The sequence below is a fragment of the Clostridium sp. TJA020 genome (assembly GCF_058310295.1).
This window is the reverse complement of sequence record NZ_JBZEFC010000003.1, coordinates 1-230,686: the sequence shown is the minus strand read 5'-3', so window position 1 is coordinate 230,686 and position 230,686 is coordinate 1. Positions and strand designations below refer to the sequence as shown.

The following is a 230,686-nucleotide window of genomic DNA, read 5'->3' as shown; positions in this document are numbered from 1 at the left end:
GGCGATGAGATCTATCAAAAAGTTCAATAGAATGTCAGAATCAGAGGTTATCACACTTTCAAAAATTTGTGATGATATGGTTCACTTAATTCCTGAAAATGGGTTGAAAGAAATTATCTTAAAAAAAGATAGACTGCTTGATATTGCTAGTAAATCAGGAGAATATGCAGTTGCCCTATATAAGAGGTTGACAACAGAACTTGGGTTTATACATGATGAAGTAAAAGATTTAATCTATTCGATACCAACTTCTTCAATTGCTTATGAATTTACAAGAAGATTCTATGAAATCTTAGGTCTTAATGTGGATAATATAGCAACTAAGTTTAACGCATATGATTTGATAGAAGTGAAAGATGATAGAGATGAAGTTGATTATAGTAAGTTAAATAGATTGTTGAAACAAGACAAAGTATTTAGTGAAATCACATTACAAGAAGATATAAAGGATGGTGATTTAAAGGTGAAATTTGGAGCAATTATAGGCAATCCTCCATATCAAGTAAGTGATGGAGGCGCTCAGGCTAGTGCTAGACCGATATATCAGCATTTTGTGTTATTGGGCAAGAAAATGGAAAGTGACTATTCGTGTTATATTACACCTACTCGTTGGTTTGCTGGTGGAAAAGGATTAAACGAGTTTAGAGATATTATGCTAAATGATAAAACGATACGAGAAATCCATGATTTTCTAACACCTGAAGAAGTATTTCCTAATACAAATAATAGGGGTGGTGTTTGTTATTTCATAAATGAAACTGAAAAAACAAGTCAAGAAGTGAGAGTTATTACTCATCAAAATAATTTAGTAATATCAGACAAGTCAAGAAAATTACTGATGGATGGGGTGGACATTTTTATTAGAGATTCAATTGCTATCGAAATAATTGACAAAATATTTTCTTCTAAATTTGATGATAATATTTCTAATATTGTTTCGTCAAGAAAACCATTTGGAATTGAATCAAATATAATTAAAACGGATAAATTTCATAAGAGTAGTGATAATTTGGAGCATCCAGTGATTTGCATAGGGAAGAATAAAACTCATGGTTTTATTGAAAGAGAAGAAGTTAAAACGCATAAAGAATGGATTGGAAATTGGAAAGTGTATGTTCCTAGAGCAAACAATATTGGAACTGAATTGAATGATGACAATCTAAATTCATTTGTTGGTAAACCAAATACAATTTGTACAGAATCATATATTGCAATTGGAGCAGATAAAAACATAACTGAAATTGAGGCTGAGAATTTAGCTAAATATATGACTACAAGATTTGCTAGGTTTCTACATAGACAAGCAAAAGCAAGTCAAGATGCTTCAAGTAAAACATATAGATTTATACCAATGCAAAGTTTTACAGATAACTCAGATATAGACTGGAATAAATCCAGAGATGAAGTAGATGAACAGTTATTTAGTAAATATGGGTTAACAGAAGAAGAAAAAGAACATATAAAAAGTTCAATAAAGGCAATGTAGATACTTTAACTAGTGTATTGTTATATAGAAATATATGGGTAGTAAGTTGTTTAGATATTATAAAAGAACAGGTTTAATGTTTACAATGAAAGTTTGTTCTTTAATTTTTTAAAACTCTAAAAATAATTAAATATAATTTAGTTCTTTTTTAAGCATATAATTAGTTTAACTACTAATTATATGCTTTTTTATATATTTTACGGAATCATAAGCAGCAAATTCGTGGTAATAGTAGAAAGGGATTAGAAATAAAGAGAGAATAGGTTGTTAAACAAAACTAATGAATTATTAATTATAGAAGGTAATTTATGTAGTTGTAAAAGTAGATATATTTTCTATATGAATAATCTAAAAATCATGAATTCTATACTCTTTCTAGTTTATTAAATTTTAATAAAAATGATATTTAATAAATAGCTCTATATAGATCTTTGAAAATTGAATAAAACAATTATATACATTTAATATATAATGAGCCGACAGACTAATTCGCCAAGAACTTTTATCAAAGAAGTGAGCGATTAAAATTAGTGATCTGTAAGTCATTTTGGCAAAGTGACTGCCATGATTTATATATTAGTATAATGATACTCCCGTTTAAAACAGCGGTATACCCATAAGAATGGGATAAGGTGAAATTCCTGTGGAGCTTGCCAGGGCCATATAATTGTTTAAATAAATATAGAATATTTAATTAAGGGTGTGTAAAATGAAAAATAAATTAATTAGATATACTATGCAATTAGCTATGTTAAAACAACTTCTTGAAAAAGAACTTATTTCTATTGATGAGTACAATATAGTAAAAAATAAATTAATGAAAGATTATAATATTATTTCTGATATAACAACTTGAATTGTATATTACTTTGAAGTATCATATATACAACAAAGGGAATACAAAATGGGAGGTTATATAATGTATGAAAGAAGTAGAAATAATAAAGAAGAATGATCATTTAGAAAATAGAAGAAGAGGGAAGCATATTGATCGAAAAAGGGTAGCAGCATATTGCCGTGTTAGCACAGATAGTGAAGATCAACTCAATAGTTATAAATCTCAGGTATCGTATTATACAGATTTAATAAATAATAATATAGACTGGTATATGGTTGATATATATTCAGATGAAGCAATTACAGGAACACAGGTAAATAAAAGAGAAAATTTCCAACGTATGATAAATGATTGTATGAATAATGAAATCGATATGATAATTACTAAGTCAATTTCTCGTTTTGCTCGAAATACATTAGACACATTAAAATATGTTCGTATGTTAAAAGAAAAGAATATAGCTGTATATTTTGAAGATGAAAAAATAAATACCTTAACAATGGATGGAGAATTACTTTTAGTTGTTCTAAGTTCTGTTGCACAACAAGAAGTAGAAAATATATCAGCTAATGTAAAAAAAGGTTTAAAGATGAAAATGAGAAGGGGAGAATTAGTAGGATTTCAAGGGTGCTTGGGATATGATTACCATAAAGAAGATAAAACATTAACTATAAATGAAAAAGAAGCAGAGATTGTTAAATACATATTCAATAGATATATTGAAGGGGCAGGAGGATCAATTATTGGGCAAGAATTGGAGAACTTAGGTTATAAAACTAAGTATGGTAGTACAACTTGGAGTAATTCTGCAGTTTTAGGAATAATAAAAAATGAAAAGTATATTGGAGATGTATTATTGGGAAAAACGTTTACTGTGGATCCTATATCTAAAAGGCGATTAGATAATTTAGGTGAAGAAGAAAAGTATTATATAAAAAATAATCATGAGCCTATAATTAGTAGAGACATTTTTTATAAAGCACATGAGATATTAAATAGAAGAAGTAAAAACAGGGGAAAGTATGAGGAGGGGATTATAAAGAGAGAGAAATATAGTCGTAAATATGCATTTAGTTGTATGATGGAATGTGGATTTTGTGGAGGAACCTTAACAAGACGAAATTGGCATAGTGGTTCTGAATATTCTAAAGTAATTTGGCAATGTGGAGTTGCAACTAAAAAGGGGAAAAAATATTGTTCGGAAAGTAAGGGGATTCCAGAGATTGTAATAGAAAATGCTTTTGTTGAAAGCTATCGCTTATTATGCTATGAGAAGGAATCAGTATTAGATGAACTATTAAACAGAATTAATGATACTGTAGGAGTTAGTGAAGTTAATAATAAAATTAGAAAAATAGAAAAAGAATTGTCAGCAATAGAGAAAAAAGTAAATAAGTTAGTTGATATGAGATTAGATGATATTATAGAGAAAGAAACCTATGAGATAAAATACAAAGAACTAATGGATAATCAAGAAACACTTTTGAATGATAGAAATAAGTTAAATATAGTAGCTAAGAATGAAAAGAGCATGAAACAACGTCTTAAAGAGTTTAAAAAAAATTTAGAAGAAAATGAAGTTTTAGATAGATTTGATAGAACTGTATTTGAAAGTATTGTTGAAAAAGTAATTATAGGAGAAAAGAGTACAGATGAAGAGAATGATCCAACAAAAATTACCTTTATATATAAAACTGGATTTAAAAATACTTTAAGTAGTGATAAATTTAAAATACCAAGAAAAAATGCTAGAGGCAGACATAAAAGAAAAGAATTGTGTTTACATAGTAATAGTGAGGTTGAAAATTTATGTTCATATAGTAGCTCCAACACATGGTGAGACTGTTGTTAAGTTAATTAAGAAGTAATAAATAAAGTTCTTGAAAATTCCTAGTTTATAGAATTTTCAAGGGCTTTTTTATTTTATTATTAAGTATAAATAATTAGAGTTAAAAAATATTTTATTTAACTTAAAATATAAAAAATAAATATAAAAATATATTTAATTTAAAAATTAATAAACTTCTGATAACATATAATTATGTTATAAAGGGGGAGGAAAGTTTAATATTGGGAATACAAAATATAAAATCATTAAGGTGGCTTGCATTAGGTATAATCATAGTAAATATAGTAGCAGATTTACTATATGTTCTTGAGCAAAAAGGATACTATATTTCTTATTTACAAGAAATAAATATAGAAATAGTAACAAGAATGACTGGATTTATTTTAATAGCTTTATTTATATCAGTGGCCTTCAATAAAACTCCTGAATTATCAGAAGAAGATAAATTTAGGATAAAAACAAAGTTAACTCCATTAATATTTTTAAATATAGTTTTTATAGTTTATATTTTAATTACAGTAATTATATTTAAGGACATGCTTTTAATAACATCTTCATTAATTATGGAAGTGGCTTATATATGCTTAATAATTTATACAAAGAGAATATACGCAACAATATTTACAGACCATAGACTTAAATGGAAAATGGCTATGGCCGGGGCTGACGAAGATACTTTATATAGTAATATACTTTGGAGATATAAAATTTGGTTTAATCCAAAAGAGGATATTCCACAAAATCGAAGAACTTTTAAAGAATATTCAATAATTTATACATTAGTATCTATATTGTTTGCATATGAGTTTGCTGATTCTATATTTGTTTTAATTTTTGCTTTAATAATATTTAAAAATATTTCTTCATTATTAGAATATTTTTTGGGGTTTTATACATCTTTAACTGGAGTGTGTACAGGTATAGAAAATTTTACAGAAAAGAGTGGAAGACATTATTATAGAATTTATGCAACTGACTTTAAGAATAAAAGAGAAATAGTATTTGAGATGTACGATACTCCTTATTTCAGTAAAAATAGTAATATTAAAGTTGTACATGGTGTATTTTCTAAGTGTGTAATAATGGTAAATAATATGCAAGTAAATTATAGATAGTATTTATTAAAAAGAGGACTTTTCAAAGGTGATAAAGTCCTTTTTTATTAGTTATAAATTTTTTTAATATATTTTAGTTCCTTTGATATTTAAATTTTTAGTACATTAGAATTTATTAATTTTAAAATATTACTTAAGACTTCTGTATTCTTATCTATTTTATTATTATATTTTTTTATAAAAACAATAAAACAAAATAAATAACAGAAAAATAAATGTAAATAAATTGAAAAAATGTAAAAATAGTTATAAAATATAATTGTAAAATATTAAAAAAGAAAATAAAAGATTTAAATATATTTGGGAGGCGAGTATGGGGGAAGAAATTTATGAGATAAAGAAAAGTTCAAGAATTACTAGGCTTGTAGATAATTTATTTAAAAAGATGCCTGAAATAGAATCAGATAGGGCTAGGTTATTAACAGAATCGTATAAAATGACAGAAGGAGAACCTATTATAGTAAGGAGGTCTAAGGCATTTTCTCACATATTAAAAAATATTCCTATAATTATTAGGAATGATGAATTAATAGTTGGAAGTGCAACAATAGCTCCAAGAAGTTGTCAGGTATTTCCAGAGTTTTCTTATGAGTGGCTTGAAAAAGAATTTGATACAGTTCAATTTAGAAGTGCAGATCCTTTTTATATATCAGAAGAAAATAAAGCTATATTAAGGGATGTATACAAGTATTGGAAGGGAAAAACAACAAGTGAATTAGCAACTTCTTATATGGCAGAGGAAACAATTAATGCTATAAATCACAATATATTTACTCCAGGAAATTATTATTATAATGGTGTTGGACATGTTACTGTAAAATATGAAAAAGTTTTAGAAATAGGATATGAAGGAATTATAAGAGAAGTAGAAGAAGAACTAGAAAATTGCAATGTAGCAGATATGGATTATGCTAAAAAGAGTAATTTTTTAAGGGCAGTTATTGAATCTTTAAAAGCTGTAATAGAATATGCAAATCGTTATGCAAATATGGCACGTTATATGGCAAAAAACTGTAATGATGCTGTTAGAAGAGAAGAACTTTTAAATATTGCATCAAATTGTGAGAGAGTTCCAGCAAAGGGAGCAACAAGTTTTTATGAAGCTTGCCAATCTTTTTGGTTTGTACAAATGTTACTGCAAGTAGAATCAAGTGGACATTCTATATCACCAGGAAGATTTGATCAGTATATGTATCCGTATTATAAGGCAGATATTGAATCAGGAAAAATTACTAAGGAATTTGCTCAAGAATTAATGGATTGTATATGGGTTAAATTAAATGATTTAAATAAAGTAAGAGATGAGGCATCAGCAGAAGGTTTTGCAGGATATGGATTATTTCAAAATTTAATAGCTGGTGGACAAGATGCAAATGGTTTAGATGTAACAAATGAATTATCTTATATGTGTATTGAGGCATCAATGCATGTAATGTTACCTCAACCATCTTTATCAATTAGAGTTTGGAATGGAACTCCACATCAGTTTTTAATTAAAGCAGCTAAGTTAACACGTACAGGTATAGGGCTTCCAGCTTATTATAATGATGAAGTTATTATTCCATCATTACTTAATAGGGGGCTTACATTAGAAGATGCTAGAGATTACAACATAATAGGATGTGTTGAACCACAAAAATCAGGTAAAACAGATGGATGGCACGATGCAGCATTTTTCAATATGTGTAAGCCATTAGAATTAGTTTTTAGTAATGGATATTTTGATGGTGAGTTAGTTGGTATTGAAACAGGCGATATTAATGATATGAAAACTTTTGAGGATTTTTATGATGCTTATAAAAAACAAATGAAATATTGTATTGAATTATTAGTTAATGCAGATAATTCAATAGATGTAGCTCATATGGAAAGATGTCCTCTTCCTTATTTATCTAGTATGGTTGATGATTGTATAAAAAGAGGAAAATCAGTTCAAGAGGGTGGAGCTGTATATAACTTTACAGGACCACAAGGTTTTGGAGTTGCAAATATGGCTGATTCATTGTATGCAATTAAGAAATTAGTTTTTGATGAAAAGAAAGTAACTTTAAAAGAATATAAAGAAGCTCTTATAAATAATTATGGACAAGGATTATCAAAGGAAAGTATTGAAACTATAACAAAAAAAGTTATAGAAAAATTAGCAAGTGAAAATAAAGAAATAAATATAGAAACAATCAAAGAAATAACAAAATCAATTTCTAAAGTTCAAAATAAAAATTATGAAAAATTACTCAATTTAATTAATGATGTACCTAAGTTTGGAAATGATATTAAGGAAGTTGATGCCTTTGCTAGAGATGTAGCTTACGTATATACTAAGCCATTACAAGAATATAAAAATCCTAGAGGTGGTAAATATCAAGCAGGACTTTATCCTGTATCTGCAAATGTTCCACTAGGAGCACAAACAGGGGCAACACCAGATGGAAGATTAGCTTATACTCCAGTAGCTGATGGAGTTTCACCGTCAGCAGGAAAAGATGTTTTAGGACCAACAGCAGCGGCAAATTCAGTAGCTAGATTAGATCATGGAATTGCATCAAATGGAACATTATTTAATCAAAAATTTCACCCATCAGTTTTAGCGGGAAGAACTGGAATTGAAGCTTTTATTAATTTTATTAGAGGATACTTTGATCAAAAAGGTAGTCATATACAATTTAATGTAGTTAGCAGAGAAACATTACTAGAAGCTCAAAAATATCCTGAAAAATATAAAAGTTTAGTTGTTCGTGTTGCTGGATATAGTGCTCTTTTTACATCTTTATCTAAGTCATTACAAGATGATATTATTAATCGTACAGAACAAAATGGATTTTAGTATATGGAATGCTTTAATATGAATTATTTAGATGTTAAGGGAAGAATATTTGATATACAAAAATTTTCAATGCATGATGGTCCAGGAATTAGAACAATAGTATTTTTAAAAGGATGTATATTTAGGTGTCAGTGGTGTTGCAATCCAGAATCACAAAATTTTGAAGTAGAAAAGATGATTGTAAATGGTAAAGTTAAAACTATTGGACAAGATGTAACTGTAAGAGAAGTTTTAGAAAAAATAGAACAAGATAGACCATATTATAAGCGTTCTGGTGGAGGTGTAACTTTATCAGGAGGAGAATGTATGTGTCAAAGATTATTTTCAAAAGCATTGCTTCATAGTTGCAAGGAAATTGGAATATCAACAGCTATAGAAACAACAGCAGGTGTTGATAAAGCGATTGTTAAAGATATTGTTGAAGAAGTAGACACTGTTTTAATGGATATAAAGCATATTAATGGAGAAAAACATAAGAAGTTTACAGGGCGAGATAATAAAATTATTTTAGAAAATGCAAATATAATTGCAAAGTCTCATTCTAATTTAATTATAAGAGTCCCAGTAATTCCAACCTTTAATCATACAAAAGAAGAAATAAGAGAAATAGCAAAGTTTGCAAAGCAGTTAAATGGAGTAAGAAAACTTCATCTTTTGCCTTATCATCGTATGGGACAAGATAAATATACTGGACTTAATCGTAAATATATTATGGAAGATATTGATATTTTAAGTAATGAGTATATGAATATGCTGTTAGAAGTTGTACTAGAAGAAGGACTTGAAGGACAAATTGGAGGATAATAATTAAAACGCTTAGAGTATTCACTCTAAGCGTTTTAATTATTTAATCTATAGGAACGTTTATTATAACAATTTTCGAAATAAATAATCAGTTAAATTAAATTATAATATAAAATTATAGAAATAAATATATAATATAGAAAAAATATCCTTAATAATATAAAATAATATTAATATAGTAGTTTTATTTTACAAAGGAGAGATTATATATGAAAGTTATTGCAATTGTAAAAAAATTAGAAAATAGCAGTGAAAGTTCAGAGATTTTTAATTTAATTCCTGAATATGAGGTTCAAGAAAATGGAAGTATAAAAAAGATAAAAGAAGAAGATAAACAAAGCTTATTCCCTAATAACGGACAAGTTCTTTATATTGCTAATTATGGTAATGATAATAAAAAAAATTATGGTATATGGCAACATATTCCTAAAATATTAAATAGATATAACGGGAGAATGGTAAAAGTTGATGTAGATATGAATTCAATAATTCCATCATATGATGAAGATACCTCAGGATCATGTAAATTTGGACTTGCTAAATATAATCCAGTTAAAGATTTAAATCAAGATGATATTATCGAAATTTTTGAGGATAAGTCTATAAATAGTATAGAGGAACTAATAGAATCAAATGAAAGATATATAAAATTAGAAAATTTGCCATTGAATAAAAGAATTATGTTAATTATAGGAGATTATGTATATGGTCCATTTGAATATTCAGTTGTAGGAAATGTTGATGATAATGAAATTATAGCTAAACAAAGGATTAATATAACATCTTGTTCTAATGTTTTACCTAAAAATAGTATAAAAAAATATAAACTTAAAAATTTATATAATATAATAAAAGATGTTAATATATTTTATAAAAAAAGAAACTTTATTTATAGTAAAAAAGATTTAGATCTTATAGAAGAAGATGAAATTATAGATTTTATAGATAATGATACATTAGTAAATTTATTTAAAAAGATTGTTAAAAATAGAGATGAATATAAAATAACGAATGATAAAATAAAAATAATAAAAAAATGTATACCTAACTGTGAAAATATTGATTTTAAAGATAGTAAATTAAAAAGGTTAAGTAAAATTTCAGATAAATTAGTTGAAGATATAGAATTTCAGTCAATTATAAGAGCTGAATTTACTCAAAGTAAAGAATGGAAAAATTATATTGAAAATTATATAGAAAGAAATAATAATATAATTGAAGATATAGCTAAGAAAAACACAAAATATATTGAATTTGAAAGTAAATATCTTGAAGAATTAGATGATTTGGATAATGAAATAAATAAGAAAAATATAGAATTACAAAATTTAAATATGAAAAAAGATGAAATAGCTAAAAAGGAAATTGGATCTTATAAAAAACAAATAGATGAAATAAAAGGTACTTATAATAAAAAAAAGATTGAATTAGATAAAATATTTGAGTCTATACAATATTTGAAAGATGAATTAGAAACTTATGAAAATTTAAAAAAAGTTAAAGAAGAGGTTGCTTATTATGACAGAAGAAAAGATGAATTAAAAAATGATATAAATAAGGTTAAAGATGAATTGATAAAGGTTCAAAATGAAACTGATTTTGCATTAGCTCATTATATTAAAGATAAAAAAATAAAAGAAACTTTTGATAACGTTTTCTACAAAAAGGTAAGTTTAGATGATAATAAAAATTATGTTATACCTAAAATTAAAAGAATTAAGGACGCAAAGGATATAAAAAATATTTTTAAAGAAAAATTAGAAAAGGCAGGTAGAGAATTTAGTGAAGAAGATATAATAAATTTACTAATAAGTATTTCTCAAAATTTTATTACTGTTTTCGCAGGAGAACCAGGAGTTGGTAAAACTTCAATATGTAAAATAATTTCAAAATGTTTTGGTGCATATCCAGATAGATTTGCAAATATTTCAGTTGAAAGAGGATGGACATCTCCAAAAGATTTAATTGGATATTATAATCCAATTACTCAAGAGATAGAAAAGACGAATTATGATATGTACAAATTTTTAAATACTGTAAATAATGAAAAAAATTTAAATATAAATAATTTATATATAGTATTATTAGATGAAGCTAATATGAGTCCTATTGAGCATTATTGGTCAAATTTTATGCAGTTGACTGATGATTATAGAAGAGCTGCTATAGAATTAGGTGGAGAAAATAAGTATTTACTTACTGAAGGAGTTAGATTTTTAGCTACAATAAATTATGATCATACAACAGAAACATTATCAGATCGTTTTTTAGATAGAGCATGGGTAATTCTTATGGACACAAATGACAGTATAGATGATATAGATAATAATATCAATGATCATGTAAGTGAAGAGGATTTAGAGACATTAAATGAACTTATATCATATGAAGATATAAAAAAGTTTTTTGGAACTCCAACAGAAGAATTAAGAGAACATTTACAAAATGAACTTATTGTTGTATTAAGAATACTTAGAGAAAATAAAATATATGTAAGTCAAAGAAGTAAAAAAGCTATAATAAATTATTGTTCAGTAGCTCAAAAATATATGGATGTTGATAATGGATCATATTTACCTTTAGATTATGCGATATCTCAAAAAATACTACCTATGTTAAGAGGTCATGGTGAAGAATATTGTAATATGTTAAAATCACTTAAAGAAAATTTTGAAAGTGCTGGATTGAATAGATGTATGGCAATTATTGAAAAAATGTTAATAATAGGAGAGGATGAATATGAGTATTATCAATTCTTTGCCAGATAGTATATTTTTAGATATAGAGTTTAATGGATTAATTTCTCAAATAGTTTTAAAGAAAAATAATAAATTAATTTTTAATAAAGATAATTTATTGGAAAATATAACTTTTTATGAAGATAAATTTTATAAATGTACTTTAAGAAATATTCCGGAAAATTGTGAAAGTGTGTTTTTAATAATAGGTGATAATCAGGAAAAATTAAGTTATTACGGTGAGTCTACAATAAAAGTCGAATATTCAAATCTATTTAAGTGTTTATATGGTTGGAGCAATATAACTGTATTAATTCAGAGGCAAGGAGATAGTATATATTATAGTAGTGATTTTTTTTGCGTTGCTACTAATAAAATATCTGAAACTTTTATTAAAATTATGATAGATAATATTGTAAGTTTTGATAGCGAATTAATAGTAGACATATTTTCAAATAATATATCTGTTGAATCGATTAAAAATAAAAAAATTAATATTGAATTAATATTACAATTGTGTGAGAAAACGATAAATTTTTTTGGAAATAGATATAAAAACTTCAAACAAAATTGTAAAAGTAAAATAATTAGAGAAGATACTATAGCTAATATAAGACATGCCAAAAATATAAGCAATAGGAGTTTTAGATGGATATATGAGAATCCTAAATATTTAGATATTACTAATTATGATTCTAATATAAAGTATAGGAATATTAATTATAAAGTAACAAGTATATTAGCAGAAAAAAATACTATATCATATGATTGTTATGAAAATCAAGTTATTCTTTCATTTATTGAAATATTAAGAAAAAAAATATTACAAATCTATCAAGTTATAGATGAATTTGATGATTATAAGAGGTTAAAAAATAATTTTGAGATAGAAAAGGGATATATAAATGTTGATAAAGTATTAGAAAAATATATTAATGAAAAAAATGCACAAATAAAAGAAAGGGTAAATTCTATTAAAAAAAAGTTAGATAAAATTTATAATAGATATTGTAAATTATTTAATATTAAATTAAATAATTTAATAGTGAAGCCGAAATTTACAGATACTTTTAGACAAATTGCACACTATAGAGAAAGTTTTTCATTGATAAATGAGTTTTTAGAGTTTAGTGAATTCGATATTAAATCATATCAATATTTAATGTCTATAGCAACACTAGATAGAATGTTTGAATGTTATTGTTTGATTAATATAATAAAAATATATATGGAATTCGGGTATGAAATTAGCAAAAAGGATAGTGGAATAATAAATAAAAATAGTGAAAGAACATTTACTTTAAAGAAGAATAATATAGAAATTTATATTTTATATCAGAGTAAAATAACTTATAATTATTGTAATAATATTATTACATTAAATAGAAGAAGTAGAGGGTATTATATTCCTGATTTTATTATAAAATATATTAATATATCTAATGGTAAATATATATACTCAATTTACGATTCTAAATTTTCAACATTAGAAAATGTTCAAAGATATTATTTAAAGGAAATGTGCTATAAATATTTTATTGATTTATTTGATAATAATAAAATTAGTATTCCAATATTTAATTTGGGGCTGTTTTCATTAGAAGGAAATAAGAAGGATATATGGAGTATTGATGAAAAGAATAACAATGTATTACCAAAAGTTAATATTATAAAAATGTTACCTAGTAATCATGATAAAACAGTAAAGAATTATTTTGAATATATAAACAATATATCATATAATATTATAGAATGAAATTAATATTTAATTCAATTTAAAAAGTTAAGTGAAGTAATTTACTTAACTTTTTTATTTATAAAAATATAAAAGACATATAGGATTAAGAGGTATTTATATTTTATTATAAAATTAATTTCTAGCTTTTTGATATATAATTAATAATAAGTAAGGTGAAAGAAGAATTTTTGCATTGGAGATGTTATTTATGTCTATAGAAAAAAATAATGAGATAAACTATGTAGATTTATTTAATGAATATTATGAAGATAAAAGATATATTGTTTCTGATATAATTTTTAAAGAAAGTATTAGTAAATATATTTTTATTTTAGAATCTCCTCATAATGATGAAGTAAAGAATAGATATCCTGTTGCAGGAAAAAGTGGTATTGATATGGGAAAGTTTATGGGGATTTCTATTAATGAAAGCTTTGGAAGGTATGTTAAATTTAATCTTAATAAGGATATTTCAATTATAAATATATCAAAAGTGCCACTTCAAGAAATAAATATTTTGGATAATAAATATAAGTCATTATTAAATGGAGTATGTAAGCTTATAAGAAGTGGTTATAAAACTTTATCAAAGCATAGAGATAATGAAGCTAATCTTATAGAAGAAAAGCTTTTGAAAGATTTTAAAGTTAGATTTAATAATATAAATTCAGATAATAGAACTAAAATAATAGTTTGTGGAAAGTTTGCAGAAAGTTATTTTAATAAAATAAAGGAAGAATTAATTTTAGACGGAAGAGAGATTTTATATGTACCTCATCCTTCAAGACATCAATGGGATAATCCTAAAGGAGATTTACTTAAGTTAAGAAATATTTTTAGTAATAGTAACTTAAAAATATGAAATTATACATTAAATAATGTATAATATTTTAGATAAATAGGACGGAAGGAGTTACATATGAAAAAAATAGAAGTAGTAGCAGCTGTGATAAAAAAGGAAGATAAAATATTCATAACACGTAGGGGATATGGAGAATTTATAGACATGTGGGAATTTCCAGGTGGTAAAATAGAAAGTGGAGAAACAAGAGAAGAGGCATTAAAGCGTGAAATACAAGAAGAATTAGAGCTTGATATAAATATAAAAGATTTCTTATCTACAATAGAATATGATTATCCAAATTTTCATTTAACAATGCATTGTTTTATATGTGAAATAATAGGTGGAGAACTTGCATTAAATGCTCATAATGATGCAAAATGGATTTCTTTTAATGAATTAGAGAATCAAAAGTGGATTCCAGCAGATATTTTAGTTGTTAATGATTTGAAAAAGTTATAATAAAAAAGCTAATTACTACTTTTAATATAGTAATTAGCTTTTTTTTATGATGTTAAATAATCATAAATATCATCTCTTACTGGAGTGGTAAGATTATAATTAATTTCAACTGCTGTTTTGGTTGTATTATTCATTTTAAATTCTAATGGTTCTCCAAAAGTTTTTATATAGCCAAGAAAGTAAAATTCTTTTGATATTTTATCATCTTTATTTTTTCTAACAAATAAGCTAATAGAAACACCAAGTAATTCGGAATTATAAGCAGTTACTATATCATCAGATTTTTTTGTTCTTCCTGATTTTGATATAGCGATTAGTTGTGATGGTGATATAAATCTATCTTCGTAATTAATTGTATCCGAAATATCAATAGGTTTATTGTAGTTTATAAATACAGGATAGGTTTTTGTGATTTTATCAAATTTATATCCTCCTATATTAAGTGCAACTTCGCTTTTTTCCCATTCAAGTAACCTACAAACATCTTCGTAAGTATATTTTTGATATAATTGTAAATTTGTATCCATATACCTATTGCTATATAACTTATTATATCTATTCATACCAAAATAGACTAATTCTTGAACAATAAACTTAAAATTATTATTTTTAAGGCATGTTTTAAATTTATCTGATAATCTGTAATCAGAATTTGATTTTTCTAAAAAAATACAATCTTTATAAGTGTTTTTACTAGAGCCAGTTAAAAATTTATTAGTAAGTATATTTACAATATTAGTTTCAGTTGTCGTTTTAAAATTTATATTATAATCTTTTTTTAGTTCAATCTTTAATCTACTAATTAAATTAGTTTCATTAATATTTTGTAGAGCAATTTTAATAAGTAAAAGTTCATGAATTCTCTTTCCAGAAGCTAATTTTTTTGAAATGAATTCAATGAATAATTCTTCTGTTTTGTTTAGTTTGATTTCATATGATTTTTCGTACTTATTTAAAAATTTATAATAAGAACCTAAATTTTTATTATCAAATATTCTTAATGGGTCAATAGAATTATACTTATCAAAATCAATTAAGCTTGGAATTTTACCAAGCATCATTTTTAATGATTTATAATTTTCTTTAATAAGCTTTATATCATTAAAATTAGCATTATCAATAGATTCAAATATTCTTTTTTTAGAAATAGTATCAAAATTTATAGTAGAACAGCCAGGAATTATTCTATTACCCTCTGTTACATATTTTCTAATATTATCTTTGTTAAAAGAGTTATCACCAGATAAGGCAATTGGAATTAAAAAATTATTATTATAGTTACCTATGAAGTCTAATATAACTACATATTCTTTTGAATTATCTTTTCTAAGACCTCTACCTAGTTGTTGAACAAAAATTATTGAAGATTTAGTTGGTCTTAGCATAATAACTTGGTTAATAGAAGGTATATCAACGCCTTCATTGAATATATCGACTGTAAAAATATAATCTAATGAGTTTTCTTTTGAATCTTTTTCTAAAAGGTTTATTGCATTTTCCCTTTCTTTTTGACTATTATCAGATGTTAAAGCTAATGTATTAAATCCACGTTCATTAAACATATTAGAAAGCTCATGTGCTTCATTTTTATTGCTACAAAAGATTAATCCTTTAACTCTATCACCTGAATATCCATAGAAGTTGATTTTATCAATTATATGATTAACTCTTTCTTTAGATGTTAATAAATTAAAATCAGAGTTTTCATTAAGTTCAACGCCATTTACAGAAATATCTGATATTCCAAAGTAATGAAATGGACAAAGCAAATCTTCTTCTAAAGCTTGTTTAAGGCGTATTTCATAGGCAATGTTATAATCAAATATTTTAAAAATATCAAAGTCATCATTTCTTTCAGGAGTAGCAGTCATACCAAGTAGAAATTTTGGTTTAAAGTAATTTATAAACTTTTGATAACTAATAGCACCTGCTCGATGAACTTCATCAATTATAATATAGTCAAATTCGTTTTGTTTAAATTTTTCTAAAATATAATCTTTAGAAAGGGTTTGAACAGTAGAAAAAATTATTTCTTTATTAAAATCTTTGGTATTTCCTGATAGTATTCCCATAGTTTTTGTATCACCAAATACATTTTTAAAACTATTCAAAGCTTGACTTGCAAGTTGTTCTCTGTGAACCACAAATAAAGCTTTCTTAGCATTATAATTTCTAAGTTCAAAAGCTGAAAGATAAGTTTTACCAGTACCAGTTGATGAAATTAAAAGAGCTTTATTTGCACCGTTTTCTCTAAGTTTATTTAAGTTTTGTATAGCAGATACTTGCATTTTGTTTGGTTTAAGCTTGTACTGTTTAAGTGTTGGAATTTTAGTTTTTTTAGTAAATTCTTTTTGTTTTTTATAAATATCTTCATAAGTTTCTATCCAATCTAAATCTAAAGGGGATGCTTCATTCCAAAGGGTATTAAATTCATTAATAACACTTAATGTTAAAGCTCCATTTTCAAGAGAGGATATTTTCAAATTCCATTCTTTATTTTTAGTAAGTGCTGTTTGAGTTAGATTTGAACTTCCTATAATTATTTTATAGTGATCATTATGTTTAAACATATAGCCTTTTGTATGAAAATTTTCTTTTGTGTATAATTTAACTTCTAAATTAGAAAATTCTAATAGTTTTCTTAATGCTTTAGGTTCACTAAAATTTAAGTAATCAGTAGTTAAAATTTTACCTTTAACACCTTTTTCACATAATAGTTTTAAAGTTTCTAAAAGTGGAGTTATACCACTACTTGTAATAAAAGCAACAGATATGAAAAATTCGGTGCATTTATTAAGTTCAGATATTATTTCATTTAAAACTTTACTTCCTTTTGAATAATCATTCACTATTAATTTTGGAACTAAAGCTAAATTTGAATTTGTATGATGATTTATTAATGCTGTATTTGTAGCACTTATAAGTTCATTTTTTATTGAGGAATTATCATTATTATCTATAGCAATTGTCTTAAAGGTAAGACTGTTTAAATTATTATCTACAAAAGTTTTTGTACTCATATTTACCTCTCATTTAATAAAATATATTTGCATTTATATTATAGCATTATTAATGAAAGTATTAGATATTAAGTAATAATATGGATGTTTATTATTTCAAAGATATAAATAAAAGAAAAAGTTATAATTTAAAACTTAGAATAAAGTTAAACGTTTTCTAATATTAATAAGTAAGGATAATATTAATTTATAAAGGAGTTTTCATTTTGAACATTAAGAAGGAAAATATGTATCAATTAGAGGGAAGAGTACCATTATTTGATGCTATTCCACTTGGTATGCAACATGTTCTTGCAATGTATGCAGGTAACTTAGCACCTCTCTTAGTTGTTTCAGGTGCTCTTAATATGGATGTAGGAACTAAGGTAACGTTACTACAAAATGCAATGTTTGTTGCAGGTCTTATAACATTAATTCAACTTTATCCAGTTTGGAAGATAGGTTCTGGATTACCAGTTGTAATGGGAACAAGTTCAGGTTTTATACCAGTTAGCTTAGGGGTTGGAAGTCAATTTGGTTACGGAGCAATTATGGGTGCATCCTTAATTGGTGCTATAATGGAATTTTTACTAGGATTTATAATTAAACCTTTAAGAAAAATATTACCTCATGCAGTTACTGGTACTGTTGTATTAATTCTTGGTATTTCATTAATTAATGTAGGAATACAATTTGTTGGTGGAGGAGTTGGAACTCAAGGAGATCCAAGTTTTGGTTCTATTAGAAATATATCAATAGCCCTTACTGTATTTTTAGTAATAATTATATTGAAACAATTCTCAAAAGGATTTTTAAGTATTTCAGCAATATTAATTGGTATTGCTGTAGGTTATATTATAACTATTTGTTTAGGTATGGTAGATTTTACTCCAGTTAAAGAAGCAGCATGGTTTGCTATACCAAAGCCTATTTTTATGATTGAAGGATTAGAATATAGTTTTCATATTGAAGCTATTATTCCATTTATATTAGTATATTTAGCTACTACTGTTGAGACTATTGGAGATAATACAGGAATTGCAATTGGTGGTCTTGGAAGAGATATTACAGATAAAGAGCTTCAAGGTGCTGTTCATGCTGATGGTTTTGGTAGTGCATTTGCAACTCTTTTTGGTGTAATGCCTAATACATCTTTTAGCCAAAATGTTGGTTTAATTGCAATAACAAAAATAGTTAATAGATTTGTTCTAATGACTGGTGCAGTATTTTTAATTTTATGTGCATTTGTGCCAAAGCTTGGTGCAATAGTTGCATCTATACCAAATTGTGTTTTAGGTGGCGCAGTAATATTAATGTTTGCAATGATTAGTATTAGTGGACTTAATCTTTTAATGGAAGATGGAAAGATTTCAGAAAGAACAGGATTAATCGTTGCTGCATCTTGTGCTGTTGGACTTGGTCTTAGTGGATGTCCAGAAGTTATGCAACATCTACCACAATGGTTTCAAAATATGTTCAGTCAAGCTATAGTAGGTGGATTTGTAACTGCAACTATACTTAATTTAATATTACCTAAGGAACTAAATAATAAAGTATTAAATGAAGGTAAAAAGAGGTAAATTATAATTAAACTAATTAGAGTTATAAGGTTATTTAAAAATTAATTTAATAAGTTTACATTAAATAAAAGTATTTTAAAGATGAAGCATAAAAGTTATTATTAAGATAAAAAACACCTATAAGAATTATAAATCTTATTAGGTGTTTTTATTTTGAGTAGTTATATTTAATAAGTTAAAAATTTATTTTATAAATTACTATTATGATGTACTGGTGTTTGTGAAGTTGTTGCTTTTAATAAATCACCATTTAATTTTCTAACTTGTTTCAATGAATAATTAGAAATATCTTTACAGTGTTCAGTCATATAGTTTTCAGCCTTTTTGTGACTTCTCTTATAAAGTTTAAGAGCTTCTTTGTCACTAGCTTTTAAAGAATTATTTAATTTATCTTGAATAGCATCTAATTGAGGTTTAGTATATTTCTTCATATAATCATTATAGTAAGGTGTAGTTAAAGCACCAGTTGTTCTATAAGTCCAGTAAGCTGAATTTGTATCAGGTGTGTCTGTTCCTTCTCTGTATTGTTTTGGTGTTTGATTTATTCCTGAATAGAAAGGTACAAATACACTTGTTTCAGGTACTCCAAGAGATATCCAATGTATACATCCTATATCACTTGGAAGATTTGGTCTACATTGTAATATATGAGATTCCATTGTAAAAGCAACGTTTATAGGTCTGTATTTTCCTTTGTAATCTCCATAAGGGTCATATGGAGTTCCGTTAAAGTGAGATTTTAAAACTGTACTAACATCAGATACAGATATTTTTTTATCTGGTTTCAAAAACATTTTAAAATTTTTACTTGTTATATTTTGTTTTAAAGAAGGTGTTAAAATTCTTTGTCCATCCCACATTCTTGGATTATTATATTTAGCGTCTTCTTCACTTTCTGTTCCAAAAGCTTTTTTGAAACTAAAATATTTATCTTTTTTTGGATTATATAAGTTTTTTTCTTTAGCAAACTTAACTAAATCTTTTGAACCCATATAATTTTTAGTATCTTTTAAATCAATTTTATCAATACATAATTTGTTTGGAATTACTGCATATTTTGAATCAGGTACTCTAGTTGCAACCCAATGATGTCCAGAACCTATTTCCATGTACCAAACTTCATTTTTATCAGAAAAAATTACTCCATTAACTTCAGCAGAGCCTTTCTTTTCAACTATTTTTCCAAGTCTTTCAACTCCATCTCTTGCATTTTTTATGTATGGTAAAACAACAGTAACCATTGAATCTTCACCGATTCCGTTTTTTACTAATGGATCAGCTTTAAGTGCTTTATCATTTGCAGTTGCACTTTCTGTTGCACTCATTGCAACTCCATGTTCATTAATTCCTGCTTCTTCAAATTCCCCATCTTTTTTTGTCCATTCAGGAGTAGCAGTATATTTATAGCTTGTTTTTGGAAGCTTATATGTAAATCCATTTCCTTTTGATTTATAAGTTTCTACTTTATGTGTAGTTTTTTTGGGATGTACAACAAACCTTTTAGTCCAAGCTGTTTTAGCATCTTCATTACGTGCTATAATTGTTGAACCATCAGTAGTAGCAGATTTACCAACGACTACTGTAGTACAAGCAAAAGCATTGGTAACAATAGCTAAGTATGCCGCTAAAGTAAAGCAAGAATACTTAATTAACTTTCTTAATGACATAAAATCACTCCTTATCTTTTGTATACGTTTTCCTTTTAAATTTTAGAAGGTTAGATTTAAAAATTCAATTAAATATAGATGCTTTTTACAAAGTTAACGTAAAGATAATATTATTAATAAATTTAATAATTAATATAAAAAAATATAATAATTATTTTTATTATGAATTATTAAATATTAAATGAGAAATACTAAATTAAATAATAATTACCAAAAATAATTAAATTCAGAGGAGATTAAATATTATGAATAGTAATTTAAAAAGTGAATTTAAGTCTTATTTAACTAATGAAATGGAAGTTTAAATATGGGAATAAAAAATAGTGTTTTATTTCAGAAAAGGGAATTAAGACAGTTTTGTATTTTAAGATTTATTTTTGGTATTAGTTATAGCTCCATGATTCCAATTATACCTTTGTATTTTGATTCAATAGGAGTTAGCACAGTAGTTATAGGAATATTTATGTCACTTTACGGAGTTAGTAAAGCATTAGCTCAAATTCCTTTTGGATTAGTATCAGATGTAATAGGAGATAAATTGCTTTTAATGATAGCTTTAGGATTAATGACTTTTGTTCCATTTGCTTATACTATAGCACCTAATAATTTCATAGCTTGTTTTACTTATGTTATTCAAGGAGGAATTTTAGGTATGGCAGCACCTGCTACATTTTCAGTATTATCAAGGTCTTTAGATGAAAAGAGAAGGGGAGAGTGTACAGGATTTGCATCTTCAGTTTTTACTCTTGGAGGAGGTATTGGAGCTGCAATTGCTGGATTTATAATTGCAAAGTTTAATAATTATAATTTAGTATTTTATATTTCTTCAATAGGGATTTTATTAACTTTAATATTTACTATATTTAAAATAAAAAAATCAGAAAGTGCTAAAGAGAAAAAAGATAAATCATTAAAGTTTTTAAATAGAATAAAAACAATAGTAAAAGATATAAAAGAACATAAATTAGGATGTAAAATCTTACTTTTAGGGGTTATAGCTTTTTTAGGTGATTTTATATATGGGTGTGTAGTATCAATATTTCCTTTCTATGGTCAAGATGTACTTGGAGCATCTTTGGGATATACATCTATGATTATATCAATATATTTATTTATATTTGGTTTTGGAGCTCCAATAGGTGGTTATACAAGTGATAAAATAGGTAATAAAAGACAATTATTTATTTCTTTTATAGTTATGAATTTATCACTTCTAGGCCTATCAATATTTAGAAATATACCTATGTTTACAGTGATTATAATAATATATTTTTTAGGTGCTACTTTTTTAAATGCATCTCTTCAAAGTTTGCTTTCAGAATTTGGAGAAAATGAAAATATAAAAGGAATAGTTTTTGGATTTGTTGGAGCATCTGAAGCTACTGGATATGCAGTAAGCCCTATTGTATCAGCGTTTATATATAACTTTAATAAAAATTTTTTATTTATTGGAGTTTTAATTGTCTCAGTATTAGTGTCTATAATTTATTTATTATTATGTAAAAAAGCTTGTATAACAAATAATAATTGCAATAAAAATAAATAATATTTCAATAAAAATTTAATTATATTAATTAAAATTACGAACAATAAAAAACTTGAAAAATATAAAATTCGTGTTATAATACGTATGTAAAATAAAAAATCTCGTATATAATCGGTAATATGGTCCGAAAGTTTCTACCTGCTAACCGTAAAACAGCAGACTACGAGGGCTCCTTATAGTATATACACGATAAAAATAAAATGTATACACCAAAAAAGCAGCACCTCATGGACGGATGAGGTGCTGTTTTTTTGATTATTAGATAAACTTCTAGAGAATTGAGGGGGAAAACAGAATGAAAAAAGGAAGTATTTATGAATTAGAAGGAAGGGTACATTTAAAGGAAGCAGTTCCTCTTGGTATTCAACATGTTCTTGCAATGTTTTTAGGAAATGTTTCACCACTTATTATTATTTGTGGGTTATTAAATATTGATATAGGGACTAAATCTATATTAATACAAAATGCAATGTTTATATCAGGTATTGCAACATTAATTCAATTATATCCAAAATTTAGAGTGGGAAGTGGACTTCCAATAGTTATGGGTACAAGCTCTGGATTTATAGGAACAGAAAAGGTTATTGGGTTAACATATGGATATGATGCAATTATGGGAGCATCATTAATTGGAGCAATTTTAGAAATTATATTAGGATTTTTTATAAAACCTCTTAAAAAGTTGTTTCCTCCAATAGTAACAAGCCTTGTTATTATTTCTATAGGTCTTTCATTACTTCCAGTTGGAATTAAATATTTTGGTGGAGGTTCGGGTTCTGATGAATTTGGTTCACCAAAAAATTTAATTGTTGCAACTGTAGTTGTATTAGTAATTATTGCATTAAAACAATGTAAAAAAGGTTTCTTAAATGTTTCATCTATATTAATTGGGATTGTAGTTGGTTATATTTTGTCTATATTTTTAGGAATGGTAGATTTTACTGCTATTAAAGAAGCAGCTTGGATTAGTATGCCAAAGCCTTTTGTAACAGGATTTCAATTTAAGATAGATGCAATTATTTCAATGAGTATTATGTATGTAGCAACAGCAGTTGAAACTATTGGAAATATTTCAGCAATAACTGTTGGTGGGTTAAATAGAGATCCAAAAGATAATGAGTTATCAGGAGGAGTTATTGCAGATGGGGTAGCAAGTGGTATAGCATCAATGTTTGGTGTTCTTCCAAATACAGCTTTTGGACAAAATGCAGGGCTTGTTGCAGTAACTAAAGTAGTAAATAAATTTGTAATTATGACAGGTGCAGTATTTTTAATATTATCAGGATTTATTCCAAAGCTTAGTGCTTTATTTTCTGTTATGCCTCAATCAGTTTTAGGTGGAGCAGCTGTTATTATGTTTTCAATGATTTTAATTAGTGGAATTCAATCATTAATGAGAGAAGGCTTAGATGAAAGAAATAGTTTAATTGCGGCCTTAGCACTTGGGATTGGTGTTGGAATTGGATATGTTCCAGAAGTTTTATCAAAACTTCCAGAATGGGTAACACAAGTTTTTGCTCATAATAGTATAGTTATGGTTTTTGTTATAGCAACAGTTGTAAATTTAATTTTGCCAAAGAAAAAAAGTGAAGATGAAGTTATAAAAGAAAAAGATTTACAAATTAATAGTGTAAGTTAAAATTATTTGCTTATTTTTTTATAAATATTTACTTAAATATAGATTTTAGATTGTTTTGAGACATTATTAATTAAATTTAATATATTAAGAGTTTTATTGATTTTTTGCGGAGGGAATTTGTTTATGTTTACTATTAAAAATTATGTAGTAGCACAAAGTTTAGAAGAAGCTTATGAGTTAAATCAAAAAAAGAATAATGTTGTTTTAGGCGGAACAGCCTGGCTTAAAATGGGAGAACGTAATATACAAACAGCTATAGATTTATCAAAACTTGGACTTAATAAAATTGAAGAAACTGAAGATGCTTTTAATATAGGGTGTATGTGTACTTTAAGAGATTTAGAAGTGAATGCTTCATTAAATTCATATTTTGATGGAGTTATAGCAAAAAGCTTAATGAATATAGTTGGCGTTCAGTTTCGTAATGTAGCAACTATTGGTGGAAGTATATATTCAAGGTTTGGGTTTTCAGATATACTTACATCTCTTTTAGCTTTAGATACATATGTTGAGTTATTTAAAGGAGGAATTATACCTTTAAGTGTGTATAAGGACATGCCTTATGATAATGATATATTAGTGAGAATTATAATAAAAAAAGATAATAGAAAGGTTTCATATTTAACACAAAGATTAAGTGCAACAGATATTCCAATACTTACTTGCTGTGCATCAAGGTTTAATGGTAAGTGGCAAATTGTATTAGGTGCAACACCTAAGAGAGCAGATTTTATTAAAAATAGTGATGAAATTTTAAGTGAAATACCAACTAAAGAAGAAATAAAATTATTACTTGATAGAAATTCTAAAGAAATGAAATTTGAAAGCAATATGAGAGGTAGTAAAGAGTATAGAGCAATATTAGCAAGTGTTCTTGTAGAGAGAGGAATATGTGAAATTACTGGAGGTAACTATGAAGATTAAAATGTGGATTAACAATAAGATTTTTGAAGATGACATATTAGAAGATACTTTATTAATTGATTTTATAAGAAGTAAGGGATTTTTTAGTGTAAAGAGAGGATGCGAAACTTCAAATTGCGGATTATGTACTGTACATTTAGAAGGAAAGCCAATATTATCATGTTCAACTCTTGCCGTTAGAGCAAATGGACTTCATGTTACAACTATTGAAGGTTTAAAAGAAGAAGCAGAAGAATTTGGTGCCTTTATGGCAGATGAAGGAGCAGAGCAATGTGGATTTTGTAGTCCGGGATTTGTTATGAATGTAATAGCTATGAAAAGAGAACTTAATAATCCAACTGAAGATGAAATAAAAAATTATCTTTCTGGAAACCTTTGTCGTTGTACTGGATATATGGGACAACTTAGAGCTGTTAAAAAATATTTAAATTCATTAAAGGAGGACTAATAAATGAAGTATGTAAATAAAGGAATAAGAAAAAAAGATGCTATGGCATTATTAACTGGTAAACCAGTATATACTGAAGATTTACTTCCAGCTAATGCACTTGTTGTAAAACTTCTTAGAAGTCCTCATCCTCATGCTTTAATTGAAGATATTAATACAGATATAGCAAGCAAGATTCCAGGTATTGAATGTATTTTAACTTATAAAGATGTTCCAAATTCAAGATTTACAATGGCTGGACAATCTTATCCTGAACCAAGTCCATACGATAGGCTAATTTTGGATAAGAGACTTAGATGTTGTGGAGACCCCGTTGCTATTGTTGCTGGAACTAATGAAAAGTCTGTTGATAAAGCTATAAAACTTATTAAAGTTAAGTATGAAGTTTTAGATGCAATATTAGATTTTAGAGAAGCTAAAGACAATAATATTTTAGTTCATCCAGAAGAAAATTTTAAAACATTATGTGATGTTGGAGCTGATAATAAAAGAAATATCTGCTCAACAGGTGGATTTGAACATGGTAATGTAGAAGAAGAATTTAGTAAATGTAGCCATATAATAGAACAAACTTATCACACTAAAGCAAATAATCAAGCTATGATGGAGACATTTAGAACATTTACAGAACTTGATACTTACGGAAGACTAAATATAACAAGTTCAACTCAAGTACCTTTTCATGTAAGACGTATATTGGCAAATGCATTAAATATTCCAAAATCAAAAATAAGAGTTGTTAAACCAAGAATAGGTGGAGGTTTTGGAGCAAAGCAAAGTGTTGTTTCAGAAGTTTTCCCTGCAATAGTTACATTAAAGACTGGAAAACCAGCAAAAATGATATTTACAAGAGAAGAAAGTATGACTAATGGAAGTCCAAGACATGAGATGGAAATAAAGGTTCGTTTAGGTGCTGACCACAATGGAATAATTAAAGCAATTGATATATATACATTATCAAATGCTGGAGCTTATGGGGAGCATGGCCCTACAACTGTTGGACTATCAGCCCATAAGTCAATGCCACTTTATAGCACTCCAAATGCATACAAATTTAATTATGATGTAGTTTATTCAAATACAATGGGAGCAGGTGCTTATAGAGGATATGGAGCAACTCAAGGTATTTTTGCATTAGAATCTGCAATAAATGAACTTGCAGCTAAGTTAAATATTGATCCTATTAAGTTAAGGCAAATGAATATGGTTAAAGAAGGAGATATTATGCCAGCTTATTATGGAGAAAAGGCAAATAGTTGTACTTTGGATAAATGCTTACAAAGAGCTAAAGAGATGATTGATTGGGATAATAAATACCCATGTAGAGATGTTGGAAATGGAAAAGTAAGATCTGTTGGAGTAGCAATGGCTATGCAGGGTTCTGGAATATCATTAATTGATACTGCTTCAGTTGAAATTAAATTAAATGATGATGGATTTTATACTTTAATGATTGGGGCATCTGATATGGGAACTGGATGTGATACAATATTATCTCAAATGGCAGCAGAGTGTTTAGATTGTAACATTGATAATATTGTAGTTCATGGTGTTGATACTGATCAATCTCCTTATGACACAGGTTCTTATGCATCAAGTACAACTTATCTTACAGGAATGGCTGTTGTTAAAACTTGTGAAAGTTTAAAGAAAAATATGCTTTTAGAAGCTTCAAAATTATTAAATTGTAATGTTGAAAATCTTGAGTTTGATGGAGAAAGAATTTTTTCATTAATAGATGAAAAAGAAATATTACTTAAAGATTTAGCAAATAGAAGTTTAGTTGGTGGAAGTAAAGCAATAAGTGCAAGTGAATCACATTATTCAGAAGTTTCTCCTCCACCTTTTATGGTTGGAATTGTGGAAACAGAAGTGGATAAGTTAACAGGAAATGTGGATATAATTGATTATGTTGCAGTAGTTGACTGTGGAACTATAATAAATCCAAATCTTGCAAGAGTTCAAACAGAAGGTGGAATAGTTCAAGGGATAGGAATGGCTTTATATGAAGATATAAAATACAATAAAAAAGGTCAAATGATGAATAATTCATTTATGCAATATAAAATTCCAAGTAGATTAGATGTAGGAAATATAAGAGTTGAATTTGAAAGCAGTTTTGAGGAAAGTGGGCCTTTTGGAGCAAAATCAATTGGAGAAATTGTTATAAACACACCATCACCTGCAATAGCTCATGCTGTTTATAATGCAACTAAAGTAAATGTAAGAACACTTCCTATAACAGCAGAGAAAATAGTTATGGGGATGATGAAAAATAAATTATAAAAATTTTTTAATATCTTTATACAAAATAAAATTATAAAAAGAATTAATTAAAATATTAAGATTAGAAAAAATAATAGAAATATTAGGTATAAAAGAGAAAATGAAATAAATTCAAACTATTGATAAAATAAGTTTTCGTGTTATAATACTACGTATATAATAAAAAACGGACTCGTATATAATCGGTAATATGGACCGGAAGTTTCTACCTACTAGCCGTAAACTAGTGGACTACGAGGAGTTGTACAAGGTATGATATTGTATCTAAGGACAGCACCTCAGCTTTTGAGAGGTGCTGTTTTTTTATAAGTATAACTTCTATTATAGTCAATAAAATTAAAGTACACTTTTTTTATTTGAGTTCAATTTAGTTTTCTATATAAATATACGTAATATTACAAATGACAATAAATAACATTATAAACAATAAGGAGATGAAGGAATGAAAAAAGAGAGTACAAATGCTACTGAAGTTAACTTAATTTATGGTGTTGATGATAACTTAGGATTATTTAAAAAAATATTATTTGGATTTCAACATATATTTGCAGCATTTGGTGGAATAATAGTAGTTCCACTTGTAATATCAACAGCACTTGGCTTTGATACAAAAACAACTACTGCATTAATTAGTGCATCAATATTAGCATCAGGTCTAGCAACAATAATACAGGCTAGAGGAATAGGTAAAGTTGGTTCTAGAGTGGCATGTATTATGGGAACAGATTTTACTTTCGTATCACCAGCAATTTCAGTAGGCTCAGTACTTGGACTTCCAGGAATAATAGGAGCAACAATTTTAGGATCTTTATTTGAAATTATATTAAGTTTTTTTATAAAGCCTTTGATGAAGTTTTTCCCACCTCTTGTTACAGGTACAGTTGTAACATTAATTGGATTAACACTTCTTCCAGTTTCAATAGATTGGGCAGCAGGTGGTGTAGGTGCATCAGATTATGGTAGTTTAAAAAATGTTTTAATAGCAATGTTTGTTTTAGTAATTACACTTATATTAAATAATTACGGAAAAGGAATAATTAGTAGTGCATCTATATTAATTGGTATAGTAATTGGATATATTGTTTGTATTCCAATGGGATTAGTTGATTTTACAGCAATAAAAGAAGCAAGATTTTTTTCATTCCCAAGAATATTAGAGTTTGGAGTTACATTTGACATAAAGTCAGTAATAGCATTTATTCCAGCTTATTTTGTAGCAACAATCGGAACAGTTGGTTGTATAAAAGCAATAGAAGAAACTTCTAACATATCTGGAGATGATAAAAGAGTTGCAGGTGGAGTATTAGCAGATGGTGTAGGTAGTGCACTTGGTGGATTTTTAGGCTCATGTCCTAATACATCATTTACACAAAATATAGGAATTATATCATTAACTAAAGTTGCTAGCCGTCATGTTGCTGTTATGGCAGGTATATTATTAGTTATATTAGGATTTTTACCAAAGATTTCTGCAATAATTACTGCAATACCAAGTCCGGTTTTAGGTGGAGTTGGAATTATGATGTTTGGAACAGTTGCGGCAGCTGGAATTAGAACATTAAGTAATGTTAAACTTACAGAACGTAATTTACTTATAATTGCAATATCAATGGGATTAGGTCTTGGAGTTACTTTTAGACCAGAGGTTATAAGTCAGTTACCAGAATCATTAAAAATGATATTTTCATCAGGAATTTCTACGGGAACAATAGTTGCACTAATACTTAATATAGTATTAAAAGATAAAAGCAAAAATAAAGAAGTTATAGATTAGAAGAAAATTTAGAAAAATATTAATGAACATAAAAGATGATTAATTTATAGATAGGGGAGATAAGTATAATGGAAATTTTAAAAGAACGTATATTAAAAGATGGAAGAGCATTAAGCGATACTGTATTAAAGGTTGATTCATTTTTAAATCATGGAGTAGACCCAAAGCTAATGTATCAAGTAGGAACATATTTTAAGGAATATTTTAAAAATCACGGAATAACTAAAATATTTACAATAGAAAGTTCAGGAATAGCACCAACAGTAATGACTGCAATGCAAATGGATTTACCAATGGTTACATTAAAAAAACAAACTTCAAAAATTTTAAATGGTGAAGTATATCAAACAACAGTACATTCTTTCACAAAAGGATCAGACTATGAGTTAACATTATCTAAAAAGTACATAAATGAAAATGATAAAATATTAATAATAGATGATTTCTTAGCAAATGGTGAAGCAGCTCTTGGAGCTATAAGATTAGTTGAGGAAGCTGGAGCTAAAGTAGCTGGAATAGGAATAGTAATAGAAAAATCATTCCAACCAGGAAGAAAAATGTTAGATGAAAAGGGATATGATGTATATTCATTAGCTCGTATCTCAAAACTTGGAGAAAACTTAATTGAATTCAAAGAAGATTAATATCATTAATTTAAAAGTTTTATAAAATAATAAATTTATAATTATTAAAAAGATAACTAAAAATTTTTAGTTATCTTTTTGTTTTAATTTATATTTTTTCATTATAAATTTATGACTAAGTTTTTATGCTTAGTCTTTTTTTATTTTTATAAAACTGCATATATACATATTAGAGATATTTTTATTGAGAGGGGTAAGTATGATGAGAAAATTTATTATGGGATATTCACAAGAAAAATTACTTAATAAAAATCTTGATATAAAAGATATTATGATAATAGATTTCATAGTTAATTTTATTAAAAGTGGAAAATTAGTATATAGAAATATAGATGGAAAAGACTATTTTTGGATAAAGACAAAACTTATAATAGAGTGCTTACCTATACTTAATATATCAAGTAAGGAAATGATTAGAGCAAGGCTTAAAAAGTTAATAAAGCTTAATATTTTAGAATGTAAGCTTGTAAAAGAAGAAGGAAACTATACTTTTTATACTATTGGAGAAGGGTATTATGATTTAAAAAGATTAGATAATATTTCTGAAGAAAATAATGGAGTATGTAAAGAGAAAGTTATCGAAGATAATTTAGATAAAAGTAATATCGAATTAACTTTAGAAGCTGATAAAGATTATGACGAAGAAGATGAAGAAAGAGGTTATGAAAAAGATAGTAAAAAAGAGTATGAAGAAAATTATAAAGAAAATATAGATGAAATTAATAAATGTTATATAAGGAAAAAGAAAATAAACATAGATGTTAATAATAAAAAATTAGATTTTAATAAAAGGGAGTTTTTTTGCCTTAAAGAAACTGACTATAACATTAATAGGGTATATAAATTTAAAACGTCTGATGTCGTCTTAAAAGTAGAAACAAAAAATAAACAGTTTAATAATAATAAAGAAAAATATAATAAAAAAATATATACAAAAAAGTTTTGGATATATAAATACTTTTTAAACGGTTATTAGCTATAGATAATTTCTATAAAAATAAAATTATAAAATTTATTCAAAAATAACTGTATAAAAATTAATAAAATAAGGTATAATATGAATAATAATGCAAAAAATTTATATAATATATATATAAAGATAAATAATTATATTATACGGAGGGAATTTTATGAAATTAAGTTCAGGGGATTTAGTAAGATACAATTCAATATATGGTATGGAGAATAATAAATGCAGTATATGTAATAGAGATACTTATTACATGGATTATTGGTGTAATAATCATAATTTCTATTCACCAGAATGTGAAGATAAGTATTATAATTGGTTAAATAGAAAGTCTAATAACATACAAAGATAAAACCAAAACCTCCTTTTATTAATTTAGGCATGTTAAGTTATAAATTTATATTTATGTTAACAAATATGTAAAATTATTGAAAGGTATAAAATATAAGATTATTATAAAATAAAGAGATTATTATAAACTTATTTGAATATTATAAAATTTCAAAATAAGGTTGTTAATTATTTATGTAAATTTATACAAAAGATTATTTGAAAATAAAAGGGGGCTTATACTATGGATATTATTCTATATTTTTTACCTGCTGTAGCGGTTATAGGGGGAATAATGTTATTAGTTGGATTTAAGAGCAAATTTAATAAGTTAACATTAGTTCAAAAGTTAGGAATTATTTTAGTTGAAATAGGCGTTATTACTCCAGCTGTAATTGATTTTGCAACAGGATTTATGCAAGGAGTTATTAAATGTGCAGAATCTTTCTAGTAATTTTACAAACTATTTTTATCAAATTAGTCGGAATTAATTATTGACATGCTAAAAAAAATAATATATCATAAAATCAATTAAAAACGGAATTTAAATGCGTTGAAGATGGAAAGTAGATAATATAAGTTACTACAGAGAATGGTTAGTTTGCTGAGATAACCTGTAAGGAGTATTATTGAAGTGCCCCTCGGAGCTTAAAGGTCGAATTATTTAGTAGATTTTTATGGGAACTCCCATTATAGAGTTAGAGTATATTAGTACTTGAAATTGAGATGGATATTTTATTATCTAATCAGAGTGGAACCGCGGAATTTAACCTTCTGCCTCTGTAATTTTACAGAGGTGGAAGGTTTTTTATTAATTAAATATAAATGCATGTACTTTCCGATTTTAATTATAAATAAATTTGTTGGCCAGCAAATAGAAAACTAAATTTAAAGGAGAAGAAATATATGATTAATTTTAATTTAATTTTATCAATAATATTATCAATATTATCAATTTATATTATTTACATAGTTAGAAAAAAGACAAATAAGTTTTCATTTGCAACATTAACAGCACTTACTTTAGGATTAGTACTTGGAGTTATATTTAAAGAGAATATTTTATTTTTAGATGTAGTTGGAAAAGGTTATATGTCATTAATTAAAATGATAGTTGTACCATTAGTTATGGTTTCTTTAATAACAAGTATAGTAAGACTAAAAAATTTAGATACATTAAAGTCAATTGGAGTTAAAACATTTATTATATTGCTTGGAACAACAGGTATAGCTGCATTTATAGGAATTATAATAGCTAATTTATTTCATGTTGGAGAAGGATTGAAATTTGTTGGAAGTACTGATTTTACAAGTCGAGAAATACCTGGATTTTCAAAGGTTATATTAGATATGCTTCCATCAAATCCTATAGCTGCAATAGTTGATAATAAAATAATACCAGTTGTAATATTTTCACTATTTATTGCAGTAGCACTAGTTATAGAAGATAATTTAAATCCAGAAAAAACAAAACCATTTAAAGATTTTATTTTATCTTTTTATGATATAGTTCTTAGAATTACTAAAATGGTTTTAAGTTTAATACCTTATGGAGTATTTGCACTAATTGCAGTAGCTGGTGCAAAAAATGGAATAGATACTATTAAATCATTAATAGGAGTTATATTGGCTGTTTATATATCAGCATTAATTCAAATGGGTGTGGTTCATACAGGATTAGTTGCATTTATAGCAAAGAAAAATCCGTTTAAATTTTTAAAAGGAATCTTCCCAGCACAAGTTGTAGCTTTTACAAGTCAAAGTAGTTATGGAACATTACCTGTTACAATTAAATCTTTAGTTGGAAATTTAGGAGTTAAAGAAGAAATTGCAAGTTTTGTAGCTCCACTTGGTTCTACAATAGGAATGAATGGATGTGGAGGACTTTATCCAGCAATAGTTGCAGTTTTTGTAGCTAATGTTTTTAATATAGAGCTTACTCCTTATTCATATGCTTTAATAATTATTACAACAATAGTATCTTCAATAGGGATTGCTGGAGTACCAGGTGCTGCAACTATGTCAACAACTGTTGTACTTGCAACCTTAGGTCTTCCAATTGAAGGAATGGCAATGGTTATTGCAGTAGACTCTGTAATTGATATGATAAGAACTACAACAAATGTAACTGGTTCAGCAGTTGCGGCAGTTGTAGTTAATGAGACAGAAAAAAGGAAAAATAAAAATATAGCAAATATAGAAGTAGTGAAAGAAATATAAAGAAATTATACGAGCTTTTTTATTTTAAAAAGCTCGTATTTTTATATTTTTACTATAATAAATTTTTAGTAATTAATAAAGTTGTGTAAATAAAATGTCAATTCTTAATAATGTGCAAATATTTACATAAGGTAATAGTTTTTTTGCTTTAAAGAATTATAATGAAGTAAAGAATACAAAAGGTTTTAAAGGGAAAATATATTTTGAAAGGTAAGGGATGTTATATGAAAAATTTAAGAAAAGGAAATTATAAAAATTTAAGTTTACTTAAAAATAAAAAGCTTAATAAAAAGGAGATAGATAAGAGTACTTTAATTAAAATTGGTGCTATAGCTGGTGCTGCAACAGTAGCTGCCATAGGAGCTAAAAAACTTAAAAAAAAATCAAAGGTAAAAGAAGAATATAAAGTAACATATGTAAATTATGAAGATAGAAAGGTTTATTTTGTAGGTGGAGGTATTGCTTCACTTGCAGGTGCAGCTTATCTTATAAGAGATTGTAATTTCAATGGTGAAAACATTCATATTTTTGAAGGAATGAATATTTTAGGTGGAAGTAATGATGGAATAGGAACTCCAGAGGGTGGATTTGTATGTCGTGGAGGTAGAATGTTAAATGAGGAAACTTATGAAAATCTATGGGAACTATTCTCTAGTATACCTTCATTATATATGCCTGGTATGAGTGTAACCGAAGAAATATTAAATTTTGATCATTTACATCCAACTCATGCTCAAGCTCGTTTAGTAGATAAAGATGGTGTTATTTTAGATGTTAAGAGTATGGGATTTACAAATGCTGAACGTATGGCACTTGGAAAACTTATGATGATTGATGAAAAGAAATTAGATGACCTTACTATCGAAGATTGGTTTAAGTATATGCCACATTTCTTTGAAACAAATTTCTGGCATATGTGGCAAACAACATTTGCATTCCAAAAGTGGTCTAGTCTTTTTGAATTTAAACGTTACATGGGACGTATGATTTTAGAATTTTCACGTATTGAAACACTAGAAGGGGTTACACGTACTCCTTATAATCAATATGATTCACTTATCCGTCCGTTAGAAGCTTATTTAGATAAATATGGAGTTAACTTCCATACAGATACTGTCGTTACTGATATAGATTTTAAGGATGGAGAAGGTATAACAGTAAGTAAGATACATGTAAATGAAGATGGAACTGAAAAAGAAATTGAACTAAGTGATAATGATGTTTGTATTATGATAAATGGATGTATGACAGATTGCGCAACTTTAGGTGATTTAAATACAGCTCCAGAATTTAATTCAGCAAATCCAATATCAGGAGACCTTTGGAGAAAAATAGCAGTTAAAAAAGAAGGGCTTGGAAATCCAGAACCATTCTTTGGACATCCAGAACAAACTAATTGGGAAAGTTTCACAGTTACATGTAAAGGAAATAAAATGCTTAAACTAATAGAAGAATTTTCAGGGAATATTCCAGGAAGTGGTGCTTTAATGACATTTAAGGATTCAAGTTGGCTTATGAGTATAGTTGTTGCAGCACAACCACACTTTGTAAATCAACCAATTGATGAGACAATATTCTGGGGATATGGATTGCATACAGATAGAGTTGGAGATTATGTAAAGAAACCAATGCGTGACTGTACAGGTAAAGAATTATTAACAGAACTTATTTATCAATTACACATGGAAGAACATTTAGATGAAATAATGGACAGCGTAGTCAATGTAATACCATGTATGATGCCATATGTTGATTCACAATTCCAACCACGTAAAATGAGTGATAGACCACAAGTTGTACCTGAAGGATCAACTAATTTTGCTATGATTAGTCAATTTGTTGAAATACCAGAAGATATGGTATTTACAGATGAGTATTCAATACGTGCAGCAAGAATTGCTATATACAAATTATTTAATGTAAAAGATAAAAAGGTATGTCCAGTAACTGAATATAAGAAAAATCCTAAAGTGTTAAAGATGGCATTAAAAACTGCTTATAGAAAATAAATTAAAAAATAATTTGAAAATATACTAAAAATATATATAATATATAGAGCTAAGTAATACTAAATATAGTGCTGTATTATTTAGCTCATTTTAATTATGCAAAAATTTTATTAAATTTATTTTATGAATACAAAAATGGTGTATAATATGGAAGAAATAATAAAAAATATGATAAGGAGGTAATAAATTTAATATGAAAGTGTTTTATAGAGTAATAGCGACTATTGGTTATGGATTGTTGGCAGGTATTGGAATAAATTCATTCTTAACTCCTGCTAAAGTATATTCTGCTGGAGTTACTGGATTATCACAGTTATTATCAGCAACTGGAACTGATTTTTTAGGAATTAATATAAAGATTTCAACTTGGGTATTATTAATTAATTTGCCACTTATATTTTTATCATGGAAAAAGCTTGGAAAAAAGTTCACTTTTTATAGCCTTTTAGCAGTACTTTCATCATCATTCTTTATTAGAATAATACCATCTTATAAGATTACAGATAACATACTTTTGGCATCAATTTTTGGGGGAATACTTACTGGAGCAGGAGTTGGATTTTGTTTTAGATTAGGTTTTTCAACTGGAGGAACAGATATTATAATACTTGTAATTCAAAAAATGACAGGTAAATCTGTTGGACAGCTTGGATTTATATTAAATGGAATTATATTATTTATGGCGGGAATAATGTATGGTTGGGAAATGGCATTATATAGTTTAATTTCAATATATGCTACTACAAAAGTTCTTGATTTATTCTACATTCAGCAATATAAATTAACCGTTAATATATTTACAAAGAAGGAAAAAGAAGTTGTACAAGGATTACTTGAAAACAACTTGCGTGGAGTTACTGTAAATGCTAATTTGCGTGGTGGATATACTAACGAAGAATTAAGTTCAATAGTTACAGTTATATCAAAACAAGAACTATTTTTTATAAAAAAAGTAATTTTAGATATAGACCCAGATGCATTTGTTAATGTTCAACCAACAATTGAGGTTATGGGTAAATTTATAGATAAATCTTTGATATAGTAATTTCTAATTAAAAATAAATCCCTAAAAGTTTTACTTTTAGGGATTTATTTTATATTGTTGCTACTTTAGCATTTACTCCATCAAGATTATTTAATTTATCTTTTAATTCATTAATTTCGTCTTGATTTTCATTAAGTAAGTCTAAAATTATAAGACCAGATTGAGAGCATGAGTTTGTGCTAGCTTCATGAAGACCAAGTCTTGTTTTAATTATACATCCATGTTTAGTTAAAAGCTCTTGAACTTTTGGTGCAATTTCATTTCTTGGTGAAATTTTAATTAACATAATTGAAAACATACGCTACCTCCTAATATGTATTTAATATTAATCTTATCTTTAATATCTTTCTATAGTATTAACAAAAATCCTTTATTTAATTATGTAAATAATAATAAAACAATCAATTAGATAAGCAATATAATATACAAATTGTAACATAAAGGTTAAATGTTTAAAAATATTTTAAAATTATTAGTAAAATTAGGTATAATAGTAATATAATTTAATTATATTAAATTTTATAGTTAAAAAATAAAACCAAAGGTAATAGAGTACTTATGAAGAGAAGAGAAAAGAAGATTATTTTATTAATAATTTTTTCTGTAATAATAGGAACATTAATTATATCGGTTACATTAATTTATAAAAACAAAGAAAATAAGCCTTATATAGAAATTAAAAATAAAACATTAATTGAAATTAGAAAGTATATTGAAGATAGAGATTACAATAAGGCTGAAGGGAAAATTAATAGCCTGTTAAATAATAAAATTATGCAGGAATTATTATGTGGAAATGAAAAATTTATATTATATAATTATCTAGGTATTATAAATTTACAACAAGGAAAATTTTTAAATGCTATAGTTAATTATGAAAAATCAAATAAATATGCTGATAAAAGTAATAAATTAAAATCACTTATAAATATAGCAATATCTTATAGAAATATTGGTGAATATGTAAAAAGTTCAGAGATGTTACTTAAGATTTCTAAGGAAAAAATATATGATAGGCAGGAAAGTGCTTATATTAAAGCCTATTCATTACTTAATTTAGCAGAAATACATTTAAGGGTTGGAAACTTTAGGGAGTTTAAAAATGTTCTAGACAATTCATATCAATATATTAATTATATATCTCCTGAATATAAAGATGATATATTAATTATTTATTATACATATGTAACTTTAGACAATATAAATAATGGGAAGTTAGATGAAGCAGAAAAATGTTTATCTAAAATTAAAGAGTTGCAAAAAAGAAATAAAAGAATAGATTTTACTGAATTAGATGTATTAAGGCTTAGAGCTATTGCAAATTTTTACTTAAAAAAGGGTGAAGATAAAAAATCAGAAGAGTATTTTAAAAAGTTAGAAATAGAGGCACATAAAGAAGGGGAAACATACTTAGAACTAGAAGCTTTAGGTAAAAGAATAGATATTTCAAAGAAAATAAATAAACAACAGTATATTAGACTTTTAAAAAAATATTATGATAGAGAAGAAGAAATAGAGCAGCTTGATAATTCTCAATGTAAATATCATTTAAATAATAAATTTATTGAAGAAATTAATAATTCGATGAATAAGGAACTTTGGAAGTCTATATTAATACTTACTGTTTTATTTTGTATATTAGTATTTTTATTAGTTAAAAAGGTAAGTAAATCTGAAAAGGAATCTATGAAAGATCCATTATGTGATATTTATAATAGAAGATTTTTAAATAATTATATGGAGAAAATAAATAAAAAGGACATTCCAATATCTATACTTATGATAGATGTTGATTATTTCAAACTTTATAATGATAATTATGGTCATCAAAAGGGGGATTTGGTTTTAAAAACAGTAGCAAATGTTTTAAAAAGAAGTTGTAGAAAAGGTGATGTAGTTGCTAGATATGGTGGAGAAGAATTTTGCATTGTATTGAAGAAAACATCAAAAGAAGAAGCAATAGATATAGCAAGAAAAATAAAATATAACATTAATAAAGAAAATATTTCTCATAATTTTTCAAATGTTGAAAAATTCGTAACTTTAAGTATTGGAATTGCAAATATATATTCTTTAGATCACTTAGGAAGTTCGATAAAATTAGCAGATAAAGCTTTATACGGAATTAAGAATTCTGGACGTAATGGATATATTCATATAGAAGATATGATAAAAGAGGGGTTAGTTGATTAAAACTTAACCATAAATAATGGTTAAGTTTTAATTTTAAGGAGCCTCTTTATATTTATAATTAAATTTCCAGCTTATATTATCCAAATTTGTATTTTTCAAATTAAAAGATTTATTGTTAAATGTAAATTGAACTCTTTTAGCATGGAATGGATAGAAAAATTTAGGTATATCTATTTTATCTAGTATAATTCTTGCAAATGGTGTTCCTTTTGAATCGGTTAACTCTAATTCAAAATCTTTTATTTCTGTTAAAGTTAAATTAGTTCCGTTGTAAATATAACCATCTAGAACTAAAGTATCAGATACTTTATATAGATTATTTACTATTAAATTTACGTTGTTTGCTTGAACAGAAAAATCACTTGTGCTGAAAAGTTTATCTTGAGGTTTAGATTTAGGTTGTGATGCATTAGCTTTAATTGGTATTAAAATCATCGTAAAAATTATAAAAAATCCAAAGATTTTATTGAATTTTGATTTCATTAGTATTCCTCCTTAATTAGATATATATAGTATATAAATCAAGTTTTTCTATCTTTATATAGTATTGTTTGCTAAAAAGAGGAATTTATACTAAATAAATTTAAAAATTTATAAAAATAAAAGACCTCCGTAAATAACGAAGGTCAATTAGAAAGGGTTTAATATAAATTGCTAAGGTGTGATCTTAACAATATTGGGATTGGGGGGAAATAATTTAAATTTTAAATTATTTTATTGGGTATTATAATAATTGCCATATAATCAATAAAATATTCAAAATATAAAAAATTTTTTATAAATCTACAAGAGCACAACCTTGTACTGCGTTTAAATTATTTTTAATACAGTAATCTAGTATATCTTTACTTTCAGCACCAGGTTGTATAAGTATATTTTTAATTCCTAAAGAATTAGCTTCTTTTATGTATTTAAGTCCTTCAGCACTATTTATGCATAAATCAATAGCTTCTATTTTATAAGGAACTTCTTTTAAAGATTTAAAAATTTTATTTCCACCTTTAGGATGTACACCATTAGCATTAAGTCCATTATTTTTAAGCTTTTTTAATATTTTATGTGCATATTTTGATTCATTAGAGACATCTCCAATAACAACCCAATTATTAAAAGTTCTAAAAATTTCTACGCTCATAAAAACATCTCCTTTTTAAAGTTCAGATGTACAATGAGGACATCTAGTAGCTTCAATATTTATTTCAGTAAAGCAATAAGGACAATCTTTTGTAGTAGCTTCTTCCGTAGCCTTTTCTTTTCTAAAGGCTCTATCTTTAATTTTATTTAATTGTCTTATTACTATAAATATAGAAAACGCGATTATTAAAAAGTTAAGTATATTATTTAAAAATATTCCGTAATTAATAGTGGCTGCACCAGCTGCTTGAGCTGCTTTAAGTGAATCATAGTGTTTACCACTTAAGTTTATATATAAGTTAGAAAAATCAACTTTACCAACAAGAGAACCAACAGCAGGCATAATAATATCATTTACTAAAGAAGTAACTATCTTTGAGAAAGCACCTCCAATAACAACACCAATAGCTAAATCAACAACATTGCCTCTCATTGCAAATTTTTTAAATTCATTCCACAAAACAATCTCTCCTTTCTTTTTATAATATTGTATCCTAATTAAATATAAATAATAGTAATGTATTAAAAAATTATCACAAAATTTTTAAAAAGGTAACAAATTATTAAAAAATAATACATTTTAGGTAATAATATAATTTTTTTGATAATTATTATAAATAAATATTTTATATAGTTAGAGATTTATTTTAAAAATGAATATAAAAAATATAATAGATAAATATTTAATTAGATAAATTTTATAAAATTAAATAAAAATATATTAAAAAGTCTTTAAGCTTACTATATTTTTAATATTTTTTATTATAAGAAAGTATTATAATAAATTTATATGTTTTTAGAAATAGAAGGTGAAAAGATGAGAGATTTAGATTATAAAAGTTTAAGTAGTGAAATTATAACAAGAAATAATTTTTTATATGAAGAAAATAGAGAAGCATGGAATAGAGCAATACAAAAATATCCTAAGGCTATATGTTATCCAAAGACAACTAAAGAAGTTATAGAAGCTTTAAAATTTGTAAAAGAAAATAAAATTGAATTTAGAATAAGGTCAGGACGTCATCATTATGAAGGGTATTCAACTGGAAATGATATATTTATTATAGATGTAAGCAAAATGAATAATATTTATGTTGATGAAGATAATAAAACAGTAAAAATAGATGGTGGAGTAAGAAATAGAGAACTTTATGAAGCTTTAAATTCACTAGGATATCCTTTCCCAGGAGGAGGATGTCCAACTGTGGGAGTTATAGGATTTACCTTAGGAGGAGGTTGGGGATATTCAAGTAGATTACTTGGACTTGGATGTGACAACTTAATAGAAGCAGAATTAGTTAATTGTGATGGAGATTTACTTACTTTAAATAATGATGTAAATAAAGACTTACTTTGGGCACTTAAAGGTTCAGGGGGAGGAAATTTTGGAATAGTTACTTCAATGACATTTAAGCTTCCAAATAAAATTGAAATGGCAACTTTAATAAATATTGATTTTAATAATATTGATATTGAAGAAAAAATTGATATAATTGAAGAACTTCAAAATACATATAAAACTTTAGATAGAAGAATGAATTTAAAAACAGCTATATATAATTCACAAGAAAAAGGTCACGGTATAAAAATGACAGGACTTTTTTATGGAAAGAAAGAAGAAGCTAATAAGATTTTACAAAGTATTAAGTCTAAGGGAAGTAAAATGTACTATAATTTAGGGTACATGACTGTTTTAGATGCTAATAGATGGATACAAGATAGTCATCCAGATTATGAAAAGTATAAGTCTGGAGGAAGATTTGTTCTTAGAGATTATAATAGAGAAGAAATTAAAAAAATTATAGAAGTTGTATCAGAAAGAGCAGAAGGTTCAACATATACAGCTGTTTCATTTTATGGTTTAGGTGGAGCGGTTTCTGATATTGAAAAAAATAATACAGCATTTTATTATAGGAATGCAAAATTTATAATGGGCTTTCAATCTGTATGGGAAGATTTAAAGTATGCAGAAATAAATGTAAATTGGGTTAAAGAAAGATTTGAATTTATAAAATCAATTACAGAAGGTTCATTTATAAACTTTCCAATAGATTCATTAGATGACTATGAGAAAGAATACTACGGAAAAAATATAGTGAAATTAAAAGAAGTAAAAAGAAAATATGACTCTAATAATATATTTAATTTTGAGCAAAGTATAAAGGGTATTTAATAAGAAATATAAGGATTAAAAGTTAATATATAAACATAAAAAGCTCTAGTAATTTATAAAAATTATAAATTACTAGAGCTTTTATTAACTTTATAATGAATATTCACTTTATGCATTATAAAATTTATGCAAAAATATATAAAATAATTTACTTATGAAGGAAAAATTTCAATATATTACATTGAATATCCATCAAAATAGTGGCTTTTAAGGGGTTTTTATTAAAAAATATCTTAAATTAGCGAAAAAAGTGTATATTTTACAAAAAAATATAAAAAAAATATTCCTAATTTATGCATTGAATATTCATATAATTGAAGGAAATCCTTCTTAATAAAATTTCGTGCAAGAGTACAGTTAATAAGGGTTAATACATTATATGTAATTAATAATATTTTTTGGGGTGAATAAAATCAAAAAATACTATACACTTTATGTAAAAAAATGGCTTGTAATCGTTTTTTGAGGGGCTATAATTATAACTGTAAACAGCGTTAGCAAAAAGCATTTGACCCCTAACATGTTTATAAAATAACTAAAGAAGAAAGAGAGTGATAATATGAAGAATGATAGAGCTTTAAATGTTACCTCAGAAATAGGTAGATTAAAAACAGTTTTATTACATAGACCTGGAGAAGAAATTGAAAATTTAACTCCAAATCTATTAGACAGATTATTATTCGATGATATCCCATACTTAAAAATTGCAAGAGAAGAACATGATGCATTTGCAAAAACTTTAAGAGATGCAGGAGTAGAAGTTCTTTACTTAGAAGAACTTGCAGCAGAAGCAATTTCAACTAGCGAAGAAGTAAAAAAAGAATTCATAAATGAATTTATTACAGAAGCTGGAGTTGAAAGTGAATCATTAAGAGAAGCATTAATGAAATATTTCTTAAGCTTCGAAAATAAGCCAATGGTTGATAAGATGATGGCAGGAGTTAGAAAAGAAGAATTAAAAGAATATCATAGAGATTCTTTATATGATTTAGTAAACAGCACTTATCCATTTGTTTGTGATCCAATGCCAAATCTTTACTTTACAAGAGACCCATTTGCAACAATTGGACATGGTATAACATTAAACCATATGAGAACTGAAACAAGAAATAGAGAAACATTATTTGCAAAATATATCTTTAAATATCATCCAAGATTTAAAGATAAAGATGTTCCATTCTGGTTCAACAGAGATGAAACTACTTCATTAGAAGGTGGAGATGAATTAATACTTTCAAAAGATACATTAGCAGTTGGTATCTCACAAAGAACTGATTCAGCTTCAGTTGAAAAGCTAGCTAAGAGAATATTATTTAATGATGATACAACATTCAAAACAGTTTTAGCTTTCCAAATACCAGTAAGTAGAGCATTTATGCACTTAGATACAGTATTTACTCAAGTTGACTATGACAAATTTACAGTTCATCCAGAAATAGTAGGACCTTTAAATGTTTATGCAATAACAAAAGATCCAGAAAATCCAAACATGCTTAAGACTACTAAAGAAGTGGATACACTAGAACATATATTAAGCAAATATTTAGATAGAAAAGTTACATTAATTAAATGTGGTGGTGGAGATGAAATAATCGCTGCTAGAGAACAATGGAATGATGGTTCAAATACATTAGCTATTGCACCAGGAGAAGTTATTGTTTACTCAAGAAACTATGTAACTAATAAAATACTAGAAGATTATGGAATTAAAATACACGTAATTCCATCATCAGAATTATCAAGAGGTAGAGGCGGCCCAAGATGTATGTCAATGCCACTAATAAGAGAAGATCTATAATTTAAAACAATATAAATATACAAATAGTTTAAATATATAAATTTAAGTGTTTACTATTTTAAGAGAAATATAAAAAATAGTAAACACTTAGATTAAACTAAGGAGGAAATGAAGATGGCAGTTAATTTAAAAGGAAGAAGTTTTTTAACATTAAAGGATTTTACACCAGAAGAGATTAGATATCTTTTAGACTTATCACATGATTTAAAGGCTAAAAAAAGAGCTGGAATATTAGGTGACACTTTAAAAGGAAAAAATGTTGTTTTATTATTTGAAAAAACATCAACTAGAACAAGATGTGCATTTGAATGTGGAGCAGCAGAAGAAGGAGCTCACGTAACATTCTTAACAAACTCTCAAATGGGTAAAAAAGAATCAATAGAAGATACTGCAAAAGTTCTTGGAAGAATGTATGATGGTATCGAATTTAGAGGATTTAAACAATCAACAGTTGAAGAACTTGCAAAATATGCAGGAGTTCCAGTATGGAATGGATTAACTGATGCAGATCACCCAACTCAAATATTAGCAGATTTTCTTACAATAGAAGAACATGCACATAAGCCTCTTAGTGAAATTAAATTAGTATTTGCTGGAGATACAAGAAATAATATGAGTTATGCATTAATGTATGGTGCAGCTAAAATGGGAATGCATTTCGTAGCACTTGGACCTAAGAGCTTAGAACCAGATCCAGAAATAGTTAAAGAAATGCAAGAATACTCAAAACAAACAGGAGCAATAATTGAATTCTCAGATAACGTTGATGAAGCGGTTAAGGGAGCAGACGTTATTTATACTGATATATGGGTATCAATGGGAGAAGATGAAAGCTTATATCCAGAAAGAGTTAAATTATTAACTCCATATAAAGTAACAAGAGAAATGATGGCTAAAACTGGAAATAAAAATACATTATTTATGCATTGCTTACCATCATTCCATGATGAAGATACAGAAGTTTGCAAAGACATGATGGATAGATTAGGTCTTGATATTAGAGAAGTTGAAGACGAAGTATTTAGAAGCAAAAATTCAGTAGTCTTTGATGAAGCTGAAAATAGAATGCATACTATAAAAGCCGTAATGGTAGCTACAGCAGGAAAATAATTTGTCATTAGTCGGCTATTTTAATTAAAATAGCCGACTAAACTTTTCTTATAAAAATTAAATAGGGGTGATATATATGTCAGAGCAAAATTCTACTGGTGAACAAAGAAATCTTGGATTCGCTTCACTTGCAGCATTAATTGTTGGTTCTATGATAGGTGGAGGAGCGTTTAACCTACCATCAGATATGGCAAGAGGAGCAGGTACAGGTGCAATTATTATAGGTTGGATTATAACTGGTATTGGTATGATAGCGCTTGCTTTTGTTTATCAAACATTAGCAAATAGAAAACCTGAACTTAGTGGTGGTGTATATAGTTATGCTAAAGCTGGTTTTGGAGAGTACATAGGATTTAACTCAGCCTGGGGATATTGGCTTAGTGCTTGGATTGGAAACGTATCCTACTCAGTTCTTTTATTTGGAGCCATAGGTTACTTTGCACCTATATTTGGTGAAGGTAATAACTTAGCATCAATAATCGGGGCTTCAATTCTTGTTTGGGCATTTACTTTCTTAATATTAAAAGGAGTAAGTGGTGCAGCCTTTGTTAACTTAATAACAACAATAGCAAAATTAGTTCCTATATGTGTATTTATAGTAGTAGCAATTTTTGCATTTAACTTAGATAACTTTACTTTTGAGTTCTGGGGTTCAACAGATCTAGGTAGTATTTTAGATCAAGCAAAGAACACTATGCTAGTAACATTATGGTGCTTCATAGGAATTGAAGGTGCAGTAGTTGTATCTGGTAGAGCTAAAAAACAAAGTGATGTTGGTAAAGCAACAGTAATTGGATTAATAGGAACTTTATGTATATATCTTTTAATTTCCTTAATGTCTTTAGGAGTTATGAATAGAGTACATTTAGCAGGTTTAGATAACCCATCAATGGCATATGTTTTAGAATTTGCAGTTGGTAAATGGGGAGCTGTACTTATTAATTTAGGACTAATAATATCATTATTTGGATCATTACTTGGATGGTCACTTTTAGCAGCTGAAATTCCATTTGTTGCTGCAAAAGATGGTGCACTTCCAAAAATATTTGCAAAAACAAATAAACATGGAGCTCCAGCAGCATCATTAATTATAACAAATATATTAGTTGAATTATTTTTAATATTAACATTAGTTGCAAGTAGTACTTATCAAGCATTATATTCTGTTGCAAGTACTGCAATTCTTGTTCCATATCTTTTAAGTGCAATGTATGGACTTAAACTTGTTATAACTGGTGAAACTTATGATACAAATCCACAAGGTAAAACAAGAGATAAAGTTTGTACAGTTATAGCAACAATTTATGCTATATGGTTATGCTATGCAGCAGGTTTAAAATATTTATTATTATGCTTCATTCTTTATGCAGTAGGTATAATTTTCTACTATGTTGCAAAGAAAGAAAACAACAAAGATGGAAAAGTATTTGTTGGTAAAGAATCATTAATTGCTGTAATTATTTTAGTTGTAGCTGTAATAGCAGTTATAATGCTAGTAACAGGAAAAGTAACAATTTAATTAAGCTAATAAGTATTATTTTAGTAATACCTTTTAAAATACACTTTTACTAAAGATAAAATTATTGATATATAAACAAAAGATAAATTTAAATAAACAAAAGATAAAGATTTAAAATTAATCAGATGAACAAAAGATAAAATTGCATTTAATAATTATTCAAGTAATTATTTATAAGGAGGAACAAAAGATGAAAATAGTTTTAGCGTTAGGAGGAAATGCATTACAAGCAGATCCTAAAGATAAAAGTGCAGAAGGTCAATTAAAGACTTGTAAAGAAACTGCAAAATCAGTAGTTGATTTAATTGAAGCTGGACATAGAGTATCAGTTGTTCATGGAAATGGACCTCAAGTTGGTCAAATTTTAGCAAGTGTAGAAGAAGCTTATCAAGCAAATAAAAATAATACACTTTTCCCATTTGATGTTGTAGGTGCTTTTTCACAAGGATATATAGGATATCACTTACAAAATGCAATTTCAGAAGAACTTCATAAGAGAAAAATAAACAAATCTGCTGAAACAATTGTTACTCAAGTTGTAGTAGATAAAAATGATAAGGCTTTTGAAAATCCAACAAAGCCAATAGGATCATTTTATTCAGAAGAAGAAGCTAAACAACTTGAAAAAGATAAAGGATATGTAATGAAAGAAGATGCAGGTAGAGGTTACAGAAGAGTTGTAGCATCACCAAAACCTGTTGATATTGTAGAAAAAGACGCTATAAAAGCAATGGTTGATAATGGATTTGTTGTAATTGCTTGCGGTGGTGGTGGAATACCAGTAATTAAAGAAGGAGATAACTTAGTTGGGGTTCCAGCAGTTATTGATAAAGACTTCGCAGCAGAAAAACTTGCAGAAATATTAGATGCTGATCTTTTATTAATACTTACAGCAGTTGATAGAGTATGCGTAAACTATAATAAACCAAATCAAAAAGAATTAAAAGAAATTGGTATAGACGAACTAAATAAATATATAGAAGAAGGCCAATTTGCACCAGGAAGTATGCTTCCAAAGGTTGAAGCTTGTAAGAAGTTTGTTTTATCAACTGATAATAAACAAGCTATAATAGCATCACTTTCTAGAGCAAAAGAATCTTTAGAAGGAACATCTGGAACAAAGATTGTAAAATAAAATATTTTAGGGAGAGGGCTTAAGCCTTCTCTCTAAGCTAATTATTATCATTTTGAATATTGTTAAGTTTAATTTGTTGATAATTTTTTATAAAAAGAGGTCGATTATTATGGGAAATGATTTAAAGAAGAGAAGAAGAGAAGCTATTTTAAACATAATAAAAAATGAAGATATAGGAAAACAAGAACAACTTGTTTTGAAATTAAAACATTTAGGCATAAATGCGACTCAAGCAACATTATCACGTGATTTAAGAGAAATGCATATAATTAGAAAACTAATGAAAAATAAAGAGTATAAGTATGTACTGTTAACTGAAGAAAATGTAGGTAAAAGATGTAATAATATATTTAAAAATTCAGTTGAAAGTATATGTGTACAAGAATATTTTATAGCAATAAGAACTATGAAGGGCATGGCGGATGTTGTTGGTGAATTTATTGACAGATTAAATGATAAAAGAATTCTTGGAACAGTTGCAAACAATTATAGTGTAATTATTGTTTGTAATGGTGAAAAAAACGCAAAGCTTGTGTTCAAAGAGTTAAATGATTTGAGATTTTAAGTATTTTTGTACACATTTATTTAAGTACACCTAAAAATAAAGCATAATAAAATTATACTTCTTAAAGTAATAGAGTCTTATCAAAATTTTGATAAGGCTCTATTATTTTTGTTAATGGAATATTAATAGTCTATTCTTTGAGTACAATCACATTTAAGCTATATAATTAAATTAGGATATAATTGGTTTTTAATTACTTGTATAAATTTAATATTGCTTTTAAATAGTGATAAAAATCTATTTCAATAAGTATTAGTATTTTATTATATAATATAGGAAAGGAAAACTGTAAATTATGCAAAATGAAGATAAAAAGAACATAAAAAGTAAAAATAATTTAAAAGTTAAAACTGTATTAGAAAGTATTGTAGTTGGTGCTATTGCAGGTTTAATAGTTTCTTTATATAGATTAGTTTTAAAGTTTATAGCTCCTTATGAATATAAAGCATATAATTTTATGAAAGAAAATCATTTGTGGATTATTTTGGGTATAATTGTTTTAGTAATTTTTGCTTATATAGTTGGAATTATGGTTGAAAAAAACTCTATGATAAGTGGTAGTGGTATACCTCAAATAGAAGGTATGCTTAAAGATAAATTTGATATTAAAAATCCATTTGAAATTTTAATTCAAAAGTTTATTGGAGGTTCAATTGCAATAGGAGCAGGATTATCACTTGGAATTGAAGGACCGTCTATTCAGCTAGGAGCAGAGGCAGCACATGTTTATAGTAATGCAACAAAAAAAGGTATTAGTGATAAAAAGCTTTTAATTGCATCAGCAGCAGGAGCTGGACTTGCAGCAGCTTTTAATGCACCTCTTGCAGGAGTATTTTTTGTTCTTGAAGAAATGTATAAGAGTTTTTCAAAAATGCTTTTTTTATGTTCAATAGGAGCATGTGTAACAGCTGATTTAGTAACTTGGATATTTTTTGGTAGTAAACCTATATTAGAAGTTAATCTTGTAAAATCTTTACCGGCTAAGTATTATATATTTGTAATTATTCTTGGTATTATAGTAGGAATTTGTGGAGTAATATATAATAAAACATTACTTAAAACAATAAAGCTATATAAAGGAATGAAAGTTAAGTTAAGATATAGAATGATAATCCCATTTATGTTTGCATTGTTCTTTGGAATTACACTTCCACAAGTTTTAGGTGGAGGAGATTTACTTATAAATAATATTTTAATAAATGGTGTTGCAATAGAATTTGCTATTGTATTACTTATAAGTAAGTTTATTCTTTCAATAGTGAGCTTTGCATCAGATACTCCAGGGGGAATATTATTTCCTTTATTAAGCTTAGGAGCATTAGTTGGAGTAGCATTTAGTGGAAGCATAGCGACAATTATAGGAGATAATAATATTTATGTAACAAACTTTATATTACTTGGAATGGCTGGAATGTTTTCATCAATTGTAAGAGCTCCAATTACAGGACTTATATTAGTTTGTGAAATGAGTGGGCCAAAACTAGGATTAGGTGCTGTAACTTTAGTTTGTGGAATATCTTATTTAATTGCAGAAGTATTTAAGTGTAAGCCAATATATGATTCACTATTGGATAATAGATTAAAGGCAATGGGAATAGAAGAAGATTAAAATTAGGGGGAGTGTTATGAATTTTACAAAAATACATCATGTAGCAATAATATGTTCAGATTATGAAAGGTCTAAGGATTTTTATACTAATATATTGGGATTTGAAATAATAAGAGAAGTTTATAGAAGGGAAAGAGATTCTTATAAGCTTGATTTAAAGATTGGAGATAATCAAATAGAATTATTTTCTTTTAAAAATCCACCAGAAAGATTAAGTTATCCTGAAGCTTGTGGACTTAGACATTTAGCTTTTGAAGTTTTAAATATAGAAGAAACTGTACAAGAACTTAAAGAAAAAGGGATAAATGTAGAACCTATTAGAATTGATGAATTTACTGGACAAAAGTATACATTTTTTGAAGATCCAGACAAGCTTCCATTAGAATTATATGAAATAAAAAAGTAAAATTTTATAAGAATAAATTGTAAAAATTTTAAAAGTATTGTTTAATGTATATTAATAATGTATAATAAAATACAAATGCATAAAATAAAGTAAGGTTCTAAAATATATGTTTTAGATTAAAAGGGAAGTTGGGTTTAAATCCCACGCGGTCCCGCCGCTGTAATAGAGTAGTTTTTATAAAGTTTATACCACTTGGAGATAAATTTCCTGGGAAGGTTTTATAAAAATGTTGATCCTTAAGCCAGAAGACCTGCCTACTTTAACAACATATAACTCTACGCGGATATAGAGGAGGTGTTACTTATAGATTAATTTATTTTAGTAATTTATTACCTCTTAATGTAAATTTAAGAGGTTTTTTTATGTCTAAAATAGTTAATTTTATAACTAAGTAGTGGAGTTTTGTGAAAATATATTTTATTATGAGGAGTAGATATTTATGTCAAAAAGAATGCAACTTTTTATAGGAGTTTTATTAATGATGTTATGCATACCAATAAAAGCATCAGCTATGCATATCATGGAAGGATTTCTTGAACCAAAATGGTGTATAGCATGGGGAGCTTTTACAATTCCATTTGTTGTTTTTGGAATATTTTCTATAAAAAATACAATAAAAGAGAATCCACGTTTAAAATTATTACTTGCAATGGCTGGGGCTTTTGCTTTTGTGCTTTCAGCACTTAAACTTCCATCAGTTACAGGTAGTTGTTCACACCCAACAGGAGTAGGTCTTGGTGCTATACTTTTTGGACCAACAGCAATGGCGGTTTTAGGACTTATCGTATTATTATTTCAAGCTATACTTTTAGCACACGGTGGACTTACAACTCTTGGAGCTAATACATTTTCAATGGCAGTAGTTGGACCATTTGTATCATATGGAATTTATAAATTAGTTAAAAAATTAAATGGACCAAGATGGCTTGCAATATTTTTAGCAGCAGCTATTGGTGATTTAGCAACATACATAACAACATCAATACAATTAGGACTAGCTTTCCCATCAGATGTTGGTGGAATAATGGCTTCAGTAACTAAGTTTATGGGAATATTTGCAGTAACACAAATTCCTTTAGCAATAAGTGAAGGTATATTAACAGTTGTAATATTTAATGCAATTGCAGCATATGACAGAGAAGATTTAATAAGCCTTAACATATTATCAAAGGAGGGAATCTAATGAAAAATAATCCAAAAAGTAAATTAAAAACAAATATAATACTTATATTAATTGTTATAGCTTTAGCAGTAATACCATTTTTTATAGCTAAAGACGGAGAATTTGGTGGTTCAGATGATGCAGCAGAAGAAGCTATAACACAAATAGATAAAAGTTATGAGCCATGGTTTTCTCCAGTGTTTGAACCAGCAAGTGGAGAGGTTGAAAGCCTTTTATTCGCACTTCAAGCAGCAATTGGAGCTGGTGTTATAGGTTTTGGATTAGGATATTTTAAAGGTCGTAAGACAAAAGAGGGTGCAAATAATAAATGTTAAATATAGATAAATACGCATATTCATCAAAACTTAAAAATATAAATCCTGTCGGGAAATTTGTATTTTCAGTTGTTACTTTAATTATGTGTCTTTTATCTAATAACATACTTGATTCAATTATAGTAATTGGTGTTATGGGAATAGCTACAGTTTTTGTTGGCAAAACACCTTTAAAGGTATTTTTAAAATTATTGACTATTCCTCTTGCATTTTTAATTATTGGAATCTTAACTATAACAATAAATTACTCTGTTAATCCGGATAAATTTATAATATCAACTCATATCTTCGGAGGCTTTATTGGGGTATCAAAACTTGGGATTTATAAAGCAGTAGTTTTATTTTTTAAAGTATTAGCATCAGTATGTTGTTTATACTTTTTATCTCTTAGTACTCCAATGGTGGACATATTAGCAGTACTTTCAAAATTAAAAGTTCCAAAAATAATGATTGAAATGATGAGTCTTATTTATAGATTTATATTTATACTTTTAGAAACTGTAAATACAATGTTTATAGCTCAAAACTCTAGACTTGGATATAATAGTATAAAGTCATCATATAAGTCTCTTGGAGCGCTTATATCAAGTTTATTTATAAGGTCTTTTAAAAAGGCTAATGATATGTATACATCATTAGAATCAAGAGGTTATGATGGTGAGTTAAATGTTATTTTAGATGAGTATACAAATGATAAAACAATTTACATAATAACAATTTTATTAAATTTATTATTATTAACTATTAAAGTATTAATGTAAATACAGAGAAGAAGGGAAGAAACTAAATGAGTGAAAATATATTAAAAATAGAAGAACTTCACTACAAATATTCAGATGGAACTTGTGCATTAAACGGAATAAATATGGATATAAAAAGAGGTGAAGTAACTGCAATATTAGGTGGAAATGGAGCAGGAAAATCAACATTATTTCACCATTTAAACGGAATAAATAAACCTTCTTCAGGTAAAATATATTTTAACGGAAAAGAATTTGACTATTCAAGAAAGGGATTAAAAAAATTAAGACAAGATGTAGGAATAGTTTTTCAAGACCCAGATAGTCAATTATTTTCAGCAAGTGTATATCAAGATATATCATTTGGACCTATGAACATGAAGCTAAAAGAAGAAGAAATAAGAAAAAGAGTAGATTTTGCAATCAAGGAAACAAAGATTGAGCATTTAAAGGATAAGCCAACTCATGCATTAAGTTTCGGTCAAAAAAAGCGTGTTTCTATAGCAGGAATACTTGTAATGGAGCCTAAGGTTTTAATATTAGATGAGCCAACAGCTGGATTAGATCCAATGGGGGTTAGTGATATAATGAGCCTTTTGATGGAGATGAAAAAGAAATTAAATCTAACTATAATAATATCTACACATGATATAGACATAGTACCTCTTTATTGTGATAAAGTATTTGTTATGGATAAAGGAAAAGTAATTTTAGAAGGAACTCCAGATGAAGTATTTAGAGAGAAGGAGAAGATAAGAAAAATACATCTTAGACTTCCGCGTGTTGCACATCTTATGGAAATTTTAAAAGAAAAAGATGGATTTGAATTTATTAATATAGAAAGCACAATTGGAAAAGCTAGAAAAGCATTTAAGGCTTGGAGAGATAATTTAAAATAATAGTAAAAAACAGTAGCTAAATTAATTTAGCTACTGTTTTTTATAATATTAAATTTAAGTTAGTTGTTTAGGGAAGTATATATTAACTATTGAATAGCTTTTTTATCTAAATTTTGTTAATTTAGTATTCTCTATATAGAATAGTTATTAATATAAAGCACATTAAAATATAATTCTATTTAAAGTAAATATATTTATTATTAAAGTAATATATTTAGAACAAATAAGCATAGGATTCATATAATATTATACTAATATAATTTTAAACAAAAGATATTATGTATAAAAGGATGTGAATATACGATGGAAGATAACAAAGAAAAAAACTCTGTTCTAATGGTAAACCCAGCTGATCCTAATACTATTCCTAAATTTATTGATCCTCTTCCTATACCTTCTGTTGCTGAGCGTGTAAATTGTTATGATGATAAATCAGAAGAAGCTTATTATAATATTACAATGGAAGAATCTAAACACCGTTTTCATTTATATTTTCCATTAACTACAATATGGGGATATAATGGTGAATATCCAGGTCCAACTATTGAAGTTATGAAGGACTCTCATATTTTAGTAAGATGGACTAATATGCTTCCAGATAAACATCTATTACCAATAGATCATACTCTTCACAGTACTTCAGATACTCCAGATGTAAGAACTGTAGTTCATGTACATGGGGCTAATGTTGATTCAGAGAGTGATGGTTATCCAGAAGCTTGGTTTACTAGAGATTATTCAATGGTAGGAAAAAGTTTTAAAAGAGAAGTTTATGAATATACTAATCATCAACCAGGAACTACATTATGGTATCATGATCATACTATGGGTATAACAAGGTTAAATGTTTATGCTGGTCTTGCAGGTTTTTATATCATTAGGGATGTCTTAGAAGAAAGATTAAATCTTCCTAGTGGCAAATATGAAATTCCTCTTATGATTCAAGATAAATCATTTAATTCTGACGGATCATTGTTTTATCCAGATGGACCTGTAGTTAATCCAGGAGAACCTGAGTTTCCTGTTAAGCCTTCAATAGTTCCATTGTTCCTAGGAAATACTATAGTAGTAAATGGAAAGGTATGGCCTTATCTTAATGTAGAACCTCGTAAATATAGATTTAGAATTCTAAATGGATGTAATGGAAGGCCTCTTAATTTAAGCTTATCAAATAATGATGTTTTTCATCAAATTGGTACTGATGGAGGATTTATGGAGCATACTATGGATGTATCAAGTATATCTATGCAATCAGCAGAGAGAGTAGATGTTATAATAGATTTTTCAAAGTATAAAGGTCAAGAAATTATCCTATTAAATACAGCTTTTGGTGCTGATAATAATACTAATGTAATAATGAAATTTAATGTTAATTTATGTTTAAGAAAACCAGATACTAGTAGCATACCAGTTGAATTAAATCATTCAGCACCTATAAATAAAGAATTGGTAAAAATTAATAGATTTTTACCTTTAAATCAAATACTAGATAAATATAATAGACAAGTATTCCTATTAGATAATAAAATGTGGTCAGATCCTACTACAGAAAAACCAGAAATAGATAGTATAGAAATATGGAATCTAATCAATACCTTTCCATTTCCACATCCAATTCATCTTCATTTAGTACAATTTAAAATAATAGAAAGAATTCCTTTTGATGTTGAGCATTATGAAAGTACTGGTGAATTAGTATTTACTGGACCTCCTGAAGAACCTCTTGATTTTGAAAAAGGTTTTAAAGATACAGTAAGAGTTGATGGAGGAAAGGTTACAAGAATTATTATGCATTTTAAGGATCATGTAGGTGATTTTGTATGGCATTGTCATATACTAGAGCATGAAGATTATGACATGATGAGACCAATGAGAGTATTAAAAGATTAATAAATTCAAAATAAAAAAAGCTAGCATATAAAACGCTAGCTTTTTTTATTTTAAATTTATTAAGTTAGTTGTTTAGGGGAGTATATATTAACTATGCAGTAGCTTTTTTGTTTGAAAAAGCTTTAAACATAGCAATTATTAATATTGAAATTATAAATAATCCAATGAATACAACGTATCCTCTTGAGAATCCACTTAAGTCAATACCTGTTTTATCTATAAATGTTGCCATAACAGGAGGTAATAAGAATCCACCAAAGGCTCCAATTCCACCTATCCATCCTGATGCACCACCCATAGCTTCTGGTACAGCATTTGGAACTATTTTAAATACAGCAGCGTTAGTTACTCCCATACCTATTCCAAGAAGTATAACACCAATTATTGCAAGTGTTAAAGTTCCTGCAAATGTCATAACTATTGAACCTAAAAGGCCAATTATTAAAGCTATAACAGCAACAATTTCTCCACCTTTTTTATCAGCTATTTTACCACCATATATTCTAACTAATGAAGTTAATATTGAATAAAAGGCAGTTAAAAAGCCAGCTATCTTAACATTTAATGAAAAATAAGTCATCCAGTAATTTGGAAGCCAGCTAGTTAAAGCTAAAAATCCACCAAATGTAGTAAAGTATATAAGAACTAAAGCCCATGTTTTCCATGATTTAGCTGATATAATTAAGCTTTCACTTACCTTAGCTTTAGGGAATAATTCTTGACCATGTTCCTTTGAAGCAATTTCTCTTGCTTCTTCTTTAGTAGCACCTTGGTCTAATAATTGGAAGTACCAAGCATTTTGACCTATCTTTATATAAATTAAAGTACCAACTATTAAGAAAATTAGCCATGCTAAATATGAACCTGATAATCCTAAAAGAGGCATAGCTACATTTGGTAATAAAAGGGCAAATATTCCAGGTGCTAAATTACCAACACCACCATAAAGCCCTAAAGCTACGCCTTGCTTATTTTGTGGGAACCAATAAGAGGCTTGGCTTATACCAACTGAGAATGTTGCAATACCACAACCTGAAAGAGTACCAAGTGCAAATAGTAACCAATAATAATTGCTTAAATTTTCTTGGAAAAATGCCATTACTATGTAAAGTCCTGTCATACCAATAATTGATAAAACAAGTAAAACTATAAATGGTTTTCTACCACCAGTTGTATCAACCCATGCTGCAAATGGAATTCTAAGCAATGAACCTGAAAGAGATGGTGCAGATACAAGTAGTGCTAGTAAAACTGGATTTAAATCAATAAATACCTTTTTAAATATAGCAGCTGTTGGTCCATATAGAGAAACGGCAGCAAACCCTATAAAGAATCCAAGTGTAGCAGCAGCTAAACCAAGGTTTGAATTTCCTTTAACTGAATAATTTTTCATATATAAGTCCTCCGTATTTAATTAAACTCGTTAATTCTTTAACGAGTTTATCATAAGTTTAACGGTAAAACTGTGATAATTATCACGATTTTACTAAAAATTTATAAAGTTATTAGGTGATAATTTATAAATATAAATAAATTACATTTAAGGAAAATAAAATAATGATAAATAATTTATATTTGAATATAATAAATTGTTAAAAATTAGATAATTATTAAGTATAAGTAATTTAAGACTTTTAAAAATATTTGAATAAAGTATTATTTAAATTGTCAATTATATAAATGGTACAATTTTTACAATTATATTATATATTATTGAATATAGTTCATATGTATAGAAGATTTTTATAAAAGTATGTATAATCTATATAAGTTATATAATGAAAAAAGGGGATTGTTATGAAGATAGGATTAGTTCTTTCAGGTGGAGGCGGTAAAGGTGCCTATGAGCTTGGTGTATGGAAGGCCTTAAAGGAGTTAGGACTAGATAAGTATATAGATGTGTTTTCTGGTGCATCAATAGGTGCTTTTAATGCTGTTTTATTTGCTCAAGATGATGAAAATGCTGCAGATGCATTATGGGAAGAAGTTACTATGGAAAAACTTGTTCCTATAAGCAAATTTGATTTATTAAAAAGAGGTATTGAACTTACAATAGGAGGTAAGCATTTAAATTTAGCAAAAAAATATATGCTTCAAAAAATAGAAGAAGGTGGAGTGCCAAAAGATGGAGCACGTGAGATTATAGACGAATATTTAGATGTGGATAAGATGAAAAAAAGAAATAAAATATGTTATGCTGCATGTACTGAACTTCCAGATTTTACTCCTAAGTATTTTAAGTTAAATGATTATGATGATGAAACTGCAAAAAAAATGATTATAGCATCGGCCTCTCTGCCTATGATATATGATTGCACTGAGGTTTTAGGTGGAAAGTTTATTGATGGAGGAGTTACAGATAATACTCCAATACAACCTGTTTATGAAGAAAATTGTGATATTATAATAGTAGTTTTATTATCAAAAGAAGCAAAAATTGATAAATCTATTTATCCAAATGCAAGGATATTAGAATTAGCCCCAAAAAACTTAAATGAAAGTACATTAAAAGGAACATTAAATTTAGATTTAGAAGCAAAGAGAATAAGAATAAGAGAAGGATATAAGGATACTATCAATCTTTTAGAGCCGATAATTTTTATGGCTAACTTAAAGAAAGAAAATGAGGAAAGTGAGAAGTATCCAAAACTTTATAAATTATATAACTGGATAAAGAAAGTTATATAATTTATAAAAAAGGTTTGTATAATTTTAAAATACAAACCTTTTTATATTCCTTCAGCATCTCCACCTCCTAATATGGCATCTATTTGTTCATCTAAGTTAGTTGCATCTTTTAATATATCATCACGCAATTTGATTCTAATTTCAGATGATAATATAGTTGGGATGTAACTAATAGCAATTTTCCTAAAGAAATCTGAATTTAATGCAGTATCTGGATATAACTTTTCATCAAGCTTTCTTTCTTCATATCTTAAAAAGGCTGCTTTAGCAAACAATAATAAGCTTACTATAAGTAAATTTTGCCCCATATCAATAAGAGAATCTAAATCAACTACACCTTCAAATTCAGAATTATTTAATTGCTCAACAATTACAGAACGGCCTAATAAATTTGCCTTTAAGAAATATAAACTTGAATTAATGGAAAGCAATGTGGCAACTATTTCTATATCAAGTATATGCAAATCTGTTTCTAAAAAAAATGGATCGTTTTGACTATTTGCAGCACTAGAAATTTTATTTGGATTATTACTTATATTATTTGTATTACTTTTTTTTCTTTTGTTTTTAGAATTACGTTTATTATTGGAATTATGTTTTTTTTTATTATTAGACTTTGATTTAAGAGAAGAAGTTCTATTTTTTTTATTCATTAAAATTACTCCAATTAAAGTATTTTTAAGAAATATATGGTATAGGGAATAAGTTTTTATATAAAGAAATATTTAACATATATAATTAAATTATATTGTTAAAGCTTGTATGAGTATAAGATAAAAAATTATTTAAATAAAACCTAAACCATTTATATCTTTTAGATATAGTTCGTTTAACACTATTACTCTTTCAATATTAGCAATTACACTTAATGCATATGCATTAGCTAGCCTTTTGTATGGAGATGTATTAGTATCAGAGCTTTTAAATTTATTTTCAAAATCCTTTTCATTAAACCTTCCAATGGCAACAGACCATAATACTATAAGTCCAGTTACTACAATTACTTCACCTATAAATAATAACAAATAAGGACTTGTTACATTTTCTGTTTCTTCATTTAAAATTTTAAAAATATCTGTGTTTGAAGCATATATGAAATAAGAATATCCAATAATCAATAAAGAAGCACCAAGTTTTTCTCTATCTGCAAGGTCAAGCTCTAAACCTTTAATTAATTGTTCTATTTCTTCAGGAATTTCAGTAGAAAATATATCTTCAAAATTTTTATTATTCATAAAATAATCACCTGATAAGTAATAAGATATTTTAATATATGAAAGATTAATTTTATATGTACTTAAATAAATGGTTGGATTTTTACATAAAAATTTTAAATTTAAAAATAAATTTTATTACTTTTAATTATTTTATATAAAAAAGACTTAAGTTTATGTAAACTTAAGTCTTTTTAAAATTAAAGTTCTTTTAAAATTACTTGTTGCATTGACATTAAAGGTGGCCATTTTTCATCAGGTAATAGATAATAATAATTCATACCTGGAGTAATGTTTTTAACCCTTAATTCATAAGTTTTAAAATTTATAAGAAGAATAGGATTTCCACGAGAATCCGTTCCTATTACACTACATATAGTCCCTCTATCTGTATAATATTTTAAGATAGCATCTAATAAATCTTTCATATTATAATAAACTGTATCAAGCTCTAGTAAGACTTTTCTATTAAACATATTACTTCATCTCCTTGCTTTAGTTTATATTATATATTTTATTCTTTATAATAATATTAATCAAATTATTTAGTTGAATAAATAATTTATATTCTTTTATAAGTATTGCAATAAATATCAATTTTAAAATAATTAATTTTAGTATTTAATATTTTATTATTAATTTAAATTAATAATAAAATAAATTTATTTTGAAAAATCTTATAAATGATATAAATACATTATGAAAATTAAGTTTTAAAGATTAATTTAAAAAATTATGTAAATTAGAAACCAAGGGGTCTTATGCTACTTAATACTGCTTTTGGATAAAGTTTGCTAAATTTATTATATATTTCAGATGTTGGATCAATTACTTCTATTTCATCATTATCATATTTAAAGGATACGTAATTAAAATCAAAGTCAAATCTTAAATCACCAGGATATTCTGACATAGAATTATAATTATAATCTTTCATAAAATTAACAATAAGTTGTCTATTTTCATTTAATTTGCAAAGCTCTATTATATATTTTTCTTCAATGAAAAACTTCTTTCTTATTTCTGCAATAAAGTTGCTAAATATTTTTGTTGATGCAACAATTACGTTTCCTTCCATATCAGAAACAACATAACCATTTACAATTTCTTTAGCTAAAAAGCTAGTATTTAAGGACATTAAAATAACTTCCTTTTTTTCTTCTGAAAACTCAGCATATTCTATTCTTATTTTTTCAGAGCTCCAATTAAATAACTCTGAAATATTTTTATCTTTATCAATTATAAGCTTGTCTAATGCTTTAGAATTTTCATAAGGAATATCTTCAAGAAGAGCAGATTTATATTCAGACAACTCTTTAATAAGTTCATCTATTTTTTTAACTTTAAGTTCTTTATTCAAAAAATCATCCCTCCATATATATATACTTTATATTTTAAAAATATTATATCACTAAATTTATAAAAATTCTCTTTAAAAGAAACAACAAATTTTAAATAAAAAGTCTTTAGCTTTATAAAATTAAATTAAAAAAGCTAATAATATTTAATTTTAAACTATTAAAATATAAACTTATTAGCTTTTATTTTCATAATGAGCTACATAATAGCTTTTTAAATTATGTAATGCATTTAAAAAAGATAAAAAACCTTTAGCTATTTTTTTAGGACTATTATTTTCTATTCCTAAAGATATGTTAGATGTAGATTCTTCTAATGAATTAAACATGTTATTAGCAATGGAAATTAACTCTTTTGACTTAGAAGTATCTAAGTTTTGGGTATTATTTGTAAAATCTAATGATATTTTTTCAATTTGTTTTTTGTAAGTATTTAAATAATTTATATAATCTGATTTTTTATTTCCTTTTTTCTTTATATTAGAAATTAATAGGGTACTATCACAAAGGGCATTGTTTAATGATTCTTTAAAATAATCATTAACTTTATAATTAGAAGAATTAGCTTCTATAGTTGAATTATTTTTTCTAGAACATCTATAATAACTAGAGCAACTAATGATATTAAAAGAAAATAAAATATATATAAATAAGAAGATAATCCTTATATTTTTATTTAATCTCATATACACACCTGCTTTTTAAGTACAATAAACATATTGTATTCTAAATATAATAAATTAATACTTTATAGTAATATTTTATCATAATTAGCAATTTAAAAGTATTTGTTTTGATTACATTTACATTTCGATTTTGTAAGAAATACACAATAAAATTCCTGAGTTTTATAAAAATATAGGAATTTTTAGTTATTTTACGACAAATATAGTAAAAAAATATTTAACTATAACTGAATATAAACATATTATAAATAAATATGATAAAATATAAATATTAAAATAAAATGGTTAATAATGCTATATGGGTAGGCTAACTAGGGAGGAAGAGTTAATGTATATAGTAGATATGTTTTTAGATAATAGAGCATCAAGGTATGTTACGTATATTTGGCAGTCACTTAGTGATAAAGGAATAGATTCTAGTTTAATTGATACAGAGGGATTATTTCCACATATAACTTTAGCAATTTATGAAGATGTAGATGAGAATAGATTTATAGCAAAAATGAAAGAATTTAAAAATAAATTAAAGAGTATAGATACAAGATTTGATGCTATAGGTGCCTTTCCAACTACGGGGACATGCTTTGCAAAGCCAGTAGTAACTGAAGAAATTATTAAGATGCATAGGGAATATTATGAATTTTTTAAAGAGTTTAATGATACAGCAAGAACTTATTATTTGCCTGGAAAGTGGAATCCACACTGTAGTTTAGCAATAGGATTAAATAAAGAAAAATTAAAAGAAGTAATGAATTTTGTTATAGATATTTATGAACCTTTTGATGCCAGTTTAGAAGGTATAGCATTATACAAAGTTGAGATGGAAAACGGAAAATTTACTGATAGCATAAGATTATTTTAAAATTTATATTTGCTGTAATAAAATTTTTATTATAAATTTTTAAATAATGTTGAATAAACATTTATTTTTTAGGGCAATATAATAATGTAATCAAGGAGTGAAAACTTAGACAATTGATTACAGGACACTGCTTATTTGATAAGTGGTGTCTTTTATTTATAAAAATATTATCAAATTATGAAAATTTAATATTAATGAATAATTGTTATTGACAAAGATAATGGTTAGGAATATAGTATTAATATGATAGTTCGCATAAGAACTATTTTAAATTTAGGAGATGATATTATGAAAGATTTTATAAAAGTTAATAAAAGAACTTTATTATTAATAGCTGGTTTAGTATGGGGATTCGCAGGTTTTAGGGTATTTACTATAGGTATAGGAGATGTAGAGTCACATCATGGAAGCTTTATATATAGCATCATATTTGCAGCAATAATATTTTTTGTATTTTTTAAATTTATATTTAGTAAAATGTTTAAAAAACATACAACAAGAATAATAAATAGTGAATTAAAAAAGCATTGTGCATTTTCATTTTTTGATGTTAGAAGTTATTTAATAATGGGCTTTATGATATTCTTTGGTATAACTGTAAGAAGTATTGGAATATTTAATCCAGTGTATGTTGGAACATTTTATATAGGATTAGGTTTTGCATTATTTATGGCAGGAGTTCTTTTCCTTATAAGTTCATTTAAATTTTCAAGTACTAATTTAAAATTTAAAATGTAACTTTAGGAGTTTTTAAAATGAAATGTGATTCATTCGAAATAGCTATGCTAATTAAGGAAATATACTCAAATACAGTTAATATAATAAGTGATAATTTAAAAGATAGTGGTCTTACTTATCAACAAATTATGGTTATAAAATTAATAGCACATAATGGACAAGTTAATATTTCTAAAATATGTGATGAGATGTCATTATCTAAGGGAACAGTTTCTGGAATTGTGACTAGATTAGAATCATTAGGGTATATAAATAAAATTAAAGATCCTAATGATAAAAGAAATACTTATATTGAATTTTCGAAAAAGGGTATAGAATTTGCAAAAGAATTTAAAAAAACAATTAATGATAGTTTTGAAAATGTATTTGAAAATTTTACAGACGAAGAATTAGCTAATTTAAAAGAAAATTTAATATTTACTAAAAATAAAATAAAAAGATAAAAAGGATATTTTAAAATATCCTTTTTTAATGCATTAATTTAATTATTTAAAACCTTACATGAATTTAGAAGTATTTTATAATATAATTGGTAAATAATTGTTTGTATTGAAAATGAAAAATATTTATAATTATATGGAATTTTAAAGATAGATTTATTTTATATATGTTGGGGAGGAATAAGGGTTATATGAATAAACATAAAAGAGAAACTATAATGATTGGGGTAGGACTTATAGCATTATCACTATTTTTACATTACCTTCATTATTTAGTTTTTAGGGATTTACATCATACTTTGATATTTTTATTTGCTGATATAGCATTTATACCAATGGAAGTATTTTTCACAGCATTTATAATTGAAAAGTTATTAGAAAATCGTGAAAAAGAACATAGAATGGAAAAGTTAAGTATGATAAAAGGGGTTTTCTTCTCAGAATTTGGAGCAGACCTTTTAGAAGAATTTGCAAAAGGGGATAAAGATATTAAAAATCTTGCAAATGTAGCAATAGTTAATAAAGATTGGAGCAAAAAGGATTTTAAAGAGCTTGAAGATATTATGGATAAACATGATTTTTCAGTGGATATTAAAAAAATAGATGTGGAAAAAGTTATAACTATTTTAAAATTAAAAAAAGAAATGTTAATATCTTTTATAGGAAATGAAGCCTTAATGGAGCATGAGATATTTTCAGAGTTACTTATGTCATTATTTCATCTTTTAGAGGAATTTGATGACAGGTATTATAATCTTATATGCAATTGTTGTGATGAGTCTCATATAGAAAAGGATATAACTATAGCATATGAGCAATTAAGTAGAATATGGGTTAGGTATATGAAACATTTAAAGGGAGATTATCCTCAATTATTTTTAAAAGCAATGCTTCATAATCCATTTGATACTAGAAGTGTTGAAGAAAAACTTAAAACATGTGGATTAATTTGTAAAACAAAAAATTAAGATAAAAAAAGGCTTTTTCAAATTTAGAAAAAGTCTTTTTTATATCTTTAGTAAAGTTGTTGTATTATATAACCTTCGGTTTTAAATGTATCTTTAATTGTATTTATATGATCTTCACCATTCGTTTCAACTGTAACTTCAAGTAAAGTATTTCTAAGTTTATTAGCGGCTTTAAATTGATTATGTTCAAGTTTAACAACATTTGCACGAAGATTTCCAAGTATTCTAGTAATATTATTAAGTTCACCAGGAGCATTTGGAAGCTCTATAGTAAAGCAGAATAGTCTTTTTCTAGAAACTAATGCACTATTAATAAGTGAAGTAATAGTAAGCATGTCTATATTACCACCACTTATTATACAAACAACATTTTTATCTTTTATATTAAGCTTGGATAAAGCAGCAAGTGAAACTGCTCCAGATGCTTCAGCAACTAATTTTTGTTTTTCAATTAATGCTAAAAAAGCATCAACAATTTCATAATCAGTAACTGTTACAACTTCATCAACATAATCTTTTATAATTGAGAAAGTAAGGTCTCCAGGTGATTTAACAGCAATACCATCTGCAATTGTACTTACAGAAGGAAGTGGAGTTAATTTACCTTTTAAGAAGCTTTGCTCCATTGCGTTAGCACCAGATGCTTGAACACCTATTATTTTTATGTTAGGATTAATTTCTTTTAATGCTAGTGATATACCGCTTAATAATCCACCACCACCGATTGGACAAATCACTACATCTACATCTTTAAGGTCTTCAATTATTTCAAGACCTATAGTACCTTGTCCATATATTACATTTATATCGTTAAATGGGTGCAAAAATACAGCACCTTCATCTTTTTCTATTTGCTTTGCAAAGTTATATGCATCATCATATACTTTACCATTTAATATAACGTTTCCACCTAAGTCTTTAGTAGACTTAACCTTTAAATATGGAGTAGTTGTTGGCATAACTATGGTTGATTTTATTCCCATAAGATTTGCAGCATAAGCAACTCCTTGAGCATGATTACCAGCTGATGAACATACAACACCCTTTGATTTTTCTTCATCAGTTAGACTCATCATCTTATTTAACGCACCTCTTAATTTATAGGCGCCAGTCAATTGTAAATTTTCACATTTCATATAAACATTATTGTTGCTTTTTTCAGAGAAGAATTTACTATAAAGTAATGGTGTCTTTACAACCACATCTTGAATTTTTTCTCTAGCAGCTTTAATATTATCTAAATGCATACATAACACCTCTCTCATGTATTATTCTCACAAACATTATAACATTTTTGTAAATTTTTGAGTCAAGTATTTTTTAAAAATAATTAAAATATTTAGACTTTTTAAAAAAATTAACCTATAATAAAGAAAATGATATAAATTGGAGGGGATTTTTATGGATAAAAAAATAATAAAAACTGATAAGGCACCAGCTGCCATTGGACCATATTCTCAAGGAATTAAAATTGGAAATTTAGTTTATACATCAGGACAAATTCCAATAAATCCAGAAACTAAAGAATTAGTTACAGAAATAAAAGCTGCAACTAAGCAAAGTTTAAATAATATAAAGGCAATACTTGAAGAAGCTGGAACAAATATGGATAAAGTTATAAAAACTACAGTTTTTGTAAAAGATTTAAATGATTTTGTAGCTGTTAATGAAGTTTATGCTACATTTTTTGAAGGAGAACCACCAGCAAGAAGCTGTGTTCAAGTAGCTAAATTACCATTAGATGCAAAAGTTGAAATAGAAGTAATTGCATTAGCTTAAAAGTAATAGAATATTAAATTTTTATGCTTTTTTAAACAATATAATCAACTTATTCATTAATTACAAATTTTGTGAATAAGTTGATTATTTTTTGTGAAATTATAAGTAATACAATTTATATTGGTTAGAATATGTATTATTATAAAAATATAAATTGCTTATATCAAAAAAATACTTTATAGAAAGGAAATAGGTATTTATGGATATTTTACTTATGAAAATAACAATTAGAGCATCTTGGGTAAATTCTTTAAAGGAAAAAAGGATGATTGTAAAAAGCATAACTCAAAAATTAAAAAATAAATTTAATATATCTGTTGGTGAAGTAGATAGACAAGATGAACACAAGATGGCGGTAATTGGTATATCAGCAGTTTGCACAGATGTAAAAATAGCTCATTCTATGAAAGAAAAGATTATAGATTTTATTGAAGAAAATTGTGATGGTGAAATTGTAGATATTGAAGAGGAAACAGAAATATTCTAAGTTATGAAGTTATTAAAACTTAAATTTTGAAAGTTATTTAATAAATAAAATTGTAACAGTTTTAATTAATAGACATAGATTATTTATATAAAAAATATTTATATAGAAAACTATTTATATAAAAATTTTTAAAACTTATTGACAATAAATGTATAAGATATTATATTATTATACAAGAAGTTTGAAAATGAAATATTAGGTTCTTATCAAGAGCGGTGGAGGGACTGGCCCTATGAAGCCCGGCAACCTATGTAATTAGTAATGATTTAAAGTTATTACTTTATATGTGGTGCCAAATCCTGCAAGTATTCATATACTTGATAGATGAGAGAGTAATTTTATAGGGCAAGTTATACTTATATGCGCTAGAGATATTATTCTCTAGCGCATTTTTATTTTAAACTAATACATTAAAAAGAGATTTTTAACAAAAAGGGGGTATATAGGTTTGATAGAAATAAAAGGATTATCTAAAACATTTGGGGATTTTAAAGTTTTAAATAATATATCACTTAACATTAAAAAAGGAGATATATATGGAATTATTGGACATAGTGGAGCTGGAAAATCAACTTTACTTAGATGCTTAAATGGTCTTGAAAAATATGATGAGGGTAGTTTAAAAGTTATAGGAAAAGAAATAAAAAATTTAAGTAAGGAGGATATCAGAAATATTAGAAAAAATTTGGGGATGATTTTTCAAAGTTTTAATCTTTTAGATAGAAAAACAGTATATGAAAATATAGCATTACCTCTTGAAGTTTGGGGATATAAAAAAGATTATATAAATTTAAGGGTTTTAGAACTTTTAAAATTAGTTTCACTAGAGGATAAAAAAGATAGTAAACCAAAGGAATTAAGTGGAGGCCAGAAGCAAAGAGTAGCAATAGCTAGAGCTTTAGCATTAAAGCCAGAAATTTTACTTTGTGATGAAGCAACATCAGCATTAGATCCAAAAACAACAAAAGATATATTAGCACTTTTATCAAAAATAAATAAAGAATTAAAAATAACAATTGTTGTTGTAACACATCAGATGGAAGTTGTAAAAGATATTTGCGAAAATATAACTCTTTTAGAAGGGGGAGTAGTTAAAGCACAAGGAAAAGCTTCAGAGTTATTTTTAAAACCAGGAGTTTCTCTTAGAAAATTTTTAGGAGAAGATGATGATACTTTACCAGAGGAAGGGGTTAATATAAGAATATTTTTTCCAAAAAGTTTTTCTGAAAATGCAATTATAACAAAAATGGCAAGAGAGATGAATTTAGATTTTTCGATTGTTTGTGGAAGACTTGAAAAGTTTGGAGATGATGTTTTAGGAAGCTTAGTAATAAATGTTTCGGAGAAGGAAAAGGAAGATGTAATAAATTATCTTATAAATAAAAGTGTTGAATGGGAGGTGATTTAATGTTTAATGAAATATTAGTAGCTACGATAGAAACTTTTTATATGGTTATATTATCAACAGTTTTTGCTTTTATAGGGGGATTTGTAATTGCAATAGTTTTAACTTTAACAGCAGAAGATGGTTTAAGGCCAAATAAAAGTGTTTATAGAATTTTAGATTTTGTGGTAAATACCCTTAGGAGTTTTCCTTTTGTAATACTTATGGTAGCGCTTTTTCCATTAAGTAAATTTATAATTGGGACAACTATTGGAAAAGAAGCTATGATAGTACCACTTTCAATTGCAACAGCACCTTTTATAGCAAGAATAATTGAAGCTTCACTAAGAGAAGTGGATAAGGGTGTTATAGAGGCAGCAAAATCTTTTGGAGCAACAGACAAACAAATAATATTTAAAGTTATGTTTAAAGAAGCAATGCCAAGTATGGTTTCTGGACTTACTTTAACTATAATAAGCGTTATTGGATATTCAGCTATGGCAGGGGCAGTAGCTGGTGGTGGACTTGGAGATGTAGCAATAAGATATGGATATCATAGATATCAAACTGAATATATGATAGTAACTATAATAATTTTAATAGTTATAGTACAAGGATTACAATGTCTTGGTAATTATTTTTATAAAAAACTTTCAAAATAAAATATAAGCAATAAATAAAGAGGGGGAATTTAACTATGAAAAGAAAAGGATTATTAACAAGTATATTAATTGGGGCGTTATCATTATCATTAGTAGCATGCGGAGGAAATAAGTCATCAGATGATAAAACAATAACTATAGGTGTATCGCCTGTACCACATAAGGAAATTGTAGAACATATAAAACCACAACTTGAAGATTTAGGATATAAAGTTGTGATAAAAGAATTTACTGATTATGTAACACCAAATAAAGCACTTTCAGAAGGAAGTCTTGATGCAAATTATTTTCAGCATATTCCATATTTAAATGAACAAAATAAGGCAGAGAACTTAGGACTTAACTATACTGAAAAAGTGCATCTAGAGCCATTAGGTTTATATTCAAAAAAGATTAAAGGTATAGAGGAACTTAAAGATGGAGCTTTAATAGCAATACCAAATGACCCATCCAATGAAGCAAGAGCCTTAAGGCTTTTGGAAGGAAAAGGACTTATAAAAATTAAAGAAGGAGAGCTTGTAACTCCAAAAGATATAACAGAGAATAAAAAGAATTTACAATTTAAAGAGTTAGAAGCAGCTTCAATACCAAGGTCATTAGAAGATGTAGATGCTGCTGTAATAAATGGTAATTATGCAATTGATTCTGGATTTTCAGTTAAAAAGGATGCCTTGATAATTGAAGATAAAAATTCAAAAGCAGCTGAGCTATATTCAAATATAATAGCTGTAAGAGAAGATAATAAAGATAGTGAAAAAATTAAAGCATTAAATAAAGCTTTAACATCTGATGAGTGTAAAGAATTTATAAATAGTAAATATGATGGGGCTGTAATACCTGTATTTTAATGATAGAATAATTTTAATTTATATATTTTATAAATTAAGATATTATCATAAAATGTAAATTTAAATTTTAATATTAAAAAATTATTAGTTAAAATAGAAGAATTTAATGTAATATATATTAAATGAAGCTAAATAAGGTTAAATTTATTCCTTATTTAGCTTTTTTTTTGTTATAATTTCATTATACAAAAACATATGTAAAATTTAAAAAGGATATTTGGGGAGGAAAACTTTATGAATATATCAAATGTATTAGTAAGTCTTACTGGAAATGATATTTTAAGTATAATAAATGATTTTGTAAAAGTTGACGGTTTATTATTAGATGAAGTTATAATAGATGAAAATATTTTAATTAGAGGAAGCTTTACTAAAATAATAAAAATAAAATTTGAAGTTACTTTAGATGATTTAAAAGTGGTAGATGGAAAGGTTAATGGAAGATTTTCTAAATTAAAAGTATATAAACTTGGAATGATTAGAATGATTAGAAGTTTATTACTTAAATCATTATTAAATATTTTTGGAGATATAGGAATAGAAGAAAATAGAGATGAACTTATTATAAATGTAGATGATTTATTAAAAGGTGTTCCATTTTTAAAAATAAATGTAGAAGAAATATTTTTTAAAGATAAAATGATAAATGCAACTGTAAAAAATGTGGATATAAATATTAGTAAATTAAACTTAAATAAAGGGAAAGAAGAAGTTAAAGAAGAAAATATAAATGATGAAAAAATTTTAGACAATAATATAAGCGAAGAAGAACTTTCATTAGAAGAAAATATAGGATTAAATGAAAAAATAGAGAATGAATTTATAGAAGAAGATGAAATAATAGAAAATAAAGCAAATGATTATTATTCAAAAGGAAGAGATGAAGTTAAAGAAAAATTAGAAAATAAACTTCCAGAGAATGCAAAAGATTTTTCAGAATATTTATTTTTAATACCAGATTTATTAGCACTTGTATTAAGACTTCTTAAAGATAAGAGAGTTCCTATAAAAACTAAGGTTTCAGTATCTGCTTCTATTGCATATATAGTATGTCCAACTGATATGATACCAAGTAATATACCTTTTATAGGTAAAATTGATGATTTAGCAGTTTTATTTTTTGCACTAAATAGAATTTCAAAAGAGGTACCTTTAAATGTATTATTAGAAAATTGGTCAGGTAAAGAGGAATTAATTTTAGTTTTAAGAAGTGGTCTTGAATATGTAACTAACTTTACAGGAGCTAGAAATATAGAAAAAATTTATAGTGTTTTTGAAGAATTATCTACACTTTAATAAAGGAGATTAAATAAATGGCAAAGTTTTATTCAGTATATAAAGGAAAATCAGGAGAACCTAAAATATTTACTTCATGGGATGAATGCAAAAAAGAAGTAATAGGATTTAAGGGAGCTATATATAAAAGTTTTAAAACTATGGATGAAGCGAAGGAATTTATACTTCTTAATGCTGAAGGAAAAGGTAGAGATTTTAATTTTTCAAAACCAAAAATAGTGAGTGAAACATCAAGGTTAAATAAAGAAGATAGAGAATTAGATTTAAAAGATTCTTTAGTTATATATGTTGATGGAAGCTTTTCTTTAGAAAAGAAAAACTTTTCTTATGGACTTGTAGCAACAAAAAATGGTGAAGTTATATATGAAGAAAATGGAGCTGGAAATGATGAAAAGGCTATTCCACTTAGAAATGTTTCTGGAGAAGTATTAGGATCAATGAAAGCAGTAGAATATGCTATAAATAATGGATACAATGAAGTTTATATAGTATATGATTATCAAGGTATTGAAAGTTGGGCATTAGGAACTTGGAAAAGAAATAATGAAATAACTTCAAATTATCATAGTTTTATGCAAAATAAAATGAAAGAAATAAATATTAAATTTAAAAAGGTAAAAGGTCACAGTGGCGATAAATTTAATGACAGAGCTGATATTTTGGCAAAATCAGCACTTGGAATTTAATGATAAAATATAAACATAATTCCTAGTTTAAAAAGTAATAATTTACATACCATAAATATAGCATCAAAAATAATTATTATAAAGAGGTGTTATTTATGAGTAAATTAATCAAAGGAATGGTTGCAGGTGCAGCACTAGGAACAGCAATAAGTATGGCAGTATTACCACAACTAGATAGAAAGACACAAAGAACTGTTAAAAGAGCAGGAAAAAGATTAATGAATGCTGCAGGTGATACTGTAGAAAATATGATGTCAATGATGAAATAATTAATTTATTGCTTGAGGTTTATTAAATAGATATCTATTTAATAAACCTTTTTTATTTAAATAAATTATTTAAATACTACTTTCATAGATTTTAGTTAAATTTACAACTTATCAAATTTTGATTAGGAATTATTTAAAAATTTTAACTATGAGTTCTTTGACTTCAATTTTGGCTAATCATATAATTTATATATATTGGATAATAAATAAAAATCAAAGGGATTTTGTATAATAAATAATTTTGATTTTTATTTATCTCTAGGAAAATGGAGGGATAAATATGAATAGATTCATGAGTGTATTTTTTCGTTTAGTTCCTTTAATAATGGGAGCTATATGTATAACATATGGATTTTATGTTAAGGTGCTAGAAGAAACGACAGGTAAAGGTTATATTGTTGCAAGTCATGTACTTATAGCATTAACTGCTATATGTATTGCTTTATTTACAACAGCGGCAACAATTATAAGACAATTAATAAACAAATATAATAATTTTTATAAATTTTTACTCCCTATAATAGGATATGCAGTTAGTTTATTTACTGTATTTTCAGGAGTTTATATTTGGAAAACGGCTGGAGATAATGCACCGTATTTTGTATCAGGAAATATTGTTTTTGCTATAGGCTTAATAGCTTGTTGTGTTTCCACAGTTGCAACAGCATCAACTAAGTTTGTACTTATAACAAAAAATGAAGCAACATTAAAATATGGTGAAAAACAAACAAATGCTTTTTCAGATTTTCAAGGAAAGATATTGATAGCAGTTCCGGCTATTTGTGCAATAATAGGTTTTTTAAGAGGATTTTATTTGTTATTTAAAGAGAGTATACCACCATATTTTATAGCAGCACATGTAGTTATTGGTCTATCTCTTATATGTTCATGTTTAATAGCGTTAGTTGCAAGTATAGTTAGACAAATACAAAATATATTCACTAATGAAGAAAGATGGAAGTGGAGTATATTTGTGCTCTTAATTGGAACTATAAACGTATTATGGGGAGCAATGGTATTAATAAATTGTACTAATGATGCATTTATAGCACCAGGGATAGTATTAATTGGTCTTGGACTTATTTGTTATAGTATATCAAGTAAAGTTATATTATTAGCAGCAGTATGGCGTAGAGAATTTAAGTTAGCAAACAGAATACCTATAATTCCAGTAGTAACAGCTCTTATATGTTTATTTTTATCATCTTATTTGTTTGAAGCAAGTTTATTTAATTCAGCTTATTTTGTTCCAGCACATGTTATGGTTGGACTAGGGGCAGTGTGTTTTACATTATTTTCAATAGTTTCAATACTTGAAAGTGGAACATCAAAGTAATAGATTTTAATATAAATATAAATAAATTAAAAATATCAGTTATAAGTTTTAATATTTATAACTGATATTTTTTTGTATTAAGTAGTTTATTAATAAAATTATCAATCAGTTAACAAAGTTTTAATTTAAATTAAATTATTGCATGAAAAAAAATAACAAAGTTTAACAAAAATATTGTATATTCTCAGATTATCGTGATATAATTAATTTAAATTTAAACAAAATATGAATAAGATTAATAAAAAATGAATAATATAAAGCAAAGGAAGATACTGTATGGAGATTTTATCTTTAGGAGAAAAAATTAAAAGAAAAAGAAAAAAATTAAATATGACTTTAAAAGATTTAGCTAAAGACAGAATAACACCAGGACAAATTAGTTTAGTTGAATCAGGTAGATCCAATCCATCAATGGATTTATTAGAATATTTGGCTAGTAATTTAAAAACTACAGTAGAATATTTAATGGAATCAGAAGAAAGCCAAGCCCATAAAGTGTGTACTTATTATGAGCAAATAGCAGAAGCTTATATGTTTAATAAAAAATATGAAATCAGCGAAAATTACATATCAAAAGCTTTAGAATATGCAAATAATTATAATCTAGAATGCAAAAAAGGAATGCTTATAAATCTTAAAGCTAAAATATATTTAAGTAAAAATGAATTGAATTTAGCTAAACAAAATTTTTTATCTGCTAATGTTATTTTTACTAAAAATAATAATTATAGAGAAATTATAGAAACTTTTTTAAATCTTGCAAAAATAGCTTTAAAGCTTAGAACTTATTATTCAGCAAATAGTTATTTAAAACAAGCAGAAAAAGTGTTTTTAGATAATAACCTTACAGAATATTATCTTTTAGGAGAAATATATTTTTATTTAGCAAAAACATATTTTGAAATGGATAATATAGGACAAGCTATGAATTATTCTATACTAGCTAAAGAGAAATTAGATATAGTAAATAATAAAGAAAAACATGCAGAAATATTATTAAAATTAGCAGAAGAATGTAACGAAAATGGAGACTTAGAAAATGCAATAAAATATTCAAATGAAACTTTAAAGTTTTATAGAGAAATTGAAGATATATCAAATACTTCAGATTTAGAAAATGAACTTGGTAAGCTTTTTTATAATTTTGAGAATATAGATGAGTCATTTAAAAGATATGAAGTAGCAAAAAATATTAGAATACAAAATAATGACAATAAGATTATAGATACACTTATAAATATGTGTAGAAATTATTTGAAAGTAAAAGATATTAAAAGGTGTACAGAAGTTTTAAATAACATTTATGAAAAATTACCAGAAAATAATATGGAAGAATTAATAGAATGTAATTTAATAAAATATAGAATACTTATTATAAACGAAGATAATATAGAAGCTGAAAAGGTTTTATTAGAAACTTACACAATTGCAGTAGAAAATGACTTATTAAAAGTAGCAGGAGAGATTGCAATTATGATTGGTAAGTTTTATATAGATAATAAAAAAGAAGATGCAGCAAAATTATATTTAAATGAAGGGGTTAGAATTTTCAATAAAGTTGGAATACTAGCTAACTAAAGAAGGTGGGGAATTATGGAGATACTTTCAACAGGAGAAAAAATAAAAAGAGCAAGAATATATAGAGGTATTACACTTAAAGAATTATGCGGTAATAAAATATCTATTTCTAAAATGAGCTGTATAGAAAATGGTAAAGTTAAAGCTGATGAAGAAATTTTAAGATACGTTTCAGATGTAATAGAATTAGATTACGAATATATTGCTAAAGATGTTTATGATCAAATAATAGAGAATATAGATATTTTTGAAAAGGGAGAAACATCAAATTTATCTTTAGAAAGCGATATAAAATTAAACTTAGATTATGCAATTGGATATAAATATTATGAATTAGCATTTAAATTAATTCATAAGCTTTTCAATTATTATTTATTAAATAATAAAAAAGATGAAATATTAGATATAATTCCAAAATATTATGATTTATATAGAAGAAATAATTCTGATGAAAATAATATAATATATTTTAATGATATGGCAGAGTATTTTTACAAAATAAAAGAATATAGTGAAGCTAAAACTTATTACATTAGGGTTATTGAAACACTAGAAAAAAATAAAGAAAACCAAGAAAAGGAGATTTATTGCTATAGCATATATAGAGAGGGAATGTGTTTTTTAAAGTGCAATCAATATGATGAAGCTGAAAAATACTTAAAAAGAGCTAAAGAGCTTTCAATTAATATAAAAAATAAGGAAATAATAAGTAAAGTGTATTATGCAAATAATATTATTGCAATACTAAATAATAATTTAAATTTATTAGATATTGAAAAGTCATCAGAACTTTTAGACGATATAACTAAAATTGTATCATTTAAAATAGATTATGCAGAAGCTTATTTCTTAATAAATAAAGAAGATGAAGCAATTAGACAAATTAATGAAGCAATATCACTTTTACCTCAAAATTTTACTTATGAAATAGGTGAAATATATATAAAATTTGCCAATATACTTAAAGATAATGGTAAATTAGAATTTGCAGAAGAGTTGGTGGATAAAGCTTTAAATATTGCAATTGAAATAAATGATATAATACTTATAGAAAAGGCATATTATTTAAAAGGAATACTTCTTCAAAGACAAAATAGATTTAGAGAAGCAGAGTTATATATGAATTTATCTTTAGATTCATTAGTTAAGTTTGGAACTAAAAGTGATTTATATAAAAGATATATTGATATAGCAAATATGTATCATAAAACTCAAGAAATACAAGATTCAATAAAGTATTTCACTTTAGCTATGAATATAAAAAGTAAAATATAATTTTAAAAAATACCTATAAGTTAAATTTATAGGTATTTTTTTTTATGCTTAATTATAAATTTGTAAACTTTATACATAAATTTAATAGATAATGAAGAATTTTTAAAGAAATATAGAGAAAAATAAATTTATAGTAAATAAAAGATTTTATATAAATTTATTTTTAAAAAAGAATGGCTATTTTAAAAGGTTTAGGATTAGTTTAAGAAAAATCTTTTTATTATGATTGTTAACAAAATAAAAAACTAAGAAAAATGGAGTAATATATAGAAAATAAGAGTAATTATAAGTAAATATTCAAAAAACCAAAAAAAATATTCAAAAATCAAACTTTGACTTTCTTTGACTAATATAATATTATGATATCAAGATAAAATACGTAAGAGGTGAATTAAAGATGAATGTAGATAGAATGACACTAAGAGTTCAAAATGCTTTAAATGAGGCTAACTTAATAGCCGTTAAAAATAATAATCAACAAATGGATGTAATTCATCTTTTTGCTAGTTTAGTAGAACAACAAGATGGATTAATTCCAAATATATTAAACAAAATGGGAATTCAAGTAAAGAGCTTAGAGAACGCAATAAATCAAGCAATTTCACGTCTTCCTAAGGTAACAGCATCATCTGGTGCAGAATCAAATGTTTATATAACAAAGAAAATACAAGAAGTTTTAATAAAGGCAGATGAGATTTCAAAGAAATTTGAAGATTCATATATAAGTGTTGAGCATTTAATGCTTGCAATTATGGAAATAGATAAAAATGGAGAAGTTGGACATTTATTAGATATGTATGACATATCAGAACATAAATTTATGGAAGTATTAAAGGAAGTTCGTGGAAGTCAAAGAGTTGATACTCAAGATCCAGAAGGAACTTATGATGCTTTAGCTAAATATGGTACAAATTTAAATGAATTAGTTAAAAGTCATAAATTAGACCCTGTTATTGGAAGAGATGAAGAAATAAGAAGAACTGTTAGAATACTTTCAAGAAGAACTAAAAATAATCCAGTATTAATTGGGGAACCTGGTGTTGGTAAAACAGCAATAGTTGAAGGTTTAGCACAAAGAATAGTTAATGGAGATGTACCTGAGGGATTAAAAGATAAAGTAATATTCTCATTAGATATGGGTTCACTTATAGCAGGTGCTAAATATAGAGGAGAGTTTGAAGAAAGATTAAAAGCTGTACTTAAAGAAGTTCAAAATAGTGAAGGTAGATTAATATTATTTATAGATGAAATTCATACAATTGTTGGAGCTGGTAAAACAGATGGCGCAATGGATGCAGGTAACCTTATTAAGCCATTACTTGCAAGAGGTGAATTACACTGTATTGGTGCAACAACTTTTGATGAATATAGACAATATATTGAAAAAGATAAAGCACTAGAGAGAAGATTCCAACCTGTAATTGTAAATGAACCATCAGTAGATGATGCAATTTCAATTCTAAGAGGATTAAAAGAAAGATTTGAAATTCACCATGGAGTTAGAATACATGATTCGGCTATAGTTGCAGCTGTTAAATTATCAGATAGATATATTCAAGATAGATATTTACCAGATAAAGCAATTGACTTAATTGATGAAGCTGGAGCTATGATAAGATCAGAAGTTGATTCACTTCCAACAGAACTTGATGCTGTTAGAAGAAAAATATTCCAATTAGAAACTGAAAAAGAAGCTTTATCTAGAGAAAAAGATGAAAATTCTAAGAAGAGATTAGAAGTAATAGAAAAAGAATTAGCAGATCTTAAAGAACAAAATGATGGAATGAGTGCTAAGTATGAAAAAGAAAAAGAAAATATAGTTGATCTTAGAGAATTAAAAGAGCAATTAGATGAAGCTAAAGGTGATCTTGAAAGATATGAAAGAAATTATGATTATAATAAAGTAGCTGAAATTAGATATAGTATAATTCCAGAATTAGAAGAAAAGATTAAAGCAAAAGAAGAGGAAGTAAAAGAAAACTCAGATGGTGCTTTATTAAAAGAAGAAGTAACAGAAGAAGAGGTTGGAGAAGTTCTTTCAAAATGGACTGGAATTCCTGTTACAAAGCTTATGGAAGGTGAAAGAGAAAAACTTTTAAGATTAGATGAAGAGTTACAATCAAGAGTAATAGATCAAGAGGAAGCTGTTGATTCAGTATCAAACGCTATACTTAGAGCAAGAGCTGGACTTAAAGATGAAAATAAACCAATTGGATCATTTATATTCTTAGGACCAACTGGTGTTGGTAAAACAGAACTTGCAAAAACTTTAGCAAGAACATTATTTGATAGTGAAGAAAGTATGATAAGAATTGATATGTCTGAATATATGGAAAAACAATCAGTTTCAAGATTAGTTGGACCACCTCCAGGATATGTTGGATATGAAGAAGGCGGTCAATTAACAGAAGCTGTTAGAAGACATCCATATTCAGTAGTTTTATTTGATGAAATAGAAAAAGCACATCCAGATGTATTTAATATATTCCTACAAATACTAGATGATGGTAGGCTTACAGATAATAAAGGTAAAACTGTAGACTTTAAAAATACTATAATAATTATGACATCAAATATAGGTTCACATTTCTTATTAGAAGGAACAAAAAATGGTGAGATTTCAGAAGAAGCAAGAGGCTATGTAATGAATGAAATGAAATCAAGATTTAAACCAGAGTTCCTAAATAGAGTTGATGATATCATAATGTTTAGACCATTATCAGAAAATGGTATTAAGAAAATTATTGATATATTCTTAAAAGATGTTGAAAAGAGATTAACAGAAAAGAATATTAAGCTTGAAGTTACAGATGGAGCTAAAGATATATTAGCTAAAGAAGGATATGATCCAGTATATGGTGCAAGACCACTTAAGAGATATATTCAAAATACTTTAGAAAATAGATTAGCTAGAATGATAATTAAAGGAACTATTGGTTATGGTTCAATTGTAAAAATTGACGGTGAAGGCGATAATTTAACAATTAAACCTAATAATTAAAAGTATATAAACCCCTAAATAGCATAAAATAAAGACAAGAAGGGTGGGTAAGATTAATATCTTTTCCTACCCGTTTTTTAAAATGTAAATTAGGAGGGATTTTAATGGAATACATAACCCCAGAAGATAATTATCTAGTAGTATTTCCTGATGGAAGAGGTGTTACCTTTAAAGATATTGAAGGTTGTAGTGCTTATATAAATAGATATTATGAAGAAAGAGTAAGACTTCATGCAATGGAAGAAGTTTATGAAAATTATGATTTAACAAAAGAAGATGCAAGAGATAGAATATCTACGATAATTGGTGCTGAAGAAGGAGAACCTAAAATATATTATTTAGATGATGTTTTTGAAGCTATACAAAATTCAGGTGCTTTTTTAGAAGAACAACAAGAAGTAATAAGTAATCTTTTAGGTAGAAATTCAAAAATAAATACTACTCACTATGGTTTAGATAAAATATTAATAAATGTTAATGATATAATAGAGGGTAGATTATAAAAAAATATGAAAAAAATGTTTTTCTTATAATTTAGTCAAACTTTAATTATAAATTTTAATTATAAAAATAAATAATTATTAATATAAATTTTAATCGGTATATTTAATATATGCTGATTTTTTTTATTAATAAAAAAGTTAAAGATATATAGGTTAAACAATTAAATTTTTTGATTTAAAACTTATTTTAATAATTACAAAGTTGTTATAAGTAAAAAGAAAATTAAAAAGTTATTATTATTAATGAGAAAAAATAAAATATTATAAGTTGTTTCGATTAAAATTTATTATATTTAAAATAATTTATAAATAAGAATAGAATTAATTGCATATTTATATATGGAAATATTTATAATGGACGAACAATTTTTGCGTAAAAATGTGGGGGATTGGAGTATGTTACATTACGGATTTCTATTAGATATAGCAATTATTTTATTAAGTACAAAATTTTTAGGAATATTAACTAGAAAATTTAGAATGCCACAGGTAGTTGGTGCATTACTTGCAGGGCTTATACTTGGACCAGCTATGTTTAATACACTTAGGGAAACTGAATTTATTCAACAAATGGCCGAACTTGGAGTTATAGTACTTATGTTTACAGCAGGACTTGAAACAGATATTACTGAACTTAAGAAAATAGGAAAGGTTTCTTTTGTAGTTGCACTATTTGGAGTATTATTTCCACTAGGACTTGTTTTTATAGTATCAAGTATATTTTATGGAGGTAAACTTTTTAACCAAAGTTCAAATGAATTATTACAAAACATATTTATAGCAGTAATATTTACAGCAACATCTGTTAGTATAACTGTTGAAACCTTAAAAGAATTAGGGAAAATAAATACTAAAGCTGGAAATACAATACTTGGAGCAGCTCTTATTGATGATGTTTTAGGAGTAATAGGACTTACAATAATTATGAGTATATCAGATTCATCAGTTGTAATATGGAAGGTTTTCTTAAAGATTATATTATTCTTTATTTTCTCTATTTGCATAGGATATATTTTTTATTTAATATTTCAAACACTTATAAAAAGATATCATAAAGATATGAGGAGATTTGTAATAATCTCTTTTGTATTTTGCTTGATTTTATCATATGCTGCAGAAGAATTTTTTGGAGTTGCAGATATTACAGGAGCTTTTATTGCGGGGCTTATAATATCTAATACTGAAAAAACAAAGTATATTAATTCAAGATTTGATATATTATCATATATGTTATTATCTCCAATATTTTTTGCAAGTATAGGAATAAAGGTTGAGATTTCAGGAATGTCTAATAAAATAATAGCATTTACTTTAATATTATTTATTGTAGCATTAATAAGTAAAATTATAGGGTGTATGTTAGGAGCAAAACTATTTAGATATAGTAATAAAGAATCATTTCAAGTAGGAGTTGGAATGGTGTCTAGAGGAGAAGTTGCACTTATAGTTGCAAGTAAAGGTATTGGAGCAGGTGTTATAAGTGAAATGATATTAGGACCAATAGTTATAGTAGTAGTTCTTACAACAGTAATTACACCTGTATTATTAAAGTTTGCATTTAAGAATTAATTAAGTAAATAAAAAGCAAGAAAATAAAATTTTATTTTCTTGCTTTTTATTTTATATTTATTATTATTCAGTTTCTGAGAATTGATCTTTACCTACTCCACATAAAGGACAAACCCAATCATCTGGAATATTTTCAAAACTAGTTCCAGGATTAACTCCATTATCTGGATCACCTACAGCTGGATCATAAATATAACCACAAACATCACATATATACTTTTTCATAAAAAACCCTCCTAAAAGCTTATTGCTATTTATATGATAATTATACAACTATTTATTTATAAAATGGATTAAATTTAGATGAACAATATTAATGGTAAATATATATTTAATATATATCTATTAATATAAAATTTTATTAAGTTTATTTCAAAAATAAAGTATTAATAAATAAATAGGAGAAAAAGTTAATATGAAAAAGATAAATAAAAATAATGAAAGAATTTAATAGTGATAATCATTTTCAATTATTACGATAAGATGATATTATGTGTACATAAAGTATTTTTATAGGAGGTAAATAAATGGCGAAAATGATGGGACCACGTTTTAAGATGTGCAGAAGACTTGGACTTAATGTCATAGGTCATCCAAAGGCAATGAAGCGTGCGAGCAAAGGAACAAGTAGAGCAGATAAAAAGTTATCTGACTACGGCGTAAGGTTATTAGAAAAACAGAGACTTAGAGCTTATTATGGAGTGCTTGAAAAGCAATTTGAAAGATATGTTCAAGAAGCATTTAAAGCAAAAATTCAACCTGGTGATGCTTTGTTATTAAGATTAGAATCAAGACTTGATAATATAGTTTACAGAATGGGTTTTGCAAACTCAATAAGAGCAAGTAGACAAATGGTTAATCACGGTCATTTTTTAGTTAATGGAGAGAAAGTGAATATTCCATCATACAAACTAAATCCTGGAGATATAGTAACTCTTAGAGAGAAATCTCGTAAAGTAGAATTATTTGTTAATACATTTAAAGAAAATGAATTAAATACTTTCCCTTATATAGAGAAAGATATTGAAAATTTCGTTGGTACTTATGTTAGAGAACCAGAGAGAAATGAGTTACCAATAGAAATTAATGAACAATTAATAGTGGAGTTTTATTCTAAATAGTATGAATTAGAATATAGCCTTTAAAGCCTCGTATATTAATACAGTATATTTTGCCATTATGTAAGTACCAAATCTGTGCTGGGATTTGGTACTTATTTTTATGTTTTATAATTTAATTATTTATTTTTATTCTTTTTATTAATAGGTAATTTTATTACGTTTCATATATAAAATAGATAAGTTTTTGTAAAAATTTATATTTTTAAACATAATATGCAACAAATCTAAATAATTACACTGTATAATATAATTAATAAAATTTAATATGAGAGGTGTTTTTTATGGGTATTGAAGAGATTAATCCAGCTTTAGCTAGAGGATTTAAAAATGCTACTTATGATAGTACTACAATGTCAATTAGTGGAACAATAACTAAGATATTGATATTACTTTCTATAGTAACAGGAGCATTTATTTATAGTTGGTTTTATATACCATATAGCGATAGCGTTATTATGTTAGTAGCAATAATAACATTTGCTGTAGCAATATTTACGGTTATATCACCAAAAAGTGCTCAATTTTCCTCTATAATATATGCTGCATTTGAAGGATTATTTTTGGGAAGCATATCAAAGGTTTTTGATAATTTTTATTCGGGTATAATAATACCTGCTATATTAATTACAATTGTTGCTGTAATAGTTACATTGTTTGTATATGGTAAAAAGCCAAGTATTGCAGAGAGAACAGAAAAAAGTGTAAGAATTGCAATTACAACTATTTCAGTAACTTTACTTATGGGAGTTTTGTTAAGTTTTTTTGGGATAGTATTACCTATTTATGAAAACGGTATAATTGGGATAGTATTTAGTTTAGTAGTTGTTTTAATAGCTACAATAAGTTTAATTCAAGATTATGAATTTATATTAAAGGGAGCAGAAGTTGGAGCTCCAAAATATATGGAGTGGTACTCAGCCTTTGGGCTAATGGTAACACTTGTATGGTTATATACTGAGCTTATACGATTTTTAGGAAAAATTTTTTCAATTAATGACTAGTATATAATTAAGTAATTATTATATATAAATTACTAAAGGTAAGTTTGTGATAGAACTTACCTTTTATTTTTTACATTGTTAAGATAAAATATAAAGCTTATTAATCTAAGGTATATAAGTAAAATAATAATTAAGCAATAAATTTTATATTTTAATATATTTTTGGATAAAAGGTTAATTTAAAAGTGATAAATAAGTTGATATATTTAATATGTTTAAAAGTATTTTAAAGTGTAAATATTAAATGAATAAGGAGTATAAGGGAGAATTCTGTATATATTTTAATGATTAAAATTTTAAATGAAAGTTAAAATATAGTATTTATGAATGTAATAATAAATCAAATTGAATATTTATTTAAAAAAGTAATATGAGTGTTGAAAGACTAATTTTTAATAAATATAATAGTATTTAAATATCTTTGTTATGGATAAGTAAAGTATATAATTTATAGAAATAATAACCTATTAAAAATTAAAAAATATTATATATAATTTATTCAAATTTCAATAAGTGTGATAAATATCACGTTATAAAAGAAAAATGAATGTTAAAATTATAACAACTAAAAGTAGTTAGGACTTTAAAAGGAGATGTTTTTTTATGGATGTTAAACAATCAGTATGTAATTATTGCTCTACTGGATGCAATCTTAATTTTAATATAGAAAATGATAAAATAGTTAAAATAATGGGAAAAAAAGGTTACCCTGTTAATGATGGAATGGCTTGTATAAAAGGACTTAATCTAGATAAGCAACTTACTATGTATGGACAGCAAAGACTTCCTCTTCTTAGAGGTGAAGATGGAAAAATGCATGAAATATCATGGGAAGAAGCATTTGAAGTTTTTGCTAAAAAAATGACAGAGATTCAAAATAAATATGGTAAAGAAAGTGCCGCTTTTATAAGTACAGGACAGCTTCCTATGGAAGAAATGGCTATATTAGGATACGTAGGAAGAGGGCTTATGGGAATGCATGGAGATGGAAATACAAGACTTTGTATGGCTACATCAGTTGTTGCATATAAGCAAAGCTTTGGATTTGACGCACCACCATACACATTAGAAGATTTAGAACTTTCAGATACACTTATATTTATAGGGGCAAATCCAGCTGTTGCTCATCCAATATTATGGGGAAGAATAAGAAAAAATAAAGATGCTAAGAAGATTGTTATAGATCCAAGAAAATCAGAAACTGTAAAGGGATGTGATGATTGGTATCCAATAAAACCAAAAACTGATTTAAGATTTTTATATACATTAGCTAATGTTTTAATAGAAAAAGGATACATAGATGAAGAATATATAAAAAAATATACAGAGGACTTTGAAGGATTCAAAGAACACGTTAAAAAGTATAAATTAGATAATATTTATGAAACTACAGGAATTTCAAAGGAAAGAGTATTAGAGCTTGCAGAAACAATACATAACGGTAAAAAGGTTTCAATTTGGTGGACTATGGGAGTAAATCAAGGTTATGAAGCTGTAAGAACTGCTCAGGCTATAATAAATATTTGTGTAATGACAGGTAATATAGGAAGGGAAGGAACAGGTCCTAATTCAATTACGGGTCAATGTAATGCTATGGGGTCAAGATTATTTAGTAATACAACTTGTATTTATGGCGGAAGAGATTATGCTAATGAAGAAGATAGAAAATTTATAACAAAAGTTATGGGAATAAAAGATGAGCATATCCCTAAAAAACCAACTATGGCATATCCAGAAATAATACAAGGAGCATTAGATGGAAATATAAAAGCACTTTGGATAGTTTCAACAAATCCAGCTGATTCATGGATAGATAACAAAAAATTTAAAGAAGCTGCAGAAAAAATTGATTTTTTAGTTGTTCAAGATTTATACTCAGACACTGATACAGCTAAATTATGTGATCTTTTCTTACCTGCTATACCAGGAATCAAGAAAAATGGTACATATATTAATACTGAACGTAGAATGTCAGCATTAGTTCCTATGCTTTTAAGAGGTGAAGAAGAGCTTACTGATTTTGAAATTATAAGAGGAATAGGAAAAGCTTTAGGAAAAGAAGAAGAATTAAAGTTTTGGAAAACTCCAAGAGATGTATTTGAACTTCTAAAAAAATCTACTGAAGGTATGCCATGTGATATTACTGGAGTAGAATATGATATGGTTAGAGAAGGGAACGGAGTACAATGGCCTTTTAAAAAGGGAGATAAGTTAGAGAAAGACCAAAGAAGACTTTTTGAAGATGGAATTTATTATAGACCTAATGGAAAAATGAAATTTATGTATGAAGATATAATGGAAAATAATGAAAAGCAAACAGAACAATTTCCTTATATTTTTAATACAGGAAGAGGGACTGTAGGACAATGGCATACTCAAACAAGAACTAGGGAAATTCCTATGGTTACAAAAATGGTTTCAGAAAAAGCTTATATTGAAATTAGTTCAGAAATAGCGAAAGAGCATGATGTTAAAGATGGAGATATAATAGAAGTTACATCATCAAATGGAGAAACTGTAAGAGTAATTGCTAAAATAAATGATGGCTTATTAAAAGATGAGATGTATGGACCTATGCATTATATAGAAATTAATATGTTAACAAAAGGAAAATATGACACATATTCAAGAGAGCCATCATATAAATATGTAACATGTAATTTAAAGAAAATAGATTAATTAAATAATGCTCATTCTTTTAAAGAGTGGGCATTAATGTTTTAAGGAGGGTTATTTTTGATAAGTTTAGAGGAAGCTAAAAAATTAATTTTAGGAAAAGTGAAAAGTTTAGGTTCAGAAGAAGTTAATATTGAAGATTCTGTAGGAAGAATTTTATATGAAAATATATATTCTCCTATAAATAACCCACCATTTCCAAGATCTCCTTTAGATGGATATGCTATTAGAAGCGAGGATACAAAAGGTGCAACGAGAGAAAATCCTATTAATTTAAAAGTAATAGATAAAATATATGCAGGGTATGTATCAGATAAAATAGTAAAACAAAATGAAGCTATAAGAATAATGACAGGGGCACCAATTCCAGAAGGAGCCGATACAATAATAAGACAAGAAGATACTGATGAAGGAGTAGAATTTGTTAAGATATATACTGCACTTAATGAATATGATAATTACTGTTATGAAGGTGAAGATTTTAAAGAAGGAACAGAATTATTAAAAAGAGGAAAACTTATAACTTCATCAGAGGTTATAGCTCTTGCCTCAATTGGATTTAATAAGGTTAAAGTTTATAAAAAAGCAATAGTTGGAATAATAAATACTGGTGATGAAATCCAAAATCCTGGAACAAAATTAAAAAGTGGAAAAATTTATAATAGTAATGGATACTTTTTAAAAGCAAGACTTTCAGAATTGGGTTTTGAAAGTATTTTGTATAATTTAATTTGTGATGAGGATGAGGAAATAATAAAAGCTATAAAGTACTTAGAAGATAAATGTGACATTATAATTTCAACTGGTGGAGTATCAGTTGGTGAAAAAGATAGAGTTATGATAAGTGCTGAGAAAGCAGGATATAATATATTATTTTGGAAAGTTGATATAAAGCCAGGTTCACCAATGTTTGCTGCATTTAAAGAAGACAAATTATATATAGGATTATCAGGTACTCCAGTGGCAGCAGCAACGACGTTTGAATTAACATGTAGAGATGCTTTATCAAAAATGTACAATACAGATAGTTTATGTATCAAAAAGAGAATAGGAATATTAATGGACAATTACACTAAATTATCAAATAAAAGAAGATTTTTAAGAGTTTATATTGATAATGAAAATAAAGTTTTTATAAATAATGTATATCAAACTCCAGGGCAAGTTCACACTATGATAAACAGTAATGCAATACTTGAAATTCCAAAAATGAAAGAACTAAAAAAAGGTGAGAAGGTAGAGGTATTAATTTAAATATGATAAATAAGTCTGTAATAATATTATCAGGTGGTAAAAATAGCAGAATGAACTATAAGACAAAAGCTTTTTTGAAGATAGATGACATAAGGTTTATAGATAAAATTTTTTTAGAAACATCAGACTTTGAAGAAAAAATTTTATCTTGTAATGATATTAATCTTTATGAAGAATTTAAAAATCAAGCTTTATTAGTTAAAGATGAATTTAAAGATATAGGTCCAATGGGAGGTATATATTCATGTCTTAAAAAAAGCAACTTTGAATCTTCTTTGGTGGTTGCAAGTGATATGCCTTTTTTAAATAAAGATTTTTTGAATTATATTTCAAGTTATAAGTTTAATGAGGATGCTTTAATACCAGTAGTAAATGGAAAAATAAATCCTCTTTGTGGAATATATAAAAAAAGTATTTTAAAAATTATAGAGTCAATGATTTTTAAAAAAGATTATAAGCTTAAAAATTTATTAGAAAAAATTAGTACAAAATATATTGAATGTAATGAAATAAACAATTTTATAAATGTAAATACAGAGGTTGAGTATAATGAGTTGTGCAAAAGAAAATTTAAATAAGAGTCCTTTTGTTGTAAATATTGTAGGAGAAAGGTCTAATGTTGGTAAAACTACATTAATTGAAGGACTTATAAAAGAATTGGTAAAAAGAGGTTATAAAGTTGGAACTATAAAACATGATATACATGGATTTGATATAGATAAAGAAGGAAAAGATACGTATAAACATAGAGTGGCTGGAGCATCAACTGTAATAATATCATCAAAAACCAGAATGGCAATGATAAAGGAAGTTAATGAGGAAGAAAAATTAGAAAATTTAATAAAACTGTTAAATGATAAAGATTTTATTATTGTAGAAGGTTATAAAAAAAGTAATTTAAAGAAAATTGAAGTATTTAGGAAAGGAGTAAGTAGTAGAATTATAACGCCAAATGATAAATTAATATGTGTAGCAACGGATATTCCACTTAATTTAAATAAAATAAAAGAAATTAAGTATAACGATTACAAAATGTTAATAGACTTATTGGAAAATTTAAAATATAATCAAATAGAGAGGAGTTGATAGATATGTATACTTTGGGAATAATAACCAGCAGTGACAAAGGCTCGAAAGGGCAAAGGGAAGACAAAAGTGGAGAAGTAATAAAGAAAATATCTGAATCTAAAGGCTTTAAATTAGAAAGATATACAATACTTCCAGACGAAAGAATTAAGCTATCAGAAGAAATGAAGTATATGGCAGATGAGCTTAATTTAGATTTAATACTTACAACCGGTGGTACAGGCTTTAGTGAGAGAGACATAACACCAGAAGCTACTAAGGATGTAATAGAAAAGGAAGCTTTAGGTATAGCAGAAGCTATAAGAAATTATAGTTTTACTATAACAAAAAGAGCTATGCTTTCAAGAGGAACAGCAGGAATTAGAAAAAGAACATTAATAGTTAATATGCCTGGAAGTCCTAAGGCATGTGAGGAAATCTTAGATTACATATTAGAGGACTTAAAACATGGATTGGACATAATGAAAGGAAGTGCTTCAGAATGCGCAAGAAAATAATTAGTGCATTTTTAATATCATGTTTATTTGTAACTACATTACTTGTTGGATGTGCTAGTAAAGATGATAGTAAAAAGGCAGAAGGAAAAGAGTTAACAGTAAGTATAGCAGCTAGTCTTAAAAAACCTATGGAAGATATAGCTAAGAAATTTAATGAAGAAACAGGAATTAAAATAACTTATAATACAGGTGGATCAGGTACATTAAAGAAACAAATATCAGAAGGTGCTAATGTTGATTTATTCTTTTCAGCAAATACTAAGTATATGGATGAATTAATAAATGAAAAATTAGTAAATAAAGATGATACATATAACTTTTTAACAAATTCATTAGTTTTAATAGAAAATAACGATATGAAAAAAGATATAAAATCATTAAATGATTTAAAAGATACTAAAGGAAAAATTGCAATAGGTGATTTAAAAACAGTACCAGCAGGGCAATATGCAAAACAAACATTAGATAATTTAAAATTATGGGATTCATTAAAAGATAGATTCGTATATGCTAAAAGTGTATCAAATGTTGTAAGCTATGTTGAAAATGGAGATGTAGATTATGGATTTGTTTATAAAACAGATGCAAAAGATATTAAAGGTATTAATATAGCTTATGAAATACCAAATAAATATCACAAGAAAATCCAATATTCTTTATGTGTATTAAAAGATAGTAAAAATGCTGAAGAAAGCAAGAAATTTGTTGAATTCTTAAAAGGTGATGAATCTAAAAAAGTATTTAAGGAATATGGATTTGGAGTAGAATAATATGTTAATAAATGCTTTTATTATATCATTTAAAGTAGTTGTAATTGCAGTTATTATAAGTTTAATTTTATCAATAGTTGGAGCATACATTTTAATTGAAAAAAAAATAAAGCTTAAACATATTATAGAAACAATAATACTATTTCCTATGTTTTTGCCACCATCTGCAATTGGTTATTTAATACTTATATCTTTAGGTAAAAGAGGTTTTATAGGAGAATTTCTTTTGAATAACTTTAATATAACAATAATATTTACTTGGACTGCAGCTGTAGTAGCAGGGGTTGTTGTTTCTATGCCTATAATGTATCAGAGTATAAAGGCGCAATTAATAGGAATAGATGAAGATATAAAAAATGCAGCAAAAGAAATGGGAGCAAGAGATAGAGTAGTATTTAGAAAAATAAGTTTACCATTATGTAAAAAAGGAATATTTACAGGAATAATATTAAGTATAGCTAGAGTTTTTGGGGAATTTGGGGCAACAATACTTGTAGCAGGGAACATACCGGGTAAAACTCAAACAGTTCCAATGGCTATGTATTATGCTATAGAAAATAATGATGACAGAACTTCTAAGATTATACTAATAGCAATTGTTATTATTTCAGTGACATTAACTTTTTTATATAATAAAATACTTAAGAGAATAGCATAAGGGGGTAAATAGAAATGAAAAGTGTAAGAGTACAAGATGCAGTAGGTATGGTATTATGCCATGATATAACAAAAATAGTTCCAGGAGAATTTAAGGGGAGAGCTTTTAAAAAAGGTCATATAATCAAAGAAGAAGATATAAAGGAATTATTATCAATAGGGAAAGAGCATATATATGTTTGGGAAAATCAAGATGGTATGCTTCATGAAAATGATGCAGCTATAAGACTTAAAAACTTAGTTTGTGGAGAAGGATTAGAATTTGGAGAAATAAAAGAAGGAAAAATAAGCTTTATGGCTTCAAAGGACGGTCTTTTAAAAATAAACAAGGAAAAACTTTTAGAGCTTAATATGTTAGGAGAAATAATAGTTGCAACTATACAGAACAATACTCCTGTAAAAAAAGGAGAATTAGTTGGATCTACAAGGGTAATTCCTTTAGTAATAGATGAGAAAAAAATAATAGAAGCTGAAAATTTAATAAATGAAAAAATTATAGAAGTTATTGATATAAAACCTAAAAAAGTACATATGATAACTACAGGAAGTGAAGTTTATCATGGAAGAATTAAAGATGCCTTCGGACCTGCAGTTAGAAAAAAATTAGAATACTATGGATGTTCATTAGAAAATCAAGTTATACTACCAGATAACAAAGAAATGATTGTTTCTGAAATAAAGAAAGCATTAGAAAGTGGAGCAGAAATGATAGTATGTACAGGTGGTATGTCAGTGGATCCTGATGACGTTACTCCAACAGCAATAAAAGAATGTGGAGCTAACCTTATAACATATGGAGCACCAGTTTTACCAGGAGCAATGTTTTTATTAGCATATAGTGGTGATGTTCCAATAGTAGGCCTTCCAGGATGCGTTATGTATTGTAAGAGAACAATTTTTGATTTAGTTCTTCCAAGAATATTAAGTGATGAGAAGCTAAATCTTAGAGATATTGCTTTATATGGACATGGAGGTTTATGTTTAAGCTGTGAAGTTTGTACATTCCCTCATTGTTCATTTGGAAAAGGAGAATAAAATGAATGATAAGTTAACACATTTTGATAATAAAGGAAATGCAATTATGGTTGATGTAGCTCTTAAGAATAAAACAGAAAGAGTTGCTATAGCTACGGGAAAAGTTAAAACAAGTAAAGAAATAATAAATAGAATAAAAGAGGGTACAATAGGAAAAGGTGATGTTTTAGCTGTTGCAAGAGTAGCAGGAATTATGGCAATAAAGAAAACATCAGATTTAATTCCAATGTGCCATCCAATAATGATAGATGGATGTAGTATAGATTTTGATATAGATGAAGAAAATTCAGAAATAATAATAAATTCTAAAGTTAAAATTGTTGACAAAACAGGAGTTGAAATGGAAGCATTAACTGGTGTTTCAGTTGCTGCACTTACTATATATGATATGTGTAAAGCCGTAGATAAAAGAATGGAAATAGGCGAAATACATTTAGTTAAGAAAACTGGTGGAAAAAGTGGAGAATTTAATTTTTAAAGCTTTGAGGTGGTAGTGTGTTAGATAGATTTGGAAGAAATGTAGACTACCTTAGAATTTCTATTACTGATAAGTGTAATTTAAGATGCCTATATTGTATGCCAGAGAAAGGAAATACTTTTTGTAGTGATGAAAAAAAACTTTCTAATGATGAAATACAAAGAATAGTTAACTTATCTTCTAAGCTTGGTATTAGAAAAGTAAGACTTACAGGAGGAGAACCTCTTGTTATGGACGGGGTAGTAGATCTAATAAAAAACATAGATTTAATTGACGGAATAGAAGAAATAGCAATAACTACAAATGGAATATTGCTAGATGATAAAATTGAAGCTTTATCGAAGTGTGGTCTTAAAAAAGTAAATATAAGTCTTGATACTTTAAATAAAGATAAATATTTTAAGATTACAAGAGGTGGAAACTTAAGTAAAGTTTTATCAGCTATAGACAAGGGGATAAAGCTTGGAATTAAGATTAAACTTAATACAGTTATAGTTGAAGGTATTAATGATGATGAAATATTGGATTTAATAGATTTAACAAAAAAAATTCCGGTTGATGTTAGATTTATTGAACTTATGCCAATTGGAGAAGGTAAGAAATTTAAAGGATTATCTAATGAGAATATATTGAAATTCATAACAGAAAGTAATATTGAATTTGAGGAAATTAAAAGAAATTCTCATGACGGACCGGCAGAATATATAAAACTTAAAGGGGCTTTAGGACGAGTTGGATTTATAAGTGCAATGAGTAATTGTTTCTGTAAAGATTGCAATAGAATAAGAATTACAATTGATGGATATTTAAAGCAATGTTTAAATTGGAAAAGTGAAATAAATTTAAAATCTATAATAAAATCAGGAGCAAATGATGAAGAGATAAAGGATATAATAGAAAAAGCTATATATAATAAGCCAGAAAAATATCTTTTCAAAAGTGTTGATGAAAACAAAGAAATAAAATTTATGAATGAAATAGGAGGCTAATTCATGGCAAAAATAGTAGCGATTTGTACAAGTCCTAAAAAAGGAACTGCAAAGAAACAAGTAGAAGAGGCTATTTTAATAGAAGATTTTGGTGTTAAAGATGATGCGCATGCAGGAAAATGGCATAGACAAGTAAGTCTTTTAGAACTTAAAAAAATAGATGATTTTAATAAACAAGGTGGAAATGTTAAGTTTGGGGACTTCGGCGAAAACATTGTAATAGATGGAATTGAAGTTGATAAATTAAATATAGGACAAAAAGTTAAAATTGGAGAAGCTATTTTAGAAGTAACTCAAATAGGCAAGAAGTGTCATAGTGAATGTGAAATATTTCATAGAGTAGGAAAATGTATAATGCCTATACATGGTGTTTTTACAAAAGTATTAAAAGGTGGAACTATCAGAGTTAATGATATAGCAGAGTTAATATAAATAAAAAAATGACTATCAATTAAGATAGTCATTTTTTTATTTATATTATTTTAATTTCATTTTCTTTTCATATCTATCATAAAGAATTAATGCAATTGCACCAAATATTATAGGACCTGCAATTTGAAATAAAGTTGCAACGTAATCTCCTGAATCTAAAGCAGGTTTTATTATTGTAAATATGTTTGCAAATATAATAGTAATTATTACAATAACAGTCCAAATTTTTGTTGTAGTATGGTTTTTATACATAACAAAAGGTTTATGTATTTCTTCTTTTTTCTTAAAGGCAATAAAAGCAAATGCTATAAATATATAAGGTATAGTCATTGCAACATTGCTCATAAGAATTAAGTAGTTTAAGAAAGCTGATGCAGTTTTACCACCAAGTGAAGAAATTAAAATTATAGCAACAACAATTATACATTGTATCCACATTGCATTTTTTGGCATATCATTTTCATCAAGTTCACTCCATGATTTTGGCCAAATTTCTTTTGGTGTTCCTTCAATAAGTTGCTTAATAGGTGAATAAGTCAAGGTAAAGAATGAACCCATTAAGGCTAAGAACATTGAAAGTCCAATAAATCTTGCAAATGAAGCACCAAGTATTTGAGCTCCAGAAGTTCCAAGGTTAAAGGCTAAACCTAAAGTATAACCTAAATTACTCATAACAACATATCCGGCATTTGCCATATTTACTGTTGAAGAATTTAATGTTGTTGACCAATTAGTAAAGAAACCAACACACAATATTCCTAAAGAATAACCAATAGCAATAATTACAGCTGCTATTTTAATTCCTTTTGGGAATGTTTTTTCAGGATTTTCAGTTTGATCAACTAATCCTCCGATTGCTTCAAGTCCACCGTAAGCAAAAATTGCAAATACCATAAATCCTAATACTCCAATTGGAGATTGATAAGTTGGATTTGGTGATGAAATAAGTGAATATGTACTAATAGGTTGTGCAAGTTCAAATTTATTAGCAATAAGAACTACTATTGCACCAATTAATAAAACTATATTTGCTAAGGCTATAAAAGTACCACCTATTGATGTAACTTTTGTTATGCTTTTTAAACCTTTTGAAGCGGCAAATGTTATTATGATAAATAAAGTTATGCCAAGTAATGCCATTGTATGTGAGGCATTCATTCCAAAAAGGCTCCAAGTTGAAGTTCTATCTTCTCCAAATATAACATTAGAAAGTGGTACCCAAATTGATGATGATGTAGAAACCATCCAAATTATATAAGAAGTATACCACATGAAAGTAACTATAAATGCATATTTAGGGCCGACAGATTTATTCATCCAAGAATAAATTCCACCTTTTTCGTCTTTGAATGCAGCACCATATTCAGAAAGCATAAATGAATATGGAATAAAAAATGTTATTGCTGAAATTATATACCAAGGTATAGCTGAATATCCCATAAGTAAGAATGCTCTAGCTATATTTGTAAATCCAAAAACTGATGTAAATGTCATTAATATTAGTGCGATTAATGTAAGTTTTTTGTTATTATGTTTGCTCATAAGCTCCTCCTTAGAAGTAATGTTAATAATTTACTTTATCACATTAAAGTTATGAAATAATGAAGTATAAATTAATATTTTATTAATAGTATTTAACAATATGAGTGGACTATACTTATTTAATATAAAATAATAAATGGAAGTACATAGAATGTTTAATAAAATTTAAAATTTAATACATTTAATGCTGATAATATTAATAGTATTATTAATAAACTTTGGAGGTCAGTTATGAAAAAAATTCTTTCTATATTTAAGAGAGATATGAAGGCAATAATAAAAAATCCAGTTGCAATTTTAATAATTGGTGGACTCTGTATTATTCCTTCACTTTATGCATGGGTAAATATAAAAGCTTGCTGGAATCCATATGAAAATACTAGTACAGTTCCTATTGCTATTGTAAATAATGATAAAGGAGCAACAATTGATAATAAAAATATAGACATTGGAAAAAGTGTTGTTTCGGAACTTAAAAATAATAAGGCTATAGGATGGACTTTTGTAGATTCTAAAAAGGCAGAGCTTGGAATTTTAAATGGTGATTATTATGCAGTAATTGAAATTCCAGAAGATTTTTCAAAAGATTTAACAAGCCTTGCAACAGATAAACCAGTTAAGCCGGAAATTATATACAAAGTTGATACTAAGTCAAATCCAGTTGCAGGAAAAATAACAGAAGTTGCCGAAGAACAGTTAGTTGATCAAATAAAATCTAATTTTGTATCAACAGTAAATAAAACAATTTTTGCATCATTAAATAATGTTGGTAAAACTCTTCAAGCAAATAAAGATCAAATAATAGGATTAAAAGATGCAATAATAAAAATAAATAAAAATATGGATATTATAATTAGCACGTTAAATTCTACAAGTAGTAATGCTAAAAATCTTAATACATATTTAAATAATGTAAAAGCAACTATGCCAGAATTAACAAAAGGTGTAGATGCAATAAAAGATGGGGCGAATCAGTCAAAAAAATTAACTACATATACAAAGAATGCTATAAATAATTCTTTTGACAGTTTAGATATGAACATAAATCAGATAAGTTCATCAAATAAAAAAATAAGTTCACTTATAAAAGGTTTAAATGATTCAATATCATCGGGAGGTAAAGATGGTGTAGGTACAGCTATATCTTCTATAAGTCAAGAGATAGATTATACTATAAATAATGTTGATACTATTAGTAAGTTTTTAAAAGAATTAAATAAAAATACTAATACAAATAATATTGACTTATCAAATGTAATTACATCATTAGATAGTTTAAAATCAACATTAAATAGTGAAAAAGATAAGTTGAAAGAATTAGAAACTTCATTTAGTTCACAAGGGGAATTAAGCTCTAGTATAGTTAAAGATATAACATCAATAAATTCAAGTATGAGCAGTAAAGTTAAGAGTATATTAGGTGAATATAATACTTCAACTAAAAGTTCAATAAATAAAATATGTAATAATTATATAGATGCTACAAATGAAGCTAATAAGATTTTAGATGGTTCAAAAGATATGATAGCTAGTATTGATAGTATACTTAATTCTGGAGTAAATGCTACAAATTTAACATCTGATATATCAAATGATTTACTTAAAAAATTTAATTACTTTAAAGATAGTATAAGTGAATTAAGCAAAAAGCTAGAGGAAATTAATGATAATAATTTAAGTGAAATAGTAACAATCCTTCAAAGTAAACCGGAAATTATGGGTTCATATATTTCAAGTCCCTTTAATGTTAAAGATGAATCAATTTATAAAATTGCAAATTATGGATCAGGAATGGCACCAATATATTCAGTACTTGCAAGTTGGGTTGGATGTCTTGTATTGACATCACTGCTTTCTACTGAAATAAAACCATTTGAGGGAAGTGAGAATCTTACAATAAGAGATAGGTATTTAGGAAAACTTGTTACATTTACTTTTCTTGCTGTTATACAAGGCTTTATTATAGCAGCAGGTGACAAATATATATTAGGAGTTCAAACAGTTAATACACCTTTGTTTATTTTCTTTGGAGTATTAGCGTCATTTAGTTTTTGTATAATAGTTTATACACTAGTTTCATTATTTAGAAATGTTGGTAAAGCATTAGCGATAATATATATGGTAATACAAATAGCAGGTTCAGGAGGAAGTTATCCAATACAAGTAGACCCTAAGTTTTTTAGAGTATTACAACCATTATTTCCATTTACATATGCACTTGGAGGGTATAGAGAGGCAATAGCAGGACCTCTTCTAAGTAGTGTTGCATTAGATATATTTATGTTACTTTTATTTGCAGCAATATTTTTTATAATAGGAACATTCTTTAAAGAAAAGATATGGAAATATGTAAAAAGATTTGAGGATAAATTTGAGGAATCAAGAATAGCTGAATAAAGTTTTATTCCATTAATTATTACAGGAGAGGATATTATGAAGAAAATATTTAAGATTTTCAAAAGAGATTTGAAAAATATTATTAAAAATCCAGCAGCAATAATAATTGTAATAGGTTTATTCTTTATTCCTTCACTTTATGCATGGGTAAATATAAAGGCTTGTTGGAATCCTTATGTAAACACAGGAGCATTACCAGTAGCTGTTGTAAATGAAGATACAGGAACAAAATTTAATGGTAAAAATATTAATGTTGGAAATGAAATAGTAGAGGAATTAAAGAAAAATAAAGATATAGGATGGCAGTTTGTTGGAGATTGGCAAGGAAATTATGGACTAAATGAAGGAAAGTATTATGCACTTATAGAAATTCCACAAAACTTTTCAAGTGATTTAACAAGTCTTTTAAGTTCAAATCCTATAAAACCAAATATAATATATAAAGCTAATGAAAAGGCAAATGCAATTGCAACAAAAATAACTCAAGTAGCTGAAAATAAATTAACAGAAGAAATAAAAAGTAACTTTATAAATACTGTAAATGAAGAAGCGTTTAAATATTTAAATAAGTTTGGAAATAATATAAAAAATAATAAGCCACAAATATTAGAATTAAAAGATACATTGAATCAAGCTGAAAACAATATTAGTAAAATAAGTAATGAACTATCTAGTTCTGTTAAACAAATAAATAGTACAAAAGGAAATTTAAATAATTTAAAAAATGATTTACCTGCTATTACAAATTCAATAAATAATCTTCAAAGTATGGTTACAGGAAGTAAGGAATTAGTTTTAAATACTAAATATAGTATTCAAAATTTAGGAAATGGACTTAAAAATGATTTATCACAAATTCAAATGACACAAAATAAATATAATGAATTGTTAAATAATATATCTACAGTAACAAAGGATAACTTAGATAAAGAAAAGATTAATAAAACAATAAAAGATATGAACTCTATATTAGATTCAGTAAATACTAGTATAGATAGTGCAAAAGCAGTTTTAATAAAATTAAATGAACAAATGCACAACAATTCAATACAAGGTCAAATAGATAAATTAGCTAGTTTACAAAGTGTAATAGTACAAGAAAAAGAACAATTATCTATTTTAAAATCTTTAATAGATAATAATAAATTTGCAGAAAAAGGACAAAATGTAATAAATAAATTAATTGAGCTAAATAATAATTTTTCAAGTAAGACAACAAATGCATCAAATAATTTATATAGCAATATTATTCCTTCATTAAGTGCTTTTGCAGATACATTTGCACAAGGTGGGGATAGTGCAAATAATGTTTTAGAGGCGAGTAAAATAGTTGTGCCACAATTAAATGGGTTAGCTAATCTTGGAATATTAAGTGGAGATGTTGCTTCATCTCAAATAAAAGATGCAAATAAGAAGGTAGAGGATTTTAGTAAAAAGATTAATAAGCTTCAAGATGAAACTAAAAATATAACAAGTAAAAATATAGATAGTGCAATAGAGTTATTAAGCAAAAATCCAGAAACAATAGCTTCATTTATGTCATCACCAATAAACGTAAAAACAGTAGAAGTATATAATACAGGAATATTTGGAGTAGCTTTAACACCATTTTATACAGTTTTAGGAATATGGGTTGGAATACTTCTTATGGCTGCATTACTTACAACAGAATGTGATGAATTTGAAGATGGTGAAAAATTATCATTTCTTCAAAAGCATTTTGGTAAAATGTTATTATTTTTATTTATTGGTGTAGTTCAAACATTAATTGTAATTACAGGAAATATACATATACTTGGAATAAATCCCGAAAATACAGGATTATTATTTGCTATGGCATTACTTTCATGTATAGTATTTACTATAATTATATTTACGTTAGTATCTTTATTTGGGAATATAGGTAAAGCTATTGCAGTTGTAATAATGGTATTTCAAATAGCTGGTGCTGGAGGAATATATCCAATACAAACAAATCCTGAGATATTTAGAATGCTTGAGCCTTTATGGCCATTTACTTATGCAATAGATGGATTTAGGGAAGCTATAGCAGGGCCAGTATGGAGTAGTACAATGAAAGATATTAAAATGTTATGTATATTTGGAATTGTATTTTTAATATTAGGAATATTTAAAAAGAGCTTAAATAAAATAAGAATATTTATGGAAGAAAAGTTTGAAGAAGCTGAATTATAAAAGAAAGACTGTTACACTAATAAATCATAGTGTAACAGTCTATTTTATTTATTATTTATATCAGATATTGATAACCCTTTTTCAGCTAATTTTCTATTTGTATTTTTTCTAGTAATTTTATATATTACTCCAAATAGAGGAATACCAAGTAGAAATCCTAAAAATCCAAATAAACTTCCACCAATTAACATAGCAAACATTACCCAAATAGAAGATAAACCTATTGAATTTCCAACAACTTTTGGATATATAAGATGTCCTTCAAATTGTTGTAATACTATTATAAATATAATAAAAATTACAGCTTTAATAGGACTTATTATAAGTATTATAAAAGCTGATGGAATAGTTCCTATAAATGCTCCAAATATAGGAATTAAGCTAGTTACACCAACTACAAATCCTATTAGTAGAGAATATGGAAGCCTTAAAATAAACATTCCTATAAAACATAAAGTTCCAATTATAACTGCCTCAATACATTGACCACCAATAAATTTTTGAAATGTTTCGTTAGATATTCTTCCTATTTCAAGAATTTTATCTGCATGGTTGTCCTTTAAATGTGCATATATAAATTTTTTACATTGAAAAATAAGTTTTTCTTTATTAGAAAGCATATATATTGAAAAAACAAGAGCTAATAAAAAATTAAATATACCAGATGTTATGCTCATAGTTAAATTTAAAATATGATTTAATGTAAATCCTAATACTTGGCTTGCAAGACCTAATATATCTTTCCAAGCATTCATAAATGTGGTCCAAATAGAATCAAAACCATCAATATTTCCTAAGTTTTTAAGAACAATATTTTCAAATGATTGTATATATTGTGGAACGCTATCAACTAACTTAGATACGCTATCTAAAAGTTGGGGAATTATAAAAATAACTAAAGTACTTAACAATCCTATAACTAGTAATAGGGTAATTACAATGGATAAAGGTCTTTTTAATGAATTTAAAAATTTAAAATTTTTAATTTTTGAGATAGGTGTAAGTAATTTATTTTCAATTATTCTCATCGGTATATTTAATACAAATGCAATACCTATAGCCATTAAAAATGGAGCGGAAATATTTAAACTCCATTTTAGAAAATTACCAACAGTAGATAGATTCAGAAAAATATATGATAAAACTATTATATATGTGGAAATTAAAAGTGATTGTTTGACTTTACTATTTAAATTTTTCAATTAAAATTCCCCTTTCATTATTTTCAGTAAATATAGTTATAGAAAATATTATACATATATAAAAAATTTATAGCAATGAAAAGAGATAAATATTTAAAAAGAGAAATGGTAGGATAATTATCCTACCATTTCATCTTTAGATTGTTATTATTTTATTGTTTTCTCGTATTGTTCTACCATTCTTTTAACCATTTCTCCACCAACGCTTCCGCATTGTTTTGAAGATAAGTCTCCGTTGTAGTCAGTGAATGGAACTCCCATTTCATTAGCTACCTCATTTTTGAATTTTGCTAATCCGTCTTTTGCTTCTGGTACTAATTTTCTTGCCATTGTTCATTCCTCCTTATACGAGATGTTTTTGTAAAGTTTATTTGATTTACTTTACATTCATAGTTTATGTCTTTTTAGAATTTATAAACTATGTTTCTAAAACCATATATGGAATATTTATGAAATAATTTTGCTAAAAAATATTTTAGAGTTTAATTCTTATATTTCATATGTGGTAATAGATTATTTATAGTTTAACCAGGAAGAAAAAAAATACTACAAAAAAATTAATCCAATTTATACCTAAAAATTTTAAAGCAAATCTTTATAAGCTTTAATTCCATTTAATGAATCGGCTTCTTTTATTGCTCTTAATATAGCTTTTTCCATAACATTAGAAGCTATCATACCTACAGTTGTAACATCTATATCAACTTCATTTGTAGCCATTGTAAATATAGTATCTCCATCAAACATTGTATGAGCTGGTCTCATAGTTCTTGCATAGCCATTATGAGCCATTGAAGCTACTTTTTTTGCATTAGATTTTGAAAGATTAGCATTAGTTACTACTAAGCCTATAGTTGTATTTCCTTTGAATGGAGTTTTAGGGTTTTTTAAGTTATTAATTAAAATATTTTCACTATTTAAAAATTTGTTTGTATTTTTATCTAAAGCACCTGCAATAATATTTGAAGTTTTAGGATCTATAACATCTCCAAGACAATTAACTGCAACTATAGCACCTACTTTTAAATTACCAACTTCTACAGCATATGTTCCAAGTCCACCTTTCATAGCAGTATGTGGACCTAAAATTTTACCAATAGTAGCTCCGTATCCTGCACCTATATTACCATTTATATCATCATTATAAGTTTCACTATTAACACAGGCTTCGTATCCCATAGATTTATCAGGTCTTATTTTAGGATTTCCAAAAGCTAAGTCAAAAAGAACAGCAGAGCAAACTATTGGAACTTTAGCAACTTGAACATCAAATCCTATATTTTTTTCTTCGAGATATTTCATAACACCTGAAGATGCATCAAGACCAAAAGCACTTCCACCTGACAGCACAACAGCATGAATTTTTTCTATCATTTCAGAAGGATCTAAAAGATCTGTTTCACGAGTGCCAGGAGCTCCACCTCTTACGTCAACACCACCAGTTGCACCTTTTTCACAAAGTATTACAGAACATCCAGTAAGACCTTTAATATTTTGAGCATGACCCAATTTTATTCCGTTTATATCAACAAATTTAATTTCTCTCATAAAAATTACCCCCCTAAATCAAAAGCTCCTATAAAAGATAGGAGCATAAAATCAAATTATTTTTTTATTTTTTTAATAGTTAAAACTACTGGTATTGTTATAAGCGCTGATAATAAAGCTTCTGGAATACCATTAGTTGCACCAACAGTTGCAATAACAGTTCCTGCTGCTGTTGGATCTATGTTTAAAGCTTTTGAATACTGTTCTAAATAAAAAACATAAGTAAGCCCCAAAACACCAACAGTGTTTGTAATAGTTCCAAGTACAGCTGCAACTCCTATAGGAATTGATTCTTTTCTAAACTTATTTTTTAATAGTTTATAAACATAATAAGCTACTATACCAATTAATATTCTTGGAACAATTGCAATTATTGGATTATAAAATATAAATGATGTTGGACCAGGAGCTGTAAATGCTTGATACATAGAAAAAATACCAAAAACGCCTCCTACTAATGCACCAACTAAAGGACCTTCAACTATTGCGCCAATTATTACTGGTATATGCATTATTGTAGCTTTCATAAAAGGTAGCGGTATAAATCCTAGTCCTGTAAGTCCTAGAAATATTGATATACCTGAAAGCATACCTACAATAACCATTTGACGAAGTCCTAAAATTCTTTTGCTTGCACTTCTTTCCATTTTGTAACCTCCGTTCTTATTCCCCAATTTAGGATATAATTCGGCAAAAAACAATATAAAAATTTTGAATTTTGCGTTCAGTTTCAAAAAATTTGAATACCGACAGTATATATTTTACAATGAAGAAAAAGGAGTTTCAATAGAAATTGTTAAAAATTTATCGATATTTTTCAATAGAATTTAAAATATGAGTTATTTACTATATTTAGGAATGAAAAGTAGTTTTATTCAGAAAATTTAAAAAAGAGTAACTTTATTAGCTACTCCTTGAAATTAGTATGAATTATTATCAGTATTTTTAATTATATCGTCTTTATTTGGCATTATAAAAATACAAGCAATATATCCAGCTATACCTGCCCCAAAAGAACAAAAAGTAAATATAATCCAAATAAGTCTTATTACAGTAACATCAATATTTAAGTATTCTGATATACCTTGACAAACACCGCTTATCTTACCCTTATCAGGAACTTTATATAATCTTTTCATTATAATTACCCCCTAAAAGCTTTTAATTAATAAATACAGTATATTTAAAAATAATGTAATATACAATATAGTTTGTTGGACTTAAATTAACATTTATATTTTTTTAAGAGTTTAATATACTTTCTTAAGAATTTAAAAAATAAATAGTATAATAATATTATAGTATGTCTTAGGAGGAAGTTATGAAAGAAAATAATTATATTGTGAAAGCTTATCCAGAGAAATCTTGGAGTATTTCTAGGGTTAAGACATTAAAAAACTGCTTAAGGCAGTATTATTACACATACTATGGTTCACATAGAGGATGGGAAATGGAAGTTTCAGAGGAAAGAAAATTAGCTTGGAGATTGAAAAAATTAACAAATATATGGATATATTTTGGAGATATAATTCATGAAGGAATAAAAAATATAATAAAATTTCAAAGTAATAACCAAGGTAAAGAAATTGATGTGGACAAGTTTAAGGAATTTATTAGACTTAAATTAAATATATTAGTTAAACAAAGTAGTAAAAAGAATCGAGATGTTGAATGGGATACTTATCCTAAAGGAAACATGCTTCAAGAATATTATTATGATGGAAAAATAAATAAAGAAGATATAGATGAAATTAAAGAAAGAATAGAACAATGTACTGAGAATTTTTTTGAGAGCAAAACATTTTTTGATATATCAAATGGTAACTTTAAAAATATCATAGAAATTGATGAAGGGAGCTTTAATCACATTTTTATCCACAAAGTTAAAGTTTTTTCTATAATAGATATGCTTTATGTTGATAAAAATGATAACTGGGTAATTGTTGATTGGAAAACTGGTAAATATGATGAGGAAAATAAAGATCAAATTTTGGTTTATGCAATATATGTTATGGAAAAATATAATATTCCAATAAATTATATAAAGGGTAGAGTAGAGTATTTATATCTAGGAGAAAATTATGAATATGACTTTACTAAAGAAGACATCAATAATATGAAAGATAGAATAAATTTAGAATTGAATGTTATAGATGCATTATTGGAGGATAAAAATATAAATAAGCCAAAAAATAAGGAAAGTTTTTTAATGTGTGAAGAGGATTATAAATGTTATATATGTAAATATAAAAGATTATGTAAGAAGGGTGGATATTAGTTATGAAATTACTTAAATTAAAAAAGCAAACAAATAATAAGTATTTAAATATGTATGAAATGGAATTAGAAAATAAAAAAGGGAATTTAAAAAAATATTATTTTGCAACAAGGAGAGAAGAAAAAGATCTTGCTTGTAAGACAAAAAATCATAATAAAGCAGATGGTGTTATGATAATTCCAATAACAAGTGATAGAGAAGTTGTATTAGTTAAGCAATATAGACCTGTAATAAGTGATTATATATATGAACTTCCAGCAGGAATAATAGATCCAGGAGAAACTATGGAAGAAGCAGCAAAAAGGGAGTTATTTGAAGAAACTGGTCTTAAATCAACAAGTTATGAAGTTTTTTTAAAGCCTAGTTATACATCAGTTGGTATGACTGACGAAACTACGGCTATAGTAAAAATGGATGTATGTGGAGAGATAACTTCTGATAATGTAGAAGAAAATGAAGAAATTGAAGTTATTAAAGTTAAAATAGATGAGGTAATTGATTTTGTAGATAAAAATAATGTATCAATAAAAGGTGGTATAATATTAAAATTAATTAAAAATTTATATTGATATGTTAAAAAAATGTGTATACAAATAAAATACAGTTGTATACAATAAAGACACATGTTATTATAATGATGGCAGTAACAATTTTATTACATACACTAGAGATGAGTAATATATATTTGGGGGCTATTATTATAGAGGTGTAGTGAATGAAAGGCAATTATTTAGTTGTAGATAAAAAAGTTTTACCTGAGGTGTATTCAAAGGTTATAGAAGTTAAGAATATACTTAAAGATGGAAAAATAAAAGAAATAACAGAAGCTACTAAGATAGTAGGGATAAGCAGAAGTGTATATTATAAATATAAGGATCATGTATTTGATTTTGCAGAAAGCGTCCAAGGAAGAAAAATGACTTTTAGTATGATTATAAAGCATGAAAAAGGAGTTTTATCAGATACATTAAATTATATATCAGATAAAGGTGGAAATGTACTTACAATAGATCAAGGCATTCCTATAAATGGAGCTGCAAATCTTAGTGTAACTATAGATATGACATCTTTAGAATGTGATATAACGGCTCTTTTAGATGGACTAAGAGAGATGTCTAGTGTAGAAAAGGTTGACTTTATAGCGATGGAATAAATTATTTTAATTTAAAGGCTTAATAAACTTTTAGTTTATTAGGCCTTTTTAAATAAATATAGTGTTTAGAATTTTAATATTATTAAGTATATATACTTATTATGGTATAATATAACAAGAATAAGTTAAGATAGAGGTGTTTAATTTATGGGGGAAATGTTAGAAAGTATTAACTTAAGAAAGGCAGTAGAAAGTGACATAAATTTAATTGTAGGATTTATAAGAGAAATAGCTGAGTATGAAAAAATGTTAAATGAAGTTATTGCAACAGAAGATGAGGTATATGAGTCTATATTTAAAAGAAAAGAAGCAGAAGTTTTAATAATAGAAAAGGATAGTAATCCTATAGGATATGTAGTTTATTTCTTTAATTATTCTACATTTATTGGAAGATCAGGTTTTTATTTGGAGGATATATATATAAAGCCTAAATATAGAGGTAAGGGTTATGGGAAAAAGGTATTTAAATATTTAACAAAGTTAGCTTATGAAAAAGGTTGTCATAGAATGGAATGGAGTTGCCTTAATTGGAATAAGCCATCAATTGAATTTTATAAAAGCCTAGGAGCTGTTCCTATGAGTGAATGGACTGTATATAGATTAACTAGAGATAAGTTTAAAGATGTTTATGAAAGTAAAATGTAGAGGTGAAAGATATGGGGGATAGTAAATATTATAGTGTTGTAAGAGATGAAGTTAAAAAGCTTATAAAGGAATATTGTAAAGAAGGAGCTCATGATATATATCATCTAGATAGAGTATATAAGATGGCTTTATATATAAATGAAAAAGATAAATTAAATGGAGATTTAGATATTTTATGCTTAGCATCATATATGCATGATTTACACAGACTACAATTAAAAGATGATGTTGAATTAAAACATTCAGATGATATAGAAGAAATATTTAATGATATATGTTTGAAATTAAAAATTGATAATAATTTAGTAGAAAAAATAAAAGAGTGTATAAAATTAACTGACAAACATTCTTTTTGTGGTGATGTAATTAAAGAATTAGAATCACCTATAGAGGGTATAATACTAAGGGATTCTGATAATTTGGATTCATTAGGAGCAGTTGGAATAGCGAGAGCATTTATGTTTGGTCAATATATAGGAGAAGAAATGTATAATCCAAATCAAAAGTTAAATGATAGAGAATATGATTTAACTTCTAGAAGTAGTTCTATAATACATCATTTTTATGAAAAATTATTTAAGCTTGAATATGATATGATAACAAATACAGCTAAAGAAATTGCAAAAGATAGAGTTGATTATATGGAGGAATATCTTAATAGATTTTTTGAAGAATTTGATGTTATAATATAAATTTAATAAATAATTAAATATATAAAAACAATTTATATATATTTTTAATTTATTATTATGAAATGCAAGAATTTATTTTATAATATGAGGGTGGCAAAAGATGAAAAAGAAAACTAAAATTATTTTATCTATATTAATATCTGTATTAATATTAATTTTATTGATTTTAAATACAATAAGAGAAGATAAAATAATAAAACAATTTGAGCAATACTTAAACAGTCATAAAACTGAATTTAGTGAATATATGATTGGAAAAGAAGAAAAAGAATATAAACAATTAAAGAAGAAGGCTGATAGTGTCATAAAATTTAAAAATGTAAAAATAGTTCCAGAATTAGAAAGTCAAATGAATGAACTAATAAATAGAGCTAAGACTGATAATGAAAAAATATTAAACAATCAATTAAATGATATTAGAAATTTTGATTTAAGTAAATTTAGTGATTCTAAAAAGAAATCAATAAAAGATGAGATAAAAGAAATTCAAAGTTTAATTGATAATAAAAAATATAGTGATGCAAGTAAAAAAATTAAAAATTTAAAAAATAAAATGTATAGTTCTATAAATAATTAATTTATTTTATTCAATTTAATTACTATAAGTTTTTAAAATAATAGTGTTAAAAAAGATGATTTTTAAAAATCATCTTTTTTAATTTTAAATAATTTTTAAATATTTTATTTTACATATTAAAAAAAAATGATACAATGTAAATATCAATATTGGAAACGTATACTTTAAAATCTTATTTTTATCTTTTTATTAAGATTAAGGAGAAGATAAAAATGAAAGAATTTAGTCTAAAAACTAAAATATATTTTGGTGAAGGAGCTTTAAGTAAATTAAGTGAAATTTCAAATAAAAATGTTCTGATTATATGTGATAAATTTATGGAAGAAAGTAAAACAGCAGAAAAAATTGCAATTAAATTAAACAATTGTAATGTTTCTATTTTTAGTGACATAGTTCCAGACCCTAGTGTTCAAATAGTTGCACTAGGAGTGAAAAAGCTTAAAGAGTTAAATGCAGATATAATTATTGCATTAGGTGGAGGATCTTCTATAGATGGAGCTAAAGCTATACGTGAATATTATAATAATTTATTTAAAGAGAATTCAAAATATATAGAATTTTATGCTATACCTACAACAAGTGGAACTGGATCAGAAGTTACGGAATATGCGGTAATAACTAATAAAGAAGAAAATTTAAAATATGCATTAACTAACAAAGCACTTTTACCAGACGTTGCTATTTTAGATGCAGAACTTACAAAAACTGTTCCTAAATCTATAACAGCAGATACTGGAATGGATGTAATAACACATGCAATTGAAGCGTATGTTTCAAAAGGTTCTAATGATTTTTCTGATGCTTTAGCAGAAAAAGCACTATGTTTAGCCTTTAATAATTTAAAATTAGCGTATAATGATCCAGAAAATTTAATTTTTAGAGAAAAACTTCACAATGCATCTTGTCTTGCAGGGATGGCATTTAATGCTTCAGGTCTTGGAATAACTCATAGTTTAGCTCATGCTATAGGAGGAAAACTTCATATACCTCATGGAAAGGCAAATGCTATAATACTTCCATATGTTATGGAGTTTAATGCTAATATTAATAATAATTTATATATGCAAGATTATGATTTAGTTGCGTTAAAATATCAAAGATTAGCAAAACTTTTAGATATAAATGCATGTAGTACTGTTATAGGAGTTAATAATTTAATAAGAAATATAGCAAATTTAAAATCAGATTTATCTATTCCTAAAAACTTAATAGAACTTGGAGTAGATATAAAACTAATTAATGACTTTAGAGATGAAATAATAGAGGCTGCATTGAAGGATGTATGTACTAGTTCAAATCCTAGAGAAGTTTCTAGAGAAGATTTAAATCTATTACTAGATAAGATAATTGGAATTTAAAATATAGAGGTTAAGCATATTTTATGTTTAACCTTTAATTTATTTTATAGGTTTTTATAAAGTTATTTAAGTATTTTTATAAGTTTTAATAAATAATAAGAAAATATTGACAATAAATTCTCAATATGATAATGATAAATTAATGACAATTAATAATTTTTACTCAAGGTTAACAAAGGATAGGAGGAAGAAATATGAAGGATGAAATGTATTATATCGGGAAAGTGGAGAAAATTTGCAAGATAAGTAAGAAAACATTACGATATTACGATAAAGTAGGAGTATTATCTCCTGATGTTGTACATGATGAAAACGGATACAGGTATTATAGTAAAGATAATATGTTATCTATTCCAGTCATAAAGTATTATAAGCAAAGCGGATTTAAACTTGAAGAAATTAAAAATTTAATTTATGAATGTGAGTGTAGTGAAATTGAAGAGAATTTTAGAGAAAAAATTAAAGAGCTTGAGGAAGTTGAAAGAAATTTAAATTTGAAGAAAAAATCTATTATAGATTGGTATTCATTAGTTAAAGAGGCAAAAATGGTTATTGATAATAATTTAAATGAGGTTTCGGTAAAATATATTAATAAAGTTGATATGCTGTTTTTAGATCAAGATTTTGATTATGATTATATAGATTCTATAATAAACATTGATTTTACTAACTATATAGAGAGTATTGATAATGCGATTACAGGACCTGTTATAATACAATTTCCATCCTATAAAGAAAAAATTAATGGCACTTGTAAAACCATGAGAATAATTCAGCAAAGTTTAATAAAATGTGAAAAAGAAAAAACTATTGAATTCGGTGGAGAATTAGTAGCTTCATGTTATCATATAGGATCTCATGATAATATAAATAAAACTTATGAAAAAATACTAGATTGGATAAAATTACATAACTATGAATGTGAAGATGAATGCTATGAAAGATATGTAGTTGATTATTGGACAAGCAAAGATAGTAGAAATTTTGTCACAGAAGTTATGATAAAAATTAAAAATTAGATTAATTATTAAGTTATATAAAAAAGCTTACCCTTAGGTGAAAGGTTTTTTATATAACTTTTTTTGTTTTATATTACAAATTATAGAAAAAAGTATTAAAAAATGGAATTATAGCATTATAAATATAGAATTATTTAAAATAAAGTTAATAAAATTTAAATAAATATAAAAATAACGTTTACAAAAGTTTTGAAATTTGTTATTGACCTTTAACTTAAGTGGAGGGATTATAATCAAATTGAATAAAGCGAAGATAAAAATAAGAAGTATACAATATTCCAATTTAAGAAATTTAATTTGTAAGTACATTTATATTATTTTGGTAAACGTTTAATAGTAAAGTGATTGCTAAAAAATTAACAATGCAATCGGTTTATTTATAAATCAATTAATATGGGAGGAGTTCTTATTTATGTCAGAGATATCAGTAGGAGTTGATTCTAAAGCAAATACTAATGATCAAAGAATTAGTAAGGCGATGGAATTAAAAGCAAAAATGAAAAGCAATTTCTTTAAAAAAGGAGTTGCAATAGCACTATTTTCAGGTATTTCATATGGTCTTTATACTGCATTTTTAACAATGGGAATGAGTAAAGGAGTTTGGGAAGATTGGTATGGAGCAAATACAGCAGGTCTTTCAGCATTTGTTATAGTTTATTTACTTGCTGCCCTTGGAAATGCAATTAATGATACTTGTAGTGCTGTTTGGGCAATTGGAAACTCTTTAGTCCAAGGTAAGTTTAAAGATTTTATAAGATGTTTGGCTTCTAAACCAGGAAGAATAATTATAGGAGCAGCACTTTTAGGAGGTCCATTAGCAGGAACAGCTTATGTTGTTGCTCTTCAAATGGCAGGTCCAATTATAGTTCCTATATCAGCTCTTTGCCCTGCAATTGCTGCAATTCTTGGAAAAATACTTTACAAGCAAGAAATTACAAAACGTATGGCAGTAGGAATTGCAATATGTGTATTTGCAAGTTTCTTAATAGGAAGTACAGGATTTGCAGGAGGAGTTTCAGGAACTGTATTTTTAGGAATTTTCATAGCAGTTATAGCAGCTTTAGGCTGGGGATTTGAAGGTTGTGTTGCAGGATATGCATCAACAATGGTTGATCCACAAATTGGAATATGTATCCGTCAATTATCATCAGGTATAGCTAATTTATTTATAGTAGTACCTATAATGGGACTTTTAGCAGGAGATTTACAAATTTCTAAAAATTTAGCTATTCAAGCATTTACTAGTGGCCCTGCAATGATATGGTTCATTTTAAGTGGATTATTAACATTCTTAACATTTATGGCTTGGTATAAAGGAAATAGTATGTGTGGTGCGGGACTTGGAACTGCTTGTAATGGTACATATTCATTCTTTGGACCTTTCTTCTGTTACTTAGTTTTAGGAGTTATTTCAGGTATGGATGGATGGTCACTACCAGCAGTAGCTTGGATTGGAGCTATTATAATGATGTTTGGTATTTTAACTATAGCTACAAATCCTTTAGACTTTTTTAGAAAGAAGGAGGCATAAAGTTTATGAAACCTTTAAATTATGCTATATTAAAACATTTTACAAAAGTTCATGAAGCTTCAGCATTAGATGTTATGGAAGCTTTAAAGGGAGATTACTCAAGCTTTAGAACATTTAATAAAGAATCTATAATTGATGCCTTATTAACAGCAGAAGCTAATGGATTAATCGAAGAAACTAGAGTTGATTTAGATGAAAATGATGAGCTTATTATTTTTTATCATGCAAATGAAGAAGGTAAAGCTGCAATCAATGGATATATAAAAGATTAATTTAAGATGGAGGTATTCATATATGAAGTATTATGGAGATGAAGCTTTAGGGCTTGTAGAAACAATAGGTTTAGTTCCTGCACTTGAGGCAGCAGATAAGATGCTTAAAGCTGCAAATGTTGAATTAGTTTCATACGAAAATATAGGTTCAACTCTTGTTACTATAATGGTTAAAGGTGATGTTGCTGCTGTAAAATCTGCTGTTGAAGTTGGAGCAGAAGCTGCAAGAGCTATAGGAAAGCTTACAGCAAAAAATGTTATGCCAAGACCAATTAGAGAAGTTGGAAAAATAGTATCAGTTCATGATATTGATGAATAGAAAGGAAATGGTTAATATGATTAGACGTGAAGCAATAGGATTAATTGAGACATTTGGATTAGTTTTTGCTTTAGAAGCAGCAGATGCTATGTGTAAAGCAGCGGATGTTGAATTAGTCGGTTATGAAAATGTGGCATCTGGTTATATTTCAGTTATAGTAACAGGAGATGTTGGAGCTTGCAGAGCTGCTGTTGATGCTGGAGTAAGAGCTGTTGAAGAGATGGAAGATGGAAATCTTTATAGTTCAGTAGTTATAGCAAGACCTCATAATGATCTTCAAAAAATTATAGATAAGTATTCTTTAGAAGTACTTTAATAAAGTTTTAGAAAAGGGGAGATGAAAATGAATATTATAGATAATGATTTACTCTCCATGCAAGAAGCTAGAATACTTGTTGAAAATGCAAGGGAAGCTCAAAAAAGTTTAGCTACATTTCCACAAGAAAAGCTAGATGAGATAGTAAACCGTATGCTTGAAGTTATTAAAGAGTATGATGGTGAATTAGCTAGATTAGCTTTTGAAGAAACAGACTTAGGAAGAGTAGAAGATAAATTAATAAAAGATAGGTTTGTAGTTTCTTATCTTAGAAAAAAGTTAGATGGAATGAAGTGTGTAGGAATAATAGAAAAAGATGATAGTAATAAAACTATGGATATTGGAGTTCCAATAGGAGTAATTACAGCTTTTTGTCCTATGACAAGCCCAGTTTCAACAATAATCTATAATTCAGTTATAGCTATAAAATCAGGAAATGCAATAGTATTTGGTCTCCATCCTAAAGCAAAGAATGTTATGAAAAGAACTTTAGATATTCTAATTAGAGCAGCTGAAGGTTATGGACTTCCAGAAGGAGCAATTTCTTATTTAAGTATAGTATCTGAAAGTGGTTTTATAGAACTTATGAAACATAAAGATACATCATTAGTTATGAACACTGGTGTTAAAGATTTATTAAAAGTTTCAACTAAATGTGGAAAACCAGTTATTTATGGTGGAACAGGTAATGGGCCAGCGTTTATAGAGAGAACTGCTAATATAAAAAAGGCAGTTAAAGATATTATAGATAGCAAAAGTTTTGATTATGGGGTAGTTTCAGGTGCAGAGCAATCTATAGTTGTAGATAGTCCTATTGCAAAAGAAGTGAAAGATGAGCTTATTAAAAATGGAGCTTATTTTATGAGTGAAGATGAATCTAAATCTCTTGAGAAAATTATATTTGATAAGTATGGAAATCTTGAAAAAGAGTTTATTGGAAAGTCACCAGAATTTATAGGAAAAAGAGCTGGAATAAATATTGCATCTGATGTAAAGGTTTTGATATCAACTCAAAAGTTTGTTTCCTTAAATAATCCTCATTCTAGAGAAAAACTTTGTCCAATACTTTCATTTTATGTAGAAGATGATTGGATGCATGCTTGTGAGAAATGTATAGAATTGCTTTTAAGTGAAAGACAAGGTCATACCCTTATAATTCATTCAAATGATAAAGAAGTAATAAAGCAGTTTGCTCTTAAAAAACCAGTTGGAAGAATTTTGGTTAATACTTCAGGAGTATTTGGAAGTATGGGAGCTACAACAAATCTTTTCCCATCAATGACACTTGGAAGTGGATCTGTTGGAAAAGGAATGACCTCTGATAATGTATCTCCAATGAACTTAGTATATATAAGAAAAGTTGGTTATGAAGTAAGAAATAAAGATGAATTTTTAAATTCTATAGGCATGAATAGAGAGGTTAATAATATTACTGATAAAAGTTTAGATAATTCTTTAGATAATATGCAACTTCTTAAAAATGTTTTAACTCAAATTTTAAAAGAAAAATAATTAAATAGAAAAGGAGTAGATAAAATGGATATTCGTGAATTTTCAAATAAATTTATGGAAGCAACTAAAAATATGTCTGAAAATGAACGTCAAGCATTATTAAAAATGTTTGAAAGTGTTTCAGATGAAATAAAAAAAGATGATCAACCTGTAGTTGCAGAATGTGCAGTATCTTCAAATGATGGGAAAGTTCCAGATGGAATAACAGAACGTTTAAAGAAACTTAAGGAAAATTATTTAAAGCAAGTTCCTTCAATAACAACTCATAGAGCAAGAGCTATAACTGAAATAGCAAAACAAAACCCAGGAACACCTAAATCAATATTAAGAGGTAAATGTTTCAAACACTGCTGTGAAACTGCACCATTAGTAATTCAAGATAATGAACTTATAGTTGGAGCTCCAAATGGTGCACCAAGAGCAGGTGCATTTTCACCAGATATAGCTTGGAGATGGATGGTAGATGAAATAGATACTATAGGAGAAAGACCTCAAGATCCATTCTATATTTCAGAAGAAGATAAGAAATTCATGAGAGAAGAATTATTCCCATTCTGGAAGGGTAAATCAGTAGATGAATATTGTGAAGATCAATATAGAGAAGCAGGTGTTTGGGAACTTTCAGGAGAATCATTTGTTTCTGATTGCTCATACCATGCAGTAAATGGTGGAGGAGACTCAAATCCAGGATATGATGTTATTTTAATGAAAAAAGGTATGCTTGATATAGTTAATGAAGCTCAAGAAAAATTAAAAGAGCTTAACTATGCAAATCCAGAAGATATAGAAAAAATATACTTTTATAAATCAGTAATTGATACTGCAGAAGGTGTAATGATATATGCAAAACGTATGTCAGAGTATGCAAGAGAGTTAGCTGAAAAAGAAACAAATCCTAAGAGAAAAGCTGAACTATTTAAAATTTCAGAAGTAAATGCTAAGGTTCCAGCTCATAAACCAGAAACTTTCTGGGAAGCTATCCAAGCTGTTTGGACAATAGAATCACTATTAGTAGTAGAAGAAAACCAAACAGGAATGTCAATTGGACGTGTTGACCAATATATGTATCCATTCTTTAAAGCTGATTTAGAATCAGGAAGAATGACTGAGTTTGAAGCTTTTGAACTTGCAGGATGTATGCTTATTAAGATGTCAGAAATGATGTGGATAACAAGTGAAGGTGGATCTAAGTTCTTTGCAGGATATCAACCATTCGTAAATATGTGTGTTGGTGGAGTTACAAGAGAAGGTAGAGATGCAACTAATGATTTAACTTATTTATTAATGGATGCAGTTAGACATGTTAAGATTTATCAACCATCATTAGCTTGTCGTATTCATAAGTCATCACCACAAAAATATCTTAAAAAGATAGTACAAGTTATAAGAGCAGGAATGGGATTCCCAGCATGTCACTTTGATGATGTTCATATAAAGATGATGCTTGCTAAAGGAGTTTCAATTGAAGATGCTAGAGATTACTGCTTAATGGGATGTGTTGAACCACAAAAGTCAGGTAGATTATATCAATGGACTTCTACTGGATATACTCAATGGCCAATATGTATAGAATTAGTACTTAATAATGGAGTTCCATTATGGTATGGAAAGCAAGTTTGTCCAGACTTAGGTGATGTTGATAGCTTTAAAACTTATGAAGAATTTGAAGCTGCTGTTAAAGAACAAATTAAATTTATTACTAAATGGACAAGTGTAGCAACAGTAATATCTCAAAGAGTTCACAGAGAGCTTGCACCAAAACCACTTATGTCAATTATGTATGAAGGATGTATGGAAAAGGGAAAAGGTGTTGAAGCTGGTGGAGCTATGTATAACTTTGGACCAGGAGTTGTATGGAGTGGACTTGCAACTTACATTGATTCAATGGCTGCAATTAAGAAATTAGTATTTGATGAGAAAAAATATACATTAAGAGAAATGAAAGAAGCATTAAAAGCTGATTTTATTGGATATGAAAAATTAAGAAAAGATTGTTTAGAAGCACCAAAATACGGTAATGATGATGATTACGCTGACTATATTGGAGCAGATCTAATAAACTTTACTGAAATGGAACATAGAAAATATAAAACATTATATTCAGTTTTAAGTCATGGAACATTATCAATTTCAAATAATACTCCATTTGGACAATTAACAGGAGCTACTGCAAATGGACGTAAAGCTTGGACACCTCTTTCAGATGGTATTAGTCCAACTCAAGGGGCAGATTTTAAAGGTCCAACTGCTATCATTAAATCTGTTTCAAAAATGGCTTGTGACAATATGAATATAGGAATGGTTCATAACTTTAAATTAATGTCAGGTCTTCTTGATACTCCAGAAGGAGAACAAGGAATTATAACTTTATTAAGAAGTGCTTGTGCTCTTCAACTTGGAGAAGTTCAATTTAACTATTTAGATAATAAGACATTAATAGAAGCTCAAAAGAACCCAGAAGCTTATAGAGATTTAATAGTTAGAGTTGCTGGATATAGTGCATACTTCGTAGAGTTATGCAAAGATGTTCAAGATGAGATTATTAGTAGAACTATGCTAACACATTTTTAATAAAACTATAGATTATGTAGTAGTTTCTCTACTACATAATCTTAAGAAAGCTGGAGAGTTTAGATATGAATAATAATGCAAATGGAATTATTGAAAGACAAGCAAGAATTTTCAATATACAAAAATACAATATGTATGATGGCCCAGGTGTTAGGACTATAGTATTCTTTCAAGGATGCCCACTTCGTTGTAAATGGTGTGCTAATCCTGAAGGGATGATGAAGAAAAATAGGGTAATGTTTAAAAGCAATCTTTGTGAAAATTGTTTAGAATGTGTAGATGTTTGCCCTGTTGGTATTCATACAGTAAATAGTATTACAAATACTCATGAAATAAATAGAAATATAGATTGTATTGGATGTAAAAAATGTGAAGAAGCTTGCGTAAAATCAGCAATAAATATAATTGGTGAAAATAAAACAATATCAGAGCTATTAGAAATCATTGAAGAGGATAGAACTTTTTATGAGATGTCTGGTGGCGGAGTTACCCTAGGTGGTGGTGAAGTTTTAATGCAACCTGAAGCGGCCTTAAGTCTTCTTATGGCATGTAAAAATGTTGGAATTAATACTGCTATAGAAACTTCAGGATATACAAAAACAGAAACTATTTTAAAAATTGCAGAATTTACTGATTTATTCCTATTTGATATTAAACATATAAACTCTGATGAGCATTTTAAATGGACAGGAGTTAGAAATGAACAGATTTTAGAAAATTTAAAAAATCTTCTTCAAAATAAATTTAATGTCCAAATACGTATGCCTCTTTTAAAAGGTGTAAATGATAGTGAAGAAGCTATAACAAAAGCTATGGAGTTTTTACTTCCATATAAAGAATATAAAAATTTTAAAGGTATAGATTTATTACCATATCATAAGATGGGAGTTAATAAATATAACCAACTTGGAGTTGAATACCCTGTATACGGTGACCCTAGTTTAAGTGATGAAGATTTAAATCGAATTGAATCTTATATAAAAAGATATGATATGAATGCGAAGGTAGTTCGACATTAAAATGAATGTTGGAGAAATAGTTAACTTAAAAGAAAAAAATATACAAAGGGTAATTCAAGAGTCAGTACCAGGAAAGCAGATAACTTTATCACACATTATTGCATCTCCTATGAAAGATATTTATGAAAGATTAGGAATAGATGAAAAAGGAGCTATAGGTATACTAACGTTAACACCATATGAAACTGCAATTATAGCTGCAGATATAGCAACAAAAGTTGCTGATGTAGAAATTGGTTTTTTAGATAGATTTACAGGATCAGTTTTAATAAGCGGTAACGTAGATAGCGTTTATGAAGCGTTAAATTCAGTAAATGAAACTTTAAAAGATATGTTAGGTTTTACAGTATGCCCTATAACTAGAACATGAGGAAAAAGAGAATAATGGTTGTTGGGCGAAGAAATTCAGGGAAAACAACTATTGTAAATTATTTAAATGATTATGATGGTCCTCTAAAACGGACAGCCGATGTTATTTATGGTGAAAATACTATGGACATTCCTAGTTCTTATTTAGATAGTGCTTGGATGTATAAACATATAATAGCATTAGCTCAAGATGCTAAAAAAATAGTATATGTTTTAGATTATGAAAATCCTAATGAAATAATTAGTGAAGGATTTGCGAATCTTTTTAATATAGAGGTCATTGGGGTTGTAAACAAAGTTAGTAGTAACTATGAAAATATAGATAAATGCAAAGAAAATCTAAAGAGAATAGGAATTATAGAGCCATATTTTTTAATTAGAGAAAATAGTGATGTAGATATGAAGAAACTTAAAGAATATCTACTTAAATAGGTAGGTGAATAGATATATGTTTAGATTTATTACTGAGGATTATTTAAAAGACTTATATAGAAATGAACCCTTTAAGGAATTTAAGCTTAATGAAAATGAAAAGCTTACTCCAGGAGGTAGACAATACTTACTTGATAAAGGGATAAAGATCAATAGTAATTTACCTACAGATAGCAAAAAAGAAGAAAAAATAGATGAAACTTTAATAGATGAAAATAATAAGTATGGTTATAAGACTATTACATATAAATGTAAATCTATTGAAGCATTATTTTTAGAGTCAGCAAGCAAGATAATTAATGAGGACTTAAATTTAGCTCAGAAACTTATTGATTTAGGAAGAGAAATAAAGAATATAAGAGAGTTTACAGAAGGAAAAACTAAATTAGAATCCAATCCTAAAATTTGTGATTTTTATAATGAAGAAATAGAAATTACAGACGTTTATATACACCTAAAAAATAGTAAGCAAATATTAAATCTTTACATCCTCCTTTGTAAACTTAATGAATTTAAATATTATCTTCTAGAAAAATATGAAAATGATGAGCTAGTAAAAGAGATTTTAATTAATTTAGAAAATATTATAAATATATTATCTATGACTATATCTAAAGAAATTGGAGGATAAAAAATTGAGTGATAAAAGTAAAACTTTCGAGTACTGTGATGAGTTAGTAAGTGAGTTTGAAAAAGTTATAAAAAAACCTATCTTAGAAAAATCATCTGTTTATTACACAGGAGTTGATCTTGGAACTGCATGCATAGTTTTAGCAGTTTTAGATGAAAATTATAGACCAGTTGCAGGAGCATATAGATATGCTGATGTAGTAAGGGATGGTATGGTAGTTGATTATATAGGTGCAGTAAAAATAGTTCGAGAGCTTAAGCAACAAATAGAAGAAAAATTAGGCACTGAGCTAATTTATGCTGCAGCAGCTATACCGCCAGGAACAGATTCTTTAGATGGTGGTGCTATAAAAAATGTTGTACAAGCTGCTGGATTTGAATTAACAAATCTATTAGATGAACCTACAGCTGCAAATCAAGTATTAAAAATTCAAAATGGTGCAGTTGTAGATATAGGAGGAGGAACTACAGGTACTTCCATTATAAAAGATGGAAAAGTAGTTTATGTGGCAGATGAGCCTACAGGAGGAACACATTTCTCTTTAGTTATATCAGGTGCATATGGAATGAAATTTGATGAAGCAGATAATTTTAAAAGAGATAATGGCAATCATTCAGAGTTATTACCAGTTTTAAAACCTGTAATTGAAAAGGTTGGATCAATAATTAATGATCATATAAAAAATCATGATGTTAGGGAAATATCATTAGTTGGAGGGACTGCTTGTCTTACAGGAATAGAGGAAGTAATAGAAAACAAAATAAAAGTATATACGCATAAACCAAAAAATCCAATGTTTGTTACGCCACTTGGAATAGCACTTAGTTGCACAAGTGAGATTATAGATTAAATGGAGTTGGAGCCTTATGGATTTTAGACTTATAAAATCGCCAACAGAAGGAACAAAACGTGCTCTTATAAAGAGAATGGGTATAGAAGGAAAAGAAGCAATAAAAAATGTAGATGCTATTGGGCTTGCTCAAGGCAAGCTAATTGAAATGATTTGTGCTATAGATATTGCAGAAAAGGCAGCTGGAGTAATAGTTGAAGATATAAAAGGAATTTGTCCTCAACATATGACCTCAATTGCTATACTTGGAGATACTTCATCAGTAGAATCTGCAATAGAAGAAATCAAATTAAAGTTGAAAGAAGGAAGATTCTTATGATAACAGCAAAATTAATAGACAATATTTGGGCAACTAGAAAAGCTGATAATCTTTACGGATTAAAGTTTATGTTAGCTGAAGAAATTGGCGGAAGCTTTAATGGTAGAAGATTTATAGTGGTAGATAATATTGGAGCCGGAATTGGAGATAGAGTTATCGTAAGTACAGGATCATCTGCAAGAAAAATGCTTAGGGATGATGAAATTCCAGTTGATGCAGCAGTAATAGGAATTATTGATGAAGATTGCAAATTTAGTGAGTAAACGATATATATAGCATCTTACATGTATTTTAATTAATTAAATATGAATGATAAGAAATTAATCAATATGCTTGATATAAAACAAAAGATATAAATAGAATTATAAATCTTTTGAAAGGATGTGAGAAAATGAAGAAGTTGATTTGTGCAAAAGATATGGAAGAGTTTTTAGAAACTGGAGAAAATGTTTTCTATATAGACAAAGACGTAATTTTAACTCCATCAGCTAAAGATATAGCTAAAAATAATGGTATTTCAATTACTACAGAAAAAAGTATAGAGAAAAAAGTATGTAGTAAAAGTGATAAATGCTTAGAAGGTATAGAAACTAAAAATTTAGATTCTATGAAATTATTAGAGATGTTTAAGCAAATGGTTAATGAAGGTTTGCTTCAAGAGATGCTAAAAATATTAGCTACTGGTGAAGCTTCAAAATTTGTATCATCAACCGATGAAAGTGGACTTAAGGTTATAAAAGGAAGTTCAGTAAAAATGGATGTATTTGATACTGGAAATCCAAATGATAGAGTATTTTTTCAAGAGTTAATAAGTAAAGATGAGTCTAAAATGAGTGCTGGTTTTTTAACTATTGAAGACTCAAAGTTTGAATGGGAATTAACTTATGAAGAAATAGACTATGTTATTGAAGGAACTGTAACTGTAGAAATAAACGGCAAAACTTACGAAGCAAATGCTGGAGATGTGTTATTTGTTCCTAAAGGATCTAAAGTAATTTGGGGATCACCTAATAAAGCTAAGTTATTTTATGCAACATATCCAGCCAATTGGGCAGATTTACTTTAATTACTTAAGGAGGATAGATAATTATGCAAGCAATAGGAATGATAGAAACTAAAGGATTGTTAGCTACTATTGAAGCAGCTGATGCCATGGTGAAATCAGCAAATGTTAATATCCTTGAAAAAGTATATATTGGTGGAGGATATGTATCAGTTACTGTAACAGGAGATGTTGGAGCTGTTAAATCAGCAGTTGATGCTGGAGTTTCAGCAGTAAATAGACTAGGCGATAATATTTTAGTTTCACACCATGTGATTGCAAGACCACACTATGAATTAGAAAGCATAATAGAAACTAAACCTGCTATAGAGAGATTAGAAGAATCTATAGAAGAAACTGTTTCATGCGAAATAGTAGAAGAAGCTATTAAAGAAGAAATTAATGACAATATAGAAGAAGAAATAATAAGTGAAGCCTTAGAGGAAGTTGAAGCTTTAGAAGTTGTAAACAATAGTATGGATTTAGAATTTACAAAAGAAGAATTAGACAAGCTTGTAGAAGAAAAAGGATTAGATGAGGCTTTTGAGATTTTAGGTAATTTAAAAGTATCTAAAATAAGAAAGTTAGCAAAAGAATTTAAAAATATTGATATAACAAGTAAGGCTATTTCAAAAGAAGATAAAGATTCTCTTCTAATTAGACTTAGAAATTATTATAAAAAATAGTCTTTTAAAGAAGGAGGAAAATTAATTTGGAAAATTTCGATAAAGATTTAAGATCAATACAACAAGCTAGAAATTTAGCAAGAAGAGGAAAAGTGGCGGCAAATAAAATTGCTGATTTTAACGAAGAACAAATAGATAAAATAATTAGAAATATGGTTAGAGTGGCAAAGGAACATGAAGTTTGCTTAGCAGAGATGGCCGTTGAAGAAACTGGATTTGGTAAAGTTTTAGATAAGGCTACTAAAAATAATTTAGCATCAACAGTTTTATATGATTCAATAAAAGACATGAAAACTATAGGTACTGTTAAAGAGGATAAGGAAAATAAATTAATTGATATAGCTGAACCAGTAGGATTAGTTATGGGAATAGTTCCTTCAACTAACCCAACATCAACAGCAATTTTTAAATCAATTATAGCTATAAAATCAAGAAATGCTATAGTATTTTCACCACATCCATCAGCAGTAAAATGTACAAGCACAGCAGCTAAGCTTATGCATGATGCAGCTGTAGAAGCAGGAGCACCAGAAGATATTATAACTTGTGTAGAATTAACTTCACTAGGAGCTACTAATGAGCTTATGAAGTCAAAAGAAGTAAGTTTAATTATAGCAACTGGTGGACCTGGTATGGTTAAAGCAGCTTATTCTTCAGGTAAACCTGCATTAGGTGTTGGAGCTGGAAACTCACCAGCATATATTGAAAGAACTGCAAATATTGAAAAAGCTATAAGAAACATTATAGCTAGTAAAACATTTGATAATGGAACTATATGTGCATCAGAACAATCAATAATTTGTGAATACTGCAATGAAGCTAAAGTAGTAGAGGAACTTAAAAAACAAGGTGGATACTTCATGACAGAAGAGGAAACTAATAAGGTTTGCAATATTTTATTTAAGCAAGGTAATGCTATGAATGCTGCTTTTGTTGGAAGATCTGCTGATGTAATAGCAAAAGCTGCAGGATTTTATGTTCCAGAAGGAACTAAAGTACTTATAGGAAGACAAGGAGGAGTTGGTCCTAAATATCCACTTTCATATGAAAAGCTTACTACAGTACTTGGATTTTATGTAGTAAATGACTGGATGGAAGCTTGTGAATTAAGTATAGAACTTCTTCAAAATGGAATAGGACATACAATGAGTATTCATACAGAGGATGTTGAAATAGTTAAGAAGTTTGCTAAAAAGCCAGCATCAAGAATATTAGTTAATACAGGTGGATCATTTGGAGGAACAGGAGCTTCAACAGGACTTATGCCATCATTCACTTTAGGATGTGGAACATGGGGAGGAAGTTCAGTATCTGAAAATGTAACTCCAATGCACCTTTTAAATATAAAGAGAGTAGCTTATGGATTAATAGATTGTGAAAATATAGTTAGAAATAGAGAATTACAAGAAACAACTTTTAAACCTCAAGCTAATAATGTTAGTTGTTGTGTAGAATCAAGCAGAAGAAGTTATTCAGAAATGAATTTAAGCCCTGCAGAAATTCAAAGAAAAGCAGAGATACCAGAAACTACTGCTAATACAATAATAGAAAAAGTCAATAACTTAGATAATGAGGAAGTAATGGACTTAGTAAATAAGATCATAGCAACTATGAAAAAATAGAGACTATGAAGAGGAAGATTTGAACATGGAAAATTTAGACGAAGTATTAAAGCTTTTACTTACAGCAGTTAAGGAAAGTGAAGAAAAGAAAAAACAAATTAAAGAATCATTTGAAATACCAGTAGGAATTTCTAATAGACATATACATCTTTCAAAAAAGCATGTAGAAATACTTTTTGGAGAGGGATATGAATTAACAAAGTTAAAAGACTTATCTCAAAAAGGACAATATGCTTGTAAAGAAACTATAACAATATGCGGACCTAGAGGTTCTATAGAAAAAGTAAGAGTACTTGGACCTGTTAGAAGTAAAACACAAGTTGAACTATCAATAGGAGATTGTAGAAAAGCTGGAGTATCACCAAGTGTTAGACTTTCAGGTGATTTAAAAGATACATCAGGTATTACTTTAATAGGACCTAAGGGAAGTGTCCAATTAGAAGAAGGAGTTATAGTAGCTCAAAGACATATTCATATGAACAATAAACATGCGGAACATTTTGGAGTCACTGACGGGGAAATCGTAAAAATTGAAGTAGATGGACTTAGAGGTGGAATATTAAATAATGTAAGTATTAGAACAAATGATTCATTTAGTCTTGAATGTCATTTAGATGTTGAAGAGGCAAATTCATTTGGTATAACACCAAAATCAAAAATTAAAATTGTTAGGGAAAGTGCCTAACACAAATAAAATAAGTTAAAAAATAATTTAAATAAAAAATAATTGGATTTTTAGGAGGATTTTAATATGAAATACGATGCTTTAGGAATGATTGAAACAAAAGGATTAGTAGGATCAATAGAGGCCGCTGACGCAATGGTTAAGGCTGCTAATGTTTACTTAATAGGAAAAGAATATGTTGGAGGCGGACTTGTAACTGTAATGGTTAGAGGTGATGTTGGAGCTGTTAAAGCTGCTACAGATGCTGGAGCTGCTGCTGCTCAAAGAGTTGGAGAGTTAGTTTCAGTACACGTTATTCCAAGACCACATTCAGAAGTTGAAGTTATATTACCTGCTTCAAAAGAAGAAAAATAATTAATAAATATAGTTAAAATAGTTAAGAAAGCTACCTTATTTAGGGTAGCTTTTTTAGTTGTTAAAAAGTTAAGGGTAAACTAAAAATTTTTATGAAATTAATTAAAAATAAAATATTAAAAATATAAATTTATATAAATTTCAATACTTTAATTAAGTTTTAGTAAGTTTTAAATATGTACCATTGTTTAATTTTTGTAAATAAAATATTTTATATTTTGTTATTAGTGGTATTTGGAGTTTTTAATTATTCTTTATATTAAATAATTATATGTATACTAAATTTAATTAGAGAAAAAATAATTTTGAGGAAGGAGATGATATTATGCCAAAGAAAGATAATTTAGGCAATCCTATGCAAAAGGGAGAAAGAAGACAAAGGTTACACGAAAAACAAAACAATGTAGGAAATAGTAAAAAGCCTTCAGGATATAAAACTTTTGATGGTGAAGAAATATAATAAGTATATTTTAGGACTTTAATAAAAATAATTAAAGTCCTTTAAATTTTTATTATAAATTATAGCTAAAGAAAAATATTAAATTATAAAAAATAATAATTAAATTATTTTAAAAATGATATAATTATAAAAAATATAGATATATAAAAATAAGGGGTATTATTATGAGGTATAGAATTTTTAATATAGAACATTTAGAAGAAGTTTCAAAGCTTTATGTAAAATCATTTAATGCACCTCCGTGGAATGATAAGTGGACAGAGGATACTGCTAAAAAAAGATTACAGCAGATGTTAAATTGTGAAGGAGCGTATGGGCTTGTATGCTATTTAGATAATGAAATAGTTGCTATGATTTTGGGAAACCATGAATACTATTATGACGGAATGCATTTTAATATAAAGGAGTTTTGTGTAGATCATTCTAAAAAGGGAAAAGGTATAGGGAAAAAAGTACTAAATGAATTTACTGTTAGGCTAAAAGATAGAGGTATAAATAATATATATTTATGGACATCTAGAGGAGATATGACAGAAGGTTTTTATGAGAAAAATGGCTATAATATTGTAGATAAATTAGTTGTTATGGAAAAAAATTTATAAGAAATATAAATTATAGGGAGAAGTTATGAGGTTTAAAGAAGAAATAGAAAAATATATTCCAATAAATGAACAAGAGGAGAAAGATAAGCAAGCTATATTAATGTGTATAAATAATTTTAATGATGTATTAACAAGGAAAAATGTTGTTTGTCATTTAACTAGTTCGGCTTTTGTAGTAAATAAAAATAAAGATAAAGCACTTATGGCTTATCATAATATTTATAAATCATGGGCTTGGACAGGTGGACATATGGATGGTGATAGTGATTTTTTAAAGGTTGCATTTAAGGAATTAGAAGAAGAAACAGGGCTTAAAGGTGCAAAGTTACTTTATAATGAAATAGCATCAATAGATATACTTACAGTTGAAGGACATATAAAAAGAGGAGAATTTGTATCACCACATCTTCACTTGTCAATTGCATATCTTTTTGAAGGTGATGAGAATGAAAAACTTAGAATAAAAGAAGATGAAAATAGTGGTGTTAAGTGGATTTCTTTAAAATATTTAAAAAAATGTACTGAAAGAGAACCATTTATGTTAAATGTATATAAGAAAATCTTAAATAGAGGTAATATAAAAATTGACTAAAAGGAATTGTATATACAATTCCTTTTTATAATTTAATTAATTAGTCTATAATAATAGTAAGTAAAGTGTGAAAAAGGAGAAATGTTTTGAGTAATGCACTAAAAATATTAAAAGAGTATTTTGGATATAGTAATTTTAGAAAAGGTCAAGAAAAAATAATTAATGAAATAATTAATGGGAATGATGTTGTAGCAATAATGCCAACAGGAGGAGGAAAGTCCATCTGTTATCAAGTTCCTGCTTTACTTAAAGAAGGAATAACTATAGTAGTTTCACCTTTAATATCTTTAATGAAAGATCAAGTAGATACATTAAATAGTATAGGAGTAGAATCTGCATATATAAATTCTTCGCTTTCAGATATTGAAATGAAAAATACATTTAAAAATATAGAAGATGGAAATATAAAAATATTATATGTAGCACCAGAAAGGCTAGAGTCATTAGAATTTTTAAATATAATATCAAATAAAGATATAGCACAAATAGCCGTAGATGAAGCACATTGTGTATCAGCATGGGGACATGATTTTAGAAGTAGTTATAGAAGAATTAAAAATTTTATTGAAGTATTAAAAGAAAGACCTATAGTTACAGCATTTACTGCAACAGCAACAAAAGAAGTTAGAGAAGATATAATAAATCTTTTAAATCTTAATAATCCAAAAGTATTTATATCAGGATTTGACAGAGAAAATTTAAAAATAATAATAGAAAAAGGAGTTAATAAAAAACAATATATATTAGACTATGTAGATAAAAATAAGGATTTATCAGGAATAATATATTGTGCTACTAGAAAAGAAGTTGATTATTTATATGATTTATTAAGACAAAAAAATCTATTTCTCGGGAAATATCATGCTGGGCTATCTGATGATGAGAGAAAGAAAAATCAAGAGGATTTTGTATATGATAAAACAAATTTAATGATAGCAACTAATGCTTTTGGTATGGGCATAGATAAACCTAATATAAGATATGTAATACATTATAATATGCCTAAAAATATAGAGGGGTATTATCAGGAAATAGGAAGAGCAGGAAGAGATTTAGAACCTTCAGAATGTATAATGTTATTTTCACCTGGCGATGTTCAAACTCAAAAATATATTATAGAAACAGGGACAGTAAATCCAAATAGAAAATTAAATGAATTATCAAAACTTAAAAGCATGACAGACTTAGTTTATTTTAATGGATGTTATAGAAAGTATATACTTAGTTATTTTGGGGAAGAGCTTAAAGAAGATTGTAATAATTGCAGTAATTGTGAATCAGATGGAGAAGTTGTTAATAAGACAATAGATGCTCAAAAGGTAATATCATGTATATATAGAATGAAAAGACCTTATGGAATAGGGATGATAATTGATGTATTAAGAGGTTCTAATAATAAAAAGATAAAAGAATTAAACTTACATGAATTAACTACTTATGGAATAATGAAAGATTATTCAAAAGAAGAATTAAAGGATTTTATAAATACTTTAATTGCTCATGGATATATTAATTATGGTGGTGAGTATCCTGTTGTTAAACCAAATTCAAAATCTCTTGAAGTAGTTAAGGGAAGTGAAACTGTATTATTTAAAGAGCAAAGAAAGATAATTAAATTAATAGAAAATAATGATTTATTTAATATATTAAAAGAACTTAGAAGAGATATTTCAGAAAGTGAAAAAATACCACCGTATATGGTTTTTGGAGATAATACTATAAAGGAAATGAGTATTAGAATGCCTATTAATAATACTCAGCTTATTGAAATAAGTGGAGTAGGTGAAAAGAAAATTGAGAAGTATGGAAATATTTTTATAAGTAAAATACAAAATTATATAAATGAAAATAATATAGATAAAAAATGGGACAATGAAAATTTAAATAATAATAAAGAAAAAATAAAAAAGCAAAAATCTTATGAAATAACAGTAAATATGATTAAAGATAATATGTCTTTAGAAGAAATAGCAAGCAATAGAAAAATCACAATATCAACTATTATATCTCACATAAATCAATATGTATCAGAAGGGTTTGAAGTCGATTTTAATATTAATTTTAATAAATACTTTACTGAAGTAGAAGAAAAAATTATATTAGAAAAAGTAAAAGATATTGGATATTTAAAGATAAAGCCAATAAAAGAAGCATTACCAAGCAATATAACTTATGATCAAATAAAGTTAGTTATATTAAAATACAATATAGAAAGTAATAGATAGATATTTAATAATGAGATTAGGAGGAAAAATAAATGAAATATTTTATAGTTGAAGGTATATTAAAAAATGTAGATAAAATAAATGATAGTATTATGAAAGAACATATGAATTATACTAAAAAAGCTATGGATGAAGGACTTATATTAATGTCTGGACTTAAAGAAGACATGAGTGGAGGAATGTTTGTTATTAAATTAGAGTCCTTACAAATGGTACAAGAATATTTATCAAATGAACCTTTTAATATAAATGGAATACAGGAATATAAAATTATAGAGTTTAATCCACATTATTTTAATGAATCACCAAAAGCATGGTTTAATAAATAAAATTAAGATTATAATTAATACTTTATAAAATTTACGATTTATATTTAAAATTATTAGTATAAATAGATAAAGGGTAAGCAGTTTGCTAACCCTTAATTTTAAATTTAAAAATTTATTTAGTTGTAGAATTCCATTCTTCAATTAAATTTATCATAAGTCTACGCATTACTTTACCTATAGTATAATATTCTTGATCATCTAGATTTGCAAGAGAAACTCTAAGAGACCATTCTGAATCATCAAAACCACTTCCAGATAAAACTATTATCGAACATTCTTTAGCTAATTCATAAAGTATATATACTAATTTATAATTATCTTGTAAGTAATTAGCGAAATCTTCACCAAAAGAATTTCTAGCCCATTTAAGTATATTAAATTCAGTGTAATAGTAAGCACTATATTTATTATCCTTAAGTTCAATTCCTAAGCCATCAAACAATAGTTTTTTACGACGACGACAAATTTCTATTGTTAGCTTTTTATAATTATCATCTTTATCAAGTAGTGCAAAGGCACAGAAAAAAGCCATTTGTACTTGCTGTGGTGTTGAAAGACCAGCGGTATGATTAAGAGCAACCTGTCTGCTATCTGCAACCAATCTATCAATAAAAGGGATATTATCACAATTTGTAGATAAATCTTTATAACGAGATTTAATTAGATTTTTCTTTTCTTTAGGAAGTTCTCTAATTAATTTATCTAAAACATTATCTTTTTGAAGAGCGATAGTTCCGAGACGATAACCTGTAACACCAAAATATTTTGAAAAAGAATATACTCCAATTGTATTATAAGGTAAATCAGCCATTAATGAACGAAAACCTGGCACAAAAGTTCCATAAACATCATCTGATATTATTATTAAATTTGGATTATTTTCTTTTACTATTTTTATTAAATTATCTTTGCTTTCGTTTGTCAAAGCAACAGAGGAAGGATTCCCAGGGTTTACCATAAACAATGCTTTTATAGAATTATCTTTAAGTTTTTCTAATTCTTCGGAAGGTACTTGCCATGAATAGTTACCGGTATTTGGATTTTCATTTGCTTTAATTTGTATAATATCAAGGCTATATCTTGGTATTTTTGGTATCTCTAAGTAAGGGGTAAATACTGGGGTGATTATAGCAATTCTATCTCCTTTGCATAAAAGTTCATTTGCTTTTAATGAATCAAATATATAACACATAGCAGCAGTTGCACCTTCTACTGCAAATATATCAAAGGATGAATTACTAAAATCAGAAGAACACATTTCCTTAACTAAATAATCATGAACTATGCTTTCTATATGACTTAACATTCTATCAGGGAATGGATAGTTGTCTCCGATTATTCCATCTGTAAGTTCATAAACCCAAGAATCGGCATCAAAATTTTTATTATTAATACCATATTCTATTATATTTATTAAAAGTTCTATACCTGGTGAATTTATATTTTCATCTGCAAATTCTTTAAATCTATTATATATGCCTTTTTTATGAGGCATACCTGCAAGGTCTCCATCTTTCCAAACTCTTTGAGTTTCAAGAACAGCAAATTGACCAAAAGTAAAGAAGGCTTGACGTGGTGTTGCGCATGTCCAGTTTGGATTTCCTCTTCCAGCATCAAGTAAAGGACGTTTACTAACATCTAAATCTTTTTTTGCAATTTCTATAAGTTTATCTTTAAACTCAAAGGGACTTATTTTTCCATAAACTTTTTCTATTTGTTTAATGTCTGAAGTATTAATTTTCATATAAAAAATCCTCCTGAAAATAATATATAAATTTAGCCCCAAAAAAACTATACAACAACTTTTGTTCAATAAAATAGATAAACAGTAATAATATTGTTAAATTTTTTTAGAGTGATATTAAATTATTTTTATATAAATTTTTAATAGTTATAATGGGTATTTTTTGTGAATTATACATAAAAGTAAATTTTTATAGAGTATTTATATGAAAAAATAGAATGAATTTATTTAATATATTAGATTTTAAATTATATTTATAAAAAGTTAAATATATATTATAAAATAATATATAAAAGTTTATAGTAATGAAAGAAAAGGATATCGACTTTGTATTTTTCGATATCCTTTGATAAATGGTTTAATTAAGAAATATTATTTTATTATTAATTTAGTAAAGCCTTTTTTACCTTTTTTTATCATAGCAAAGCCTTGATTAAAGTGTTCTTTTTCTAAAGTTTTTCCAAAGTCTTGAACTTTTTCATCATTTAAAGTTAGACCACCTTGAGTTACAAACCTTTTAGCTTCTGATTTTGATGGGAAGATTTTAACTTCAACAAGTATGTCAATTAAGTGGTTTCCGATTTTTGTAGTTTCTAATTCAATAGTAGGGACGTGTTCTAAATTAATACCACCTTCAAAGAGTGCTTCTGAAGCTTTTAAAGCTTTTTTTGCTTCATCTTCACCATGAACTAATTTAGTTATTTCAAAAGCTAACTTCTTTTTAGCTTCATTTATAGCAGAGCCTTCAACTGAACATAATTTATCTATTTCATCAAGTGGAACAAAAGTTAAAAGTTTTAAGCATTTTTCTACATCAACATCAGCGATATTTCTCCAGTACTGGAAGAATTCAAAGGGAGAAACTCTTTTTGGGTCAAGCCACAAAGCTCCACCAACAGTTTTACCCATTTTTTCACCTTCGCTATTAGTAAGTAGGGTACAAGTCATAGCATATACGCTTTCACCTTTTTTCTTTCTTACTAAATCAATCCCTGCAATCATATTTGACCATTGATCATCTCCACCAAGCTCCATCTTACAACCATATTTTTTATTTAAAATAAGGAAATCGTAAGCTTGCATTAACATATAGTTAAATTCTAAGAAAGATAAACCTCTATCAAGGGCAAATCTTCTTTTGAAAGCATCAGCAGCTAACATTTTGTTAACAGTAAAGTGTCCACCAACTTCTCTTAAGAAATCTATGTAATTTAAATCTCTAAGCCAATCAGCATTGTTTACTAATATTGCTTTTCCATCTTCAAAATCTATGAATTTTGAAAGTTGATTTTTTATTGATTCAACATTATGTTGAATTTGTTCATCAGTTAACATTTTTCTCATATCAGTTTTGCCACTTGGGTCACCGATAGTAACGGTTCCACCACCAACGAGAACGATAGGTCTATGGCCAGCTTTTTGCATATGAGCCATAAACATCATTGCTATAAAATGCCCAACATGTAGGCTGTCTGCAGTTGGATCAAATCCAATATAAAAAGTAACTTTCTCTTTTCCAAGTAATTCTCTTGTTTCTTCTTCATGTATGAATTGTTTAATGTATCCACGCTCTTTTAGAACATCCAAAACATTTCTTTCCATGTTCATTACCTCCAATAATTAATGTAATTTATATATTTAGCATTAATTATTGACCTTCTTTAAAAAAAACAATATAATTATATTTGGGAAAAAATAATATTGTAGAAGATCAATAATTATGCTTAATTATTAAATCTTTTATTAAAACTATATAAACTATGTTTATATAGTTTTTTAATTTGAATAAAATAAAAAAATCTCATCCAATAAGGACGAGATTACTCACGCGGTACCACCTTAATTTGAAACATACAAATAAATAGTATGTAACATCTTAATAAGTTAATAACGGTTCTTAACCGATAACATCTAATTTCTATTAAAATATAATAGGTTCAATGTATGACTCCAAGATGTATTCAAAATAACTGATTTAGTGCCTCTCATCAACCGGCAACTTTCTGTTAAATCTTAGATATTTTTACTTGTTCTTTTCATAGTCTTTAATATTATTACAATACAAATAATTTTTTGTTATATGAATTCATTATAATATTATAAATTTTTATAGTCAATAATATTTATAAAATATTTCAATTTAAATTAATATTTAGTTAGTTTGTAAAATTTAATTATATAAAAATATAGTTATTTAAAATAAAGAAATTAGAGAAGTTAATAGCTTTCTTATTTAAAATTTATTAATATTTATATTGTATAATTTTTAATTATAAAAATTATTATATTAAGTCAAAATAATAGTTAAAAGATTTAAATTAAGTTATAGAATTTTGTATATTAAAGGTTTATATAAATTTAAATTAGGAAGAGGTTTGAATATGAAAATATTAAAATACTTATTAATATTTATTCCTATAAGTATTATTGCAGAATTTATGCATGTATCTCCAACAATAATATTTATATTAGCTGCACTTTCAATAATTCCTCTTGCAGGACTTATGGGGGAAGCTACTGAAGAAATATCATTTTATACAGGACCTAAAATAGGAGGGTTTTTAAATGCTACATTTGGTAATGCAACAGAACTTATAATATCATTTTTTGCTTTAAAAAGTGGATTATTTGATGTAGTAAAAGCATCTATTGCAGGTTCAGTTATAGGAAATGTTTTATTAGTTTTAGGAGCTAGTATGTTAGCTGGTGGATTAAAATATAAAACTCAAAAATTTAATGAAAAGATTATAGATATAAGTTCTAGTATGCTTTTGTTTGCAGTTATAGGACTTAGTATACCAGCAATATTTACTCATACTGTAAGTCCGGAATTATTAAATACAAAATATGAAGGACTTAGTATTATAGTAGCTATAATTATGTTTCTCATATATATACTAAGTTTAGTTTTTTCATTTTTTACACATAAGGACCTATATAATTCAGAAGTTGAAGAAGGTGGAAATGCTAAATGGTCAATGAAAAAATCAATTTTAATTTTAGCAGTATCTACAGTTTTAATTGCTATAGAAAGTGAACTTTTAGTAAGCGGAGTTGAACCTATAACTAAAACTTTAGGGCTAAGTGAATTTTTTGTAGGTATAATATTAATACCTATAATAGGTAATGCAGCTGAACATAGTACTGCAGTAGTTATGGCACTTAAAAATAAAATGGATGTTTCTGTTGAGATAGCATTAGGATCAAGTCTTCAAATAATATTATTTGTTGCACCAGTATTAATATTTTTAAGTTTGATTTTTACGCCAATGAGTATAGTATTTAATCCTTTTGAACTTGTTGCTTTAATAGTTTCTGTTTTAATAGCAAATAAAGTTGCATTAGATGGAGAATCAAATTGGTTAGAAGGGGTTCAATTATTAGCAGTTTATATTATAATAGCAGCTTCATTTTTTATAGTATAATAAAATAAATATTATAAAGGGTGGTTAGATTATGGTTGAATTATTAAGTAAAAGAAGAAGTATAAGAAAATATAAAAATAAAATGGTGGAAGATTTTAAATTAGAACAAATACTTAAGGGAGCACTTCTTGCACCATCTTCAATGAATAAAAAGCCAGTAGAATTTATTGTTATTAATGATAAAAATATATTAGAGAAATTAGAAGGGTGCAAAGATAAAGGGACAGTTGCATTAAAGACAGCACCTGTGGCTATTGTAGTATTAGCAGATTTTGAAAAAAGTAATGTTTGGATTGAAGATGCATCTATTGCATCAACAAATATTATGTTGGAAGCTGAAGATTTAGGACTTGGTTCTTGCTGGATACAAATTAGAAATAGAAAATCTGGAAATATATCATCAGAAGATGCTGTAAGAGAAGTTTTAGATATACCAAGTAATATGGCAGTATTAAATATAATTACATTAGGTTATAAGGATGAAGAAAAGTTAGCTTATAAATTAGAGGATTTAAATTTTACAAAAACTCATTATAATAAATATTAATAAAGTAAGAGCTTAAATATTTTATAGAGTATTTAAGCTCTTGTTACATTTATTAGTGTATAAATGATATACTATGTACAATACTGTTAGAAGGGAAGTAGATTATTTTTGGAAAAATTATATTATATAGATCAGTATATAAAGGAATTTACAGCTGAAATTGAAAATGTAGTAGAAAGAAATGGTGAATACCATGTTGTATTGGATAAAACTGCATTTTTTCCAGGTGGGGGAGGTCAACCTTGTGATATAGGATTTATAGAAAATTGTGAAGTTATAAATGTTTATGAAGAAAACGGAAATGTAGTTCATGTATTAAATAAAAAACCAATAAAAATACATAAAGTAAAATGTAAAATAGATTGGGAAAGAAGATTTGATTATATGCAACAGCACTTAGCACAACATACTCTCTCAGGATGTTTCTTTAAGTTGTTTAATCAAAATACAGCTGGAATTCATTTAGGAAAAGAAATAAGTACCATAGATATAGTTGGGGAACTTACTGAAGGAAAAATAAGAGAAGCAGAGCAGTTTGCTAATAAAATGATAAATGAAAATTTAAAGGTTGAGTTTTTATTGCCTGAGAAAAGAGAACTTAAAAAGTTAGGACTTAGAAGAGATTTACCTAAAACAAATGAAAAGATTAGGGTAGTAAAAATTGAAGACTTGGATATAAATGCATGTTGTGGAGTACACCCAAGTAGAACGATAGAACTTCAATGTATAAAGCTTTTAAGATTTGAAAAGCACAAAGGAAATACAAGAATAGAATATTTAGCAGGAAATAGAGCCATAATAGATTATCTAAAAAAAGATGAATTTTCAAGGAGTATATGTAATTTTTTAAGTTGTAATGATAAAGAAGCTATAAATAGTATTAAAAAATTAAATGAAGAAGTTAAAGAGCTAAATAGTAAAAATAGAAGTCTTACATTAGAAATTTCAGATTACAAAGGAAAGGAACTTATCGAAAATTCGCCTAAGATAGGAAATATATCTGTAATTAAAGAAATATATGATAATGAAGATGTGAAATATATTAGCAAAATAGCTACAAAACTTTCAGAGTGTGATAACGTAATAGCTTTATTTGCAGTTAAAAATGGTGAAAGAGCTAATTTGATTTATTCATGCTCAAAGGGAGTAAATATAAGTATGAATGATTTACTTAAAGATTCAATTAGTTTAATTGATGGAAGAGGTGGTGGAAATTCAATACTTGCACAAGGCGGAGGAAAAAATAATAATAATTTAGAATCTGTTTTAGATTATGCTTTTATGAAAATAAAAGAAAATTTAAAATAATAATTTAGGGGAATATATGAAAATTTTAACTAATAATACATTTAAAATGGCTACATCAGCTACTATGGCTATAATGATAGCAGAAGCATTAGGATTAAAGTTTGGTGTTACAGCAGGGATAATAGCAATACTTAGTATACAAAGAACAAAAAAAGAAGCATTATTAGTTGGCTTTAGAAGATTAATAGCTGCAACTATAGCAGTTGGATTGTCTTATATTTTGTATGTTATGCTTGGAAATGATTCAATAGTATTTGGGTTATTTTTACTTATTTTTATTCCTGCTACTAAAATTTTAAAAGTAGAAGAAGGTATGGTGGTTGGAGCTGTTTTATCAACACATCTTCTTGTAAGTTCTAATATAGATTTAACATGGATAATAAATGAGGAACTAGTTACTTTAATAGGAATAGGAGTAGCTTCACTTTTTAACTTATATATGCCATCTTTAAGTGATGAATTTAATAAAAATAAAGAAAAAATAGAAGAGACTTATAGGGATATAATAAACGATATGTCAAAGAGTTTATTAGTAAAGGCAGTTCCCATAAATGAAAGAAAAAGACTTAGAGAAATAGATAGAGTAATAGAAGAAACTAGAGAAATAGCATATAAGATAAATAATAATTATATATTTAAAAATGAATATTATTATATAGACTATATAGAAATGAGAAGTAAACAATTAGAAACTATAAAGAGAATGAATTCTCACTTTTCAAGATTTTCTATAACTTATGACCAAACAAAAATAATGGCAGAGTTTACTGAAAATATTGCAAATAATATATATTCAAATAACGATTGTATAGAACTTATATATAATTTAAATAAGTTAAGAGCTAGATATAAAGAAATGGATCTTCCAAAAACAAGAGAAGAATTTGAAAATAGAGCTATGTTATTTCAATTTTTAAATGACCTAGAAGATTTTCTATACATAAAGAAAGATTTTATGAAATTACATAAAAATAATAAATAAGGTTGTCCATAACGAGGGGATAATAAATTCTCTCGTTATAGATAACCTTATTTTTATAATTTTATAATATGAATTTTTCTTTCCTTAAAGTAAACTGGAGTAAGGTTACATTCTTTTATAATATTTAAGGCTACATCAAAGTTTTTACCAATAGATTCTTTATTGTGTGAATCAGACCCTATTGTTACATACTTGCCACCTAATTCTCTGTATCTTTTATATATAGGTATTAATGAATCAATAGCTTTCTTATCATTTAACCTTCTAGTATTTAATTCAATAACTTTATTTTTTTTAATTAAAACTTTAAAAATTTCATTTATATAATTTTCATATTCAGATAAATATATATTATTGTCTTTAAAGTGTAAATATCTACAAGGATAATCTATATGAGCTAATGAATCAAAGTTATCAAAAAGCTTTATATCATTTAACATTTCTTCAAAATATGATTTGAAAAATTCTTCTTTTGACATATTATCTTTATTAGAGTCTGAAAAAATATCTATATTATTAATAGAATGTATTGAACCTAAAATAAAATCAAAAGGAAAAGAATTTGTAATTAAAGTAGCCTCTTCAATTATAGTTTTAGAAAGACCAACTTCTATTCCTAAAAGTAAATTATCATTTCTATATTTTGAGTATTTTTCAAAGAATAATTTGCAGTCAACTTTAAATAAATCCTCTACTGGATAATTTAAATCTAAGTGTTCTGTTAATATACATCCTATATTAAGCTTAGAAGATTTATCTAAAATATCAGATAATAACATTTTGCTATCAGAAGATAATTCTGTATGCATATGACTATCAAAAATCATGAATTTAAGCACCTCCAATTATAAAATTGCTTTTTTATATTATAGCATAGTATTATAATAAAGAAGATTAAGGCCTATAATAAGGAGGATGTATTATGAAAGAATTATTTAAAATAAAAGATATGTCTTTTTATGAAGAAGACTTTTTAGATGATATTAATGAATTTGAGGATATAATTCCAATTATTAAAGAATTAGAAGATAATTTAACTTATGAAGAAATTGAATGTGTTGAAATTAATGAGTGCTGTAAGATAAGTAAGAAAAATTATTATGTTGAAATACATGGATATATAAATTCTAATGATGAATTTGTAACAAAAGAAGAAAAAGAGCAATATGAAAATGTTCTTAAAAATGAAAAGTTTGATCTTTTTGTTATAAGAGTTTATAAATGTGTTGATTGTGGTAAATGGATAATAGATATTTTAGAATCAATGGACTAATAGTTTGTACGAGTGAATTATTCACTCGTTTTTTTATATAAAAATATTGATTTTTATTGTATAAAGGGTATTATATATGTAAAAAGTAATGAGGTGGGAGTTATTTGAGAGAAAAATTAAAAGAATTAATGGGAGATATAAAAGTATTTATTATAAAAAATAAAATTATAGTTGTTTTTTCTGTATTAATGATATTTTTAATAATGGGTTACATGTTAGGAAGTATTAATAGTAATAAAGAAAGTGTAATGAAAAAATTTGAATTAGGACTTGAAGAGGGAAGCTATAATAAACTTAAAGATGTACTAAGAATAAATGGAAAGAAAATTTCAAGAAAAGAATTAAAGCCTTTAATAGAATATTATAAAGGAGAAAACTCAGAAGTAAATACTATAGTAGATGCTTTAAATAGTACTGGTAAAAGTAAGGTATTTGAACTTAAAGAAGATAAAGGATTATTTTTAGATGATTATTATATAAGTTTAAAAACTTTAGAGTTAAAAGTTACAAGTAATTATAAAGATGCTTCTATTTATTTAAATGATAATAGTATAAAGCAAGGTGAAGTATTAAAAAATTTAATACCTGGTATTTATAAATTAAGTGGAAATCTTAAAAATAAATATGGTGAAATTAAATCAACAGAAAATATTGTTTTAATGGATAATAAGGATGTAGAACTTAAATTAAATGGATTATTAGTTAGTGTAGAAAGTGAGTTTAAAGATGCTAATGTACTTGTAAATGGAGAAAATAGTGAAATAAAAGTTTCTGATTTTAAAAATATAGGACCTATGCCATCAGACGGAAGTATAAAGCTCTCACTAAGTAATAATTTCCCTTGGGGAACAATAAAAGGGGAAGAAGTAACAGTAAAAGATGTTCCAAATATATCATTAAATTTAAATATAACTAATGATAAGCTTTGGAGTGAGATAGATAATACTATGAATTTATTTTATAAGAGTGTGTTTAATTCCTTAAATAATGAAGATAAAAATAAAATACAACTAACAACAGAGGGAACTAAAAATAAAATATATTCTATATTAGAAGAAAAATATTTTATATTAAAAAATAAATATACCTTAATATCTCTAGAATTAGATAAGGAAAAAAGTAAATTTCAATATAAAAATGGAGAGTATGTAGGGACCGTTGTTTGTAATGCAAATTATGATACTAGTAAAGTTTTATTTGGAATTGGTAGGGAAGAAAAAAGCAAAAAGTTTTTAACAAAAGTATTATATAAGAATAATGAATGGATTATAACAGATATAGAAAATTTTTCATTGTAAATAAATCATACATGCCTTGATTGCATGTATGATTTAAATAAAAAAACCTGTACTAAAATTAGCACAGGTTAAAGGGTTATGTTCATTTAAGAAAGGGAATAAATGAACATTTTGTGGGGTTTATTTAAACTCTATAGCGTTTGCTAATAGAGTGGTATGGGCAAATTTGTTTTATTTATTTGTTAATATAATTATAACTAAAATAAAAAAATAAATCAAATAAAAAGATATATTTTTACTGTTTGTTAATATATAGTTTAAAATGTATTTAAAAATAGAAAATTGTATTTATTAATAAAGTTATAAATAAGTTATTATTTATTATTATGATAGCTTATTTATGATAAAATGTAGTTTATTAATTAATGAAGGAGTAGAAAATTTATGTTAAGAATAGAGAAAAAAACACATTTAAAAGATACACCAGAATATGAAGGGTATACAGAAAATATAGCTAAGCTTACAAAGAAAGAACAAAGTGAATTAGGAATAAGACAATGTAATTGTAAATGCAAAAATAAAAATAAAGAAAAATAAGAAAAATTTTATTATTTGATAAGATTTATATTATATAATAAATATCAATAGTTAATAAAATTAGGAGGGAATATTTTGGCGAAACCAAGTATTTTTAGTAAAGATTACGAAAGAAAAATGAAAAAAAGAAAAATAAAAATAACTATAGGCGTTATTTTAGCGGCCATAATAACGGGTATACTAATTTATAAGCTTAAAATAGAAGATATGGATTTTTCAAATGTAAGGTCAAAATTACAAGCGTGGGTTGATAGTGATAGCACAAACAACAATAATAAGCCTGAAACGCCAAAAGAAATAGTTGAGGAAGCTCCTCCAAAGCAAGAAGAAGTTAAAGAAGAAGCTCCAAAGAAAAAAGAACTTGAAGTAAAGCTTAGCAAAAATGATACTATAAAATGTGAATACGAAGAAAAAGATAATAAAAAAGAATTTATAGGAATAGAAGATAAAAAGGGAATAAGCTATGATATATCTCCTGATAAACAAATGATTTTAGTTTTAGATAAAGATCAAAATTTGAAAATAATTGATATAGATGGCAAAATTAAAGATATAACAAGAAAAGAATATATTTCAACTAAACGAGAAAAATATCCAAAAGATGTTATGTTAAATAAATATAAGGGTTATATATGGCATTCACAAGCTAAATTTATAGATAATGAAAATATCGCTTATGTAAGTAACTTACCTTACTTTGGAAGTGCAGCAAAGAAACAATATATTTGGATATATAATTTGAAAAATGAAACTCAAAAAATTGTACCAAAGTCTGGTGGTAAAAATATAGAGTTTGGAAAAGTTGTAGATAAAAAAGGAATAGAAGTTAAAATTGACAAAACTGAATATATATTAAACAATAAGGGGAGTATTTTAAGTGATAATACTTCAAAATAACTATATATAACAAATGGTTTGATAATAAGTAGAAATTTATGTTATAATAACCTAGTTAATAAATGTGATTAAAGAACTATTTTAGGAGGAAGAGCAAATGGAAGCTAAAATGGAAAAGATAGAAGCTAATGTTGTTAAATTTGAAGTAAAAGTAGAGGCAGAAAAATTTACTGCCGCTTTAAATAAAGCATACAACAAAAATAAAAATAGATTCAGTGTACCTGGATTCAGAAAAGGTAAAGTGCCAATGGCAATGGTTAAGAAGCACTACGGAATAGAAGTACTTTTTGAAGATGCTATAAACACTGTAATAAATGAAACATATCCAAAATTAATAGAAGAAAACAACTTAAGACCAGTTGATTTTCCAAAAGTAGATGTTTTAGAAGTTGGAGAAGGTAAAGATTTAGTTTATACTGCTGAAGTTACTTTATATCCAGAAATCGAACTTGGAGAATACAAAGGATTAAATGTAGAAAAGAAAGAAGCTGTTGTTGAAGATTCAGAAATTGAAGCACAATTAAAAAATATGCAACAACAAAATGCTAGAATAGAAACTAAAGAAGATGGAGCTATCGAAAAAGGTGATATAGCTGTTATAGATTTTAAAGGATTTATAGATGGAGTTGCTTTTGAAGGTGGAGAAGGACATGATTATTCATTAGAAATTGGATCAGGTTCATTCATAGATAACTTTGAAGATCAATTAATTGGATTAAGTGTTGAAGAAGAAAAAGAAGTTAAAGTTACTTTCCCAGAAAACTACGGAAGAGAAGAATTAAATGGTAAAGAAGCTACTTTTGAAGTTAAAGTAAAAGAAATAAAAGTTAAAGAATTACCAAAGTTAGATGATGAATTTGCTAAAGAAGTATCAGAGTTTAATACTTTAGATGAATTAAAAGCAGATATCAAAGGAAAAATTGAAGAAACTAAGAAAGCTTCATTAGAAAGAGAATACGAAGATGCTTTAATAACAGCTGTTATTGAAAATTCAAAAATGGAAGTTCCAGAAGTAATGGTAGAAAAAGAAATAGATAACATGGTTAGAGATCTTGAAAATAGATTAAAATACCAAGGATTATCATTAGAACAATACATGCAATTCACTGGAAGCACTGAAGAAAAAATGAGAGCTTACATGAAAGAAAATGCAGATAAGAAAGTTAAAGCTGACTTAGTTTTAGAAGCAATAGCTAAAGCTGAAAAAATAGAAGCTACAGAAGAAGAAGTTAAAGAAAAAGCTACTGAAATAGCTAAAATGTATGCAGGAGATGAAGCTGAAAAAATGGCTGAAATGTTAATGCAAACTCAAAAAGCTATGATAGAAAGAGATATCGTTATTGCAAAAACAATAAAGTTATTAGAAGATAACTGCAAATAGTTTTGATATATTAAAATTTAATAAATGTAACTATAAGATAATTGCCAGAAAAGTATTTTCTGGCAATTATTTCAAATAAAAATATTAACAAAAGAATAATCTTAGAGTATAATTTTATTTAAGTTACATTAAAAAGGAGGGAACGATTATGAGTTTAGTTCCAATGGTTGTTGAACAAACTAATAGAGGAGAAAGAAGTTATGATATCTTCTCAAGACTATTAAAAGATAGAATAATAATGATTAATGGTGAAATAAATGATGTTACTTCAAATTTAGTAGTAGCACAATTATTATTTTTAGAAAGTGAGGATCCAGATAAGGATATTTATGTTTACATAAACAGTCCAGGAGGATCAATAACATCAGGTATGGCTATATATGATACTATGCAATATATAAAGCCAGATGTTTGCACTATATGTATAGGAATGGCTGCATCAATGGGAGCTTTTTTGCTTTCATCAGGACAAAAAGGAAAAAGATATGCTCTTCCAAATGCTGAAATAATGATACACCAACCATTAGGTGGATTCCAAGGTCAAGCAACAGACATTGATATACATGCAAAGAGAATTCTAAGAATAAAAGATAAATTAAATCAAATACTAAGTGAAAATACAGGTAAACCTTTAGAGCAAATAAAAGCAGATGTTGAAAGAGATTACTTCTTAGAAGCAGATGAAGCTATGGAATATGGATTAGTTGATAAAGTTATAACTAAGAATGAAATAGAAAAAGCTTAAGGTTTGCCATACAGTGAGGTGAAAATATGGCTAAATATGAAGAAAAGAAACAATTAAAGTGTTCTTTTTGTGGTAAAGGTCAAGATCAAGTTAAAAGATTAATAGCTGGTCCTGGAGTATATATTTGTGATGAATGTATAGAATTATGCTCAGAAATTATTGAGGATGAATTCGAAGAAACAAGCGATGTAATGACAGAAGAATTACCAAAGCCACAAGAAATTAAAGAATATCTTGATTCATATATTATAGGGCAAGATTCAGCTAAAAAGTCATTAGCTGTTGCTGTTTATAACCACTATAAAAGAATTAACAGTAAAAAGTCATCAAATGATGATGTAGAACTTCAAAAGAGTAATATATTATTATTAGGACCAACAGGTTCAGGTAAAACATTATTAGCACAAACATTAGCTAAAGTATTAAATGTTCCATTTGCAATAGCAGATGCAACAACATTAACTGAAGCTGGATATGTTGGTGAAGATGTAGAAAATATTCTTTTAAAGCTAATACAAAATGCTGATTTTGATATAGAGAAAGCTGAAAAAGGTATAATATATATTGATGAAATAGATAAAATTGCAAGAAAATCTGAAAATCCATCAATTACAAGAGATGTATCAGGTGAAGGTGTACAACAAGCCCTTTTAAAAATATTAGAAGGAACTGTTGCCTCAGTACCACCACAAGGTGGAAGGAAACATCCTCATCAAGATTTATTACAAATAAATACTTCAAATATATTATTTATTTGTGGTGGAGCGTTTGATGGAATAGATAAAATAATTGAAAAGAGAACTAGAAAAAGTTCAATAGGTTTTGGAGCAGATATACAATCAAAACAAGAAAAAGATTTAGGGACATTATTTAAAGAAATAATGCCAGGAGATCTTTTAAAGTTTGGATTAATACCAGAATTTGTTGGTAGATTACCTATATTAGTAACTTTAGAATCTCTTGATAAAAAAGCTTTAGTTAAAATATTATGTGAACCAAAAAATGCTTTAGTTAAGCAATATAAAAAATTATTTGAGCTTGATGATGTAGAATTAGGATTTACAGAAAAAGCATTAGATGCTATAGCAGATGAAGCTATGAGCAGAAATACTGGGGCAAGAGGTTTAAGAGCTATAATAGAAGAAATGATGATGGATATAATGTTTGAAATTCCTTCAGACGAAAGAATAACAAAGGTAACTATTACAGAAGATACTATTAAAAAAGGTTCAAAGCCAGAAATTCAAAGATTACCAGAAGGCTCAGTTAGACCTTCTCTTGCTGAAAAATCATTAAAAAATAAAGATGATATGGAAACAGCTTAAATAAAAAACACTCTTTTTAATAAGAGTGTTTTTTTCTTAATAGATGGAATTATTGAAAAAAGTTATGGTTATGGTATACTTATTAAGTCTAATAAAAATAATAATTATTAATATAGGAGGAAGATAGGTATGACAAATGAAAATATTCTTCCTTTAATTCCTCTAAGGGGAATAACTATTTTTCCGAATATGGTAACTCACTTTGATGTTGGAAGAGATAAATCAAAAGCAGCTGTTGAGGCAGCTATGCAAAATGGAGAGAAAATATTTTTGGCTCCGCAAAAAGATCCAGAAATAGATGATCCTAAAAAAAGTGATATAAACAATGTTGGAACAATATGTGATATAAAACAGATAATAAAGCTACCTGATAATGTTATAAGAGTATTAGTTGAAGGAAAAGAAAGAGCTAAAATTAAAAAATATCAGGCTAAAAAAGTTTATTTAGAAGTTGAATTAGAGAGAATTAAAGAAGAAGAAGTAAAAGGTGTTGAAATAGAAGCTTATATAAAATCTTTAAAGAGTATATTTATAAAATTTATGAAACTTACAGGAGAAAGTTCTAAGGATATTATAAAAGCCATAGAAATTGATAATAAAGTTCATGAATTTGTAGATATGGTAAGCACGGTTGCTATAACTAGAGAAGATTATAGACAAGAATTATTAGAAACTATAGATTTAAAGAAAAGAATTGAAAGAATGTTAGTTATGATTCATGAAGAAATTCAAATTATAACAATTCAAAAAAAGATTTCTAATAAAGTAAAAGAAAATACTGAGAAGAGCCAAAAAGAATATTATTTAAGAGAACAGCTTAAAGTTATTCAAGAAGAACTTGGCGAAGATGATGAGACTAAGATTGAAATTAAAAAATATGAAGATAAAATTTCTAATGCGAAACTTCCAAAAGAAGTTAAGGAAAAGGCTGAATATGAGCTAAATAGATTAAAAAGTATGGGACCATCAAGTTCAGAGGAAGCTGTAATAAAAACATATCTTGATTGGATACTGGACATGCCTTGGAAAAAGAGTAGCAAAGATACAATCAATATAAATAAGGCAGAAGATGTATTAAACAATGAACATTATGGACTAAAAGATGTAAAAACAAGAATTATTGAATATTTAGCAGTTAAGCAAATGAGTAAAAGTATGAAGGGACCTATACTTTGCTTGGTGGGACCTCCTGGTGTTGGTAAAACATCTATAGCTAAATCAATAGCTGAGGCTATGAATAGAAAGTATTCAAGAATAGCCTTGGGAGGGATGAAAGATGAGTCAGAAATAAGAGGTCATAGAAAAACTTATGTAGGTGCTATACCAGGTAGAATAGCATATTCTTTAAAAGAAACAGGAACAAATAATCCTCTTATATTATTTGATGAAATTGATAAAATTAGTTCAGATTATAAGGGGGATCCTGCAGATGCTCTTCTTGAAGTTTTAGATAGTGAACAAAACTTTAATTTTAGAGATAATTATTTAGAATTACCAATTAATTTATCTAATGTATTTTTTATTGCTACTGCAAATAGTTTGGATACTATACCTAGAGCATTACTTGATAGAATGGAAGTTATCGAGGTATCAGGATATACTTATGAAGAAAAATTCCATATAGCTAAAGATCATTTAATTCCAAAACTTTTAAGAGAATATAACTTAGAAGAAAATAATATAAAAATAAGTGATTCTGCTATAAAAGAAATGATTGAGGGATATACTAGAGAATCAGGAGTTAGAAGTTTAAAAAGAGTTATATCTTCTATTCTTAGAAAAGCTATAACAGAAATGATAAAGAAAAATAAAGAAAAATTAAGTATAAATTCTAAGAAAGTGGAGAGTCTATTAGGTAAAAAAGTATTTAATTATGATAAAATTGATATGGAAGATAAAATAGGTGTTGTTACAGGACTTGCATGGACTGCTTATGGAGGAGATACACTTCCGGTTGAAGCTATGATTATGGAAGGTACAGGGAAATTACAATTAACAGGTAAGCTTGGAGATGTTATGCAAGAATCAGCAAAAGCAGCCCTTACTTATGTTAGAGCTAATGCAGGTAAGTATGGAATAGATTTAGATTTTTATAAAAATAAAGATATTCATATACATGTTCCAGAGGGGGCAGTGCCTAAAGATGGACCATCTGCTGGGGTTACTATGATAACTTCATTAGTTTCAGCATTATCAAATAAGCCTGTTAAACATAATGTGGCAATGACAGGTGAAATAACTTTAACAGGAAGAGTTTTACCAATAGGTGGACTTAAAGAAAAATCACTTGCAGCTGTTAGAGCTGGTGTAGATACTATAATAATTCCTAAAGGAAATGAAAAAGATATAGAAAGTATACCAGCATCTATTAAAAAGGGATTAAATATAATAGTTGCAGAACAAATTGATACTGTTTTAAATAATGCAATAGTAAAATAATTGGAGTGATAAACGTGAGAATAAAACAATCTGAATTTATAACATCGGCAGTTAAGCAAAGCCAATATCCAGTTGATAATAGAGTTGAAGTTGCTTTTGTTGGAAGATCAAATGTTGGAAAAAGTTCAATAATAAATGCTTTAACTAATAGAAGAAAATTAGCTAAGGTAAGTCAAACTCCAGGAAAGACTAGACTTATAAATTTTTTCTTAATAAATAATGATTTTTATTTAGTTGATTTACCAGGATATGGATATGCTAAAGTTTCTAAAAAAGAAAAGGAAAGTTGGGGAAAGGTAATTGAAACCTACCTAAATGGAAGAGAAGAATTAAAGAGAGTAATTCTTTTAGTTGATTCTAGACATAAGCCAACAGCAGATGATGTTATGATGCATGAGTGGATAAAACACTATGGTTATGACGTAATAGTTGTAGCAACTAAAAGTGATAAATTATCTAATAATAATTTAAGAAAGAGTGAAAAAGTTATAAGAGATACTCTTAAGTTAGATAAAGAAGATAAATTATATTTTTACTCATCACTTACTAAAAAAGGTACAGAACAAATAATTGAAAATTTATTTGGAGATGTAGCTGAAGATACTGAATAACAAAAAAGGTTTAAAGAAGTTATTTTAACTTTCTTTAAACCTTTTTTATTTTGTAGAACTTTATCTTAATTTAAAAAAATAGTGTCAAATAATTTGCTGAAGAATAATATATACTATAAAAACAAATAAGGAGGAGGTCAGAAGAGATATATGGAGATTAATGATATCCTAAATGGCTTCAGTGATTGTCCGGATTCAGATGATTGCAATTGTAATGACGAATGTTGTAATTTTGATGAAAATGAATTTGATTGCAATTTTGATGATGGAATAGGAGATTATGATGGTTGTGGATGTGATTGGAATTGTGATGATAATTTTAATTGCGGAAATAACTGTGGTTGTGGAAATAACACATGGCTCATACTAATTTTATTATTAGCTTGGTGTGGTTGCCAAAGAAATAACTATGGATATGGAGGGTATAATGATATGAGTAAAAATTGTTGTTGCTGTTGTTGCTGTGATGAACCTAAATTTAAAAAAGTAAAACAAACAGTATATGTACCAGAATGTGGATTACAAGGTGCTAACGCTTATCCAGCTTATGATGGATACGGTGGATATGGTGGATATGGAAACTGTTGGTGGTGGATTATAATAATTTTAATTTTCTGTTGCTGTGGAAATAATGGATTTGGAAACTGTGGAAACAATTGTGGATGCTAGTAAAATAAATTAAATAGATTTGGATAGATAAAGGAGGAATTTTTTATGTCACACAAAAATTGTTGTTGTAATGATAGAACTATCGTAGTTTCACCTTATGCTCAAGCTCCAGTTCATAATCATGATGGATTTGGCGATGGATGCTGGTGGTGGATTATAATAATATTACTTTTATGTTGCTGTGGAAATAATGGATTTGGAAACTGTGGTGGATGCGGAAATGATGGATGCGGAAATAATGGATTTGGTAATTGGTGGATTATAATAATCTTAATTTTCTGTTGTTGTGGATGCGGAACAGGTTATGGAAGATACTAATTAGTATAATAAAATAAATTAATCAATTTAATATAAATTGATAATTGTTGGAGGGTTTTATACCCTCCAAAAAAAAGCTCAAAAATAATAACCAATACAAAATATATACATATAATAGAATTAAAATAGTTTTTGGGAGGAGCTAATATGGCTAAAAAAAGGCATAGAAGTAAGAGTGATTCTAATGAAAAACATATGTCATTTAATGATTTGAATAATAATCCGTTTGGTATAGATCCAAATCAACTTATGAATATGATTGGGAATATAGATCAGAATAAGTTAAACAACATAATTGCATCTATGGAGAAGGAAGGAATTGATTTAAGTTCATTTCCAAACATGAATGGATTTAACAATAGTCAAAACACTAATCAAAATGATAATTCAAATGCAAGTCAAAATAATATGAATGTAAATAATATGAATCCTATGGAATTTCTTAATAACATGAGTGCTAATATGGGAAATTTTAATGGAAATGGTATGAATAATATGGGAAATTTAAATCCTATGGCAATTATAGCTCAACTTATGCAAATGAATAATATGAATAATCAAAGCAATCAAAATAAAAATAATAACAATAAAAAGAAAAGTAACAAATACAATACGGGAGATCCTAATATGGATATGTTATTAGCCCTTAGAAATGCAGTGTCAGGAGATCGAGTTGAATTTGTAGATAAGATTATAGGACTATATAAAAAAGGAGATTTAGATTAAGAAATATTGTATAAAACTTTTATATGTAGTCAATAATATAATTGTACCGGAGAAATGTTCTCCTACAAGCTATATTATATTTAATATAGCACCCCCCCATCCCCCTTTTAGGCCGCACGAGCGGCCTTTTATTTTATGCTAGATATTTTAAAATTATTATTTTCATCTCTTGAAGATTCAACATTTAATTTGAAAATTTCTTTTTCATTAGAGATTTTATTAATTTTTTCAAATTGTAGAGACCAAGAGATATTTTGTAGGACACCATTTTTATCAACTTCGTTGTCATAAAAAAATCCATTTTTAAAGGAATACATAAAATCATTTTTATTTAAAGACCATATAGGTGATATTGAATCATCAGTTGCATTTTTATGAAAAATATTGGGATAATCAACTACTTCATATTCTAAGCATATAATATCAATTAATTTTAATATTTCTGATGCTCCATATGTCTTAATTGAATTTTTACTTATATCTATTAAATTATTATTTATTATCATAAAGTTTTTAAAGGACTTATTTAAATCAGAGCTATTAAAAAAAGCTATTTGTGGGGTTCTATTAAGATTAGAATCTATAATTCCAGAAATATTGCTGTTATTACAGTAGTATTCTAATTTGAAATTTTTATCAGTATAAGAAAATAAATATGTTACAGGTTTTTCTTTTAAATATCCTTGAACTAATATCCTAGGTTTATTATCTCTTGAAATATTTAATAATCGAACTTTAATAGAGTATGAATTGCTACAATTAGATAAATAATTATTTTTTGTTAATGAACTTAAAAGAAATGTTTTATCAATTGTAGTTATCTCAATATCTTGTTTATTGTTATCTATTTGAATTATTTTTATACTTTCAAAGTTACCATCATTATTTAAATCTACATTTGAATTGTTTTGTAATACTGTTGGAGATGTTACATTTATTGTTTCTTTGTAATTAACTTTAGTTAAATATATTATAAATATAACAAATACTAAAACAAAAATAGATAGGGATAAAGTTTTAAAAATTTTATTCATGTAAAAAACCTCCTTCAATAAAGTATATGAAACATATATAATTTAATGAATACTTAGGTAAACTATAATAAGAAAGGAGGAGGTTTAAAATGAACAAAAAAATATTAGTTTTAAGTTTAATTAGTATTATGGCTATAAGTATTTTTGGGTGTAGTATGAAAAAAAATAATAATAATGATGAAAATACTTTAAATTTGTATTATAATACTATAGATACAAAATCTATAAGCTATATACCAGAAATAATAAAGGAATATGAAAAAGAAGAAGGTATAAAAATAAATATAGTTCCTTTAAAGAGTAATGAAGAGATGTTAAAGAAAATTACAGAAGATAAAGAAAGCTGTTTATTACTATTAGATGGTTATAGATTTAGTGATTATAATTTAAAGGGAATTTTAAGAGAGCTTACATATCTTTTTAAATCTGAAAAGACAAAACAAGAATTTACAGATATAAGTACTTTATATGGTATTTTTGAAGGAAGAAATTTTGGATTAGGCCTTAGTCCGTATTCAGTATCACTTGTTTATAATAAAACTGAACTTGAAAAATTAGGTATAACAGTAGAGGAAAATGATTTAAATTATTTATTTAAAAAATTAAATGAGAAAAATATAAAAATACCTACAAAGATGTACAGTGAGTATAGTAAAGAATTATTAATAAGTGCATTAATAGCAAATGATAGTATAATATATGATATGTATAAGCTAGATTACATAAATGACATGGATAAGAAGATATATTCTATAGAAAATGGTCAAAAAATATTTGATATAATGAATGATTTATATAATAAAAATATAATAAAAGAAAATATGTTTATAGAAGATGATGATGCTGTAAAGAAATTCAATGAGGGAAAAACCCCTGTCGTTTTAATGACTACTTTAGGAGCTAATGATATAAAAAGCGATTCTGATAATATAGGTGTAGTAGATCAAATGCATATAAACAATAAAATAGTAAATTCACCAATATTAACAGATACAATATTGTGTTCATCTGTAGGAAGTAAAAATTTTGATGCTGTTGATAAATTTTTTAGATATATTATAAATAGTGGAATTTTTCAAAAAATATCTTCAAAAAATTATATAACAGGAAACAAAATTGCTGATAGCAACCTACAAGGTGTTCAAATAAAAATGGCAAATGGGATATCAAGTGCGGAAGAAATAAACAAAGTATATTTTAATGTAATTTCAAACGAAAATATAAAAAAAATAAATGACGAATGTAGAAATGTATTAAGTGGAAAATATGACGGTAAAGAATGGAATAGGATTTTAGATAAAAAATAAAAGCAAATCATTAATGATTTGCTTTTTATTTTATAGTAATGTCTATTGACAATCCTTACAAAGACCGTAGAAATAAGTTTGGTTAGATAAAACTTTATAATTTGACTTTTGTTCAACCTCACTATTTAAATGATCTAAAGATATATTCATTAAATCATCTACTTTACCACAATTAATACATTGTATATGAGGGTGTGAATTCATATTTCCGTCATATCTAAAGTTGCCTTCGCCTACATTTAATTCTTGAACTAAACCAACCTCAACTAAAGTTTTTAAAGCTTTATAAACAGTAGCTAAACTCATAGTAGGAAAATCTTTCTGTATAGCTTTATATATTACTTCAGCTGATGGGTGTTCTTTTGTACTCATTAAATATTTATAAACAGCAAGTCTTTGAGGTGTTAACTTAAGCTTTTTCTCTTTGAAAATAGCTGTTATATTCTCCATACTTTTACACTCCTTAACCTGTAATACTATTGTTATTATATGCTTTTTAAATCACATAGTCAATAAGTATTAAAAAATTATCATAATTTACTAATAATATATATTAAATAACAAAAATAATATTTAAAAAAATTACTTGATATTTATAATAAACAATGTTAAAATATAAACAAAGTTGTTAATTGATTAACAAATTCCGTGTTCATTTCATTTTACATAGAACAGCAATAAAGACTGTTCTATATTTTTTTACATTTAAATTTTAATAAAGAATTAAATTTAAATTTTAGAGTAAAGTATAGTTGAACCCAAAAAACTAAAATGGTAATATATATTAAAAAATATAATTCTAGGAGGAATTACTATGAGTAAATATAAAGTTGGAGACGAGTTATTAATAATAAATGATCCTAATGAAGAAAAGGAAAAACTTAAAGAATTAACTAGATTACATATAGAAAATGATTTTGCTCAAATTTCATGGGGAATAAAAATATTAAAAGTAGAGTATGATAAGCCTAATGTTACACTTACATATAGAAACATAAATGGAGAAACTAATAAAGTTTTTGCTGTATGCAAAAATATAGAAAACTTTAATAAAGAAAAAGTATTAGAAAAAGCTTTATTAAAAGCATTCCAAAATGAAATAATAGATATATCAGTAGGAAAAAATACTGGTTGTTTAAGATAATAAAAGGAACCTCATTTAATGAGGTTCTTTTTATTTTACAATTATTATAAAAATTGTAAAAAGTATTTATTTTTAAAAAAAGTTAATATATAATGAAGATGTATATAAGGTACTTTATGGGGTGAGGAAATATGAGAATGTGTCCGTTTTGGTCAACGGAAGAAGAACAGGTTAACTGTTATAAAGAATGTCCTATAGTTCAAGAGTTAGAAAAAAGTGATGAATGCGTCTTTAGAGAATATTTAGAATTTAATGATTTTAAACTTATAGAACTATAGAAAATATAATTTATAAAATAATATTTAAAATAAAAATAACATTGATACTTAAATATCAATGTTATTTTTATTGTTATGAGTAAAAGTTTGTTGTTGAATGAAGTAAAGTTTGCTTTAAGGACCATAGTTTATCAGATAAATCAACATAATAAGTATGAGGATTTTCAAATCTTAAAACTTCAGGCCAAAGTTTTTCAGTTTCTTTTTTAGCATAATCTCTTATTTCCATTACAGATGGAGAATTATAAACTAATGTTCCTTTATCAAAAATTTTAACCATTAAATCTTTAACATAGTAATTAGTTAATCTTTTCTTTTTCCATGTGTGAATAGGATGGAATATAGTTAAAGGTTCATTTTCGTTTATTATTTCATCATGTAACATTATTAAATCTGCTATTGCTGTATGTGTAGTTTTATCAAAAATTCTTATTGTTTTCTTAAAACCTGGATTTGTTATCTTTTCGTTATTTTCACTTATTTTTATTTTAGGAACTATTTTACCTTCTTTTTCTACAGCTACTAACTTATAAACACCACCAAATACAGGCTCTGATTTAGCTGTTATAAGTCTTTCACCAACACCAAAAGAATCAATACAAGCGCCTTGACTTAATACATCTCTAATAATATATTCATCTAAAGAATTTGAAACAACAATTTTACAATCCTTATATCCAGCTTTATCTAATATTTCTCTACACTTTTTAGTTAAATAAGTTATATCACCAGAATCTATTCTTATACCGACAGGTCTTTTTCCAAGTGGCTTTAAAATTTCATCAAATACTTTTATAGCATTTGGTATTCCGGATTTTAAAACATTGTATGTATCAACAAGTAAAAGACAATTGTCAGGATAAACTTCAGCCCAAGTTTTAAATGCTTCATATTCAGTATCAAATAATTGAATCCAACTATGAGCCATAGTACCAACTGCTGGTATATCAAAACGTTGATCTGCTATAGTACATGCAGTAGCATTACAACCACCAATCATAGCAGCTCTTGCTCCATATATTGCTCCATCATAACCTTGAGCACGTCTTGATCCAAATTCCATAACTGTTTTTCCATTTGCAGCTCTACAAATTCTATTAGCTTTAGTAGCTATAAGAGTTTGATGATTAACTGTTAATAAAATCATAGTTTCGATAAATTGTGCTTGAACAACAGGTCCCTTTACTGTAACAAGTGGTTGATTTGGGAATACTGGATTTCCTTCTGGAACAGCCCAAACATCACAAGTAAATTTGAAATTTTTAAGATATTCTAAAAAGCTATCTGAAAAAATATTTTTAGATTTCAGGTAAGCTATATCATCTTCTGTAAATTTTAGTGAACTAAGATATTCTATTAATTGCTTAACACCAGCCATTATACAATATCCACCACCATCTGGAACTCTTCTAAAGTACATATCAAAATAAGCTATTCTATCTTGAATCCCTTTTTCAAAGTAACCATTTCCCATAGTTAATTCATAAAAATCAACTAACATAGTTAGGTTTCTGTTATCTCTAACATCAAAAGTTGTTATACTATTCATAAGTCAACTCCTCTAAAAAAATACTTAAAACTATTGTACAACTTAAATAGAATTATTACAATATAGTTATTCCCTATAAGATGTGGCAATAATCAATAATAGAGGAGGGAATTTTTTTGAAATTAGATTCATTTCAAAATGAAGCTGTAAATGCTAAAGAAAGAAATATTTTAGTTGTTGCAGCTCCAGGTTCTGGAAAGACAACAGTTATAATAAATAGAATAGATTATTTAGTTAGAGAGCTTAATATATATAACAAGAATATAATAGTTATAACATTTACCAAAGCTGCTGCATTAAACATGAAAGATAGATATAAAAATAGATTCGATAGAGTTAATTCACCTTTTTTTGGAACATTTCATGGACTTTTTTATAAAATGCTAATTAGAGAAGGTTATGAAATAAATATAATAGAAGGGTATAAAGTAAATAAGCTAATAGAAAGTGTTTTAAAAAAGTATTTTGATGATATAAATGAAGATAAAATAAAAGAAGTAATAAATAATATATCTTTATTTAAAACATCTAGAGTAAATTTAAGTGAATTTAAACCATCATTAACAAAAGAAATATTTGAAGATTGTTTTAAATCTTATAGTGAATATAAAGAAAAAAATAATTTGTGGGATTTTGATGATTTAGCAATTAAAGTTATAAATCTTCTTGAAAAAGATAGTAGACTTAAGGAAGGTTATAAAAATTTATTTAAATATATATTGGTAGATGAATTTCAAGATTGTGATGAACTTCAAATACAATTTTTAAAGATGATGAATGAAGGAGAATATAATCATTTATTTGCAGTAGGAGATGAAGATCAATGTATATATTCATTTAGAGGTTCAAAGCCAGAGTATATGGTTATATATAATAAAATATTTAAAGATGCAAAAAAATATTATTTATCTAAAAATTATAGAAGTTCTAAAAATATAATAGATGGAGCTAAATGTATTATAGAAAAAAATATTCAAAGAAACAAAAAACATATTATAGCTAATAAAGATATTGATGGAATTATAAAGATAAATAAACCTTATGATGAACAAATTCAAGGAGAAAGTATAGTTGATGAAATAAAATCTTTAGTAAAAAATAAAGGCTATAATTATAAAGATAATATAATTTTATATAGAACCAATATAGAATCAATGACTTTTATTGATATATTTACTAGAAAGAAAATTCCTTTTACTTTATTAGATAAAGAATATAATTTTTTTGAACATTTTATATGTAAGGATATTTTAAATTATTTAAATCTTTCAATAGATCCTAATAATAGGGAAATGTTTTTAAAAATAATAAATAAACCTTTTAGATATGTTAGTAAAAGTAGTTTAGATTATGTAAGAAATTTTAAGGAGTATAAAAATCCATTTGATATTTTGATAGAGAAAAAAGATACACCACCATTTCAAGCTAAAAAGTTAGATGAGTTAAAAAAAGATATAAATTATTTATCAAAATTGTCATTAAATAGTGCAATTCAATTTATAATAAGTGATTTAGGATATTTAGATTATTTAAAAGAGTATTGTAATAAGTTTAATCAAAATATAGATGATTTAGAAGAAATAATAGAAGAATTTAAAATTTCAGCTAATGGATTTAATACAATATTTGAGTTTTTTAGCCATATAGAAAATGTAAAAGAAGAAATAGAAAACTCAAAAAATAGAAAAGATGAAGATAGGGTAATATTAAGCACTATACATAGAGTTAAGGGAATGGAATTTAAAAATGTGTTTCTTGTAAATTGTAACGAAGATACAATTCCTCATGTATCAGCTGGAGAAGAAAATATAGAAGAAGAAAGAAGACTTTTTTATGTTGGAATAACAAGAGCTATAGATAATTTATATATATATTCTCCAAAGACTAAGGGAGGAAAATTTAAGGAGATTTCTAGGTTTATAGAAGAAACTGAATTTAAAAATGATGATGAAGTTCCAAGTGAATTTAAAAGAGGAGTAAATATATTTCATAATGGAAGAAAAGAGCATGGGGTTATAGATAGTATAGATGGTGATAAAATAAAAATATTATTTGAAGATGGTACTTCTAGAACTTTTTCTATAAAAGTATTGTTAGAAAGAAATTTAATCACAATAATAGGATGATAGTTATAAATTATAAAATATAACTTAAAAAAATGGTATAATTAACTCTAGGAGTTTTAAATAGTACCTTTAAAATAAGGAGGGATAAAATGATTAATTTTAAAGACGAAGCAAATAAGATAAAAGAAGAATTAATAAACATAAGAAGAGATATACATATGCACCCAGAGGTTGGATTTGAAGAAGTAAGAACTTCAAATTTAATAAAAGACTTTTTAAAAAGGGAAGGTATTGAATATATAAGTGTAGCTACTACAGGAGTATGTGGAATTATAAAGGGAACTAAAGAAGGTCCTGTAAAGACAATTGCATTAAGAGCTGATATGGATGCACTTCCAATACAAGATAAAAAGGTTTGTGAATATAGTTCAAAAATTCCAGGAAGAATGCATGCCTGTGGACATGATGCTCACACAACAATTCTTTTAGGGGCTGCAAAAATATTAAATGATAATAAACATTTATTCAGTGGAAATATAAAATTATTATTTGAGCCAGCAGAAGAGACTACAGGTGGAGCTAGTGTAATGATTAAAGAAGGAGTACTTGAAAATCCTAAAGTTTCAAGAGTTATAGGTCTTCATGTAGCAGAGGATGTTGAATGTGGAAAAATAAAAATAAAAAAAGGTGTAGTAAATGCTGCATCAAATCCATATAAAATAAAAATAACAGGAAGTGGTGGACATGGAGCATCACCAAGTGCAACTATAGATCCAATAGTTATTGGTGCAAATGTTGTATCAACACTTCAAACAATAGTTAGTAGAGAAATTTCAGCTGTTAATCCTGCTATCGTTACAGTTGGAACTTTCCATGGAGGAACAGCTCAAAATATAATTCCAGAGTCAGTAGAAATATCAGGTATTATAAGAACTATGACTCCAGAAGATAGATATTTTGCATGTAAAAGAGTTTGTGAAATATCAGAAGGAATAGCTATGACTGGAAGAGGAAAGGCAGAAGTTACAATAGAAGAAAGCTATCCATGCCTTATAAATAATGACGAATGTGTAGATTTAGTAAAAAATGCTGCAATAAGCGTATTAGGCAATGAAAATGTATTAGAGCAAAAGGCGCCAAGCATGGGGGTAGAAAGCTTTGCATACTTTGCAATGGAAAGAGATTCAGCATTTTATTTTCTAGGAACAGCAAATATAGATAAGGGAACGGATAAATCAGCTCATAGTAGTTTGTTTGATATAGATGAAGATGCGATACCATTAGGAGTTGCTATTCAGTGTCAATCAGCCTTCGATTATTTGACAATGGAATAAATAAAGATTAATCTATAAAAATGAGAAAAAGATTTACTAAAGAACTTTAAATAGGAGTGATTATATAGTGAGAATAGAAATAGGAGCTAATGAAGCTGGCCAGAGGCTAGATAAATTCTTAAGAAAATTACTTAAGGATGTTCCGTTAAGTGCAATATTTAAAGCACTTAGAAAAGGTGACATAAGAGTAAATGGTAAGAAACAAAAGGAAAAATATACATTAGAAATAAATGATGTAGTTGAAGTTAGATATATACAAAGTAAAAAAATGACTGAGAGAGAAGATAACTTTATAAAAGTTGATGCAAGGTCATTAAAGATAGTTTATGAAGATGAAAATATGGTTGTAGTTGAAAAGTGGCCAGGAGTATTAGTTCACCCTGATACAAATAAAAAAATACCAACACTTACTGATTATGTTTTATCTTATTTAAATGAAAAAGGAGATTATCTTCCAGAAAAAGAAGTAACATTTACTCCAGCACCATGCAATAGACTTGATAGAAATACTTCAGGTGTTGTAGTTTTTGGTAAAAACTTTGAAGGATTAAGAGAGCTTAATGAGATAATTAGAGAAGGTAAAGTCAAAAAATACTATATGGCTTTAGTTAAGGGAAGAATAAAGGACGGACTTTATAAAGGTTACATATTAAAAAATGAAGAAAGCAACATATCAAAGGTTTATGATAATAAAGTAAGAGATTCAAAAGAAATATCAATGGAAGTTAAAACAATCCAGAGTGATGGATTATTTTCACTTTTAGAAATTGATTTAATAACAGGAAGAAGTCATCAAATAAGAGCGCATCTTTCACACATTGGTAATCCTATAATAGGGGATACTAAGTATGGAGATAAGAAATTAAATTCACATTTCTTAAATAAATATGGATTAAATTATCAGTTCTTATATGCATATAAATTAAACTTTAAAAATGTAGACGGAAAACTTGCTTATTTGAAAAATAAAATTATAGTAGAAGCTCTTCCACCTATATTTAAGAAAATTAAGCACGATGTATTTAAAATTAGATTATAGATAGGGGATTTAAAATGAGGGAAAAGTCATCATCTACTAAAGGATTTATGATACTATCTCTTGCTGGAATTATAGCTAAAGTTTTATCAGCATTTTATGTGCCACTTCTTACTAGAATTATAGGAACAAATGGAGTTGGGATATATTCTAGAAGTTATGAAGTGTTTATGTTTGTTTATGCACTTACAAGCATGGGATGTCAGCCAGCTGTAGCAAAGATAGTAGCTGAGATAAGAGCTTTAGGAAATGAGAAAGATGCTATAAAAGCACTTAAGGTATCTAGAAAAGTTTATGGGATAGTAGGATTAGTTCTGTCCATTTTAGTAATAATTATAGCAGGTCCACTTACTAATTTAATAAAGATTAGTAATGCAAAATTTGCAATAATGTTTTTAGCACCAAGTATAGTATTAACTGCTGTTTTATCTGCTTATAGAGGATATTTTCAAGGAAAAGATGAAATGTCAGGTATTGCTATTTCTCAAGTTTTAGAACAAATATTAAATGTTGTAGTAAGTTTATTATTTGCATTTCTTTTTATACATATAAGTGAACCAATGGGGGCTGCTGGAGGAACTATAGGTACTTCAGTTGGAGCTTTAATTGCAATATTTTATCTTATTTATGTTTATGATAAGAAAAAATTTGAAGAAGATATTCTTACAGAAAATTTACATGGAAAGAAAATTACAACTAAAACTATAGTAAGGAAATTGGTTAGATATGGATTACCAATAACTTTGAGTGCGGGAATACAAAACTTTGGTGGTTTAGTTGATATGGCAAATGTTAATTTAAGGCTTTTAAGTGCAGGCTTCACGGTAAATCAATCTGATACTTTATATGGATTATATTATCAGTATAAAACGCTTCTTGGTGTACCACTTATAATAGTAACAGCACTTACAACTATTATATTACCGGCTGTATCTAAAGCTTATGCATTAAGAGATAGAAAGCAAATAAAAAAAAGTACAAATTTTGCTTTCAGAATAACATTCGCAATAACAATACCTGCAGCGTTTGGACTTGCGATTTTAAGTGATGACATATACACAATATTATATGGAAGCTCTCAAGGAGCATATCTTATGAGGTTAGGTTCAATAATACTTATATTTATGGCTATTGCTCAAGTAGAAGGTGTTATACTTCAAGGTATTAGTAGATTTTATCCAATGATAGTTTCATTTACTATTGGAATTATATTTAAAATTTTAGCAAACTATATTTTCGTTGGAATAAAAGAAGTAAATATTATGGGTGTATTAATTGGTAACTTCTTATGTTATTTACTGCCAGTCATAATTAATCGTAGAATAATAGGAAAAGCTATAAGAACTAGGATATCTATGATTAGAAATTGTATAAAACCTATAATGGCATCAGTTTGTATGGCTATAGTAATATTTATATTAAAACAACCTATAGAAGTTTTAGGTAGCTTTATTGGAAATGGAAGAATAATTGTATTTATATATACTCTAATTTATACTATAATCTTAGTTGGAATTGGAGGATTTGTGTATTTTTATGTAATGATTGTACTAGGTGGAATTAGAAAGCTAGATATAGAAGCTGTATCACCTAGAATATATAGAATTCTTCCAAGATTTATAAGAAAGAAAATAAGATAATTTAAAAAGGCTATGTATAATTAATAAAAATTTATTATACATAGCCTTTTATATTTGAAATTAAATTTTTATAATAGTATTTTAATACAATTATCTATAATTAATATTCTCCAAATTTAGAGTAATATATAAAAATTATAAATGTAATAGCTACAATAAATAATGTTTCAATTGAACTAAGTGGATGTAATACATTTTTTATAAATATGTTTAAAACTAAAAATGTTAATATTGATAGTAACACAAAAATAATTATATTTGTTATTGATAAATTTATATTAATTTCCTTTCTTACCTCATATAAGTTTATTGCTAGTGAAACAACTGATGTTATAAAAAGATTTAAGCTATAACCATAAACATTAATTTGAGGAATAGAAGTAAATATAAATAAACATATAAGTTCAAGTACTGCTATTATTAGAGAATTTCTAACTATTATTCCTTGTTTATTTAATCCATTTAAAATTCCAAACATAGTAGAGGACGTGAAAAATATTGGTGCTGATAATGATGCTATAAATATATAAGAACCAAGATCGTTCCTTCCATAAAATAAATTACCAAGCTCATAAGGAACAAGTGAGCAAATTACGGTAGTAGATAAACCTAATAAAAATGCTATTTTCATAACTTTTTTTATTCTTAATGAAGCTTCGTATGTGTTTCCCTTACTTAATGTTTGAGATAAGTCTGGAATAAGTAATGTATTAATAGAGCCTACTACGATAAGTGGTATACCTATTAAAGTAACTGCCATACCTGTATATTTTCCAATTAAAGCTAATGCTTCAGGGTAAGAAAAACCAGCTGCCATAAGCCTTCTTGGAACTAATAAAGTTGACATTGTAGCAAATATATTATTTAAAAAACCATTTAAGCATAATGGTATAGAAATAACTAATACATTAAAAAGAAGTTGTGCTCTTCCATCAGCTTTAAATCTAGGTTTTGGAAGCTTAGACACACATCTTCTATAATATATAAATAGTAAAATTAAACTTTGAAGTTCTCCAATAGCTAATGATACATAAGCTAATGTAACTAAAGTTGATAAGTTATTAGAAGCAAATGAATATACTAATAAAGTTATTGTAACAATCCTCATAGCTTTTTCAAAAATATCAACAATTGCTGGCACAATAATTTTAGAAACTCCTAAAAAATATCCTTTTAAAATATTACTTAAAGAAATAAAAACCATAGCAGGACAAGTTACCCTAATAGCATTTATTGTTCTAGGGTCATTTATACCATATTTACCTATGTAAGGAGCTAATAAAAATACTACTATTCCTATCAATAAAGACCATACAATATTAAATACAGCAACTGTATTTATAGTTTTAGTCAAGTTATTAGTTTGGGATTTTTCGTAGTAAACTGCAGAAACCTTAGAAAGAGCTGCTACTACTCCAGCAGTCATAAGACATATAAATAAATTGTATACTGGCATTATTATATTATAAAGACCAATTCCTTCTGCTCCTAATATTTTTGATAAATATATAGAGAAGGCAAATCCCAATAGACCTGTCGTTATATTTGATGTTGTTAATAAAAAAGAGTTCTTAAAAAAATTATCTTTCTCCAAAAGCAAATCCCCCTTTATATAAGCTAAATAATATTAAATATATGCACCTAACATATTAAATATTTTATTTAAAGTATTTAAATAATAGGAATATTATATATGTTATATAAAATATAAATTTAATAAGGTAAAGAGGGGTGGGGGTTAATTGTGCTTAGGTTTTTAAAGTTCTTTATAAGTTCAGTAATTATAGTTACTTTAGCACTAGGGATATACAAGTATTCTAATAAGCATACTATGGATATTTTAATGGAAGATATAAAAATAGATTTATTTATTAAAGGCTTTGAAGAAGCTGTTGCTATTACAAATGGTGAAAAAAATGAATTATATATAGCTTATGATGATGAAATAGTAAAAGTGGATAATCAAAATAAAGTAAAAAGAGTAATTAAAGATTTTACTTTTAATATTGATGATTTAATTTATAAGGATGGGATAATATATATATTATCAAAAGAAAACTTAATTTCTATAGATAAAGAAGGAAATAAAAAGATACTTAAAAATAACCTTCTATATGAAGGCGAAAATATAGATAGGAATTTATTAATAAAAGAAGATAGTTTATTAATATCAATTGGAGCTGCTACAAATTCTGGAATAGCAGAAAATAATGGAGTTAAAGATATATCACCTTTAAATTTACTTTTAAATGGTATAAATTATGGGAAAATAAAAACAGGAGCTTTTAAAAATTATGGTGAAGTTACAAAAAATAATGAAGTTATATTAGGAGAAGAAATAGGAAATGCATCTATAATAGAAGTTAATTTAAAAACATTATCAACAAAATTATTTGCATCTGGAATAAGAAACGTAGAAGCTTATGATATTAATAGTAAGGGTGAAATTTATGGTATAGTAGGTGGAATTGAAAACAAAGGTGAGAGACCTGTAATTAGAGATTCAGATTATATATATAATATTAAAAATGGACTATGGTATGGATGGCCAGATTTTAGTGGTGGAAATCCAATATCTTCACCGAGATTTACAGATTCAGAAAAAATAAGAGAATTAATAAAGGATCCACCTGAAAAACGTGGACAAACTCCTTATTATGAGTATAACGATATAAATTCATTAAAAGAATTGGCCATAGATAAAAATGGAGTAATACTTAATAAAGATGACATTATATTGTATGATAAAAAACAAAAAGTTTTATATGGATTAACTAAAAAAAATGGATTAAGAAAAATTATTAAATTAGATAATAAAAGTGATATTAATGATTTAATAATAGTTGATGATTCGTGCTTTTTATTAGATAGTAAAAATGGATATATTTATAGAATTTATAAAGGTAATTCAATTATAGATGGAAATATACCTAAAATTGTTATAGTAATGATTTTAATAACAATGATATTTATTTTAGGTTATTCAGTAATTAGATTCAAAAAGAATAATTTTTCAAATAAAAAGTAGTTAACAGTTTTGTTAACTACCTTTTATTTATATACAAAATTTTAATATTGTATGTTTACAATTAAATAAATATTTATATTTATTTTTATCTTTGATATAGAGTTAAATAAATGATAATATATAGATAAGTTATGGGTAGAGGGGGGTTTTTATGAAAAAAACTATAATTTTAAATCTTGAAGATATAAAAATTGAAGGGGATATTTTGGATGTATCTTGTGAAAACTCTGGTATAGTATGTAGCTTGTCTGTTGATGCAAAAGATGAATTAGCATTAGATAGTGAATGTGATGATGTAAATGTTATAAAAAATAAAAAGTATGATGCATGTACATTTTTCTTTAATTTAAGTTCTCTATGGACATTAAATAAAAAAGAATCATTAATAAATGAAGTATCAGAATTATTAAAAGAACATGGAGAAATATATATATGGGATATAAATAAAAATGTAGGTGAGCTTGTAGATAGTAAGCTAAGAGTTTTATTACCAAATGGAAATATTGATGAATATAATATAAAAAACAATAATATTTTTTCTTCATCAAATTATGAAGAAACAAAAAGTATACTTGAAAAAACTTTTAAAATACAAGAAACTAAAGTTTGGGAGGATGTATACTTTATTAAGGGAGCAAAAATTTAAACTTTAGAGAGGAAGAATTTTATGAAAATATTACTTACAGCTATAAATTCAAAATTCATTCATAGTAATCTAGCTGTTAGATACTTAAAGGCATTTACTAAAGATATGGATGCAGAATGTAAAATAAGAGAATTTTCTATAAATGATAGAGAAGAGAGAGTATTAGAAGAAATTATAAAAGAAAAGCCAAATGTAGTATGTTTTTCAACATACATATGGAATGTTGAAATGGTAAAAAGGATTTCAGACCTTATAAAACAAGTTGATTCTAATATAGAGATATTATATGGTGGACCAGAAGTATCATATGATAGCATGGTAATACTAGAAGAAATTTCTGGTGACTATATAATAGAAGGAGAAGGCGAAAAAACCTTTAGAGAATTTGTAGAATATAAGCTTGGTATAAAAGATATTGAATCAATAAGAGGTTTATTTTATAAAAAGAATGGAAAAGTTAATTTCAATGGTAGTAGACCACTTATGTCTATGGATGAATTAGTATTTCCTTATGAAGATGATGAAGATTTAAATAATAAAATTGTATATTATGAAGCATCAAGAGGATGTCCTTTTAATTGCAAATACTGTTTATCATCTACCATACATGGAGTAAGATTTCATAAAATTGATAGAGTTATAGAAGAACTAAATTATTTTATAGAGAAGAAAGTTAAATTAGTTAAATTTGTAGATAGAACATTTAATTGTAATCATAAATTTTCAATGGCTATATGGAAGTTTTTGATAGAGAGCAATACAGAAACTCAATTCCACTTTGAAATATCAGCAGATATTTTAAAAAATGAAGAAATTGAATTATTAAGGGAAGCACCAGAGGGAAGATTTCAATTTGAAGTTGGTGTACAAACAACAAATGATGAAGTTTTATCTAATATAAATAGATTTGTTAATTTTTCCGATATTAAAGAAAAGGTTGTAGAGTTACTTTCAATAAGAAACATTAAACAACATCTTGATCTTATTGCAGGACTTCCAGGAGAAGATTATGATTCATTTAGAAAATCATTTAATGATGTTCATTCAATACATCCAGAAGAAATACAATTAGGATTTTTAAAACTGTTAAAAGGATCTTCTATGAGAGAAGAAAGTGATAAGTATAATATGAAATATTCACCATATCCTCCGTACGAAATATTAAGTACAAACAAAATAAGTTATTTTGAACTTATAGATTTAAAGAAAGTTGAGCATATGGTTGATAAGTATTACAATAGCCAAAAATTCAATAATATATTAAATTATTTTTATCCTAAATTTAAAGAACCTTTTGAATTGTTTCATGAATTAGCTATGTTTTATGATAAAAAGGGTTACTTTAATAGAAGCATAGGAAGTAATGAATACTATAAGTTATTTTTAGATTTTAATGAAGAAGTATTAAAGGAAAATAATTTCATTTTAAGAGAAATAATAAGATACGATTATTTATTGCATAATAAGAGAAGAGGTATACCAGATTACATTAAAAGCAATATAACTAAAGAAGAAGAAAGAAAAATAAAGGATGAATTAAGAGAAGAATATTCATTTAGAGATTATAGTGTAGAAAAATTTTATATAGATATAATTAAATTTATAGAAGAGGATAAAATATTAGAGTCAGAAGTTTACGCACTTTTAGATAATGATAAAAATTTTATTATATTAAACAATTAATTAATGTATAGTTAACAAAAAATGTAGAAAATGTATACATATTAAATTAGAGTTTATAAAATTAACATGTAATTAATATTTATATGGACAAATATCAATAAATTTATTGAAATTATCCGTAAAAAGTGTATAATTAAAAATATGAATAAAAAGTAATTAATACTATATAAAGTATTAATTCATATATTATTACACATTTAAGTGCAAAGGTGGTGAGATTTTGGCATTAGAAGCAATTAAAGAGATTAAGAGAGTAGAAGCAGAAGCGGAAGCATTGATAAAGTCTGCAAACGCCGAAGCAAAGGATATCGTTCAAAAAGCTACCATAGAAGCTACTGAAAGTTACAATAGAGTTTTAGAAGGGGCTAAGAACAAGTGCAATAGTATAATGAATGATGCTGTTGAAGCAGGCAATAAACAAGCTGAACCTATATTAAACAAGGGAAAGCAAGAAGCCAAAGATATCTATGACATTAAAGAAGATAAAAAAAATAATGCTGTAAAATTAGTGATTGAGAGGATTGTGAAGATTCATGGCAATAGTTAAGATGAACAAATTCACTTTGCTTAGCTTTGAATCACAAAAAGATAATCTTTTAAAGAAGCTACAAGGCTTTAGGGAGGTAGAATTCATAAACCTTCAAAATGATGAATACATCCAAGGCAAAGAAGCTTTAGAAGGATTATTAAAAGACGAAGTTGATTCAGAATTTGCAAAATGTGAAGAAGACTTATCAAAAGCTAGATTTGCCCTAGAATTTTTAAGGGCTTATGTACCTCAAAAATCAGGATTAAAAGCAATGCGTGAAGGAAAAAGAACTTTAACATTAACAGAACTTGAAGAAGTAGTTAATAAAAGTAATTGGATTGATATTTATTCAATGCTTAAAGAAAAAGAAGTTCACCTTGCAAATCTAGAAAACGAGAAGACAAAACTTGAAGGCGTCATAGACTCTCTAAAACCATTAGAAGGACTAGATGTATCCTTTGAAGATTTAAAGAGTATGAAGACACCATACTTCTTAGGAAGCGTTTCTAAGCAATATGAAGAAGAACTAAAATCAAGTTTAGAAGATTATTACTTAGAAATAATATCAAAAACTAACGATGACATTTTCTTCTTATGTTTAGCTTATAAAGATAATGAAGAAGATGTTGAGGAAATTTTAAGAGGTCTTGGATTTAGTTCATTTAAGACTGAACAAAATGAAACTCCAATAAGAGTTATCCACCAAAGCATGGATAGAATTGAAAAAATAGAATCAGAAAAGTTTTTTATAAAAGAAGAATTAGAAACTCTTGAAGAAGAAGTTGAAACATTAGAATTAGCATTTGAATACTTCTCAAATGTTTATTCAAGAAAAACAGTTAAGAATAATTTCTTAAGAACTGAAAAGGTAAGCTTAATACAAGGATGGATTGCTACTTCAGATAATAATGACTTTGAGAAAGTAATAAAAGATACGCTTGGAGAAGATTATTACCTTGCATTTGAAGATGTAAAGGAAGAAGAAATAGAAGAAGTTCCAATAAGATTACAAAATAATGATTTAAATAAATCGTTTGAAAGTATAACAGAAATGTATAGTTTACCAAGATATGATGAAATAGATCCAACACCACTTTTAGCGCCGTTCTTCTTATTATTCTTTGGAATGATGGTTGCAGACGTTGGGTATGGAGTATTACTACTTGTAGGATCAATAATAGCACTTAAGGCATTTAAATTAGATGATGGGCAAAAGCAATTTGCTAAGTTCTTCTTCTATTTAAGTTTTCCAACAATAATCTTTGGACTTATATATGGAGCGGTCTTTGGTGATTTGATAAAATTACCAGCTCTTATAGACACTAACAAAGATGTTACAACAATACTTATTATGTCAGTAGTTTTTGGGGTAATTCAAATCTTCTTTGGACTTGGAATAAAAGCTTATGTATTAATAAGAAATGGAAGACCATTTGATGCTTTCTGTGATGTAGGATCATGGGTTATAACATTAGTATCAATTGGAGTATTTGGATACGGTGCATTTGCAGGAAATCCACTTGTAAAAACAATTGGTATGTGGTGTATGATAATTGGTATGGTACTTATTGTATTAACACAAGGAAGACACATGGAATCAGTTGGAGGTAAGCTAGGAGAAGGTTTATATGCTTTATATGGAATAACAGGCTACATAGGAGACTTAGTTTCATATACAAGATTAATGGCCTTAGGATTAGCTGGAGGATCTATAGCTGGAGCAATTAATCTTATTATAAGTATGTTCCCAGGAGTAGCATTCTTTATATTTGGACCATTAGTATTTATCTTAGGTCAAATATTCAACTTTGGATTATCATTATTAGGAGCTTACGTTCACACATGTAGATTAGAGTACGTTGAGTACTTTTCAAAATTCTATGAAGGTGGCGGAAAGCCATTTAAACCATTTAAGACACTAGATAAATATATAAAAATAAAAAAAGAGATTTAATGTTAGTAAACAGGAGGAATTTAAAATGAATACTTGGATAGAATTTTTTACACAAAATGGAGGATTTGTATTTGCAGCAATAGGTGTTGCATTAGCAGTCGGATTATCAGGAATAGGTTCAGCTAAAGGGGTTGGACTAGTTGGGGAATCAGCAGCTTCATTAATGACAGAACAACCAGAAAAGTTTGGTAAAGCATTAGTACTTCAATTATTACCAGGTACACAAGGTTTATACGGATTCGTTATTGGATTATTAGTTTTCTTAAAGATTACACCAGATATGTCATTCCAAAATGGATTATACTTATTATTTGCATGTTTACCAATTGCTATAGCAGGATTATTCTCAGGTATTGCTCAAGGTAAAACAGCAGCAGCTGGTGTTCAAATATTAGCTAAAAAACCAGAACAAACAACTAAAGGTATCATATTTGCTGCCATGGTTGAAACATATGCATTATTAGGATTCGTTGTATCAATCTTATTAGTATTCAAGTTTTAATATTGAGGAAGTGAAGTTATGTCAGACGTAAAAAATCTTACTTCTAAAATCTTAAAAGATGCGGAAGAGAGAAAGGAAAGTATTCTTAATGCTGCGAATGAAGAAAAAGCAAAAATAATTGCTAAAAAAGAAGCAGCAGCTAAAATGGAAGAAGCTTCTATGCTAGAAAAAGCAAAGATTGAAGCTAAAACAAGACAAGAAAGAATAGTTTCAAGTGCAGAGCTTAAAGCAAGAAATGAAAAACTAAAAGCTAAACAGGAAGTTATAGATTCAGTTTTTGAAAAGAGTATAAATGAATTATGTTCAATGTCAGATGAAGATTTAAAAAACTTCATTAAAAATATGATAATTAACTCAGATATTACTGGGGATGAAAATATTATATTAAACGAAAAAGGTAAATCAGTTGTAGATAATTCACTACTTAATACAATAAATAGTGAATTAAAAGAAAAAGGAAAAAAAGGAGAACTTACAATCAGTGATGAAGTAAGAACTTTTAGAGGTGGATTTATCTTAGAAAAGGATGGCATAGAAATAAATAATACTTTCGAAGATTTAGTAAATTCATCAAGAGATGATTTAGAATTCGAAGTAGCTCAAGTATTATTTTAATTAAGGAGGAAACAGAATGAATTCAATGGAATTTACTCAAGTTATACCAAGACTTAGAGTATTAGAAACAAGACTCCTTGATAAAGCTAAAATCGATAGAATGATTGATGGAGATTCTGCAAATGAAGCACTCAAGGTGCTTCAAGAATCTGAGTATGCCAATGTTATGACAGGTGTTAAAAGAGCTGAAGATTATGAAATAATACTATCAAAAGAGCTTAAAAGAGTATATGAGCTTATGTATGATGCATCACCATCAAAAGCTTTAATAGACTTAATGAGTATAAAGTATGACTATCATAATATAAAAGTTCTTTTAAAAGGTATATTCCTTCAAAAAGATTTCAGTGAAATGTTAATATCAGTTGGTAAAATTGATATTCATACATTAAAACAAAGTATAAATAATAATAACTTAGGTGATTTGCCAAAGGTTATGAGAGAAGCTATAGAAAAAGCTAAAGAAGCTTTTGAAGCTAACAAAGATCCACAGGAAATTGACATTATTTTAGATAATGCTATGTTCACTGAAATGAAGGATATTGCTAAAGAATTAAATGATATGTTTATTGATAAATATGTTAAAGCTTTAATAGATTTAACTAACATAAAAACTTTATTAAGAGTTAAGAAGCAAAATAAAAATAGGGACTTTTTACAAGAAGTTATAATTAATGGTGGGGCAATTGATAAAGAAACAATAGTAAGCTTTTTAAATGATGCACCAGAAAACATATCAAACAAATTATCTTTCACTGATTATAGTGAACTTATAAAATTAGGAATTGAAGATTATACAAAGACTGGTTCAGCAAGTCTTTTAGAAAAATTAATTGATAACTACATTATGAATATGATGAAAGAAGCTAAGTTCATTCCTTTTGGAGTTGAACCAGTATTAGCTTATATATATGCAAAAGAAACAGAAATAAAAGTAGTTAGAATTATAATGGTTGGTAAACTCAATAATATCTCAGGGGAAGTAATTAGAGAAAGGCTGCGTGATATTTATGTATAAGAAGATCGGTGTAGTTGGAGATAAAGATTCAGTTTTAGCATTTAAAGCTTTAGGAATTGATGTATTTCCAGTTGTTGAAGCTGATGAAGCAAGAAAAACTATAGATAGATTAGCTATGCAAGATTACGCAGTTATCTTTGTAACAGAGCAGGTTGCAAAAGAAGTAGAAGAAACTATTGAAAGATACAATAGAGCAACACTTCCAGCTGTAATATTAATTCCAAGCAATCAAGGATCATTAAATATAGGAATGCAAAGAATTAGCGATAATGTAGAAAAAGCTGTTGGCGTTAATATCTTATAGGAAGGTAGGTTTTGTAAGGTGAAGACCGGAAAAATAATCAAAGTTTCAGGACCTTTAGTTGTTGCTGAAGGTATGGATGAAGCTAATATATTTGACGTATGTAAAGTTGGAGAAAAAGGTCTTATCGGTGAAATCATAGAAATGAGAGGCGATAAGGCATCTATACAGGTATATGAAGAAACTTCAGGAATAGGACCTGGAGACCCAGTTATAACAACTGGAGAACCTTTAAGCGTTGAGCTTGGACCAGGACTTATTGAAGCAATGTTTGATGGAATTCAAAGACCTCTTGATGCTTTCATGAAGGCAGCAGGTTCAGACTTCCTAACAAAAGGGGTTTCAGTAAAATCATTAGATAGAGAAAAAACTTGGGATTTTAATCCTATAGTTAAAGTTGGAGATGAAGTCGAAGCTGGTGATGTTATAGGAACAGTTCAAGAAACAGCAGTAGTACTTCACAAAATAATGGTTCCTTATGGAGTAGAAGGTAAAGTAAAAGATATAAAATCAGGAAACTTTACTGTTGAAGATGTAGTTTGTATTGTTGAAACTAAAGATGGAGATAAAGAAGTTAAGATGATGCAAAAATGGCCAGTAAGAAAGGGAAGANATAGTTAAAGTTGGAGATGAAGTCGAAGCTGGTGATGTTATAGGAACAGTTCAAGAAACAGCAGTAGTACTTCACAAAATAATGGTTCCTTATGGAGTAGAAGGTAAAGTAAAAGATATAAAATCAGGAAACTTTACTGTTGAAGATGTAGTTTGTATTGTTGAAACTAAAGATGGAGATAAAGAAGTTAAGATGATGCAAAAATGGCCAGTAAGAAAGGGAAGACCTTATGCAAATAAGTTAAACCCAGTTGCGCCACTTACTACAGGACAAAGAGTTATAGATACATTCTTCCCAGTTGTTAAAGGTGGAGCAGCAGCAGTTCCAGGGCCATTCGGAGCTGGTAAAACAGTTGTTCAGCACCAAGTTGCTAAATGGGGAGATGCTGAAATAGTTGTTTACGTTGGATGTGGAGAACGTGGAAACGAAATGACAGATGTTCTTAATGAGTTCCCAGAACTTAAAGACCCAAAAACAGGTCAAAGCTTAATGAAGAGAACAGTTCTTATAGCAAATACATCAAACATGCCAGTTGCTGCTAGAGAAGCATCAATATATACTGGTATTACAATAGCTGAATATTTCAGAGATATGGGATACTCAGTAGCTATCATGGCTGACTCAACATCAAGATGGGCAGAAGCATTAAGAGAAATGTCAGGAAGACTTGAAGAGATGCCTGGTGACGAAGGTTATCCAGCATACTTAGGATCAAGACTTGCAGATTATTATGAAAGAGCTGGTAAGGTTGTATGTCTTGGTAAGGATGGAAGAGAAGGAGCTGTTACAGCAATCGGTGCAGTATCACCTCCAGGAGGAGATATTTCAGAACCAGTTACTCAATCTACTTTAAGAATTGTTAAAGTTTTCTGGGGACTAGATGCTCAACTTGCATATCAAAGACATTTCCCATCAATTAACTGGTTAAACTCATATTCATTATATGCTGATAGAATTGGTGAATGGATGGATGAAGAAGTTGCTTCAGATTGGTCAGAACTTAGAGTTGAAGCTATGGCTTTACTTCAAGAAGAAGCAAATCTTCAAGAAATAGTAAGACTTGTTGGTATAGATGCACTTTCAGAAGGAGATAGATTAAAACTTGAAATTGCTAAGTCAATAAGAGAAGACTATCTTCAACAAAATGCTTTCCATGAAGTTGACACATATACTTCATTAAATAAGCAACATAAAATGTTAAAACTTATACTTCAATTTAAGCATGAAGCAGATAGAGCTTTAGAAAATGGAGTATATTTAGATAAAATTTTAGGTATGAGTGAAATCAGAGATAGAATAGCTAGAGCTAAGTACATCTCTGAAGAAGATATAGCAAAGATTGATCAAATCGGAGTAGATTTAACATCTGAAATGAACAAACTTATCAGCGAAGGAGGGGTTCTAAATGCCTAAAGAATATAGAACAGTTACGGAAGTAGTAGGACCTTTAATGGCTGTTGAAGGTGTTGAAGGTGTTAAATATGATGAATTAGTTGAAATAGAATTACAAAATGGAGAAAAAAGAAGAGGTAAGGTACTAGAAGTTAATGGTTCAAAAGCTATGGTTCAGATCTTCGAAGGTTCTTCAGGAATAAACTTAAAAGGAACTAAAGCAAAATTCTTAGGAAGACCACTTGAACTTGGTGTTTCAGAAGATATGCTTGGAAGAGTCTTTGATGGTATGGGAAGACCAATAGATAATGGTCCAAAGATAATACCAGAAAAAAGACTTGATATAAATGGAGAAGCTATAAACCCAGTTGCTAGAGATTATCCATCAGAATTTATTCAAACAGGAATATCAGCAATAGATGGACTTAATACTCTTGTTAGAGGACAAAAGCTTCCAGTTTTCTCAGGATCAGGACTTCCACATGCAGAACTTGCAGCTCAAATTGCAAGACAAGCGAAAGTTTTAAATTCTGATTCAAAATTCGCTGTTGTTTTTGCAGCAATAGGTATTACATTCGAAGAAGCACAATTCTTCGTTGATGAGTTTAAGAAAACAGGAGCTATAGATAGATCAGTTCTATTTATGAACTTAGCTTCTGACCCAGCTATCGAAAGAATAGCTACTCCAAGAATGGCTCTTACTACTGCTGAATATTTAGCGTATGAAAAAGGAATGCACGTGCTTGTAATAATGACAGATATAACAAACTATGCAGAAGCTCTAAGAGAAGTTTCAGCTGCTAGAAAAGAAGTTCCAGGAAGAAGAGGATATCCAGGATACTTATATACTGACCTTTCTACTTTATATGAAAGAGCAGGAAGACTTAGAGGAAAAGAAGGTTCAATTACTCAAATTCCAATACTTACAATGCCTGAAGATGATAAAACACATCCAATTCCAGACTTAACTGGATATATAACAGAAGGACAAATAATACTTTCAAGAGAACTTTATAAGAAAGGTATTATGCCTCCAATAGATGTATTACCATCACTTTCAAGACTTAAAGATAAAGGTATAGGTAAAGGAAAAACTAGAGAAGATCATGCAGATACAATGAACCAATTATTCTCAGCATATGCTCAAGGTAAACAAGCAAAAGAATTATCAGCAATCTTAGGAGAATCAGCTCTTTCAGAAACAGATAAAGCATTTGCTAAATTTGCAGAAGCCTTTGAAAATGAATATGTTGCACAAGGTTTCACTACAAATAGAACTATAACTGAAACTCTAGATTTAGGATGGAAGCTATTAGCATTACTTCCTAGAACAGAGCTTAAGAGAATTAGAGACGAATATCTTGAAAAATATATGCCAAGAGAGGAAGAATAGGCTATGGCTAGATTAAATGTGAATCCTACTAGAATGGAACTCACAAAGCTGAAGAAGAGATTAACTACAGCTACTAGAGGTCATAAGCTTTTAAAAGATAAGCAAGATGAGTTAATGAGACAATTTATCAATCTTGTTAAATATAATAATAATTTAAGAAAAGAAGTTGAAGGTGAGCTAGAAGGTTCATTAAAAGATTTCGTTATGGCTAGAGCTGTAATGAGTTCTGAATTCTTAGAGGAAGCAATTGCTTATCCAAAAGAAAGTATCTCAGTAGATGTTGGAAATAAGAACATAATGAGCGTTAATGTTCCAGTTATGAACTTTAAAAGACAGCTTGAAGGAGATGAAGGTAGTATCTTCCCATATGGATTTGCGAACACATCATCAGAACTTGATGATGCTATAACAAAGCTTTATGGAATATTACCAAAGCTTTTAGAATTAGCAGAAGTAGAAAAGTCATGCCAACTTATGGCAGATGAAATAGAAAAGACGAGAAGAAGAGTTAATGCTCTTGAATATATGACAATTCCTCAACTTCAAGAAACTATCAAGTACATAAGAATGAAACTTGATGAAAATGAAAGAAGTGCTCTAACAAGACTTATGAAGGTTAAGAGCATGATAGAGCAAAGAGGATAACTTTATTTATTACACCTTAGAATAATTCTAAGGTGTAATTATTTGTCAAGATACTAATACAATTAATATAATTATAGTACTTAAGATGTAATGTTTTATTTTTGAAAACATTACAACAAAATTAAAATTGGATCAATTCAATTGATAATAAATTATATTAATAGTATAATTCTTATTAGATTATAAAGTTATATTAAAATTTTATAGTCTAACGAGAGTTAGGAGAATGGAAAATGGATTATTTTATAGAATTTATAGTTTCATTTTTAATAGTAGCTATACTTATGCCATTAATAATGAAGCTATCTAATAAAATAGGTTTTACGGATAAGCCTACAAAGAGAAAGAAGCATAAAAAGGTAACACCACTTTGTGGGGGACTTACTATGTTTATAGGTTTTTTTATAGTTTACTATTTTATAGCTAATGAATTTGATAGTGCTCATGGAATATGGATATTTGTAGCGTCGGTGCTTATATTAGTTATAGGTTTAGTAGATGATTATTATAAATCAATAGGAAAGGAATTTCCTATATTACCTAGACTTATAATACAAATATTAGCGGCAATAATAGTTTTTAATGCTGGTGTAGCGTTTAAAGGTTTTACTAATCCTTTTACAGGGGTATATATTGAATTAAATACTTTTTTACAGTTTATTTTAAGTATAACTTGGATATTTGGAGTTACTACGGTGATAAATTGGTCAGATGGAATGGATGGACTTGCAGGAAGTATATCATTAGTTTCTTCAATTACATTTTTTATTGCAGCTATAATATTATCTCAAGAATATTCAGCAAGCATATCTGCAGCATTAGCAGGAGTAATAGCAGGATTTTTAATTTACAATAAATATCCAGCGAAGGTTTTTATGGGAGATTCTGGAGCGAATTTTTTAGGATTTATTTTAAGTATTATAGCCTTAGATGGCGCATTTAAACAAGCTACAGTATTAAGTCTTCTATTACCTATATTAGCTTTAGCCGTGCCGATATTTGATAATTTATTTGTAATATTTAAAAGATTTAATGAGGGGAAACCTGTATATCAAGCAGATAGAAGTCAAATGCACTTTAGATTAGAAGAAAAGGGTTTTACAAAACCTCAAATAGTACATTTTATTGTAGGAATAAGTATAGTCTGTTCGTTTTTATCGATAATATTATTATTTTATAATCATCCATAGAAGTTTAAAGCATTACTTTTTAGTAATGCTTTTGTTTTTATAATTATTAATATATAATATAGTTTAAAATACAATTGGGGGCTGATTATAATGTATATAGGAAGTAAAGTTCTACTTAGAGCTTATAATGAAGAAGATATTGAAAAGGTATTAAATTTTGTAAATGATTTTGAGGTTAAAAAGTTTTTAGACTTAAATATACCATTTCCTATAAGTAAACGAGAAGAAGAAATATGGATAAAAAAGAATAGAGAAATAAATGGTTTAACTTATGATTTTGCAATAGAGGAAATAAGCACTGGAAATATTATAGGTGGTTGTAGTATAAATGCTGTTAATATAAAAAATAGAAACTGTACTATTGGAATTATGATAGGTGATAAAAATTATTGGGGCAAAGGATATGGATATGATGCATTATCTATATTAATTAAATTTATATTTGAAGAATGCAATATGGAGAAAATAAAGCTTGGAGTATTTTCTTTTAATGAAAGAGCAATTAATTGTTATAAAAAATTAGGGTTTGAAGAAGAAGGAGTACTTAAAAAAGAAATATATAGATGTGGTAAGTATTATGATGAAATAGTTATGGCAATGTTTAAAGATGAATATTTTAATAGATGTAAATAAGTTTAAGAGAGATGATTATATTTTGAACATAATAGATAATTTTGATAAAAATGTAGTAATTTTAGATGGAGCTATGGGAACTATGCTTCAAGATGTTGAACTTAAAATGATTAAAAATCCAGAAGATTATAATATTACAAATAAAGATAAAATAGAAAAAATTCACAAGATGTATGTTGATGCTGGAGCAGATATAATATTAACTAATACTTTTGGAGCTAATGATGTAAGATTAAAGTCTAGTTCTTTTACTGTATATGAAATTGTAAAAAGTGCAGTAGAAATAGCTAAAAAGTCTGTTAATGGAACTAAGTGTTTAGTGGCTCTTGATGTAGGGCCTCTTGGTGAGTTTATAAAGCCAAAAGGAAGTATAGAATATGAAGATGCAATAGAAATATTTAAAAAGCAGATTAAAGTGGGCGTAAATCAAGGTGTAGATTTGATAATGATTGAAACTATGATGGATTTGTACGAGATGAAATCTGCTGTAATTGCAGCAAAGGATATTACAAATAAGCCGATATTTGCCACTATGACTTTTAATAAAGATTTAAAAACGATTTTTGGATATACAGTTAAAGACATGGTTATTGAATTAGAGAAGTTAGGAGTAGATGCTTTAGGATTTAATTGTTCAACAGGTCCTAAGGATATGATAGAACTTGTAAGAGAAGCTGGGTATCTTACTAAATTACCTATAATAGCAATGCCAAATAGGGGGAAACCAAAAGTTATAGAAGATAAGCTTGTATATGATATGACAAAAGAAGAATTTTTAAATTATATAAAACAAATAATAAGTAGTGGTGCAAATATAGTTGGAGGTTGTTGTGGAACAACTCCTGAATTTATAAGTGAATTGAATAAAAACCTTAATAAAAAATAAAGATATCCTTAAGGATATCTTTAAATTTTTAAACAAAAATGAAATATGTTGTTTTAATCTTTACATTATTTATTTTATATGTTTAAGTTAAATTACTTAATATTTAGTATAGGAGATTTTAAATTGAAAAAAAATTTATCAAAAATAAAGTTTTGTATTTTTATAATAATACTTGTAGTTGGATTAATAGTTCTTGCTATTAACTTTGAGTATTTAAAAACATTAGATATGAATCAAGTTTGTCAATCAATTAAAGATAATAAGGTATTAGCTAGTTTAGCTTATATTGGAGTCTATATAATAAAACCATTTTTTGTTTTTATACCAACTAATATATTAGCAGTATTTAGTGGTATATTATTTGGCCCGGTATATGGTTTTATATTTACTATGATTGGATTTTTTATATCAGGAACAATTGCTTTTTTTGTAGCTAGATATTTAGGAAGAGATTTTGTTAATGGAATAATAGGCAATAAGCTTTTGAAGTTAGATGATAATATGGAGAAAAATGGTTTTAAAATTTTGCTTTTATTAAGGTTGCCACCAATTCTTCCATATGATCCATTAAGTTATGCTTGTGGACTTACAAAAATAAGATATAAAGATTTTATTATAGCATCTTTAATAGGTGTTTTACCTGAGACTATGTGTTATTCAATTATTGGAGAAAACTTTTTGGATCCATGTTCACCTAAATTTATAGTACCTATAATCATACTTATAGCTGGAGTATTATTATCTAAAAAAATAATAGGATCAAAAAATAAAATAAAAGTATAATATTTAAAATATATTATAGAAGGAAAGAGGAGTAAATATGATTAAAAGTTTCTGCGATTTGAATTCAAAAGAAAAAGATAATTTACTTATATTTATGAATAGAAAAGAATATATTTCTCTTTCAGAGATGGAAAGTATGTTTAATACAAAAACATATAATTATGGTGAAGGTATAGCTATAATATTCGATTCTGACAAAGTATTAGGTATTGGAAGAGCTATACTTAAAGAAATATCTATAACAGGTATTGCTTATATATATTCATTAGATATTTTAGAGTGCTATAATGATAAAAAGTACATTATAGAGGAATTAATTAAATTTTTATATTATATATGTAATAAAAATAATGCTAATGAAATTTTATTAGGATTTAGAAAAAAAGAAACTAAAGAAATAATTGAAAAGTTAGGATTAAAAGTTTCTTATTCAGCAAAGATAATGGAAATAAATGATAAGAGTGAAAAAGAACATATTTTAAATTTGGAAAAATTAAATGATAAAAATAAATTAAAATATATGAGTTTATATAATAAAGCATTTAATAATATGCCTCATGGAGCATCGCTTAATGAACTTGAGCTAAATGAATATTTAAATGAATCTTATACTGGAAATTATTATTTTATAGTTTTAGATAAAAATAAAAGAATAGGAGTAATGAATGTATATGTAAATGGCAATAATTCTACTTTTGATATAGGGCTTCCGGTAGAGTTTAGGGGACAAGGATATGGTAAAAGATTATTAGAGACGGCAATACAGTTTTTAGTGAATAAAAAAATAAGGAATATATATTTAGTAGTTATAGAAGTAAATAAAATAGCTTACAATATGTATAAAAAAAGAGGTTTTAAAGAAAAAGGCATTTTAAGTTATTGGGTTACACTTAAAAATAAGGATTTAATAATATAGGGTTACTTTAGTAACCCTATAATTTTATATTAATTTCTTTTAGTGTAAAGCTTAATTTTATTATTTTTTTGAAAAATTGAAAGAAAAAAGTAAGAAAATTAAATGTTAAATTTAAAAATATAATTTTATAATTAAATTATAATAAATATTTTTATTAAGAAAGGTTTGTAATTATATGAACTTAGTTTTAAGGTATAAAAATATATTAATGATTATTATTGTTTTATTATTATTTACTTCTATTGGACTAAGTTATTTAGAAAATAAATGTTTATACGATAATAAAATAATAGATAAAAAAGTACAAGAAATCAAAAAAAGACCTAATTATGTAAAGATAGAAAATATAGATGAAAAATATTTAAATTCGGTAATTGATATAGAAGATCATAGGTTTTATGAACATGGAGCTATAGATTTTATATCTATATTAAGGTCAATAATACATAACATTATTGCTGGAAAAGTAATAGAAGGTGGAAGCACTATAACACAACAATTAGCTAAAAATATGTGTTTATCAAATGAAAGAAATCTTAGTAGAAAAATAAAAGAATTGCTTTTATCAATACAATTAGAAAGAAAATATACAAAATCAGAAATTCTTGAATTGTATGTAAATATAATATGTTTTGGAGATGGTTATTTTGGTATAAGTAATGCTTCAAAAGGATATTTTAAAAAAACACCTTGCGAATTGAATTTTAATGAGGCTACTATACTTGCTGGAATTCCTCAAGCGCCTAGTATTTATGCATTAAGTAAAAATAATGGACTAGCTAAAAAAAGGCAAAAGCAGGTTATAAGAGCTTTAATAAAATACGGAAATACATATAAAAATAATAAGTGTAAATATAATGACGATAATTTATTGCATAATATTAAATTCAACTTTCATAAGTTAGCAGAATTTGTATGAAATTTTGAATAAAAGTATTAAAACTTGCAAATAAAATGAAAAAATATACCTAGTAATTTTATACAAGTTAAATTATGGAATAATCGTCTTAGGCTAGTAATACTGTAAAATTAGCTGTTGTTATAAATTCCATATAAGTATAGTTTTTGTTTAAAAGTATTATATAATCATAAATGTTATTAATCTACCATAAGAAAAGTGGAATATTTATGGTATAAATGTATTGACAGATGGAACAACACAATGAAAAGAAAAAAAGGAGTTGTAAAAATGAAATACAGATTAATAGCAATGCTTATACTATCTTCATCATTAGTTGGGTGTTCAGGAATAAATGTAGGTTCTTCAAATAAGAAAGATACAAATAAAGAAGTAGTACAAGTTGAAGATAATAGCAATGTGGAGAATACTAAAGAAAAAAATGTTAAAGAAAATAAGGATGTTAAAATATTAAGTAAAGATTCAAAAGTATTAAAAAATGAATCTAAATCTAATATAAAAAAAGAGACAAGCGATAATAAACAGTCTGCAACCAAAAAAGAAGATAGTAATAAAAATGAAATTAGCAAAAAATCAGAAGATAGCACTAAAGTAAACAATAACATTGAAGAAAAAGTAACTAATAATAATTCAAGTGATAGTAAAAAATTAAATTCAAATGAAAAACATTCATCTGTAAAAGAAAGTTCAAGCAATAGTAATTTTATGTCACAAGTTGAATCAGAGATATTTAGATTAGTTAATATAGAAAGAAAAAAGGCAGGGGTTAATACTTTAAGTTATAGTAATACTATGCAAAAATATGCAAGAATGAAATCAGAGGATATGGCAGTTAGAAAATACTTTGATCATAGGGATCCTCAAGGTAATTTAATTACTGAAAAGATGAAAAATGATGGAGTTAAATATAGTAGTTGGGGAGAAAATATAGCTTATATCGGAGGAGAATCAGCAGATGTACTAGCTAGTCAGTTCATGAGGAACTGGATGAATTCACCTGGACATAGAGCTAATATATTATCACCTAACTTTACTGGTATAGGTGTTGGCGCATATAAATCAGGAAACACAGTATATGCAACACAAGAATTTTATAGTTAAAATTATTAAGGTTACTTTTTGAGTAACCTTTTTAATATTTTATAATTTGCACATAATATTTAAGTAAACTTATTTAAAGTAAGAATTATGGTTAAAATTATTAATAAAGATAGAAAAATACTATTATAATGAAATTGCTATTAACGATATTGTGAGCTTTTATAGAAATATGTAAATAAAATATTTAATGAAAAATTTACTATAATTATTATAGAATTGTTTATTAAATTTACATAAATAAATTAAGTTATATAGATTTAAATTTAAGATAAGGGGGATGAATATGGATATATATACAATAGGTCATTCAAATTATAGTATGGAGAAATTTATAGAAATGCTTAAGATGTTTAATATTAATTGCATAGTAGATACTAGAGCTATTCCATATTCTAAATATAATAAACAATTTGATAAAGAAAATATTAAAAAAACATTGTTAAGTGAAGGTTTTTATTATATTTATATGGGAATGGAATTAGCAGCAAAAAGGGTTAATAAGTTATCATATAATAATGAAGGTTTTGCAGATTTTGATAAAGTTATAAAGGAAAAAGAATTTCAAAATGGTGTTAATAGACTTAGAAACGGATGCAAAAAAGGATATAAAATAGCAATACTTGGTGCAATGCAAGATCCTATAAGATGTCAAAGAGGGATTTTAATAGGAAAATATTTATCAAGTAATGGATTTAATGTTAATCATATATTAGATAATTTGGAGATTGCATCACAAAAAGATATAGAAAAGTTTTTATTAGAAAAGTATTTTAAGGATAGAAATCAATTAACAATTGATTCACTTCTTGGAACAGCTATGAGTGAAGAAGAAATGATAAAAGAATGCTATAAATTAGCTAATAAAGATATTGGATATAGAATAGAGAATTTAAAAAAAGCTACCACTAATATAGTAAAGTAGCTTTTTAGATTTTATTATTGTCCGTTATTATTTATAGGAACAAAAACTCTTTTTGCAAGTTCATCATCCATCATATATATAGCAGCTGGATTTCCTTCTGATCTTTTAACTCTTTTTAAAAGAGAGTTGAAATTATTTTCTTCTTCAACTTGTTCATCAATAAACCAATTAAGTAAGCTCATTGTAGCATGTTCTCTTTCTTCAGAAGCAATATCAGCTAATTTATAAATTCTACTTGTAACTAATTGTTCGTGTTCGTAACCTTTTTGGAAAACATCAATTATGCTTTCAAAGTCAGCTTTAGGTTTAGGAATATTATCTAAAGTAACTTTTCCGTTCTTTTGGAATATGTAATCATAAAATTTCATTGCATGAGCTAATTCTTCTTGTGCTTGTACTCTAAAAAAGTTTGCAAATCCACTTAGATCAACTGATTCAGCATATGCTGCCATTGATAGATATACATAAGATGAGTAAAATTCAAAATTTACTTGTTCATTAAGATTATTTAATAGATTTTCACTTAACATTTGTTTCTCTCCTTTATACCTTAAAATAAAATATCACTTAATAGGTATTGTACCCCTTAAGCAGTAAATTATCAATTAAATAAAGCTTATTTATATAAAAAATTATAAATTTGGATAAATATTAAAAATGTTATATAATTTATTAAACGGTTACAATGAGGGGATTGAGAAAATGGTTATTAGTGATGAAGAAATTATTAAAAATTTAAAGTATTTAAAACTTTTATCAATGCAATATAAAACAGTTGCAGAAGCTTCAACGGAAATAATAAATTTAGCTGCTATATTAAACTTACCAAAGGGAACAGAACATTTTTTAACTGATTTACATGGAGAATATGAACCATTTGTACATGTACTTAAAAATGGCTCTGGTGTTATTAAAAGAAAAATAGATAGGGTATTTGGAAAATCTCTTATGGATAGTGAGAAAAAGAGTTTAGCAACATTAGTTTATTATCCGGAACAAAAAATAGATATAGTTTTAAGAGAACAAGAAAATATAGATGACTGGTATAGGGTTAATTTATATAGGCTTATAGAACTTTGTAGAAGTGAATCATCAAAGTATACTAGATCAAAGGTAAGAAAAGCACTACCAAAAGATTTCAGTTATGTAATTGAAGAATTATTGCATGAACAATTTTATGGTATAAATAAGCAAGAGTATTATGATGGAATAATTACAACAATTATAGATATAGGAAGAGCAAAAGAATTTATTATAGCTTTATCAAATCTTATTCAAAGATTAGTTATAGATAGATTGCATATATTAGGAGATATATATGATAGAGGGCCTAGAGCTGATATAATAATGGAAAAGCTTATGGAACATCATTCTGTTGATATTGAATGGGGAAATCATGATATGCTTTGGATGGGGGCAGCAGCAGGAGAAAAAACTTGTATGGCCAATGTTATAAGGATAGCTACAAGATATGGGAGTCTTGATACATTAGAAGACAGTTATGGAATAAATATTATGCCTCTTGCAACATTTGCCCTTAAATATTACAAAGATGATCCATGTATAGAATTTATGCCAAAAGTTAGTGATGCTAGTAGATATGGAAAGTTTGAGATGGATTTAACAGCAAAAATGCATAAAGCAATTTCAATAATACAATTTAAATTAGAAGAAAAAATAATAAAGAGAAGACCAGAATTTAAATTAGACAATAGGTTACTTTTAGACAAAATAGATTATGATAAAGGAACAATTATAATAAAGGGCAAAGAATATAAATTAAAGGATTGTTATTTTCCAACTATAGACCCTAAAAATCCATTTAAGCTTACAGAAGAAGAGGAAAAATTAATTGAAAAGTTGCAAATATCATTTGTAAATAGTGATAAATTACAAAGGCATATAACATTTTTATTTTCAAAAGGAAGCATGTATCTTACTTACAATAAAAATTTATTACTTCATGGATGTATACCTTTAAATGAAGATGGAACTTTTAAAAGCTTTACTATAAATGGTAAAAAATATTATGGAAGAAAATTATTAGAAAAATTTGATGCATTAGCAAGAGAAGGATATTTTAATAAAGTAGGAACTAAAGAAAAGTTATATGGTATGGATATTATGTGGTATTTATGGACTGGTCCTGTATCATCTTTATTTGGTAAAGAAGAGATGACAACTTTTGAAAGATATTTTATAGAAGATAAAAAAACTCATATAGAGGCTAAAAATCCATATTATGCATATAGAAATGATGAAGAGATAGTTTCAAAAATATTAAAAGAATTTGACTTAGATGTTGAAGAATCAAAGATAATTAATGGACATGTTCCTGTAAAAGAAAAGCTAGGAGAAAGTCCAATAAAGTGTGGTGGAAGAGTTTTAGTTATAGATGGTGGGTTTGCAAAAGCTTATAGAAAAGATACTGGAATTGCAGGATACACTTTAATATATAATTCTTATGGGCTTCAATTAGTATCACATCAACCATTTGAATCAATAGAAAATGCTATTATTGAAGAAAATGATATTTTATCAACTAGTATAGTTGTTGAGAGAAAACTTGATAGAAAAAGAGTTGGAGATACTGATATAGGAATGGAGCTTAAAAATCAAATAAAGGAATTAAAAATGCTTTTAGAAGCATACAGAAAAGGATTAATAAAAGAAAAAAGATGAATTCCATTAAACAAAAGTTTTTATAAGAAAGTAATAGGGTAAATATAAAAATAAATTTTAATATATAATAATAAATGGCTTAAAGATACTGTAATTATTATATAATGATATGGTACTTAAAGTAATAAAATATATTACTTTAAGTACCATATTTTTAATGGTTAAATAAGTTTTCCGTGAGATAATTCCATTTTCTTAAACTTTATTTTAAATTGCTTTTCATATTGTTTAAGGTTTCTAAGTTCTTTAGGTGTAACTAAAGAAACTGTAATACCTTTATTATTACCCCTAGCAGTTCTTCCAGCTCTATGTAAATATTCATTAGCATTAATTGGAAAGTCTAAGTTAATAATATGAGATATATTAGGGATATCTAAACCTCTTGCAGAAATATCAGAAGAAACAAGTATATCTATAGAACCATTTCTAAATTTCTCAAGAGCTTGTTGTCTTTGTTCTTTAGTAATTCTTTTATGCATAGCAAAAGCGTTTTTGTGATGATAATTAAGTTTATCAGCTATAAGTTCAACATTAAATCCGCGATTGATAAATACTAAAGTTTTAGAAGGATTTTCAGCTGCAACAAGTTTTCTTAGTACTTCTGGTTTATCTCTTTCTTCAACTTCAATATATATGTGTTCAATATTAGGATTTAAAGAAATTTTTTCTTTATTTTTAAAAATAACAGGTTCTTTCATTAAATCTTTAAGGATATCCATAGCTTTTGGACTTATAGTCGCAGAGAACACTAAAAGTTGTCTATCTCTCATAGTACTTTTAATTATATCTTGTACAGTTCTTAAGTGAGTATTATCTAATAAATTATCACCTTCATCAAGAACTATAGTTTTTATAGTATGAGCTTTAATTTTTTTCTTTTTAATTAAATCTAAAACTCTACCTGGGGTTCCAATTACTATACTAGGTTTAGTTTCTTTTAATTTTTTTATTTGTTTATCCATATTTACATCACCAATAATTGGTGTAGAACTAATATTTATATTAGAATTTTGTGCTAGTAGCTTACATTGTTTTTCAATTTGCATAACAAGTTCTCTAGTTGGAGCAAGAATCAAAACTTGAACTCCTTGAGTATTTTTATCTATCTTTTCAAAAAGTGGTGATAAAAAAGCAAGAGTTTTTCCGCTTCCTGTATGAGCTTCACCTATAACATCCTTATTAATTAAAATTTCTGGAATAGTTAAAGCTTGTATTTCAGTTGGTGTATCAATTGATTGTTTTTTTAAGCCTTCTATTATGTTATTGCTTAAATTCAAATCTTGAAATGTATTCATAAATTTTATCCTCCTATGTTAGATAGTCATAACTTATAGTATATACATAATATAAAGAAAAGTGTACTTAAATTATAAAATAAAACAAATAAATATTAACTCTTTAGCAAAAAAGTTAATAATAAATTAGTTGTAAATATTGATATAATTAATAATGAAAATTATATAATATATTTTATGTTTTATTAATAAAAAATTAAATATAATAGTAATTTTTTAGGGAAAAGAGGGTGGATGAGTTGAATATATTTAGAACGCAGAATATTGACAAATTTTCTGCTAATATAAAAGATTCACAAAAGCATTTAGGAACTCTTGACTTAACACTTATGAGTATTGGTTCAGTAATTGGTACTGGAGTAATGGTTCTTACAGGAATAGTTGCAGCAAAAGAAGCTGGACCTGCTGTTGCAATTTCTTTTGCATTAAGTGCTATTGCAGCAGCTTTTATAGTACTTTGTTATGCTGAACTTAGTGCTAGTATACAAAGTTCAGGAGGGTCTTATACATTTGCTTATTTAACTTTTGGAGAGGTAATAGCATTTATAGTTGGAATGTGTGTTGTAATAGCATATATTTTATCGGCTGCAACAGTTGCATCAGGATGGGGAAGTTATTTATTAAGTTTACTTGATGTAATTAATATACATATTCCAAAATCTTTTACCAATATACCATCTCAGGGAGGAATTATAAACTTACCGGCTATATTAGCTATATTATTTATAACTTTTGTTATATCTGGAGGAACAGGTTCAAGTAAGATTGTTGATAATATAATGGTATTAATAAAAATAGGTGTTATATTACTATTTTTAATAGTTGGTTCAAGGCATATGTCAGCTTCAAATTGGGTTCCTTTTGAACCATATAAGATGTCGGGAGTTATGACCGGAGCAGCATCAGTATTTTTTGCATATTGTGGATTTGATGCAACAGCATCAGCTGCACCATATGTAAAAAATCCTAAAAAGGCATTACCAATAGGTTTATTAACATCACTTTTTGTGTGTGCAATTATTTATATAGGAGTATCATTAGTTTTAACTGGTATAACTTCATATATAAATTTAGATGTTCCAGATGCTCTTTCATACACATTAAAATTAGCAAAAAGACCGGAAACTGCATTTATAGTTTCACTTGGTACTGTAATTGGAATACTTGCAGTTATATACGCAGGAAATTTTGCAACTTCTCAAATATTACTTAAAATAAGTGAAGATGGGTTATTACCTAAAATATTTAGTAAAAAGAACAAAAAAGGTTCACCAATTATTTCATTATGGACAGTTGGTATAATTTCTTCAATTCTTGCTGGATTTTTTAATTTAAAGGATTTAGCTAACTTTGCAAGTATTGCATTTTTACTTGTTTATTCCATAGTTTCTCTTTCAGTAATAGTATTTAGGAAAAAATATCCTAACATAAAAAGAAGTTTCAAAACTCCTTTAGTACCATTTATACCTTTATTAGGAGCAATATGTTGTATAATTTTAATGATTAATTTAACAAAGATTACTTGGGTTATATTTGGAATAATTTTAGTATGTATATTAATTGTATATTTTTTATATGGAAAAAATCATTCAGAACTTAGATAAAATAAAATTATTTTATAAAGGATTGTATCAAATTAAAAATAACATTATTTGATGCAATCCTTATTAATTTTAAAAAACTTTACTATAATATAGATATAAAGGTAATTAGGAGGAATTTTTATGGCAATTAAACATGGGGCTAATTTATTTGATTTAGCAAATGAATTAGGAATTAAAAAAGAAGATTTTTTAGACTTTAGTTCAAATATAAATCCGTTTGGAGCATCAGAAAAAGCAAAACAAGCTGTAATAGATAACATAAATATGGTTTCAATATATCCAGACCCAGAATATAAAGAACTTAAAAATGTAATTTCAGATTATTGTAAGTGTAATTTTAAAAATATTATATTAGGAAGTGGAGCAACTGAATTAATAGCTTCGTTTATAAAAGATATTAATCCTAAAAATGCAATGCTTTTATCTCCATCATATTCTGAGTATGAAAGAGAATTAAAAAAAATAGGCTGTAATATAATAAAATACTTTGCAAAAGAAGAAAATGATTTCGTAGTTGACTTAATTGATTTTAAAGAGAAGATAAGAAAATCAAAGGTTGATTTAATTATAATTTGTAATCCTAATAATCCAACAGGATTTGCATTTACACAAATAGAAATAGAAGAAATTTTAAAAAGTACAAATGCATTTGTTATGGTTGATGAAACTTATATTGAATTTACGAATAAGGAAGTTTATTCATCAACTAATTTAATTGATAAATATAAAAATTTATTTGTTATAAGAGGAACATCAAAATTTTTCTCAACTCCAGGAATAAGATTGGGTTATGGTCTTATATCAAATGAGTATGTAAGAGATAACATATTAGATAAATTAGATTTATGGAATATAAATATTTTTGCAACTATCCTTGGAGAAGCTATGTTTAAAGATGAGAAGTATATAGAAAAAACAATTTTACATATGACTAATGAAAGAAATTATTTAAATAAAGAACTTAAAAATTTTAAAGATATAAAGGTATATGAAAGTAGAGGAAACTTTATATTATGTAAAATTGAAAGAGCAGATATAACTTCTGAGGATATATATGATAAGTTAGCTAATAAAGGAATAATAATAAGAAACTGTTCTTCTTTTGAAGGTCTTAATAATAAATTTTTTAGGGCTTGTGTTCTTAAGCATGATGAAAATGCTTTATTAATAAGGTATTTAAAAGAGATTCTAAAATAAAAGATTTACATGTGTAAAATTATACTTTATACTAGTGTATATACATTAGTATAGGGGGAGTATTTATGAATAATAAAATTAAACAAATGGTATATGCTGCACTTTTAATAGCACTTGCAATTATTATTCCGGTGCAGTTTAGCTTTTTAAAGATTTATATACCACCATTTAGTGCTACACTTTTTGCACATGTACCTATGTTTGTAGCAATTTTAATATCACCAATGGTAGCAGTTGTTACAGGAATCGGATCAACGATTGGTTTTTTGATAGCAGGTATGCCAATGCCAGTAGTTTTTAGAGCTGCAACTCACATTGTGGTAGGATATTTTGGAGCAAAATATATTCAAAAGCATAAATCATATTTAAAAATGTCATTATTTACATCAATAATTCATGGTGGTCTTGAAGCATTAGTAGTTATACCATTTATAGGATTTGATATTTATCAATTAATAATAGTTACTGGAGTAGGAGCTGTTCTTCATCATATGATAGACAGTGCGTTAGGATATGGGCTTGTTAATGTAATGGCTAAAGGAAGAAATAAAAGTATTTATACTTTATTTGATAATGTAAAAGAAAAGAACGAAGTTTTAATGTAAGAGCTACTTTTTAAGTAGTTCTTTTTATATTAAAGTATTTTTCTTATTAATACAATTAAATATAAGAAAGTATATATTAAGATTAGTTTTTTGTTAAATTTGGAAGACGATAATAAATTTACTTTAAAATTATCTATGATTAAGTATATAATGAATATTGATACTTTTTTAGTAAATAAAATTTAGTATGAGGTAGTTATTTTGAGTAATATTATTTTAGATGAAGAAAGAAATATCTTAATAGAAAAAAGAAAATTAATAGATGAGGAGCTAAAACAAAAAGAAGAATATATAGAAGGTGTAAACAAGAAGTTTACAGAGCTTAGTAAAGCATTAAAGGGAAAGTATAATGCAGAGAAGGATACTACAGAAAAGGCTTTAAATCTAGCTAAAAAAGATATAGAAAAATATGAGGAAGCTTATAATACACCATATTTTGGTAGAGTTGATTTTAGAGAAAAGAGATCAGCTGATGTAGAACAGATATATATAGGAAAACATGGGATAAATAGCTCTGAAACTGGAGATGAAATTGTAGTAGATTGGAGAGCACCAGTTGCAGATCTTTATTATAGTGGAACTGGGGGAGAAGCATATTATAAGGCACCAGCTGGAATAATAGATGGGGAGTTATCTCTTAAAAGAAAGTTTTTATTTAATGATGAACGTGAATTGGAGAGAGTATTTGACGAGAGTATAAATGAAATAATGATAAATGGTGAAGAAGGTCAAGGTCTTGTTGATGAATTCCTTAAAATAAATCTTGAAGAAAGCAGAGGAAAAAAGCTTAAAGATGTTGTTGCTACAATTCAAAAGGAACAAAATGAGATAATAAGATGGCCAAGAAATCTTCCTATAATCGTTCAAGGTTCAGCAGGTTCAGGTAAAACTACAATAGCACTTCATAGACTTGCTTATTTAATATATAGATATAAAGAAAATATGAGTGGAGAAGATATATTGGTTCTTGCTCCAAATAAATTATTTTTAGATTATATTTCTGAAATACTACCAAACCTTGGTGCTCATGAAGTAAAACAGAGTACATTTGAAGATTTAGTAAAATCAAAGGCTAAAATTAAAAGAAAAATATATAATAAAGATGAAAAAATAAAAAACATTATGGAAGAAACTGATGAAGAGAAGAAAAAGTTAATAGTAAATTCAGCAAAACTTAGAGGATCATTAGCTTTTAAAGTAATGCTTGATAGATATATTACTTTATTAGAAAGCAAAGCATTAGATATAAAAGATATAGAAATTGCAGGTCAAGTTATTTTTACAAGAAAAGAAATAATGAAATTATATTTAAAGGATTTAAAGGCATATCCAATAAATAAAAGAAAAGATGAAATAAAAAGATATTTAAGTTTAAAACTTAAGGAAAGAATATTAGCTGTTATACAAAAGGTTGATAAAGCTTGGGATATAAAAATAAAAGATATAAAGATGGAAGAGGGGGATTCAGAAGCTAGAAGAAATAAACTTATACAAGTTTATGATGAAAGAGATAAAGTTAAAGAAAATATTAAAAAGAATGGAAAAAATGCATTAAATGAGTATTTTAAGGCATGGAGAGGAATAAGCTCAACTGACATATATAAAGGATTTTTCAATGACGAAGATCTTTTTGATATATCAACAGATGATAAAATTCCAGAAGTTCTTGCTGATTTTATGAAAAAAGAATTTAATGAAAGATATGAAGCTGGTTTTGTAGATGAAGATGATTTAGCAGCAATATTATATATAAGAGTTTTATTAGAGGGAATAGATGACTCTGAGAAGTTTAAACATATAGTTGTAGATGAAGCTCAAGATTATAGTCCATTTCAAATTTATTTAGTAAATGAATTAGCACGAGGAAATTCTTTAACTTTAGTTGGAGATTTAGCACAAGGCATATATTATTATAAAGGATTAAAGAAATGGGAAGATGTAACAGAAGGACTTTTTAAAGGTAAAGCTACCTTTATAAGTTTAAGTCAAAGTTATCGTTCAACAGTAGAAATTATAGATTTTGCAAAAGAAGCATTAAAAGCTCAAAATTTAGGACTTAAAGATTCTATACCGGTATTAAGACACGGTATGGAGCCTAAAATAATAAAAGTAAAAGATGATATAGAAATTTCTGAAAAAGTAGATGAAATAATAAAAAAGACTCACCAAGAAGGAAAAAGCGTTGTTGCTTTAATAACAAAAGATTCGAATGAAGCTGAAAAGCTTGAGAAGATTTTAAAGAAAAAAAGTAAGAATAAGTTTCAAAGGATAAAAGGAAAAGAAAAAGAAACTAAATCTGATAACATTATAATCCCATCTTATTTAACTAAAGGATTAGAATTTGATTGTAGTATAATTTATAATCCAAGTGATAAAAATTATGATGGAAATAGTACACTAGATCAAAGATTATTATATGTTTCTTTAACTAGAGCACTTCATACAGAATATATATTAGAATTAGATAATATAACAAATCTTATAAAAAAATAAATGGGTTAAAATAAAAAAGAGTTAGAATATAAAATATCTAACTCTTTTTTAAAATTACCTATATTAGGTTTGTGTTTATAATAAAATGTATTTATAATAAGAAAAGAATATACAGTAGGAGGATAATTTAATGGAAGAAAAAGAGATAATGTCTTTTAAAGATGAAGATGGAAATAAAGTTGATTTTGAAGCAGTAGCAAGAATATTTCTTGATGAAAAAGAATATTTACTACTAACACCAGTAGAGGAAGAAGCTGAAGATATATTTATATTTAGAATAGACAAGACAGATGATAAAGAGGAATTAAATCTTGTAGAAGATGATAAAGAATTTATCGCTGTAAAAAAAGAATATAAGAAGCTTTTATACTAAGGAGAGTGTTAATATAAATGAACGCTTTTGAAATATCACAAAGATTAGAACAAGAAGGATTAACTGAAATTGAAGAAATATTAGTAGAAGATGATAAAGTTATTTTAGAATTTTTTTATGATTTTGATAGAGAAGAGCTTAATGCTGCTAGAGCTTATGCGAATGAAGAAAGTGATTTAGAAGAAGATAGTAATGAATGGAAAGTAGATTGGTACATACCATATTTATTAGATATAGCAAGAGATAATATAGAAAATATAATTGAAGAAGTAAGTGATGAATTAGAAATTTCAGGAGTATTCCATGAAGTAAAAATAGATGGAAATAATAATGACTACATAAAGTTTATTGCTGCGTTTTGTACAGATGACTTTGATATGGAATTAGAAGAAGTGTTAAACGATTACTTATAATAAATTAAAGGGTTTTTAAGTATATATAAAAACTACTTGAATTCAAAAAAAATTGTGCTATAATTAAAACATAACATACCTGAGATGTTCGCCAAGCTTATCGTATTCAACCTACATATGAGATACGGGATTTGCGATATTATTATTGATGTCGGGCTTCAAGCATTTAGCTTCATATTATGACGGAAGATGGCAGAGAGGTAATATGAGCAGAACCCACCTGCGAGGAGCAGGTTTTGAATATATAAGCAAACGGCATGTTGGGGTGCTATATAATTACAGAAATTAATACCTCTTTTGAGGTATTTTTTTTTGTGCTTTTTTAAAATAAATGGAGTATCTTAACTCCATTTATTTTAAAAAAAGTTTTTAAGCTGCTAGTTTATTGAAGGTTTTTACTTTGTAATTTCTTTTGTGGATTTTATAAAGAAGACATTGGTATGTGCTTATATCTTTGTCTAAATTTTGAGAAAGTATGACAATAAGTTTATTAGAAGGATTTATAAATTTTAGTAGTAGATTTAATAAAAACTTTCTGTATTTTATTCTTTTTTTTATCTTTTTTACCGTCATAAACAACACCTCATCTGTAAAATAAATGTATTTATAGTCATATTATAACAGTTATTGGAAATAAGTAAATTAAAATAAAAGTACAAATATTTACAAAAATATATATTAAATATTATAAAAATAGAATAAAATCAGTATAAAATAGATTAATATAAGTGAATAAAATTTAATTTGTCGAAAAATAAAAATAAAATATTTATTAAAATGTAAATAAGTTGTGTAAAACTTTAAATCAATAGTTATTAAAGTTGATTAAACAGTTATTTATAGGTAAAATAAACATAAGTGTAAATAAAAAGTTTTCAAGGAGTGACTAAATTAATGAATACTAAAGATATGAATGTAGATGAAATGAAGATAGATGATGTTATAGAGAAAATAAATGAAATATATAAAAAAAGTAAAGAAGAAGGATTAACAGAAGACGAAAAAGAATTACAACAAAAGTTAAGAAGAAGATATATAGATAGTGTTAAAGCTAATTTTAAGGTTCAACTTAGTGGGATAGAGCCTAAGAAAAAGAAATAAAGGGTGATTGTGATGGCGGTAACTGTTGAAAAGTTAATTAAAGATTTTAATTTGGAGGTTTTAGTAGAAGGCAATCCAGAAGAGGTAATAAGTGTAAGTGATGTAAATAGACCTGGACTTCAGTTATCTGGTTTCTATAATTATTTTACTCCAGAGAGAATACAAATTATTGGAAAAGCTGAGTGGAGCTTCTTAGATGATATGCAAGTTGAACTAAGAAGAAAAAGACTAAAAAAATATTTTAGTTTTAATATGAAATGTGTAATTATAACAAGGGGAATTGAACCACATGAAGAACTTATAAAATATGCACAAAAACAAAATATTTGGGTTTTAAGAAGTAATTTAGTTACAACTAAGTTTATTAGTAAACTTACAGTATATATGTCAGATAAACTTGCACCTGAAACTAGACTACATGGAGTTTTGGTAGACGTTTACGGAATTGGTATACTTATAACTGGTGAAAGTGGAATTGGCAAAAGCGAAGTTGCTCTTGAGCTTATAAAAAGAGGTCATAGATTGGTAACAGATGATGCCGTTGATATAAAAGAAACCGATGGGGAGCTTATAGGATCATCACCAAGGATAACTATAGGAATGCTTGAAGTTAGAGGTATAGGAATTATTGATGTATCAGCATTATATGGCTTAAGTTCAATACTTCAACAAAAGGATATAAAACTTGTAATGCATTTTGAACATTGGAAAAATGATGGAGATTATGATAGACTTGGAACTGACTATGAATATATGGATATTCTTGGTGTTCCTGTTAGAAAACTAACTGTACCAATAAGACCAGGAAGAAATATTGCTGTAATAATTGAAGCAGCGGCTGTAAACTTTAGGTATGCACTTATGTCTAATGAAACACCAGTAGATATAATTGAAAGTAGAATGGGCGAAATTAGTGATTAAGATTAGTATTAAATCTATTTGTTAGATAATAATATTATATAAGCAAGTTAATAAAAAGGGAGGCACTAAAAATGAGCAAAAACGCTTGGGAAAAATACGATGAAAAAGGCATAAAGGAAATTTTTGAATTCAATGAAGGATATAAAGAATTTATGTCAAAATGTAAAACAGAAAGAGAATGTGTTGATGAATCAATAAGAATCGCAAAAGAACATGGATTTAGAGATTTAGAAGATGTAATAAGCTCAAATGAAACTTTAAAACCAGGAGACAAGGTATATGCTAATAATATGGGGAAAACATTAGCATTATTTGTAATAGGAAATGAGAAAATGGAAAAGGGTCTTAAAATACTAGGAGCACATATTGATTCACCTAGATTAGACTTAAAACAAAATCCTTTATATGAAGATACAGACTTAGCATTATTAGATACTCACTATTATGGTGGAATTAAGAAGTACCAATGGGTTACTTTACCACTAGCTTTACATGGTGTTGTAGTGAAAAAAGATGGAACTAAAATAAATGTAATAGTTGGAGAAGAAGAAAATGATCCTGTAGTTGGTATTTCTGATCTTTTAGTTCACCTTTCATCTGATCAAATGACTAAGAAAGGTTCAAATGTAATTGAAGGAGAAGATTTAAATGTATTAGTAGGAAGTATGCCTTTAAAAGGAGAAGAAAAGGATGCTGTTAAAGCTAATATTTTAAAAATACTTAAAGAAAAGTATAATTTTGAAGAGGAAGACTTTTTATCAGCAGAAATAGAAGTTGTTCCAGCAGGAAAAGCTAGAGATTATGGTTTAGATAGAAGTATGATTATGGCTTATGGACATGATGATAGAGTATGTTCATATACATCATTATTAGCATTAACTGAGGTAGAAAAGATAGATAAAACTTGTGTATGTTTACTTGTTGATAAAGAAGAGGTTGGAAGTATTGGAGCAACAGGAATGCAATCAAGATTTTTTGAAAATATAGTTGCTGAAGTTATGGATAGAGTTGGAGATTATTCAGAAATAAAATTAAGAAGATGTTTAACAAATTCAAAAATGTTATCATCAGATGTTAGTGCTGCATTTGATCCAAATTATCCATCAGTTATGGAAAAGAAAAATTCAGCGTATTTTGGAAAAGGAATTGTATTTAATAAATATACAGGAGCTAGAGGAAAATCAGGATGTAATGATGCAAATGCTGAGTATATGGCGGAACTTAGAGCAATTATGGAAAAACATGATGTATCATTCCAAACAGCAGAACTTGGTAAGGTAGATCAAGGTGGCGGTGGAACAATCGCTTATATTTTAGCTCAATATAATATGAATGTAATTGATTGTGGTGTTGCACTTCAAAATATGCATGCTCCATGGGAGATTGCTTCAAAGGTTGATATATTTGAAACTAAAAAAGGATATGTAGCTTTCTTAAAAGAAGCTTAGAATTTAATAAAAGGTACAGGTTATTAAAAATAACTTGTACCTTTTTTATTTTATGAGTTCATTATTTAAAAATTAATCATAAGATATATTAATGAAGTAAAAGATAAAGAATTATTAAAAGGCACCTCTTAATTTAAATAAGAGCATCTATATCTTGAATAAAGAGTAGGTGCTCATTTAATTTAATTAAAATTTAGTGCTTTTAAAAATTTAGATAAATCTTCTTCTGAAAGTTTCATATCACCTATATCACCGTGACGATCGTCATTTATAAAATCCCCATGACAATCAGAACCAGATGTTATTAAAAGATTATTTTTTTTAGCAAAACTTATTAAATATTTTTCTTGTTCTTTTGAATTTAAATAATATATTGCTTCGATTCCATCTAATTTAAATTTTAAAAATTCTTCTAATGGAGTATTTTTAATTAATATAGGATGGGCTAAAACTGTTATGGCATTGAATTTATGAAGTATTTCAATACCTTCTTCTAAAGAAATTTTAGTAGTCGGAATATAAGCAGGTTTATCTTTGCCTATAAAGTTATCAAAAATATAATCTTGAGTATATGGATAACCAGCATCTATTATAGCTCTAGCAATATGAGGTCTCGCTATTATATTTCCTCCTAATTCTGATACTTTATTAAAATCTATATTTATGTCAAATTTTTCTTTAAGTTTTTCTATCATATTTTTTGCTCTTATAATTCTTCTATTTTTAATTTCATTTAATATATTTGATAATTCTTGAGATTTATAACTATCATCTTTAAAAAATCCTAATAGGTGAATACTTTCATTATTATAATTACAAGAAAGCTCTATTCCAGGAATTAGTTTAATATCTTTATCATTAGCTACAGATATTGCTTCAATAATTCCATCTACAGTATCGTGATCAGTTATTGCAAGTATTGAAACATTATTCTTTTTTGCTCTATCGATAACATTTTTTGGACTCAGTATACCGTCAGAAAAATTAGTATGTACATGAAAATCTGTTCTTTTCATAAATTTCAAATCCCTTCAATCTAAAATATTTTTTCATATAAGAAGCTGTGTTATAATTTAAAATAAATATTATAAGTATTGTAGCATAATGATAGTATAAATGTAATAAAAAATATGAAAAATGGTGGTTATAATATGTTGATAATGATAGATAATTATGATTCATTTGTGTATAACTTAGTTAGATATTTTAATGAGTTAAATGAAGAGGTACTTGTTTTTAGAAATGATGAAATAAATGAAGATTTAATTAAAAATTTAAATCCTAATGGTATAGTTATATCACCTGGACCTAAAGCACCAAAAGATGCAGGGGAAGTGCTTAACATAATAGGTAAATTTAAAGGGAATCTTCCTATACTTGGTATATGTTTAGGTCATCAAAGTATAGGAGAGTATTTTGGTGGTGAAATTATAAAAGGAAAAAGACCAATGCATGGAAAAATTTCAAAAATAATTACTGATGGGAAAAATATATTTAAAAATATTCCTAAGGAATTTAATGTTACTAGATATCATTCTCTAGTTGTAAATGAAGAAACTTTACCAGAAGAATTAGAAGTAACAGCAAGAGCTGTAGATGGAGCTATTATGGGAATTAAACATAAACATTATAAAATATATGGTGTTCAATATCATCCAGAAGCAGTTTTAACTGAATACGGATATGAGGTTTTAAATAATTTTATAAAAATATGTAAGGAGGGAAAATAGTTTGGATTTTAAAATTAAAGAAATAAAAACTAATCTTACTCCTTTTGATATATATAATTTATTTAAAGATGAAAAAAATAGTGTGTTTTTAGATAGTTCAAAAGAAGATGAAAATTTATCAAAATATTCTTTTATAGGGTTAAATCCCCTTGAAATATTTGAACCTAAAACTTTTAATGATCCATTTTTAGAATTAGAAAAAAGAATAAATGATAAAAAAATTAATTTTAAAAGTGATATACCACTTATTTGTGGATATATAGGATACATATCTTATGATGCAGGAAGACTTATAGAAAAGTTACCAAACACTTCAAAGGAAGATTTTAATATTCCTAATATGAGATTTATACTTTATAACAATATAATAATTTTTGACTTATTAAATAATAAATGTTTTATAACGGCTATTGAAAATAAAGAAGAATCAATAAATGAAATTGAAGAAAAAATATTAGGTGGAAGTAAAATAGAAGAAAAATCTTTTATGGAAGGTAATAATAAATTTTATTCAAATTTTACTAAAGAACAGTATATAAAAGCTGTGAAAAGAATGAAAGATTATATAGTAGATGGTGATATATATATAGCCAATATGACTCAAAGGTTTTATTGCCATTGTACAAAGGATTCTTTTGATATTTATAGTCATTTAAGAAGTATAAATAAGGCTCCGTTTTCCGCTTATTTAAATTATAATGACTTTCAAATTATAAGTTCATCTCCTGAAAGATTTATACAAATCAAAGACGGAAGAGTAATAACTAGACCTATAAAAGGAACAAGACCTAGGGGAAAAAATAAAAATGAAGATGATTTTTATAGAAAAGAGCTTGAGAATAGTGAAAAGGATAAAGCAGAACTTTTAATGATTGTTGATTTAGAAAGAAATGATTTAAGTAAGGTTTGTGATAAAAATTCTGTAATTGTAAGTGAACTATTTAAAATAGAGGAATATGCTACAGTATTTCATCTTGTTTCAACAATAGAGGGAAATTTAAAATCTGAAAATTCAGCTGTTAAGTGTATAAGAGAAGCTTATCCAGGTGGATCTATAACTGGAGCACCAAAGATAAGAGCAATGGAAATAATAGAAGAACTTGAAGGAATTAAAAGAAATTTATATACGGGAATTATAGGATATTTTGATTTAAGAGGAAATAGTGATTTTAACATAGTAATAAGAACTATATTAAAAAAAGATGATAAGGCTTATTTTGGAGTTGGTGGTGGAATCACCTATGAGTCTAATGAAGAAGATGAGTATGAAGAAACTATTCAAAAAGCTAAGGCTTTAATGAAGGTGCTTAAATGAGAAATATAATAATAGGTGATGGAGATATAAAAATAGATAACGGAATATTTTTTGGTGCTGGAGTATTTGAAACAATCTTAATAAATAATGGAGCAAAATTTTTAGAATTTCATATGAAAAGACTTAAAGAAGCACTTAATGTTTTAAATATAAAAGAAATATCTTTAAAAGAAGAAGAGGTTATATTTGATTATATAAAAAGTTTGAAATGTAATAATAAAGCTTTAAAAATAACAGTTACAGAAAAAAATATAATTATAACATTAAGAAATAATACATATACAGAAGATATGTACAAAAAAGGATTAAGTTTAAAAATATCTAATGTACTTAGAAATTCAACATCTATAATGCCAAAAATAAAATCAGTAAATTATATAGAAAATATAATTGAAAAGAGAAAAGCGATAGAAAATGGTTTTGATGATGCATTATTTTTTAATGAAAAAGGATTTTTATGTGAAACAGCAGTAGCAAATATATTTTGCATTAAAGATAAAAAAATTTATACTCCTAATTTAAAAAATGGTCTTTTAAATGGTACCGTTAGACAATGGATAACTAAAAATTTCAAGGTTTATGAAGAAAACATAAATTTAGAAATGTTAATAGGTATGGATGAAATATTTTTAACTAATAGTTTAGTTGGAATAATAAAAGTTAATAGAATAGATAATTTTAACTTTGATAAAAATAAATTTATAGATATAATAAGTGATAAATACAAAAGTGAAATTTTATAATAATGGGGGCGAAGGTATTTTATGAATAAAGAAAAGATAATTGAAGGGGTAAAACTTATATTAGAAGGTATAGGGGAGGACCCAAATAGAGAGGGATTATTAGAGACACCAGATAGAGTATATAGAATGTATGAGGAAATATTTTCAGGATTAAATAAAGATGGAAAAGAATATTTAGAAAAATCATTTACAGTTGAAAATGATGATTTAGTTATAGAAAAAGATATAGTATTTTATTCAATGTGTGAACATCACTTAGTTCCGTTTTTTGGGAAAGCACATATAGCATATATACCAAATGGTAAAGTTGCAGGGCTTTCAAAACTTGCAAGAACTATTGATATACATTCAAAGAAACCACAGCTTCAAGAAAAACTAACTTCAGAAGTGGCAGATGATATAATGAAATATTTAGATGCTAAAGGTGTTATTGTAATGATTGAAGGCGAGCATACTTGTATGACAATGAGAGGTGTTAAAAAGCCAGGTACTAAAACTATAACAACTTCATATAGAGGAATGTTTAAAGAAGATAGGGCACTTAGAAGCGAAGCTCTTTCACTTATGAAATAGAGGTACTTTAATGGATAAAGTAAATGAGATATTAAGTAATGATTTATTTAAAAAATCTATAAAAGAACTAGAAAAACTGGAAGAAAAAAGAGAATTCTGTAAGCATGATATGGAACATAGTTTAGATGTAGCAAGAATTGCATATATAAAAATACTTGAAGAAAATTTAAATATTTCAAAAGAAATTATATACGCAGTAGCATTATTACATGATATAGGACGAGTTCTTCAATATAAAGAAGGTATACCTCATCATGAAGGAAGTGTAATAATAAGTAGAGAAATATTAAAAGATACATCATTTAGCGAAGAAGAAAAAAATATTATAATTGACGCTATAAAAGAACATAGAGAAGATTTAGCAAAAAGTGATTTTCAAAAAATAATACAAATAAGTGATAAGTTATCTAGAAACTGTTATAATTGCAAAGCTTATAATAAATGTTATTGGAATTATGAAAAGAAGAATCATATTATAAAATATTAAGACTTAGGAGTGATATAAATTGAGGCTTGGAAATAGAGAGTTTAATTTAGGTGAAAGAACATATATTATAGGAATATTAAATGTTACTCCGGATTCTTTTTCTGATGGAGGAAAATTTAATAGTATAGAAGCTGCACTTAAGCAAACAGAAAAATTAATAAATGATGGTGCAGATATTATAGATATTGGTGGAGAATCAACAAGACCTGATGCAAAATTTGTTGGTGTAGAAGAAGAGATAAAAAGAGTTGTTCCTGTAATAAAGGCAATAAAAGAAAAATTTGATATTCCAATATCAATAGATACATATAAAAGTGAAACAGCAGAAGCTGCAATAAAAGCTGGTGCAGATATAATAAATGATGTATGGGGATTTAAAAGAGATAAAAACATGGCAAATGTTGCAGTTAAATATGATGTCCCTTGTATTTTAATGCATAATAGAGAAAATACAAATTACAAAAATATAATGAAAGATATGATAGAAGATTTAAATGAAAGTATAGAAATTGCAAAAAGTGCTGGTGTTAAGGATGAAAAAATAATATTAGATCCAGGTATAGGCTTTGCAAAAACTTTAGAAGATAATTTAGTAGTTATGAATAATTTAGAAAAAATAAAAGATATGGGATATCCAGTTCTTTTAGCAACATCAAGAAAATCTATGATAGGATTAACTTTAAATTTGCCTAAGGATCAAAGGGTTGAGGGAACTATTGCTACAACTGTAATTGGTATTATGAAAGGATGCGAGTTTATTAGGGTTCATGATGTATTAGAAAATAAAAGAGCTTGCATAATGACTGATGCTATAGTTAAGGCAAAATAGAAAAGAGGAATTTATATGGATAAAATATACTTGAAGGATGTAGAGATATTTGCAAATCATGGAGTATTTGAAGAAGAAAAAAGATTAGGGCAAAAATTTATATTTGATATAGAACTTGAATTAGATCTTTCTGTAGCAGGAAAAACAGGAGATTTAAATTCTTCAGTTCATTATGGAGAACTTGTTTATGAAATTGAGAAAATAGTTTCAGAAAAAAGTTATGATTTAATAGAAACTGTTGGAGAAAAGGTTTGTGAACATATATTATTAAAATATAGAATGATTAAAAATGCAAAGGTTAAGGTTAAAAAACCTTGGGCACCTATTGGTAGACATTTAAGCTATGCAGCTATTGAAATTAATAGAGGATGGCACGAGGCTTATATTTCAATTGGAAGTAATATAGGTGATAAAGAAAAAAATTTAATAGAAGCAATTAATAATTTAGAAGATATAAAAGGAATTATTATAGATAAAGTTTCAAGTTTTATAAAAACTGAGCCATGGGGACTTAAAGAGCAAGATGAATTTTTAAATGGAGCTATTAAAATAAAAACTGTACTTTCTCCAAGAGAACTTATGGAAGTATTATTAAATATAGAAAAGACTATGAAAAGAGAGAGAATAGTTAAATGGGGACCAAGAATAATAGATTTAGATATTATTTTTTATGACGATTTAGTAACTGATGATGAATATATAACAATTCCACATCCAAGAATGGAAGATAGAGAATTTGTTCTTAAACCTCTTTTAGAAATAGCACCAAATAAAGTTCATCCATTAACTAAAAAAAGAATATTTAAAATGATTGAAGAATTATAAAAATAAGATGCAATGAGGTAACTCTTTGCATCTTATTTTTTATTTTGAATATATGAGCAAAAATCATATAAATTATAATGAATTGGAAGGTTATCCATGCTAATTATATCTTCACTGATTCTACCATCAAATGGATATAACTTAGCAAAAGTTTTATTATATATTTTAAAAATGTATTTATTTTCTCCTTCATTAGAATCGTCAAAATTAATTATTAATTTAAATTTTTCTTTTGATTTAAAATCATCAGTTTCTTCTTCTAGGAAGTTACTATTATCTAAAGAATCAATAAAATTTTTAAGAACTATAGTATCCTCTTCATCTACTGAAAAATATTTATAAATATTTGTATCAAAAACTTGTAAAGTATATTTTTCTCCATTAGATAGTTTTTCTTTTATTTGATTATAATAATAATTTTTACTTTCATTTTCTTCAAAATGAAAATACCTTGGAGAAAAATTATAAGTACAACCTTGTAATAGTAGTAAACTTAAAAACAATAACATAAATTTAAAAGGTTTTAACAAAAAAATACCTCCTTATCTTTATAAATAAGTTTGAAATTATATTCTTTAATAACTTATTCTAATCTATGTAAATTTAGAACATTTTATAATTTACTGAATATAATATAATAAATTTTAATCCTTGGAGGTATTTTTATGAAAGTTGGTATAGATATAGATAATGTTGATATTTCCAGGGCAGTAATTAATGAACTAAAAAACGAAGGATATTATGTAGTAAATATGTCTTTAGATAAGTGTGAATCTATAGGTCAAGAAGTTTTTAAAAAAGCTATATTAGCAAACTCAGCAAAATTAGATTTTTTTTTATTAATTAAAACTCAAAGTAATCAAAATAATATTCATGTTTATTATAAAAATAATACTTTGTCAAAATATTTTTCAATTAAATTTATAAAATTATTAAATAAATTTGGTATTAACAATTTAAGAATTAATAAAGGTGAAGAGTTTTATTTAATAAAAAATATAAAGGCTCCTACTGTAATTATAAAGTTAAATACAGATAATAAAAAAATACAAAAAGATGAATTAATAAAAAGTATACTTTATTGCATAGAATGCATAAAAGATAAATATTTTTAATATTAACTTTAAATATGTTTTAAGTGAATGTTGATTTTAATATGAGCTATAAATTATTTAATTTTGAAAGTATTATATTAAAATCAACACTAGTTTAAAACATAAATGAAAAATGAAACAGTATAAAAAGAGAAAAAAATATATCTAATATTTTGGGGGAAGTATATGAGAATAATAGCAACTTTAGGTCCAAGTATAAAGGAAGCATGGGTAATAAAAGAAATTATAGAAAGCGGAATAAATACATTTAGATTTAACTTTTCTCATGGTTCAATAAATGATTTTAATGAAAAATATAAGATTATAAAAAATATAGATGATAAGGTAGAAATAATGGTAGATTTGCCTGGAAGTAAAATAAGGATTTCAGATAGTTTACCATATATATATAAAATTTATAACGGAGAAGAATTAATATTTTGTGGAGAAGATACATATGTAAATGAAGGATACTCTATAAAAAGAGGAAAAAGAAGGATTATTCCATTAAATATAAACAATGAGTTTCTTATAAATAAGAATATTAATTGTATTTCAATGAAAGATGGAACTATGAAATTTAAAATATTAAATATAGATAATTCAGGGGTTCATGTTAAAGTTAAACGTGGTGGTATAGTAAGAGCGGGTAAGGGTTGTAATATTAAAAATCTTAATAGAGAAAATATTGGTTTAACTGATAAAGATAAAATAGCAATTAACTGGGCAATAGAAAATTCAGTGGATATAATAAGTCAATCTTTTGTTGAAAATATAACTGATGTAATGAATATTAAAAATTATATAAATGAGTTAAATATAGATAATAAAATAAAGTTATTTTCAAAGTTAGAAACACCAAAAGGTATAGATAATTGTGTTAATATTTCAAAAGTGGTTAATGGAATAATAATTGGTAGAGGTGATTTAGTTCCAGAAAGTGGCCTTATAGAAGTACCAATATATCAAGATAAAGTATTTAAGTTATTAAAAGATTATAATGGTGAACTTATAATAGGAACACATATATTAAATAGTATGAAACAAGGAAAGTCATCTGAACTTGCAGAAGTAGATTGTTTATATAATTTAATGAAAAATGGAGCTAATGGATTTTTATTATCTGGTGAAACATCAGTAGGAAAAGCACCGATAAAGACAGTTAAATTTTTATTGGAAATTTTAGAAAGGTATAAAAGGAATTTTAATTATGAGTAAAAGTGAAAAAGGTGGCAATAATATTAATACAAAACTACTTCAAGGGGCCTGGATTATACTTGGTGCAGGCATGTTATTTTTAATTTATACAGTCATAAAAAAATTAATTTAATTTTTTAAGCTTCTCTTTTAAAGGGGAGTATTTTTTTATTAAAACTAAAATTATATAAGTAATATTAATAAATATAATTTAAATAATATAAAAATTATAAAAACTTTTAAAAAATAAATCACCATTTGCTAATGATTTATATATAATTAAAATAATTGTTAAATTATTTGGGGGATTATATATGAAGAAAGAAATATCGTCAGCTAAGGGGTTTATTATATTATCCTTTGCAGGAATATTTGCGAAAATTTTAGCAGTATTCAATACTCCTTTATTAAGCAGAATTATTGGAGTACAAGGAATGGGAATGTATTCTAGAAGTTATGATGTATTTATGTTTGTTTATGCTATTACAAGTATGGGATGTCAGCCGGCAGTTGCAAAGGTTGTAGCAGAGTTTATGGCTATAGATAATAAAAATGCTGTAGAGACAACATTAAAAATTTCAAGGTTAGTTTACGGTTTTATAGGTTTAAGTCTTATGATTTTACTTATATCTTTAACTTATCCTATAACTGAATTTGGGAATATAGTAAATTCAAGATATGCCATAATGTTTTTAGCTCCAAGTATATTTTTTACATCTATATTATCTGCATATAGAGGTTACTTTCAAGGGAAAAATGAAATGTCATCTATTGCTATTTCACAAATGATAGAGCAAATTTTAAATGTAGTTATAAGTTTGTTATGTGCATATATTTTATCAAAATTAAGTTTGCAAATGGGAGCAGCTGGAGGAACTATTGGAACTTCTGTTGGGGCTTTGATTTCTATTTTCTATTTGGTTTATTTTTATAATAAAAATAAAGAAGATGAAAGGCTTTTTAGACAAAGTAAAGAACAAAAGGAAGTTACATCAAAAATTATATTAAGAAAATTATTTAGTTATGCATTTCCTATAACATTAAGTGCTGGTATACAGAATTTAGGTAGTTTAATTGATATGATTAATGTAGGGAGGAGACTTATATATGCTGGATTTACAAATGCTCAATCTGACGCTTTGTATGGATCACTAAGTTATTATAAAACTTTAATTGGTGTACCTCTTATAATAGTTACAGCACTTACTACGATTGTATTACCACAGGTATCAAAAGCGTTTGCATTAAGAGATAAAAAATTAATAATAAATATTATTAATTTTTCATTTAGATTAGTTCTTTTATTAATTATACCATCAGCTGTTGGATTAGCTATATTACATAAAGATATTTATGAAATATTATTTAAAGGAGACAATCATTCTTATATAATGCTTTATGGTTCATTTATATTAGTATTTATATCTATTGCTCAACTCCAAAGTGTGATACTTCAAGGAATAAGTAAATTTTATTTAATGATTTTGTCTTTTGCTACAGGAATAGTATTAAAGATTATAGCAAACTATATTTTTGTTGGAATTACATCAATAAATATTTTAGGGGTTTTAATAGGAAATTTTCTATGTTTCTTTATTCCAGTAATTATAAATAATAAGATAATTTATAAAAGTATAAATTATAAAGTTCCTCTAATTAAAATGTGTGTTAAACCTACAGGAGCATCAATTGTTATGGCAATTACAATAATGGTATTAAAAGAGACTATTAAGATGTTAGAAAAAGTATTTATAGTATATAATTTTGAATTTATTATTTTATATACAATAATACTAGTTTGTGTAGGATTTTTTATATATATTTTTTTTATGGTATCAATAGGAGGCATAAAAAAATCAGATTTAGTATTTATTCCAAGTAGATTTTATAAATTTATACCTAATTTTATTATAAAAAAATTAAAATAAAAATAAGCCAAATTATTTTGGCTTATTTTTAATCATTTAATACATTCCAACCTATTGAAGCAACACCGTGTTCTAAACTTAAAACACCTATAATTCGCTCCATTATCATATCACTTTTTGACATACTCATAATTTCAGCTTTAACTCTGACCTTGCTTTCATTTTCAATTTCTATGCTTTCAAGTTTTTTTAGAAATATTTTTTCTTCGTTAACCATTTGCATAAGTAATGATCTAATGTTAAATTCTTCGCTTTCAAGACATTTTATACTTATACCATACAAGTATTCACCATCATTATTAGAAGATTTTACATGATACATTTTTTTAGCAATTGGTCTTAAAATTATATTTAATAAAACTATTACGATTGCTGATATAATAGCATATATTAAATTACCTGTGCTTGTAAGAATACCAACTGCCGCTGTACACCAAAGTGTTGCTGCTGTATTTAATCCTCTAATATTAAAGCCATCTCTTAAAATAACTCCTCCACCTAAAAAACCAACTCCAGTTACAACCTGTCCAGCAATACGATGATTATCAACACCAACTGCAATATAAGAATACATTACAAATAGGCAAGCGCCAACACATACTAATACATTTGTTCTTATACCTCCAGCAATAGTTTGCCTATATTGTCTTTCTAATCCTATAATAAAACCTAAAACTATAGCTACTAATATTCTTATTGTAAAGTCTAAAACTGTCATGTAACCACTCCTTGAAATATAAAATAAATTAATAAATATTAAAATAAATAATTATATAATCAATTTACCATAAAACAATAGGTGGTTTAATAAATTTTAAAAAAATATAAAAATTTATTTTAGTAATTAAAATCGATTTTTATATTTTTTTATAGAAGATACAACAGGTAATGAAATTGCAATAGCAATTCCAGCTGAAACGAATCCATTTAGTGTTAGTGCAATGAATGTAGAATTAGCTGCAAATTCACTTATTCCAAGAACTCTAATATATTCATAAAAATATAGTATATATATTGCGGAAAGAACACCTATAGTATTAGTAAAAGATCCTATAAATGTTGCTATAATTATTTTTAAAGAGCTTTTTTTTATGAATTTTAATAACTTTATAGTTAACCAAGGAGTTATTCCAATTAATATTCTTGGTAATACTGAGACTAATGGATTTAAGAATATAAAAGAAACTGGTGTAGGAGATTTTATAGCTTGAAACATGCTAGTTAATCCAAATATAAGACCTAAAAAGCCACCTATTATTGGGCCTTCTAAAATAGAACCTATTATAACAGGTATATGCATTATTGTAGTATGAAATGGTGGTATAGGTATAGGGATATAACCTAGACCTGTAATACCAAACATTATTAGTAATGATGATAACATACCGGTAATTGTAATTTTTCTCGCTTTAAATTTTTTTCTTTCTTGTGATTTTTCCAAAATGTTCATCCTCCATTCTTATTCCTTATAGGATATAAGTTGAATTTTATTAAGTTAGTAAGAAATAAAAATTAAACATTATTAAGTTTAGTTACAATAAAAGTATACTAACTAAATTTAACTTTTATTTACAAGGAAAATTATATAATGTATTACTTATTATTACAATAAAATATTGTTAAAAAATAATCAAACTATTTTGTGAATTTAAGGTTAAGTTAGAAATAATCTAATATTAGGTAAATGTAAAATAAATATGAACTGTATGAAAAAATATATTTGAATTAATAAAAGTCATACTGTATACTGAAGGTTGTTTTAAAAATGAGCATTATTTTATATAAAGCAAATTTAATAAATAATTGATTATATAACAGGGGGATAAAAGATGAAAAAAGGATATAAGATATCAATAGGTGTGATTATTGTTTTTATAATTTTAGGAATAGCATCTTATTTATTTTATAATAATTTAAGTGCAAGTAATGCATTTAAAGAGGGAACAGAATTTATTGATGAAGGAAAGTATGATAAAGCTTTAGAAAAATTTAATTTAGCATTGAATTATAAATCAAATTATAAGAAAGTTTTAGAAGAAAAAGAAATGATAGAAGAATATTTGTGTTCTAAAAAATTATTTAATGAAGAAAAAATAAAGGAAGCTAATGAAGAAATAAATAAAGTTAATAACAATTACAAGGAAATTAATAATTTTAAAGATGATGTTGATAAATTAAAAGTTGAAATAAATCATTCAATAGAAAATATGAATAATATAAATAAAATTAAAGAATTAATAAATAAACAAGATTTTAATAATGCTAAGAGTTTGATTAATAATATAGAAAAAGAAAGTTTAAGTAAAAATCAAAAAAATCAAGTTAAAGATTTAAAAGTAAAAGTTGATTCAGAATTAAATAAAATACAGAATGAAAAAAGAAAAATAGAGGAAGAAAGAAAAAAGCAAGAGGAAGTAAAAAAAGAGAAAGAAGTAAAAAATGAAGAAAACATAAATAAACAAAAAAATAATAATATCCATAATAAGGTTATAAAAAATAAAGAAAATAATGAATCAGAAAAAGCTAATAGTAAAGACAGAGCTATTAGTTTAGTTAAGAAATTAACTTCAGGATATACTAATTTAGATTATAATGGAATGATAAATATAGATAATAGAATATATCATGAAGTTGTAGCTAGTGGTGAGGGGTATGGAAGAGCTACATATCTTGTACCAGTAGAAAAAACTAATGAAGTCTATGTTGTTGTAAGAGGTGATGGAGGCAAACCAGATTTATATTTAGCAAGTTATTAGTAAAAGTTGGTTTATTACAGAAAAATAGTTTATAATTTATTAAATAAGTAGTATAAGTTATAATTATGATTTTATTAATTATAATAAATTATAACAATAAAAATTAGAGTAAATACAATATGTATTTACTCTTTTTAACTATTTTCTAAAATTTCTTTAAAAACTTTATTATGCTCAGTATCTTTACTTAGTGCTTGAATAATCTTTATTATATGATGTTCTGTTAATAATTCTTTAGAATATGTACATGAACATAAAATATAAGCTTTAATTATTCTATAAGTATTTATAACAACTTTTATGCTAGCACCTAAATTCATTCCTTTATTAAAAGGTATTATATCTTTAAAAATTTGATTTACTAAGTAATTTTCAAAAATGTAGTTATAATTATCTAGGTTAATTTTATTTAAATTTATATTTTTAAAATCTTTCTCTATTTTTAATATGTCTTTTCTTAATTTTTGTAAAAAAGATTTTATCTTAACACCAATAACATTATTAAATAAATTATCACTTAAAATTAAATTATAAAAATCAGTATTTTCATTAAAGTTACTTTCTTTTAGTGAATTAAAATTAAAATTTTCATCATTTAAATTTTCTAGAAATATTTCTATATTATAAAAATCATTATTATCTCTTAATTTTTCAAGATTAGAATAAAAGTTTTTAAGAATAGAAAGTCTTTCTTCAATATTAAAGTTTCTATTTTGCATAATATTTATAGATATAACCCTTATATCCCAAAAATATTGTAGTAGACTATCACTTCCAATAAAAGCTTCGCTATCTATCATTCTTCGTATTTCAATAGAATTTTCATCTATAATTTCAGATGTTTCTATAAATTCCATTTTATCTTTATTTAGAAATGCTTTTTTGCAAACTTCTTCACAAGAAGGAATTCCACTTTTTTCATATATATTATCGATAATATTAAATACTCTAGGATATCTTCTACAAGTTATTGATAAATTTTCTTCACCACAATTTCCGTGAATATCACATAGCATACTATCATTTAAAAAGGGACATTTATTTGTATTTTCTATAACCATAAATCCATAATTAAATGAATCATTACTTTTTTTATTTTGTATATATTTATCCTTAACTAAAAGTTTAAGTTTATCCTTGCTATTTTCATATTTGTTAAAGGTATATTCATCTATGTTTATATCCCAACCAGCACAGCAAGTATCAGTACAGTTTGGACCTATACATTTAAAGTTAGCCATATATTTTGGCATAAAGAAATTTAACTTCAAAACTAACACCATCTTTCTTAGATAAAAATATAATTTATTTAAGTATTGTAATTATGTATCAAATTATATTTTCTAATTAGTTATTAGTTTTGACTAAATTTAATATAAGATTACAGGTTCTCTTTTAAATATTTTATATTATCATCTTTATCTTTAGTTTGTTTTAAGACATACTTTAATATTTTAGCATTTATTTTTATAAAATAATATAATAATATTTAATAAAATAAGAATTATGTTTGTTGTAACTTATTTATATAGATGTATAATTTATTATAAAGGTAAAGCATTAAAATAAATTATTTGATTGACTATAAATTTTTTATAGATTATAGACATTAAAATTATAAAATATTTAATATTAATGTAAGTATTAAATGAGATAATGATATAAAAGGAGGTAGTATGAATAAAAAAAGAAGACAAATGCAAATAAGACGTAGAATAACATCATTGACAATACTTGTTTTACTATTATTTTTCGGGACAAAGCTTGCATTTTCTATAAAAGATAGGGTAGAGAAATTACAATATCCTTATAAGTATGAATCTATAGTAAATAAGTATAGTAAAAAATATAATTTAAACCCATTATTTGTTTTATCAGTCATTAAAGTTGAAAGTAATTTTGAAGAAAAGGCAAAGTCATCTGTAGGAGCTATTGGCTTAATGCAAATAACAGAAGAGACTGGAAAGGAAATTGCAAATAAAATAGGATATAGAAATTTTATGGTAAATGATTTATATAATCCAGAAATTAATATAGAATTTGGGTGTTTTTATTTAAAAGATTTATTTAAGGAGTTTAATGATAGGGATTTAGTTATTGCAGCATACAATGGAGGAAGAGGGAACGTTAACAATTGGCTGAGAGATCAAAAATATTCAAAAGATGGAGATAATCTTCATAATATACCTTTCCCTGAAACTAGAGAGTATGTTGAAAAAGTAAATAAGGCATATAAAATGTACAAAAAGATTTATGGTAATGAAGAAAAATAATATATTGAAGCAAGTATTGAAAGTCAGTAATGACTTTCTTTTTTTATAAAAATAAAATTATCTTCAATATATTTAGAGATTTTGTATAAATTTTAAAATAGGTATTTTAGCTATTTAAAAGAAAAAGTAAATTAAAAATTTAATTTATAAATTATGATATAATACTTTATTGAATAAGGAGGTGGGGTGTATTTGAATTTAGAAATAATGCAAAAAGGGATGATAAGATTAAGCTCTTTATATACAAGAACACAAGGAAAAAAATTATTAAAAGAATCATATATAAAAGATTTAAAAGGAAAAAATATAGATAATATATATCACATATATGGTAAAGTTTTAAATGATAATAAAAGTAGCATATATAGAACTCATATAAAAATCAATAATAAAACAGATAAAATAATTGATACAAAATGTACTTGTGAAACATTTAAAGAAAATAGAAAACAGATAAAAAATTATGTTTGTAAGCATATAGTAGGAACATTTTTTGCATTTTATAGTGTTGCAAAGAAAAACATAAAAAATAAAGAAAAAAAATTAGTAAGTAAAAAAGATGAGAACTTAGAAAAATGTTTAAAAAGTAAAAGGTTTTTATCTTTAGATATAATAATAAAATGTATTGTTAATGATGGAATAAAATCATTTCAATGTGAATTTAAGATAGGGGTTTTAGGTACTCATTTAATAACAGACATAAAAGAATTTATAAGAAAAAGTGAAACTAAAGAGTATATAAAATTTAATGAGGCTTTTACCTATAATAAGAATAAAGATGAGTTTATAAAAGAAGACAAAGAAATAATTGAATTTATAAAGAAAAATAAAAATAGAGCAAATGGAAAATGCTTAAAATTATATCAAAATGAGATAAAGGATTTTTTAAAATTAATACATAAAGACAAGAAAATAATATTGAATTATAATTTTATAAATTATGAAGTTAAGGTAAAAAAGATAAATGTACCAGTTTCATTAACAGTAAGACTTAAAGATAATAAATTTATTTTAAGACATCATAATAAATTTCCTATTTTACTTAATAATTATGGTGATGTAATGTTATTTGATAGAAACATTTATTTACCAAAAGAAAAACAATTGAATTCTTATATACCTTTATATAAAAAATTTATTAAATCTAGTGAATTATATTATGATAAATCATTACATAGTTTAAATAAATTATTAGAAGAACTTAAAAATATAACTAATAATGTTGTATTAGATGAAAATATAAAAGAATACAAAAAGAATTTAATTAAGCCTAATTTTTATTTTTATAAAGAAAAAGAAAAAATATATTGTAATGTAAAACTTAATTATTCAGGATATATAATTGATTTAATAAAAAATCAAGGTGATAATAGTTTCTTAAGAGATTATAAAAAAGAAATATTAATAAGTATGGAGCTTGAAAAACTTAAATTTATAAAAAAAGATAAAGATTTTATGTTTATAGGAACTGATGATGATATATTTAATCTTTTAAATATAGGATTTAAAAGGTTAAATGACATTGGAATAGTTAAAATTTCAAAGGATTTAGAAGACTTTAATTTAATAAATTCATCATCGATTCATTCAAGCTTTGAAGAATTTGATAACTTTTATACTCTTAAATATAATATTTATGATTTTACTATAAAAGAAATTAAAGATGCTATAAGCAATATGAGAAATGGAAATAAGTTTTATAAAAGAAAAAATTCTTATTTAGATTTAGAAGACCCTGGGGTTGTGCAGTTTTTAAATCTTATAGAAGATTTAGGTTTTGATAATATAAAGGAGAATGAAATTTACATAGATAAAAATAAAAGTATTTATATTAGTGAAAAATTAAAAAATAGAAATTTATCTTTTATAAAAGGTAGTAATATATTTCAGGAAATAGTTAAAAAGCTATTAAATAAAGAATATAAAAGAAAACTTGTACCAAAGAAATTAAATGGAACCCTTAGAAATTATCAAAAAGATGGATTTAAGTGGATAAATGAAGTAACTTCATTAGGTTTTGGCTGTATACTTGCAGATGATATGGGACTTGGAAAAACAATTCAAATAATAGCATTTTTATTATCTCAAAAAAAGACAAAAAGTTTAGTAGTTACTCCAACTGCATTAATTTATAATTGGCAAGATGAATTTGAAAAATTTGCACCTACAATTAAAGTTGGGTTAGTACATGGCAACAAAAGTACAAGAGAAAAAATAATAAATAATTATAAAAATTATGATGTAATATTAACTACATATGGAACACTTAAAAATGATGAAGAAAAATATAAAGATATAACTTTTGATTACTTTATAATAGATGAAGCTCAAAATATAAAAAATCCTACTGCTAAAATAACTGAAACAGTAAAGCATATAAAGTCAAAAAGTAATATAGCATTAACTGGAACTCCAATAGAAAATAATTTAATAGAACTTTGGTCAATATTTGATTTTATTATGCCAGGATATTTATTTAGCAAAGAAAGGTTTAGGGAACGTTTTATAAATACTTCTAATACAGAAGAATTAAAATCTCTTATAACACCATTTGTACTTAGAAGAGTAAAAGAAGGTGTTTTGGATGAGCTTCCTGATAAGGTTGAAAAGAAATACTTAGTTGAACTTAATAGTAAACAAAAGAATATATATAAATCATATGTAAAAGAAATAAAAAATAAAATAAAACAATCTAATGATATAAATTTATTTTCATATTTAACTAAATTAAGAGAGTTATGTTTAGACCCATCCCTTGTAATTAAAGATTATTCTTTTAAAAGTTCTAAGATTGAAGTTGTTAAAGAAATAATAGATAATGCAAAATCAAATAAAAAGATACTTTTATTTTCACAATTTACATCTGTTCTTAAGAATATAGAATATGATTTTAAAGAAAGAGGAATAAAGTATACATATTTAGATGGAAAAACTTCGGCAAAGGAAAGAGTTGATAGAGTTAAATTGTTTAATGAAGATAAGGATATAAAAGTATTTTTAATTTCATTAAAAGCTGGGGGAGTAGGTTTAAATTTAACATCAGCTAATTTAGTAATACATTTTGATCCTTGGTGGAATCCAGCCATTGAAGATCAAGCGACAGATAGGGCCCATAGATTTGGACAGAAAAATATTGTAGAAGTAATAAAACTTGTAGCAAAAGATACTATTGAAGAAAAAATTGTGCTTATGCAAGAAGATAAGAAGGAACTTATTCAAAGTCTTATGGATGGAAAAGTTATGGATGGACAAAAGCTTAAGAAATTAACAGAAGAGGAAATAATGAAGTTATTTGATTAATAGTATTTTATGTATTTTAGAAAATAATATAAATTATTAATAATATGAAGTAATTTACAATATGAAATGAAGCGTGTTTAAAAAAGAAATATAACATTTATAAAGCAAGTGTTTTTAAGACTTTAAGGGTAAATTTTAAAAAATTATAATTAAATATGATTTAAAATAAGAAATATTTATATAAAGTATTTCTTATTTTTTTATATACAATTTGAACATAATTTTAAAAGAGTGTATAAATAAAAATAAAATAAAAATAAAATTAATAATAATTACAAATTAAATTAAAGAAAATCTAACAGTTTTAACATAGCCTTTTGAATATGATAATTTTACAATATAAGTGTAAGAGTAATTGATAAATATACAGGAGGTACAAAATGGAAAACGAAAATGGATATAGTAAAAAAGTCCAGAATATACTTATGGTAATGTTTTTATTGGGAATATTCATAGGGGCTATGGACGATGGAATTGTTTCACCAGCAAGAACAATTATAGCAGATGCTTTAAATGTAAGTGCGGATGTTTCAATTTGGATGATTACAATATATACTTTAGTTTATGCAGTTGTTATGCCTATTTCAGGAAAATTAGCTGATAGATATGGAAAGAAAAAATTATTTGTAATATCAATAGCTATATTTGGTATAGGTTCAGCATTAAGTGGAATTTCTGATTACTTAAATAGTTATTCATTTTTAATTGTGGCTAGAGTAATACAAGCTGTTGGTGGTGGTGGAATAATGCCAATTGCAACAGCATTTATAGGAGAAAGTTTTCCAAAGGAAAAAAGAGGTAGTGCACTTGGTATTACTGGAGCAACTTATGGAATAGCAACAACACTTGGACCTACAATTGGTTCAGCTATACTAAATTTATTTGGTAATGATAACTGGGGAATATTATTTTTTATAAATGTTCCTATATGTATAATAGTGTTATTAATATCAATAAAGGTAAAAATACAAGAACCTAAATATACAGATAGAAAGCTTGATGTTAAGGGAAGTGTAATTTTATCTTTAATGATACTTGGAATTATGTATGGAGTTACTAATTTAAATTTCCATGATTTTTATAGTTCAATAACATCAACAAAGGTATATCCTTATTTAATAATATTTGTTGTATTATTACCTATATTTATATATTTAGAGAAAAAAGCAGAAGATCCAGTATTAAATTTAAATTTCTTTAAAAATAGAAATATAGTTATAACTTTAATAATGGCTTTTGTAGTAGGTTGTGGAATGATGAGTGTAGTTTTTATTCCACAATTTGGAGAAAATGTTCTTAGAATACCTCAAGGATCAGGTGGTTATTTAATTACTATAGTGGCCCTTTGTTCTGGTATGGCAGCACCTATTGGTGGAAAATTTATAGATAAGTTTTCAGCTAAAGCCGTGCTTTTAGTTGGATTTACATTTTCTATAGTAAGTTCTTTGTTACTAGCATTGAATGTTTGTAAGACCAATAGTGCTCCAATGTTATTTATAGCCCTTATATTGATGGGTATAGGTATGGGATTAACAATGGGAACACCACTTAATTATTTAATGCAAGTAAATGTTAAGAAAACTGATGCAAGTTCAGCTCAAGCAACAGTATCATTAATAAAAAGTTTAGGTATTGCTATTTCACCTAATATATTAGTTAATTTTATAGCAGTTGCAGGAGATAAAATGCCATCAAAGTTAATGGAAGTTATGCCACCAATTAAGGGTATGACAGGTAGTATGTTACAATCAATTGGTAGTGGTGATGTACCAAGACATATATTAAATTCTTTTCAAAATGCAGATGTTACAAGTATAGCAAATGTAATGAAAGAATTTTCAAGTTTTATGTTTGATAAGGCAAGACCAGCTATAGAAAAAAGTTTAGTAGGCCACATTCCACCAAATGCTGATGTAAATGTAATTTTTAACAATATGAAGAATGACTATATACATCAAGTTGAGGCATCTAAAGTAGCTATACAAAATACATTCCAACAAACATTAAATAATGGTTTTTTAGGATTATTTGTTACATTAGCTATAATAGCTGCAATAGGTTTTTGTGTAGCACTTTTCTTAAAAAAGAAAAATGAAGTTGTAGAATAAAATTAAATTTTAGAATTTATTTATGTAAATATTAATTAAAATTAATAAATATTTTAAAATCAATAATTTAAAAAAGAATTAGGTTAATAACCTAATTCTTTTTTATTTTATATTACAATAGGTTTAATTATAAGATTTTTAATATTAAATGAAGAAAATAAGACTTAATTACTTTAAAAGCTAAAATTTAATAAAATATGGCTAAAAATTTGAAAATAAAAAAATAATATGATATAGTATATAGGCATATAGTGTATTTATTATATTTTTTAATAAATAATAGGAATTATTATATATAATAAGTAAAGGGGATGAAATTATGTTTAAGTTACCAAATTGTCCAAAATGTAATTCAGAATATACATATGAAGATGGAAATATGTTTGTATGTCCAGAGTGTGCTCATGAATGGAATGAATCATCAGATAATGGAAGCAATGAAGATATATTAGTTGTTAAAGATGCAAATGGAAACATATTAAATGACGGAGATTCTGTAACTGTAATTAAAGACCTTAAAGTAAAAGGAGCTTCATCAGCACTTAAAAAAGGTACAAAAGTTAAGAATATACGTTTAGTTGAAGGAGACCATAACATTGATTGCAAAATTGATGGATTTGGCGCTATGCAATTAAAATCAGAATTCGTTAAAAAATTATAATTAAAATAATTGATATAAAAGGTTAGGAAGATTCCTAGCTTTTTTGTTATATAATTGTTTTATATGTTTAAATTAAATATAAGAAATATTATATAAAATAAGATAGAAGATAGAATTATATACTGTAGATATAATGATATATTATAAAAGAATATAAAAGAATATCTAAATGAATTTTGTTTTAAAGAAAAAAGAAAGTAGTAGGTTAAAATGCGTAAGATTTTGAGAGAACATTTTAATCTACTACTTTTTTAATTTATAAATAAAGGTTTATTTATGAGCTAATTTATTAATTACATTCTAATTTTTTTCTTCTAAGTTTTCTGATTTTCTTTTCTTCACCATAAGCAACTACTAGAAGTAATATTACACCTATGATAAGTGCTGCATAGAATACAACGAAAACATCATTCCAACCGTGAAGAGTTGTACCAAATACTGTTATACCTGATGATTTTGGGTCAGCAATTTTTGCAAGTGCAACTTTAGCTGTTGAATCACCAAAAAGATATCCAAATGTTCCACTTAATCCGTTAGTTACAGTTGTTGCTTTCTTTGGTGTAAAACCTACTATTGATACACCAATTAGAAGTTGTGGTCCAAATATTAATGCGCCTAAGCAGAATAGTGATACATTTATCATTGTAACGCTAGTAGCATATCTATATCCAAGTACAGCAAATGCAGTGATTCCTAATAAGAATGCTGCAAGAACAGCTCTTCTTCCTTTTAAAAGGTCAGATACATATCCCCAAGTCATACTTCCTAAAAGAGCACCCATTTCAAAATAGAAAATTGTATCAACGGCATCACCAATTCCAAATCCTAAGTGTTCAGTAACATAAAGTGGTGCCCAGTTATCTATTCCAATACGTACTATGTATACGAAAACATTTGATACGCAAAGTACCCAAATCCAAGGATTCTTTAAAACGTATTTTTTGAAAATTTCAAATTTAGTCATTGATTCACTTTCGATATTATCTTCATCTACAGGTTCACCAAATATTTCTTCAGCTCTATTCCAACCTAATTCTTCAGGTTCATCTTTACCAACAAACATTAAGACAACACCAACTATAAGTGCTATTATTGCAGGGAATATAAACATACCTGCAACGTTTCCGTGGAAGAAAGTATTTGCACCCCATAGAGCAAGTATTCCAGCAACAGCTCCACCTATATTGTGAGACATATTCCAAAATCCTAAATATCTACCTCTTTTAATTGTTGGAGTCCATCTTGAAATAGTTGAGTAAGCTGCTGGACCTCCTGGAGCTTGTAAAAATCCACTTAATCCCCAAAGTAATAATATAATTCCTGATGGTTGCTTACCAGCAAGTAATAAAAGTCCTATTACTAATACTATAGTTGCTGCCATAGCTAATAAAAATGAAACTATACGTTTTGCATTTCTACCATCAATTATGTATCCTAATAAAGTTTTACCTATTGCATATGTAATTGAAAAACCGAATCCTATGTATCCAAGTTCAGATGTAGTATACCCTAGTTGTCCTTTTAAAAGTGGTTGTGCTGCTTTGAAGTTATTTCTAATTAAATACATACAAGCATAAACAACAAATACAACAAAGAACGCTTTTAAAAATTGTTTTGCCCATTGTTTTCTTTGAACTTCTATTGGAACAGAAACAGGTTTTTTGTTAATACTAAAAAATTTGCTTATTGTGTTCATATAGACCTCTCCTTACTTAATTTAATTTTTTTAATAAGTGTACAGTAATAAATCCTGGAAAATGTTTTCAGAAAACATTTACAGATGTATAATAAAATAAAATATAAACAAAAAAATCTCTAAAATGTTTCATAAATGTAACATTTGGTTTTGAGGTTTATGAGTGAATTTAATATTGATATTATATTATAGTTAATTATGATAAATTAATTATAATTTAAGGTTTGTATTAAAAAATAATTATAAAAAAACGGTTTCTTTAGAAAATATAATAAAATGTTATTTCTTTGAAATATATTTAGATTATTAGTATTTATAACTATTTTAAATTAATACTCTTAAAGTTTATGGATTTACATATTTTCTAGTCAAAATATTTATTGTAAAAAAATAAAGGTTTCTTCGAAGGAATAAATTGAATGTTGCATAAATTAAGGAGTATTTATTATAAGAAAATAAAATTGAGCACTAAGCTAGTGCTCTTTTAATAATTAAATAATAAACTTATTATAAAATATATAATCAATGTTATATATTTTATTTTGAGTGATATATAATATTTTAGTAAGAATTTTTTATTATAAATTAATAGAAATTTTGAAATTGATTAAATAGTAGTTATAATAAAAAATCTTTTTATAATAATAAATATATGATATTAAAATTTTAAGGGCGATAAATAATAATAATAGAAAGATAGAAAGGACTTTTTTATGAAAGAATTAATTGATTTATATTTTCTATTCATTAAATTAGGTTTTATGAATTTTGGTGGTGGATATACTATATTTCCAATACTTCAAAAGGAAATAATTGAAAAGAGAAAATGGATTACGAGCGAAGAACTTACAGATTATTATGCTATTGGACAATGTACACCTGGAGTAATTGCTGTAAATACTGCTACGTTTATAGGTCACAAGAGAAAAGGAAATTTAGGTGGTATAGTTGCAACTCTTGGTTTTGTAACACCATCAATAATACTTATTTCAATAATAGCAGCTTTTATTGGTAATTTTGCAGATATTCCATTTGTAAAACATGCATTTGCAGGAATACGAGTATGTGTAGCAGTTCTTATATTAAATACAGCTATAAAGTTACTTAAAACTTCTGTAATTGATATAAAGACTCTTATTATATTTGTATTAGTAGCGGGTTTTTCTATATTTACTAATATATCACCATTTTTATTTATAATAATTTCAGGAATAAGTGGAATTGCAATTAAGTGGTTTGGAGGTAAAAAGCATGATACTAATTAAAATATTTTTTGAATTTTTTAAAGTAGGTCTTTTTGCTGTTGGTGGTGGAGCAGCCACTATACCATTTCTTTATAATATTTCTGATAGAACCCATTGGTTTACTCATACAGATCTTGCTAATATGATTGCAATATCTCAATCTGTACCAGGAGCAATGGGAATTAATATGGCATCATATGTTGGATTTTCTACAAATGGAATTACAGGAGCAATTGTTTCAACAATTGGTATTATTGTTCCTTCAATAACAATAATTTTAATTGTAGCAAGAGTATTAAATAAATTTAAAGAAAATGAAACTGTAAAAAGTTGTTTTTATGGATTACGACCAGCAGCAACAGGGTTACTTTTTGCAGCTGGTTTTGAAATAGTAAAAATATCAATATTAACTATAAATAAATTTTTTGAAACAAAAAATATTTTAAATATAATATCTTTTAAAGCATTAACACTTGCTATAATTTTATATTTTTTAATATCTAAATATAAGAAATCACCAATTTTTTATATAATATTATCTGCATTTATAGGAATTATATTTAAATTTTAATATAAATAATAAAAAAGACTATATCTATTATTTAAATTTAGATATAGTCTTTAATTTTATAGATTATTAAATGATATAATAAATTAACAAATAAAATTAAATAATAATGTAATATATTTTGTTATTTATAGTGAAATTTACATTATTTATAATACAATTATATATAGTAATAAGTTATAAATACTTAAATATAAGCAGTTTAAGGAGAGTAGGAATGAGAGTATTAGAGAGACTAGAACCTAAAAAAGTATTTGAATTTTTTGAGGATATAACTAGAATACCACATGATTCTGGTAATGAAAAAGAGATTAGTGATTATCTTGTTAAGTTTGCAATGGATAGAAATCTTGAAGTTATTCAAGATGATGCATTAAATGTAATAATTAAAAAGCCTGCCACAAAAGGGTATGAAAATATACCAGGAGTTATAATACAAGGTCATATGGACATGGTATGTGAAAAGTTAAGTGATATTAAGCATGATTTTAAAAAAGATCCACTACAATTAAGAATTGTTGATGATAAATTTGTTTATGCAACAGGAACTACCTTAGGAGCAGATGATGGTATGGCAATAGCATATGGTTTAGCTATATTAGATTCAGATACTATAGAACATCCATCAATAGAATTTGTAGCAACTACAGAGGAAGAAACAGTTATGGGTGGGGCTAATAATTTAGATACATCAGTACTAAATGGTAAAATTATTTTGAATATAGATGCCGAAGAAGAAGGAGTATTTATATTAGGTTGTGCTGGAGGAATTATGCTTTATCCAGAAATGAATACAGAATTTGAGAATTTTTCAGGAGAGGCTATAAAATTAGAGATTACAGGTCTTAAGGGTGGTCATTCTGGAATGGAAGTTCACAAGCAAAGAGGAAATGCTAATAAGTTAATGGGAAGACTTTTATATAATTTAAATAAAGAAGTTGATTTTAATATTGTATCAATTAATGGTGGTTCAAAATCTAATGCAATACCTAAAAATTGCAAAGTTATAATTAGTGTTAATAAAGAAAATATAGAAAAAGTTAAAGAACTTTGCTTTAATTTTGAAAAAGATTTAAAGCATGAGTATAAAGTAGAGGAACCAAATATTAAAATTATTATTGAGGATTCAGAAAAATTAAATAAACAGTTAACTAAAAAAATAACAGAAAATTTAATTAAATTCTTAATTTTAATTCCTGATGGGGTTCAATCTATGAGTAAAGATATTCATGGCTTAGTAGAAAGTAGCTTGAATATTGGAATATTAGAACTTTTAGAAGATAAAATTAATTTTGTTGTTGATATAAGAAGTTCAGTTAAAAGTAAAAAGATAGAGATTGTAGACAGGGTGGAAGCTCTTTGTAATATAATGGGATTGTCTGTAATAAAAAAAGGAGATTATCCAGAATGGGAATATGAAGCAAATTCAAAAATAAAAGATTTAAGCATTAAAACTTATCATGATTTATTTGGTGTTGAACCAAAAATAACAGCTTTACATGCTGGACTTGAATGTGGAGTATTCAAAGAAAAGATGGGTTCAGATATAGAAATTATAAGCTTAGGTCCAGATATATTTGATGTACATACACCAAATGAACATTTAAAAATAGAATCAGTAGAAAAGTATTATAAATTTTTAATTCAGTTATTAAAAAATATGAAATAATAAATAAACATATTTATATAAATATTTTAAAAGAAAGTGGGTAATGGAATTGAGAAAAAAAGAAAAAAGAATAGAAGAACAAAATATTTTATTGTCAAGAGTTTATGATTTAATTTTAGATGCACAAACTAATGAAGATGAACGTATTAAACTAATTGAATTTAAAGATGCAGTTGAAAGTGGAAAAGATTTCAAAAAGCAAACAATGAAGTTAGCAGAAGGTCTACGACAATTAGCTGTTTGTAAGTTTAAATATAAAGAAAAACTTAGTTCAGAAGTTAGTAAGCTTTATATGGATATTTCTACAACTGGATTATTTGAAAAGAATTTAGGGATTGGCTTGGCATCAACTAGCTTTTATTTTAAGTAGAGAATTTACTTTAATAGACTATTACTTTTCATAATTTTTAAAACTAATAAAGAAATATTTAATAATAAACTCTAATTTTTAAAAATTAGAAGTATGTTTAAAATTAGAATTGATTTAAATAAGATGAAAATTAAATTTATTTTTATAAAAATGATTTAGGTTGTACTACCGTTGCACTACTTTTAATAATATACTTCAAATAGAGTTAAATTTTAATTATATTCTTTTTAGCTAAGGGGTTTATAAAATAATTATTTTATAATAAGTTAGTTTAATTTTAATATCTTTCCTATTACGAGCAAGTTAATTGAATTATTAAATAAAGTATTCAAAGTAAAATCTACTACTTGTTTATAAGAAAGTAATTTAGTTTGCTCTTTAAATGAAATAATTTTTTGAGGTAATCTTGAAATTTATATCTTTTTTATATAATTTCAAAATAAAAAAGGATATAACTTTAACTTATGGAATATTAATGTTAGGTGTATTATGTTTTATTGGAGATATAAATTTATGAAAAAAAATATTTTTGTTTTATTTAATCTTATATTAATTATTATCGTTTTTATAATTCCATTTATACCGTATAAAATTCATAAAGAAGAAAACAATTCTACTTTAGATAAAATTCAATTTCGTTTTGACTCTATGGATGGATTTGTAAGTAGCTATGAGTATTATCGCTATAAATTCTACGAAAATAGTCTTATTGGAAATACATTATATGATGAACTAACTACTTTTAAAAATGGAAATCCAACTTATATAGATTTTGATTTATACGGGAATATTATAACAGATAAAAATGGTAATAAATTTTTAGATGTAAAAGAGTGGTATCCTTCATATGGTTATATAAAATTAATGCATACTTATATTTGGGAAAAAAATATTAAAGATAAATATTTAATTATCTGTATACTAATAATAATTTTTCAAATTTTCCTAGTAATAAAAAATAAATTTCATATAACTTAATAAAACATTTTAATTACGAAATATTACATGATGATTTTATAATTCGAATGCAAGTTATCATTTTAAAATTGATGGTAAAGCGAGAATATATTCTCCTAATGGAGGTGCTATGGATAGTTTGGACACTGGATGTATGGTTGTCCCAGCAGATGATGCTAGAACAGGAGATAGTATGAAACAGAATTTGAAAATAAAAAAAGCTTATATTACAATTAGTGGGAAAGGACAGTATGTACGTGACCTTGAAGGTCACTCCATTAACACAGGAGTAGCTACGAGTTCCACTAATACAATAGTATATGATAATTGGAATTAATAATAATTTAATTTAATTTAAAAACATAAAATAATAAGTATAAAAATAGTATAGCAAAACTTCCTTGGCTAACTATAAATTCAAATAATTGTTTATCCATAAATCTACTCCTAAAAATTATATTTTATGTATATAAATAATAAATATAATATTATGTAAATTAAAAAAGTTAAGTTTATAAATACTATTAGAAAAACAAGGCAAATATTTAGGTATCTAAACTTTTAAAAAAAGAAACTCACAAAACCTTAAACATAAGTTTTTTCAAGGTTTTGCGAGTTCTAAAGTTTTATTTGGTGCCACCAGTGGGAATCGAGAGAGGGGATTTTCACTAATTTATAGTAAGTAGTAAAACATAGATAATATAAAGGTTAAAGCGTATTTAGTTATTATAGGTATAAAAAAAGTTTCCACTTTAATAGTGGGAAAAATAGTGGGAACTTTTAATTAAACATAACGTTGATTTTATCGTATTCTTTCATGTTTTTACTCTTATTAATTTCAGCATAGATATTCATTGTTGTTGATACTTCTGTATGACCTACCCAATCCATAACAGTTTTTAAGTTAATATCATTACTTATACAGTTAGTTATAAATATATGTCTTAAACTATGGTAATGAATATCAGCGTTTATACCAGCTCTTTCTAAAGCAGATTTTAAACGCCTATTAGGTTGTTTATTATCTAAATAATCTCCATGATCCTTACAGAATATTAGTTTATTATCAAAATAAACCTCTCCATATTTAAGTTTATTTTCTTTATTTTTTTTAATTAGTCCTTTAAGTATTGGTACAAGCATAGAAGGAAAAGGAACTTCTCTAATACTTTTTTTAGTTTTAGGAATAGTAACTCTATTTTCATATTTCTTTTTACCATCTTTTCCACGTTCCCCAGTCCATACTAATTTAACTGACTTATTTATTTTTATTAATCTATTCTCAAAGTCTATATCTTTAATTTGTAGAGCCATAGCCTCGCCTAAACGTAAACCACACATTAAGCCTAGTAATATTATTCCTTCTAGTTTATCGCCTTGTAGAGCTTTAATTAAGGCTTTTTGTTCCTCTTCTGTGATATAGTTAATCTTTTCTTCTATAACATCATGGTTTTTAGGATAAACTATACCTTCACATGGATTAGATTTAATTTTATTTATAACTACTGCATATTTAAAGCAAGTACTTAAACATCTATTTAAAGTTTGTATTTGTGATACAGTATGTTTATTGTTTTCTAGTAGTTTGTTAGTTATTTTTTGAAGATATAAGGTATCTATATTGATTAATTTGGCGTCATTTAGCTTTTTATTAGCCTTTATATAGTTTCTATATATACCTTCCCATCTTTCAAATGTAGAGGCTTTTAATTGTTGTCTTTTTATATTCCATAACCAATCATGAAAGAAGTTACCAAGAGTAGAATTATCACTGCCTATTACATGTTTATCCTGGAACTCTTTAAGTTTTTCTTTAGCTTCTTTTTGAGTTTTTCCGTAAATATCTTTTCTTAATTGTTTACCTGTCAAAGGATCATATCCAGTTGTTATTGAAATTCTCCAATATTTAATACCTTTTTTAGTAACCCAACCAGAAGAACCTTCTCCATTTGCTCTCTTTGCCATAATATCACCTCAATTCTTTGTTAAAGTAGTTATTTTAAATAACTATATAATTATGTAGTGATAAGTTATATATAACACTACAATATATTTCCCCAACAAGATGGGGAATAACTGAAAGGGTGTAGCATTTCGTTACCACCTTAATATAAAACCTTTCTTCAATAAGTTGCAGAATATTAAAAGTATATATAATTTTATAAAACATAATTAGTAGCAGTATGGAGTAACAAAATGTTACTCCATTAGCTCAACGAAATTTTACGTTTACCTAAATAATTTTTTTATAGGCAAAGTGGAAATTCTCCTTACCAAAGGACAGCGAAAAATTACCGATCCTAAAGCATTTTGCTACCTCAGTGTCTTTAAACCATTAGGTCAACGCAAAATTACGTTCAGTAAATTCACTATGCTCTAGGAGCATAACGCCCAATCTTAAATTGGACTGGGGCAAATGTTTATTTATTTTTATGTTTATTGACATCTTCTAATATTCTTTTATCTACTTCAAATATTTCTTCATCAGTAAGATTGTCATTGTGTGCTGCTATAGTATTAAAGCTGTTATAATCTATAGTTTTCTCTTTTTTTCTTTTGAAAAAATCATCAATTATATTATTCATATTTTCTTTTTGTTCATCTGATAAATTATCATTATGACAAGCAATAGTCATAAGATGTTCTTTTCCTTCATCTTCCCATATTTGTTTTTGGTATTTAGGCATTTCAGATAAATCCTTAGCATAATTTATAACTTTATTAATACCATTATTATTTAGAGATCCAACAGTATTTAACAATAAGTTAATTGATGTGTTGCCAAAAGCTTTCTCTATAATATCTTGAAATTCTTTAACTTTATTAGATTTATCAGTGTCCGTTGGCCATAACAAGTCATTTATACTAACATCAAGTGCAAAGGCTATTTTTTCTAATACTTCTATACGTGGTTCTCTTTTATCATTTTCATAGTTCCATAGAGCGTTTTTTGAAATATTAGCTTTTTGTGCAAGTTCGTATTGTGTTAATTTTTTTGAAGTTCTTAAACTCTTTATAGTATTTCCTAAGCTCATATAAACACCTCCTATTTATAATTATAGCCTTAATCACACAAATGTAAAACTTTTTTCGTGTAAAATAAAAAAAAGTATTGAAATTATACAAATGTGGTATTATAATCAAGTTGTAATAACACAAATGTGTAATTTATTTTACAAAGGTGGTAAATATGAATAGAAAAATAAAGATTGCTAGAATTAAAAAAAATTTAAATCAAAGAAAATTATCTGAGATATCTGGTGTTGGAATAACAAGCATAACTAAAATAGAGAAACATGGCATTGATAATGTTAAAGTATCAACTCTTAAAAAGTTAGCAGCAGCACTAGATACAACAGTACAAGAGCTATTCTTTTCAGAAGAAGAATAATTCAGATGTTGGTTTAAACGATATCTAAAATTAAATTATTTAAAAGTTGATTTAACCAATATTAGAAAACACATCTAACAATTAATTAAGACGAGCTAAACTCTATTAGTATTTTAGTCTTAAAGTATAGCAATAAGTTGCTAAAGATATTAAATAATTGGAGGGAGAAAGATGGATGAAGTTGAAAAACAACCAATAACTATTCAAGAGTACAGAGAAAGAGTTAAGAAGAAAACTTGTAATGTTAAAGAGCTTTCAGAGATATTAGATATTTCAGAAGCTAAAGCAAGAAGGATAGCTCATATTGAAGGAGCTCCAGTATTAAGATTTGGAAGAGATATAAGATTTGTATTATCTAAGCTGGATGATTTTTTAGAAGAACATATAGGAGATATATTATAGAGAGGTGTTTGAAATGGATTTTAAGCTATTTAAGAAGTATATAGAGTTATGTATAGAATTGAATAAAGAGCCTGATTGGAAGGGGTTGAGGGTCTTTAAAACAATATTTAATTAAGTAATCCTTTATTTGGTTATGGAGGTGAGTGAGGTGGCTAATGAACAATATAGAACGTGAAATTTATGATAAATATGCTTATAAGAAAACACACATATATTTAGTGTATGAAGAGTTTGAAAGGCGTGTAAATAGTACAGGGTCAGAATATGAAGGGTTAAAAATAGGAGAATGCAGGTTTGATTATGTCAGTTGGGAAAAAAGATTAGGGTTAAGTCATAAAGTAATGGTTAATTCTATAAAAATTCTTATCAAAGACGGATATATAGAACAGAAAGTTAAAGGTAGAAAAGGTACACAGAGTAAGTATTTTTTAACTAGATTTTTGGAACAGAATTTAGAACAGAAAAAGGAACAGAATTTGGAACAAAATAAATCTAGTAAAATCAATAGCTTAGGTGATATTGAGGAACAGAATTCGGAACAGAATTTGGAACAGAAAAGGATACAATCATCTATATATAATAATCTAAATATAAAATCTAATAATATATATAGTTCAAATGATATTGAAGAGTTATGGAAATTATACCCTAGAAAGACAGATAAGAAGAAAGCTTTTGAAAAGATAAAGAAGCTATTAAGTAAATATAGTAAGGAAGAATTAGCAAGATGTATTGAGAGATATAGTAAAGAGGTTCAAGGAACAGATAAAAAGTTTATTTTAATGGGTTCTACATTCTTTAATGGTAGATATGCTGATTACTTAGATAGTAACTATAATGATATAAAACCAAAGGAAGTAAATCGTAATATTGATTATGTAGATGAAATAATGAAGGAAATGTATGAGAAAGGGGAATTTTAATACAAAAGAGTAAAAGGAGGGGAAGGAATATGGAAGTTGGATTATTATATAGCGAAGATATAGAATCAACAGTTTTAGGAGCTATGATGATCAATGAAGAAAGTTGCTTAGTAGTTAGAGAAGAAAATGTTAAAGCAGATGATTTTTATAAAACATATAATCAGGTTATCTTTAGAGCTATATTAAATGTTTTTAAAGAAAAAGGAACAATAGATTTAGTTATGGTACTAGAGAAATTAAAAGATAATAATGAGATAGAAAAGGCTAATGGAATAACTTATGTTACAGATTTAAGTTGTTCAGTACCAACAACTGCAAATATAACAAGTTATATAGAGTTATTGAAAGAGTACAGTAGAAAAAGAAAATTAGTTGATGTTGCAAAGTATATAAATGCTAACATAGGTAAAAGTGTAGAAGATGTTCAGCAAGGAGCTACTTCATTATTAACAAACTTAATAGAAGATAAAACATTAAAAGAAACATCAGAGAATCAGGAAGAGGAATACTTACAAGTATTAGAAAAGAGAATGAATGGAGAAATAGTTGCAATAAGAACTGGATTGATGGGTATTGATAGAGAAATAGGTGGTTTTAGTGGTGGAGATTTAGTCACTATATTTGCGTTTAGTGGAGTTGGAAAAACTGCTTTAGCAACTTGTATAACATTAAATAGTATAAGGCAAAGGAAAAGAGTGTTATTTTTTAGCTTAGAAATGCCTAAAGAACAGATTAGAGATAGAATTATATCAAGTGTTACAGATATACCTTTTAAAAGGCTAAAAAGCGGTAAATTAGAAGATAAAGAAATAGATAATGTTATAAGATGTAATTCCACTTTATCAACAAATAAGAGTTTAGTTATTTCAGAGGAAGATGATCTTATGAATATAATAAGTAAAATTCAAATTGAAGTTATGAGAAATAGTATAGATATTATATTTATTGATTATATTAATTTAATTAACATAATGGGATATAACAAAGATGAATATGTAAGAATAGCAGAATGTACTAGGTTGCTTAAAAAACTTGCAAAAAGAATAGACAAGCCTATAGTAATACTAGCACAAGGAAAGCAAGAACAGGCTAGTAAAATGAATAATAAGAATATTCCTGTTTGGGATAAGGTTGCAGTAAATGATATAGCAGGAGGTGCAGCAATATATAGAGATAGTGATATTGTTTTTGGTTTGTATAGAAATGTTGAATTAGATAATAAGTTAGTTAGAGAAAGCTTAAGACGTGAAAATGAAAGTAATATTGATTACAACAGTACCAATCCAGATAAAAACCCAGAATGTATGGATATTTTAATTAAAAAAAGTAGAGCTAGTGGTAAGGCAATAGTTCCTGTAAGATGGAATGCTAGTGTATATAGGATAAGTAATTGGTGTTAGAAATGTTAATTGTCTTTAAAAAATATTGTAGAAACAAGGAAAATTCGCATCAACATAATAAAAAGGAATGGAGAATTTTCAAAATGGAATTAAAAGAAAGAGTGATAAAAATATCAAAATTATATAAGAAATCAGATAAAGGAACAAAGGTATTAGTTGGACTTATAATCTTAGGGGAAGTTAAGCCAATAAATAAAAAAGACTAATGTAAATACATACATCAGCCTATAAGGGTTGTAGTGATACCCTTCAATCTCGCAAATTAAGGATATCACTATAGCTCCAATGAAATCAATAGGAAAACATAAGAAAGATTGGAGAATTTTAAAGTGAAAGTTAAAGATCAAGTTAAATTATTTAAAAATATAATAGAAAATGAATATAAACATATTCAAAATACAGAGGTTGAAGATATAGAAAA

219 protein-coding genes, 1 other RNA gene, 2 pseudogenes, 4 riboswitches and 2 other annotated features (1 of these 228 cut by a window edge) are annotated in these 230,686 nt (G+C 26.4%); of the genes and pseudogenes, 184 read left to right on the top strand and 38 right to left on the bottom strand.

What is annotated here, in order from left to right:
- The 10 genes from AC4FQ1_RS07065 to mutT all read left to right on the top strand — a co-directional run.
- A protein-coding gene (locus AC4FQ1_RS07065; RefSeq protein WP_491169325.1) for an Eco57I restriction-modification methylase domain-containing protein crosses the window boundary here: on the top strand, nt 1–1,486 show its end. 2,591 nt of this gene lie to the left of the window's left edge; 1,486 of the gene's 4,077 nt are visible here — the last part of the coding sequence; its start codon lies beyond the left edge, outside the window; the stop codon is at nt 1,484–1,486.
- A gap of 709 nt (nt 1,487–2,195) precedes the next feature.
- Complete coding sequence (locus AC4FQ1_RS07060) at nt 2,196–2,342, top strand: SHOCT domain-containing protein (RefSeq protein ID WP_009901894.1); 147 nt, start codon at nt 2,196–2,198, stop codon at nt 2,340–2,342.
- 67 nt (nt 2,343–2,409) lie between these two features.
- Entirely contained in the window at nt 2,410–4,164 is a 1,755-nt protein-coding gene (locus AC4FQ1_RS07055; RefSeq protein ID WP_491169324.1) for a recombinase family protein, read from the top strand.
- Nucleotides 4,165–4,394: 230 nt separating this feature from the next.
- Complete coding sequence (locus AC4FQ1_RS07050; RefSeq protein WP_491169323.1) at nt 4,395–5,288, top strand: hypothetical protein; 894 nt, start codon at nt 4,395–4,397, stop codon at nt 5,286–5,288.
- Nucleotides 5,289–5,601: 313 nt separating this feature from the next.
- Nucleotides 5,602–8,112 carry a glycyl radical protein gene (locus AC4FQ1_RS07045; protein WP_303129869.1) on the top strand — a complete coding sequence of 837 codons (2,511 nt, stop codon included), beginning with the start codon at nt 5,602–5,604 and terminating at the stop codon, nt 8,110–8,112.
- Nucleotides 8,113–8,130: 18 nt separating this feature from the next.
- The gene (locus AC4FQ1_RS07040) at nt 8,131–8,916 is read left to right on the top strand and encodes a glycyl-radical enzyme activating protein (RefSeq protein WP_491169322.1); all 786 of its coding nucleotides are present in this window, start codon (nt 8,131–8,133) and stop codon (nt 8,914–8,916) included.
- 209 nt (nt 8,917–9,125) lie between these two features.
- On the top strand, nt 9,126–11,684 hold the full coding sequence (locus tag AC4FQ1_RS07035) for a DUF8727 domain-containing protein (protein WP_491169321.1): 2,559 nt from the start codon (nt 9,126–9,128) through the stop codon (nt 11,682–11,684).
- Nucleotides 11,656–13,410, top strand: a complete 1,755-nt coding sequence (locus AC4FQ1_RS07030) for a hypothetical protein (protein ID WP_491169320.1) — start codon at nt 11,656–11,658, stop codon at nt 13,408–13,410. The genes AC4FQ1_RS07035 and AC4FQ1_RS07030 overlap by 29 nt, the downstream gene beginning before the upstream one ends.
- Nucleotides 13,411–13,600: 190 nt before the next feature.
- A complete protein-coding gene (locus tag AC4FQ1_RS07025) occupies nt 13,601–14,254 on the top strand; it encodes a hypothetical protein (protein ID WP_491169319.1) in 654 nt (217 codons plus the stop codon).
- Between the two features lie 57 nt (nt 14,255–14,311).
- Nucleotides 14,312–14,695: an 8-oxo-dGTP diphosphatase MutT gene (gene mutT / locus AC4FQ1_RS07020; protein ID WP_491169318.1), complete on the top strand. Its 384-nt coding sequence runs from the start codon at nt 14,312–14,314 to the stop codon at nt 14,693–14,695.
- A gap of 44 nt (nt 14,696–14,739) precedes the next feature.
- Here mutT and AC4FQ1_RS07015 read toward each other — a convergent pair whose 3' ends face one another.
- Nucleotides 14,740–17,715, bottom strand: coding sequence for a DEAD/DEAH box helicase (locus AC4FQ1_RS07015; protein ID WP_491169317.1), 2,976 nt, complete (start codon nt 17,713–17,715; stop codon nt 14,740–14,742).
- A 206-nt stretch (nt 17,716–17,921) separates the two neighbouring features.
- Here AC4FQ1_RS07015 and AC4FQ1_RS07010 point away from each other — a divergent pair, with 206 nt between their 5' ends.
- Nucleotides 17,922–19,274: a uracil-xanthine permease family protein gene (locus tag AC4FQ1_RS07010; protein ID WP_491169316.1), complete on the top strand. Its 1,353-nt coding sequence runs from the start codon at nt 17,922–17,924 to the stop codon at nt 19,272–19,274.
- A gap of 188 nt (nt 19,275–19,462) precedes the next feature.
- Here the strand turns inward: AC4FQ1_RS07010 and AC4FQ1_RS07005 are convergent, their stop codons facing one another.
- On the bottom strand, nt 19,463–20,941 hold the full coding sequence (locus tag AC4FQ1_RS07005) for a C69 family dipeptidase (protein ID WP_491169315.1): 1,479 nt from the start codon (nt 20,939–20,941) through the stop codon (nt 19,463–19,465).
- Nucleotides 20,942–21,248: 307 nt separating this feature from the next.
- Between AC4FQ1_RS07005 and AC4FQ1_RS07000 the strand changes: the two genes are divergently transcribed.
- From AC4FQ1_RS07000 to AC4FQ1_RS06940, 13 genes are all read left to right on the top strand, one after another.
- Nucleotides 21,249–22,487, top strand: a complete 1,239-nt coding sequence (locus AC4FQ1_RS07000) for an MFS transporter (RefSeq protein ID WP_491169314.1) — start codon at nt 21,249–21,251, stop codon at nt 22,485–22,487.
- An 81-nt stretch (nt 22,488–22,568) separates the two neighbouring features.
- A riboswitch (purine riboswitch) is annotated at nt 22,569–22,670 on the top strand.
- A 112-nt stretch (nt 22,671–22,782) separates the two neighbouring features.
- Complete coding sequence (locus AC4FQ1_RS06995; protein WP_491169313.1) at nt 22,783–24,126, top strand: uracil-xanthine permease family protein; 1,344 nt, start codon at nt 22,783–22,785, stop codon at nt 24,124–24,126.
- Nucleotides 24,127–24,249: 123 nt separating this feature from the next.
- Nucleotides 24,250–25,050, top strand: a complete 801-nt coding sequence (locus AC4FQ1_RS06990) for an FAD binding domain-containing protein (RefSeq protein WP_491169312.1) — start codon at nt 24,250–24,252, stop codon at nt 25,048–25,050.
- Entirely contained in the window at nt 25,040–25,498 is a 459-nt protein-coding gene (locus tag AC4FQ1_RS06985) for a (2Fe-2S)-binding protein (RefSeq protein WP_303130553.1), read from the top strand. The genes AC4FQ1_RS06990 and AC4FQ1_RS06985 overlap by 11 nt, the downstream gene beginning before the upstream one ends.
- Before the next feature lie 3 nt (nt 25,499–25,501).
- Entirely contained in the window at nt 25,502–27,784 is a 2,283-nt protein-coding gene (locus AC4FQ1_RS06980) for a xanthine dehydrogenase family protein molybdopterin-binding subunit (RefSeq protein WP_303130554.1), read from the top strand.
- Nucleotides 27,785–27,936: 152 nt separating this feature from the next.
- Nucleotides 27,937–28,038, top strand: a riboswitch (purine riboswitch).
- A 188-nt stretch (nt 28,039–28,226) separates the two neighbouring features.
- Entirely contained in the window at nt 28,227–29,558 is a 1,332-nt protein-coding gene (locus AC4FQ1_RS06975) for a uracil-xanthine permease family protein (protein WP_491169311.1), read from the top strand.
- Nucleotides 29,559–29,626: 68 nt separating this feature from the next.
- Nucleotides 29,627–30,202 carry a xanthine phosphoribosyltransferase gene (locus AC4FQ1_RS06970; RefSeq protein WP_303130556.1) on the top strand — a complete coding sequence of 192 codons (576 nt, stop codon included), beginning with the start codon at nt 29,627–29,629 and terminating at the stop codon, nt 30,200–30,202.
- Between the two features lie 199 nt (nt 30,203–30,401).
- Entirely contained in the window at nt 30,402–31,178 is a 777-nt protein-coding gene (locus tag AC4FQ1_RS06965; protein ID WP_491169310.1) for a hypothetical protein, read from the top strand.
- A 154-nt stretch (nt 31,179–31,332) separates the two neighbouring features.
- Nucleotides 31,333–31,524 carry a hypothetical protein gene (locus AC4FQ1_RS06960; RefSeq protein ID WP_491147912.1) on the top strand — a complete coding sequence of 64 codons (192 nt, stop codon included), beginning with the start codon at nt 31,333–31,335 and terminating at the stop codon, nt 31,522–31,524.
- A gap of 222 nt (nt 31,525–31,746) precedes the next feature.
- Nucleotides 31,747–31,953, top strand: a complete 207-nt coding sequence (locus AC4FQ1_RS06955) for a hypothetical protein (protein ID WP_303130562.1) — start codon at nt 31,747–31,749, stop codon at nt 31,951–31,953.
- A 93-nt stretch (nt 31,954–32,046) separates the two neighbouring features.
- Nucleotides 32,047–32,287 (top strand) — a binding site (T-box leader).
- Nucleotides 32,288–32,408: 121 nt separating this feature from the next.
- Nucleotides 32,409–33,722 carry a dicarboxylate/amino acid:cation symporter gene (locus AC4FQ1_RS06950; protein ID WP_491169309.1) on the top strand — a complete coding sequence of 438 codons (1,314 nt, stop codon included), beginning with the start codon at nt 32,409–32,411 and terminating at the stop codon, nt 33,720–33,722.
- A 224-nt stretch (nt 33,723–33,946) separates the two neighbouring features.
- Nucleotides 33,947–35,731 (top strand): oleate hydratase, encoded by a 1,785-nt coding sequence (locus AC4FQ1_RS06945; protein ID WP_491169308.1) that lies wholly within the window; start codon nt 33,947–33,949, stop codon nt 35,729–35,731.
- Nucleotides 35,732–35,924: 193 nt separating this feature from the next.
- Nucleotides 35,925–36,773 (top strand): YitT family protein, encoded by an 849-nt coding sequence (locus AC4FQ1_RS06940; protein ID WP_303130796.1) that lies wholly within the window; start codon nt 35,925–35,927, stop codon nt 36,771–36,773.
- A gap of 52 nt (nt 36,774–36,825) precedes the next feature.
- Here AC4FQ1_RS06940 and AC4FQ1_RS06935 read toward each other — a convergent pair whose 3' ends face one another.
- Nucleotides 36,826–37,074: a CPF_0552 family protein gene (locus AC4FQ1_RS06935; protein ID WP_303130795.1), complete on the bottom strand. Its 249-nt coding sequence runs from the start codon at nt 37,072–37,074 to the stop codon at nt 36,826–36,828.
- 260 nt (nt 37,075–37,334) lie between these two features.
- Between AC4FQ1_RS06935 and AC4FQ1_RS06930 the strand changes: the two genes are divergently transcribed.
- Nucleotides 37,335–38,969, top strand: coding sequence for a diguanylate cyclase (locus AC4FQ1_RS06930; protein WP_491169307.1), 1,635 nt, complete (start codon nt 37,335–37,337; stop codon nt 38,967–38,969).
- A gap of 33 nt (nt 38,970–39,002) precedes the next feature.
- Here AC4FQ1_RS06930 and AC4FQ1_RS06925 read toward each other — a convergent pair whose 3' ends face one another.
- The 3 genes from AC4FQ1_RS06925 to mscL all read right to left on the bottom strand — a co-directional run bounded on the left by AC4FQ1_RS06925 (nt 39,003) and on the right by mscL (nt 40,563).
- Nucleotides 39,003–39,452, bottom strand: a complete 450-nt coding sequence (locus AC4FQ1_RS06925; RefSeq protein WP_491169306.1) for a hypothetical protein — start codon at nt 39,450–39,452, stop codon at nt 39,003–39,005.
- A 292-nt stretch (nt 39,453–39,744) separates the two neighbouring features.
- On the bottom strand, nt 39,745–40,104 hold the full coding sequence (locus tag AC4FQ1_RS06920) for a CoA-binding protein (RefSeq protein ID WP_491147904.1): 360 nt from the start codon (nt 40,102–40,104) through the stop codon (nt 39,745–39,747).
- 15 nt (nt 40,105–40,119) lie between these two features.
- The gene (gene mscL / locus AC4FQ1_RS06915) at nt 40,120–40,563 is read right to left on the bottom strand and encodes a large conductance mechanosensitive channel protein MscL (RefSeq protein WP_491147903.1); all 444 of its coding nucleotides are present in this window, start codon (nt 40,561–40,563) and stop codon (nt 40,120–40,122) included.
- A gap of 357 nt (nt 40,564–40,920) precedes the next feature.
- On the opposite strand from mscL, the gene AC4FQ1_RS06910 reads away from it, so the two are divergent.
- The 13 genes from AC4FQ1_RS06910 (at nt 40,921) to AC4FQ1_RS06850 (ending at nt 55,444) form a co-directional block, all read left to right on the top strand.
- Nucleotides 40,921–42,276 carry an FAD-binding oxidoreductase gene (locus AC4FQ1_RS06910; protein ID WP_491169416.1) on the top strand — a complete coding sequence of 452 codons (1,356 nt, stop codon included), beginning with the start codon at nt 40,921–40,923 and terminating at the stop codon, nt 42,274–42,276.
- Nucleotides 42,277–42,835: 559 nt separating this feature from the next.
- Nucleotides 42,836–44,074 carry an arginine deiminase gene (gene arcA, locus AC4FQ1_RS06905; protein ID WP_303130788.1) on the top strand — a complete coding sequence of 413 codons (1,239 nt, stop codon included), beginning with the start codon at nt 42,836–42,838 and terminating at the stop codon, nt 44,072–44,074.
- 114 nt (nt 44,075–44,188) lie between these two features.
- Nucleotides 44,189–45,184, top strand: coding sequence for an ornithine carbamoyltransferase (gene argF / locus AC4FQ1_RS06900; RefSeq protein ID WP_303129498.1), 996 nt, complete (start codon nt 44,189–44,191; stop codon nt 45,182–45,184).
- Nucleotides 45,185–45,260: 76 nt separating this feature from the next.
- A complete protein-coding gene (gene arcD, locus AC4FQ1_RS06895; protein WP_491169305.1) occupies nt 45,261–46,703 on the top strand; it encodes an arginine-ornithine antiporter in 1,443 nt (480 codons plus the stop codon).
- Nucleotides 46,704–46,893: 190 nt separating this feature from the next.
- Complete coding sequence (arcC, locus tag AC4FQ1_RS06890; RefSeq protein WP_303129496.1) at nt 46,894–47,838, top strand: carbamate kinase; 945 nt, start codon at nt 46,894–46,896, stop codon at nt 47,836–47,838.
- A 109-nt stretch (nt 47,839–47,947) separates the two neighbouring features.
- Nucleotides 47,948–48,403 carry an arginine repressor gene (locus AC4FQ1_RS06885; protein WP_303129495.1) on the top strand — a complete coding sequence of 152 codons (456 nt, stop codon included), beginning with the start codon at nt 47,948–47,950 and terminating at the stop codon, nt 48,401–48,403.
- Between the two features lie 295 nt (nt 48,404–48,698).
- Complete coding sequence (locus tag AC4FQ1_RS06880; RefSeq protein WP_491169304.1) at nt 48,699–50,012, top strand: ClC family H(+)/Cl(-) exchange transporter; 1,314 nt, start codon at nt 48,699–48,701, stop codon at nt 50,010–50,012.
- Between the two features lie 16 nt (nt 50,013–50,028).
- Nucleotides 50,029–50,418 carry an SMU1112c/YaeR family gloxylase I-like metalloprotein gene (gene gloA2, locus AC4FQ1_RS06875; RefSeq protein ID WP_303129493.1) on the top strand — a complete coding sequence of 130 codons (390 nt, stop codon included), beginning with the start codon at nt 50,029–50,031 and terminating at the stop codon, nt 50,416–50,418.
- 75 nt (nt 50,419–50,493) lie between these two features.
- Nucleotides 50,494–50,689: riboswitch (cobalamin riboswitch) on the top strand.
- 168 nt (nt 50,690–50,857) lie between these two features.
- A complete protein-coding gene (locus tag AC4FQ1_RS06870; RefSeq protein WP_303129492.1) occupies nt 50,858–51,601 on the top strand; it encodes an energy-coupling factor ABC transporter permease in 744 nt (247 codons plus the stop codon).
- Entirely contained in the window at nt 51,601–51,915 is a 315-nt protein-coding gene (locus AC4FQ1_RS06865; protein WP_303129491.1) for an energy-coupling factor ABC transporter substrate-binding protein, read from the top strand. The genes AC4FQ1_RS06870 and AC4FQ1_RS06865 overlap by 1 nt, the downstream gene beginning before the upstream one ends.
- The gene (cbiQ, locus tag AC4FQ1_RS06860) at nt 51,909–52,676 is read left to right on the top strand and encodes a cobalt ECF transporter T component CbiQ (RefSeq protein WP_491169303.1); all 768 of its coding nucleotides are present in this window, start codon (nt 51,909–51,911) and stop codon (nt 52,674–52,676) included. The genes AC4FQ1_RS06865 and cbiQ overlap by 7 nt, the downstream gene beginning before the upstream one ends.
- Nucleotides 52,677–52,702: 26 nt before the next feature.
- A complete protein-coding gene (locus AC4FQ1_RS06855; RefSeq protein WP_491169302.1) occupies nt 52,703–53,554 on the top strand; it encodes an ATP-binding cassette domain-containing protein in 852 nt (283 codons plus the stop codon).
- A gap of 303 nt (nt 53,555–53,857) precedes the next feature.
- Complete coding sequence (locus AC4FQ1_RS06850) at nt 53,858–55,444, top strand: multicopper oxidase family protein (RefSeq protein WP_491169301.1); 1,587 nt, start codon at nt 53,858–53,860, stop codon at nt 55,442–55,444.
- Between the two features lie 91 nt (nt 55,445–55,535).
- Here AC4FQ1_RS06850 and AC4FQ1_RS06845 read toward each other — a convergent pair whose 3' ends face one another.
- The gene (locus AC4FQ1_RS06845) at nt 55,536–56,837 is read right to left on the bottom strand and encodes an MFS transporter (protein ID WP_491169300.1); all 1,302 of its coding nucleotides are present in this window, start codon (nt 56,835–56,837) and stop codon (nt 55,536–55,538) included.
- 404 nt (nt 56,838–57,241) lie between these two features.
- Here AC4FQ1_RS06845 and AC4FQ1_RS06840 point away from each other — a divergent pair, with 404 nt between their 5' ends.
- Nucleotides 57,242–58,132, top strand: coding sequence for a patatin-like phospholipase family protein (locus AC4FQ1_RS06840; RefSeq protein ID WP_491169299.1), 891 nt, complete (start codon nt 57,242–57,244; stop codon nt 58,130–58,132).
- 41 nt (nt 58,133–58,173) lie between these two features.
- Here the strand turns inward: AC4FQ1_RS06840 and AC4FQ1_RS06835 are convergent, their stop codons facing one another.
- The 5 genes from AC4FQ1_RS06835 to AC4FQ1_RS06815 all read right to left on the bottom strand — a co-directional run bounded on the left by AC4FQ1_RS06835 (nt 58,174) and on the right by AC4FQ1_RS06815 (nt 61,390).
- Nucleotides 58,174–58,785, bottom strand: a complete 612-nt coding sequence (locus AC4FQ1_RS06835; RefSeq protein ID WP_491169298.1) for a hypothetical protein — start codon at nt 58,783–58,785, stop codon at nt 58,174–58,176.
- Between the two features lie 132 nt (nt 58,786–58,917).
- Nucleotides 58,918–59,367: a hypothetical protein gene (locus AC4FQ1_RS06830; RefSeq protein WP_491169297.1), complete on the bottom strand. Its 450-nt coding sequence runs from the start codon at nt 59,365–59,367 to the stop codon at nt 58,918–58,920.
- 179 nt (nt 59,368–59,546) lie between these two features.
- Nucleotides 59,547–59,822, bottom strand: a complete 276-nt coding sequence (locus tag AC4FQ1_RS06825) for a hypothetical protein (protein WP_303129484.1) — start codon at nt 59,820–59,822, stop codon at nt 59,547–59,549.
- A gap of 266 nt (nt 59,823–60,088) precedes the next feature.
- On the bottom strand, nt 60,089–60,706 hold the full coding sequence (locus tag AC4FQ1_RS06820; protein ID WP_303129483.1) for a hypothetical protein: 618 nt from the start codon (nt 60,704–60,706) through the stop codon (nt 60,089–60,091).
- A 174-nt stretch (nt 60,707–60,880) separates the two neighbouring features.
- Nucleotides 60,881–61,390, bottom strand: coding sequence for a hypothetical protein (locus AC4FQ1_RS06815; protein ID WP_491147883.1), 510 nt, complete (start codon nt 61,388–61,390; stop codon nt 60,881–60,883).
- Nucleotides 61,391–61,718: 328 nt separating this feature from the next.
- Between AC4FQ1_RS06815 and AC4FQ1_RS06810 the strand changes: the two genes are divergently transcribed.
- The 4 genes from AC4FQ1_RS06810 (at nt 61,719) to AC4FQ1_RS06795 (ending at nt 64,398) form a co-directional block, all read left to right on the top strand.
- Nucleotides 61,719–62,252, top strand: a complete 534-nt coding sequence (locus AC4FQ1_RS06810; RefSeq protein ID WP_303129481.1) for a 2'-5' RNA ligase family protein — start codon at nt 61,719–61,721, stop codon at nt 62,250–62,252.
- Nucleotides 62,253–62,540: 288 nt separating this feature from the next.
- On the top strand, nt 62,541–62,990 hold the full coding sequence (locus AC4FQ1_RS06805) for a hypothetical protein (RefSeq protein WP_303129480.1): 450 nt from the start codon (nt 62,541–62,543) through the stop codon (nt 62,988–62,990).
- A 17-nt stretch (nt 62,991–63,007) separates the two neighbouring features.
- Entirely contained in the window at nt 63,008–63,433 is a 426-nt protein-coding gene (locus AC4FQ1_RS06800) for a MarR family winged helix-turn-helix transcriptional regulator (protein WP_303129479.1), read from the top strand.
- Between the two features lie 188 nt (nt 63,434–63,621).
- Entirely contained in the window at nt 63,622–64,398 is a 777-nt protein-coding gene (locus tag AC4FQ1_RS06795) for an MJ1433 family protein (RefSeq protein WP_491169296.1), read from the top strand.
- Nucleotides 64,399–64,445: 47 nt separating this feature from the next.
- Here AC4FQ1_RS06795 and ilvA read toward each other — a convergent pair whose 3' ends face one another.
- On the bottom strand, nt 64,446–65,645 hold the full coding sequence (gene ilvA, locus AC4FQ1_RS06790; protein WP_491147877.1) for a threonine ammonia-lyase: 1,200 nt from the start codon (nt 65,643–65,645) through the stop codon (nt 64,446–64,448).
- 154 nt (nt 65,646–65,799) lie between these two features.
- Between ilvA and AC4FQ1_RS06785 the strand changes: the two genes are divergently transcribed.
- From AC4FQ1_RS06785 to AC4FQ1_RS06720, 14 genes are all read left to right on the top strand, one after another.
- A complete protein-coding gene (locus AC4FQ1_RS06785; RefSeq protein WP_491169295.1) occupies nt 65,800–66,177 on the top strand; it encodes a RidA family protein in 378 nt (125 codons plus the stop codon).
- A gap of 199 nt (nt 66,178–66,376) precedes the next feature.
- Nucleotides 66,377–66,664 carry a DUF503 domain-containing protein gene (locus AC4FQ1_RS06780; RefSeq protein ID WP_303129475.1) on the top strand — a complete coding sequence of 96 codons (288 nt, stop codon included), beginning with the start codon at nt 66,377–66,379 and terminating at the stop codon, nt 66,662–66,664.
- A 200-nt stretch (nt 66,665–66,864) separates the two neighbouring features.
- Nucleotides 66,865–66,995, top strand: a riboswitch (SAM riboswitch).
- 117 nt (nt 66,996–67,112) lie between these two features.
- Nucleotides 67,113–68,072 (top strand): methionine ABC transporter ATP-binding protein, encoded by a 960-nt coding sequence (locus AC4FQ1_RS06775; protein ID WP_491169294.1) that lies wholly within the window; start codon nt 67,113–67,115, stop codon nt 68,070–68,072.
- The gene (locus tag AC4FQ1_RS06770; protein WP_491169293.1) at nt 68,072–68,710 is read left to right on the top strand and encodes a methionine ABC transporter permease; all 639 of its coding nucleotides are present in this window, start codon (nt 68,072–68,074) and stop codon (nt 68,708–68,710) included. Before AC4FQ1_RS06775 ends, AC4FQ1_RS06770 begins: the two co-directional genes overlap by 1 nt.
- Before the next feature lie 35 nt (nt 68,711–68,745).
- Entirely contained in the window at nt 68,746–69,558 is an 813-nt protein-coding gene (locus AC4FQ1_RS06765) for a MetQ/NlpA family ABC transporter substrate-binding protein (protein ID WP_303129472.1), read from the top strand.
- Nucleotides 69,559–69,792: 234 nt separating this feature from the next.
- A complete protein-coding gene (locus AC4FQ1_RS06760) occupies nt 69,793–70,854 on the top strand; it encodes a YkvA family protein (protein ID WP_491169292.1) in 1,062 nt (353 codons plus the stop codon).
- A 17-nt stretch (nt 70,855–70,871) separates the two neighbouring features.
- Nucleotides 70,872–71,540, top strand: coding sequence for a ribonuclease H1 domain-containing protein (locus AC4FQ1_RS06755; RefSeq protein WP_303129470.1), 669 nt, complete (start codon nt 70,872–70,874; stop codon nt 71,538–71,540).
- Between the two features lie 95 nt (nt 71,541–71,635).
- The gene (locus tag AC4FQ1_RS06750) at nt 71,636–71,809 is read left to right on the top strand and encodes a YtxH domain-containing protein (RefSeq protein ID WP_303129469.1); all 174 of its coding nucleotides are present in this window, start codon (nt 71,636–71,638) and stop codon (nt 71,807–71,809) included.
- 280 nt (nt 71,810–72,089) lie between these two features.
- Nucleotides 72,090–73,145: a DUF2776 family protein gene (locus AC4FQ1_RS06745; RefSeq protein ID WP_491169291.1), complete on the top strand. Its 1,056-nt coding sequence runs from the start codon at nt 72,090–72,092 to the stop codon at nt 73,143–73,145.
- 276 nt (nt 73,146–73,421) lie between these two features.
- The gene (locus tag AC4FQ1_RS06740; RefSeq protein ID WP_491169290.1) at nt 73,422–74,723 is read left to right on the top strand and encodes a helix-turn-helix domain-containing protein; all 1,302 of its coding nucleotides are present in this window, start codon (nt 73,422–73,424) and stop codon (nt 74,721–74,723) included.
- Nucleotides 74,724–74,738: 15 nt separating this feature from the next.
- Nucleotides 74,739–75,998: a helix-turn-helix transcriptional regulator gene (locus tag AC4FQ1_RS06735; protein WP_303129466.1), complete on the top strand. Its 1,260-nt coding sequence runs from the start codon at nt 74,739–74,741 to the stop codon at nt 75,996–75,998.
- Between the two features lie 397 nt (nt 75,999–76,395).
- Nucleotides 76,396–78,999 carry an ATP-dependent chaperone ClpB gene (gene clpB, locus AC4FQ1_RS06730; protein ID WP_303129465.1) on the top strand — a complete coding sequence of 868 codons (2,604 nt, stop codon included), beginning with the start codon at nt 76,396–76,398 and terminating at the stop codon, nt 78,997–78,999.
- A 104-nt stretch (nt 79,000–79,103) separates the two neighbouring features.
- Nucleotides 79,104–79,502: a hypothetical protein gene (locus AC4FQ1_RS06725; protein WP_491169289.1), complete on the top strand. Its 399-nt coding sequence runs from the start codon at nt 79,104–79,106 to the stop codon at nt 79,500–79,502.
- Nucleotides 79,503–79,898: 396 nt separating this feature from the next.
- A complete protein-coding gene (locus AC4FQ1_RS06720; protein ID WP_491169288.1) occupies nt 79,899–81,071 on the top strand; it encodes a cation:proton antiporter in 1,173 nt (390 codons plus the stop codon).
- 63 nt (nt 81,072–81,134) lie between these two features.
- On the opposite strand, the gene rd is transcribed toward AC4FQ1_RS06720, so the two are convergent.
- A complete protein-coding gene (gene rd / locus AC4FQ1_RS06715; protein ID WP_303131161.1) occupies nt 81,135–81,296 on the bottom strand; it encodes a rubredoxin in 162 nt (53 codons plus the stop codon).
- A gap of 302 nt (nt 81,297–81,598) precedes the next feature.
- Between rd and rpsD the strand changes: the two genes are divergently transcribed.
- From rpsD to AC4FQ1_RS06650, 13 genes are all read left to right on the top strand, one after another.
- Nucleotides 81,599–82,192 carry a 30S ribosomal protein S4 gene (gene rpsD / locus AC4FQ1_RS06710; RefSeq protein WP_303131162.1) on the top strand — a complete coding sequence of 198 codons (594 nt, stop codon included), beginning with the start codon at nt 81,599–81,601 and terminating at the stop codon, nt 82,190–82,192.
- A gap of 281 nt (nt 82,193–82,473) precedes the next feature.
- Nucleotides 82,474–83,193, top strand: a complete 720-nt coding sequence (locus AC4FQ1_RS06705) for a Bax inhibitor-1/YccA family protein (protein ID WP_491169287.1) — start codon at nt 82,474–82,476, stop codon at nt 83,191–83,193.
- 603 nt (nt 83,194–83,796) lie between these two features.
- The gene (locus AC4FQ1_RS06700) at nt 83,797–85,872 is read left to right on the top strand and encodes a molybdopterin oxidoreductase family protein (RefSeq protein ID WP_491169286.1); all 2,076 of its coding nucleotides are present in this window, start codon (nt 83,797–83,799) and stop codon (nt 85,870–85,872) included.
- A gap of 57 nt (nt 85,873–85,929) precedes the next feature.
- The gene (locus tag AC4FQ1_RS06695; protein ID WP_491169285.1) at nt 85,930–87,123 is read left to right on the top strand and encodes a molybdopterin molybdotransferase MoeA; all 1,194 of its coding nucleotides are present in this window, start codon (nt 85,930–85,932) and stop codon (nt 87,121–87,123) included.
- Nucleotides 87,124–87,125: 2 nt separating this feature from the next.
- Entirely contained in the window at nt 87,126–87,701 is a 576-nt protein-coding gene (locus tag AC4FQ1_RS06690; protein WP_491169284.1) for a molybdenum cofactor guanylyltransferase, read from the top strand.
- Nucleotides 87,673–88,209 (top strand): molybdopterin-guanine dinucleotide biosynthesis protein B, encoded by a 537-nt coding sequence (gene mobB / locus AC4FQ1_RS06685; RefSeq protein WP_491169283.1) that lies wholly within the window; start codon nt 87,673–87,675, stop codon nt 88,207–88,209. Before AC4FQ1_RS06690 ends, mobB begins: the two co-directional genes overlap by 29 nt.
- 5 nt (nt 88,210–88,214) lie before the next feature.
- Nucleotides 88,215–88,706: a MogA/MoaB family molybdenum cofactor biosynthesis protein gene (locus AC4FQ1_RS06680; protein WP_303128726.1), complete on the top strand. Its 492-nt coding sequence runs from the start codon at nt 88,215–88,217 to the stop codon at nt 88,704–88,706.
- The gene (gene modA, locus AC4FQ1_RS06675; RefSeq protein ID WP_491169282.1) at nt 88,691–89,476 is read left to right on the top strand and encodes a molybdate ABC transporter substrate-binding protein; all 786 of its coding nucleotides are present in this window, start codon (nt 88,691–88,693) and stop codon (nt 89,474–89,476) included. Before AC4FQ1_RS06680 ends, modA begins: the two co-directional genes overlap by 16 nt.
- A gap of 1 nt (nt 89,477) precedes the next feature.
- Nucleotides 89,478–90,134 (top strand): molybdate ABC transporter permease subunit, encoded by a 657-nt coding sequence (modB, locus tag AC4FQ1_RS06670; protein ID WP_491147844.1) that lies wholly within the window; start codon nt 89,478–89,480, stop codon nt 90,132–90,134.
- Nucleotides 90,135–90,148: 14 nt separating this feature from the next.
- Nucleotides 90,149–91,168 carry a molybdopterin-binding protein gene (locus AC4FQ1_RS06665; protein WP_491147842.1) on the top strand — a complete coding sequence of 340 codons (1,020 nt, stop codon included), beginning with the start codon at nt 90,149–90,151 and terminating at the stop codon, nt 91,166–91,168.
- Nucleotide 91,169: 1 nt separating this feature from the next.
- On the top strand, nt 91,170–91,646 hold the full coding sequence (gene moaC, locus AC4FQ1_RS06660; RefSeq protein WP_303128731.1) for a cyclic pyranopterin monophosphate synthase MoaC: 477 nt from the start codon (nt 91,170–91,172) through the stop codon (nt 91,644–91,646).
- 17 nt (nt 91,647–91,663) lie between these two features.
- The gene (gene moaA, locus AC4FQ1_RS06655) at nt 91,664–92,635 is read left to right on the top strand and encodes a GTP 3',8-cyclase MoaA (RefSeq protein WP_491169281.1); all 972 of its coding nucleotides are present in this window, start codon (nt 91,664–91,666) and stop codon (nt 92,633–92,635) included.
- Nucleotides 92,636–92,638: 3 nt separating this feature from the next.
- Nucleotides 92,639–93,067: an MOSC domain-containing protein gene (locus tag AC4FQ1_RS06650; protein WP_303128735.1), complete on the top strand. Its 429-nt coding sequence runs from the start codon at nt 92,639–92,641 to the stop codon at nt 93,065–93,067.
- 45 nt (nt 93,068–93,112) lie between these two features.
- On the opposite strand, the gene yjeM is transcribed toward AC4FQ1_RS06650, so the two are convergent.
- A complete protein-coding gene (gene yjeM, locus AC4FQ1_RS06645) occupies nt 93,113–94,609 on the bottom strand; it encodes a glutamate/gamma-aminobutyrate family transporter YjeM (protein WP_303128737.1) in 1,497 nt (498 codons plus the stop codon).
- A 231-nt stretch (nt 94,610–94,840) separates the two neighbouring features.
- Between yjeM and AC4FQ1_RS06640 the strand changes: the two genes are divergently transcribed.
- Together AC4FQ1_RS06640 and AC4FQ1_RS06635 are read left to right on the top strand one after the other, a co-directional pair.
- Entirely contained in the window at nt 94,841–97,006 is a 2,166-nt protein-coding gene (locus AC4FQ1_RS06640; protein WP_303128739.1) for a YhgE/Pip domain-containing protein, read from the top strand.
- Nucleotides 97,007–97,042: 36 nt separating this feature from the next.
- Nucleotides 97,043–99,202, top strand: a complete 2,160-nt coding sequence (locus AC4FQ1_RS06635) for a YhgE/Pip family protein (RefSeq protein WP_491169280.1) — start codon at nt 97,043–97,045, stop codon at nt 99,200–99,202.
- A 44-nt stretch (nt 99,203–99,246) separates the two neighbouring features.
- On the opposite strand, the gene AC4FQ1_RS06630 is transcribed toward AC4FQ1_RS06635, so the two are convergent.
- The 5 genes from AC4FQ1_RS06630 to AC4FQ1_RS06610 form a co-directional block, all read right to left on the bottom strand.
- On the bottom strand, nt 99,247–100,404 hold the full coding sequence (locus tag AC4FQ1_RS06630) for an AI-2E family transporter (RefSeq protein WP_491169279.1): 1,158 nt from the start codon (nt 100,402–100,404) through the stop codon (nt 99,247–99,249).
- 147 nt (nt 100,405–100,551) lie between these two features.
- Nucleotides 100,552–100,734 carry an alpha/beta-type small acid-soluble spore protein gene (locus AC4FQ1_RS06625; RefSeq protein ID WP_303128742.1) on the bottom strand — a complete coding sequence of 61 codons (183 nt, stop codon included), beginning with the start codon at nt 100,732–100,734 and terminating at the stop codon, nt 100,552–100,554.
- 252 nt (nt 100,735–100,986) lie between these two features.
- On the bottom strand, nt 100,987–101,952 hold the full coding sequence (locus AC4FQ1_RS06620) for a P1 family peptidase (RefSeq protein WP_491169278.1): 966 nt from the start codon (nt 101,950–101,952) through the stop codon (nt 100,987–100,989).
- Between the two features lie 56 nt (nt 101,953–102,008).
- Nucleotides 102,009–102,599, bottom strand: a complete 591-nt coding sequence (locus AC4FQ1_RS06615; protein ID WP_303128745.1) for an ECF transporter S component — start codon at nt 102,597–102,599, stop codon at nt 102,009–102,011.
- 273 nt (nt 102,600–102,872) lie between these two features.
- The gene (locus tag AC4FQ1_RS06610; RefSeq protein ID WP_303128746.1) at nt 102,873–103,091 is read right to left on the bottom strand and encodes a PspC domain-containing protein; all 219 of its coding nucleotides are present in this window, start codon (nt 103,089–103,091) and stop codon (nt 102,873–102,875) included.
- 182 nt (nt 103,092–103,273) lie between these two features.
- Here AC4FQ1_RS06610 and AC4FQ1_RS06605 point away from each other — a divergent pair, with 182 nt between their 5' ends.
- From AC4FQ1_RS06605 to AC4FQ1_RS06455, 31 genes are all read left to right on the top strand, one after another.
- Nucleotides 103,274–104,230 carry a PD-(D/E)XK nuclease family protein gene (locus tag AC4FQ1_RS06605; protein ID WP_303128747.1) on the top strand — a complete coding sequence of 319 codons (957 nt, stop codon included), beginning with the start codon at nt 103,274–103,276 and terminating at the stop codon, nt 104,228–104,230.
- Nucleotides 104,231–104,232: 2 nt separating this feature from the next.
- Nucleotides 104,233–104,799, top strand: coding sequence for an NUDIX hydrolase (locus tag AC4FQ1_RS06600; protein WP_303128748.1), 567 nt, complete (start codon nt 104,233–104,235; stop codon nt 104,797–104,799).
- A gap of 146 nt (nt 104,800–104,945) precedes the next feature.
- Nucleotides 104,946–105,383 carry an ACT domain-containing protein gene (locus tag AC4FQ1_RS06595; RefSeq protein ID WP_303128750.1) on the top strand — a complete coding sequence of 146 codons (438 nt, stop codon included), beginning with the start codon at nt 104,946–104,948 and terminating at the stop codon, nt 105,381–105,383.
- 147 nt (nt 105,384–105,530) lie between these two features.
- Nucleotides 105,531–106,028, top strand: coding sequence for a GNAT family N-acetyltransferase (locus AC4FQ1_RS06590; RefSeq protein ID WP_303128752.1), 498 nt, complete (start codon nt 105,531–105,533; stop codon nt 106,026–106,028).
- 11 nt (nt 106,029–106,039) lie between these two features.
- Nucleotides 106,040–106,720: an HD domain-containing protein gene (locus AC4FQ1_RS06585; protein WP_491169277.1), complete on the top strand. Its 681-nt coding sequence runs from the start codon at nt 106,040–106,042 to the stop codon at nt 106,718–106,720.
- Nucleotides 106,721–106,820: 100 nt separating this feature from the next.
- Nucleotides 106,821–107,297 carry a hypothetical protein gene (locus AC4FQ1_RS06580; RefSeq protein ID WP_491147830.1) on the top strand — a complete coding sequence of 159 codons (477 nt, stop codon included), beginning with the start codon at nt 106,821–106,823 and terminating at the stop codon, nt 107,295–107,297.
- Nucleotides 107,298–107,509: 212 nt separating this feature from the next.
- On the top strand, nt 107,510–108,655 hold the full coding sequence (locus tag AC4FQ1_RS06575; RefSeq protein WP_491169276.1) for a 1-propanol dehydrogenase PduQ: 1,146 nt from the start codon (nt 107,510–107,512) through the stop codon (nt 108,653–108,655).
- A 194-nt stretch (nt 108,656–108,849) separates the two neighbouring features.
- The gene (locus AC4FQ1_RS06570; RefSeq protein WP_491147826.1) at nt 108,850–109,674 is read left to right on the top strand and encodes a MerR family transcriptional regulator; all 825 of its coding nucleotides are present in this window, start codon (nt 108,850–108,852) and stop codon (nt 109,672–109,674) included.
- Between the two features lie 478 nt (nt 109,675–110,152).
- Nucleotides 110,153–111,205, top strand: coding sequence for a DMT family transporter (locus tag AC4FQ1_RS06565; protein WP_491148166.1), 1,053 nt, complete (start codon nt 110,153–110,155; stop codon nt 111,203–111,205).
- Between the two features lie 5 nt (nt 111,206–111,210).
- On the top strand, nt 111,211–111,477 hold the full coding sequence (locus tag AC4FQ1_RS06560) for a hypothetical protein (RefSeq protein ID WP_303128764.1): 267 nt from the start codon (nt 111,211–111,213) through the stop codon (nt 111,475–111,477).
- A gap of 22 nt (nt 111,478–111,499) precedes the next feature.
- Nucleotides 111,500–111,796, top strand: a complete 297-nt coding sequence (locus AC4FQ1_RS06555) for a BMC domain-containing protein (RefSeq protein ID WP_303128765.1) — start codon at nt 111,500–111,502, stop codon at nt 111,794–111,796.
- A 16-nt stretch (nt 111,797–111,812) separates the two neighbouring features.
- On the top strand, nt 111,813–112,112 hold the full coding sequence (locus tag AC4FQ1_RS06550; RefSeq protein ID WP_039316665.1) for a BMC domain-containing protein: 300 nt from the start codon (nt 111,813–111,815) through the stop codon (nt 112,110–112,112).
- Nucleotides 112,113–112,139: 27 nt separating this feature from the next.
- Entirely contained in the window at nt 112,140–113,624 is a 1,485-nt protein-coding gene (locus AC4FQ1_RS06545; RefSeq protein WP_491169275.1) for an aldehyde dehydrogenase family protein, read from the top strand.
- Between the two features lie 24 nt (nt 113,625–113,648).
- Nucleotides 113,649–116,195: a choline trimethylamine-lyase gene (cutC, locus tag AC4FQ1_RS06540; RefSeq protein ID WP_491169274.1), complete on the top strand. Its 2,547-nt coding sequence runs from the start codon at nt 113,649–113,651 to the stop codon at nt 116,193–116,195.
- Between the two features lie 65 nt (nt 116,196–116,260).
- Nucleotides 116,261–117,214, top strand: coding sequence for a choline TMA-lyase-activating enzyme (cutD, locus tag AC4FQ1_RS06535; RefSeq protein ID WP_303128772.1), 954 nt, complete (start codon nt 116,261–116,263; stop codon nt 117,212–117,214).
- 1 nt (nt 117,215) lies between these two features.
- Complete coding sequence (locus AC4FQ1_RS06530) at nt 117,216–117,584, top strand: BMC domain-containing protein (RefSeq protein ID WP_491147821.1); 369 nt, start codon at nt 117,216–117,218, stop codon at nt 117,582–117,584.
- A complete protein-coding gene (locus tag AC4FQ1_RS06525) occupies nt 117,581–118,015 on the top strand; it encodes a EutP/PduV family microcompartment system protein (RefSeq protein ID WP_491147819.1) in 435 nt (144 codons plus the stop codon). Before AC4FQ1_RS06530 ends, AC4FQ1_RS06525 begins: the two co-directional genes overlap by 4 nt.
- 16 nt (nt 118,016–118,031) lie before the next feature.
- On the top strand, nt 118,032–118,646 hold the full coding sequence (locus AC4FQ1_RS06520; RefSeq protein ID WP_491169273.1) for a cobalamin adenosyltransferase: 615 nt from the start codon (nt 118,032–118,034) through the stop codon (nt 118,644–118,646).
- Nucleotides 118,647–118,650: 4 nt separating this feature from the next.
- Nucleotides 118,651–119,496 (top strand): ethanolamine utilization protein EutJ, encoded by an 846-nt coding sequence (eutJ, locus tag AC4FQ1_RS06515; protein WP_491169272.1) that lies wholly within the window; start codon nt 118,651–118,653, stop codon nt 119,494–119,496.
- A 16-nt stretch (nt 119,497–119,512) separates the two neighbouring features.
- Nucleotides 119,513–119,815: a BMC domain-containing protein gene (locus AC4FQ1_RS06510; RefSeq protein ID WP_491169271.1), complete on the top strand. Its 303-nt coding sequence runs from the start codon at nt 119,513–119,515 to the stop codon at nt 119,813–119,815.
- Nucleotides 119,812–120,078, top strand: a complete 267-nt coding sequence (locus AC4FQ1_RS06505) for a EutN/CcmL family microcompartment protein (RefSeq protein WP_303128778.1) — start codon at nt 119,812–119,814, stop codon at nt 120,076–120,078. Before AC4FQ1_RS06510 ends, AC4FQ1_RS06505 begins: the two co-directional genes overlap by 4 nt.
- A 128-nt stretch (nt 120,079–120,206) precedes the next feature.
- Nucleotides 120,207–120,881 (top strand): EutQ-related cupin domain-containing protein, encoded by a 675-nt coding sequence (locus AC4FQ1_RS06500; protein WP_491169270.1) that lies wholly within the window; start codon nt 120,207–120,209, stop codon nt 120,879–120,881.
- A 23-nt stretch (nt 120,882–120,904) separates the two neighbouring features.
- On the top strand, nt 120,905–121,543 hold the full coding sequence (locus AC4FQ1_RS06495) for a BMC domain-containing protein (protein ID WP_491169269.1): 639 nt from the start codon (nt 120,905–120,907) through the stop codon (nt 121,541–121,543).
- A gap of 26 nt (nt 121,544–121,569) precedes the next feature.
- Complete coding sequence (locus AC4FQ1_RS06490) at nt 121,570–123,165, top strand: acetaldehyde dehydrogenase (acetylating) (protein WP_303128784.1); 1,596 nt, start codon at nt 121,570–121,572, stop codon at nt 123,163–123,165.
- Between the two features lie 25 nt (nt 123,166–123,190).
- A complete protein-coding gene (locus AC4FQ1_RS06485; protein WP_491147806.1) occupies nt 123,191–123,850 on the top strand; it encodes a phosphate propanoyltransferase in 660 nt (219 codons plus the stop codon).
- Between the two features lie 66 nt (nt 123,851–123,916).
- Entirely contained in the window at nt 123,917–124,204 is a 288-nt protein-coding gene (gene eutM, locus AC4FQ1_RS06480) for an ethanolamine utilization microcompartment protein EutM (RefSeq protein WP_039311881.1), read from the top strand.
- 325 nt (nt 124,205–124,529) lie between these two features.
- Nucleotides 124,530–124,664 (top strand): clostri-philic family protein, encoded by a 135-nt coding sequence (locus AC4FQ1_RS06475; RefSeq protein WP_303128787.1) that lies wholly within the window; start codon nt 124,530–124,532, stop codon nt 124,662–124,664.
- 164 nt (nt 124,665–124,828) lie between these two features.
- Nucleotides 124,829–125,266, top strand: a complete 438-nt coding sequence (locus AC4FQ1_RS06470; protein WP_491147803.1) for a GNAT family N-acetyltransferase — start codon at nt 124,829–124,831, stop codon at nt 125,264–125,266.
- 25 nt (nt 125,267–125,291) lie between these two features.
- The gene (locus tag AC4FQ1_RS06465; protein ID WP_491169268.1) at nt 125,292–125,858 is read left to right on the top strand and encodes an NUDIX hydrolase; all 567 of its coding nucleotides are present in this window, start codon (nt 125,292–125,294) and stop codon (nt 125,856–125,858) included.
- Nucleotides 125,859–125,944: 86 nt separating this feature from the next.
- The gene (gene recQ / locus AC4FQ1_RS06460; RefSeq protein ID WP_491169267.1) at nt 125,945–128,083 is read left to right on the top strand and encodes a DNA helicase RecQ; all 2,139 of its coding nucleotides are present in this window, start codon (nt 125,945–125,947) and stop codon (nt 128,081–128,083) included.
- Nucleotides 128,084–128,115: 32 nt separating this feature from the next.
- The gene (locus AC4FQ1_RS06455; protein WP_491169266.1) at nt 128,116–128,412 is read left to right on the top strand and encodes a YciI family protein; all 297 of its coding nucleotides are present in this window, start codon (nt 128,116–128,118) and stop codon (nt 128,410–128,412) included.
- 112 nt (nt 128,413–128,524) lie between these two features.
- Here AC4FQ1_RS06455 and aspD read toward each other — a convergent pair whose 3' ends face one another.
- The gene (aspD, locus tag AC4FQ1_RS06450; RefSeq protein ID WP_491169265.1) at nt 128,525–130,156 is read right to left on the bottom strand and encodes an aspartate 4-decarboxylase; all 1,632 of its coding nucleotides are present in this window, start codon (nt 130,154–130,156) and stop codon (nt 128,525–128,527) included.
- 372 nt (nt 130,157–130,528) lie between these two features.
- The gene (tyrS, locus tag AC4FQ1_RS06445; RefSeq protein WP_491169264.1) at nt 130,529–131,758 is read right to left on the bottom strand and encodes a tyrosine--tRNA ligase; all 1,230 of its coding nucleotides are present in this window, start codon (nt 131,756–131,758) and stop codon (nt 130,529–130,531) included.
- Nucleotides 131,759–131,963: 205 nt separating this feature from the next.
- Nucleotides 131,964–132,205 (bottom strand) — a binding site (T-box leader).
- A 332-nt stretch (nt 132,206–132,537) separates the two neighbouring features.
- Here tyrS and cax point away from each other — a divergent pair.
- From cax to AC4FQ1_RS06425, 4 genes are all read left to right on the top strand, one after another.
- The gene (gene cax, locus AC4FQ1_RS06440; RefSeq protein ID WP_303128797.1) at nt 132,538–133,581 is read left to right on the top strand and encodes a calcium/proton exchanger; all 1,044 of its coding nucleotides are present in this window, start codon (nt 132,538–132,540) and stop codon (nt 133,579–133,581) included.
- Nucleotides 133,582–133,612: 31 nt separating this feature from the next.
- A complete protein-coding gene (locus tag AC4FQ1_RS06435) occupies nt 133,613–134,128 on the top strand; it encodes a nitroreductase family protein (RefSeq protein ID WP_491169263.1) in 516 nt (171 codons plus the stop codon).
- Between the two features lie 108 nt (nt 134,129–134,236).
- Nucleotides 134,237–135,436 carry an alanyl-tRNA editing protein gene (locus AC4FQ1_RS06430; RefSeq protein ID WP_491169262.1) on the top strand — a complete coding sequence of 400 codons (1,200 nt, stop codon included), beginning with the start codon at nt 134,237–134,239 and terminating at the stop codon, nt 135,434–135,436.
- A 16-nt stretch (nt 135,437–135,452) separates the two neighbouring features.
- Nucleotides 135,453–136,418, top strand: coding sequence for an aromatic acid exporter family protein (locus tag AC4FQ1_RS06425; RefSeq protein WP_491169261.1), 966 nt, complete (start codon nt 135,453–135,455; stop codon nt 136,416–136,418).
- Nucleotides 136,419–136,471: 53 nt separating this feature from the next.
- Here the strand turns inward: AC4FQ1_RS06425 and AC4FQ1_RS06420 are convergent, their stop codons facing one another.
- Nucleotides 136,472–137,245: a histidinol phosphate phosphatase gene (locus AC4FQ1_RS06420; protein ID WP_491169260.1), complete on the bottom strand. Its 774-nt coding sequence runs from the start codon at nt 137,243–137,245 to the stop codon at nt 136,472–136,474.
- 95 nt (nt 137,246–137,340) lie between these two features.
- Here AC4FQ1_RS06420 and AC4FQ1_RS06415 point away from each other — a divergent pair, with 95 nt between their 5' ends.
- The 12 genes from AC4FQ1_RS06415 to AC4FQ1_RS06360 all read left to right on the top strand — a co-directional run bounded on the left by AC4FQ1_RS06415 (nt 137,341) and on the right by AC4FQ1_RS06360 (nt 148,637).
- Entirely contained in the window at nt 137,341–137,691 is a 351-nt protein-coding gene (locus AC4FQ1_RS06415) for a hypothetical protein (protein WP_303128808.1), read from the top strand.
- A 104-nt stretch (nt 137,692–137,795) separates the two neighbouring features.
- On the top strand, nt 137,796–138,989 hold the full coding sequence (locus AC4FQ1_RS06410) for a TcaA 3rd/4th domain-containing protein (RefSeq protein ID WP_491169259.1): 1,194 nt from the start codon (nt 137,796–137,798) through the stop codon (nt 138,987–138,989).
- A gap of 384 nt (nt 138,990–139,373) precedes the next feature.
- Entirely contained in the window at nt 139,374–139,526 is a 153-nt protein-coding gene (locus tag AC4FQ1_RS06405; protein ID WP_491169258.1) for a hypothetical protein, read from the top strand.
- Between the two features lie 75 nt (nt 139,527–139,601).
- Nucleotides 139,602–140,423 carry a hypothetical protein gene (locus AC4FQ1_RS06400; RefSeq protein WP_491169257.1) on the top strand — a complete coding sequence of 274 codons (822 nt, stop codon included), beginning with the start codon at nt 139,602–139,604 and terminating at the stop codon, nt 140,421–140,423.
- Nucleotides 140,424–140,520: 97 nt separating this feature from the next.
- Entirely contained in the window at nt 140,521–141,804 is a 1,284-nt protein-coding gene (gene tig / locus AC4FQ1_RS06395; RefSeq protein ID WP_491147780.1) for a trigger factor, read from the top strand.
- 148 nt (nt 141,805–141,952) lie between these two features.
- Nucleotides 141,953–142,549 carry an ATP-dependent Clp endopeptidase proteolytic subunit ClpP gene (gene clpP / locus AC4FQ1_RS06390; RefSeq protein WP_303131189.1) on the top strand — a complete coding sequence of 199 codons (597 nt, stop codon included), beginning with the start codon at nt 141,953–141,955 and terminating at the stop codon, nt 142,547–142,549.
- 26 nt (nt 142,550–142,575) lie between these two features.
- Nucleotides 142,576–143,874: an ATP-dependent Clp protease ATP-binding subunit ClpX gene (gene clpX, locus AC4FQ1_RS06385; RefSeq protein ID WP_491147778.1), complete on the top strand. Its 1,299-nt coding sequence runs from the start codon at nt 142,576–142,578 to the stop codon at nt 143,872–143,874.
- 129 nt (nt 143,875–144,003) lie between these two features.
- Nucleotides 144,004–146,313 (top strand): endopeptidase La, encoded by a 2,310-nt coding sequence (gene lon / locus AC4FQ1_RS06380; RefSeq protein WP_491147776.1) that lies wholly within the window; start codon nt 144,004–144,006, stop codon nt 146,311–146,313.
- A 14-nt stretch (nt 146,314–146,327) separates the two neighbouring features.
- Nucleotides 146,328–146,924, top strand: coding sequence for a ribosome biogenesis GTP-binding protein YihA/YsxC (gene yihA / locus AC4FQ1_RS06375; protein ID WP_303130113.1), 597 nt, complete (start codon nt 146,328–146,330; stop codon nt 146,922–146,924).
- A 150-nt stretch (nt 146,925–147,074) separates the two neighbouring features.
- On the top strand, nt 147,075–147,593 hold the full coding sequence (locus AC4FQ1_RS06370; RefSeq protein ID WP_491147773.1) for a hypothetical protein: 519 nt from the start codon (nt 147,075–147,077) through the stop codon (nt 147,591–147,593).
- 45 nt (nt 147,594–147,638) lie between these two features.
- Complete coding sequence (locus AC4FQ1_RS06365; RefSeq protein WP_491147771.1) at nt 147,639–147,911, top strand: hypothetical protein; 273 nt, start codon at nt 147,639–147,641, stop codon at nt 147,909–147,911.
- Nucleotides 147,912–148,058: 147 nt separating this feature from the next.
- Nucleotides 148,059–148,637, top strand: coding sequence for a hypothetical protein (locus AC4FQ1_RS06360; protein WP_491147769.1), 579 nt, complete (start codon nt 148,059–148,061; stop codon nt 148,635–148,637).
- Between the two features lie 128 nt (nt 148,638–148,765).
- Here the strand turns inward: AC4FQ1_RS06360 and AC4FQ1_RS06355 are convergent, their stop codons facing one another.
- On the bottom strand, nt 148,766–149,671 hold the full coding sequence (locus tag AC4FQ1_RS06355; protein ID WP_491147768.1) for a hypothetical protein: 906 nt from the start codon (nt 149,669–149,671) through the stop codon (nt 148,766–148,768).
- 89 nt (nt 149,672–149,760) lie between these two features.
- Here AC4FQ1_RS06355 and AC4FQ1_RS06350 point away from each other — a divergent pair, with 89 nt between their 5' ends.
- Nucleotides 149,761–150,978 (top strand): extracellular solute-binding protein, encoded by a 1,218-nt coding sequence (locus tag AC4FQ1_RS06350; RefSeq protein ID WP_491169256.1) that lies wholly within the window; start codon nt 149,761–149,763, stop codon nt 150,976–150,978.
- Nucleotides 150,979–151,020: 42 nt separating this feature from the next.
- On the opposite strand, the gene perR is transcribed toward AC4FQ1_RS06350, so the two are convergent.
- Nucleotides 151,021–151,428 carry a transcriptional regulator PerR gene (gene perR / locus AC4FQ1_RS06345; RefSeq protein WP_303130121.1) on the bottom strand — a complete coding sequence of 136 codons (408 nt, stop codon included), beginning with the start codon at nt 151,426–151,428 and terminating at the stop codon, nt 151,021–151,023.
- A gap of 364 nt (nt 151,429–151,792) precedes the next feature.
- Between perR and AC4FQ1_RS06340 the strand changes: the two genes are divergently transcribed.
- Both AC4FQ1_RS06340 and AC4FQ1_RS06335 read left to right on the top strand, forming a co-directional pair.
- Nucleotides 151,793–152,122 (top strand): hypothetical protein, encoded by a 330-nt coding sequence (locus AC4FQ1_RS06340; RefSeq protein ID WP_303130122.1) that lies wholly within the window; start codon nt 151,793–151,795, stop codon nt 152,120–152,122.
- Between the two features lie 131 nt (nt 152,123–152,253).
- Nucleotides 152,254–152,400, top strand: coding sequence for a hypothetical protein (locus AC4FQ1_RS06335; protein ID WP_303130123.1), 147 nt, complete (start codon nt 152,254–152,256; stop codon nt 152,398–152,400).
- Between the two features lie 73 nt (nt 152,401–152,473).
- On the opposite strand, the gene AC4FQ1_RS06330 is transcribed toward AC4FQ1_RS06335, so the two are convergent.
- Nucleotides 152,474–153,949, bottom strand: a complete 1,476-nt coding sequence (locus AC4FQ1_RS06330) for a nicotinate phosphoribosyltransferase (RefSeq protein ID WP_303130124.1) — start codon at nt 153,947–153,949, stop codon at nt 152,474–152,476.
- Between the two features lie 110 nt (nt 153,950–154,059).
- On the opposite strand from AC4FQ1_RS06330, the gene AC4FQ1_RS06325 reads away from it, so the two are divergent.
- The 4 genes from AC4FQ1_RS06325 to AC4FQ1_RS06310 all read left to right on the top strand — a co-directional run bounded on the left by AC4FQ1_RS06325 (nt 154,060) and on the right by AC4FQ1_RS06310 (nt 160,025).
- A complete protein-coding gene (locus AC4FQ1_RS06325) occupies nt 154,060–156,075 on the top strand; it encodes an ATP-dependent helicase (RefSeq protein WP_491169415.1) in 2,016 nt (671 codons plus the stop codon).
- Nucleotides 156,076–156,164: 89 nt separating this feature from the next.
- Nucleotides 156,165–157,349, top strand: coding sequence for a M20 metallopeptidase family protein (locus tag AC4FQ1_RS06320; protein ID WP_491169255.1), 1,185 nt, complete (start codon nt 156,165–156,167; stop codon nt 157,347–157,349).
- Nucleotides 157,350–157,416: 67 nt separating this feature from the next.
- A complete protein-coding gene (locus AC4FQ1_RS06315) occupies nt 157,417–158,388 on the top strand; it encodes an RluA family pseudouridine synthase (protein WP_303130126.1) in 972 nt (323 codons plus the stop codon).
- Between the two features lie 14 nt (nt 158,389–158,402).
- Nucleotides 158,403–160,025, top strand: a complete 1,623-nt coding sequence (locus AC4FQ1_RS06310; protein ID WP_303130129.1) for a putative polysaccharide biosynthesis protein — start codon at nt 158,403–158,405, stop codon at nt 160,023–160,025.
- A gap of 100 nt (nt 160,026–160,125) precedes the next feature.
- Here the strand turns inward: AC4FQ1_RS06310 and spoVB are convergent, their stop codons facing one another.
- Nucleotides 160,126–161,619, bottom strand: a complete 1,494-nt coding sequence (gene spoVB, locus AC4FQ1_RS06305) for a stage V sporulation protein B (protein ID WP_303130130.1) — start codon at nt 161,617–161,619, stop codon at nt 160,126–160,128.
- Nucleotides 161,620–161,769: 150 nt separating this feature from the next.
- On the opposite strand from spoVB, the gene AC4FQ1_RS06300 reads away from it, so the two are divergent.
- The 21 genes and pseudogenes from AC4FQ1_RS06300 to AC4FQ1_RS06200 all read left to right on the top strand — a co-directional run bounded on the left by AC4FQ1_RS06300 (nt 161,770) and on the right by AC4FQ1_RS06200 (nt 181,694).
- Nucleotides 161,770–163,053 carry a PQQ-dependent sugar dehydrogenase family protein gene (locus tag AC4FQ1_RS06300; protein WP_491169254.1) on the top strand — a complete coding sequence of 428 codons (1,284 nt, stop codon included), beginning with the start codon at nt 161,770–161,772 and terminating at the stop codon, nt 163,051–163,053.
- A 151-nt stretch (nt 163,054–163,204) separates the two neighbouring features.
- Nucleotides 163,205–163,699 (top strand): hypothetical protein, encoded by a 495-nt coding sequence (locus tag AC4FQ1_RS06295; protein WP_491169253.1) that lies wholly within the window; start codon nt 163,205–163,207, stop codon nt 163,697–163,699.
- Nucleotides 163,700–163,720: 21 nt separating this feature from the next.
- Nucleotides 163,721–165,382 (top strand): B12-binding domain-containing radical SAM protein, encoded by a 1,662-nt coding sequence (locus tag AC4FQ1_RS06290; RefSeq protein ID WP_491169252.1) that lies wholly within the window; start codon nt 163,721–163,723, stop codon nt 165,380–165,382.
- 220 nt (nt 165,383–165,602) lie between these two features.
- Nucleotides 165,603–165,929 carry a hypothetical protein gene (locus AC4FQ1_RS06285; RefSeq protein ID WP_303130134.1) on the top strand — a complete coding sequence of 109 codons (327 nt, stop codon included), beginning with the start codon at nt 165,603–165,605 and terminating at the stop codon, nt 165,927–165,929.
- Nucleotides 165,916–167,865: a V-type ATP synthase subunit I gene (locus AC4FQ1_RS06280; RefSeq protein ID WP_491169251.1), complete on the top strand. Its 1,950-nt coding sequence runs from the start codon at nt 165,916–165,918 to the stop codon at nt 167,863–167,865. The genes AC4FQ1_RS06285 and AC4FQ1_RS06280 overlap by 14 nt, the downstream gene beginning before the upstream one ends.
- A gap of 25 nt (nt 167,866–167,890) precedes the next feature.
- Nucleotides 167,891–168,367: a V-type ATP synthase subunit K gene (locus AC4FQ1_RS06275; protein ID WP_491147754.1), complete on the top strand. Its 477-nt coding sequence runs from the start codon at nt 167,891–167,893 to the stop codon at nt 168,365–168,367.
- An 18-nt stretch (nt 168,368–168,385) separates the two neighbouring features.
- Complete coding sequence (locus AC4FQ1_RS06270; protein WP_491169250.1) at nt 168,386–168,982, top strand: V-type ATP synthase subunit E; 597 nt, start codon at nt 168,386–168,388, stop codon at nt 168,980–168,982.
- Between the two features lie 16 nt (nt 168,983–168,998).
- On the top strand, nt 168,999–170,000 hold the full coding sequence (locus AC4FQ1_RS06265; RefSeq protein ID WP_491169249.1) for a V-type ATP synthase subunit C: 1,002 nt from the start codon (nt 168,999–169,001) through the stop codon (nt 169,998–170,000).
- The gene (locus AC4FQ1_RS06260) at nt 169,993–170,304 is read left to right on the top strand and encodes a V-type ATP synthase subunit F (protein WP_491147748.1); all 312 of its coding nucleotides are present in this window, start codon (nt 169,993–169,995) and stop codon (nt 170,302–170,304) included. The genes AC4FQ1_RS06265 and AC4FQ1_RS06260 overlap by 8 nt, the downstream gene beginning before the upstream one ends.
- An 18-nt stretch (nt 170,305–170,322) precedes the next feature.
- Nucleotides 170,323–170,901 (top strand): annotated as a pseudogene (locus tag AC4FQ1_RS06255) (V-type ATP synthase subunit A); the annotation flags it as partial.
- Nucleotides 170,902–170,920: 19 nt separating this feature from the next.
- A pseudogene (locus tag AC4FQ1_RS06250) lies at nt 170,921–172,327 on the top strand (V-type ATP synthase subunit A); the annotation flags it as partial.
- Nucleotides 172,320–173,699 (top strand): V-type ATP synthase subunit B, encoded by a 1,380-nt coding sequence (locus AC4FQ1_RS06245; protein ID WP_491147744.1) that lies wholly within the window; start codon nt 172,320–172,322, stop codon nt 173,697–173,699. The pseudogene AC4FQ1_RS06250 and the gene AC4FQ1_RS06245, both read left to right, overlap by 8 nt.
- A 3-nt stretch (nt 173,700–173,702) precedes the next feature.
- A complete protein-coding gene (locus AC4FQ1_RS06240; protein ID WP_491147742.1) occupies nt 173,703–174,344 on the top strand; it encodes a V-type ATP synthase subunit D in 642 nt (213 codons plus the stop codon).
- Nucleotides 174,345–174,577: 233 nt separating this feature from the next.
- Complete coding sequence (locus tag AC4FQ1_RS06235; RefSeq protein ID WP_303131155.1) at nt 174,578–175,534, top strand: MraY family glycosyltransferase; 957 nt, start codon at nt 174,578–174,580, stop codon at nt 175,532–175,534.
- Between the two features lie 90 nt (nt 175,535–175,624).
- The gene (locus AC4FQ1_RS06230) at nt 175,625–176,167 is read left to right on the top strand and encodes a GNAT family N-acetyltransferase (RefSeq protein WP_303131154.1); all 543 of its coding nucleotides are present in this window, start codon (nt 175,625–175,627) and stop codon (nt 176,165–176,167) included.
- On the top strand, nt 176,142–177,053 hold the full coding sequence (locus AC4FQ1_RS06225) for a homocysteine S-methyltransferase family protein (protein WP_491147741.1): 912 nt from the start codon (nt 176,142–176,144) through the stop codon (nt 177,051–177,053). The genes AC4FQ1_RS06230 and AC4FQ1_RS06225 overlap by 26 nt, the downstream gene beginning before the upstream one ends.
- 123 nt (nt 177,054–177,176) lie before the next feature.
- Nucleotides 177,177–177,836, top strand: a complete 660-nt coding sequence (locus AC4FQ1_RS06220; RefSeq protein ID WP_491147739.1) for a TVP38/TMEM64 family protein — start codon at nt 177,177–177,179, stop codon at nt 177,834–177,836.
- A 37-nt stretch (nt 177,837–177,873) separates the two neighbouring features.
- Complete coding sequence (locus AC4FQ1_RS06215; protein WP_491169248.1) at nt 177,874–178,752, top strand: GNAT family N-acetyltransferase; 879 nt, start codon at nt 177,874–177,876, stop codon at nt 178,750–178,752.
- A 175-nt stretch (nt 178,753–178,927) separates the two neighbouring features.
- Complete coding sequence (locus AC4FQ1_RS06210; protein WP_491147735.1) at nt 178,928–179,671, top strand: transglycosylase domain-containing protein; 744 nt, start codon at nt 178,928–178,930, stop codon at nt 179,669–179,671.
- Between the two features lie 243 nt (nt 179,672–179,914).
- On the top strand, nt 179,915–180,772 hold the full coding sequence (locus AC4FQ1_RS06205; RefSeq protein ID WP_491169247.1) for a CAP domain-containing protein: 858 nt from the start codon (nt 179,915–179,917) through the stop codon (nt 180,770–180,772).
- A 283-nt stretch (nt 180,773–181,055) separates the two neighbouring features.
- On the top strand, nt 181,056–181,694 hold the full coding sequence (locus AC4FQ1_RS06200; protein ID WP_303129320.1) for a DUF488 domain-containing protein: 639 nt from the start codon (nt 181,056–181,058) through the stop codon (nt 181,692–181,694).
- A gap of 14 nt (nt 181,695–181,708) precedes the next feature.
- Here AC4FQ1_RS06200 and AC4FQ1_RS06195 read toward each other — a convergent pair whose 3' ends face one another.
- Complete coding sequence (locus AC4FQ1_RS06195; protein WP_303129322.1) at nt 181,709–182,224, bottom strand: ferritin; 516 nt, start codon at nt 182,222–182,224, stop codon at nt 181,709–181,711.
- A 172-nt stretch (nt 182,225–182,396) separates the two neighbouring features.
- Between AC4FQ1_RS06195 and AC4FQ1_RS06190 the strand changes: the two genes are divergently transcribed.
- A complete protein-coding gene (locus AC4FQ1_RS06190; RefSeq protein ID WP_491147730.1) occupies nt 182,397–184,376 on the top strand; it encodes a fructose-1,6-bisphosphatase in 1,980 nt (659 codons plus the stop codon).
- A 161-nt stretch (nt 184,377–184,537) separates the two neighbouring features.
- On the opposite strand, the gene AC4FQ1_RS06185 is transcribed toward AC4FQ1_RS06190, so the two are convergent.
- Complete coding sequence (locus AC4FQ1_RS06185) at nt 184,538–185,671, bottom strand: DEAD/DEAH box helicase (protein ID WP_491169246.1); 1,134 nt, start codon at nt 185,669–185,671, stop codon at nt 184,538–184,540.
- Nucleotides 185,672–185,901: 230 nt separating this feature from the next.
- On the opposite strand from AC4FQ1_RS06185, the gene AC4FQ1_RS06180 reads away from it, so the two are divergent.
- The 10 genes from AC4FQ1_RS06180 to AC4FQ1_RS06135 all read left to right on the top strand — a co-directional run bounded on the left by AC4FQ1_RS06180 (nt 185,902) and on the right by AC4FQ1_RS06135 (nt 195,826).
- Nucleotides 185,902–187,275 carry an APC family permease gene (locus AC4FQ1_RS06180; protein WP_491169245.1) on the top strand — a complete coding sequence of 458 codons (1,374 nt, stop codon included), beginning with the start codon at nt 185,902–185,904 and terminating at the stop codon, nt 187,273–187,275.
- 120 nt (nt 187,276–187,395) lie between these two features.
- Complete coding sequence (locus AC4FQ1_RS06175) at nt 187,396–188,472, top strand: pyridoxal phosphate-dependent aminotransferase (RefSeq protein WP_491169244.1); 1,077 nt, start codon at nt 187,396–187,398, stop codon at nt 188,470–188,472.
- Nucleotides 188,473–188,537: 65 nt separating this feature from the next.
- Entirely contained in the window at nt 188,538–189,077 is a 540-nt protein-coding gene (locus AC4FQ1_RS06170; protein ID WP_491169243.1) for an ECF transporter S component, read from the top strand.
- Nucleotides 189,078–189,278: 201 nt separating this feature from the next.
- Entirely contained in the window at nt 189,279–191,570 is a 2,292-nt protein-coding gene (gene helD / locus AC4FQ1_RS06165; RefSeq protein WP_491169242.1) for an RNA polymerase recycling motor HelD, read from the top strand.
- 130 nt (nt 191,571–191,700) lie between these two features.
- On the top strand, nt 191,701–191,943 hold the full coding sequence (locus AC4FQ1_RS06160) for a DUF1292 domain-containing protein (protein WP_303129333.1): 243 nt from the start codon (nt 191,701–191,703) through the stop codon (nt 191,941–191,943).
- A 17-nt stretch (nt 191,944–191,960) separates the two neighbouring features.
- Nucleotides 191,961–192,356: a hypothetical protein gene (locus tag AC4FQ1_RS06155; protein ID WP_491169241.1), complete on the top strand. Its 396-nt coding sequence runs from the start codon at nt 191,961–191,963 to the stop codon at nt 192,354–192,356.
- Nucleotides 192,357–192,429: 73 nt separating this feature from the next.
- Nucleotides 192,430–192,626, top strand: a non-coding RNA gene (gene ssrS / locus AC4FQ1_RS06150) — 6S RNA.
- A gap of 639 nt (nt 192,627–193,265) precedes the next feature.
- Nucleotides 193,266–193,457 (top strand): DUF896 domain-containing protein, encoded by a 192-nt coding sequence (locus tag AC4FQ1_RS06145; RefSeq protein WP_491148163.1) that lies wholly within the window; start codon nt 193,266–193,268, stop codon nt 193,455–193,457.
- A 12-nt stretch (nt 193,458–193,469) separates the two neighbouring features.
- A complete protein-coding gene (hprK, locus tag AC4FQ1_RS06140; RefSeq protein ID WP_303129385.1) occupies nt 193,470–194,378 on the top strand; it encodes an HPr(Ser) kinase/phosphatase in 909 nt (302 codons plus the stop codon).
- A gap of 71 nt (nt 194,379–194,449) precedes the next feature.
- Complete coding sequence (locus AC4FQ1_RS06135) at nt 194,450–195,826, top strand: aminopeptidase (protein WP_491169240.1); 1,377 nt, start codon at nt 194,450–194,452, stop codon at nt 195,824–195,826.
- 182 nt (nt 195,827–196,008) lie between these two features.
- Here the strand turns inward: AC4FQ1_RS06135 and AC4FQ1_RS06130 are convergent, their stop codons facing one another.
- Nucleotides 196,009–196,842: a PHP domain-containing protein gene (locus AC4FQ1_RS06130; RefSeq protein WP_491169239.1), complete on the bottom strand. Its 834-nt coding sequence runs from the start codon at nt 196,840–196,842 to the stop codon at nt 196,009–196,011.
- Nucleotides 196,843–196,977: 135 nt separating this feature from the next.
- Between AC4FQ1_RS06130 and AC4FQ1_RS06125 the strand changes: the two genes are divergently transcribed.
- The 7 genes from AC4FQ1_RS06125 to folK are packed head-to-tail and all read left to right on the top strand — an operon-like array spanning nt 196,978 to nt 202,328.
- Nucleotides 196,978–197,556, top strand: coding sequence for an anthranilate synthase component II (locus AC4FQ1_RS06125; RefSeq protein ID WP_491169238.1), 579 nt, complete (start codon nt 196,978–196,980; stop codon nt 197,554–197,556).
- Nucleotide 197,557: 1 nt separating this feature from the next.
- Entirely contained in the window at nt 197,558–198,871 is a 1,314-nt protein-coding gene (pabB, locus tag AC4FQ1_RS06120) for an aminodeoxychorismate synthase component I (protein WP_491169237.1), read from the top strand.
- A complete protein-coding gene (locus tag AC4FQ1_RS06115; protein ID WP_491169236.1) occupies nt 198,868–199,614 on the top strand; it encodes an aminotransferase class IV in 747 nt (248 codons plus the stop codon). Before pabB ends, AC4FQ1_RS06115 begins: the two co-directional genes overlap by 4 nt.
- A 21-nt stretch (nt 199,615–199,635) precedes the next feature.
- Nucleotides 199,636–200,187, top strand: a complete 552-nt coding sequence (gene folE, locus AC4FQ1_RS06110) for a GTP cyclohydrolase I FolE (protein ID WP_303129346.1) — start codon at nt 199,636–199,638, stop codon at nt 200,185–200,187.
- 10 nt (nt 200,188–200,197) lie between these two features.
- On the top strand, nt 200,198–200,674 hold the full coding sequence (locus AC4FQ1_RS06105; RefSeq protein ID WP_491169235.1) for an HD domain-containing protein: 477 nt from the start codon (nt 200,198–200,200) through the stop codon (nt 200,672–200,674).
- 19 nt (nt 200,675–200,693) lie between these two features.
- Nucleotides 200,694–201,503, top strand: a complete 810-nt coding sequence (gene folP / locus AC4FQ1_RS06100) for a dihydropteroate synthase (RefSeq protein WP_491169234.1) — start codon at nt 200,694–200,696, stop codon at nt 201,501–201,503.
- Between the two features lie 15 nt (nt 201,504–201,518).
- A complete protein-coding gene (gene folK / locus AC4FQ1_RS06095) occupies nt 201,519–202,328 on the top strand; it encodes a 2-amino-4-hydroxy-6-hydroxymethyldihydropteridine diphosphokinase (RefSeq protein WP_491169233.1) in 810 nt (269 codons plus the stop codon).
- Nucleotides 202,329–202,360: 32 nt separating this feature from the next.
- Here folK and AC4FQ1_RS06090 read toward each other — a convergent pair whose 3' ends face one another.
- Nucleotides 202,361–202,858 carry a DUF4883 family protein gene (locus AC4FQ1_RS06090; RefSeq protein ID WP_491169232.1) on the bottom strand — a complete coding sequence of 166 codons (498 nt, stop codon included), beginning with the start codon at nt 202,856–202,858 and terminating at the stop codon, nt 202,361–202,363.
- Between the two features lie 135 nt (nt 202,859–202,993).
- Here AC4FQ1_RS06090 and AC4FQ1_RS06085 point away from each other — a divergent pair, with 135 nt between their 5' ends.
- From AC4FQ1_RS06085 to AC4FQ1_RS06075, 3 genes are all read left to right on the top strand, one after another.
- Nucleotides 202,994–203,443, top strand: a complete 450-nt coding sequence (locus AC4FQ1_RS06085; RefSeq protein WP_491169231.1) for an N-acetylmuramoyl-L-alanine amidase CwlD — start codon at nt 202,994–202,996, stop codon at nt 203,441–203,443.
- A gap of 165 nt (nt 203,444–203,608) precedes the next feature.
- Nucleotides 203,609–204,640 carry a pyruvate kinase gene (locus tag AC4FQ1_RS06080; RefSeq protein WP_491169230.1) on the top strand — a complete coding sequence of 344 codons (1,032 nt, stop codon included), beginning with the start codon at nt 203,609–203,611 and terminating at the stop codon, nt 204,638–204,640.
- Nucleotides 204,641–204,933: 293 nt separating this feature from the next.
- A complete protein-coding gene (locus AC4FQ1_RS06075; protein ID WP_491169229.1) occupies nt 204,934–206,547 on the top strand; it encodes a putative polysaccharide biosynthesis protein in 1,614 nt (537 codons plus the stop codon).
- 28 nt (nt 206,548–206,575) lie between these two features.
- Here the strand turns inward: AC4FQ1_RS06075 and AC4FQ1_RS06070 are convergent, their stop codons facing one another.
- The gene (locus tag AC4FQ1_RS06070; protein ID WP_303129358.1) at nt 206,576–207,265 is read right to left on the bottom strand and encodes an MgtC/SapB family protein; all 690 of its coding nucleotides are present in this window, start codon (nt 207,263–207,265) and stop codon (nt 206,576–206,578) included.
- A gap of 126 nt (nt 207,266–207,391) precedes the next feature.
- Entirely contained in the window at nt 207,392–207,997 is a 606-nt protein-coding gene (locus AC4FQ1_RS06065; RefSeq protein WP_491169228.1) for an ECF transporter S component, read from the bottom strand.
- Nucleotides 207,998–208,376: 379 nt separating this feature from the next.
- Between AC4FQ1_RS06065 and AC4FQ1_RS06060 the strand changes: the two genes are divergently transcribed.
- Nucleotides 208,377–209,303 (top strand): hypothetical protein, encoded by a 927-nt coding sequence (locus tag AC4FQ1_RS06060; RefSeq protein ID WP_491169227.1) that lies wholly within the window; start codon nt 208,377–208,379, stop codon nt 209,301–209,303.
- A gap of 134 nt (nt 209,304–209,437) precedes the next feature.
- On the opposite strand, the gene fliB is transcribed toward AC4FQ1_RS06060, so the two are convergent.
- Nucleotides 209,438–210,574: a flagellin lysine-N-methylase gene (gene fliB / locus AC4FQ1_RS06055; protein WP_491169226.1), complete on the bottom strand. Its 1,137-nt coding sequence runs from the start codon at nt 210,572–210,574 to the stop codon at nt 209,438–209,440.
- A gap of 405 nt (nt 210,575–210,979) precedes the next feature.
- On the opposite strand from fliB, the gene AC4FQ1_RS06050 reads away from it, so the two are divergent.
- From AC4FQ1_RS06050 to AC4FQ1_RS06035, 4 genes are all read left to right on the top strand, one after another.
- Entirely contained in the window at nt 210,980–211,576 is a 597-nt protein-coding gene (locus AC4FQ1_RS06050; protein ID WP_491169225.1) for a lytic transglycosylase domain-containing protein, read from the top strand.
- Nucleotides 211,577–211,768: 192 nt separating this feature from the next.
- Complete coding sequence (locus tag AC4FQ1_RS06045) at nt 211,769–214,876, top strand: DEAD/DEAH box helicase (RefSeq protein ID WP_491169224.1); 3,108 nt, start codon at nt 211,769–211,771, stop codon at nt 214,874–214,876.
- A gap of 380 nt (nt 214,877–215,256) precedes the next feature.
- On the top strand, nt 215,257–216,984 hold the full coding sequence (locus tag AC4FQ1_RS06040; protein WP_491169223.1) for an MFS transporter: 1,728 nt from the start codon (nt 215,257–215,259) through the stop codon (nt 216,982–216,984).
- 319 nt (nt 216,985–217,303) lie between these two features.
- Complete coding sequence (locus AC4FQ1_RS06035) at nt 217,304–217,645, top strand: zinc ribbon domain-containing protein YjdM (RefSeq protein ID WP_303129380.1); 342 nt, start codon at nt 217,304–217,306, stop codon at nt 217,643–217,645.
- 289 nt (nt 217,646–217,934) lie between these two features.
- Here AC4FQ1_RS06035 and uhpT read toward each other — a convergent pair whose 3' ends face one another.
- Nucleotides 217,935–219,341 carry a hexose-6-phosphate:phosphate antiporter UhpT gene (gene uhpT / locus AC4FQ1_RS06030; protein ID WP_303129381.1) on the bottom strand — a complete coding sequence of 469 codons (1,407 nt, stop codon included), beginning with the start codon at nt 219,339–219,341 and terminating at the stop codon, nt 217,935–217,937.
- A 713-nt stretch (nt 219,342–220,054) separates the two neighbouring features.
- Between uhpT and AC4FQ1_RS06025 the strand changes: the two genes are divergently transcribed.
- The 6 genes from AC4FQ1_RS06025 (at nt 220,055) to AC4FQ1_RS06000 (ending at nt 224,486) form a co-directional block, all read left to right on the top strand.
- Nucleotides 220,055–220,606 carry a chromate transporter gene (locus AC4FQ1_RS06025; protein WP_491169222.1) on the top strand — a complete coding sequence of 184 codons (552 nt, stop codon included), beginning with the start codon at nt 220,055–220,057 and terminating at the stop codon, nt 220,604–220,606.
- A complete protein-coding gene (locus AC4FQ1_RS06020) occupies nt 220,593–221,156 on the top strand; it encodes a chromate transporter (protein ID WP_491169221.1) in 564 nt (187 codons plus the stop codon). The genes AC4FQ1_RS06025 and AC4FQ1_RS06020 overlap by 14 nt, the downstream gene beginning before the upstream one ends.
- A 214-nt stretch (nt 221,157–221,370) precedes the next feature.
- Complete coding sequence (locus tag AC4FQ1_RS06015) at nt 221,371–222,822, top strand: aminoacyl-histidine dipeptidase (protein WP_491169220.1); 1,452 nt, start codon at nt 221,371–221,373, stop codon at nt 222,820–222,822.
- Nucleotides 222,823–222,865: 43 nt separating this feature from the next.
- A complete protein-coding gene (locus tag AC4FQ1_RS06010; protein ID WP_491169219.1) occupies nt 222,866–223,192 on the top strand; it encodes a bacteriocin immunity family protein in 327 nt (108 codons plus the stop codon).
- Between the two features lie 513 nt (nt 223,193–223,705).
- Nucleotides 223,706–224,170: a hypothetical protein gene (locus AC4FQ1_RS06005; RefSeq protein ID WP_491169218.1), complete on the top strand. Its 465-nt coding sequence runs from the start codon at nt 223,706–223,708 to the stop codon at nt 224,168–224,170.
- 109 nt (nt 224,171–224,279) lie between these two features.
- Nucleotides 224,280–224,486 carry a hypothetical protein gene (locus tag AC4FQ1_RS06000; protein WP_491169217.1) on the top strand — a complete coding sequence of 69 codons (207 nt, stop codon included), beginning with the start codon at nt 224,280–224,282 and terminating at the stop codon, nt 224,484–224,486.
- A 7-nt stretch (nt 224,487–224,493) separates the two neighbouring features.
- Here AC4FQ1_RS06000 and AC4FQ1_RS05995 read toward each other — a convergent pair whose 3' ends face one another.
- From AC4FQ1_RS05995 to AC4FQ1_RS05985, 3 genes are all read right to left on the bottom strand, one after another.
- Complete coding sequence (locus tag AC4FQ1_RS05995; protein ID WP_491169216.1) at nt 224,494–224,586, bottom strand: BhlA/UviB family holin-like peptide; 93 nt, start codon at nt 224,584–224,586, stop codon at nt 224,494–224,496.
- A 343-nt stretch (nt 224,587–224,929) separates the two neighbouring features.
- The gene (locus tag AC4FQ1_RS05990) at nt 224,930–226,114 is read right to left on the bottom strand and encodes a tyrosine-type recombinase/integrase (protein ID WP_491169215.1); all 1,185 of its coding nucleotides are present in this window, start codon (nt 226,112–226,114) and stop codon (nt 224,930–224,932) included.
- Between the two features lie 455 nt (nt 226,115–226,569).
- Entirely contained in the window at nt 226,570–227,184 is a 615-nt protein-coding gene (locus tag AC4FQ1_RS05985) for a helix-turn-helix domain-containing protein (RefSeq protein ID WP_491169214.1), read from the bottom strand.
- A gap of 155 nt (nt 227,185–227,339) precedes the next feature.
- Between AC4FQ1_RS05985 and AC4FQ1_RS05980 the strand changes: the two genes are divergently transcribed.
- The 5 genes from AC4FQ1_RS05980 to AC4FQ1_RS05960 all read left to right on the top strand — a co-directional run bounded on the left by AC4FQ1_RS05980 (nt 227,340) and on the right by AC4FQ1_RS05960 (nt 230,471).
- A complete protein-coding gene (locus tag AC4FQ1_RS05980; protein ID WP_491169213.1) occupies nt 227,340–227,540 on the top strand; it encodes a helix-turn-helix domain-containing protein in 201 nt (66 codons plus the stop codon).
- A gap of 171 nt (nt 227,541–227,711) precedes the next feature.
- Complete coding sequence (locus tag AC4FQ1_RS05975; RefSeq protein WP_491169212.1) at nt 227,712–227,942, top strand: helix-turn-helix domain-containing protein; 231 nt, start codon at nt 227,712–227,714, stop codon at nt 227,940–227,942.
- A gap of 155 nt (nt 227,943–228,097) precedes the next feature.
- A complete protein-coding gene (locus tag AC4FQ1_RS05970; RefSeq protein WP_491169211.1) occupies nt 228,098–228,865 on the top strand; it encodes an LvrA C-terminal domain-related protein in 768 nt (255 codons plus the stop codon).
- A gap of 29 nt (nt 228,866–228,894) precedes the next feature.
- Nucleotides 228,895–230,265, top strand: coding sequence for a replicative DNA helicase (locus AC4FQ1_RS05965; RefSeq protein WP_491169210.1), 1,371 nt, complete (start codon nt 228,895–228,897; stop codon nt 230,263–230,265).
- 83 nt (nt 230,266–230,348) lie between these two features.
- Nucleotides 230,349–230,471 carry a hypothetical protein gene (locus AC4FQ1_RS05960; protein ID WP_491169209.1) on the top strand — a complete coding sequence of 41 codons (123 nt, stop codon included), beginning with the start codon at nt 230,349–230,351 and terminating at the stop codon, nt 230,469–230,471.
- Nucleotides 230,472–230,686 lie beyond the last annotated feature (215 nt).

Bases quoted from the DNA above. Each gene is read 5' to 3' on its own strand.
- AC4FQ1_RS07060 (WP_009901894.1), top strand. From the start codon at position 2,196: ATGAAAAATAAATTAATTAGATATACTATGCAATTAGCTATGTTAAAA.
- AC4FQ1_RS07055 (WP_491169324.1), top strand. From the start codon at position 2,410: ATGAAAGAAGTAGAAATAATAAAGAAGAATGATCATTTAGAAAATAGA.
- AC4FQ1_RS07045 (WP_303129869.1), top strand. From the start codon at position 5,602: ATGGGGGAAGAAATTTATGAGATAAAGAAAAGTTCAAGAATTACTAGG.
- AC4FQ1_RS07040 (WP_491169322.1), top strand. From the start codon at position 8,131: ATGAATTATTTAGATGTTAAGGGAAGAATATTTGATATACAAAAATTT.
- AC4FQ1_RS07035 (WP_491169321.1), top strand. From the start codon at position 9,126: ATGAAAGTTATTGCAATTGTAAAAAAATTAGAAAATAGCAGTGAAAGT.
- AC4FQ1_RS07030 (WP_491169320.1), top strand. From the start codon at position 11,656: ATGAGTATTATCAATTCTTTGCCAGATAGTATATTTTTAGATATAGAG.
- AC4FQ1_RS07025 (WP_491169319.1), top strand. From the start codon at position 13,601: ATGTCTATAGAAAAAAATAATGAGATAAACTATGTAGATTTATTTAAT.
- mutT (WP_491169318.1), top strand. From the start codon at position 14,312: ATGAAAAAAATAGAAGTAGTAGCAGCTGTGATAAAAAAGGAAGATAAA.
- AC4FQ1_RS07015 (WP_491169317.1), bottom strand. From the start codon at position 17,715: ATGAGTACAAAAACTTTTGTAGATAATAATTTAAACAGTCTTACCTTT.
- AC4FQ1_RS07005 (WP_491169315.1), bottom strand. From the start codon at position 20,941: ATGTCATTAAGAAAGTTAATTAAGTATTCTTGCTTTACTTTAGCGGCA.
- AC4FQ1_RS07000 (WP_491169314.1), top strand. From the start codon at position 21,249: ATGGGAATAAAAAATAGTGTTTTATTTCAGAAAAGGGAATTAAGACAG.
- AC4FQ1_RS06995 (WP_491169313.1), top strand. From the start codon at position 22,783: ATGAAAAAAGGAAGTATTTATGAATTAGAAGGAAGGGTACATTTAAAG.
- AC4FQ1_RS06990 (WP_491169312.1), top strand. From the start codon at position 24,250: ATGTTTACTATTAAAAATTATGTAGTAGCACAAAGTTTAGAAGAAGCT.
- AC4FQ1_RS06985 (WP_303130553.1), top strand. From the start codon at position 25,040: ATGAAGATTAAAATGTGGATTAACAATAAGATTTTTGAAGATGACATA.
- AC4FQ1_RS06980 (WP_303130554.1), top strand. From the start codon at position 25,502: ATGAAGTATGTAAATAAAGGAATAAGAAAAAAAGATGCTATGGCATTA.
- AC4FQ1_RS06975 (WP_491169311.1), top strand. From the start codon at position 28,227: ATGAAAAAAGAGAGTACAAATGCTACTGAAGTTAACTTAATTTATGGT.
- AC4FQ1_RS06970 (WP_303130556.1), top strand. From the start codon at position 29,627: ATGGAAATTTTAAAAGAACGTATATTAAAAGATGGAAGAGCATTAAGC.
- AC4FQ1_RS06965 (WP_491169310.1), top strand. From the start codon at position 30,402: ATGATGAGAAAATTTATTATGGGATATTCACAAGAAAAATTACTTAAT.
- AC4FQ1_RS06960 (WP_491147912.1), top strand. From the start codon at position 31,333: ATGAAATTAAGTTCAGGGGATTTAGTAAGATACAATTCAATATATGGT.
- AC4FQ1_RS06955 (WP_303130562.1), top strand. From the start codon at position 31,747: ATGGATATTATTCTATATTTTTTACCTGCTGTAGCGGTTATAGGGGGA.
- AC4FQ1_RS06950 (WP_491169309.1), top strand. From the start codon at position 32,409: ATGATTAATTTTAATTTAATTTTATCAATAATATTATCAATATTATCA.
- AC4FQ1_RS06945 (WP_491169308.1), top strand. From the start codon at position 33,947: ATGAAAAATTTAAGAAAAGGAAATTATAAAAATTTAAGTTTACTTAAA.
- AC4FQ1_RS06940 (WP_303130796.1), top strand. From the start codon at position 35,925: ATGAAAGTGTTTTATAGAGTAATAGCGACTATTGGTTATGGATTGTTG.
- AC4FQ1_RS06935 (WP_303130795.1), bottom strand. From the start codon at position 37,074: ATGTTTTCAATTATGTTAATTAAAATTTCACCAAGAAATGAAATTGCA.
- AC4FQ1_RS06930 (WP_491169307.1), top strand. From the start codon at position 37,335: ATGAAGAGAAGAGAAAAGAAGATTATTTTATTAATAATTTTTTCTGTA.
- AC4FQ1_RS06925 (WP_491169306.1), bottom strand. From the start codon at position 39,452: ATGAAATCAAAATTCAATAAAATCTTTGGATTTTTTATAATTTTTACG.
- AC4FQ1_RS06920 (WP_491147904.1), bottom strand. From the start codon at position 40,104: ATGAGCGTAGAAATTTTTAGAACTTTTAATAATTGGGTTGTTATTGGA.
- AC4FQ1_RS06910 (WP_491169416.1), top strand. From the start codon at position 40,921: ATGAGAGATTTAGATTATAAAAGTTTAAGTAGTGAAATTATAACAAGA.
- arcA (WP_303130788.1), top strand. From the start codon at position 42,836: ATGAAGAATGATAGAGCTTTAAATGTTACCTCAGAAATAGGTAGATTA.
- argF (WP_303129498.1), top strand. From the start codon at position 44,189: ATGGCAGTTAATTTAAAAGGAAGAAGTTTTTTAACATTAAAGGATTTT.
- arcD (WP_491169305.1), top strand. From the start codon at position 45,261: ATGTCAGAGCAAAATTCTACTGGTGAACAAAGAAATCTTGGATTCGCT.
- arcC (WP_303129496.1), top strand. From the start codon at position 46,894: ATGAAAATAGTTTTAGCGTTAGGAGGAAATGCATTACAAGCAGATCCT.
- AC4FQ1_RS06885 (WP_303129495.1), top strand. From the start codon at position 47,948: ATGGGAAATGATTTAAAGAAGAGAAGAAGAGAAGCTATTTTAAACATA.
- AC4FQ1_RS06880 (WP_491169304.1), top strand. From the start codon at position 48,699: ATGCAAAATGAAGATAAAAAGAACATAAAAAGTAAAAATAATTTAAAA.
- gloA2 (WP_303129493.1), top strand. From the start codon at position 50,029: ATGAATTTTACAAAAATACATCATGTAGCAATAATATGTTCAGATTAT.
- AC4FQ1_RS06870 (WP_303129492.1), top strand. From the start codon at position 50,858: ATGTCAAAAAGAATGCAACTTTTTATAGGAGTTTTATTAATGATGTTA.
- AC4FQ1_RS06865 (WP_303129491.1), top strand. From the start codon at position 51,601: ATGAAAAATAATCCAAAAAGTAAATTAAAAACAAATATAATACTTATA.
- cbiQ (WP_491169303.1), top strand. From the start codon at position 51,909: ATGTTAAATATAGATAAATACGCATATTCATCAAAACTTAAAAATATA.
- AC4FQ1_RS06855 (WP_491169302.1), top strand. From the start codon at position 52,703: ATGAGTGAAAATATATTAAAAATAGAAGAACTTCACTACAAATATTCA.
- AC4FQ1_RS06850 (WP_491169301.1), top strand. From the start codon at position 53,858: ATGGAAGATAACAAAGAAAAAAACTCTGTTCTAATGGTAAACCCAGCT.
- AC4FQ1_RS06845 (WP_491169300.1), bottom strand. From the start codon at position 56,837: ATGAAAAATTATTCAGTTAAAGGAAATTCAAACCTTGGTTTAGCTGCT.
- AC4FQ1_RS06840 (WP_491169299.1), top strand. From the start codon at position 57,242: ATGAAGATAGGATTAGTTCTTTCAGGTGGAGGCGGTAAAGGTGCCTAT.
- AC4FQ1_RS06835 (WP_491169298.1), bottom strand. From the start codon at position 58,785: ATGAATAAAAAAAATAGAACTTCTTCTCTTAAATCAAAGTCTAATAAT.
- AC4FQ1_RS06830 (WP_491169297.1), bottom strand. From the start codon at position 59,367: ATGAATAATAAAAATTTTGAAGATATATTTTCTACTGAAATTCCTGAA.
- AC4FQ1_RS06825 (WP_303129484.1), bottom strand. From the start codon at position 59,822: ATGTTTAATAGAAAAGTCTTACTAGAGCTTGATACAGTTTATTATAAT.
- AC4FQ1_RS06815 (WP_491147883.1), bottom strand. From the start codon at position 61,390: ATGAGATTAAATAAAAATATAAGGATTATCTTCTTATTTATATATATT.
- AC4FQ1_RS06810 (WP_303129481.1), top strand. From the start codon at position 61,719: ATGTATATAGTAGATATGTTTTTAGATAATAGAGCATCAAGGTATGTT.
- AC4FQ1_RS06805 (WP_303129480.1), top strand. From the start codon at position 62,541: ATGAAAGATTTTATAAAAGTTAATAAAAGAACTTTATTATTAATAGCT.
- AC4FQ1_RS06800 (WP_303129479.1), top strand. From the start codon at position 63,008: ATGAAATGTGATTCATTCGAAATAGCTATGCTAATTAAGGAAATATAC.
- AC4FQ1_RS06795 (WP_491169296.1), top strand. From the start codon at position 63,622: ATGAATAAACATAAAAGAGAAACTATAATGATTGGGGTAGGACTTATA.
- ilvA (WP_491147877.1), bottom strand. From the start codon at position 65,645: ATGCATTTAGATAATATTAAAGCTGCTAGAGAAAAAATTCAAGATGTG.
- AC4FQ1_RS06785 (WP_491169295.1), top strand. From the start codon at position 65,800: ATGGATAAAAAAATAATAAAAACTGATAAGGCACCAGCTGCCATTGGA.
- AC4FQ1_RS06780 (WP_303129475.1), top strand. From the start codon at position 66,377: ATGGATATTTTACTTATGAAAATAACAATTAGAGCATCTTGGGTAAAT.
- AC4FQ1_RS06770 (WP_491169293.1), top strand. From the start codon at position 68,072: ATGTTTAATGAAATATTAGTAGCTACGATAGAAACTTTTTATATGGTT.
- AC4FQ1_RS06765 (WP_303129472.1), top strand. From the start codon at position 68,746: ATGAAAAGAAAAGGATTATTAACAAGTATATTAATTGGGGCGTTATCA.
- AC4FQ1_RS06760 (WP_491169292.1), top strand. From the start codon at position 69,793: ATGAATATATCAAATGTATTAGTAAGTCTTACTGGAAATGATATTTTA.
- AC4FQ1_RS06755 (WP_303129470.1), top strand. From the start codon at position 70,872: ATGGCAAAGTTTTATTCAGTATATAAAGGAAAATCAGGAGAACCTAAA.
- AC4FQ1_RS06750 (WP_303129469.1), top strand. From the start codon at position 71,636: ATGAGTAAATTAATCAAAGGAATGGTTGCAGGTGCAGCACTAGGAACA.
- AC4FQ1_RS06745 (WP_491169291.1), top strand. From the start codon at position 72,090: ATGAATAGATTCATGAGTGTATTTTTTCGTTTAGTTCCTTTAATAATG.
- AC4FQ1_RS06740 (WP_491169290.1), top strand. From the start codon at position 73,422: ATGGAGATTTTATCTTTAGGAGAAAAAATTAAAAGAAAAAGAAAAAAA.
- AC4FQ1_RS06735 (WP_303129466.1), top strand. From the start codon at position 74,739: ATGGAGATACTTTCAACAGGAGAAAAAATAAAAAGAGCAAGAATATAT.
- clpB (WP_303129465.1), top strand. From the start codon at position 76,396: ATGAATGTAGATAGAATGACACTAAGAGTTCAAAATGCTTTAAATGAG.
- AC4FQ1_RS06725 (WP_491169289.1), top strand. From the start codon at position 79,104: ATGGAATACATAACCCCAGAAGATAATTATCTAGTAGTATTTCCTGAT.
- AC4FQ1_RS06720 (WP_491169288.1), top strand. From the start codon at position 79,899: ATGTTACATTACGGATTTCTATTAGATATAGCAATTATTTTATTAAGT.
- rd (WP_303131161.1), bottom strand. From the start codon at position 81,296: ATGAAAAAGTATATATGTGATGTTTGTGGTTATATTTATGATCCAGCT.
- rpsD (WP_303131162.1), top strand. From the start codon at position 81,599: ATGGCGAAAATGATGGGACCACGTTTTAAGATGTGCAGAAGACTTGGA.
- AC4FQ1_RS06705 (WP_491169287.1), top strand. From the start codon at position 82,474: ATGGGTATTGAAGAGATTAATCCAGCTTTAGCTAGAGGATTTAAAAAT.
- AC4FQ1_RS06700 (WP_491169286.1), top strand. From the start codon at position 83,797: ATGGATGTTAAACAATCAGTATGTAATTATTGCTCTACTGGATGCAAT.
- AC4FQ1_RS06690 (WP_491169284.1), top strand. From the start codon at position 87,126: ATGATAAATAAGTCTGTAATAATATTATCAGGTGGTAAAAATAGCAGA.
- mobB (WP_491169283.1), top strand. From the start codon at position 87,673: ATGAGTTGTGCAAAAGAAAATTTAAATAAGAGTCCTTTTGTTGTAAAT.
- AC4FQ1_RS06680 (WP_303128726.1), top strand. From the start codon at position 88,215: ATGTATACTTTGGGAATAATAACCAGCAGTGACAAAGGCTCGAAAGGG.
- modA (WP_491169282.1), top strand. From the start codon at position 88,691: ATGCGCAAGAAAATAATTAGTGCATTTTTAATATCATGTTTATTTGTA.
- modB (WP_491147844.1), top strand. From the start codon at position 89,478: ATGTTAATAAATGCTTTTATTATATCATTTAAAGTAGTTGTAATTGCA.
- AC4FQ1_RS06665 (WP_491147842.1), top strand. From the start codon at position 90,149: ATGAAAAGTGTAAGAGTACAAGATGCAGTAGGTATGGTATTATGCCAT.
- moaC (WP_303128731.1), top strand. From the start codon at position 91,170: ATGAATGATAAGTTAACACATTTTGATAATAAAGGAAATGCAATTATG.
- AC4FQ1_RS06650 (WP_303128735.1), top strand. From the start codon at position 92,639: ATGGCAAAAATAGTAGCGATTTGTACAAGTCCTAAAAAAGGAACTGCA.
- yjeM (WP_303128737.1), bottom strand. From the start codon at position 94,609: ATGAGCAAACATAATAACAAAAAACTTACATTAATCGCACTAATATTA.
- AC4FQ1_RS06640 (WP_303128739.1), top strand. From the start codon at position 94,841: ATGAAAAAAATTCTTTCTATATTTAAGAGAGATATGAAGGCAATAATA.
- AC4FQ1_RS06635 (WP_491169280.1), top strand. From the start codon at position 97,043: ATGAAGAAAATATTTAAGATTTTCAAAAGAGATTTGAAAAATATTATT.
- AC4FQ1_RS06625 (WP_303128742.1), bottom strand. From the start codon at position 100,734: ATGGCAAGAAAATTAGTACCAGAAGCAAAAGACGGATTAGCAAAATTC.
- AC4FQ1_RS06620 (WP_491169278.1), bottom strand. From the start codon at position 101,952: ATGAGAGAAATTAAATTTGTTGATATAAACGGAATAAAATTGGGTCAT.
- AC4FQ1_RS06615 (WP_303128745.1), bottom strand. From the start codon at position 102,599: ATGGAAAGAAGTGCAAGCAAAAGAATTTTAGGACTTCGTCAAATGGTT.
- AC4FQ1_RS06610 (WP_303128746.1), bottom strand. From the start codon at position 103,091: ATGAAAAGATTATATAAAGTTCCTGATAAGGGTAAGATAAGCGGTGTT.
- AC4FQ1_RS06605 (WP_303128747.1), top strand. From the start codon at position 103,274: ATGAAAGAAAATAATTATATTGTGAAAGCTTATCCAGAGAAATCTTGG.
- AC4FQ1_RS06600 (WP_303128748.1), top strand. From the start codon at position 104,233: ATGAAATTACTTAAATTAAAAAAGCAAACAAATAATAAGTATTTAAAT.
- AC4FQ1_RS06595 (WP_303128750.1), top strand. From the start codon at position 104,946: ATGAAAGGCAATTATTTAGTTGTAGATAAAAAAGTTTTACCTGAGGTG.
- AC4FQ1_RS06590 (WP_303128752.1), top strand. From the start codon at position 105,531: ATGGGGGAAATGTTAGAAAGTATTAACTTAAGAAAGGCAGTAGAAAGT.
- AC4FQ1_RS06585 (WP_491169277.1), top strand. From the start codon at position 106,040: ATGGGGGATAGTAAATATTATAGTGTTGTAAGAGATGAAGTTAAAAAG.
- AC4FQ1_RS06580 (WP_491147830.1), top strand. From the start codon at position 106,821: ATGAAAAAGAAAACTAAAATTATTTTATCTATATTAATATCTGTATTA.
- AC4FQ1_RS06575 (WP_491169276.1), top strand. From the start codon at position 107,510: ATGAAAGAATTTAGTCTAAAAACTAAAATATATTTTGGTGAAGGAGCT.
- AC4FQ1_RS06570 (WP_491147826.1), top strand. From the start codon at position 108,850: ATGAAGGATGAAATGTATTATATCGGGAAAGTGGAGAAAATTTGCAAG.
- AC4FQ1_RS06565 (WP_491148166.1), top strand. From the start codon at position 110,153: ATGGAATTAAAAGCAAAAATGAAAAGCAATTTCTTTAAAAAAGGAGTT.
- AC4FQ1_RS06560 (WP_303128764.1), top strand. From the start codon at position 111,211: ATGAAACCTTTAAATTATGCTATATTAAAACATTTTACAAAAGTTCAT.
- AC4FQ1_RS06555 (WP_303128765.1), top strand. From the start codon at position 111,500: ATGAAGTATTATGGAGATGAAGCTTTAGGGCTTGTAGAAACAATAGGT.
- AC4FQ1_RS06550 (WP_039316665.1), top strand. From the start codon at position 111,813: ATGATTAGACGTGAAGCAATAGGATTAATTGAGACATTTGGATTAGTT.
- AC4FQ1_RS06545 (WP_491169275.1), top strand. From the start codon at position 112,140: ATGAATATTATAGATAATGATTTACTCTCCATGCAAGAAGCTAGAATA.
- cutC (WP_491169274.1), top strand. From the start codon at position 113,649: ATGGATATTCGTGAATTTTCAAATAAATTTATGGAAGCAACTAAAAAT.
- cutD (WP_303128772.1), top strand. From the start codon at position 116,261: ATGAATAATAATGCAAATGGAATTATTGAAAGACAAGCAAGAATTTTC.
- AC4FQ1_RS06530 (WP_491147821.1), top strand. From the start codon at position 117,216: ATGAATGTTGGAGAAATAGTTAACTTAAAAGAAAAAAATATACAAAGG.
- AC4FQ1_RS06525 (WP_491147819.1), top strand. From the start codon at position 117,581: ATGAGGAAAAAGAGAATAATGGTTGTTGGGCGAAGAAATTCAGGGAAA.
- AC4FQ1_RS06520 (WP_491169273.1), top strand. From the start codon at position 118,032: ATGTTTAGATTTATTACTGAGGATTATTTAAAAGACTTATATAGAAAT.
- AC4FQ1_RS06510 (WP_491169271.1), top strand. From the start codon at position 119,513: ATGGATTTTAGACTTATAAAATCGCCAACAGAAGGAACAAAACGTGCT.
- AC4FQ1_RS06505 (WP_303128778.1), top strand. From the start codon at position 119,812: ATGATAACAGCAAAATTAATAGACAATATTTGGGCAACTAGAAAAGCT.
- AC4FQ1_RS06500 (WP_491169270.1), top strand. From the start codon at position 120,207: ATGAAGAAGTTGATTTGTGCAAAAGATATGGAAGAGTTTTTAGAAACT.
- AC4FQ1_RS06495 (WP_491169269.1), top strand. From the start codon at position 120,905: ATGCAAGCAATAGGAATGATAGAAACTAAAGGATTGTTAGCTACTATT.
- AC4FQ1_RS06485 (WP_491147806.1), top strand. From the start codon at position 123,191: ATGGAAAATTTAGACGAAGTATTAAAGCTTTTACTTACAGCAGTTAAG.
- eutM (WP_039311881.1), top strand. From the start codon at position 123,917: ATGAAATACGATGCTTTAGGAATGATTGAAACAAAAGGATTAGTAGGA.
- AC4FQ1_RS06475 (WP_303128787.1), top strand. From the start codon at position 124,530: ATGCCAAAGAAAGATAATTTAGGCAATCCTATGCAAAAGGGAGAAAGA.
- AC4FQ1_RS06470 (WP_491147803.1), top strand. From the start codon at position 124,829: ATGAGGTATAGAATTTTTAATATAGAACATTTAGAAGAAGTTTCAAAG.
- AC4FQ1_RS06465 (WP_491169268.1), top strand. From the start codon at position 125,292: ATGAGGTTTAAAGAAGAAATAGAAAAATATATTCCAATAAATGAACAA.
- AC4FQ1_RS06455 (WP_491169266.1), top strand. From the start codon at position 128,116: ATGAAATATTTTATAGTTGAAGGTATATTAAAAAATGTAGATAAAATA.
- aspD (WP_491169265.1), bottom strand. From the start codon at position 130,156: ATGAAAATTAATACTTCAGACATTAAACAAATAGAAAAAGTTTATGGA.
- tyrS (WP_491169264.1), bottom strand. From the start codon at position 131,758: ATGGAAAGAAATGTTTTGGATGTTCTAAAAGAGCGTGGATACATTAAA.
- cax (WP_303128797.1), top strand. From the start codon at position 132,538: ATGAAAATATTAAAATACTTATTAATATTTATTCCTATAAGTATTATT.
- AC4FQ1_RS06435 (WP_491169263.1), top strand. From the start codon at position 133,613: ATGGTTGAATTATTAAGTAAAAGAAGAAGTATAAGAAAATATAAAAAT.
- AC4FQ1_RS06425 (WP_491169261.1), top strand. From the start codon at position 135,453: ATGAAAATTTTAACTAATAATACATTTAAAATGGCTACATCAGCTACT.
- AC4FQ1_RS06420 (WP_491169260.1), bottom strand. From the start codon at position 137,245: ATGATTTTTGATAGTCATATGCATACAGAATTATCTTCTGATAGCAAA.
- AC4FQ1_RS06415 (WP_303128808.1), top strand. From the start codon at position 137,341: ATGAAAGAATTATTTAAAATAAAAGATATGTCTTTTTATGAAGAAGAC.
- AC4FQ1_RS06405 (WP_491169258.1), top strand. From the start codon at position 139,374: ATGTTAAGAATAGAGAAAAAAACACATTTAAAAGATACACCAGAATAT.
- tig (WP_491147780.1), top strand. From the start codon at position 140,521: ATGGAAGCTAAAATGGAAAAGATAGAAGCTAATGTTGTTAAATTTGAA.
- clpP (WP_303131189.1), top strand. From the start codon at position 141,953: ATGAGTTTAGTTCCAATGGTTGTTGAACAAACTAATAGAGGAGAAAGA.
- clpX (WP_491147778.1), top strand. From the start codon at position 142,576: ATGGCTAAATATGAAGAAAAGAAACAATTAAAGTGTTCTTTTTGTGGT.
- lon (WP_491147776.1), top strand. From the start codon at position 144,004: ATGACAAATGAAAATATTCTTCCTTTAATTCCTCTAAGGGGAATAACT.
- AC4FQ1_RS06370 (WP_491147773.1), top strand. From the start codon at position 147,075: ATGGAGATTAATGATATCCTAAATGGCTTCAGTGATTGTCCGGATTCA.
- AC4FQ1_RS06365 (WP_491147771.1), top strand. From the start codon at position 147,639: ATGTCACACAAAAATTGTTGTTGTAATGATAGAACTATCGTAGTTTCA.
- AC4FQ1_RS06360 (WP_491147769.1), top strand. From the start codon at position 148,059: ATGGCTAAAAAAAGGCATAGAAGTAAGAGTGATTCTAATGAAAAACAT.
- AC4FQ1_RS06355 (WP_491147768.1), bottom strand. From the start codon at position 149,671: ATGAATAAAATTTTTAAAACTTTATCCCTATCTATTTTTGTTTTAGTA.
- AC4FQ1_RS06350 (WP_491169256.1), top strand. From the start codon at position 149,761: ATGAACAAAAAAATATTAGTTTTAAGTTTAATTAGTATTATGGCTATA.
- perR (WP_303130121.1), bottom strand. From the start codon at position 151,428: ATGGAGAATATAACAGCTATTTTCAAAGAGAAAAAGCTTAAGTTAACA.
- AC4FQ1_RS06340 (WP_303130122.1), top strand. From the start codon at position 151,793: ATGAGTAAATATAAAGTTGGAGACGAGTTATTAATAATAAATGATCCT.
- AC4FQ1_RS06335 (WP_303130123.1), top strand. From the start codon at position 152,254: ATGAGAATGTGTCCGTTTTGGTCAACGGAAGAAGAACAGGTTAACTGT.
- AC4FQ1_RS06330 (WP_303130124.1), bottom strand. From the start codon at position 153,949: ATGAATAGTATAACAACTTTTGATGTTAGAGATAACAGAAACCTAACT.
- AC4FQ1_RS06320 (WP_491169255.1), top strand. From the start codon at position 156,165: ATGATTAATTTTAAAGACGAAGCAAATAAGATAAAAGAAGAATTAATA.
- AC4FQ1_RS06310 (WP_303130129.1), top strand. From the start codon at position 158,403: ATGAGGGAAAAGTCATCATCTACTAAAGGATTTATGATACTATCTCTT.
- AC4FQ1_RS06295 (WP_491169253.1), top strand. From the start codon at position 163,205: ATGAAAAAAACTATAATTTTAAATCTTGAAGATATAAAAATTGAAGGG.
- AC4FQ1_RS06290 (WP_491169252.1), top strand. From the start codon at position 163,721: ATGAAAATATTACTTACAGCTATAAATTCAAAATTCATTCATAGTAAT.
- AC4FQ1_RS06280 (WP_491169251.1), top strand. From the start codon at position 165,916: ATGGCAATAGTTAAGATGAACAAATTCACTTTGCTTAGCTTTGAATCA.
- AC4FQ1_RS06275 (WP_491147754.1), top strand. From the start codon at position 167,891: ATGAATACTTGGATAGAATTTTTTACACAAAATGGAGGATTTGTATTT.
- AC4FQ1_RS06270 (WP_491169250.1), top strand. From the start codon at position 168,386: ATGTCAGACGTAAAAAATCTTACTTCTAAAATCTTAAAAGATGCGGAA.
- AC4FQ1_RS06265 (WP_491169249.1), top strand. From the start codon at position 168,999: ATGAATTCAATGGAATTTACTCAAGTTATACCAAGACTTAGAGTATTA.
- AC4FQ1_RS06260 (WP_491147748.1), top strand. From the start codon at position 169,993: ATGTATAAGAAGATCGGTGTAGTTGGAGATAAAGATTCAGTTTTAGCA.
- AC4FQ1_RS06245 (WP_491147744.1), top strand. From the start codon at position 172,320: ATGCCTAAAGAATATAGAACAGTTACGGAAGTAGTAGGACCTTTAATG.
- AC4FQ1_RS06240 (WP_491147742.1), top strand. From the start codon at position 173,703: ATGGCTAGATTAAATGTGAATCCTACTAGAATGGAACTCACAAAGCTG.
- AC4FQ1_RS06235 (WP_303131155.1), top strand. From the start codon at position 174,578: ATGGATTATTTTATAGAATTTATAGTTTCATTTTTAATAGTAGCTATA.
- AC4FQ1_RS06230 (WP_303131154.1), top strand. From the start codon at position 175,625: ATGTATATAGGAAGTAAAGTTCTACTTAGAGCTTATAATGAAGAAGAT.
- AC4FQ1_RS06225 (WP_491147741.1), top strand. From the start codon at position 176,142: ATGAATATTTTAATAGATGTAAATAAGTTTAAGAGAGATGATTATATT.
- AC4FQ1_RS06215 (WP_491169248.1), top strand. From the start codon at position 177,874: ATGATTAAAAGTTTCTGCGATTTGAATTCAAAAGAAAAAGATAATTTA.
- AC4FQ1_RS06210 (WP_491147735.1), top strand. From the start codon at position 178,928: ATGAACTTAGTTTTAAGGTATAAAAATATATTAATGATTATTATTGTT.
- AC4FQ1_RS06205 (WP_491169247.1), top strand. From the start codon at position 179,915: ATGAAAAGAAAAAAAGGAGTTGTAAAAATGAAATACAGATTAATAGCA.
- AC4FQ1_RS06200 (WP_303129320.1), top strand. From the start codon at position 181,056: ATGGATATATATACAATAGGTCATTCAAATTATAGTATGGAGAAATTT.
- AC4FQ1_RS06195 (WP_303129322.1), bottom strand. From the start codon at position 182,224: ATGTTAAGTGAAAATCTATTAAATAATCTTAATGAACAAGTAAATTTT.
- AC4FQ1_RS06190 (WP_491147730.1), top strand. From the start codon at position 182,397: ATGGTTATTAGTGATGAAGAAATTATTAAAAATTTAAAGTATTTAAAA.
- AC4FQ1_RS06185 (WP_491169246.1), bottom strand. From the start codon at position 185,671: ATGAATACATTTCAAGATTTGAATTTAAGCAATAACATAATAGAAGGC.
- AC4FQ1_RS06175 (WP_491169244.1), top strand. From the start codon at position 187,396: ATGGCAATTAAACATGGGGCTAATTTATTTGATTTAGCAAATGAATTA.
- AC4FQ1_RS06170 (WP_491169243.1), top strand. From the start codon at position 188,538: ATGAATAATAAAATTAAACAAATGGTATATGCTGCACTTTTAATAGCA.
- AC4FQ1_RS06160 (WP_303129333.1), top strand. From the start codon at position 191,701: ATGGAAGAAAAAGAGATAATGTCTTTTAAAGATGAAGATGGAAATAAA.
- AC4FQ1_RS06155 (WP_491169241.1), top strand. From the start codon at position 191,961: ATGAACGCTTTTGAAATATCACAAAGATTAGAACAAGAAGGATTAACT.
- AC4FQ1_RS06145 (WP_491148163.1), top strand. From the start codon at position 193,266: ATGAATGTAGATGAAATGAAGATAGATGATGTTATAGAGAAAATAAAT.
- hprK (WP_303129385.1), top strand. From the start codon at position 193,470: ATGGCGGTAACTGTTGAAAAGTTAATTAAAGATTTTAATTTGGAGGTT.
- AC4FQ1_RS06135 (WP_491169240.1), top strand. From the start codon at position 194,450: ATGAGCAAAAACGCTTGGGAAAAATACGATGAAAAAGGCATAAAGGAA.
- AC4FQ1_RS06130 (WP_491169239.1), bottom strand. From the start codon at position 196,842: ATGAAAAGAACAGATTTTCATGTACATACTAATTTTTCTGACGGTATA.
- AC4FQ1_RS06125 (WP_491169238.1), top strand. From the start codon at position 196,978: ATGTTGATAATGATAGATAATTATGATTCATTTGTGTATAACTTAGTT.
- AC4FQ1_RS06115 (WP_491169236.1), top strand. From the start codon at position 198,868: ATGAGAAATATAATAATAGGTGATGGAGATATAAAAATAGATAACGGA.
- folE (WP_303129346.1), top strand. From the start codon at position 199,636: ATGAATAAAGAAAAGATAATTGAAGGGGTAAAACTTATATTAGAAGGT.
- AC4FQ1_RS06105 (WP_491169235.1), top strand. From the start codon at position 200,198: ATGGATAAAGTAAATGAGATATTAAGTAATGATTTATTTAAAAAATCT.
- folK (WP_491169233.1), top strand. From the start codon at position 201,519: ATGGATAAAATATACTTGAAGGATGTAGAGATATTTGCAAATCATGGA.
- AC4FQ1_RS06085 (WP_491169231.1), top strand. From the start codon at position 202,994: ATGAAAGTTGGTATAGATATAGATAATGTTGATATTTCCAGGGCAGTA.
- AC4FQ1_RS06080 (WP_491169230.1), top strand. From the start codon at position 203,609: ATGAGAATAATAGCAACTTTAGGTCCAAGTATAAAGGAAGCATGGGTA.
- AC4FQ1_RS06075 (WP_491169229.1), top strand. From the start codon at position 204,934: ATGAAGAAAGAAATATCGTCAGCTAAGGGGTTTATTATATTATCCTTT.
- AC4FQ1_RS06070 (WP_303129358.1), bottom strand. From the start codon at position 207,265: ATGACAGTTTTAGACTTTACAATAAGAATATTAGTAGCTATAGTTTTA.
- AC4FQ1_RS06065 (WP_491169228.1), bottom strand. From the start codon at position 207,997: ATGAACATTTTGGAAAAATCACAAGAAAGAAAAAAATTTAAAGCGAGA.
- AC4FQ1_RS06060 (WP_491169227.1), top strand. From the start codon at position 208,377: ATGAAAAAAGGATATAAGATATCAATAGGTGTGATTATTGTTTTTATA.
- AC4FQ1_RS06050 (WP_491169225.1), top strand. From the start codon at position 210,980: ATGAATAAAAAAAGAAGACAAATGCAAATAAGACGTAGAATAACATCA.
- AC4FQ1_RS06040 (WP_491169223.1), top strand. From the start codon at position 215,257: ATGGAAAACGAAAATGGATATAGTAAAAAAGTCCAGAATATACTTATG.
- AC4FQ1_RS06035 (WP_303129380.1), top strand. From the start codon at position 217,304: ATGTTTAAGTTACCAAATTGTCCAAAATGTAATTCAGAATATACATAT.
- uhpT (WP_303129381.1), bottom strand. From the start codon at position 219,341: ATGAACACAATAAGCAAATTTTTTAGTATTAACAAAAAACCTGTTTCT.
- AC4FQ1_RS06025 (WP_491169222.1), top strand. From the start codon at position 220,055: ATGAAAGAATTAATTGATTTATATTTTCTATTCATTAAATTAGGTTTT.
- AC4FQ1_RS06020 (WP_491169221.1), top strand. From the start codon at position 220,593: ATGATACTAATTAAAATATTTTTTGAATTTTTTAAAGTAGGTCTTTTT.
- AC4FQ1_RS06015 (WP_491169220.1), top strand. From the start codon at position 221,371: ATGAGAGTATTAGAGAGACTAGAACCTAAAAAAGTATTTGAATTTTTT.
- AC4FQ1_RS06010 (WP_491169219.1), top strand. From the start codon at position 222,866: ATGGAATTGAGAAAAAAAGAAAAAAGAATAGAAGAACAAAATATTTTA.
- AC4FQ1_RS06005 (WP_491169218.1), top strand. From the start codon at position 223,706: ATGAAAAAAAATATTTTTGTTTTATTTAATCTTATATTAATTATTATC.
- AC4FQ1_RS06000 (WP_491169217.1), top strand. From the start codon at position 224,280: ATGGATAGTTTGGACACTGGATGTATGGTTGTCCCAGCAGATGATGCT.
- AC4FQ1_RS05995 (WP_491169216.1), bottom strand. From the start codon at position 224,586: ATGGATAAACAATTATTTGAATTTATAGTTAGCCAAGGAAGTTTTGCT.
- AC4FQ1_RS05990 (WP_491169215.1), bottom strand. From the start codon at position 226,114: ATGGCAAAGAGAGCAAATGGAGAAGGTTCTTCTGGTTGGGTTACTAAA.
- AC4FQ1_RS05985 (WP_491169214.1), bottom strand. From the start codon at position 227,184: ATGAGCTTAGGAAATACTATAAAGAGTTTAAGAACTTCAAAAAAATTA.
- AC4FQ1_RS05980 (WP_491169213.1), top strand. From the start codon at position 227,340: ATGAATAGAAAAATAAAGATTGCTAGAATTAAAAAAAATTTAAATCAA.
- AC4FQ1_RS05975 (WP_491169212.1), top strand. From the start codon at position 227,712: ATGGATGAAGTTGAAAAACAACCAATAACTATTCAAGAGTACAGAGAA.
- AC4FQ1_RS05970 (WP_491169211.1), top strand. From the start codon at position 228,098: ATGAACAATATAGAACGTGAAATTTATGATAAATATGCTTATAAGAAA.
- AC4FQ1_RS05965 (WP_491169210.1), top strand. From the start codon at position 228,895: ATGGAAGTTGGATTATTATATAGCGAAGATATAGAATCAACAGTTTTA.
- AC4FQ1_RS05960 (WP_491169209.1), top strand. From the start codon at position 230,349: ATGGAATTAAAAGAAAGAGTGATAAAAATATCAAAATTATATAAGAAA.